Genomic DNA, 229,583 nt, shown 5'->3' with positions numbered 1-229,583 from the left:
GCCAATCTGATGGCCTATGGCGGTGATGCTGCGACTTATGTCAGCCAAGTGGATACGGAAAGTATTAAAACCCAGTTACCCAACGGCACCCTGAGTTTTTCTGCCATCACCAACAGCATGATCACCGTCACGGTGGGCTGGCAAGTGCCGGGCGGCACGCGCCATTTAGTTAATGCGTCCAGCTATTTGTTTGATGTCTCGCCCTGAGCAAAGGTCAGCAGATGAATAGGGCAGGCACAAAATCACAGCGTTTGCAGTCAGGCTTTAGCCTGGTAGAGCTCCTGGTCGGGTTACTGATTGGCCTGGTAGCTACTTTGGCGATCAGCAACCTGTTTACCGGTTTTGAAGCAAGAAAACGTGCCATTACCGGCGGTAGCGATGCGCAGTCGAATGGCGTGCTGGCCATGTACTACATGCAGCGTGATGCGCAGAATGCCGGATATGGACTGCCGCTTTATAACAGCTCAGACCCATCCCCGTTGTTGTGCCCGATCGATACATCCATCAATCAAGGGGGCGTCGTCATCAATTTATCACCCGTGGTGATTGTGGATGGCGGCGCAGGCAGTGATATTGTGCGCATTCGCTATGGTAATCCGGCCAGCGGAGGTGCGTCACTGCGTGCGACGGGCACGATTACTACGCCTACCCTGGATGGCCGCCTGATTGGCTGCCAGGAAAACGATGTGGTGCTTTATCACCAAACGCCGAGCAGTCCCAATTGTAGTCTTGCCAGGCTGAAAAAGTTAAACGCTGACCGGACCATCAATACGCTGAGCGAGCTCAATACGCCACCCACCGCCAGCCCGGTAACGATTTTGAACGGGGCTGACTGGGTACGATTCTCTTGCCTGGGCGCCTGGAACCAGTATGAGTACCGCGTCAGCGCCAACCTGGAGTTGACTAGGAGCGGCGGCACGCCAGGGACAGATCCTTTCCCCAATGCCGCTGCGATCCCTGTCGCCAGTGACATAGTGAGCTTGCAGGCGCAATATGGCATCTCTGACACCATTGATCCTGCATCGCCCTCGGCCACGGCTGCCGGCTTTTTAAACCGGGTTGACCGCTGGGTGGATGCCACCGGCATCTTTGGTGACACGATTTCGCTCATCGACAGAAACCGTATCCGTGCCATCCGCATTGCGGTGGTGACCAGGGATGGTAATCTACAGAAAAAAGCCGTTAGCCAGGCATGTAATGGTTCCGTTGCCGGGCTCGCCAAGGTCTGTGTATGGCAGGCAGATGCCAATCCTGCCAATGTCGATTTAACAGCGGTGCCTCAATGGCAACAGTATCGCTACCGGACCTTTGAGGCCAACATTCCTCTCAGAAATATTCTTTGGAATCGTGATGCGCTCTGATCCGTATACCCCTTCCAATCAAGCCCGGCTGCCCTTAGCACAGCGAGGGATCGTCTTGTTTTTTGCCTTGCTGGCGCTGGCGGTGATGTCTATTGCCGCCGTTGCCTTGATCCGTAGCGTAGATACCAATGCGCTGGTGTCCGGCAACCTCGTCTATCGCCAATCCGCGACGACCACGGCCAATGTCGTGCTAGAAGGAATTACTGAATATATTGCCAAAAACGTCGTGCTTGAGGTCAGTACCACCCATCATCCGCAGCTGGGCTATTACGCAAACTGCAGTCAGTTTGATACTAATCCGGATGCACAGATTTGTGATGGCAAGCAGCTCACTACCATGACCTGGGATGACAGCAACAGTAGCCAGGTCCCTAACCAGACCGACGGCAATGACGAAATTCGTAATGGCATGGACCGTCAGGGTAATCAGATTCGCTTTGTCATTGAGCGCATGTGTAACTTCAGCAATGCCGAAATCAATGCAGGCAGTGCAGCCACCAATGCCTCGCGCTGCATGATGGCCAGCTCGCCCAACAATGGTGAAAACTGCTCACACAATATCAACAACGTGGAGCTGTTCAAACGTTGCGTCTCAAGTTCGGACTCGCCACTCTACCGGGTTACTTTGCGTATTGCTGGCCCTAAAAATACGGTGACTTATATGCAGTCATTTATCTCCAACTAAACAGGTGGAATGATGAAACCAACACGTTGCATTCATACAATTGTTTTCCTGATACTGGCATTGCCTGGTTTGGTCATGGCGGAGTTTCTCGACCTGGCCACCATGCCGCTGCAAACTTCCGGGAGCTCGGATGTAAAACCCAATCTGATGTTTGTGCTGGATAACTCCGGCAGCATGGGCTTTAATTACACGCCAGATTGGGCCTCAGATGACCCGGATGGCCGCACTTATTACAGTGGCTGGTCCTTATATACCTATGACGCGCCTGACTGGCTATTCAGTAACTCGGCCTACAATACCCAGTTTTACAACCCTGAGGTGACTTACAGTACGCCACTCAATTATTTGGGGACCAGCCTTGCCAATAAAACCTCATATAGCGGCTTTTCAGAAGGCGTCAGCACTTATTACGGCAATATTACGCGCGGTGGAAGCGCTTATTATTACGCATATGTACCTGGAGAGTTTTGTACCACCCCGGCATTGACCAGTTGTGTAGTTTCTAAAACAAAAACAAGTATTAATGGCGTTGCCTACAATTATCCCGCCACCTTGCGCTGGTGTAATTCGGAGACTGCTTCCAAAAAAAGAGCGCTTGATTCCAGCAGTGGCGTGCAAGACCGTTGCCAAGGCATACGCAACGACGTCCCCACCGTAAATGATAGCAACCGGTATATTTTTTTAAGGGAGCCAATTGCACGTTACCGGTTGAGTTTTAATATCAGTCGCTCGGTGAAAGTAACCAGCGTCAAAATCAATAATATTGAGTTGCTGTCTGCTGAGACCACTTCGAGCTCCGATGCCACGACGGTCTCTACCCGCGTACAAAATAATCTCTGTAACTCCTCCATGACAGGCGCTTGCAAATTGGCAGGCAATGTTGTCATCAGCAACAATGGCAGTAGTTTTGATTTTAGTACCTTTGCCGGGGATGCCCTCAACCCGGCCAGTCCGATACAAGTGACTTTTTCCGGGTCGGGAGGCAGCTATACGGCCACACAATTATCCACGAATAACACGGATATTCCTGGCAGCCTGATATATCAGGAAATTACGACTGCCCAAACCAGTTATACCGCGCCCGGCTCTACCAGCAAGGGTGCTGAAAGAACCGATTGTGCAGCCATCAACACAAATACGTGTACTTACACTGAAGAGTATACAAACTTTGCCAATTGGGTAACCTATTACCGTACTCGCATGCTCGCGATGAAAACGGCGGCCAGTCAGGCATTTAAAGCCCTGGATTCCAGGTACAGAGTGGGATTTGTGACGATTAATAATTCATCTTCTAATTATCTGCCGCTGGCTCCTTTTGACAGCTCGCAAAAGCAATCCTGGTACGATAAATTGTTTGCAGTCAATCCTAGTGGCGGGACGCCGTTGCGCACAGCTCTCGCCAACGTAGGTCAACACTATGCCGGTAAAAAGACGTTGGGAACCGATGATCCGATACAGTATGCCTGCCAATCCAACTTTACCTTGTTGACCACAGATGGATATTGGAACGATCCCAGCAATCCAACCCGCATCAACGGCTCGACTGCGATAGGGAATCAGGACGGTGGCAGTACGCCGGCGCCACAGTTTGATAGTAGTAACAAATCCAATACTTTGGCGGATACGGCCAAGTATTTTTATGACACGGATATCCGTGACAGCACGCTCTCCAATTGCACGGGATCTTTGGGTTCATCCGTTTGTGGCACGGCGACGGATTACCCTAAGCAAAACATGGTCACCTTGACCTTAGGCTTGGGCATTGCAGGGACGCTGCTTTACACCGATGACTATAAAACGCAAACCACTGGCGATTTTAAGGACTTAAGTGCGACCCCTATGCGCAAAAACTGGCCTGATCCTACACTCAAAGAAAACGGTACCCGGATTGATGATTTGTGGCATGCCGCGGTGAATGCAGGCGGTACCTACTACAGTGCCAGTAACCCCAAATTGTTGCGTGAGTCTTTGGCCAAGGGTTTGTCCGAGATTAAATCTATCCAGGGCGCAAGTGCCGCGGCTGCAGCCAGTAGCCTGGCGCCCACTAATGGCGATAACTTTCAGTATGTTGCCAGTTACCAGTCAGTGAAATGGACGGGAAACCTTGAAGCACGCACGGTGAATACTAACTCTTTGCAAACTTCTGAAACGGCCGTCTGGTGTGTGGAAAATGTGGCGGCTGAGGCCTGCACCTCTCCAGCCACAGCCTATACCGGACCAGACAGTAACTTGTATTGCAAAACCAGCAACTCCACCGATTCAACTTGTAGCAACGCTAACGGTTCTCTGGGATCAGTGCTGAATTTTGGTGACGCAACAGCATGCTATGTGCCCATTGCCCGTAGCTGCGATGGCAAACTCAAAACGCAAATTGGGCAACGTAAAATTTACTTTAACAATAACAATGCCCGTGCTGACTTTAAACCTGGTAATTTACCGGCAGCGTATAGAACTAAACTGGAAGAAGGTTATAACGCTTTAAGCCAGATGAAAGCCTTGCCTGCCACCGATCCGAAAATGACAGATACTCAAAAAGCCGACAAGCTGGTTGATTACCTGATTGGGAATAAGACCTATGAAGACAACAGTATGAATACAGCGCCTGCCAACCGCTTATTCAGAGAGCGGCAGGCAACACTGGGCGATATCTCACAATCTCGCCCCAGTTATTTCAGGGCTTCTAACGTTGATTATCTCGATCCCGGCTATAAGGCTTACAAAACTTGGGCTAAAACACGCACAGCCGCCGTCTATGTCGGGGCTAACGATGGCATGCTACATGCGTTCAATGCCAATGACGGCACAGAGCTATGGGCTTTTATCCCATCCCCAGTCATTCCGAATCTGGCCAATCTGGCAGATAAGGAATATGGTGCCAATTACCATACCAATTATGTCAATGGCAGCCCGGTGGTCACGGATATCTGTATCTCAGCTTGCACCGGGGACAATGCGGAGTGGCGTACGATTTTGGTTTCCGGGCTTAACGGGGGCGGGCGTGGCTATTTTGCGCTGGATGTGACCACACCGGAAAACCCACAAGTCCTTTGGGAGTTTTATGCTCAGCCAGATGGCATAAACAATACGCTAGGCTACAGCTTTGGTAATCCGATGGTGACTAAAATGCTGGATGGGCGCTGGGTGGTGCTTCTGACTTCTGGTTACAACAACGGCACCAATGCTCGCAAACTCAACGACGGCACCTTTGTTGCAAACAATCCGGTCGGCGATGGTCGTGGCTATTTATATGTCCTCGATGCAAGAACAGGCAGCCTGTTAAAAACATTGACGACTGGCGAGGGGGATGCTGCCAACCCTAGCGGCTTGGCAAAAATTTCCGGCTACGCTGAGCAAATGTTTGAGAACAACACGGTATTAAATGTGTATGGTGGCGATTTAAATGGCAATATCTGGCGTTTTAATATCAATACCAATACCGTCAATAAAATTGCCAGCTTGACTGCGGGTGGCGGTGCTGCACAAAAAGTGACTACCCAGCCAGAGTTGGGCAAGGTCGATAAGAATATGGTGGTCATGGTGGGTACTGGCAAGTTTCTGGAGCCTGCCGATTTGACCAATACGCCTCAGAACTCAGTCTATGTGTTCAAGGATAGCGGGCAGACCACGCCAATTGGCCGTAGTCAGTTAACGACGCAAGTGTTAAGCGGGGATCGTACGGTGTCCTCCACTGGCACGGTGAATTTTGATTCTGGCTATGGCTGGGTGCTGGATTTTCCTGTAGGGGAGCGTGTCAATCTGGATCCATTGTTACTCAATGGCGCCCTGATGATGCCAACACTTGTACCAAGTAGCGAGGCTTGTAGTGGTGCCGGCTATGGCTGGTTTAACTTTTTTAACTATAAAAAAGGTGGCTCTTTGTTGCCTGGTGGTGCCATTTCTGAGCGTATGACCACACCCGCCGTTGGTTTTAATATTGTCTATGACGGGAATGGCGTGCCGCATGTTGTGGTGACTGGCAGTAATGACCCTACCCCGCAGCAATTAAGCCTGGATGACCAGATATTTGGGTTGTCGGGTTCCAGCAAGGCCACGGTAATTTTCAAGCAAAAAAGCAATGGTAGCTATGGCACCAAGCAAAGCTGGCGTGAATTGATCCAGTAACCAATCCCAGTAACCAATCTGAGGTGTGCAATAAAAAAGCCCCGTAAACGGGGCTTTTTTATGTGATACGGATTACTTTACCTTTTTTGCAAATACATACAATATCAGGCAAATTGCGACGACGATGCCAATCAGTGTGTAGATGCCTGCTGCGCCTAAAAACATGGTTGCCTCCTTCTCGTCCGGTTGAAGAGAGGTTTTATTGTAGGCAAACATCAGGCGGGTGTCTATCAGTTGGGGGCTGGACCAGTTGGGTGTCTGGGCAAGCGACATGCGATGCAATGCCACGCTATGAACTGCGTAGCGGTGTGAGGCAAACTGCCGTTGTGTTTTACACGACTTCCAGCGTCAGCTCAGCAGGTTTGTAAATTGCCTGAATGTTGCTGTCTGCAGTGATATCTTCAGCCAGATACATAATGTCCTGGGCCGTCATCAATTCTGGCATGCTGGCGGTATAAGTCAGCGGCTCGTCTTGTTGCAAGTCTTTCATGGGGCGTCCTTTAGTTCTGTTTATGTATACTTGTATTAACGTCATCAGGTTTCCATTCTTGAATTAATTTGTTCATGCGATCATTTAAATCTATGTTAATGGTCTTGTATGACGCTTTAATGAACCAATCCAGATTTTATAAGGGCTGTCGGCCGGTTTGGCTTAAAATATTGGCAGGGTTGAACAACAAAAAGGAGTCGGATACATGCGTGCGAGTCGGTTTATGTGGGTTGTGTTGATGGCCATGCTGGCGGCGGTGGGGTATTGGTATTGGCAATCGCTGCAGTTGCCAGCGTCTGCACCTGCGCAAAGTGCGCTGGCTCATACTATCAATGAGTGTGATTTGATTGCCAGTAAGGCAGCGGCCGCGTTACCAGAGCAACTGCCCTTCCAGAAGCTGGAAAAAGCGGCTAGACAGTCACGCGTGTTGGAACATTGCATGCAAGACCGGGGCTATCAGGAAAATCCTGACTGGGTGGTTGCCGCGAACAAGCAGGCGAAAGCGATGGCCTCTGCCCAAGGAATTTCAGACAGCGAAGCCTATGAGACATTGCGCCGTAAAGCCATGTTGCAGTCAGACCAGCAACCGGGCTACTGGCGCAAACGGCCTTGAGGCATCAGCGCTTTTGACCTAGGTAGTCGGTTTTGCCCAGTGGCACCCCAAGATGGCGCAAAATGTTGTATGCCGTGGTGACATGAAAATAGACATTGGGCATGACCCATTTTTCGAGATAATCCAAGCCGGTGAAGGTCAGATCCACTTTACGTATGGTTAACACCACTTCTTTATGCTCGGCGCCTTCCAGCTGTGAAGGCTTGATGGCTTCGAGAAACGCGACTGTCTTGGCGATTCTGGCGTAGAGCTGTTCAAAACTCGCTTCATCATCCGCATATTGCGGAATGTCTATGCCTGCCAGTCGTCCACCCGCCCCTTTACTCATGTCGCTCACCAGTTGCACCTGTTTGGTTAATGGGTACATGTCCACATACAAACGGCTATTCAGTAGCACTTCTGGTGCGACTTTTTTCTGTTCTGCATAGGCTTCCCCTTGCCGCAGAATGTGCTCGAGATTTTGCAGGTTACGAATCAGCGGGGCGATACTGGCATCATAAAGTTGCATGTGGAATACGCTTTCAATAGTCATGACGCCGATATTGTAGCGCCTCTGCAATGTGCTTATCCAGAATGTATTCGGCCTGGGCCAGGTCAGCAATGGTTCTTGCGACCTTGAGGATGCGGTGATAGCTGCGGGCAGACAGTGAAAACTTTTGCACCGCCATTTGCAGTAAGTGATTCGCCTGCTCACCCAATTGGCAATGGGTGGAAATTTCGAGCGCACCCAAGGCTGCATTCGGTTTCTGTTGGCGGGTCAGTTGACGCTCTCGCGCCTGAATCACGCGTGCACGAATGGCCGCACTCTGTTCACCATGATGGTCATGTGACAACTCTTCTGGTTTTAGTGCTGGTACATCAATATTCATGTCTATCCTGTCCAGCAGCGGGCCGGAAAGTTTGTTTTTATAGCGCAGAATTTGCTCAGGCGTACAGCGGCAGCGTTGGTTATAGTGCCCGTAATAGCCACATGGACAAGGATTCATCGCTGCAAGCAATTGAAACTGGGCCGGGAAAGTTGCCTGTCTGGCTGCCCGAGAAATGGTGATATTGCCACTTTCCAGCGGCTCGCGGAGCACCTCCAGCACTTTCCTGTCGAACTCAGGCAGCTCATCCAAAAATAATACGCCGTGATGGGCGAGGCTGATTTCTCCGGGTCTGGGCACACTGCCGCCACCCACCAGTGCCACGGCAGAGGCGGTGTGATGTGGCGCCCTGAATGGCCGCTTTTTCCACTGGCTGGCCGGAAACTGGCCGGTCAGTGACAAAATTGCCGCACTTTCCAGCGCTTCCTGCGTAGTCATGTCCGGCAAAATGCTATTAAATCGGTTCGCCAGCATGCTTTTGCCTGTGCCTGGCGGGCCGCTCATCAATAAACTATGTTGACCCGCCGCGGCAATTTCCAGGGCGCGCTTGGCGCGTAATTGACCTTTGACTTCGAGGTAATCCGGAAAGCTTAACGAGGATTCTGACAGCACCAGCGGGTGAGGGGACAGCGATTGTTTGCCCGACAGATGGGCGCAGACTTCAAGCAAACTATTCGCGGCAAAAATGGAACAGCCCTCTACCAGGCTTGCCTCATGCGCACTCTCCTGGGGCAAAATCGCCGCCCTTTTGTGCGCCGGGCCCTGAATCAGTTGGTAAGTCATCGCCAGGGCGCCGCGTATCGGCCTTAACTCGCCTGTTAGTGCCAGCTCACCAGCGATGACATAGTTGGCCAGCGCTTGTTTAGGTAATTGCCCGGAGGCTGCCAGAATCCCAAGCGCAATCGGTAAATCGTAACGGCCACCCTCTTTGGGCAGATCTGCCGGTGCCAGATTGACTGTAATCCGCCGCGCCGGGAATTCAAACTGTGCGGTTTGAATCGCGGCCCTAACCCGGTCTTTGCTCTCTTTCACTTCGGTTTCTGGCAGCCCGACGATAGTGAAGCTGGGCAGGCCATTGGCGAGATGCACTTCTACCACCACTTCTGGTGCATCCATCCCACTCAGGGCCCGACTGTATAACACGGCCAAACTCATGTAGCACTCCCGCACCAAAGAATGCTAACAATTGTAAATTAAATTTTACTTTATGGCGGCGTTGGCTTGTTCTAGCTGGCTGATTTTTTCTTCAAGCTGTTTTAATTGTTGCTGCGTGCGTGCCAGCAATGCGGCCTGAATATCAAATTCCTCGCGCGAAACAAGTTCCATTTTGGGGAGCATGCCCTGAATTAGTGCATGCAAGTTGGTTTCAAGCTCTGAAATGGGGCTTGAATCAATTAGTTGTTTGATTTTAAAAGATAATTCTTTAATTTTTTCATTTGAAAATAGCATGGCAGGCTCTCCTTAGGGTCACATTCTAGCATGTAAGGCCCTCCAAAAAAGGGGTGTAAATGGTTGATTTTTATGTGTTTTCAATTAAAAACATGTTGTTGTGCTGCTAATGTAAGTATTTAATTTAAGCATTTTAATTAAGATATTGATTTTTAATGTTTATATGGGTTGGCACGTGCCTTGCTTTTAGGTCAATGTTGTTTCATTCTCGTTTACAACAATTTGATCAAGATTTTCACAGAGAGAGGACCTATAAATGCGTCAATCTATTTTGCTCACAGCAGTATTGAGTGCAATGTCATTTGCACAAGTTTCATACGCAGCTGAAGAAGCCAAGGAAGAAGCCAAATCTGACTGGACTGCCACTGGTAACATCGGTGTGGTATCTGACTACTACTTCCGTGGTATTTCACAATCCTGGCATAAGCCAACCGTGCAAGGCGGTATGGATATTACGCATTCCAGCGGTTTCTATACTGGCCTTTGGGGTTCTGGTGTAACACCAAATACTTATCCTGATGCCACTACTGAAATTGATATCTATGCCGGTTATAACGGTACGATTCCAACCGTAGAGAAATTAGGCTACACCGTTGGTATTTACGGCTACCTGTATCCAGGTGGCTCATGGAAAAAATACAGAGGCTCTACTACACTTGATAGTAATGGTAACCCAGACCCAAACAGACCTTTGACGCCAGGGGGTGGGCGTTGGGATACTTACGAAGCAAACGTTGGTATTTCTTATGACTGGATCAGTGCAAAACTGTCATACACTCTGACCGATTGGTTTGGTGCAGATAAGTCTACTGGTTGGAACGGCAGTACTAAGGGTTCAACTTATATTGAGCTGAACGCTGCTTATCCATTGCCATGGTGGGATTTGACATTGATTGCCCACGTTGGACGTTTGGATGTGGCTGGTAAACTGGACACACAGTTCACTACCGATGGAGGTGCAAACTTCCCTAGTAGCTCACTTTCAGGCGCAACTAATCCAGACTACACAGACTGGAAAATCGGCTTAAGCAAAGCATTCAAAATCGGTGCAACAGAAGGCTGGAATGCAGGTGTGTACTGGATTGAGTCTGATAACTCACGCTACTGGGGTTACAGAGGCTACGGCGGCTCAAGCTTTAATGGTAAAGGCACTAACGGCGCAGTGGAAAGCAAAAACCTGAATGATGGCCGTTTGGTTTTAACATTAGGCCGTACATTCTAAGTAAGCAAGTTTTAGATCTGGCGGGCATGTGCCTGCCAGAGTTAACAACGGGAGAAGCAAATGAAATTTGTATCCGCAATAATCAAGCCATTCAAGCTTGATGAGGTGCGTGAGGCTTTGTCCAATATCGGCGTACAAGGCATCACTGTCACTGAAGTCAAAGGATTTGGCCGTCAAAAAGGGCACACTGAGTTGTATCGTGGTGCTGAATATGTCGTAGATTTTTTGCCTAAAGTTAAACTCGAAGTTGCGATCAAAGATGACATGCTGGATCAGGTCGTAGACGCGATTGAAAAAGCAGCCGCAACAGGCAAAATCGGCGATGGCAAAGTCTTTGTCTTCGATTTGGAACAAGTTTACCGTATACGTACCGGCGAAACCGGTCCGGATGCGCTATAAGAAAGGGCTTCTGTTATGAAGAAAATTCTTTCCATATTATCGCTGGTCGCCGTGATGGGTCTGGCGGCAAGCCCAGTCAGTTATGCAGAAGAAACTGTGACCGAAACTATCACAGTGCAAGAAACCGTTTCTACTGATGCGGCACCTGCGGCCGAAGCGCCTGCAGCGGCCGAAGCTGCCCCTGCTGCTGAAGCAGCACCAGCCCCGACGCTGGATGTGGGTAATACCGCGTTTATGATTGTTGCCACTGTGCTGGTGATTTTGATGACGATTCCTGGCCTGGCTTTGTTCTATGGCGGTTTGGTGCGTCAGAAAAACATGCTGTCAGTGCTGATGCAAGTGTTTGTTGTCTTCTCTATGATTTCTGTATTGTGGGCTGCGTATGGTTACAGCATGGCTTTCAGCGAAGGTAACATGATTGTCGGTGGATTAAGCAAGGCGTTTCTGGCGGGTATTACACCAGAAAGCCTCTCAGGCACCATTCCAGAATACGTGTTTTTGACCTTCCAGCTGACATTTGCTGCCATTACACCGGGGTTGATTGTTGGTGGTTTTGCTGAGCGTATGAAGTTCTCTGCTGTATTGTTGTTCACGGCATTGTGGGTGACTTTTGCCTACATCCCAATCGCACACATGGTATGGGGTGGTGGTTACCTGGCAGAGCTGGGTGCCAAAGACTTTGCTGGTGGTACTGTCGTACATATCAACGCTGGTATCGCTGCCTTGATTGGTGCCATCATGTTGGGCAAACGTATTGGTTACGGTAAAGAAGCCATGCCTCCGCACAACCTGGTGATGACCATGATTGGTGCTTCCTTGCTGTGGGTAGGTTGGTTTGGCTTTAACGTCGGTAGTGAACTGGCTGCTGATGGCATTGCCGGTATGGTGCTGATCAATACACAATTGGCAACAGGTTCTGCTGTATTGGGCTGGATTTTTGCTGAATGGTTGTTCAGAGGTAAGCCAAGCATGCTGGGTGCCGCTTCTGGTGCAGTCGCTGGTCTGGTTGCCATTACCCCTGCTTGCGGCTTTATCGGCCCGATGGGTTCTATCATCCTTGGCTTCACTGCCAGCTTTGTCAGCCTGTGGGGTGTGACCAAACTGAAAGGTGCGCTGGGCTACGATGACTCACTGGATGTGTTCGGTGTGCACGGCTTGGCCGGTATCTGGGGTGCGGTGGGCACTGGCGTATTGATGTCACCAGGTTTGGGTGGTGTTGGTTACGCAGAAGGTGTGACGATGGGTGGTCAGGTCTCTACTCAGATCATCGCAGTGGTAGTGACATTGATCTGGACAGGTATTGTGAGCGTCATTCTTTACAAAGTGGTAGATGCGGTTGTCGGTCTGCGCGTGAGTGAAGAGTATGAGCGCGAAGGTCTGGACACGACTGAACATGGTGAACGTGCTTACAGCTTGTAATCGTTGTGTGGTATAAAGAAACGGCTCTAGTTAGAGCCGTTTTTTTTTGGGAACTAATATAAACGGTTGTTATCCATTTACAGGGCCTAGTTAACAACAATTCTTATTATGGCAAACATTCATACAACATCTCTCAGCCCTTTTCAAAGAGTCGTCAAATTACTCTCATTTGAAAAACAGGACATTTTGCTGCTGTTTTATTTAACTGCGGCTTACGGTGTGCTGGGTATCGCGACTCCTGTTGCCGTGCAGGCGATGGTGAATATCGTCACCATGGGCGGCGTATTGCAGCCGCTGTACGTAGTGGGGTTTATCCTGTTTTGTTTGCTGGCGTTGTCTGGTGCGATTTATGCGATTGAGAGTTTTCTGGTTGAGATGATCCAGCGACGGCTTTTTGTACGGTATAGCTTACAGATTGCGCAAAATACCGGGCAAATTCATATTTCTGTGTATGACAAATTCAATCCGGTAGAACTGGTGAATCGTTATTTTGATATTCAAACCGTGCAGAAATCGATGGCGACTTTGCTCACGGTTGGCTTGACCGCCTTGTTGCAAGGCATCATCGGCAGCATTGTGCTGCTTTTTTATAGTCTGTATTTTGGCATTTTGGTGATCCTCATGCTGATTGTGTTGTGGGTGATTATTTTTGGCTTGGGTAAACAGGCTGAAGAGACATCGATCAAAGAGTCTAAAGCCAAATATGAAATGGCGGCCTGGCTGGAAACCATTGCCCGCAATAAATGGCTCTCAAAGTTTTATGGTGCGACTCAGCGCAACACGGCGAATACCGCGCAGCTTGCAGAAGGCTATCTGCAAGTCAGGACCAAGCACTTTAAAGTACTCATGATGCAACTGATAGGCGCGGTGGGCCTCTATGCCTTGATTGGTACGGGCATGCTGATATTAGGCGGGACACTGGTGATTAAAGGCCAGATCAATCTGGGCCAGTTTGTTGCCGCAGAGCTGATTATTTTTGGGGTGCTTTCTGCGTTTGTGCGATTTGTGACCAAGCTGGAGTATTTCTATGATCTGCTTGCGGCGGTCGATAAACTTGGTGTGCTGGAAACCTTGCCTGTAGAGCGCTCTGGGGAGCATCAGTCAGGTCAGGAAGGCTACACTACCCTGAAGGTGCATCAGCTGACTTTTCAACACGCGGATCAAGCTGCTTTGGTCAGCAACCTGAGTTTTCACTTGCAACGTGGTGAGAGCCTGGCGTTGATCGGTGGCTTAGGCAGCGGTAAAACGACGTTGCTGGAGCTGATCACCGGTATGAGGCAGCCGCTGCAAGGACATGTCAGCTACAACGACATTGATGTGCGCCAGCTTGACCTGGCACATTTGCGTGACCGGATTGGCGTGGCGAACAAAGTCGAGTGGCAGCATGGCTCTATTCTGGATAATCTGAGGTTGCAACGGCCAGAGGTGACACTTGATCAGGTGATTGAGTTACTGCAGGTGCTTGGGTTGTGGCAAGAAATCAGCAAGCTGCCCAATGGGGTAGAAACAGTCTTGACTGACTTTGGCGCACCGATGACGCATACACAGTTACAACGGTTAATGCTTGCCCGTGCGATGCTGGGTCAACCGGATGTATTAATCATTGATGGCCTGCTGGATCAGCTGGCGCAACATGAGCTGGATCAGGTGCTGATGTTGCTTAAGCGTCATCAGCAGGACTGGATGGTGTTGATCACCACGCGATATCAGCATATCGCCCAGCAATGCAAGCAAGTCATTCATCTGCAAAGCCAAGCGGCGACAGACGTGGCAGGAGGTCAGCATGAGTAATACGGTTGAAAGTATGCTGACACAAAGCGTACAAACCCCTGAGCATTTAAGGGTTTGGATCAAACGCATGGCCTGGCTGCTCGTTGTGCTGCCCCTTGCTTTTTTGCCTCTGCCATGGCAACAAAACGTGACCGCGCTAGGCAAGGTCACGGCCTATTCTCCTTCCGAGCGGGTGCAAACCGTCGATGCCCCCGTGAGCGGGCTCATCCAGCACTGGTATGTGCAAGAAGGCTCGCAAGTGAAGCAAGGCGATGTATTGCTGGAAATCAGCGATACTGATCCTAACTTCAGGCAGCGCCTGCAAGCGCAGCGCGATAACCTGGAGGACAAACTCGCTTCCAAGCAAAGCGAGTTATCAGCTTACTCGGTGCAGCGTGACAACCTGGCCGCCGGCCGTGATGCCAAAATCACAGCCGCCCAATACAAGTTGGATGTCGCTAACCAAAAAATTCTCAGTGCACGTGAAGCGGTGAACTCTGCTCAAGCAACGCTGGATGCTGCCACGATGCAGGTCAAGCGTATGCAACGCCTACTGGGCGATGGCCTGGTTTCCAAGCGAGACACCGAAGTGGCTGAGCGTGACCATACGATTGCCAGCCGAAACTTGAATAGCGTGCAGGCTCAACTGCAATCGGCTATGGCCGAGGCGCAGTCGGCACAGGCAGAAATTCGGCAGGTGCGTGCCGATACGCAAGCATATCTGGATTCGGTCACGGCCAATATCAACAAAATCAAAGGCGAGGTCTCAGATGCTGAAAACAGCCTGCACAGCTCCGAGATTTCACTGGCGCGGCAAAACATGCAGAAAATCATCGCGCCCCGCGATGGCACGATTTTCCGTTTACCGGTCAATTCACAATCCCAGATAATCAAGCAAGGTGATCCATTGCTGATTATTGTGCCACATACCTCTCAGCGTGCCGTGGAGTTATGGGTTGATGGCCGTGATGCGCCACTGATTACTCGCGACAGTGTTGTGCGTCTCGAATTTGAGGGGTGGCCTGCGATTCAGGTGCCTGGCTGGGCGCAAGTCGGTGTGGGCACTTTTGAGGGCAAAATTGCTTTCGTTGACCCGACTGACAATGGCACCGGGCATTTCCGTATCATGGTGATCCATAAAGAAGGCACGCCGCAATGGCCAGAAGCCCGCTTTTTGCGTCAGGGTATCAGTGCCAAGGGTTGGGTATTGTTGGAGAAAGTGACGATAGGCTATGAATTGTGGCGCCTGCTCAATGGCTTCCCGCCCAGAATCCCGCATGAGCCTGCACCGCTCAATCTGCCTGCTGGCGTTGGGGCAAGTAAATGAAGCGTGGTGTGCAAATACCGGTTTTGACTAGGCTGTTTGGTCTGGCCAGTATGCTATTGGCCACAGTTGTCGGTGCGGATGAGTCATTGAGTGACAGCCGGGCGCGCCAGCGATTGCAGAACACAGAAGGCCGCGGCCTGGAGCCATATGCCAAGGGCAAGGGTGTGCCGCTGCATGATGCGGTCAAACAACAGCAGCAACAACGCAATAAGCCGGTAGTGATAGACCTGAAAAGTGCGCTGCAACCGTTTGACTCGCCAGAAACTGCAAATATGCTCAGTAATGCACCCAAGCAAGGGCCGCAACTGAGTATTGCGGATGTGCGGCAGAAGGCGTTGCAAAACAATCTTAATCTGCAAGTGGCCAAAATCGACCCGACCATTGCTGCGCAATCGTTGCGTGAAGAGCAGGCCAAGTTTGACCAGGTCATTTTTGCCTACGCCAAATATGGCCAGAAAGACTTGCCTGCGATGGCGGGTGACAAAGTGATTCTAAAGTCTGATAACCCTGCGCTGGATAGCGAGCTGGTCAAACTGAATCCGGCAGCCCAAAACAAGGAGTTTTGGGAGTTGGAAACGGGCATCAAAGTGCCGTTAAGAACGGGTGGTAGCGTTACCCTGAGTGCGCCACTGGAAAACTACCAGAGCAAGGGCAGTCTGGCCAGTGACCAATACCGCAGTGCTTTGCGCTTCTCCTTTAGCCAGCCGTTGTTGCGTAATGCCGGGCGACAGGTGAACGAGGCCAGCATCCGCATTGCAGCACTTGATCAGGATAGCGCCCAGCTCAGAACGCGGTTGCAAAGCATTCGTATAGTCACCATGGTGGATAAAGCCTACTGGGATTTATACGAGGCTTGGGCGGCCCTGGATGTGCGCCGCAACCAGTACGAATATGCAAGCCAAAATCTGGCCATGGTCAAACGCCGCGTGCAGGAGGGTCTCACCGCCGCGATTGAAGTCAACCGTGCTGAAATTGGTGTCGCGGATCGCATGGAAGCGCTGATTATTGCCGAAACCAACCTCAAGCTGGCACAGCGCCAGTTACAGTTCCTGCTCAACGAACTGCCGGAGCAAGGCATGACTAGTTTGCCGTGGGTACCTTCTACCACGCCCAATCTGGTAAAGTTTGAGTTTGACCGTGAAAAACTGCTCAAAGATGCGTTGGATAGCCGCATCGAGCTACTCGATCAGGAGCTCAAACTGAGCGCAGATCAATTACAAATTGATTATCTGCAAAATCAGACCCTGCCGATGTTTACGCTGGATTACCAATACGGCGCCCTGTCCAGTTCTGCCAACCGGGCAGGCAATATCGGTCAGGATTTGCTGAATGGCCAATACAATGACTGGTCCGTGGGCCTGAAGTTTGAAATGCCAGTGAGCAATGAAGCGCGCAAAGCCAAGCTGGATAAAGCCATTGCCCAGCGTATGCAGCGCTTGACTAACAAAACGCTGCAAGCGCTGACCGTCAAACGCGAAATTCACGACGCCTTGGATAAGCTTGAGCAAAACTGGCAGCGCATCCTCGCGGCACGCCAGCAGGTGATGATCGCCGGCTATAACTACGAAGCCGAACTCAAGCAGTTTAATGAAGGCTTGCGTACCATGACCGAAGTGCTGGAAACACTGACGCGGCTAGGCGAGGCGCAAATCAAGGAAATTCGCGCCATTAATGACTATCAGATTGCCCTGATAGACCTGACCTTTGCCACTGGAACGGTGTTGGGCTATACGCAGATTAGCATGCAGTAAGGTAGCCTCGGATGATGTGCAACGCAGATGAGGCTACTTGATCAAATCTGTGCACTAGTGATTTAAGAAGCGGTGCGGATGCCTGGATCAGAAAAACTCAGGCGTTTATTCAGGTTTTTCTCGGGGTTCTCTGAGGACAAGCATCAAAGTGATCGCACACTTTAGATTCTTGTTGCGATGGGATTGGCTATCAGAAGAAAACACGCATTGTTTACTGTGCAGGCATGCCTCCCTACGCAACGATTTTCTATGCTGCCTAACAACCTGGCCAGTAACGCTTATCCTTCATAAAACACGGCTAGTCAGAGGGTCTCTCTGTTTGGCTAGGACCATTTCACCCTGTGTTTAGCGGTAATATTCAAACAATCTCCAGCTTTCAGGCTGAGGATGCCTTCTTCAAATGCCCGTTCTCCTTCACCTTGCAAGAGCAATAACCACGCAGCTTGCGCTTGGTCATCCTTGAAGTCCGCTGGCGATGAATGCCCCTTGAAGACGATGCGTTCAATATGCAGTTGAGGTGAGGAGAGCAGCACTTGAAGGCATTCCTCAGGCAAGAGCACGGGAATCTCTGCAACCAGGTTGAGTTGTTAAATGAGGGATGTCACGCGCAGTCGAGCTGCGGCAATCTTATTATTCAGTCAGGATCGGTTTCAGCAGCGCTTCCACCTGCGCCAGCGTCATCCGGTGTATTCCCGCCTTTTCCCCGTGTTTACGCGGGGCGGTACGCAGGTCGTCGGCTTCAAAAATACTGATGCGTTGCGTACCGTACCGGGTTTCTACCAGTACCACCGGCACCCGTTTGCGTAGCAATTCGTGCTTTTGTTTGCTCGGACGGTCTGACATGCGGTAGTGCTGTTCGTCTAGGCGGTAGGGGATATTCTGGTTAAGCAGGTAGATTTCCAGTTCTTTGTCGCTCTCGGCAAAGACATGGATTTCGGTATCGGCATGGGGCCCGGCGGTGCCTTCCATGACGGCGCCAGTCAGATAGGGCTGGAATTTCTGCAATAGCCGCATGGTATGCAGCGCGGCCTGCCGCAGTTCCAGCAGGTGAGCGGCATCGCTTTCATCTGCGTAAAGCGCGTGATATTCACGCAAGGCCGCATCAATTTCGCCGTTGGTCGGCAAGGGTGCATCTTGCGTGATGCCCATGGCTTTGATGGCTTTGCGTTTGGCGCGCGCATAGTCACTGATGCCTTCTTCAAACATCAGGCGCGCGGCAGATTGGGCAATTTCTTGCCTCAAGTCACTCGTAAAATCATCAAACATACTTTAGGCTTTTCGTAGATTGATTGCTAATTCGGGCTCAGCAGCTTGGCTGCCGGATTGGCTGGCAGTTTTCTATCCTCATTGTTGCCACTGTGTTCGCCGATCAGGCGCTCCAAAAAGGAGGGCTCTTCCTCTTCGGGCGCATGTTCACCCTCCGGGTCAAACAAGCCAGGCAGTGTTTCGGGTTTGGATTGTGGCAAGTGCTCTTCATAAAAATACTCATAAATGCCCGCATCGTCTTCGCTGATCTGCGCTCCGGTGTAAGCATCTACTTTCAATTGCAAGACGCCCTCAGGCACTTTGTATTGATAAATCGGCTGACCTGACAGGGTTTGCTGCATATAGCGTATCCAGATAGGTAAAGCTGCGCGGCCACCGGTTTCGCCTCGGCCCAGGTTGTGCGGGTTGTCATAACCCACCCACGCGACTGCCACCTCTTTTGGGTGGTAGCCAGCAAACCAGGCATCAAACTGGTCGTTGGTGGTGCCAGTTTTACCGGCAATGTCGGGGCGGCGCAATGACAGTGCTGCGCGCGCAGTCCCATCTCTCACCACGTCTTGTAGCATGGTGGTAATGATGAAAGCGTTGCGCTGGTCAATCACCCGCTCGGCGGAGACATGTTTGCCTGGTTGCACGGCCTGAATCACCTTGCCGCGGCTGTCCGTGATCTTTTCGATCAGGTAAGGATGCACCTGATAGCCACTATTGGCAAAGGTGGCATACGCGGCCGTCAGCTGCCAGACCGTGGTTGAGCCCGCGCCCAAGGCGGTAGACAAATAGGCCGGGTGATCCTTGGGGTCGAAGCCAAATTTGCGCAGGTAGTTTTGGGCATAACGCGCGCCAATCGCATTCATAAGCCGGATTGAAATGGTGTTTTTGGATTGCGCCAGTGCTTCACGCAAACGCATCGGGCCAGCATATTTTTCATCGTAGTTGCGCGGCTCCCAGCTACTGTTGCTGCCTGTCTCGGTGGAGGTGAAACTGATCGGTGCGTCTTCAAACACACTGGCAGGGGAATAGCCTTTTTCAAGCGCGGCAGAATAAATAAATGGTTTAAAGCTGGAGCCGGGTTGACGGCGACCCTGGGTGACATGGTTATATTTGTTGCGCTGGAAACTGAAGCCACCGATCAGCGCTTGTACCTGTCCGGTTTCAGGATTGAGTGCCATAAAGCCACTTTCCACTTCTGGCAGTTGTACTACCGACCATTCTTCACCATTTTGATACACGCGAATGACCGCGCCCGGCTTGAGTGACAAGGGTGTGGGTTTGGCGGGCGGCATATGGTTTTTGACCAGTAGCAATGATTTGTCTTGCAGTTTGAGCACCTGGCCGCGCTTGGTGACCAAAGTGAGCAGGTTGGGTTCAACCTTGGTGACCAAGGCGGGCACAAATTGGTTGTAAGTGACAAAATCACGCAATAAATCAGCGGCTTCCGACGCCCTGAGTGTTGCCGGTAATGGCAACATTTGCTCTGCGCCGCGGAACCCGTGCCGCAACTCAAAATTGATGATGCCTTGAATCATGGCCGTATTGGCAGCAGCCTGGTGTTTGCTATTGATAGTGGTGTAAACACGCAGCCCGCTGGTATACGCCTTCTCACCATAGCGTTTATACAAGCTTGCCCTGACGATCTCGGCCACGTATTCCCCGCCCAGTGCCTGGATCTGGCGTCTGGATGACTGGAATTTAAGCGGTGCCTTTAATGCTTCTTCATAGGCTTGATCAGAGATCATGCCATAGCGGTGCATGTCGCGGAGTACTTCGTGCTGACGGTTAATGGCGTAGTCAGGATGAATGTAGGGATCGTATTTGCTCGGTGCTTTGGGCAAGCCTGCCAGTAGCGCGGCTTCGGCCAGGTTCAGTTGTTTCAAGTCTTTGTCATAATAGGTTTTGGCGGCGGTCGCAAAACCATAGGCGCGCTCACCGAGGTAAATCTGGTTGAGATAGAGCTCCAGAATCTTGTCTTTGCTAATGGCATGTTCAATTTTGATCGCCAGCAAGGCCTCTTTAATCTTGGTCCATAGATTGCGTGGCGTATCTGGATTACTGAAAAAGTTTTTAGCCACCTGCATGGTGATGGTGCTGGCGCCTTCGTGCCCGCGCCCGGTCAGGTTGTTGCGAATCGCCCGCAAAATGCCTGTGGTATCAATGCCGTTGTGCTGGTAAAAGCGACGGTCTTCAATCGCCAGAATGGCGTCTTTCATGACTTTGGGCGTTTGTTCAATCGGTACGAATGCGCGGCGTTCCTGACCAAATTCAGCCATCAAGCCGCCATCGGCGTCATAGACCCGTAGGGGCAATTTGGGATGGTAATCCGTCAGTGCATCAATCGAAGGCAGGGAAGGATAGAGGATGCTGATCATCAATACCAGCAAGGCTGCGACGATCAAACTGCCAGTAATGAAGAGGAAAAGAAGGGACTGCAACCAGGTTCTTGAATTCATGCGTCTTGCTGCCATCGAGAGAATTACCTATGAATTGTAATCTTTTTTTGCTGATTCATAGGCAGTTAATTATGGAATCATGCAAATAATCAGGAATTCCCTGACTCGCAAAAATACATGTAAGCCATTGTTTACCCACTCGAATGCATGAGTTGGCATGGATGATGCATAGCAAGTCGGGCATGTAACTATTTATGAAGGGCAATACCGTTGAGTCTGGGCTTTTTACAGCGCAAAAAAACCAGTTTTATTGGTGTGGATGTCAGTGCAACCGCCGTCAAGATGGTGGAGCTTAGTGCCATTGGCAAGCAGCAATTCCGGCTGGATGGCTATGCCAATGTCACGTTGCCTAAAGGCGCAATCAGTGACGGCAATATCAATGATCTCACCCAGGTGGCTGAGAGCATGCGTGCCGCCTGGCGATTGCTGGGTTCGCGTGCGCGTCAGGTAGTCTTGGCCCTGCCAACTGCGGCGGTGATTTCCAAGCGCGTGATTATGCCTGCCGGATTGCGCGAAGAAGACATGGAGCTGCAAGTCGAGTCTGAGGCAAATCAGTACATCCCGTTCCCGCTCGACGAAATGAATCTGGACTTTCAGATCTTGGGCCCGATGGGGAAAAGCACCGATGAAGTGGAGGTGCTGATTGTGGCGGCCAAGAAAGAAAAAATCGATGACCGGGTGGCCGTGGCTGAAGAAGCCGGGCTCAAGGTGCAGATCATGGATGTTGAGGCCTATGCGACAGAAACGGCTTACCGTCAGATTTTGAGACATTTGCCTGATCACAGTAAAAAAACTGTGACCATGATTCTGGATATCGGTGCCTTTGTTACCCATATCAATGTGATGGTAGGCACACACTCCGTCTATGCACGAGAGCAAGCCTTTGGTGGGGCGACCTTGTCGCAAGAGATTCAGCGCCGGTTTGGCTTGTCGCCTGAAGAAAGCGAAATCGCCAAGCGTCAAGGCGGATTGCCAGCTTCTTATGCGCAGGAAGTGTTGCAGCCGTTTTTACAAAATCTGGCGGCCGAGGCTGCCAGAGCCGTTTCATTTTTCACTAACTCCACCCAATACAACAAAGTTGATCATCTGTTGTTGGCCGGTGGCGTGGCCGCAACCGATGGCTTGGCGGCACTCATTGAAGAAAAAACCGGCGTGCATAGTTTGGTGGCGAATGCTTTTCAGGGCATGGCGCTGGCCAGCAAGATTAAACCTTCCCAGCTTGAGACCGATGCCCCAGCCCTCATGATTGCCTGTGGTCTAGCGTTACGCGGGGTGGACGCATGATTAAAGTCAATTTGTTGCCGCATCGTCAGATCCGGCGTGCCGAGCGTCAACGTGAGTTTGGCTTGATGGCGGCATTGGTGGCCGTCGCCGCCGCAGCCATTTTATTTGTGAGCTGGAGCTATATCCACAGCAAAATCCAGGCACAGCAAGCACGGAATCAGCGGCTGCAAGACGAAATGGCAAGGCTGGATAACGAAATTGCCAATATTGGCAAACTGAAGGACCAGATCAAGCATGTTTTGGAGCGCAAGCAGATTGTTGAGGGCTTGCAAAGTGACCGTAACCAGGCGGTGCTCATTTTGGATGAATTGGCCAGACAGCAACCCGAAGGTGTCTATCTCAAGAGCGTAAAACAGCTTGAGGATGAAATTGAGCTCAAAGGTGTGGCCGATACCAATGCCCGAGTGGCGACGCTGGTGCATAACCTGGCTAGCTCAACCATTATGCACAGCCCTAACCTGGTTGAAATCAAAGCCATCACAAACGCACAAGCAATCAAGGAGTATGAGTTTGTCTTGCGCGTGACCTTGAAGCGGGATGCTCCCCCTACGGCGGACAAGCAAACCCCAGTGCCGGCTAAAGGATGACCTCGTATGCAATTGTCTGACTTTAACAATATTGATTTAAAAAATGCCGGTAACTTGCCGGTGCCAATGAAGGCGGCCTTGCTGGCGATGCTGGCTGCTGCCTTGCTGTTACTTGGCTACTTGTTTCTGCTCAATCCCAATCTCAAGGAATTAAAAGCAGAAAAGGAAAAAGAGCAGGGGCTGCGTGATGAATACCTGGCCAAGAAAGTCCAGGCTTTGAGAATGAATGCCTATGAGCAACAGGTGGTCGAGATTCAGCATACCTTTGGCACGTTGTTGAAACAATTGCCGGATAAATCCGAAATGGATGGCTTGCTGACCGATATCAATCAGGCTGGATTAAGCCAGGGACTTTCATTTGAAGGCTTTGTGCCTTTGCCTGAAATATTTGCCGAGTTTTATGCCGAGAAGCCCATCAATATCAAGGTGTTGGGGCATTACCATGATCTGGGCGCCTTTGTGACAGAGGTTGCCAAGCTGTCACGCATCGTGACCTTGCATAATTTGCATATTCAGCCTGCAGGCAAAGATGACAAGCAGCCACATAAAGACATGCTGGTGATGGAGGCCGTTGCCAAAACATATCGCTATCTCGATGCCGAGGAAGTGGCGGCGCGTAAGGCACTGGAAAGCAAGGCGGCTAAAAAATGACGATCAATCTGCAATGGATCCCGGTTGGATTGGTGCTCCTGCTGACCGCATGCGGTAGTAAGCAGGATGATGATCTCACCCAGTTTATGAATGAAGCAAACCAGACCGTGGTGGCGCCGATAGAGGCATTGCCACAGGTACAAGGGTTTGCGCCCAAACAATACAACGCAGACGGTGTGTTGCATGATCCGTTTGTACCGCGCAAGGCCGCAGTACACAACACGAATCAGCCTGACTTGAAGCGGCCTAAAGAGCCGCTGGAAGCCTATCCGCTCGAAAGCCTGAAGTTTGTCGGCGTGATGAGCAAGAAAAACAGCATGTTTGCCACTATCCAAACGTCGGATAACCTTATTTACCAGGTCAGGCCGGGGTCTCATTTGGGAGAGCGGTTTGGTGTGGTCACGGCTTTGGGTGAGAACCGACAAAGCCTGAAATATGAACTGAAGGTAAAAGAGACGATTCAAGACCCGGTTAGCGGTGAATGGTCTGAGCAAATGACAACGTTGGAACTGCAGGAACATCAATGATGAAAATATTTCCTAATCATATTGTCCGATTGGCATTGCTGATCGCCATGGCTGCCCAAATTGGTTTTGTGGCAGCAGAACAAACAGACGGAAAAACCCAGCTGCAGGCCGTTGAAGCTACCTTGCAACCCGGTGCCAAGCTAAATGTGCAGTTGCAGTTGTCGCAACCATTGGCAAGCGCGCCTGTTAGCTTCACCTTAAGTAATCCGCCCAGAGTGGTTTTTGATCTGCCGAATGCCATCAATGCGACAGGCAAAAATGTGATCCCGATCAATCAGGGGGTGTTGAAGTCGGTACAGATTGCGCAAAGCAATGACCGTAGTCGTGTGGTGTTGAATTTAACCAAATCTGTACAGCACCAATTGCAATTACAGGGTTCATCCCTGATGGTCGGGTTGATTCAGGAGGCTCAGGAGGTGCCAGTCGCTGCGGCTGCAGCGAAACGCTTTTCGGAGCAAGCGTCGGGTGCCGCACATAAAATTGAGCACATTGATTTTGTGCGTGGCAGAAATGGTGAAGGCCGGATACTGGTTGATTTGTCGGATAGCCGGGTGGGCGTGAATGTACGTAATGCCGGTAAAACCGTGGTGATTGACTTCGCCGATACCGAGTTGCCCGAAGCGCTGCAACGCCGTTTAAATGTGATTAACTTTAATACCCCCGTGTTGTATGTGGACGCTTTACGTCACGCGCATCAAGCGCAAATCGTGATTGAACCGCAAGGCGATTGGGAGCAATCTGCTTACCAGACCGATAAACGGTTGGTGGTGGATATCCGTCCGTTGGCAAAAGACCCGAACAAGCTGATTCAAGGCTCCAAGCAGGGCTATGCAGGTGAAAAGTTATCGCTTAACTTCCAGCGCGTTGATGTGAGGGATGTGTTGAAAGTGATCGCTGACTTCACCGGTAAAAATATTGTGGTCAGCGATGCGGTTTCGGGTAGCGTGACCATTGGTCTGAAAGATGTGCCCTGGGATCAGGCGCTGGATGTGATCATGAAAAGCAAGGGGTTGGACATGCGCGTCAATGGCAGCGTGATCTCGATTGCACCGGCCGAGGAGTTTGCCGCGAAAGAGAAGGCACAGCTGACCGCAGAAGCCGAGCGCGAGACTCTGGAAGCATTACGTACAGAAGTCTTTTCGCTCAAATATCAGAAAGCCATGGACTTCAGGAATATGCTGCTAGGGGGTGGTACGGGCACCACCGGAAGCAGTGGTGGCGCCAGCTTGTCCATGAGTGGTGGTGCTGGCGGCTCTTCAGGCGGACGGATGAACCGTATTTTGTCTCAACGTGGCAGTGTGACCTTTGATGCCAGGACAAACACGATATTCGTTCAGGATACGCCGAGAAAGCTGGATGAGGTGCAAGCCATCATCAACAAGGTGGATGTACCTGTGAAGCAGGTGATGATTGAGTCACGCATGGTGATTGCCTCAAATACCTTCTCCAAAGCGTTGGGCGCACGGTTTGGTATTTCACAGACCGGTACACCAGGTACGGGGACAGGGATTTCAATTGGAGGGAGCTTGGGAAATAAACCGACCGCTTTTACACCGTCGACGAGCCCAACGACGCCAAGTACCTTTACTTTGGGTAACCAAGGAGGGACTATGCAGGCCCTATCCTTGAATACTGACCGACTCGCTAGTGGGTCTAATGCACTTCCGACCGCCAACTACACAATTAGCTCCAATGGTCAGCCTGATCTCATGTCCAATCTGCCGGTCACCAATGCTTATGGCGGCATCGCACTCAGTTTGCTCAAGCTCTCGGCTAACTTGCTGCTGAATCTGGAATTGTCTGCACTGGAAGCCGACGCACGCGGCAAAGTGATTTCAAGTCCGCGCGTGACCACAGCCAATCAGCAAAAAGCCCGTATTGCACAAGGCGTGGAGATTCCATACCAAACTGCGACCAGCAGTGGGGCGACAGCCGTCAGCTTTAAAAAGGCCGAGTTGAGCCTGGAGGTGACGCCACAAATTACACCAGACCAGAAAATTATTATGGATCTCGATGTGCGCAAGGATAGTAAGGGTGAGGATACCCCCGGCGGTGTCGCGATCAACACGCAAAACGTGCAAACGCAAGTGCTGGTGGGTAACGGTGAGACCGTGGTATTAGGTGGGATTTATGAGCAAGTGTCGCGTAAATCTACGGACAAGGTGCCATTTTTTGGTGACTTGCCTGTGGTGGGTTATGCCTTCAAGCGCAACACCAGACAGGAAGATAAAACGGAGTTGCTGATCTTTATCACGCCTAAAGTCATGGACGAAACGCTGGCCTTGAACTGATCATTGCATGGCTTGCTGAACGATTACTGACAGCAGACAGGCTTTGCCTTAAAATGCCCAACTGAACAGTTGGGCATTTTTATGGGTACGCAAATACCAAATAACATTTTTTTGATCGGGTTGATGGGGGCAGGCAAGACCACAGTTGGCAAATTGATTGCCAAAAGTCTGGGCAAGACCTTCTACGACACGGATCATGTCATTGAGCAGCGCACGGGCGTTAAAATCCCGACCATCTTCGAGCTGGAAGGCGAAGCTGGCTTCCGCAAGCGCGAGACCGCCACGCTAGAGGAGTTTGCGCAGCAGGAGAATATCGTGCTGGCCACTGGCGGCGGTGCCATCATCGCGCCGGAAAACCGCGAAATTCTCAAAAAATATGGCTATGTGATTTATTTGCGTGCAAATGTGAATGAGCTGTATTTACGCACGCGCAATGATAAAAACCGACCGCTGCTACAGAATGTCGATGTCAAAGCCAAGCTGGAACAATTGTTCCATGCCCGCAATCCACTCTATACCGAGACTGCACACCTGATCGTCGATACCGGTCATCAGCCAGTCGCAGTGATTATCCAAAAAATTGAGAGCGCCCTGAAAGCGTTGGAGCCGTCATGCAAACCTTAACCGTCAGCCTGGCTGACCGTAGCTATCCTATCCATATTGGGAATGGCCTGTTACATCAGGCAGACCTGATATTGCCTCACCTCAAGCGCAAGCAAGTGGCGATTGTCAGCAATACAACGGTCGCGCCTTTGTATATGCAGAGTATTGCCCAGCCGCTGCGAGAGGCAGGCGTGAGCGTGATTGAAATCATTTTGCCGGATGGCGAGGCCTATAAAAATAATGAGACCTTGCAAACGATTTATGATCATCTGTTGCAACACCGCTGCGAGCGGAATACCACGCTGATTGCGTTGGGTGGAGGGGTGATTGGCGATTTGACCGGCTATGCTGCGGCAACCTATTTGCGCGGCGTGCCTTTTATTCAGGTGCCTACTACTCTGCTCTCGCAGGTGGACTCCAGTGTCGGTGGTAAAACCGGCATCAACCATCCGCTCGGTAAGAACATGATAGGCGCGTTTTATCAGCCCAAGCTGGTACTGGCGGATGTTGATACCTTGAGGACCTTGCCGCAACGCGAGTTGTCTGCCGGCGTGGCTGAGGTTATCAAGTACGGGCTGATTCGGGATGCTGATTTTTTTAATTGGCTGGAAATCAATATGTCCGCTCTGATGGCGCTGGATCATGCAGTAGCCAGCTATGCTATTTACCGTTCATGTCAGAACAAGGCCGAAGTGGTGGCTGCGGATGAGCATGAGCAAGGCGAGCGTGCCTTGCTCAATCTGGGCCATACGTTTGGTCATGCCATCGAAAACGCCATGGGTTACGGTGTCTGGCTGCATGGCGAGGCAGTGGCAGCGGGTACCGTGATGGCGGCTGACTTATCGCAACGCATGGGCTGGCTGGATGCGGCACAAGTCGCGCGTATCAAAACCATCATGCAAGCCGCCAGCTTGCCGGTGACTGCCCCTGATTTGGGCGCGGATGAGTATTTGCGTTTGATGCAACTGGACAAGAAAGTGGCCGATGGCCGCATTCGCCTGATTCTGCAACAGGCGATAGGCAAAGCCGTGATCACGGCTGATTACGATGCAGATAAACTTAAACAGACGCTGTCGCTGGCGGCCTGATTCAGAAAGCCCATGATGACACTCGCCGTTTTTGCTGCCCATCCAGAACAGTCTCGTGGCCGCAAGGTCGACGAGCAGGAGTCCCCGTTGCGCAATGTTTTTCAGCGTGACCGTGACCGGATTATTCACTCCACAGCCTTTAGGCGGCTCGAATACAAAACGCAGGTATTTGTAAACCATGAAGGTGACCTGTTTCGCACGCGTCTGACGCATAGTATCGAGGTCGCGCAACTGACACGCGGTATCGCGCGCACCTTGGGCTTGCACGAAGATTTGGCCGAGGCTATCGCGCTGGCGCATGATCTTGGGCACACCCCGTTTGGCCATGCCGGACAAGATGCGCTCAATCATTGCATGAAAGACTATGGCGGTTTTGAGCACAACCTGCAGTCCTTGCGCGTGGTCGATCTGCTGGAAAACCGCTATGCCAGTTTTGATGGCTTAAACCTCACTTTCGAAGTCCGTGAAGGCATCCTCAAACATTGCTCGCGCAAAAATGCGCAACTTCTAGGCGATGTCGGTGAACGTTTCTTGCGCGGTGAGTCGCCCAGCCTTGAGGCCCAAGTCACCAACTTTGCTGACGAAATTGCCTATAACAATCATGACGTGGATGACGGCTTACGTTCCGGCCTCATCACCATCCAACAGCTATCCAATATCCAGCTATTTGCCGAAAATATGCATGAGGTTAAAAAGCAATATGGCGAGATTGAGGAAAAACGGCTCATCCATGAAACCATCCGCCGCATGATCAATGTGCTGGTGGTTGATTTATGTCAGCATAGCCAGCAAGCGATTGCGCAGTTGAATCCGGGCAGCGTAGACGATGTGCGCAAAGCACCCGCCTACCTAGTCGGCTTTAGCCAGCCGGTCGTGCAAAAGAATCACGAATTAAAACAGTTTTTGCGCAAGCACCTCTATCAGCACTACCGGGTAAATCGCATGAGTGCCAAGGCCAGGCGGATTATTGAAGAGTTATTTAAGACCTTTATGGATAATCCGGCCTTGATGCCTGACGAGCACCAATTGGCAGCCAAGCAGGATCAGGCGCGGGCGGTGGCTGATTACATTGCCGGCATGACTGACCGTTATGCCATCCGTGAGCACAAACGCTTGTTTGCGGTTGAGGAGCACTGGTAGTGCGTGGATGCATTGCGATGCAATAAAACAAGTGCAATAAAAAAGCTGCCCTTAGGCAGCTTTTTTATTGCTTGATAGCTTTAGCCTTATTTGGCGACTTGTTTCTCGCGCATTTCATCCAGCGTTTTGCAGTCTATGCACAAGGTGGCGGTTGGGCGTGCTTCCAGGCGCTTGAGGCCAATTTCGATCCCGCAGCCTTCGCAGTAGCCGTAGTCACCGCTGTCAATGTTACGCAAGGTTTCGTCGATTTTCTTGATCAGTTTGCGCTCACGGTCACGGTTGCGCAGTTCTAGCGCCATGTCAGATTCCTGGCTGGCACGGTCATTCGGGTCAGCAAAGCTGGTCACTTCGTCCTGCATGGTATGCACGGTACGATCAATATCGTGACTCAATTCTGCTTTCCAGTCATTCAGGATTTTGCGGAAGTGATCCTGCTGCTTTTTATTCATGTATTCCTCACCGGCGGCGGGCTGGTAAGGGGTAAAGGATTTGTTAACGGTATCTGCCATGATGGTTCCAACGAACGAAACTTCGAATAGTGAATGCCTGTAGAGGCATGGTTTATTGCATTACGTCAATCAACAATCGCGCGAGTTTACACCAGTTTCAAACCCCTGCAAAGCCTATTCGCAAGGGCAAGACTGCTTCGGCTTAAGCTTGCTCACTGAGTTCCAGCGCCTTCAAGGTATTTTCCATCAGTGTGGCTACAGTCATTGGGCCGACGCCACCAGGCACCGGCGTAATATGGCTGGCACGCTGGCTGGCAATCGCAAAGTCAACGTCGCCGGTGATCTTGCCATCAGGCAGGCGATTAATCCCAATATCGACCACAATAGCGCCAGGTTTAATCCACTCACCCTTGACCAAGCCAGGCTTGCCCACCGCGGATACAATGAGATCGGCACGACTAATATGGCTTTGTAAGTCTTTGGTGTGCCGGTGACAGCTGGTGACGGTGCACCCGGCCAACAGAAGCTCCAGGCCCATGGGGCGCCCAACGTGGTTAGATACGCCAACGACAACGGCGTCCAGCCCCTTGATCGCGATCCCGCTGGCTTGCAGCATCTTGATGACACCGTAAGGCGTGCAGGAACGTAATAAGGGCTGGCGTACCGCCAGGCGGCCTATATTGTAGGGGTGAAACCCATCCACATCTTTGCCCGGATCTATCAGCGCCAGAATGGCAGACTCATCAATATGATGGGGGAGCGGGGATTGCACCAGAATGCCGTCAGTGTCAGGGTCGGCATTCAGTGTTTGAATGAGCGCGAATAAGGCCTCTTGCGTGGTGTTGGCTGGCAGGTTATGCGCAATTGAGACGATCCCTACTTTTTCGCAAGCCAGACGCTTGTTGCGCACATAAATGGCCGAAGCCGGATCATCACCGACCAGGACAACGGCCAGGCAAGGAGCACGTTTGCCATCAACTAGCCGTTGGTCGATTTTGGATTTGATTTCTTCTAATAGTTGATTCGCAATTTGCTTGCCATCAATAATCTGAGCGCTCATGAGCAAAAAATTTGTCGTAAAAAAGATAATTTTATCACATCGAGATTGACACAAATTCGTGAAATCGGTTATATTTCTGCTTTCGGCGTGTAGCGTAGTCTGGTAGCGCGCCTGCTTTGGGAGCAGGATGTCGGGAGTTCGAATCTCTCCACGCCGACCAGTTTTCTCTGGATTGCCTGATCGGCATGTAACTACTTTATCTGCTCGTAGCTCAACTGGATAGAGCACCAGCCTTCTAAGCTGGGGGTTACAGGTTCGATTCCTGTCGGGCAGGCCAAAATTTCAGCCAATTTCTCTCAGTGGTGGCTATAGCTCAGTTGGTAGAGCCCCGGATTGTGATTCCGGTTGTCGTCGGTTCGAGCCCGATTAGCCACCCCATTTTCACTTTTCTGCTTCAACCTCACAATTTAGTCCTACAAATCGGTTCTTTTCCTAATTAAGAATCATTCTTCCCTTTGTTAAAGTGTTCGAAACAACATCTGTCGAACACATGCCTAGTCATTTAAATTTGAAAAAGTTTATGCAAAGCCTGATCGGCCTGACACAGGTCAGGGAGAGCCTTGCATTGGATCCAGCGCTGCTTTCGTTGATGCAGCACTGGATGTGTATTTTTGCTGCCGAGGAAAAGCCGATCCGGATGCAGGTATTGTCGCGTCGGCAGTTGGTCTCGGTGATGGACTCTCAAGATGAGATGGATCCTGCTTTTGAAGCGTGGCCTAGCGATGTTTATGCGTTGCTTTTAAATTACCTGGATCAGGAAACTCGGCAATCTGTTTGCCTGGACACTGCAGCGGGCAAATTGCACATTTTTCCGCTCAAGCAAAGTGTTGCCCATAAAAATGCCATACTGTTGATTCAGCATGCGCAGTTATCCGCAGAAGCGATCGCGCTGGTAGAACAGTGTTTGCAGGTATTTAATCACTATGCCGGCTTGATTATTGAAAACGAGCGGGATGCACTGACTGGATTGCTTAACCGCAAAACCTTTGATAAGTGTGTGAGCAAGATTTTGCTTAATGACTACAAGCCAGAATTCCGGTTTCCGTTACACCATTATCTGGTCATTTTTGATATCGATTTCTTTAAAAAGATCAATGACAGCTATGGTCATTTGATTGGCGATGAAGTCTTGCTGCTTTTATCCCGCCTCATGCAGGAAACCTTCCGCGATGGCGATTTGCTGTTCCGCTTTGGTGGTGAAGAGTTTGTGGGCGTGTTTTCATGTGCTGACAAAGATGACATCGTCATGCTGCTAGAGCGCTTTCAGCAAGCCCTTGCTGAATATCGTTTCCCGCAAGTCGGGCGAGTCACCATCAGTATCGGTTATTCCAAAATGTCACCGCATTTGCTGCCGAACACTGTGCTGGAGCGGGCAGATGAAGCACTCTATTATGCCAAAGAGCATGGCAGAGACCAGGTCTGCTGCTACGAATCCCTGGTTGAACAAGGCTTACTCAACTACAGCATCATTAGCGGCGAAATCGAGCTTTTTTAAACGCCCTCTCTCGCACTGGTTGACCAGATTGCGCCGGATGGATTGACAGTTAACATTGCTTATATTTAATATATGTTAAAAAATGTCAATAATCATTTGGAGGGGGTTGATGCGTATTGCGCTCATCCTGTGGTTGGTGATTGGACTCGCTGCCTGTAAAAGCCAGTCCCTGGGCAGCGCTACGCATGCGCAGTTGCATTTACCTTCACTGCCCTCAACCCTTCAGGCCGACAACGGTTCGGCTAGCTTCCCGGAAATTGATACGGCAGACATTGTTTCTACCCCAGCCATCAAGCCCCCCGCGCTCAAGTCTGCTATACCCACCGTCTTGATCAATCTGGTTGTCCGCGAAGCACCCGTACAGGAGGTCCTGTTTGCGCTGGCCCAAGAAAGCGGCCTGAATTTTGATGTGCATCCAGCCTTGAGCGGTAAAGTCACTTTAAATGCCCAGCAGCAGTCGGTGGCCGCCATTCTTGCGCGCATGGCCAGGCAAGTCGATATGTATTATGAATGGTCAGACGGGGTGTGGCTGGTGACACCGGACACGCCGGTGATCCGTAGCTACAAACTCAATTATGTGAACATGAGCCGCGATACCTATGGCTATATTGGCGTGGCCAGTGAAATCAATGGCGCTGGCCGTGGAGGCATGGCCGCAGCCGGTAACAGTAATGCGCAGGTGCAAGCATTGCCGGCACAAGGCGGCAGTAGTAATAGTTCCAGAACCGCAGTCACCTCTCAATCCCGCTATCACCTGTGGGAGAGCGTGGTAGACAATGTACAGCTTCTGCTGGATGAAACGGATAAAGCCGGTAGTGCACGGGCAGAAGTGATGGATCACCTGCCCGCAACCGTGATCATGCCATCGAGCGGTTCTGATAGCACGCCAGGCAGTGCCGAAGTCAGTGAACTCAAAACATCAGCTGAACCCATCTTACCGTCGCCATTGCAAGAAAAGACGCAGCAAGCGCAACGCCGTTGGCGGGCTTCCAAACTGATTGCAAACGCCGAAACTGGCATCTTGACCATACGTGCCTCGCAGAGTCAGCAGGCGCAAGTCAAAGCCTATCTGGAATCTGTGATGCAGGTTGCCGCCAGGCAGGTCTTGATTGAAGCCACCATTGTGGAGGTGGAGCTCAATAAAAGTTTTCAGATGGGCATAGACTGGAGCCGCTTGTCTGCCTCGGCGCAACAACGAGGCTGGCTGCTTTCGCAATCTTTGGGCAGCGATGCGGCCCAGTTTAACCGTGCCACTGGTCAGTGGGAGAGCAATAATAGTAAAAATGCCTTGGGCCAGAATAATGGCAACGTGGCGTTTATGTTGAGCTACTTAAATCCTCTCAGCCGCTTTGGTAATTTAAGTGCCAGTGTCACCCTACTTGAGCAGTTTGGTAAAACGCGTGTCCTCTCCAGTCCCAAGCTCATGGTGCTCAATAATCAGACGGCCATTCTCAAGGTGGTCGATAACTTGGTCTACTTCACCATCCAGTCGCAAATTTCGCAAAGCAGCAGTAATAGCGGTGCCAACTTGCAAGCGGTAACGACCACGGCCAATACGGTGCCGGTAGGCTTGGTCATGGCTGTCACGGCACAAATCAATAGTCGCCAGCGCGTCAATTTAAATGTCAGGCCGACGGTGTCCAAGGTGCTGCGCTATGTCGAAGACCCCAATCCGCAATTAGGCAGTGGCAGCAGTCGGATTGTGAGTAGCGTGCCCGAAATCCAGGTACGGGAAATGGAGTCTGTGCTCAATGTCGCCAGCGGCCATATCGCCGTTTTGGGCGGCCTGATGCAGGATGATCAGCGTGAATTTAGTGACCGCGTGCCTGGCCTCTCGCGATTGCCTGTCATCGGTCAGGCATTTATTGGCAAAAATCAGGCCGCCAAAAAGACCGAGCTGATTGTTTTTTTGCGGCCCACCGTGATTGGTCGGGCCGATGTTAACACGGGCGATTTGCGATCGTTTCAACCCTTGCTGCCTGACGCTTTGCCTACTGATGCATTTGAAATGAATGTCGAGGAGCCATCATGATGGATGTTCGAGCATGGCTGGCTGATTCAAAACGCCCCTTGCGCTTAAATAAAAATGCATATGCAAAATCGCTGATGATCACCGATTGGCAGCAGCTTGAGCGGCGTATCATGGGATTGTTGTGGCTGATGCTGATCATTGCGTCTTGCTGCGTAGTGCGACAAGGCTGGGATATCTTTTCAGCGGCATCCGCGCTGGACAATCATGCTGCGCCCAGATGGGTAGATGCAAAGCCATTCGTCACTCCGGTTAAGCCGTCACCAATCGGTGAGCAAAAGTCTCGATTGCAGGAGGAACCTAGCGTATTTGCTTTACATGCGCCAGCAAAAGCTGAGCAACCTTCCGTAGCCACACCCAGTCAGAGTGAGCCTGCGCAGAGCCCATCACCCTCACTCCGTCAAAATAACCCGCCTCGTTGGGTCATGCAGGTACAGCGAGGACCATTGCCGACCTTGTCGTCCATCAGCTTGTTGGCGCAGGCGCGTACGGCATTACAGCAGGAGAAACTGCAAAGTGCGCAGCCTCTTTATGCGCAACTGTTGGCGCAAGATCCGCATCAACTCGAGGCCTTGGTCGGCATGCTTTATATCAGCCAACGGCTGGGTGACCAGGCGCAATACGAGCACTATTGGCTGCGCGTTTGGCAATTGATGCCAGGGATCGAAGCCAATGCTGCTTTATTTGCGCAACTACTGGAGCAAGAGTGATGCGGATCGGAGAGTGGATGCTGACGAAAGGCATGATTACTTCGGATCAGCTTGATATCGCACTGATCGAGCAACGCAAGCAGCAATTGTTGCTTGGCCAGCAGTTGGTCAGGCTGCACTTTGTCACCGACGCCATGGTGAGAGACGTGCTGGCACAGCTGCATGTGCAAGAGAGTATGGATTTGCAGTATGTGATGCCCGACCCGGCGTGGATCGCCAAAGTGCCAGAAACCTTTGCCAGGCAACATCGCTTGTTACCGCTTGATCTGACACCAGATCAGCAATCGTTGCGGATTGCGGTACAGGATCACCAGAACGCACACGCGATTGAAGCACTGAAACATTTATTAGGTGGTGGCATTACACTGACGCCTGTTCTGGCGACCGAAGTCCAGATAGAGCAGGCGCTGGATCGGTGTTATGGACATAGCCTGTCGCTAGAGCGCTTGTTGCAGGAAATCGAGCAGCAAGAGGCTGCAGTTAGTCTTTCGCCGGTGGCTTCCGCCTCTCATCCCGTGATCCGGCTGGTGGATGCCATCTTGGTCGATGCCGTCAAACAAGGCGCCTCGGATATCCACTTCGAGCCTGAACAGGCGTTTGTCAGGATACGCTACCGCATTGATGGCGTGCTTTGGCAGATCCGCTGTTTGCACGATCGCTATTGGCCCGCCATGTGTGTGCGCCTCAAAGTCTTGGCTGGCATGGATATCGCTGAGCAGCGTATGCCGCAAGACGGCCGCGTGAATCTGTTCTTGTGCGGGCGCGAGGTCGATTTCAGGGTCTCCAGTCATCCTACCCTGCATGGTGAAAACTTGGTGCTGCGCGTGCTGGACAGGCATAAATCCATTATTCCGCTGTCGCAGATGGGTATACGCTGCGCGCAGTTGGCGTCTTTAAAAGCCATGCTGGCAAAACCGGAGGGCTTGTTAATCGTGACGGGCCCGACCGGGAGCGGTAAAACCACTACGCTTTATTCCATGCTTGGGCATCTCAATCAGACCGGGGTGAATATCATGACCCTGGAAGATCCGGTTGAGTATCCGCACCATTTAATGCGGCAAACCTCCGTCAACGAAGCCAATAAGGTGGATTTTGTCACTGGTGTGCGCGCCATTTTGCGACAAGACCCCGACATTATGCTGATTGGCGAGGTCAGAGATGAAGCCACGGCCGCTATGGCGGTGCGCGCCGCCATGACCGGACATCTGGTGATGACCACCTTGCATACCAATCATGCTGCAGCTGCCTTTTTACGCTTGCAGGATTTGGGGATTCAGCCGCATACCCTGGCCGGTTGCCTAGTTGGGGTGATTGCCCAGCGCTTATTGCGACGCTTATGTCAACACTGCAAGCGCCAAGCTTCCCCGGACCCACACCTTTTAGCCATGTTTCAATACATCGATTCAGCGTGCATTCCTGAAAGTTTCACGTGTTTTGAAGCGGTTGGTTGTCAGCATTGTCGACAAAGTGGTTATCAAGGCCGGACTGTGGTGATGGAAATTTTGTCCATGCATTCTGGCTTGGAGGAGGCGCTCACGCCACTCTCGCTGCCAAGGTTACAGCAGAACGCACGATCATATGGTTACACCACGCTGGCCGAGGAGGGGGTGCGATTAGTGATGGCAGGCGAAACTAGTCTGCAAGAATTAAAAAGAGTGGTCGATTTAAGTGTGCTTGAGGCCAATGTGCTGGATGTAAGCAGGCCTGTTTAAAACGATGACAAGCTACCGATACACCGCGATTGATAAGACGGGCCACTTAACACGGGGCTATGGCACCTCCGACTCTGAAGAGGCGCTGGCTGCATCCCTGCAGCAGCAAGGCTTGGAATTGCTGACGGTGAAGCTGGGTGAGCCATTGCGCTGGCGACAGCCACGCGTGCACCCCAAAATGTTGATCGTGTTTTGTGTGCAGCTGGAGCAGCTATTGCAAGCCGGCTTGCCTCTCTGTCAGGCCATTGCGGTCTCGGCAGAACAAGCCGAACAGGCGGTGATGGCCGAGGCCTTACGTGGTTTGTTGCGCGATCTTGAGGCGGGCAAATTACTTTCACAAGCGTTGCAAGCGCAGCCCAAGGTCTTCCCAGCCTTGTTTTATCAACTGGTCAATGCTGGTGAACGGACGGGTCAGCTCCCTGAAACATTTGGCCAATTGAAGGCCACCCTCACGTGGCAATTTGAGCTGAGTGCGCAAATCAAGCGGGGACTGAGCTATCCCGCTGTGTTATGCGTGATGGTGATGATTGCCGCATACGTGATGCTGACCTTTCTGGTGCCGCAAATGGCAGGTTTTTTGCAAAGCCTGGGGCAGTCTCTGCCATGGAGTACACGATGTTTGTTAGCCCTGTCAGAGGGTGTCATGCACTATGGGGCTTATCTGCTATTGGCGATATTGCTGTCCCTGGTGAGTGTGACTCTAATCGTGCGGCACTCGGAAAAATGGGCTTATAAATGGGATAGCATGATGTTGCGATTGCCGGTGTTTGGCCGCTTGCTAAGAGCATGGGTGATCACGCGGCTGTGCAGGTTTCTTGGATTGATGTACCAGGTCGGGATTCCGCTGTTACAGGCATTGCAATGGTGCCAGCCCTTGCTGACGCAGCGTGTCATGGCCCGCGCACTTGAGGATGTGTCTGCGCGCGTACAGGCCGGTGAAAGCCTCACCGCCAGCTTTGCGGCTACCGGGCAGTTTCCGCCACTGATGCTACACCTGCTCAAGGTGGGTGAAACCACAGGTGGACTGGATCGCATGTTGTTTCAGTTGGCTGACTATTATGACCGGGACGTGCAAGCGCGGATCCAGTCGCTATTGCGCATGTTGGAGCCCGCGCTGACCATTTCACTGGGGTTGATGTTGCTGTTTTTGATGGCCGCCGTCATGTTGCCGGTCTATGACAGCTTTTCAACCATCAGGTACTAAAGATGTCCGCCCAGCGCTTCATTCTCCTGATTGATGCGCAAGCATGGCGGCTGGTCTTATTTAAGCGCAATCAGTATTGCGAGCTGCGTTCGTTTGGTCCAGATGAAGCAGGGCTAGCGGCCATGTTAGGGTGGCTGCAAACTTTCCCAGGCGCGCGTGTGGCGGTGTTAACCGATCTGCCAGAGGAGTGCTATCACCTTGAGCTGATGCCTGTGGTGCGAGGGGCGGCTGGTCGTGCACTACTCAAGCGCAAGCTGGCGGCTTGGCCACATGCACAAGGCTTGCATACCGCCTTTCTACTGGAAACGATCAAGACGAGTCGTTTAGAAAACCGTTTTTTGTTTGCCGGGCTGTTTTCCCCACCACTGACCCACTGCTTGCCCGCGCTGCAAGCGGCAGCACTCAGCCTGCAAGGCATTTACACGCAGGCAATATTGTTGCCATATTGCTTGCCTGCAAACGCTCAACGCCTGAGTGATTGTATCTGTGTGCACGCTGAGCATACGACCCTGTACTTGAGTTATTTCAAGCATCAACGGTTGTGTTTAAGGCGCCGCCTTTCAATGACAACACAAGGGATACACGATGTGGCTTCTGTGATCCCGGCGCTGACTCAGTTGCATCGTGAGCTGGTTAGCCAGTTTGGCTTATCCGAATCTGCAAGTCTGCCGGTGTTTTGCATCATTGCAGAAATACAGCAGGCTGAGAGGCTCACCTTCCCCGCCCCTTTTCAATATCAACCTCTGACTGAGGCCGCGCTCATTGCGGCCGTGGGTCAAGGCTCGCTCCCTACCGGTCTCCGCGCGGTCGAGTGGGTCGCCATGCATGCGATATTGGCAGACCAGGCGCTCCCTAACTTGGCCCCTGAGGCCAGTCTCTTGCCAGAGAAATTCAAGCGGTTACAACGAAATATCCACGTGGCAGGCGTGGGGCTTGCGTTGCTATTGGCGCTGCTAGCCGGCTTCAATGCGCTGGCAACTCAGCAAATGAATACGCAAGCCGGGCTGGTGAAGGCCCAGCTGGGTGAGCCAGAGGCGATGCCATTCGCCGGGGGGCTGCGCGCTGAACAATTGCCAGCGATTCATGCCTTAACCCGCACGATGCAAGCGATCAGCGCCTCCGCCCGATTGCCCGATCAAGCCTTGCATGACTTGCAGCCGATGCTGACTGGCTTGCGAGATTGGCAACTGATCCGACTCGAATGGCAGGCAGAGCCTCCTGAATCAGCAGACCCTGATGCGCATCAAACTCAGTCATTGAAAATGACTTTTCAACAATTAGAAACAAGTCAGCACACGCGTGCCGTACTTGAATGGCAACAGTTGATGCAGCGTTTAAATCAGTTGCCATCAGTCAAGCAGCTGCAAACAGAGAACTCCAGTCAGCAAAGCACGACGAATGGTCGCCAGGGCAGTACAGATCCGCTAGCCATGCTGGGGTTGCAGCCGATGCTCACGCTGACTTGGGCAGCCGTGCAACAGGAGGGGTGGTGATGGTTCGGCAAGTGTGGGCGCCATTAAAACAAACCTTCTTGTTTTGGTTAGGCGTGATGAGCTTGTTAGTGGTGTGTACCCTGTTGCAGTATCAAAGACGTGAAGAAGCCGAACAAGTCTTGTCTCAACTTGAGGCACAGTGGCAGCAACGGCAACGACAAGCGGCTTATCAGCAGCGTTTTACTGCAGAGATCGCTACCTATTTGGCGCTTCGCGAGCAATGGCAAAACATCGGGGTGATGTCGCCCTTGAATGTGCCTGCATGGGAAAAGTCCCTTGCCGAAATGCAACAGGCATCTGGCCTGAGTCATCTACGCTATGAGTTCTTGCCGACCACTCCTTGTGACCTTACCCTGTGTTTGCCGCAAGCATCCACTGGCCAGCAAGCCGACATCAAAGTGATGCTTAGCCGTCTACAGCTCGCATGGTCGGTCAAGCATGAAGCAGACATATTGGCATGGTTACAAGCGTTGGCCAAACAATATGCAGGTGCGATTAAAGTCCATCATTGTGTCTGGACAGTGACGCCGTCATTCGTGCAGATTGATGTGCAATGTGAGCTTCATCTGTTTAATTTCCCTGACGTGTTTCCCAATCCGTCGCCTGTGCAGCCATGATTGTTTGTTCACATTTTCAAAGAGGAATTGCAATCTGGGCGCTTTTGCTGCTGTTGTCCGGCATGGCGGGCATGCTGGTTTATCCCTTGGTGGGCCGTGAGTTTTCCAGTCAGGCGTCGTTGCACAAAACCATGACGGCCTTGGCCAAGGCCGAGCAGGCCTTGCTTGCCTATGCGCAGCAACCTTTGGGCACCACGCCTTGTGAGTTGAATTGCCCACGCCCGGGCGATTTGCCATGCCCAGACCGCAATAACGACGGCATTGCCGAAACCTCATGCAGTAACTCCGCTCGCTTGGGCAGGTTGCCCTGGAAAACACTGGGCTTAGGCGACCTGCGCGATGGCAGCGGTGAGCGCTTGTGGTACGCAGTGTCAGAGCGCTATAAAAATAATCCGCGCCTGCGTCCTTTGAATCTGGACACGCAGGGCAGCTGGAGCGTGATGGCCAACAATGGGCCGACTTGGGATGCCAGTGTGGGCAATGGCGTTGTGGCTGTGGTGATTGCCCCCATGCAGCCGCTGTTGAGGCTGGATGGCTGGCAGCAACGCCGCCTGCAGCCTGACGATGGTGCCAAGGAGTATCTGGATATTGAGGGGACCTTGGATAATGCCAACCCGACAGAGTACAGCGATCACGGCTTTGTCATGTCGCCTCCGACTACACAATTTAATGACGTGGTCTGGCCAATCTCGGCCAGCCGCATGCATCAAGTCATGCAAAAGCAGGTGTTATCAGAGCTTAAGCGAGCATTTACTTGCACGTCCAGGCCATGTGCGCCTTTACCTGTGCCAGCATCCATTTCAGACGCGAGTTGTTTAGGTGCACAATCATTGCAAGCTGGGCAATGTATGTCTGCTCAAACGACTACGCTGGGCCGCTTGCCGGTCGATGGCGACCTGCATGGCCCACTTGCAAATCAAGCCATGCTGGATGGTCAGGCCATGCATCACTGGTTTCAGCAAAATGGCTGGCGGGAGCAGGTGTTTTATCTGCCGCGGTCCTCGCAAGTGCTCTTGGTTGTGTCTGGCGAGATGTTAGCCGGACAATTACGACAGACGACTACGCAAAAAAGTGAGTATGCCAATTTTATCGAGATGCCGACAGTCGCTGCGCTGGGTCTGGCCGGCGTCACGGCATGGGATGCACCCAGCAATGATCAACTGGAGCAAATCGCCAGATGAAGGGCATGACTGCATATTCTCCTCGATCACAATCCTCTCTGTATGGCTTCAGCCTGCTTGAAATGGCGATCGCCTTGGTGATTTTAAGCCTGATGATGGGCTGGCTCATGACGCCCCTCAAGGTGCAATACGGATTGCAAAAATATCAGCAAACCGAACAGCGGCTGAATACGGCGCAACAGGCCTTGCTTGGCCATGCACTGATTTATCATTACCTGCCGTGTCCTGATACCGACCAGCCGCCCGATGGGTGGGAGAATGTATTATCCAACCAGACCTGCGCCAGTGATGAGGGCTGGTTGCCATCGCAGCAATTAGGGGTAGTCGCCACCGATGCCTGGGGCCGTTTCTTTCGCTATCGCGCAGACAGCACGTTTACTCATCACAGCCAGTGGTTCTCGGTAGCCGCGGCCGAAGGTGCCAGCAATATTCAAGTCAGCAGTGAGACTGGCCCGGCCACCAGCGGGCCTAGCCGACCGGCGGCGATTATCCTTTCACATGGCGAAAACGGGCTGGGTGGCATACAATCCGTGTCTGGCGGCGGCGCCTATGCCATGCCCGCACCCGAGCACGCGGATGAGCGTGAAAATGCAGATGGCGACCTGGCCTTTGTTGATCAGGCACAACAACAAACCGGTACGGCCGTGTTTGATGACCGGCTGATCATGCTGTCGCCCAAGGTGTTGATTCAGCAAATGGTACAAGCGCAACGCCTGCCATGAATAATTGGAAAATACATGCAAGACGATTTGTTGTTACGCTACAGTCGGCACATCATGTTGCCGCAAATTGAATATGCAGGGCAAGAAAAGCTCACGCAAAGTCATGCCCTGATCGTGGGAGCTGGCGGCTTGGGGGCTCCGGTGGCGATGTATCTGGCCGCAGCCGGGGTAGGTACGCTGACCATTTGTGATTTTGATCAGGTAGACCTCACCAATCTGCAACGTCAAATTATCCATACTACGGCAGCGGTTGGGCAAAACAAGGCCTTGTCGGCCCAGGCCACGATTGCGGCCCTCAATCCTGAAGTCAACGTCCATGTCGAAACGACACGGCTCAATGACGAGGCGCTTGCCGCACGGGTCTTGGCGGCAGATGTGGTGATTGATTGCTCGGATAACTTTGCTACGCGCTACTTGCTCAACCAGCTTTGTTTTGAGAGTAAAAAGCCTCTGGTCTCGGGGGCGGCCATCCGCTTTGAAGGGCAATTGAGCGTGTTTGATTTCCGCCATGCTGACAGCCCTTGCTACCACTGCTTGTATCCAGACGTCGGCGATGACCAGGCCTTGCGTTGTGCAGACAACGGCGTATTTGCTCCGCTGGTCGGTATGATAGGCACAGCGCAAGCTGCTGAAGCCATTAAGGTGTTGCTCAATATGGGCCAGAGCATGGAAGGCAGGTTGCTATTGCTGGATGCGCTCAGTGCAGAATGGCGCACCATACGCCTCAAAAAAGACCCTTCCTGCGCGGTGTGTGGTCAGGCGGAATCTGTGGACTGAGACTGTAACGAGGTCACCAACTCCGTAATCTCCCATTCGCAGCCAGCGCAGCCTGACAGCGCGCCAGAATAGCGCGAGATGCCATCCAGATCTTTACCTTGCCTGACTAGCTCGATAATCAGGCCGCGCGTGGTGCCGCTGCAACTGCATAGCACCTCTCTGGGATCGTTTTCAAGCAAGTCAGCCATTATTCCTTTTGTTCCTCAGCGCCGCCATATTCGGCAGCCACTCTCAATCCACCTGTGTATTGCAACCTAGACCAACAATAAAGCGATTGGTTTATTTCACAGGTTTTTAAAAGCGCATCGGCCGCCCTCTGACTGCAGGGCATCAATGATTACCAAATGACCACCCGCTTTAATACAAGCCGGTAATGCGTGCGTATACATGCGATACGCACGCTAGACCATTACTTGAGTTTGGCCAGTTGCGCCTGTAGTTTTTCCAGGTTGGCGCTAAATTCTGTCAGGCGGGCTTTTTCCTGCTCAACCACGGCAGCCGGCGCGCGGGCGACAAAGCTTTCATTGCCCAGCTTACCGTTGGCCTTGCCGATTTCACCCTGCAGCCTTGCGATTTCCTTGCCCAGACGCTCTTTTTCGGCGGCGACATCAATTTCTACCTTGAGCATCAGCTTAAAGTCAGCGGCCAGCATCACTGGCGCATCGGCTTCCGGTAGCTCGGCGACAATCTCGACGTTTTCCAGCTTGGCCAGCGACTTGAGGTAAGGCGCATAGGCGGTCAGTGCCTCGGCATCGCCCGCGGCAATGAGTGGCACTTTGGCCGCAGGTGAAATGCCCATTTCGCCACGCAGGCTGCGGCAGGCTTCGACAGCGGTTTTCAGTGTCGCCACCCAGGCTTCAGCCTGTTCGTCGATTTTCTCCAGATCAGCTTTCGGGTAGACCTGCAACATAATGCTCTCAGTGCCACGCGACTTGTCCTTGAGTTCGGTCATCGGTGCCACCGTCTGCCAGATCTCTTCGGTGATAAACGGAATAATCGGGTGTGCCAGCCGCAAGATGGTTTCCAGCACTCTTAACAGGGTACGACGGGTCGCGCGCTGTTCGGCTTCAGTGCCACCTTGTAACTGCACTTTGGCAATTTCCAGATACCAGTCGCAATACTGGTCCCAGACAAACTCGTAGATCGCCTTGGCAGCGAGGTCAAAGCGGTAGTCGTTAAAAGCGCGTTCCACTTCGGCTTCGGTGCGTTGCAGCAAGCTCACAATCCAGCGGTCGGCCTGACTGAATTTGCGGCCACCGGCTTCGCAACTCTCGGCGCCAAAGCCATTATCTTTGCCTTCCGTATTCATCAGCACAAAGCGGGTGGCGTTCCACAGCTTGTTGCAGAAGTTACGGTAACCTTCACAACGTTGCAGGTCAAACTTGATGTCACGGCCAGGTGAAGCCAGGCTGGCAAAAGTAAACCTTAAAGCATCCGTACCATACGCTGCAATGCCTTCCGGGAATTCCTTGCGGGTACGTTTCTCGATTTTTTCCGCATCTTTCGGGTTCATCAGGCCGGTGGTGCGTTTTTTCAGCAGCGATTCCAGATCAATGCCATCAATCAAATCAATCGGGTCCAGCACATTGCCCTTGGACTTGGACATTTTCTGGCCTTCAGCATCGCGGATCAGGCCGTGCACATACACATGCTTGAACGGGATTTTGCCGGTCAGGTGTTTGGTCATCATGACCATACGCGCCACCCAGAAAAAGATAATGTCAAAACCAGTGACCAGTACTGAGGAGGGCAGGTATTGCTGCAAGGCCTGATTCTGCGCGTCCAGTGGCTCGTCGCCGGTCCAGTCTAAGGTGGAAAATGGCCACAGGGCAGAGGAGTACCAGGTATCTAACACGTCATCATCGCGCTTTAAATTACCGGTGTAACCTGCTTTGCCCGCCATCTCGGTAGCTTCTGCTTCATCATGCGCGACAAACACTTCGCCGTTTTCACCATACCAAGCCGGTATTTGATGCCCCCACCATAGCTGGCGAGAAATACACCAATCCTGAATATTGTTCAGCCACTGGTTATAGGTGTTGACCCAGTTTTCCGGGTAAAACTTGATCTGGCCATCCGCTACCACTTCTAGCGCCTTTTCGGTGATACTTTTGCCATCTTCGCCCGGCTTGCTCATCGCCACAAACCACTGGTCGGTGAGCATAGGTTCAATCACGACATTGGTACGGTCGCCCCGTGGCACTTTGAGTTTGTGTTTTTCAACTTTGACCAGGAAACCACCAGTCTCCAGGTCGGCCACCACTTGTTTGCGCGCGGCAAAGCGCTCCAATCCTACCAAGTGGGCGGGTAAAGCAATCGCAGGTTTGACACTGCCATCAGCGGCATAGACTTCTGCAACTTCTGGCACGAAGCCTTGCAGGTTCAGGATCACAACTTTATCCAAGCCCTGGCGCTGGCCGACCATATTGTCGTTAAAGTCATGTGCAGGCGTGACCTTGACCACGCCAGTACCAAACTCCTTATCCACGTAATCATCCGCGATAATTGGAATTTCGCGGTTACACAACGGAAGAGTCACGTTTTTACCGATCAAATGTGCATAACGCTCATCCTCAGGGTGCACCATCACCGCCACGTCACCCAGCATCGTTTCTGGTCGGGTCGTTGCGACAGTCAGGTGACCTGAACCATCCGCCAGTGGATAGTTGATATGCCACATCGAGCCGTCTTCTTCCTCCTGCACCACTTCGAGGTCAGACACGGCGGTGCCCAGTTTCACATCCCAGTTCACCAGGCGCTTGCCACGGTAAATCAGGCCTTCGTTATACAAACGGACAAAGCTTTCGGTGACGACCTTGTTGAGGCCGGCATCCATGGTAAAACGCTCGCGGCTCCAGTCGGGCGAGGTGCCGAGGCGGCGCATTTGTTTGGTGATGGTGCCGCCTGAGTATTCTTTCCATTCCCAGACTTTTTCGAGGAATTTTTTGCGGCCCGCGTCAGCCCCAAACTCTTCAACAAGGCTATGGCGGCTCACGCCTTGCGCATCGAGCTGGCGCTCGACCACAATCTGTGTGGCAATGCCTGCGTGGTCGGTGCCTGGTTGCCACAAGGTGTTATCCCCGCGCATACGGTGATAGCGGGTCAGCGCATCCATGATGGTCTGGTTAAAACCGTGGCCCATGTGCAGCGTGCCAGTCACGTTGGGAGGCGGCAGCAAAATGCAGAAATTATCTTTGACCTCCGGGTTCATGCCGGCGGCGTAATAGCCTTTGCCTTCCCAAAAAGCATACCACTGGCTTTCAATGGTTTTCGGATCAAAAGATTTAGCGAGTTCGCGGGTAGAGCTGGATGTATTGGTTTGTGTAGTCATGCGCGGGATTTTACCACAGCCGCCCCCTTGTTCTGGAGCACCTGTCCCCGTAGCACTAGTCCTGTCATATTAAATTCACTGCCAGCGATTAATTTAGTCAAAATTTTTTAATTCTGGAGTTTTGACATGACTTTTAAACTAGCCGCCATGACCGTGGCGATTTCACTGGCATTGCCTGCCTTGGCAAATGCAACCCCTTCATTGATCGCGATTGGCAGTTTGTCCGGGACCACGGACTTGTCCAGTTTCACTGGCATGCTGGAAAACGGTGTGGATCATCAGAATGTATTGGGTGGCATGGGTTCTGGCCTGGCTTGGGCGGGTGGTAGTACTTTCCTGGCGTTGCCAGACCGTGGCCCGAATGCTAGCGAGTATAACCCGCTGGTAGACAATACCACTTCTTACATTTCGCGCTTTCAAACGCTCAACCTGAGTTTGCAACAAACTTACAATGGTTCGAGCTACAGTTATAACCTGACCCCGACATTAACTGGCACCACGCTGTTATACAGCAATACGCCGCTTAACTACGGCACCGGGGCCGCTGGCACAGGTAGCGTGGGCGGCCAAAACTACACATTGGGCAGTGGCGCGACGGTAAATGCAGGTAAATATTATTTCAATGGCCGTTCAGATAACTTTTTGGCGGGTACCAACTCCAGCAACTCGAATAATGGCCGTTTCGACCCAGAGGCCATCCGCGTTTCTAACGATGGCAAAAGCGTTTATATCAGCGATGAATATGGCCCTTATGTCTATCAATTTGACCGCGCGACCGGCGCCAGAACCAATGTCTACAACTTGCCTTCAGCATTTACTGCGCAAAATTTGAGCAGCCAGGGTGCGAAAGAAATCAGTGGCAATACCAGCGGCCGTGTGGCCAACAAAGGCATGGAAGGCCTGGCCATTACGCCTGATGGCAAAACACTGGTTGGCTTTGAGCAAAGCCCGCTGATTCAGGATGGTGGCGATGGTGGTCGTACCAACCGTATCGTGACGATTGATACGAAAACGGGTGCTACCAAGCAGTATGTCTATGACAACTTCCTCTCTGATAAAAACAAGAGCTACAACATCAGCGAGATTCTGGCGGTCAATGACCATACCTTCTTTGTGCTTGAGCGTGATGGCAAGGGCGCGGGCGATGGTTCCAAGGCGGATGTGAAACGTATCTACAAAATCGACCTGAATGATGCAAATGGCGATGGCGTCGTGGGTGACCAAGCGGTAGATATTGGCTCATTGAACAGTGGTGCTGGCATCAGTGGCCAAAATAACCTGCAGAGCTATGCTGTGCAAAAAAGCTTGTTCCTTGACCTGAAAACAGCACTTGTGAATGCTGGTATCAGCAATACTAATATACCTGCCAAGCTCGAAGGCATGACTTTTGGCGAGGACATCATGGAGGGTGGCGTGCTGTATCACACCCTGTATGTGGCCAATGATAATGACTTTGTGCCAGGCATCGCAGGGGACAACAAGTTCTTTGTGTTCAAGTTTACCGATGCAGACTTGAATGGCAGTCAATTTGTGAACCAGGCATTGTCCGTCAGTGCCGTGCCTGAGCCAGCCAATGTTTCGATGCTGATTTCTGGCCTGTTCCTGATGGGTTGGTTGCAACGTCGTCGTCAGCGCTAATCGAGCTGCTGTGAGTAAAAAGCCGCCTTTCCAAGGCGGCTTTTTTTATGTGGCTGGATCGTTTGAAAATCGTTCATCGTCGTTGGTAAACACCAGCGGCTCAACTTTTTTCCAGTAGCGGCTAAACCGCATCAGCTCATGGTCGCTGAAGCAGGTGTCATAGAGGCTGGGTTCGTTTAGCCAAGTAAGTCGTGCATCGTCAGCCGCTGCTTTGAGCTGCGCGTTCGGAGTGTTCTGGCTGATGATGTGCCTCTGCGAATAGCTTGCCAGTACTTGTGCTGTGCTGCCAATCCATATGTCTGCCTCTGGGATTTCGCTCAGGCAATCGGCCATGAATTGCAGGCGTTTCAGGGGCCATTGCCCGTAAAGCGCAGGGTCAAATGCAAAGACGCGAGTGGCCTTACTCTTTAGTAGAGCATGCTCTGGCGATAACATTTCGTCATGAAGCCAGATCAGGGCGCTGTCGTCATGCGAGGGTAAGCGCTGCGCTGTGATTTCTAGAGGCATGTGCGCGTTGCTGGCGACTGAAGCCTGATCAGCAGTTTGCGGCGGCAGGGCACTAAATAATTGCTGTTGCAATGTTTCGTAGCTGGCATCAAACGGGCAGCGCACATGGCATTGCTGACACCAGGGGTCGCCCCCGAATTTGACGATATTTTCTTTATTGAAAAAATAAGGTTTATGGCTAAAGCTGGCGCCTATCCATTGCCAGGAGAGATGGTTGGACGCCCAATCGCCATCGAGCAGCTGTTGCTCAAACCAGTCTGCCGCCTGGCGCCAGTCTACTTTTAACCAGTGCAGCACATAGGCGGCAAACCACATACGGGCATGATTGTGCAGATAGCCCTCCTGTCGCAGACTGCGCACAATCTCGTCCATGCACACCAGTCCGGTGAATCCTTGTTCGATAAAAGCAGGCAGAGGGTGATCACCCAGCGCCACTTTGGGCGCTTCCATCGGTTGCTTGATCGCCTCGCCAAAACGGTACCAGACCTGCCTGAAGTAGTCGCGATAGCTGAGCTCTGCAATCAGTTTGATCCCGCGGTTACCAACGCTTTGGCGGACCACTGTTACTGCTTCTTGCAGTGAAAGACAGCCATGGCGCAGGTAAGGCGAGAGCCGGGTCACTGCGCCCTGCAGATGATTGCGGCTGTGGCCATAAGCCTCGGCATCTATGGCAGACAGCCGCTGCAATGCTGCGACGCGGCCGCCTTGCCAGCGGTCGTCCAAATCTGGTCCGTTGGCCTGCGGAAAGCAGGTGCGGATTTGTGCCAGCCGTTCCCGGCGGTCAGTCGCAAGCGTAAGGCGGACAGGCGGTTGAGTCATTCCCCCATTTTGACACAAGTAGTGATACCATGCGCTCAAAGATTCGTGGTCGTTTATTCATCGTGGTTTGGGGGGGCGGGTTATGCAGACAGGATGGTGGTGGTGCGGATTGGGCCTGGTGCTGTTATGCTCGGAAATGCTGCTCGGCACCTTGTACTTGTTATGGCTAGGCATTGCCGCACTGGCAATGGCAGCGCTCACCCTGGTTTGGCCAGAGATGTCATTAGCCTTGCAAGCCCTGAATTATGCCGTGCTGGCGGCACTGGCCTTGACCATCATGCGCAAGCTGGAGAAACGCAAGCCTGACTTGCGGGTTGGACAGGCGCAGGGCGAGGAAATCGGTCGTGAAGGCGTGGTGATTGAGGCTATTTCTCCCATGCAACCGGGCAAGATCCGGTTTGCCCAAGGGGTGTTGGGTAGCCGCGAATGGGTAGCTTATGCCGATACGGCCATGGCTGTGCAACAAGCGGCAATCATTGTCGCCGTGGAAGGCAACAGCTTGCGTGTGGCGCCTGCCCACCACGGTTAATCGTTTTAATTATTGAGGGGAGTCGTTATGACCGAAGTCAGTGTCATTGTGATCGTACTGGTAGTGATCGCCATCGTGAAAGGGGTACGTATTGTGCCGCAGGGCGAAGAATGGGTGGTCGAGCGGCTCGGTAAATTTGCCGGCATTCTCAAGCCAGGCCTCAATGTGATCAACCCGGTATTCAGTAATGTCAGTTACAAGGTGACCACCAAAGACATCATTCTCGATGTCCCAGAGCAGGAGGTGATCACCCGTGATAACGCGGTGATTCTGGCCAATGCGGTGGCGTTTATCAAAGTGACCAATATCGAGCGTGCGGTCTACGGCATCGAAAATTTTCGTGAAGCCATGCGCAATATGGTGCAAACCAGTTTGCGTTCTATCATCGGTGGCATGGACCTCAATCATGCGCTGACCTCGCGTGACCGGATCAAGGCTGAGCTTAAAGAAGCGATTGCCGATGAGGCGCTGGACTGGGGCCTCACCGTGAAAAGTGTAGAGATTCAGGACATCAAACCCTCTGCCAATATGCAGGATGCGATGGAGCGTCAGGCAGCGGCCGAGCGGGAGCGTGTGGCGGTGGTGACCGAAGCCGAAGGCGCCAAGCAGTCGTTGATCTTGAATGCAGAAGCCCGCCTGGAAGCCGCGCGTAAAGACGCAGAGGCGCAAATGGTGGGGGCTCAAGCCTCAGCAGCGGCGATTAAAATGATTGCCGAGGCGGTCAAGGAAAACAATACCTCCGCCACCTTTTTGCTGGGGGACCGTTATATTCAATCAATGCAAAAAATGGCCGACTCCAACAATAGCAAAATTGTTGTGCTGCCAGGCGATGTGGTGAGCGCGGTCAAAAATCTGGTAGGCGGCAGCAAGTAAGTCGATCAGGGGTAGCGTTTAATTGCCACCACGCGCTGGGTTTTGGCGTGGCTGGCATATTTCCTGCATCACACTGCTTAAAATCATAATATTATTGAGGATCAGCAGTGGCTATACGCGTCGCTTTACATCACCGCACCCGCTATCAATTTGACCGCCTGGTCAATCTTTCGCCACACGAAGTCCGCCTCAAGCCCGCTGCCCACGCGCGCACGCCGATTTTGTCGTATTCTCTGACGGTTAATCCTCAGCAGCCTTTTATCAACTGGCAGCAAGACCCCTACGGCAACTACATTGCCCGTTACGTATTCCCCGAAATGGTGCGTGAGCTCGACTTTACGGTCGATTTGGTGGCAGATATGACCGTCATCAATCCGTTTGATTTTTTTGTCGAGAAATATGCCGAGCATTACCCGTTTAACTATACCGCGCAGCAGGCGTTCGAGCTGACCGCCTATTTGCAGCCAGATCCGGTCGGGCCCTTGTTGCAGGCGTGGATGACGGAAATGCGGCAAGCCGTGATCAAACCCGAAGTCGGCATTGTCGACTTTCTGGTGGCCGTCAATCAGCGTTTGCAGGCTGAAATCGGCTATACCGTGCGCATGGAGCCGGGCATACAAACTCCGGAAGAGTCTCTGCAGAAGCGTACAGGGTCTTGCCGGGACTCCGCCTGGTTGCTGGTGCAAATCATGCGCCACCTGGGCTTGGCCGCACGCTTTGTTTCCGGCTACCTGATTCAGCTCAAGGCTGATGTCGCAGCGCTGGATGGCCCCAGTGGCACCGACAAGGATTTTACCGATTTGCATGCCTGGACCGAGGTGTTTATTCCCGGCGCAGGATGGGTTGGCCTGGATCCTACCTCTGGACTGATGGCCGGAGAGGGGCATATTCCGTTGGCGTGTACGGCGATCCCTTCCTCGGCAGCGCCAGTGACTGGCTTTACCGATATCGCCGAGGTTACTTTCACGCATGAGATGACAGTAACGCGCATTCACGAAGACCCGCGCGTGACCAAGCCTTACAGCGAAGCGGACTGGCAGGCCATCCTCAAGCTGGGTGACAAGGTAGATGTTGAGCTCAAAAAACACGATGTACGGCTGACACAAGGCGGCGAGCCGACCTTTGTGTCGATTGATGATATGGATGGCGCACAATGGAACACTCTTGCACTGGGAGATCACAAGCGGCAACTGGCCGGTGACCTGGCTTTGCGCCTGAAAGCGCACTTTGCCCCGGATGGCTTTTTGCATTATGGTCAGGGCAAATGGTATCCCGGTGAGCCCTTGCCGCGCTGGGCCATCAATATTTACTGGCGCCCGGATGGCAAGCCGGTGTGGCGCGATGCCAGCCTGTTTTCAGCCGAAGGGCACAATGACGGCTATGGCGTAGTGCAGGCAGAAGCCTTTTCCCGTCATCTGGCCGACATGTTGGGCTTTCCCAAGGCTTGTGTGGTTGCCGCATATGAAGACGTGATGAGTCTCGCGCAACAAGAGCAGCAGTTACCGGTGAATCTCGACCCGCTCAAGCTGGACTTGCAGGATGCCAAAGAGCGCAAACGGCTGGCAGATTTGCTCAACCAGGGCTTGGGGCAGGTAGTCGGTTATGTCATGCCGCTCAAGCCGGACGAGAGCCAGTCTGCCGGGGCATGGCTGACTAGCAAGTGGCCGTTGCGCCGCGAACATTTGTATCTGCTGGGTGGTGACTCGCCCATGGGCTTGCGCTTGCCCTTGTCCTCGCTGCCATGGCAGTTGCCTGTAGAGATGGAGCCAGAATTTGCCCTAGACCCGTTTGAGGCTCAGGCCGCGTTGGCGACCGCCAAATCACCCAAGGTGCGGATCAAGCACAAAACAACGCAGCCGTTGGCACGGGAAGTGGTCCATACCGCGTTGTGCGTACAGGTGCGCAATGGCCGGCTGTATGTGTTTATGCCGCCAGTCAGCCGACTGGAAGATTATCTGGATTTGCTAAGTGCCATTGAGCAAACTGCGGCCGATTTGAAACTCAAACTGTGGCTGGAGGGGTATCCCCCGCCGCGTGACAGCAGACTCAAGTTGCTCAGCGTGACGCCGGACCCCGGCGTCATCGAAGTGAATATCCACCCGGCGAAAACCTGGAAAGAGCTGGTGACAAACATCAACGTCTTGTACGACGAGGCGCGCCTGTGCCGGCTTGGCACTGAAAAATTCATGCTGGATGGCCGCCACACCGGCACTGGCGGCGGTAACCATGTCACGCTGGGTGGGGAAACACCGGCGGATAGCCCCATGTTGCGGCGCCCGGATGTATTACGTAGCCTGATTACCTACTGGCAAAATCACCCCGCCTTGTCTTATCTGTTTTCAGGGACTTTTATTGGTCCGACCAGCCAGGCGCCGCGCGTGGATGAGGCCAGGGATGACAATTTGTATGAGTTGGCGATTGCTTTTCAGCAGATGGAGCAAGCCTTGCCCGCAGGCAAAGAAAGCGAACAGCCGTGGCTGGTTGACCGGCTACTACGCAATTTGCTGGTGGATTTAACCGGTAACACGCACCGCTCGGAGTTTTCCATCGACAAACTCTATTCGCCGGATGGCCCGACTGGCCGCCTCGGGCTGGTGGAATTCCGTGCTTTTGAAATGCCGCCGCATGCGCGCATGAGTTTGCTGCAAAGCCTGTTACTGCGTGCGCTGGTGGCCCGTTTCTGGAAAACGCCATATACCGGCAAACTGGTGCACTGGGGCACCGAGTTGCATGACCGCTGGATGTTGCCGCATTTTGTGGCGCAAGACATCGCCGATGTCGTGGCCGATTTGCGCGATGCGGGTTATGCCTTTGAACAGCGCTGGTTTGATCCCTTTGTAGAGTTCCGTTTTCCGCGCTATGGCACCGCGGCTTATCATGGCGTGGAGCTGGAATTGCGCCAGGCCATAGAGCCTTGGAATGTGCTGGGTGAAGAAATGGCGGGGGGGGGCACCGCGCGTTACGTGGACTCTTCCGTCGAGCGCATGCAGTTGCGTGTGCGGGGCCTGACCGATGGCCGCCATGTGGTGACCTGTAATGGCCGACCCTTGCCGCTGCAACCAACCGGCCATGCCGGGGAATATGTGGCTGGCATCCGCTTCCGTGCCTGGAGTCCGTGGTCAGCGCTGCATCCGACCATTCCGGTGCAAGCGCCGCTGGTGTTTGATCTGGTGGATACCTGGAGTGAAAAATCCCTGGGAGGATGCACCTACCATGTCTCGCACCCAGGGGGGCGCAATTACAATACGTTCCCGGTGAATGCCAATGAAGCTGAGGCACGGCGTTTTGCACGATTCTGGGCGCATGGCCATACGGCGGGCAAGGTGACTGTGGTAAAAGAACCACCGAATCCACGTTTTCCATTTACGCTTGATCTGCGATGGCAGCCGAATGTGTGAACATCCTGTTACACTCAAGGTCTTGTTTAATAGGCCGCGCGTTTGAGTCGCACCATGATCCTCGCTTAACCACGCATGCAACCAGTGCTTAATCAACTTTATTTTTCTGACCGCTATAACGAACTGTTGGATAGCAGGGGCCAGCCACGTCCGCACTGGCAGGCCCTGGTTTCTCAGCTGGAGAGTGAAGAGCCTGCCGTCATGCGCAAGCGCATGGAGGCTGTGCAGCGCCAGATTCGTGATAATGGCGTGACGTATAACGTCTATGCAGACACGCACGGCGTGCAGCGGCCATGGGATCTGGATGTCTTGCCAGTGATTATCCCCTCGCATGAGTGGCAGCATATCGCTGCTGCCGTGGCGCAGCGGGCCACCTTGCTCAATCAGGTGTTACTGGACGTATATGGTGAACAGCGCCTGTTTGCCAGTGGTCAACTGCCGCCGGCGCTGATTTACGGTCATAACGGCTTTTTGCCTTCTTGTGTCGGCATCCCGCATTACGACAATATTGCCCTGCATAACTATGCCGTGGATATTGCGCGTTCGCCTAACGGGCAGTGGTGGGTGGTGTCTGACCGGACCCAGTCGCCCACCGGAGCTGGTTATGCGCTGGAAAACCGTACCATTATTTCCAGTGTGTTCCCCGAAATGTTCCGCGACCTCAATATTGAGCGCTTGAGCGGCTTTTTTGCCAGCATGCGTGACAGTCTGGCACATTGGGGGCACCGCGTTGCACAAAATCAGGCACAGACTGTCCCTGGCATTGCCCCACTGAGTCAGGGGGAGCCGCCACTGGTGGTGATTTTGACGCCAGGACCGTATAACGAAACCTACCACGAGCAGTCATTTTTAGCTGGTTATCTGGGCTATCCTCTGGTGCAAGGCAACGACCTGACGGTGCGCAACGGCGTGGTCTGGCTCAAAACCATCGCCGGGCTCAAGCCTGTGCACGCCATTTTACGCCGCATTGACGATGATTATTGTGACCCGCTGGAACTCAACGCAGAGTCGCTGTTAGGCGTGGCCGGGTTGACCCAGGCCGCCCGACTGGGCAATGTGCTGATTGCCAATGCGCTGGGCGCCAACTTGTTGCAATCTGGGGCTTTGCTGGGCTTTTTGCCCAACTTGTGCCAGTCGCTGCTAGGTGAGTCATTGCACATGCCTTCGGTGGCGACCTGGTGGTGTGGTGAATCTGCGGCGCTTGAATATGTGATCCAGCATCTGGATGATCTGGTGATCAAACCGGCTTACCCGCAAATGCAATCTTCGCCCATTTTTGGCGAGGATCTCAATGCTACGCAAAAAGAGGCGCTGATTGCCAAGCTGCGTGCGCAGCCCGGCCATTATATTGCCCAGGAACAAGTGGATATTTCACATGCGCCTGTGCTGAGCAATCATCATCACCAGCCACAAATGGGCAGCTTGGCAGTGAGTTTGCGTGTCTATGCCTTTGCCACCCCCAATGGCTATGCGGTGATGCCAGGCGGCCTTTCCCGCGTCGCCAGCGGCAAAGATAGCCGCGTGGTGACCATGCAGCGTGGCGGCACCAGCAAAGACACCTGGGTGCTTTCGGAGTTTACGCAGTCGGCGTTCAGCTTGTTGCGCAAAACCACCTCCAGTCAGGACCTGGTGCGTGAAAACACCTCGCTCTCCAGCCGCATGGCAGAAAACATGTTCTGGTATGGCCGCTATTCAGTACGCAACCTGCAAAAAGCCATGATGTTACGCGCCACCTTGCGCGCCTTGCTCGAATACACGCCAGAATCGCGCGAAGGCGAGTGGCCGACCATGCAGGGCTTGTGTCAGTGGTTTGACCTGTTGCCCTCGCCTAAAGATGATGAAGAATGGGCGAAATGGCAACCGTACAGTGATGATGATATTGAGCCGTTGCTGGTACAAGCCGTGTTCTCGCAGCAGTCCGGCAGTCTGGCCACCAGCGTGCAGCAGTTGTATCAACAGGCGTTCAACCTGCGTGAGCGCATCTCCAATGACCACTGGCGGACCGTGAACGTATTGTCACGGCAGTTTATTACCCGGCACGCGCATGCCACCTTGCAGGATGCGATGTCGTATATCGAGCAGGCCGTGAATCATTTTGTCACCTTGACCGGCTTTGCCATGGACTGGATGACGCGTGATCTGGGCTGGCGGTTTATGTCGCTCGGACGGCGGATTGAGCGCTTGCAGTTTATGTGTGTGTTATTAAGCCGTGCCTTGCAAATGCCACAACATAGTAATCTTGAGTGGTTGCTACAAGTGACCAATAACCTGGTCACTTACCGTGCCCGCTACGCCTCGCAACCCGAATGGTTGCCTGTGCTGGATTTACTGTTGATGGATGGCAATAATCCCAATGCCATTGTTTTTCAAATCAAGGGTTTGGTGAAATATCTCGAAGAAATGGATGCCCATGATAATGCAGGCGGCATTGCCGCCGAGCTGAAAGCCTGCTGGCAAGCCTTGCTGCAACTCGACCCGGACACCTGCTTTATGCAAGGCAGTCCAGAGTTGTCAGCCTGGCTCAATCACACCTACGAGGTGACTTTAACGCTGTCTGACCGCCTCAGCCTGCGCTTTTTCAGCTATGCCAGTCCGGTCGTCATCTCTGGGCATTAAGGACCCGCATGCGCTATCAGGTCGAACACCAAACCATTTATCGCTACGATGTGCCTGTGATTCAATCACAGCAATTACTGCATTTAATGCCCCGGCAAACCGCATTTCAGCAATGCGTTTCTTATACGCTGGCCTGTGAGCCGCAGCCGGCGGAACAGTCGCGGCGGCTGGATTTCTTCGGCAATCACAATGACTACTTCACGCTACTGACACCGCACCAGTCACTCGAAGTCACCTCCAGATTCCAGGTCGATATCCAGCCACGGCCAAAGATGGCTGAGCTTGTGCAAAGCCCGCCCTGGGAGCAGGTGCAGACTTTGTTAAAAGATCAGGACACACACCACCTGGATGCTGCGCCCTATGTGTATGCCACCAGGCGCGTGACCTGTAGCGAAGCGCTGGCCAGTTTCGCCCTGAGCTGCTTTACCCCGCAGCGACCGTTGCTAGAAGCCGCCATGGCGCTGACGCAAAAAATTTATACCGAGTTTGAATTTGACCCACAAGCCACCGATGTCTCTACCCCGCTGGATACGGTGCTCAAAGGCCGCCGCGGTGTGTGTCAGGACTTTGCCCATCTGATGATAGGCGCGCTACGCTCTATCGGTTTGGCCTGCCGTTATGTCAGCGGTTATATCCTTACCCATCCACCCGCAGGCCAGCCGCGCCTGGTCGGCGCCGATGCATCGCACGCCTGGGTGTCTGTCTATTGCCCGGTCTATGGCTGGGTAGACTTTGATCCGACCAATAATTGTCTGGTCCAGCAAGAGCACATTACCGTGGCCTGGGGCCGCGATTTTGGTGATGTCTCACCTATGCGTGGTGTGGTGCTTGGCGGCGGTCAGCAACAACTCAAGGTCAGTGTCACTGTCACGCCGTTGGCCTACGCCGAGCAAGCGTGATATTCCTGTGATCCCACCTGCAAAGACGCGATAAAATATCGCTTTGTTCGCCAAACGGGTTTGCCAGTGATTAAAGCCGCAATTTTTGACATGGACGGTCTGCTGATCGATTCTGAACGTATCATCATGCAAGGTTGTATTGAAGCCGCCGCCAGCATAGGCATTACCTATACCGAGCAGCAATATGTGCAACTGGTTGGGCGGATCTGGTCAGACTCCAGCCGGATCATGGCAGAGCAACTCAACGGCGAACATCATATGCAGCAGGTGATTGCTGGCCTGAACACCTATCTTGATGCACGCAACCATGTGTTCCCGCTCAAAACGGGTGTGCTTGAGCTATTACAGTTTTACCGAGAGGCAGGCGTCACCTGCAGTGTCGCTTCTTCTTCACCCATCCCGCATATTACCCACCGTCTGAGCCATACGGGCGTGCTGGATTACTTTGACCACGTCACTAGTGGCCAGGAGGTGCAACGTGGTAAGCCCAACCCGGACATCTACCTGCTGGCCCTGGAAAAACTGGGCTTGCAAGCGGACGAATGCATTGCGTTTGAAGACAGTGAACTGGGCGCACAAGCCGCGATTGCTGCAGGCTTGCGCGTGATTGTGGTGCCGGATTTAAAACAACCGGGCGACCTGGTGCGGGCACAGGCGTTTCATGTGGTGGAAAGCTTGCTGCACTGGCATCAGCATCATGATGCGCTCATGGGCTGCGTGCCAAGCGCCGACATGGCTGAGTGACGTTCCTAAACTCGTTCTTTTGCCTGTAATAACCACACTTGCTCTTGTGCCGGGCATTTGCCCTTAAGGCCACCCGCCAGCGGTACATCGGCCAACAGGCTTAATCTAAAGTCCTTGCCGTACAGTTGTTGCACTGCTTGGGCATCGACACTAAACGGTGGTCCGGCTTGCAGCGACTGGTCGTAGTCAAAACTCACCAGTAATTGTTTGGCGTGTGCGGTCAAGGCGGCCAAATGCTGGCTGTAGCGTGGGCGCATGTCAGCGGGCAGGGCCACCAGTGCGGCGCGGTCATAGGCCGCATCTATCTGACCTACTTGCGCCTGCTTCAGTTGTGTCTGGCTGAGGGCAAAAAAGTCGCCATTAAACACAGTCAGTGGCCCGGCACGGTAACAGGTGATCGCCCCCATCTCTTCTACTTCCGGTGTCAGCGCCAGCTCTTGGAACAACGCTTTCACCGCGAGTGGGCTCAGTTCTATGCCCACCACTTGTAGCCCTTGGTCTAACAGCCAGGGGATATCCAGCGATTTTCCGCACAAGGGCACAAAAATACACTGCCCGGCCGTTAATGCCAAATGATGAAAGTGGCTGACCAGCAGCGGGTTGGCTTGGTCGAGATGAAAGCCAATTTGCTGGGTTTGCCAGCGACTGTGCCAGAATGCGTGATCCATACAAAATCCTTGGTCTAGGCGTCAAAGCCTGAGCGTAAAGAGCCTAAGTATAGATCAACCTGTACGTATCAGTTATTTCCCAGCGCGCTGACTCAATCTTGCCTGTTGCTCCAGCACGCCTTCTTCCACCCCGGCGGCTTCGGTCAGCTTGGCCACGTTATCCCGGGTGAAAAAGCCATCAAAGCCGTCATAGCGTTGTACATATTCAATAATCAGCGAGGAGTGTTCAGAGGCATTGGAGAAAATCTGTTTCAGGCCTTCTTCCTTGGAGCCAATCACATCGAGCAGAAAGCCTTTGCCCTGGCTGGCAATGGCATCGACGACAAATTCGATATTTTCCTTACCGTCCCGGGTGCCATCTTTGACTGATAAGGCGATATGGTGCAAGCGCGGGCCATAGTTACGCACAAAGGTCTCGGTCGGCGAGGGCAGTTTTTCCAGGTGGTTAACAAAATAAGGCGTATTGTTGGCGGTAAACACTTTGGCCGGGCTCTTGGTTTCTGGGAAACCATGCACGCTCTTGGTGACATTGGTGGAGGAGTTCTGATCCCAGATGTTATAGGCGCCCCAGAAAAAGTAGCTGGACCAGGACAGGTATTCGAGAATCGCCACCTCACGGTTTTGGCTATAAACGCGGGTGGCCAGGTGATCCACCGGCAAAATCAAATCGTCTATGCGCAGCTTGGCCTGCAGGTTTTTAGCCACTTCATACGCGGCTTGCACATCGGCGCGGATGGTACTGATACCAAGCGCATACACGCGTAATTCATCCGGCTCGCGTTTCATATAGCCAACGATATTATGCGTGTAGGGCGAAGGTTTGCTGATCGCCACATTGCCCGGCAATTCCAGTTTGCGCACTTCGTCCTGGGTAAAAAAGCGGAATTCGCGTTCTTCCTGTAACTTCACCACCTCGTGCATATTGGTAACGCGGATGATTTCACCCATGTAGCGGCTATTTGGTTTGCGCGCCCCAACAGGATAGATCTCGTTGAGTGCGCGGAAAATCCCCCTGAAGTTAGGGTCTTTCACCTCTCGGACCAGTAAATCCGGCGAGTCGAGGTCTATGCGCAGAATATGCGTCCAGTGCTTCTCACTCTCCAGTGTCACCAGATAATGGTAAGAGGTCATTAAAGACAGTTCGGCGATGTACTGGATCGAATGATCAGGGTCTACCGTAATCATCAGCGCATCGATTTCCTGAATCATGTCGGTCAGCCCGAGCTGGTCGCGCTCTTCGAGCAGCTTTTGCAAATACTCTTCAAAAAAGGCGGAGTTTTGTTTGTCGCCGTGGCGGGCAAAATCGAGAGAATTAATCATGAGGCTCCATCAATGCATCTAAAACCTGAAATAAGCAAGTGGCGTTCCTGCTGGGGGACGTTGGCTAAATATTGCGCACAATGGCTTGTGCTTGCGGCCCGTGCCCTGCACTTGCTGTGCGCGGGATATTTGAAAATGACACAGGGCAGCGATGGCTGCCCTGTTTTAGTGCTTGTCTGAGGTTCGCGTGGCCGCAAATTAGCGGCCCTTGCCGCTCAGTGAACCCCGCTTGAGGATGGGATCGTCAAACGCGATGCAACGGCCGATGCCCAAAAAGCTGGGCCGCATACCCAAGGGACAGCTATTACTCCGCTCAAATTGCTCGACTTTGACTTTGGCTTCCTCGGCTTTTTTGGCATCCTTAAACTCCCAGTAGCCATTGGCGTGCAGCACCACTTCATCGCCATTGGCGGTTTTGGCTTGAATATCATCTGCTTCTTCTTTGGCGGCAAACGCCACCGCCGGCAACAAAGCAATCAGTAACACAGAGAGGGGCAGACGAGACATTTTTAATCCTTAAAACGATCTGGCTAGCATAGCGGGTGCGTGTAAAAAAGCCAAGTGTCAGCCACTTGGCTAGATGTACAAAGTGATTAACTTGCCATGCCGTTGTGGCGTAACAACGCATCCATACTCGGTTCGCGACCTCTAAAGGCGACAAAAGACTCCATGGCCGGACGTGCGCCACCTTGTGCCAGTACCTCGTTTTTAAAGCGGCTACCTGCCTCGGCAGACAACACGCCCAGCTCTTCAAACAGGCTATAGGCATCCGCAGATAGCACTTCTGCCCATTTGTAGCTGTAGTAGCCTGCGGCATAACCGCCCGCAAAAATATGGCTAAAGCTATTGGGGAAACGGTTCCATTTGGGGGGGCGCAACACAGCCACTTCATCACGCACCTGTTCGAGCACGTCCAGTGCCGTCTGCTTGCCTGTCGGGTCAAAGCTGCTGTGCAAACGCATATCAAACAATGAAAACTCGATCTGGCGCACGGTTTGCATGCCGGCCTGGAAGTTTTTGGCGGCGACCATTTTGTCGAACAGTGCGCGCGGCAGTTGCTCGCCAGTGTCGACATGCGCCGTCATATGGCGCAGCACGTCCCATTCCCAGCAAAAGTTTTCCATAAACTGGCTGGGGAGTTCGACCGCGTCCCACTCCACGCCCTTGATGCCGGAAACACTGTATTCCTCGACCTGGGTTAGCATGTGGTGCAGGCCGTGACCAAATTCATGGAACAGCGTGATCACTTCGTCATGGGTGAACAGCGCAGGTTTGTCGCCAACGGGTGCCGAGAAGTTACAGGTCAGGTAGGCAACCGGCAGCTCAATGCCATTGGCAATTTTGCGGCGGGTAATGCACTCATCCATCCAGGCGCCACCGCGTTTGCCATGCCGCGCATACAAATCCAGATAGAAATAGGCAATTGGCTGACGCTGCTGGTCGCTGATCTCATAAAAACCCGCATCCTTATGCCATAACGGCGCATCGGTTTTGCGCACCTGCACGCCAAAAATGGTTTCCACCACTTTAAACAGGCCTGTCAGCACCTTGTCTTCGGGGAAGTATTGTTTAACTTCCTGATCTGAAAACGCGTATTTGTCCTGGCGCAGCTTTTCGCTGATGTAGGACACATCCCAAGCCTGCATGTCGCTAAAGCCCAGCTTTTCGGCATAGGCCTTGAGTTCGGCCATGTCTTTTTCGGCATAGGGTTTGGCCCGCTTGGCCAGGGTGTCCAGAAATTCAATCACCTGTGCTGGCGTATCTGCCATCTTGGTCGCCAGCGACAGTTCAGCATAGTTTTTAAAGCCTAACAGTTGCGCTTCTTCCTGCTTGAGTTTGAGCAGGTCAGCGATCAGGGCGGTGTTATCCCATTCGGGTTTACTGAATTCTGAGGCGCGCGTGGCATAGGCCCGATACAGCGTTTCACGCAGAGCGCGGTTGTCGCAGTATTGCATGACCGGCATGTAAGACGGGAAGTGCAGCGTAAACAGATAGCCGGTTTTCTCCTCAGCTTTTGCAGCTTCGGCGGCCGCTTGCAAGGCGTCCTCAGGCAGCCCTGTGAGTTCGGCTGCGTCTGTCACCAGATGCTTGAAGTCGTTGGTGGTATCGAGGATATTTTCTTCAAACTTGCTGCCCAGTTTGGACAGTTGTTCGGCGATTTCCTTGAAGCGTACTTTTTCGGCTGGCGGCAGCTCGGCACCGCCCAGTTTGAAGCCACGCACTTCGTTGTCGATAATCTTGCGTTGTGCCCGGCTCAATTGTGCGTAACCTGCGCTGGCCTGGATGGCTTTGTACTTGGCGTACAGGCGCTCATCCTGTGACAGGTCGCTGTAAAAATCGGTCAGTTTGGCCAGGTTTTCATTATAGGCTTCACGCAGTTCTGGCGTGTTGACCACGGCGTTCATGTGTCCGACCGGCCCCCAGCTGCGAGACAGTCTTTCCGAGTAGTCTTCAATCGGCTGCACAAAGTTTTGCCAGTCGGGCGTCTCGCTGGCAGTCGCCAGGCGCTCTACCAGGGCGCGGCCTTCTGCCAGTAACTGGTCAATGGCGGGTGAGACGTGCTCTGGACGGATATCGTTAAATTTGGGCAGGCCACTAAAAGCAAGTAATGGGTTGGTGCTCACAGCAAATCCTTTGTTGAATGCGATAGATGATAGAGGCGTATTATTCGCCAAATGTTCGCATTTGGCTCATTGTATATATTGATGATGGTGATGAGTTTTGTTTAATACAAGGGCATCCGTGCAGCGTTAGTGCACTTCGCCATTTAATTTTTTAATCAGCGGGTCAATTTTCTCCAGATCATTGAGCGACAGAATTTTTTTGGCTTGTTTGGCCAGCACGTTTTCTTCGCTCTGCAGGATTTGCGACTTCACGCTCAGGATATGCGCCGGGTGCATGGATAACTGGCGCATGCCCATGCCGACCAGCAAGCGCGTTAGTTTGATGTCGCCCGCCATTTCGCCGCAGACAGAGACCGGCTTGTCATATTTGGCGGCGGCGGCAATCGTCATCTGGATCAAGCGCAAGACGGCTGGGTGCAAAGGGTTATACAAATGCGCCACCGCATCGTCGGCACGGTCAATCGCCAGCGTATATTGAATCAGGTCATTGGTGCCTATGGACAAAAAGTCCAGCTCCTGGGCAAAGGCGTCAGCATTGATGGCGGCGGCCGGTACTTCGATCATGCCGCCGATAGGCACTTGCTCGTCAAACGGGATGCCTTGCTGGCGCAGCGATTCTTTGGCACGGGCGAACAGCAGTTTGGTTTGTCGCAGTTCTGCCAGGTTGGACAGCATGGGAATCAGGATTTTCACCTGGCCATAGTGCGAGGCACGCAACAGGGCGCGGAACTGGCTGTGAAAAATATGCGGCTCGGCCAGGCAATAGCGCACGGCACGCAAGCCCAGCGCCGGGTTGATGGCCGTCACCACTTCATCCGGGTTCAGTTGCTTGTCGGCGCCAATATCCAGCGTGCGGATGGTGACCGGCTGGCCTTTCATGGCCTCCGCCACATGTTTGTAGGCTTCAAACTGTTCCTGCTCATCGGGCATTTCGGTGCGATTCATAAACAGGAACTCGGTCCGGTATAAGCCTACGCCGACGGCGCCCGAGGCTTTGGCGGCAACCACATCGTCCGGCACTTCAATATTGGCCAGCAAGTCAATCGCCACCCCATCCACGGTGACGGCTTTGGTGGTTTTAATCCGTTGCAGTTTTTGCTGGGCAAGTTGCCACTGGTTTTGCTTGAGTTGGTATTCCGCCAGCACCTCAGGGTCAGGGTTGACGATGACCACGCCTTCGCTGCCATCGACTATCATCAGTTCGCCGTCATTGATCAGGTCACGGGCGCGCTGCAAGGCGACGATGGACGGAATATTCAGGCTGCGTGCCAGAATCGCGGTGTGTGAAGTAACCCCGCCGACATCGGTGATAAAGGCTGCAAACTGGTGATGTTTGAACTGGATGGCATCTGCCGGGGAGACATCATGCGCCACCAGGATCATGGCGCGCTCTTGTCTGGCTTGCAGTTTTTTCTCGCTGGCGGCCAGTTGGTCGCGGCCCAACAAGACCTTGATTACACGCTCCACCACCTGCACCACATCCTGCTTGCGCTCACGCAAATAGGCGTCTTCAATCGCGTCAAACTGGGCGACGATATCATCCATTTGCTGTTTGAGCGCCCATTCGGCGTTGCACAGTTCATTGCGGATAATGGCTTTAGGCGCTTCTGACAATGATTTGTCAGTCAGCATGGCTAAGTGGGTATTGATAAAGGCACTCAGTTCAGCCGGGGCATTTTTGGGCAGTTGTGCTTTGAGTTGTTCCAGGTCGTGCTTGACCAGACCGATTGCACGTTCAAAGCGGGCAATTTCCTCGTCGATGGCAGACGCCTCAATTTTGAAGTGCACGACTTCGAGCAGGGCATGCGAAATCAGGTGTGCATGGCCGATGGCAATGCCACTCGATACCCCGACGCCATGCATGCTAAAGCTGGTCAATTATTCACCCTCGCCAAAATAGTCGTTAACCAGTGCTTCGAGTGCGGCCAGCGCCTGATCTTCATCCGGGCCGGTGGCTTCAATGTCAATGGTGCTGCCCTTGGCGGCGGCCAGCATCATCACGCCCATAATGCTTTTGGCATTGACTCGACGGCCATTCTTTTCCACCCAGACTTCGCTCTTGAACTGGCTGGCAGTTTGGGTGAATTTGGTGGAGGCGCGTGCGTGCAAGCCGAGTTTATTGATGATTTCTAAAGAAAGTTTGGCCATGGTTTATGTGGTTATTGTGCGTGATGACAAGTGGTTTTGGTAAAGTGGACAACGCCGTCGCGGCCACCGCTGAGGGCCTTCTGGATGCAGGAGTGCAAACCCTCGTGACGGTAGTTGAGCACGCGCACCAGCATGGGCAGGTTCACGCCAGCCACGCCCTCGGTCTCGTCTGGTGTCAGCAGTTTGGTGACGATATTGCAAGGGGTTGCGCCATAAATATCTGACAACACCAGCACCCCCTGGCCACTGTCCAGGCTTTGCACCAGTGCCTGCGCCTTGGGCAGTACCGTTGCCGGGTCATCATTTTTTGAAATTTCCAGATAATCCAGCTGTGCCGGGCGGTTGCCCATCACATGTGTGGCGCAGTCAATCAGGCTGGGTCCCAGGCTACCGTGCGCAATAATCAAAACACCAATCATAAATGTACTTTCAGAGTCTCGTTACGGGGTAGCGATCGCGGCGGCATCCTGCAGTTCGCGGTGGCGAATCATGACTTGATGCTGTTGCTTGAAATACGCCCCCAATTGTTCCACCAGATAGACGGAACGGTGTTGCCCCCCGGTGCAGCCGATGCCTACCGTGACATAGCTGCGATGGTCGTGATAAAAGCTTGGTAGCCATTTTTCGATATAGTGCTGAATGTCTTGCTGCATTTCAAGCACCTGTGCTTCATTTTGCAAAAACTGCTGTATCGGCGCCTGCGTGCCATTGTAGGGTCGCAAAATCGGATCGTAATGCGGGTTGGGCAGGCTGCGCACGTCAAACACAAAGTCGGCATCGAGTGGAATGCCATGTTTAAAGCCAAACGAGATAAACGACAGCACCAGCGAATGCGAGCGGGCGGGCAAATAGCTTTGTTCAATTTGCAGCATCCAGTCCCGGGTGTGGTTGCGCAAGGCATTGGATGACAGGTTGCTGGTATCCACATGGTGGCCCAGATTATTCAGGCCAGACAGCAAATCACGCTCATGTTTAATGCTCTCGGCCAGCGCTTGATCTGGCGTGCTGAGCGGGTGTTTGCGCCGGGTTTCAGAGAAGCGCTTGACCAGCGTCTCCAGGCTGGCATCCAGAAACAGCAGATGCGCGGCAATGCCCTGGCTCTTGAGGGTTTTCAGGATGTCGGGTAAAGACTCAATCGCAATGCTGCGGCTATCAATACTCACCGCCACTTTGGCCGCATCACGGTTGGCCACATGGCTCTGGATATGCGGCAGCAAGGTGGCCGGCAGGTTATCAATGCAGTAATAGCCGCTGTCTTCAAACACGCGCAAGGCAATGGTTTTACCCGAGCCGGAGAGCCCGGTCACAATCACCAGTTGCATGTGCTTAACCCTGTGGATGTCATCGTAATTTGCTTTCTCTGAGCATGATCTGTTTTTGCCGCTGTGTCAGTTGTTTGGTGGCATTGACACCACGCAACAGCAACATGTGATTGCGTACGGCGGCTTCTACCAGTACCGCAATGTTGCGCCCGGCCGCAATCGGGATAATCACCTTGCTGATCTCTACATCCAGCACTTGTTGCGTCTGCCGGTTGGCACTGAGCCGGTCCAGGTCCTGCGGCTTCAATTCGTCGGCCAGCTCCAGCTGTATCATCATATCCAGCGGTTTGGTTGGTTTGACTGCATTATCGCCATAGAGTGCGCGGATATTCAAAATGCCGAGACCTCGCACCTCCAGAAAGTCTTGCAACAGCTCCGGGCAGCGGCCTTCAATGCGTTCGGGCGAGACCCGGTAAAAATCCACAATATCATCTGCCACCAGCCGATGGCCCCGTGAAATCAGCTCGAGCGCCAGCTCGCTTTTACCAATCGCCGCACTGCCGGTAATCAGCACGCCAAAGCCTTGTACCTCCATAAACACACCATGCAGGCTGGTAGTTTCTGCCGTCGCTACCGCCAGATAATGGCTGAGTAATTCCATCAGTTGCGGGCTGATCATGGGCGTCGTGAATAAGGGGGTTTGCGATTGTTGTGCGGCTTCCAGCATGACCGAGGGTACTTTTTCGCCATTGGCGACCACGACCATGGCCAGGTCGGTTGAAAACAGGTTGCTTACCGCCTGTTGCATGGCCAGGATGCTGAGCCCACCGAGGTAGTCCATTTCGGCACAGCCCAACACTTGCACCCGGTTGGGGTGCACAAAATTCAAATGCCCGACCAGTGCCAGTGAAGGCTTGGTCACAGTGCCTGAATTGAGAATTTTCTGACCGCCAGACTCGCCTGCTACCCATTTCAATTTGAGTTTACTGCGAATCTGCTTGTATAAATCGGCTACAGAGATTTGAGCCATAAGTTGTTAACGCATCAACAAAGTGTTGGACTCATTTTACAACTGAATTGATTCGGGTGGCGTGAAACGGCGTAAAAGTAGCGGGGGCGGGGTGAATTCTCTACCCGGTCGGGTAGAGAATGGCGTTAAGGCTTATGAGCTTAACTGGTGTTTCACAGCGCCACCGGATTTGTGGTGGTCGCCATTTTTTTCCTTGTGTTTCACGACCTGGCGGTCAAGTTTGTCGGTCAGCATGTCGATGGCACTGTACATGTTTTCGTCTGAGCAGGCGGCGTGTAAGTCGTTGCCTGGCACATGCAATGTCGCTTCAACCTTTTGGGCAAGCTTTTCAACAGACATGGTGACTTTGACATCAATCACATGATCAAAGTGATTGCTGATACGCGAGAACTTGGATGATACGTACTCGCGCAGTGCTGGAGTGATTTCTAAATGGTGTCCTGTAAGTTGTAAATTCATGACAAACTCCTTGTTTTCGGAAAGGGTCTTATCAGGGTTTTGCTGGATCATTCAGCAAATGTTGGATAGATAAGACAGTTTCAGTTTACTCTTTTGAAAAACAGATGCAACCCGGAAGTGAGCGGGGTTTTTGATCTTCATCAGCGTTTATGCGGCTATTCTTAAGGCGTTGTCAGGGCGAGATGCTAACGCGCTTTTCTCAAGGTGAGGTTAATGCGTTGCGGGCCAATGAGCGGGTGCTGCCCAGGCTGAACTGGCGCGACACCATGATAAAAGCGCCGGCTGGCGCCGCCCCAGACCACCACATCGCCATGCACCAGCGGGATTTTCACCGGCTTGTCCGTCCGCCTGGGGCCGCCAAATAGAAACGTGGCGGGCAGGCCGAGCGACACTGACACAATCGGCTGCGTAAAATCCTGCTCATCTTTATCTTGATGCAAGCCCATTTTGCTGCCGGGAGCATACACGTTGATCAAACAGCTGTCGGGCACAAAGTCGGCATAGCCTGCCTGCTGCGCGGCGGTCGCAGCCAGCTGTAAAATCACCTCCGGCATCGCTGGCCAGGGTTGATGGTTGGCGGGGTCAGCCGCCTGGTAACCATAGCCAGCCGCACTGCCTACCCAGCCCCAATCACCCATGCTGCTGGTGCGCACTGACATCGGGTAACCCATGGGCGTCATCATCTGCCGGGGTGGATGGGCAGACAGATGCTGTGCCAGACAAGACCAAAGCACTGGCATGCAGGGCAGCGCAAAGCCGGATAGCCAGCAGGCACCCGGGGCCAGCATCACTTTAGAGGGGGTGTCTTGTGCAAATAAGTCCATGCGTTCTCGCGGCGATTAGGGCATCCACACCAACGTGACATTTTTCTGTTTTGCCAGTCGCTGCATGTGGGGAATGGCGCGCTCCAGTTGCAACAGGTAGTCTGCAGCCGATTCCTGATGAAATCCCAAGACCATGACGGCAGGGGCATGGTTCAATAAAGCTTCAAACAGGCGCAACAGTTGTTGCGTGTTGGTGTAATCCGCCAGGGCGGCGTTATCCGGGTATTCCATCAATTGATAAGACAAAGCATACGGTTGTTCCAGCGGTGTGCTGCCCGCATGCAGCTGTTGCAATCCCTTGATCAGGGGACTGTCGCTGGGCCAGCGCGTGGTCAGCAAACGCGCATCAATGCGCGAGCTATCCCAATAAAAGCCATTCGCAACCAGTGCGGCTTGCAACTTGGGCCCCAGTTGCCAGGCGCCGGCGCGGAAATGCCGGGGACGGTTAAAGCCGTTTTGCACCATCAAATCACTGCTGCAATGCACCAGCCGCGTCAGCTCGGTCTCGCTGTAAGCAAACTCCAGGCTGACAGAATGACCGCAACTGGCCTGTCTGCAATGTTCATCGCGGCCAGAAATCGAGGGCGTGGCCTGATAGGTGAGCCCGCAATACTCAACCAATGTGCGCATGGGGTGCAGATGCAATCCCACCGTGTCCTGCGGTAAAAACGTGCTGCGAATCAGGCTGCCTACCTGGGCGCGATGGACCCCAGGCTGGATAAAATAGACCGGATTGACCAAATGCAACATCGGAATGTCTGGAAACTGCTGCCGAAAGCGTTGCATGGCCTGTAGATTGTCTTCATCCAGCGACAAGCCTTCCCAATCGACGGTGATCCAGAGTTGCATGGTGTCCGCCGCCATTGCCGGGGATGTCAGCAGTAATGCCAGTCCCAGCAACAGTCTCTGGATCACGATGCGCATCTTAGCCTCGCATGAGCTTCTCGTAGGTTAGTCCTGGGGACACTTGATGGTATGGTTCACAATGTTTCCATCCACCAGATGGATCGTTTCCTCGCCCAAGCGGCATTTATTGTCAGCATCCATGGTCCAGGTATTTTTATAGGTTTGTTTATAACGCGTATTGTCCCAAGACCAGTGCGTCTCACTCCCTGCTGCTGCATCGCCATCGGTTTCGCCCAGTTTGTGGTAGCCATCAAATTTTTTGTCTAATACGGCCACCTTGATTGCGGCAGGGGTATGCCAAATGAGCTTGGCCGCCGCCCCTCTCATTTGAAACAACCATATCGGGCAAGCGGCCTCACGGCACAGGCAAGCATGTGCTGGTTTCACCAAATAAGCTTTTGCCGTTTTGCTCAGGCGTACCACTTGCGTTTCCAGTAAAGCGGCAGGCTTGGATTCCCCGCAACTAGCACTATTGGCCACCGACGGCTCTTGCGCCAGCAAAGTCATGATGGCCGAAGGCATTTTTGCCGGTTGCCTGAATGGCTCTTTGGTGACGAAACTTTCCTCTGCATGTGCGCAAAGCGTCACAAACCAGAGAAAACACAAACTGAATACTGAAATACGTGATGTCATGAAAATAAACCTTTAGTTAAGGGGCAGACTGCTTGCGATAGCAGGCCGGCATCTTACCCGATTAAATCTTGCCGCATTTAATCGGTTGCTTAAGACTTGCGGGTGCGCCCCATCTATATCGGCAGAGTCGCACGGAGTCAACGACGGCTCATCAGCGTTACCGCCTACTGCCTGATTCACCGCACCCGCTTGCAGATTGTAGGCGATTTTGCACGCCGCAGCCATGTGAAGCGATAGCGTATAATCTTGCCTATGTCTTTGTCCATCCGCCAGATTCTTGCCCATCAGGGCTATGCATTCCCCAAGTTGCTTGCCTACCGCATCCTCATGGTGCTGTCGTACCAGATGATGATGGTTGCCATCGGCTGGCATATCTACGAGTTGACACACGATCCCTGGTCCTTGGGGCTGGTCGGCCTGGCAGAAGTGATCCCTTACATGGGTAGCGCGCTGTTTGCGGGGCATGCCGTGGATCATTACTTCTCGCGCCGCGGTTTTGCCGCCGTGTCGGCTTTTTTTCTGGCGGTGAACGCCGGGTTACTGGTGATGATTACGCAACAACAGCCCGCCCATACTGCCTGGTGGATCTATGGCACGGTCTGCCTGACCGGCTTTGCCCGCGCCTTGATCTCTCCCAGCTATAACACGCTATTTGCCCTGATTATCCCGCGTGCCTCCATCGCCAAGGCCTCTGGCATCGGCAGCTCCATGTTTCAGATTGGGCTCATTGTCGGCCCCGCTATCGGCGGTTTGCTGATTGGGTTTGCTGACAAATCTATCGCTTATGGGCTGTCTGCACTGCTGGCACTGGCCGCATGTGTTGCTGCGCTGGCCTTGCGCGTGACCGAGCACCATAGCCATGAGCCAATGAAAGTCTTTGCCAGCATCGCTGAAGGCTTGCGCTTTGTCCGCCGTACGCAAGTGGTGCTCGCCGCGCAACTGCTCGATATGTTCGCCGTGCTATTTGGCGGTGCTGTCGCCATGCTGCCTGCCTTTGTGCACGATATCTACCAGATGGGCCCAGAAGGCCTGGGGTTATTACGTGCCGCCCCCGCACTGGGCGCTATAGTGTCCGGCGTCTGGCTCGCCAAACACCCGATTCATGAGCACAGTGGCCGCTGGCTGCTGTTTGCCGTGGCTGGTTTTGGTGTGTGCATGATTGCATTTGGCTTGTGCACCAATTTTGAATTAGCCATGCTGATCCTGGCCATTTCCGGCATGATGGACGGCGTCTCGGTGGTGTTACGGCAAACTATTCTGCAACTGGCCACGCCCGATGGCATGCGCGGCCGCGTCTCGGCCATCAACGGCATTTTTATCGGTTCTTCCAATGAGCTAGGCGCGTTTGAATCAGGGCTCACCGCCAGATTCATTGGGCTGGTGCCCTCGGTGGTGTTTGGGGGCTGCATGACGCTGGCAGTGGTAGGGGTGACGGCGTTCAAGGCGCCAAAACTGCGAGATCTGCACCTTTCGCAGTTGCACTGATTGTGGTGTGTAGGCCATGCGCGATCTGGACGCCTTATTTCAAGCCCTGCAACGCTCCGATTTCCGTGCCCGCTTCAAACTCAACGCCAAAGACCAGCACTATTTGCAACAAAAAGGGTTGGCGGTGGTGCTAGACCATGCAGAAAAATTTATTGCCGAGCGGCTGGCCCCGGCTACTCCGGCCAATGACGGTCAGCAAACGCCGATGCGCGGACATCCGGTGTTTGTCGCGCAACATGCTACCGCTACATGTTGCCGGGGATGTTTATCCAAATGGCACCAGATTCCTGCTGGCCGAGCGCTGACCCTGGAGGAACAGGCGTATCTGGTGGTGGTGATTGAGCATTGGCTGGCGGCAAACTTACAGCAAGCTTAATTTGGCACCGTCTTTGCGAACATTCGGGCTGCATCAATATCAATCATTCAGGCAAATCGGTTAAGATGTTGCGCGTGGGTGAGCGGTGGCGAGGGCCACTACTGCCTCTATCTTTAGTTAGTGGAGCGTGTGTTGCAATGAATAAAAAAATGATGCGGATTGTCACCCTTGCCATCGCGGTAATCGCGTTTGCCTGGGGGATTTATGAGATACAGATTCCGCACAAGATGGTGGCTATGGCCGCATTTGCCTTGACGCTGATGGCGCTGGCGGTGAATTATTTTGGCATTGAGGTATTTGAGAAGCAGCATCGTGGCCTTTCCCTGGGCATGCTGATTTTTCTGTTTGGCTTTTATGCGGTCATGAATGAATACAAGCCTGCCGGTACGATATTGACGGTGGACCAAACCCGCTATGAAGTCGGTGCACAATTGATGGAGGTTGACGGCAGTGCGGCTTGCGGCAGCCTGAGCGATGCGCGCGAGGCTTTGCGTGAAGCGGCCAAGAGCTGTTTCGCGTTGTCTAAGGACAAGCGCGTCATGTGGTTTGGCAACAAATCAGTCCCGCCGCGCAAACCAGCAGATTTTGGTTTGACCGTGCCAGCCAGCCAGCAACCTTTAGACGGTTGTGCAGCTTGGGTCGCCGTCATCAACCAGCAATGCCCGACCTATTTGGGCGCACTGGACCAGCGCTCGCTGGATAACCTGCTCGGCAAATAAGCCCCATTCTAATAACTTGCCCGTGGCTAGCCTGTTTGGTTAGGCACGGGTGAGTGCTTGTCAGCGTCACGCAATATACGGCGCATCTCTTCACGACTCCTCCCTCCGGCGCTCTGCTACAGCGCTCGTTACGCACACGCCTGTTTAAACAGGGATGCCTTCATCCTGCAGCAAGGGTATTTGTCATGGGGAGGCTCGCTTTTGAGCGAATTGGGTGAGTGGTGTTTACTCGTTATTCAACTTAGGCTGTGTACCATATGCATCGTTAAGGCAGCACATGTGCCATGTAGCCTACTTGCGTGCCGAGGTCGATTGAGTGCTCTCAAGCATTGTCACGCTCAGGTGGTCTAGCTGACTTAGACAAAAGGGATGGTTGAAGGCATGGATTGATTTCGAAGGACAGCAAAAACAAAGGGATTCCGCAAAACGGAATCCCTTTGTTTTGTCAGATCGCGAGCTTTAGACTGGGCGATCTGCTTAGGCTTGGTTTGGGTAACGCTTAACGCCAGCCACCGCCCAAAGAACGATAGAGATTGATCATGGCAGACATCTGTTGCTGCTTGGTGTCTATCAACTCCATTTTGGCATCCAGCGCATCACGTTGCGTCAGCAGTACTTCACCGTAATCCGCGCGGGCATTTTTAAACAGCTGGTTGGCCACGTCAATCGACTGCGTCAACTGGTTAACCTGGTCGGTTTTCAGGCTGAAGTTTTTGCTCAGGTTGTCGACGTTGGCTATTTGATTCGCCACTTCCATATAAGCATTGATAATGGTTTGCTCATACTCGTAAGCTTTTTCAATTTGCGAGGCACTGGCATTTTTATACTCGGCAATGATTGCGTTCCGGTTGATCAATGGCCCCATCAAGCCCGCGCCCAGTGAAGCGCCCAGTGCATCTGGGATATTCAGCAAATACTGCGGCTTGAAGGCCTGAAACCCCAGTCCGGCGTTCATGGTGAACGATGGATAGAAGTTGGCTCTGGCCACATCAATATTCAGTTTGGCCGCTGCCAGCTCGAGCTCGGAGCGACGGATATCCGGGCGGTTGGCCAGCATTTGTGAAGGCAGGCCAGTCTCGACTGCTTTGGGCTGTAGTTCCATGAAGCCATCGCTGTTGCGTGCAATTGGTTGCGAGGTGCGACCCAGCAGCATATTGATGCGGTTCTCAGCCTCGGTAATTTGCTGCTTGATCACGTACTGCTTGCTCTGGTTCTTTTTCACTTCGGCTTCAAACCGTTTGACCGCAAGTGAGGTTGAGCGCGCGTATTTCTGCAGCTCACGAATCACATTGAGCGCATTCTGCTGAATCTCAATGTTTTTTTGCAGCGTCAGCAACTGGTTATCCAGCGCGACCAGCTCGTAGTAGCTGTTGGCCACCTCAGCCACCAAATTGGTGACCAGGAAGCTTTTGCCTTCTGTGGTCGCCATGTAGTCGAGCACGGCAACTTGTTGTGCATTGCGCAGTTTGTGCCAGATGTCGACTTCCCAGGAGGCTACCAGCCCAAACTGGTAGTCGCCAAGAAAGGTCGGGAAGGATTGATTATGAATCTTGAGGCCATCTTCGACCGCACCCAGCCGGGTAAACTTGCTGGTTTTTTCATAATTGATGCCACCACCGGCATTCACAAAAGGCAGATAAGCACCGCGTCTAGCCTGAATTTCGTTCTGCGCCATCGAGATACGCTGCGCCATCATCTGGATCTCTTTATTGTTGGCCACGGCCGTATCAATCAGAGAGACCAGATTCTGGTCCTGGAAGAACTCTTTCCAGCTCACACTGGCACTGCTTTGTGTGTCGGCCGCGGCCGCTTTACCACTATATTGCGCGGGTAAGGCGGTGTCGGCCTCCTTGGTCATGATGTTGGGGATCGCACAGGACTGCAGCATGGCTGCAACTGCACCGCTTACCAGCCAATACAGATATTTATTAGTGGTCATGTTCGTCTTCTTCTTCATGTCTGTTGTACTCGTAGGACTCAGTCAGTGGGTTCTGATCTTCCTTGCGGATCAGCGTTTTACCGTCCGCCAAGCTGGCGAATATATAGTAAAGGCCAGGAATCACGACCACACCAAAGAGCGTCCCGAATAACATGCCGCCCAAGGCCGAGGTACCGATGGTCCGGTTACCAATCGCACCGGCCCCGGTCGCGACCGTCAATGGAATCAGGCCGGCAATAAAGGCAAACGAGGTCATCAGGATTGGTCTGAAACGTGCTTTTGCCCCGGCGATGGCGGCTTCTTTGATAGAGGCACCTTTTTCACGCGCTTGTACCGCAAACTCTACAATCAGCACTGCGTTCTTACCAAGCAAGCCCACCAGCATGATCAAGCCAATCTGCGCATACACGTCATTGGCCAACCCGGCCATTTTCAGCAACAGGAAGCTACCGAAAATACCAACTGGCAACGACAGCATGACCGCAAACGGAATAATGAAGCTTTCATATTGTGCGGCCAGCACCATGTAAACGAATACCAGCACCACCATGAAAATAATGATGTTTTCATTGCCACGGCGTTCTTCGTCAAAGCTCAAGCCTTCCCAGCCCACTGAGTAGCCTTTAGGCAGAGATTTAGCGGCTTCTTTGATGGCATTGATTGCAGAGGCTGTGGTGTAGCCTTCAGCAGGCTCGGCACGCAGCGCTGCAGAGTTAAACAGGTTGTAACGGGTAATTTCGTTAGGACCCTGTTGTTTCTTCATAGTCATGAAGGCTGAGTAAGGCACCATCTCGCCATCTTCATTGCGTACATAGTAGTTCAGGATGTCGCTAGGGAAGCGGCGGAACTCAGGCGCAGCCTGGGTATACACCCGGAAGTAGTAGTTAAAGCGGATGAATGCCAGCTCAAAGGTACTGCCCACCAGCACATCGAGGTTGTCCATCGCATCGGCAATCGTGACTTTTTTCTGCATGGCACGTTGCGGATCAATGATCAAGTCGTACTGTGGATAGTTGGCCGCATAGAAGGTAAACAAACCGGTTAATTCTTTGCGTTTTGCCAGAGCCTTCATGAAGTCTTTGTTGATGTCATCAAACTTCTGGTAATCCAGCGAGCCGGTTTTATCCAACAAGCGGAAGGCCAGACCGGAAGCGGTACCATAACCAGGCACTGCAGGCGGTTCAAAGTATTCAATCCGCGCGCCAAAGTTTTCGGTGGCTTTCTCCAGTAATTTGAGTACGTCGGCAACCGTCTCTTTACGTTCTTCCCAGTCCTTGAGGTTGATAATACAAGTACCCGCGTTAGAACCGCGCCCTTCGGTCAGCACCTCGTAACCCGCCAAGGCGGTCACAGACTGCACTGCAGGAATTTTCTTCGCTACTTTTTGCAGCTCTTGTGACACCTGATAGGTGGTTTCCAGTGTTGAGCCTGGAGGGGTCTGGATAATTGCATAAATCATGCCCTGGTCTTCACCGGGAATGAAGCCCTCTGGAATGATTTTAACAATCGAAACAATCCCGAAAGAGAACAGCCCAATCACTAGAAAGGTGATCGTGCGCTGAGTCACCAGTTTTTCAAGGAAGGCCGTATAGTAGTCGGTCACCTTGTCAAAGCCCTTGTTGAACAGGTCCAAAAACAGGTTGATCGGGTTACGGCTTCTGGGCTGGCCATGCGTATTCTTCAAGATCATCGCGCACAGCACCGGGGTCAGGGTCAGCGCAATAATGCCTGACAACACGATGGAGGACGCCATGGTGATCGCAAACTGGCGGTAGAACACACCCACCGGACCTGGCAGGAAGGTGATCGGCACAAATACCGAGGTCATCAGCAAGGTGATCGCGACCACTGCGCCGCCGATTTCACCCAATACACGTTGTACTGCGGCGTAAGGGCCGACATGGTCAGAAGCCATTTTGGCGTGCACCGCTTCCACCACCACAATCGCATCGTCCACGACCACCCCGATCGCCAGCACCATGGCAAACAGCGTAATCAGGTTGATACTCAAGCCAAACGAGCTCATCACTGCAAACGCCCCGATCAGCGAGATGGGCACCGCGATCAACGGAATCAGGGTAGAGCGCCAGTCACCGAGGAAAATGAACACCACCAGTGATACCAGCACAAACGCTTCAACCAGCGTATGCAAGACCTTGTGGATAGAAGCATCTACAAAGCGTGACACGTCGTAGTTGATTTCATAGGTCATGCCAGCTGGGAAGGTGGGTTTGAGCTCTTCCAGCGTTTTCTTGACGTTTTCAATCACTTCTTTCGCGTTGGTGTTGTAGTTTTGCTTCAACACAATCGAGGCAGAAGGATAACCGTCTTTGTTGGAGTAAATGTCGTAGAACTCACTGCCCAGCATGACTTTGGCAATGTCTTTCAGGCGCAGAATCTCACCTGAGGGGGTGGAGCGAATCACAATATTTTCATATTGCTCAGGCTTTTCATAGCGGCTGGCGCTATACACCAGGGTGTATTCTTTGGCTTGCGCCTGCAGCCCCGAGCTTTGCCCCAAACGGCCTGGACGACCAATCAAACTCTGGTTGGACATCGCATCCATGACTTCTTTGGAAGACACGTTGTAAGCCCGCATGCGGTCCGGGTTTAAATACACCCGCATGGCATATTGACGGCTACCCAAAATCTGCGCCCAGGCAATGCCGTTCACGCGCTGGATTTCAGGAATCACGTTAATTTGTGAGTAGTTGTAGAGGAATTTCTGGTCCGCGTTTTTATCGGTACTGTACATGTTCACGTACATCAACATGCTAGGCTGTACCTTGTTCAGGATCACCCCTTCCAGTTGTACCAGCTGTGGCAGACGGTTGATGACCTGGTCCAGCCTGACCTTGGTGTTCACCATCGCTTCGTTCGGGTCTACCCCCTGGTCAAAATAGACCTGGATGGTGGCTTCACCCGCACTGGTCGCGTCGGACACGATGTATTTCATGCCGGGCACACCGTTAATGGCGCGCTCCAGTGTAATCAGTGACGATTGCACCAGCACGCTGGCGCTGGAGCCAGGATAAGCCAGGAAGATCAATACGCGCGGTGGCGCAATGTCTGGAAACTGCTCGACCGGCAGACTTTTAATGGACAAGAATCCAGTAAACGTCAGGAGCAGGGACAGTACGATGGCCAGTACTGGGCGTTTGAGGAATATGTTAAGCATATGTGTTCACCTGATGTTTCGTTATTCTGCGTACAGCTTCAGTTCAGGAACAACCTTGTCGGGTGTTTTAAAGTCCTCAATGATCTTGTCACCTTTGGTGACGCGGCGCAGGCCTTCAATCAACACATGATCGGTGTCTTGCAGGCCGCTCTCAATGATGGACATGTCTTGAATGTCAGCCGCCACTTTAACCAGTCGTTGTTCCAGTTTGTGATCCTTGCCCACCACGAACACATACTGTTGGTCGAGAATTTCAAAAATCGCTTTTTGTGGAATCAGCATGGCGTTTTTGTAAGGGATATCCATCATGATGTTACCGGTCTCGCCATGACGTAACAGACGCTCAGGGTTCATGAAGCCTGCCCGGAACTCGATGTTACCGGTTTTGTTGTCAAAGTCGGCTTCGATGGTTTCGATGACCCCCTGTTGGTTAAACACCTGGCCATTGGCCATGCGCAGATGCACCTTGACCTGTTTTTCATCTTCATGACGGGCTTTAAAGTCCAGATACTCGGATTCTGGCACGTTAAAGTACACCCACATTTTGCTGATGTCAGACAGTGTGGTCAGCAAGTCACCCTCTTGCATCAGGCTACCTTTCCGCACAAACAGGTGGTCCATGATGCCGTCAAACGGGGCATTGATGTCGGTAAAGTTCAAGTGTGTCTGGTGCAGGTTCACTTCAGCCAGCGCCTTGTCGAGTTTGGCTTTGGCAATCGCCAGCTCGTTTAGCGACACAACATTTTTTTCGGCCAGCGCCTTGGTGTTTTCGTATTCAATCTGAATGGCATTGGCCTCAGCCTTGGCGCGCATCAATTCCGCCTGGTAGATATTCGGCATGATCTTGAACATGGGCTGGCCAGCTTTGACATATTTGCCTTCGTCGACAAAGATATCCTGCAAGTAGCCACGCTCCAGCGCGCGCATTTCAATATGCCGGATGGCATGAATCTGGCAGACATACTCTTTAATCAGCGTGGTGTCTTTGCGCATCGGGGTGGTGACTTCCAGTTTGGGAAGCTCTTCCTTGGGCGCTTCTTCTTTATGACAAGCGCCTAGCAGGGAGCCAAGCAAGCCTAAAACGATTAAGTGCTGTTTCATCATAAGTGTGTTCTTATCTTAATTAAATTGAAGAGGAATACTGGTTAAACAGCCATCTGGCATCTTGTAGGCGTATGCCGCCAGGGAATGTTCACCCACCGTTGGACTCTGGGCGCCAGTACCATGTCACCGGGCATGATGCAGGACAGGGAGGGCGCATCGGTTACAAACACTATCAACTTGAATCGGGGAGTAACAGCATGCGCATGGGCACAGAGTGGCCTAAACAGATACGGGGGGAGCCCGTGAGTGCAGGTGGCGAACCACCGTGCGGTGTTTGATCAGGCGCTGACGTGGCAAAGCCAGTAGCGCAAACGGAATCACGCAGGCAATGACGAAGCTTGCGGGCAGGTTAATCAAAGGCAGTAGTGAGGGAAACGGCGATTCACCATCGGCGGAAGGTTCGCTAATCTCGGCAATCCGCACGCGCACCACATCATCACGGTAGCTGGAGTGGTCAGAGAACTCTGCCACCAGGGCCACCCCGAGCACAGCCAGCAGCACTGTGACGACCCACAGTCTGAGCTTGTATGCGGCTGTATTCAGAGGTTTATCCATATATTCAGTGAATGGCTATCATCAATGGTTGTTAGTATGGGGTGTATGTTTACGGTTTATTGCTGTGATAAGGCACTGTTTTCACTGGCTAATCGTTTTGATCAGCCAGGGGACGCTTTCACACATTGATCGCCGTAATGGGATTTACAATGCTTACATTAAACCCTTTTACGTTTGGAATGACAATACGATTTTGCGCCAAGTTCGGCCAAAATGGCCGTTTGTAAGCTGGGTGTCAGCTAGAAGCCCAAATGTGGCCGTAAATAGGTCAATACGATGGGCAGGCCGATGGCACTGATCACGCCATTGAGCCCCATCGCCATGCTGGCAAACACCCCGGCTTCTTCATTGACACTAAACGCGCGTGTAATGCCCAGACCATGCGCGCCCACCCCAATCGCCGTGCCGCGTATCCACCACTGCTGAACTTTGACCGCATTGAGGATATAGGGGGCCAGAATCGCCCCCAGCATGCCGGTGATCACGGTAAACACTGCCGTCAGCGTCGGCGACACGTTCAGGCGCTCGGCAATGCCCATGGCAATTGGCGCCGTCACCGATTTGGCATACATGCTGCCCACAATGTTGTCGGTCGCGCCCATCAGCTTGGCAATGGCCACCGCGCTGGCAATAGACACCGTACTGCCCACGGTGAGCGCCACCCAGATATGAAAAATCTTGCCTTGCATGCGCTTGAAGCCGTTGTAAATCGGCACTGCCAGGGCGACGGTCGCCGTGCCCAGCAAAAAGTGCACAAACTGCGCACCTTCAAAGTATTTTTCATATGGCATGTCCAGCAGGTCTATGGTCAGGCAGGTGAGCAGCACCGAAATGGCGACCGGATTGACCAGCGGATGACGCTTGGCGCGCACATACAACAGGTAGCCGAGCTGATAACTGGCCAGCGTAATAATCAGCGCAAACAGCGGGTCACCCGACAGGTAGACCCAGATTTCGGCAATTGGCAGGCGCTTACTCATGGCGGTGCCCCTTATTGCGCTTGAGTGAAACATACCAGAATAGTTTGAGCACAATGGCGGTGACGGCGATGGTCAGAATCACGCTCACCAGCAGGGCGGTGCCTACCGCCAGGGCGTGTGTTTGCAGCTCGGGCAAAAACAGCAGCACGCCGACCGAGGCGGGTACAAATAACAATCCCAGATGCTGGCGGAAACTGTCGGCCACCAGGCCGAGGTCGGCATTCACCTGCCCACGGGCACATAAAAACACCAGCAAGAGCAGCAGGCCTAGCACCGGTCCGGGGATGCCGGGTAAAAAGAATTTACTGAGCAGTTCGCCCAGCCCCTGCCATAAAAAAAGTTGTACCAAGCCTGAAATCATCTGTGAATCCGTTTGTCTGTGTGGTCCCTGCGTGATGGATAAAGCCATACGCCCTTGAATCAGCGCTATGTTAAATGCATTTTTTTATTTCGCCTATCCGGTTTAGGCGAGCTCGGGATTTCCACCCAATGCTCCAGATTACGCCTTGCGCCGACAGGCAAGGAGCCGCCTTGTGCTTGTGATAAAATATTACTTTTGTTTTCAAGTTGATACGCATGACGCAACTGCCGGTTTCCGCAACTGAACAATGGCTCCGTGAGGCGCTTTCCCAACGCATCCTGATTCTGGATGGTGCCATGGGTACCATGATCCAGCGCTACAAGTTGACCGAGGCCGATTACCGTGGCGAGCGCTTCAAGGATTTTCAGGGCCCGGCAGGCGAACGCGAGCTGTTTGTCAAAGGCAACAACGAGCTGCTGACCCTCACGCAACCGCAGGTGATCCAGGAAATCCACGAGCAATACCTGGCCGCGGGCGCCGACATCATTGAAACCAATACCTTTGGTGCCACCAGCGTCGCGCAAGATGATTACCATATGGCGCATCTGGTGTACGAGATGAACGTCGAAGCCGCCAAGCTGGCCAAGGCCGCCTGCGTCAAATACAGCACGCCGGACAAGCCGCGTTTTGTGGCGGGCGCTCTCGGGCCTACGCCAAAAACCGCGTCAATCTCGCCGGATGTCAACGACCCCGCGGCCCGTAACGTCAGTTTTGACCAGCTGGTGACTGCTTACCTGGAACAAATCCGTGGCCTGGTCGAAGGCGGCGCCGATATCCTCATGGTAGAAACCATTTTCGATACGCTTAACTGCAAGGCCGCGCTGTTTGCCATCGACAGTTTCTTTGAAGAACAGGGCAAGACCTGGCCGATCATGATCTCCGGTACGGTCACTGACGCCTCTGGCCGCATCCTGTCCGGTCAGACCGTGACTGCCTTCTGGCATTCGGTACGCCACGCCAAACCGCTGACCGTCGGCCTCAACTGTGCACTGGGTGCGACCCTGATGCGCCCGTATGCCGAAGAGCTGAGCAAGGTCGCCGATACCTTTGTCTGTATTTACCCGAATGCTGGTTTGCCCAACCCGATGTCTGATACCGGCTTTGATGAGACGCCCGACATCACCGCCAGCCTGGTTAAAGAGTTTGCACAAAGCGGCTTTATCAATATTGCCGGTGGCTGCTGCGGGACTACGCCGCCACACATCAATGCCATTTACAACGCGATTAAAGACTTGCCACCACGGCAGGTACCCACCTTACCGGTGACGACCAAGCTGTCAGGCCTGGAACCGTTTGTGATTGATGAGCAGTCGCTGTTCGTCAACGTCGGTGAGCGTACCAATGTGACGGGTTCCAAAGCGTTTGCACGCATGATCATCAACGAGCAATACGAAGAAGCGCTCAGCGTGGCGCGCCAGCAGGTCGAAAACGGCGCGCAGGTCATCGATATCAACATGGACGAAGGCATGCTGGATGCGGTCAAGGCCATGACGCATTTCCTGAATCTGGTCGCCTCCGAGCCGGACATTGCCCGCGTGCCCATCATGATCGACTCCTCCAAATGGAACGTGATTGAAGCCGGCCTCAAGTGTGTGCAGGGCAAAGCGATTGTGAACTCGATTTCGATGAAAGAAGGCGAAGCGGAGTTTTTGCGCCAGGCCAAGTTATGCCGCCGCTACGGGGCTTCCGTCATCGTCATGGCGTTTGATGAAAAAGGCCAGGCCGATACCTTTGAACGCAAAACTGAAATCTGTAAGCGCGCTTACGATTTGTTAGTGAGCACTGGCTTTCCGCCTGAAGATATTATTTTCGACCCGAATATCTTCGCCATTGCCACCGGCATTGAAGAACACAACAACTACGCGGTGGACTTTATCGAAGCCACGCGCTGGATCAAGCAGAACCTGCCGTATGCGCGGATTTCCGGCGGCGTGTCTAATGTGAGCTTCAGCTTCCGCGGCAATGAGCCTGCGCGTGAAGCCATCCATACCGTGTTCCTCTACCATGCGATTAAAGCCGGCATGACCATGGGCATCGTCAACGCGGGCATGGTCGGCGTCTATGACGATATTGATCCGGAATTGCGTGAGCGCGTCGAAGACGTGGTGCTTAACCGCGTGGTGGACCCTGAGAATCCATTAGCGGCCACTGAACGCATGATTGAGATTGCGGGCACGCTGGTCGCTGGCGGCAAAAAAGCCGAAGCGACTCTGGCCTGGCGTGGCACACCTGAAAACCCGGTGCCTGCCAACAAGCGCCTCGAGTATGCGCTGGTGCATGGGATTACCGATTTTATTGTCGCCGACACTGAAGAAGTGCGTCAGGAGATTATGAGCAAGGGCGGCCGCCCGATTCATGTGATTGAAGGCCCTCTCATGGACGGCATGAACGTGGTCGGCGACCTGTTTGGCCAGGGCAAGATGTTTTTGCCGCAAGTGGTGAAATCCGCCCGCGTCATGAAATCCGCCGTGGCGCACCTGATCCCGTTTATTGAAGAAGAAAAAGCTGCCGAAGAGCGCCGTACCGGCATGGTCGCCAAGCCCAAGGGCAAAGTGGTGATTGCCACGGTCAAAGGCGATGTGCACGATATTGGCAAAAACATCGTCTCGGTGGTGTTGCAGTGCAACAACTTCGAGGTGGTGAACATGGGCGTCATGGTGCCCGCCGCTGAAATCCTGGAGATGGCCAAACGCGAGAATGCGGACATCATCGGCCTGAGTGGACTGATTACACCATCCCTCGAAGAAATGGCCTACATCGCCAAAGAGATGCAGCGCGACCCGCACTTTGTTGAGCAGCAAACCCCCTTGCTGATCGGTGGCGCGACCACTTCCCGTGCGCACACCGCGGTGAAAATTGCACCCAATTACACCGGCCCGGTCATTTACGTGCCCGATGCCTCACGCTCGGTCAGCGTCATGCAAAACCTGCTCACGCCGGAAACGCGTGGGGCTTACCTGGCTGAGATCCAGGCCGACTATGAAAAAGCCCGCCAGCAACACGCCAATAAAAAAGGCGTGCCCATGCTGAGCCTGGCTGAAGCACGCGCCAATGCCGCACAACTCACTTTCACGGGTGATTATGCGCCACTGAAACCCAAGTTTATTGGCCGCCGCGTGTTCAAAAACATCGACCTCGCCCTCATCGCGCAATATATCGACTGGGGTCCGTTCTTTCAGACCTGGGACCTGGCCGGGTTTTATCCGGCGATTTTAAAGGACGAAGTCGTCGGCGAAGCCGCCACCAAGGTGTTTGCTGAAGCGCAAATCATGCTCAAGCGCATCATTGATGGCCGCTGGCTCAGCGCCAATGGCGTGATCGCCTTGCTGCCCGCTAACCAGGTGAATACGGACGATATCGAAATCTACACCGACGACAGCCGCAGTCAGGTCGCCTTGACCTGGTACGGTATGCGCCAGCAAACGCAAAAACCGGTGATCGACGGTGTTGCCCGCCCCAACCAGTGCATGGCCGACTTTATTGCGCCTAAAGGGGTAGATGATTACATTGGCCTGTTTGCCGTCACCGCGGGTCTGGGCATGGAAAAACGCCTGGCCGAGTTTGAGAAAAACCACGATGACTACAACGCCATCATGTTCAAGTCACTGGCCGACCGTTTGGCTGAAGCTTTTGCCGAATACATGCATGAGCGTGTGCGCACTGATTTCTGGGGCTATGCCGCCGATGAAGACTTGAGCAACGAAGCGCTGATCAAAGAGCAATACCGCGGCATCCGCCCGGCGCCCGGCTACCCGGCCTGCCCGGACCACACCGTGAAGTCCGAGATGTTCAAGGTGTTGCAGGCAGAAGAAATTGACATGCAACTCACCGATAGCTACGCCATGATTCCGGCGGCGGCTGTCAGTGGCTTCTACCTCGCGCACCCTGAGTCGCGCTATTTCAGTGTCGATAAGATTGGCAATGATCAGGTGGAGGATATGGCACAGAGAAGGAATGTGGATAAAGCTTGGTTGGAGCGGTGGTTAGCGCCTAACCTGGGGTAAAGGGGTTGATGGCAGATAAAAAAGCGCACACTAGTGCGCTTTTTTGTTGGGTTTAAAAGGTCATGATATGGATTGGCAGGCCGCTGATTGGCTCAAAATGAGACTCTTAGGAGGTAGGGTGGGCATGCATGCCCACGCGGATGATTTCTTGTCGTATGGAATGGTCTTTTTCGCCTCTAGGCGAGTGACTTTTCTTTGCTTGCCCAAAGATAAAGTCACCAAAAGAAATGCACCCCAGCTTCCGCTTGTTCCCTGCGTTGCTCAGTTTAGGACTTTCGTCCGCTGCTTTGCTGGACTTAGGACAAGCGGTCACGAAACTCGACCTGGCAGCTCACAAAATACGTGAGCTGCTGCGGGACTCGAACAGTCGCTCCCTTTATTAGTAGGGGGGGTGTGGAATCTGGACAGTCACAACCGGGCGGAATTGGCCGGGTCGCCGCATAAACAATAGATTAACACGTGTTCATTAAAATTCTTGATTTCTGGACAGTAGTGATAAAAATTCGGGATAAAAATACGGGGTAATAGCGATTAATTAAAATTTAATTGGGGTATAAATCCCCATTAAATAGCATTTAATTAATTTTCAAACACGATTTAAAACAGCCATTAAATGATCGTTGACAACATCGTCGACCAGACGTTGATCACTATCAGGATATCCGACCAATTCACGAGCAGGCAGTCCTGGATGATTTACTTTTTTGACAATGTGATCCCCAAACTTTAGCGCCTTACCATTTTTTGGTTTAATCACATAAGGATCGGTACCGGTATGGTGCCAATAAGCAAGCTCTGCATTTCTGGCACCATCAAAGCCTAGCATTAAAGTATTACCGTCCACCTGGTAATTAAAAGACTGCAGCATTTCACCTGTTTTATTGAGCGGGCCGCCCTTGCGCTTTTCCAGCTTCGAGGATTCTTTAAGTGGTGCCCAGTCTGAGCCGTCCGGGGCTTTCCCAGCATAGTGACGATCTGTATTAACCATCTCAAGAGCGCTGCCAACACTACCAAGCAGTGTCTCTGGATGCATAAACTCATGACTTAGCACCGCTACCAGGTGCTTAACCGAGATATCTTGATAATCGATCACTAATTGCATATACTGTCCTTGTGGTGACGAAGCTGTGGCTGTGCAAAGCCCTCAAATCCGATCCATAAAAGCGGCCCGCACAAGCCGCTTTTTATTTTTTGTAGACCAGGCGGCCATCGCGCTGCTTGTCAAAATACTTAAATCTCTCATCTTCGGTTTTTTGTGTCTGCATAAAGGTTGTTGCGCCAGTCCAGCCGGTGCGGCCCCACTCAAATACAGCCACGCCAAACTCATTACTGCCATCAATTTCAAACGCCCGCAGATATCGGCGTTTTAAACGCCAGCGGCCAGACTCTTTATTGTCTTTTACCCACACCCACCAAATTTCGTCAGGGTCGGCAACCGTCATCGCCAGCAGGTTGATATATTGCAGCCGGTTGGCCTTGTTCTCTTTTGCCAGCCACTTAAAGTCGCCACTGCCATCAGTAAATAAGGCTTTACTGATCACTACCGAGGTTTGCGCGGCATCAGTAAACACGCTGCCGACTTCCATATCCGCACCAAACACGTCCAAAAAATCCGCAACGGCCTGCTCTGGCGGTGTGTCAGGTGGCAAAATGGCGGCCTTATCAATCACTGTCGCTTTGCGCATACTCGTTTTGATTGATGGTGCATCAATGCCACGCGCTTTGAGCACGGCATCATAGCCCTGCAAAGGCGGCACGGTCAGCGGCTCTAGCCATGCCTTGCCGGGATTATAGCCAAAGCCGGGGTCAATTCCTTTAGGTACCCAAACCTCGCGCGGATTGCTGCCATTTTTACCCACGGTCACTTTGACCATGTCAATAACAGGTCTTTGATCTGGCCCAGTTAACCCTTTTTGTGTCCACATGCGTTTAGCTTCGCCTACAGACAAAGCATAAACGCGACATTTGCACCCCCAGCCACATTGCGGATAATGAGTATCAAACCAAACATCATCAGCAGGTAATATAGTGCCATCCCATAGCTTGTGCTCAAGTCTAGGATTTTCGATTGTTATGTGCCGATAAACCCAAAAGGGTTTTGTTTCTTTCAGTGCAACCATCTGGACATATCGCCCAGCGTTGTATGACTGTGTGATGTTGGTGTCGTAAATCACCCGACTACGCCAGCCTGGGGAGCCTTTATAAGACCAACCGTGCTTGGCTGCAATCTCGTTAAAACGCTCTTTAAAATCAGCATAGCCACCGCCGTTTTGCTTGGCGTCTTGAATCGCATTGTAAAAATCTTCAAGCAGCGCGTCTGACTGCGCGCCAGCCACCACAAAAGCCTTGCTGTGCTGCTGCTCCCAGATATCTGTCCAGCCAGAGGTGGGCAGCTTGATCTTTTGACGATAGAATTCAATCGCCTGCTTAAACGGTAACTGCGCTGCGCTTTCCATGTACTTAACTAAACCTCAATACGATGCTATATGCAAACTGATCGGGCGAGAGCCTGAGCCTGTGGCACCAGAGATACTGCAATGGCTGCTGGAAACGAAGCTGATAGAGCCTGAAATGTTTGGTTATCGCATGACTGAGTACGGTGAACAATGCATGCGTGAGACCGAAGCCGAGCGGGCACAACTTAAAAGTGACCAAAGCAACACCATAGGCATTTTTAAAAGAGACCGTTATCACTCTGACGATGATATGACGCTGCATAAACGCAAGCCGCTGGACCCGACGCCAACCAAAGCAAAGCCACAGACGAAATATAAGTAGAGCAAGCATGATCAGCACTCGCGCCAGACACCTTTTTCAAGGTAACCATGCCAAGTTTTACCCTGATGTTGAGACTGCGTCAAAATAGAAGGTGACACCGTGATGGTGCCGTCTTCATGTTCTGTCACCTGGTGGCCACTGAGATTGCCCAGCATGCCGTTAGGTGTGGTGCAAAACCAGTCTTTGCCATTGGCCGTGCCATAAGCGCCAGCCGTTTTAAAAATGCGATAAACAAAGTCTTGCTCGCCATCAATTTTGTGTAGTCTGGTGCCTTGCATCATTGCCCCCTTGGTTTCATAAAAACAAGCCAATGAGTCAGGCCTTTTCGGCCTGATAAATGCCCAAATAAAGGCTCAATCGGACACAATTTAAGGACCTCATTAATTTTTACTTGAGTTTCGTTCCATTTAAAAATTAATATTCCATCCTTATCCAGAACCCTTAGGCATTCTTCAAAGCCAGTTTTTAAATCGGTCTGCCAACTTTCTGAGAGCTTGCCGTATTTAGCTGCCAACCAAGATTTTTTACCTGCACGAACTAAATGTGGTGGGTCAAAAACAACCAGCTTAAAACTACCATCAGCAAACGGAATACTTCTAAAATCCATCAGTGTGTCTGGCTCAATGTTTAAAGTACGCTGACCAGACTCATTGCCATGGCTGCGATCAATTAGGCTAATGCATACGTTTCTTATATCGCCAAATACAACATCTGGATGATGCTTGTTTTGATACATCATCTTGCTACCAGAGGCAGGGTCTAAAACTCTTTTAATTTCCATCAATCACCTCACTCCTACCCCCCAAATTAGCCGCTGCCATGCCCAGCGCGATTACCTCAGTCAGTGCCGGTACCTTAAACTCAGTTGCCAGCGCCTCTATGCCTTGAATGGCGGCGTCAAAGTCACCGGCTGCGCCGACGACGTCATAGATTTTTTGCACAAGCGCAGACTCATGCTTGGCACCAAGTGCAGCAAGTTGGGCGGTGTAGGCCTCGGTTAAGTCCGCTTGCGCGCCCTGATTTCTCGCCAGTGCGGCCAGGCGGCTGAGTGCGCCTTGCACCGGGTCTGCAGGCGGCGTGCCTTCTGGATTGTTTTTATTGTCGACATTATTGGCAGGTGTGGCCTGAGCAGGCTTGCCAAGCAGCGCCGCGCCTTTTTTGGCACGCGGGATTTGCATAACTTCATGAGCATATTCGACCTCGATTTCCATACCAAGCCCAACGCCTTTTTCGAGCACGGCGACCATCTTCTGCTGGTCCACGCTCTCTTGCGTCAGGTATTTAAATTTAGGCCTGCGGCCTGGCTCAAACATGCCGTTAAACATGTCAATCGGTGCGATCAGCTGCTGATCTATGGTCGGCTCCATATTGCCCACATCGTGCAGCAGGATCTCGCGGCGCACTTTGTCGTAGACCATAATGCGCGCTTCTGTGGTGGTTTTACCGTCCAGGTCACCGCCCAAAATGGCCTTGGATTGTTTTTCCTCCCAATAACCAATGGCATCTAAAAAGTCGGTAATAGACCCGCGAGAGGTGTCTTTAATAAACTCGATGGTCATGTTGGCAGGCACCACACCGGCACCATCGTTGCCAATGCTGCGCACAGCACGCAGCAGCTCATCACGCTGAGGTTTACCAATGCCCGCTGGGTATTTACCTAAGCGCAGAGGCAAGCCATACAGCTCCAAAAAGCGCTGCATATCTTGCACGTTGTAGGCTTTATAGGCATATGTCCAAGCCAGCACTCTAAACAGCGCCGCGCTTTCAATATAGCCAGATTTTGCCTTGTGGATATGCTTGATCCACCCATAGGGCCGCAGCGCTTCCGGAAGGCCGGTGCCGTTGTATTTGAGTTCGGCAGTGTCCTGGTCGGTGACAAACAGTTGCTGCGGCACATAGTGATAGCACTCTGGCAGCCAGACGTCGCCTTTTTTCCACTCAAGCTCGACCATAGAAAAGCCCTTGCCGGTTGCGTCGGCCAGGTCATACTGCATGCCTTCAAAACCGTTATTTTCGCGCAGCATTTGCTCAAGCTCTTTAATGCGCTTGAGTTCACCCTCGGTGGCATCGTCCGGGGCTTCAAGCTGCCAGCCAAGTGAGGTGATCGCCCGCTTGCGTTTTGCCATCTCAGCAAAAATGTGCGAGTCGTGCTCTTCAATCAGGTTAAACAGCTTGCTTTGCTCAGTGATCTGGCCTTGGTCAGCCATTGCAAAGGCACTGGCTAGGCGTGCCGGTGGCACTGTGATCACCGAGGCATAGTTAAGTGTATGCCCAAGGCTAGAGCGTGGGCCGACTTGTAAGTCAGTATCAGGCGTTGGGCGGCTGGCGGTTTGTTTTGCCATCGCTGCGCGGCGGTGTCTGTTTTTTGCCATGTTTAATCGTCCTGGTAATCGTCGTTGCGTCTGCTGCGGCGGTCAGATGCGGCAGAGACATATTCAAAGGCTTGGCTATAGGCGGTTGCTACCTTCCACAGCATTTCGAGCGCATCGGGGCCGTCGTCGTGGTCGGCTTCTGGGTAGTATTTAAGCTGTTCATTCAGCGTGTGCTGATTGTGATGCAGCCTTATCTGGCCTCTATTGATCAATGGCTGAAGCGATAAAATTGCCATTTCTTTATCACGGCCTTTTTCCACCCCACCATCCGGTGCTGTTGGAAAAATCACACCTTCTTTAATTGAGCGTTTAAGAAGCTCGGTATATAGAAACTCCTGAAAAGCCACCGTCTCTACCGCCCACATCAGGCAGTTATATTGTTTTTGATAGTCGATTGCATGCTCAATAATCAAGTCCGGCACGCGTCTGCGAATATCAGCCTCAATGACGTCTAGCGTCATGGTTTGCATGTTGTATCCACCGACCAGAATTGCAGAGGGATCACGCCTTTTATCTTTCTTGCCCATAGACGGGTCAATCGAACCAAAGAACAACCAATTTGAAAGTTTGTTGACCCAAAATTGAATTGTCTTAAACGGTGCGTTCTCATCATTGCCAGCCTCGTTTTGCTGCTCATGATTAAACGCTTCATGGTCAATCGCCCGCATGCACATCAGGCGGTAAAGTGGGCGCACTTCCGGCCAGCTCACAATGGCACCGGCCTCCATTTCGGCCTTGTTAGCCTCATAAAATGCCAGCGCCTCTGTCTCGGCCTCTTCTTTTTCATCAGCGGTACCGGGGCGGCTATATATTGCCTCCCAAGTGTCCCATAGGTGCATATTGTCCGGCCAACGCACGATAGACTTGAACGTGCGCATTTTCCAGCCAGGTGCATTGCCAATACGATTAATCGCTGCATCGTGGTGCAGCTCAGTACCCACCACAAAGACATCCATGCCACCCGCGGGTCCAGCCAAGCCGAGCACAGCCTTTAAAATAAAGTCTTCGGTCTTTTTACGCTGCTCCGGTGACTTTACGTTGTCATCATTCTCGGCATCGTCAATATGCACTTGATCAGGCCGGTGCGGGCCGTGTTTCATACCGCGCAGTTTTTTGCCGGTACCACCAATGCGGATTTTGATATTGTTGGCTGTGATAGCCGTAGTAGCCTGCCAGACACGGCCTTGACCAAAAGCGTCAGGAAAGTCCATTGCCAGGCGTGGGTTGGTGTCTAGCTCAGCCTTAACGCTGGCAAGCATTTCGGCTGCTTGCTCTTCGGTGTTCATAATGATGACAATCATGTGCTTGCGTGCTTTTTTTGGCAGCTTTCCAGATTTGATAAAGCGCTCAATATAAGTAGCACGGCACACAGACCACAGTGAGCCAAGTTGTGTCTCATATGTTGATTTTGCCTCGCCACGTGGGGCTTTTTCTACGTCACGTGCATCACGCGGACTATCAATACAAGCGGGTAAATGCTTGAAGATAAACTTTTGAAACAGGCTGAAATGCTCAGTCGGCACATAGTGTGGAAAGTAGGTGCGGCAGAAAAACTCATAATCAAACAAAGCCCGTTCGCGGCGCTCTAAACTTGCCGCCGGGTCAACATCAAACGCCTCGCATTCCAGCTCAATCTGCTCGCGCAGGTCTTCACCGAGCTGGGCGAGTTCGGCCTCGAACTCTTTCCAGCTCTTGATGGTTTTAATGTTTAGATCGTCGATGTCGGACATGGCTTAAACAACAGCTTCAGCCAGATATAAACGCTGTTTCAGCAGGTAGCCTTCCAGCTGCCAGATTTTTTCGCGGGCGTTTTGACGAGCAATGTTGCGGCCAATTTGCTCATCAAAGTTGGCAGGGCTTACGCATGCACTATCGCCAGTGACGGTTGCACCGTTTTTCAATTGCAGGCAGCACACTGTGAGAGTGGTGCCAGGAAACACGTGATACTGCTCACCCACAATGGTTGCATCAATATCAGCAGGTGTCAGACGTGGTGCGTTTAAGCCTTTGGCTTGAATGTCTTGCTCGGTTTGTTGCTCAGTTGCATTCATGACTTACCTTTCAAAAAATGCCGTTAACCGTAACGGCTTTGTAAAACAGCGCCGATGCCTTCCAGGTGATCCTGGAATTGAGCCAGCGCCACGCGATCATGCTTTTGAAAATACTCTGCAATGGTTTTAAGCGTATCCAGCGCCACACTCATTGCACCCAGCTTGGGATCAATGCGTGAGAGTGACTTGGTAAACTTAGCCATTGCATCGCTGATGCTGGCTAATAGCTCGACTTTATCTTGGGCGGGGATGCTTGCGTCTTCCAGCTTTTGAGCCACTACCACGGCTTGCCGCACCATAATGTCTACCAGTTGCTTAATGACATCATCAGTTGACTGGTTAGTGATGCGGTGCGCAGCGCGGGCGGTGTCCCAATCATCGCCGGTGACTTCCTTGGCTATCCGCTTCCACTCGCGGGCGGTGTCGTAGCTCACGCCGTGCATGCTGGCAGCGACGGTCAGCGGTACGCCATCCACCACAAAAGCTTTGCGCACGTTAGCGCGCGTTTCTTGACTGTGCGCCATTAGTGGGGAATCCGTTTAATGATTTCAATGGCTGCATAAGTCAGCGCAGCTGTGATGCCACTTACAGCGACACCTTGCTTGGCAGCAGCGACCTTTGCATCCTCACTTTTTTGCTCTAGCGTTCTGACGCGGCCACCAAGGCTGTCGATCTTGCCGTTTAGTCGCTCTTCCATGCTTTGCATGGCTTGTTTTTGGCTATCTTCCATGCGTTGCATGTCGTCACGGATATTGTCAAAAGCACGCATAGTGGCCTGATGCTGGCTGCGCAGCTCGCCCTTTAACTCGCCGAACCCCTCGGCAATGCGTCTCAAATCGTCTTCAACTGGCGGCATGGTTACTCCTTTAAAATAAATTGTTGTTGTTCAAGCGCCGCCCGGCATGCCGCCAGATGGTCTTTTACTTCGTTGGCGTGGATGACTTCGGCGTCGCACTCGGCTCCGATGCCGACAAGAAATTGAGCAGCCGAGTCAGATAGTTCGGCTCGTGTTTCTCCAGCAGCTTGGGGTTGATTGCTGGTGCTGACACTGCCTGCACCTTGGCAGGTGGCTGCGGGGCCGGACACGGGGACTGACAAGCGCAAAGTGCGGTTGTTAAGGCGAGCAATAATGCTGTCTTTACGTTTAAGGTTTTCATCCATCACTCCCTGATAAAAGGTTGATATTTCTACCGCCTGCGAGGCAATGCGGTTTTCAAGCACACGCAAGGCACGGTCTTTCTTTGCCAGCTCGACCTGGTTGCTGACGGTCTGCAATGCAGTTTTAACCAGCCACTTGCTGCGCTCATTTTGTTCACCAACATACATCCCGCGCCAGAAAGCAAAGCCACACCAAATGGCGATTAAAAGCCATTTAAACCATGTTGGAATCGCGTTCATACGCTGCCACCCATGACCATTTTTGCCCCCCAGCCGTAGTAGCGTGGCTGGTACACATTGAGGATGCGGCGGGGATAGTTGAGGTTTTCTCGGCAATGCAGATGGGCGCGTTTGTGTTTGCCACACATGGCGTCTATCTCGGCACGTGTTGCCAGCCTGCGGGCAGGCACTAGCAATGCCTCGCGCTGCCACCAACCGAGGCCCCCGTTATAGGCGCGCAGGGTTGCCCACATACGGTCAAAGTCGTTTAAGCCCCACACGCGGGCATACAGCCATTGGTCATACTGCACAAGGGCGCGCATAGCCCATTGTGGGTTGGTGGGCAAGCATTGATCTTTAGGGGTGCCGGTTAACTCGCACAGCCAGCTGGCAGTGGCAGGCATAAACTGCGATAAGCCCTGCGCCCCTACATGCGAGACGGCATCAGGCCGCCAGCCAGACTCTTGGTGGATTTGTGCAGCAAATACAGGGATAGGCGCATCCAGCCCCCACACCGCATGTGCTATGCGGGTAAGCTCGGCACGATGCTTGAGGGCGTTAGGTGGGATTAGCTCGGCTGCATCAATGTTTGACTGAAAAGCCGCTAATACTGCCAGCAACACCCACACGATGTAATTTGCAATAAAAACCACGAATGCTGTTGCTGCACCTGAGTCTTCAAGCAATTCAGTAAGGGATGTGCGGTATTGCATATTACGCCCCAAGGCCCATGGCAAGCATTGCGCCAAACACAATAATGGCGCGCCTAACCAAGCAGCCGATAAACACTATCTCACGATTGCCTACAAACGGCCCGCCGACAGAGAATGTGCGCAGCATGACCTGATCAGGCCGTGCATATGGGAAAAGCAGACGGTCAAGCCAAAAGCCAACCAGTGCGGCCAGCGTGACCAAGCTGAGTTTATAAAGGGTGACGGGGACTTGCTGAGGTGCAAAAAATAACACGGCCCCAAGCAAAATCAGGTTAAAGGCAATAAGTAAAAGGTGGCGCTGCATGCAGTCTCTCCCATCAGTTGATGGTGAGAGATTACGCGCGCGCGGGGGAAGTTAAGAGGCGGGAAATGTTTCGCTGGCAACCATAATGAGGTAGTGCGCGATATGGTTAAGGGAAAAGTTTCCCGTCTTTAATTGATGGATGCAATTGATAATATGACAACAGAGCGCCAGACACCCAGAGCAGCAAGATTGCCAGAGGTGCAGAGCGCTTTTTTTCGTTCTGTTTCATGGATTGGCCTTAAAATTAGCTCTCTCATATTCAGCTCTTGTTTGTGTATAGAAAATACATGCACAGTCTATTGCGCGGCATTCAATGATCTTCTCAAACTCTTTAATAGCAGCGCTTGAGTCAAAAGCTATTTGTATCGTTTTACCATTGCAGTGCTTTACTTCAACGTATGGTCGTAACTCAAGCAATTTATTCGCCTGATGCACTCGGTAAATATGATTGCGCCGCGCTATGATTTTCCTTCTTACCTTGTCAATCATGTCATCTAGTAAGTCGGCTTTAGATTGATCCCCGCCATTAGCAATATAGGTCTCATATTCTGGCCAAAACCAAGTCTTTGTAATTATCTGCTGGAGCAAAGAAGTCATGCCAGAAAATTGGGTCTGATGGGCATGCCACAATTCAGTAGCTTTGCTGTGTAAGTCATCAATTGGTAAATGCGCCCAACTTTCAATCCAATTAAACTGCTCTTTATGAGTATATGCCTCTATCGCTGTGGGTAGATTTAAATGCAAAATTCACCCTCCTATAATAGGATTAACGCATTAAAAAATTATGATTACAGTTAGGGCACTCCAATGTAGTTTTTGAAAAGAGCCAAGCACCTACGCCCCAAAATAAGAAAAAAAGAAATGGTGATATAAACCAGCCATAAACGCCGGAGATAGTTGCAATGATGAAAAATAGCAAACCAGTAAAAAATGCTTTGATGTGGCTATGCTCAACCGAAACAACGCCTACACGGCCAATATAGCCGCATTCCAAACATAATTTTTTGTCTTTATGACTGGTGCGTTTTTTTAGATTAACTAAAACATGCGCTGGCAATACGACGCACATAATTTATTCCCCCTCTTTGTAATCGCCTTTATCTTGAGCAGCTTCAAATCGCAGTGAATCATTCGCAGCTTGATATGCGCTAGGCATTTCATCAATCTTAATACCGTTAGACTCACGCAAAAATACAAGCCCATCAAGCCCTTTTTTTGCCAGCCCCTTTGTGGCCAATAACCGGCAATGCCTCAGATAGCCAAGCTCAGTAGGCGTGTGTGCAACATTTTCAGCACGTAGACCGGTGATTATGTAACCAATATCAAATCCGATTGAAGCGATAGCTGCCAAGAAATCTGCCTTTGGCAGACTCCTATCATTCTCATAGCTGCCATACGATTGGCGACTTATTCCAGCCAAAGTGTAAACGGCCTCTTGTTCAAGATGTAGCCGCTCACGCTCTTCTTTTAGGCGCATTCCAATAGACATAAAAAACTTTCCGTAAAACTGTTGACATGGAAAGATATCTTTCCATATAATGGTCGTAGATTAATACTTCAAACAGTATTAAACGATAGATAAAGGAAACCATTATGACACCAGCGAAAGTAAAAGAAAACTTGCGCAAAAAAGGCATCAGCCTGCGCCAATTTTGCACAGAAAAAAATTTGCCATACAAAACTGCTGTGGCCGTACTTAATGGCAGTAACAAAGGCCATTTTGGTAAAGCGCATGAAGTGGCTGTTGCGCTTGGTTTGAAAGAGGCGGCATAGCATGGATGAATTTATCAAGATTGTAATTTCTGCCGCGTGTGAACAAGCAGGGATCGCGGAAGAAACACTAAAACCTGATGATTTGGCTTATTTAGAAGAGGTCTTTGATTTTTCAAAGGACCTTGCTTTTAGAAGGCTTTCAAAGATTAAAAAAAATGCAGGGGTGGAAAATGGCACAAGATTTTGATATCGAAGATTTGATGGCTGAACCGCCAAAAAAACTAAAAGCGACAAAGCCGGTTGAAATTGACATTAACAAGCCTGCTTTGAGTGAGGCTTGTTTGCCTGCCATAACAGCTGACGTAGAGGTTGAAACTGAACGAGCAACCTTTGAAGCCACAGCACTTGTTAATCAGCGTATTGGCCGCAAGGCGGTAATAGATGCAGTCACAAAACTGTTAACGGTTACCGATTTGATTGATTTACAAAGGATTAAGGAAAGCAAAAGTTACAAGGGTGCGCAGGTAGTTGTGGAAGGGAAACTGGTAACGGTTACCACATGGAGCGATTTTTGTGCGCTTGTTGAAGACAAGTCGCGTGAGAGCGTTGACTTAGAAATGGCAAATCTTGATGCACTGGGACAGCCAACATTTGAAGCCTTGCGAAAAATAGGTATTGGGCCATCGACTATGCGCTCAATCAGACAATTGCCAGATGATGACAAGGCATTGATTGAGCAAGTGGCAAGCACCAGTAATAAAGATGAGGTTATTGATCTGATTGATGGGCTGGTCGCAAAACATCAAAAACAAAAGGCTGAACTCAATGAGAAGGTGGCCGCATTAGAGGCTGATCTCACACAGGCGGGTAAGCGTGCCAATAACATGGATGCAGAGATTGAGCGCCTGACGCTGACCAATGAGCGCCTTGTCAACAAACAGCGGTTAACCAGCTTTGAACCATTCACTGAAGATGTGCGGCTGGAGTGCATGCACCTGCAGGCCACCATTGAGGTTAACTTTGCCAGCCTTAACAAGCTGTTTGAATCGGTGTTTTTTGCCGAGCAATCAAGCGATGAACAAAAGCTGCGTGTTGAGCAGGTTTATATCGCCATGCAAGCGGCGCTTGCGGCTGGGGTGTCTTGGTTAAACAGCATTCACGAAATTTACGACGAAGAGCTAGCACCAAAGCGCATCCAAGCTCAGCACGTGCTCACGCCACCCGAAGCCGAACGCTGGTTGCTTGAGTTTGAGAGCCTTAAAAATGCCCACAATGCCGCTGAGGCTGCGCGCCAGATTGCGCGTGATAAAGACAAACCGCGTGGCCGTGGCCGCCCAGCAGGTAGCACGAACAAGGGCGAATAATCATGGGGGCCAAGCAAATGGTAATGCATGTGGTGCCGCCCTCTGGCGGCAAGGTGGTAGTGCCTACCGCCAATGTGCTGGCAATGCGTGCCCGCGACCCATGGCGCGAGGCCACGGCCAAAGCGCGTGAAGTCGCCATGCAACGCGAAATCATCGTCAACACCATACAAAAGATGGTGCTCGATGGCATTAGCCAAAACAATGCAGTTGGATTGCTGCTTGCGCGTCATGAGTCTGGCGGCTTGCAACAGTTTGTTGCTACAGCGATGACCAGCACCGCCAAGGCAGGCCGCAGCGCACCCACACGCTCAACCATTTGCAGCTGGTGTGCAGCCTATAAAGCCGAGGGCTTGACAGGACTGCTGCCAGACCATAAGGGCCGAGTGGTGGAATCCTCAAGTTGGTGGGGGCCTGCACTTGAGTATTACAACAGCCCAAGCAAGCCGGATATATCGGCGGTGTTCCGCAGGCTGGTTGAGGTGGACAACTTTGCGGTGACATACGACCAGGTACGCGGATACCTCAACAGCGTGCCCGCCATGCTGGGCCGAAACAGCCCTGCACGGATTGGTAAAAACCTGTATCGCCTGACCGAGAAGGCCTACATCCGCCGCTCAACTGAAAACGCGCTGGCAGGCGATGTTTACGTGGCCGACGGTTACCGCGCCGATATCTACCTGGCACACCCTGTCACTGGTGACTTATGGCGGCCTGAGCTGACCGTAAGCATGGACCTACATAGCCGCTACATCGTGGGATGGCGAGCTGATGAACACGAAGGCACGATTGCCGTGCAAAACATGTGGGCTGAGACATTTGCCCGCTGGGGCCATGTGCCACCGTTTTTATACATCGATAACGGCTCCGGCTATAAAAACAAACTCATGAGCGATGAGGCGGTGGGCTTTTACCAGCGTGCTGGTATCCAGCAGATTATCCATTCGATACCAGGCAACCCACACGGCAAGGGCTGGATCGAGCGATTCTTCCGCATCATGAAGGACGACTTTTTAAAGCTGTGGCGGCCTGAGTTTTATTGCGGGCATGACATGGCAAGCGAAGTGGCACAGCTCACTGTGCGCGAGATTAAAGCCAAGCGCCTGCAGCCGCCCACTTTGCAAGAGTTTGCCGAGGCGTTTAATGCATGGCTAGAGCGCTATCACAACCGGCAACACCCTGAAAACAAAGACGTCACCCGTGCCAGCCTGTGGGCTGAGTTGGTGCCGATTCCACCGCATGCCACCGTGCATGAACTCAAGCGCCAGGTGGCTGAGTTGACAGTCCGCCGCGCCACAGTCACCCATGGCCGTCGCAGTTATGGCCATCACAGTCTGGTGGCATTCAACGGCCAAAAAGTGCTGCTTGAGTATGACCTCATGGTCAACGAGATCGGCATTGTCCGCACGCTGGATGGTCGCTGGATATGCGATGCCAACCTGGTCGGCAGACGCGATGCGGTGGACACCAACCGGCTGGAAGAAAAACGCCAGGCCAGTGCCGAGAGCGCACTCAAACGCCTCGACAAGAAAATGCAAGAGCAGATGGCGCGGGCTGGGCGTGTCATTGATATGGATGCGATTGTGGATGCGCTCCCTGCCGAATTGATCGACGTTACACCAGAGCCAGCCAATAACACCAGTATTGAAATTGATTTGAATGACATTTAAAGGGGTAGCCATGATTGACCAAAAACTACAAATGGAAAGATACATCAGAGGTAAAACATACACTGATGAAGACGACAAAAACGTGCGCGAGATTCTGATGTTTCTCGAAGAGCGCAAAGCAGGCACTGCGACTGAAAAACGCATCAGCCAGTCTGCGCTGGCACGTATCGCACGAGTTGGCGTGAGCACGCTCAGCCAGATTTTAACCGGTGGTTATCCTGGCAGCCCCACCAAGATGCTAACGCAAGTGATGAGTGCGGTAAGGGCTAACCAGCAAGAATCCAGCAACATTATCCCTATGGTAGAAACCAGCGTGTTTAAGGTGGTGATCACCGCCTGCCGCATGGCGCGCCGTAACCGCAACTTTTCGTTGATCTCTGCTTTTGTGGGTACTGGAAAGACTTCGGCACTCAAGCACTACGCCAAAGAGAACAGCAACGTGTTTTTGATCGAGGCACGCCCGATGATGACGCCGCAGCGGCTGGTAAAAGAGATTGCCAAGAAAGTGTTTGGTGTACATGTAAAAGGCTCAGTTGATGATTTGATTGACAGGATTGTTGATGAGCTTAAAAACACAGACAGCCTGATTATTTTTGATGAGGCAGAGACTGTGACAGATAGTTTGTTACACCTGCTCCGCCGCTTTCGCGACCTTATGAATATCGGCGTAGTGATCTCCGGCACCGAATACCTGAACGACAAAATCAAACCGACAGGGGGGGAGTTTGACCAGATCAGGAGCCGCGTAGGTTTCTGGCCCCCCATCGCGCACGGCATCACTAAAGATGACGCCACAGCCTTATTGGCAGCAGGCTTCCCCGATGAAGACCTGAGCGAAGATTTTATCGAGCGCTGCTACAAATACAGCCAAGGGTCGGCACGTATGTTGGTGGAAAACCTGCTGGTAAACATCCAGACCTACCGTAAAGATCACCCGCTCTCTGTAGAGCTGGTGGACACCGTTGCGACAAAAGTGCTGTTCCTCAAATAAGGGAGATAACCATGCTTTTTACTGTGAAAGTCAAAACCAAACATCCAGACAACGGCTGCAGCAAGACGTGCAAGCTCGATGTGATCGCCGACGATTGGGCAACAGCAGGCCAAAAGGCAATCGAGTTAATCAAGCCGAATGGCCCTCACCGCCTCAGTGTGCAGAAAGCAGGCGGCAAATGAAACTTGCAGCCACTTTAACTACTGTAGGCGTGCTGGGTGTGTATTTTGGGTTGCAGGTTTTTATTAACCACCAGGAAGAGCAAGCCATGCAGGCCAGCCTGAGCAACAACATCAGCGCGGCCATTATGCAGTGCCTGCCAGAAGAGATTGACGAAGTCTGCACGATCAAACTGATTGAGGAGGACAAACGCCTCAAGCTGGTGACAGAGCGGCATGCCACCAGGCACTACGGTCAGCCGGTTAAGCAGCCCAGCGTCAAGTATGTCGTGGCGATGAGGTGAGTATGAAATTAGAGCTACAGCAAAAGAAAACTTTACTGGCGTTACGTGCTGGTCCATTAAGTCGAGAGCAGTTAGCTGAAAGATTCGGCAGGGATCACAAGGGTGCCAGTCTAGTCAAGTTAGGTCTGGCACGCATGCGCGATGAGATCACTTTTGAAATTACGGCTTTAGGCCGTGAAAACTGCCCCTCGCGGCGGATTGGCATATACGCCCAAAAGGGCCGACCAAAATCAAACAAAGAAAGGAACGAACATGCAACAAATCCCTGAAGGTTATAAACAAGATGCCAGCGGCAACTTGGTGCCACTGAGCAAAATCAAACCAATCGACCTGGCACGCGATGACCTGGTGTTGCAAATGGTTGCAGAGGCAAAACACGTCAACACGGAAATTGCGGAATTTAAGTCTGGTGTATTTGCCGACATTCTGGCCTTTGTTGATCTGAGCGCTGAGCAATACGACGTCAAGCTTGGCGGGAAAAAAGGCAATGTCACCCTGTACAGCTTTGATGGCCGCTACAAGGTGCAGTTAGCCATCAGTGAAACACTGGTGTTTGATGAGCGCCTGCAGGCTGCCAAGGCCCTGATCGATAGCTGCATCAACAGCTGGAACATGGACGACAACGCCCGCGTGTTGATCAACGATGCTTTCAGGGTAGACAAAGAAGGCAAGATCAACACAGGCCGCGTGCTGGGTTTGCACCGCCTCAACATTCAGGACGAAGCCTGGAAAAAAGCCATGCAAGCCATTGGCGACAGCGTGCAGGTGGCCGGAAGCAAACGCTACGTGCGCTTTTATGAGCGTGTAGGCGACTCAGAAAAATATGAGGCGATCCGCCTCGATATTGCGGCGGTATGATCATGGGCCAGCCTAGACCAGACATCCTCACGCAGTCCGGCATTTACTTTAACTTTCACCAGCCTGAGCCTTGGATGGTGAAGATTGAAGATATCGCCCACGGTTTAAGCCATGTGTGTCGTTTTGCAGGCCAGTGCCGCAAGTTTTACAGCGTGGCTGAGCACTCGGTATATGTGAGCCTGGTGTTGCCACCACACTTGCAATTGTATCGCCTTTTGCATGATGCCTCTGAGGCGTATGTGGGCGATGTGACTGCGCCATTAAAACGGCTACTCATGAATTACAAGCCCATTGAAGACCGTGCGCAGAGGGCTATTCTTGACCGCTTTGGCTTGCTTGACATTCCACGTCCAGAAGTCAAAGAAGCTGATTTGCGCATGCTGGCAACAGAGCAGCTGCAGCTGATGCCCGCGCATGATGATGAATGGGCACTCATTGCTGGCATTAAGCCATACAACAAAACAATCGAATGCATGCCACCTGAGCAGGCTCGCGGGTTCTTTATGCGTCGATTTGAGGAGCTGACAAATGGCGCTTTTAGCTGACCCTCGATTTTTCAATTACGTGTGCATTGCCCTGTATTTGATCAATGCCACACGGTGGGCCTTTGAGCATAAGTGGGCAGATGTGAGCTATTGGCTCTCTGCTTGCGCCATCACTGCCACGGTGACGTTTGGTTATAAGCATTAGGAGAGAAGCATGAGTTCAAATAAACGCACAGTTTTGGTGACCATTGAAAAAGAGTTAGAGATCGAGTTCACCCCGGCTGTTTTAGGCGATATGACTGAACAAGAGTATTTGGAACATTTCAGCAGATATCTTTGGCAGGTTGAATCAATGGATGATGTATTCAAATATGCAGCCGAAGTGGCAGCAAAGTTTGGAAGTGGCTTGACGCATGATGGTCTTGGTCTTGTAAGTTGCCACTACAGCAAATACCCAAGAGAGCCAGACGTCAAGTTTCGAGAAATTTCGGACGAATGTGAAGTTGAAATTATTCAACAAAAACAGCCCAGCTAGGGTGGCACCACATAACCCTAGCAAGCCGCGATATTACGCTCACCTCCGGCAGAACTGGTTGCGAGTTTGCCGCAACACAGGATAGGCGCGGTTGTCCCCCGTGAGGCTGGGACTGAGTGCATAAAAGTGTACTCAGCAGCACCCTTACAAACGACATTTAAAAGGACTTTAAAACATGAATAAACAAGATTTGATCGACGCAGTCGCCGCCAGCACCAATGAAAGCAAAACCACTGTGGCAAATGTATTGGATGCAATCACCGCTGCCACCCATGAAGCCCTGGCAAAAGGTGAAGAGGTCACCCTGCACGGTATTGGCAAGCTCAAGGTTAACTTGCGCAAGGGACGCACTGGCCGCAACCCACGCACAGGCGAAACGATTGAGATCGCGGCTAAAAAGTCAGTGGCATTTACTGCCTTTAAGCCTTTAAAAGACGCAGTTAACGCTTAAGGCCAAACCCTCATTTAGATCACTTTGCCAGCGGTGGCAAAGTGATCTGCAAGATGGTTAGGAGACCAAGATGATCCAAGCTGAAATTATCGAGTGGATTGACCCAAAAGTTAAAAAGCCAGAAGCGCTTGGCAATTCTTATCTTTGTGTATTGAGAGAGGGTAACGCGCTTGAGTGGACGCACAAACGCCCTGTCATGTGTGAATTTGGTGCAATACCAGGCAAGCCGGTATTTACCGGATTTGACGCCTGGGCATGTGAAAACGTGAATGTTGATGAGGATGTGTTGTGGTGGGCAGAGTTGCCGGAAATACCAGAATCAATTGCAGTGTGCTCGATTATTAAATAAAGGGAGTTGGTTATGACATCTAAGTGGATACCGGAAACAGACTTGCTAGCCTTACGCCGTTTGGGCAAGACCTGCGAGGAATTGGGTGAACTGGTTGCAGTGCTAGGTAGGTCGATTTGCCAAGGCATAGATGGTGTTGACCCATCAAGCGATGAATCCAATATCGAGAGAATGACCAAAGAGTCTGCCGATGTGATGGCACAGCTGCTCTGCAACTTTAAGGCTTTTGGTTTAAACCGAATGTTGATCGATCAGCGGATAGCTGATAAGTCTGAAAAGATGGCTGAGTGGGAGGCTATGTTTAATCCAGTATCTGGAAAAGAGACTTTATCAAAATTTGATGCAGCCTCTGATGCAGAACGCCTGCGGTCAGTAGGCCGAGGCATGTCATATAACGACCTATCCGAAGCCACATGGAAACATGTCATTTTGGAAATAGCTATGCGCCTTGAAACCGGTGGCTATAACCCAGCGATTGAAACAACTAAAGACAAAGCTAAGCATGACTGACCTCATCAAACACTACCGCCAGCTGCTCGGCATTGCTAAAGGCTGGGCTACAGCCAACCTAGCAGGCTGGTGCGATGACTTGCATCGCGACCTTCTGGCGCGCCATGGAGCGATTGAGATTGAGGGGCGCGTGAGTGCCAACAGCATGAACATGCCGCAGCTGGCCGCTGCGCTGGATGACTACGAGCGCCGTGGCTGGCCGCGCAGCCGTACCTTTAGTGCTAAGGGCAAACAGGCCCCGGCTAAGGTCACACCGCAGATCTCGCAGATCGTGAAGTTGTGGGGCAACCTGGACAAAGCGGGCAAGCTTAATAACCCCAGCCGCGCTGGCATGCTTGGCTTTTGTGGGCATCACGTAAAACGCGAGATCACCAAGTTGGATGATCTGACCACTGGCGAGTGCCAGAGCATTATTGAAGCGCTCAAAGCCTGGAGCCGCAGATAACCATGGCTGACTTGCACTGGCCCCCCATAGACGAAGAGGCTTTGCAGCCATTGCCGCCCGTGTTGCGCGCAATGGTCAAGGCCCTCGGCTTTGGCCGTGCCATTGTCTTTTTGCAGGAGTATGGCGGCATCCCATTCACTCTGCCAAAACTCAAAGATAACAAAATGGGCCTCATGCCCGATGAGCTGGCCCGCCTGCGCATCACACTTAAGCAGCACCTCGATGCTGATAACAGGATTGCCTTGCCAAAGGCAGATAAGTTGCTGGCCTACGTGCGCGATCAGGAGATCACAAAGCACAAGGATACCGAGAGCATTGTGCTGCAGGCGCGTAAGTATCACTTAACCACGCGACATGTGCTCAATATTCGAGGGCAGCATCGTATTGCTGAAAAGAACGCCAGCAGTTACAAACGCAACCTTTCACTCACTAAAGCAGAAATAGAGGCATTGTTGCGACTGACCTACCAGGCAGCAGCCACTGAGGGTGGTAATGTGTATGCAAACCTGGTGCATAAGCTCGACAAAGTAAATGCTCAAATTGATAGTTTTACCGGTGCTCAGTTCGATTTGTTTTAAAATAGGCACTTGTACCCGATTGAATACCTATTAAAAACCCGTTTAATTCGCGCCAAAAACGTTTAATACCTCTAGGTCAGTATCATTATGGCCTGCCTCCCCTTAAAACTCCTCTAATCGCGTTAAATACGATTCACCCCTACCATCCCTAGCGAAACATTTCCCGACTGTATCCATTTGAGTTCACTTGAGACAATGCAATTGTCGTTAAGGAGTAATCAATGGAAAGAAATCTTGGGCTAGGCATTTTGACTTTTGACGTGGCAACCAATGCCACGGACATGCAGATTTTGCCTGCCCAAGACTTTCGTGCTGACGATGGCCGCCCCGAAGACGTAGACAGCTGGAAGATTAATAGCGCGATTGCCCAAAAGCTGATCGCCAAACTGGCCGCCCGTAAAAATGACCTGCTGATTGACTACGAGCATCAATCCCTGCGTGCTGCACTCAATGGTCAGCCGGTTATTGCCGCTGGCTGGTTTAAGCAGATGGAGTGGCGCGAAGGCTCAGGCATGTGGTTGAAGCAAGTAGACCTTACCAATCGTGCCAAAGGCATGATCAGCAATAAAGAGGTGCGCTACACCTCGCCCGTTTTTGTTTACGACAAAAATACCGGTGAAATTCTCGAAATCGTTTCCGTTGCCCTGACCAATACTCCTGCTGTGGACGGCATGCAAGACATCGCCGCTCTCACAGCCAACTATTTAAACAACATCAACCCGTTGGGAGATACACACATGGATCAAAACAAAGAAGTTGCAGCACTCAGCACGCAAGTAACCAGTTTGACAGCACAAGTGGCCGCATTGACCACGGAGCGTGATCAGGCCAATAACAAGGTTACCGCCTTAACTGCAGAACGTGATGCGCTGCAAACAAAGGTTGCAGATATTGAAGCCAAAGCAAAAGCAGAAGCTGAGGCTGCCGAAAAAAAGCAACACGACGATTTGTTACAGACTGCACTGAGTGATGGCCGCTTGACGCCGAAACAAAAACCTTGGGCTGAAGGCTTAACCCTTGCTGCTTTGAACAGCTACCTGGAAACAGCGCCGGTGATTATCGGTGACAAGCTGCAGCATGACACCAAACATGAGGGTGGTGAGCAGCTCACAGCAGAAGAGTTGGCAATGTGCACAAGTATGCAGATTGACCCTAAAGAATTTTTGGCGAACAAAACCGCTAACTAATGCAGGCTGGTTAACCAGCTTTTGAATTGTTAAATCAATTGGAGATTTAAACCATGGCACTGAATGTGATTACCGCAGCGGTTTTGAATGCATTTAATACAGCAATCAAAACAGCCTTTAACAAAGGGCTGGCCGCACAAAACGAAGATTGGAAAATGATTGCGAAGGAAATCCCATCCGACGCAAAAAGCAACACTTATGCATGGTTGAGCCAGTTCCCGGCCTTCCGTGAGTGGGTGGGTGCTCGGGTGCATAAGGCCGTGAAAGAGCGTGCCTACAGCGTGGATAACCGCAAGTTTGAAACCACGCTGGATGTGCCTCGCACTGACTTTGAAGACAACAATCTCGGCATGTACTCCGGCATTGCTGAAAGCTTTGGCCAGAGTGTGGGCGACCTCAAAAACGACCTGGTGTTTGGGGGCATTAAATCCGGTTTGGACCAGATTTGCTACGACGGGCAGTTTTTCTTTGACACCGACCACCCTGTGGCACCAAACGAAGATGGCACTGGTACCGCTGCGACAGTGAGCAATTACCAGACCGGTACTGGCGAGTTGTGGGTGTTGTTATGCACCAAGCGCGCCCCGCAGCCTTTTTACCTGCAAAACCGCACGGGTGCGCCTGAGTTTGTGGCAAAAACCAATGCAGCCACCAGCGATGCTGTATTTGAAAATGATGTGTTTAGCTGGGGTGGCCGTTGGCGCGGTAGTTTTGCGTTTGGCTTCTGGCAGTTGGCATTTGGTAGCAAGGCGACATTTAACGACACCAATTTCAACGCAGCTTATAACGCCATGATGCAAGTCAAGGCTGATGGTAACCGCCCATTGAACATTGTGCCGGATACCTTGGTGGTTGGCCCGGCTAACCGCGTGGCAGCTGAAAACCTGATCAATGCACGTACCTTGCCAAACGGCGCAGACAACGTCTTGTATCAGCGCGTGAAGTTGATTGTTAACCCATTAATGGCTTAACACCTGGTTAAAGGTCTGCCTGGCAGACCTTTACTGCCCATCAATTTATCAAGGATTAAATCATGGCTAAAAATTTATATGTGCGGGTGAAACCTAAAGGCCCGGTCACTACTTTCCACCGTTGTGGCATGTTGTTTGGCTTGTTGTGGGTTTTGCTGACCGACCTGGACGACGCCACTGCCGAACGCCTGGAAAACGAGCAAATGCTGGAAACCAGCTTAGAGAAGCCAGAGGGCTTTGACGACCAGGTGGCAGAAACGCCAGCCGATGAAGCTGCTGCTGGCAGCGCTCTGGCACCAGACGCTGAAACCGGCTTGGTTGGCTCTGGCCTTTTGCCAAGTGTGATTAATTATGCGGGCGGTTTTGAAATCACCCTGGGTGACCTGGTGCAAGAAGTGCATACCGCCAGTGGTTTGTCTGTGGGTGACTGGAACGGTTTGGCTGACCAGGCGCGTGAAACGCTGCTGCAGGTGTATGTGGATCAGTTGAATAAACACCATGACGAAATGGCCGCGCTGTTTAAAGACTTGAAGGATGTCGAAACCGTGCGTGATGGACTGCAAGCTAAGGTCAATGAGCTTGATAGCCAGGTGGGGAAATTGCAAGGCGAAGTAACGACATTGGAGTCTGAGTTGAAAAAGGCTCAGGGAGAGCTAGTCGCAGCCAATGAAAAGCTGGCTGCAACCGCTCAGCCATCTGCAGCGGCCAAAACCACCACAAAAACCAAGGCTAAGTAAGCATCATGCCATTCGCCACCCGCACCGATCTGCTCAAACTGACTAAGGTAGATAAGTTGGCCCAGCTCGCTGTGCCAGCCGACATGCCAATGCCAGAGGGGGAGATTTTGCGGGTGGCGCTGGAAGGCGGTGACCTTAACCAGTTCACCGAGTTTGACCGTGACTTGATTGCGCTGGCGCTGACGAATATTGACCAGGCATTGACCGATGCCACGGCGGCTGTGGTTGCCTACGGCATCGCTGAGGCGGATGCCAACCCGTTGATTGCACGCATGACGGCCCGAGTGGCGTTTTACATGCTGGCCGATGCTCAGGAAAGCGTGAGCGAAGAATTGATGACTAGCTACAACGCGGTGATCAAGCAGCTGCAGATGCATGCACGTGGCGAGATCAACCTCACGCCGAGCAGTACAGCCCCGGTGATTGAGGGCGATGTGATTGAGATCACCAGCAACCCGAGCCGCTATATCCCTAACGGTTCTGGCGCTGATTGGGACACCTGGTAATGCTGAGTATTGCGCCAGTCATCACGCTGCTAAAAGCACCCACCACAAAGGTGGATAAATGGTTTAGGCATGTGGGCAATGACTACAGCTATGCCAACCTGGACCCAAACAATGTGCCGACGCCATCAGCTTATGTGTTGCCAGCACGTGAAACCGTGACCGCATCTGGCGAAAACGACGACACGCTGGAGATTAGTTTTGATGTGGTCATTGCGGTTGATCGGCCAGTGCGCAGAGATGACGATGAAGCCGATGAACACCTGCGCAAATACCGCCGAGAGGTGTATCGGCGCTTGCGTGGTAAGCGGCTTGAGGCTGGTTTAAAGCCGCTTAAATATGTTGGTGGTCGCATCTTGCGCACCACAAAAAAGGATGTGATGTGGGTGGAAACCTACAAGTTTACAGGCTCGGTGGATGCCTATCTGGACAACCCGCCGAACTTTGAAAGTGTTGACTATAAAGGAGTCACTCCATGAATTATTCATTTAATTTTATCCCCGAATCTATCCGGATGCCGGGGTCTTATATCGAGTTTGACCCCTCGCAAGCTGGGCTTGGCGATGACATGCCTGCGGTGTTGATTGTCGGGCAAAAACTCGCAGCAGGCACTGCCCCAGCTGGTGAAATTACCCAGGTGAGCAGTGTTGAAGATGCCATGGTTAAAGCCGGTGGCCGCTCGATGCTCGCGGATATGGTGCGAGATTACCGCAGACGTGACCAGGTGCTTGATCTGTTTATTTTGCCATTGGCAGATAACTCTGCTGGCACCGCTGCCACAGCCACCATTGTAGTGAATAGCCCGGCCACGGCTGACGGCACATTGTCGCTGTATATCGATGGTCAAGAGGTCTCGGTGGGTATTACCTCAACCATGACCACTGCGCAAATTGCTGCAGCCATTGCCGCAGCTGTAGGCACCGAGGCCATTGCCGCACTGACAGAGGGCAATAATATCCCCTGTGATGCCGCCGCAGCAGCATCTACCGTCACGCTCACAGCGTTGCATAAAGGCACCTGCGGCAACAATATCGATGTGCGCCTGAATTTATACCAGGAGCGCACGCCAACTGGTTTGAGCCTCACCATCAACGGCTTTGCAGGTGGTGCCGGTGACCCGAACACGCCTGATTTAAATGTCTTGCTTGAGCCTCGCTACTTTAAATATGTGGCGCTGGGGATTAACAACCTTGCAACGTTTACCGCCTGGCACAGCGTTGTTAAAACCCGCTTGCAACCAGAAAACCAAGAGTACACACAGATTTTTAGTGCCTACCGTGGCGACTATGCGTCTGCTTACAGCTTCGGCGGCAGCCTCAATTTTGAGTTGCTCAGTGTGCTAAGCCTGGGCATTAACCCGACCAGCACCTGGCGTGCTGCGGCTATGTATGCCGCAGCGTGTGCACCCAAGCTTTACAGCAGCCCGCAAGAGAGCCTAGAAGGCCGCGAGCTGACTGGCATGGTGGGTGTCAATTATCACATCTGGCGTGATGCCAACAGCCTGCTGTTTAAGGGCATGAGCATTATGAACATAGCGCAAGACGGCACCTGCACGATTCTGCGCCCGATCAGCACCTATCAAAAGCGCTCAGATGGTAGCGCTGATGATAGCTATTTGGACATCAACACGCTGGCGATTTTGGACAAAACCCGTCGCCTGCAACGTAACGAGGCGCGCAAGTGGATTGGTTATTCAGCCGCCGCATCCGCTGAGGGCTTTAAGCCTGGCTTGAAAATTGTCACCAAAGACAGCGTCAAGGCCATGTTGCTGAGCCTCTATAAAAACGATCTGCAATATGAATACGGCCTGGTGCAAAACTACGACTTTTACAAGTCGACCTTGCAAGTTGAACAGGACCCGACAAATCCAAGCCGCTTTAACTTTGTTGACCAGCCGGTATTGGTATCGCCTTACTACATGTTGACGGGCCGCAACCAGTTCCGCAAGGTGGCTGATTAAGCAGGCTTTAAAGCCAGTTTGACGATTGTTTAAACAGTTTTTGAAAGGACACTCACATGTCTAGTTTGATGAATATCCGCACCGTGGTGATCCCCAGCATTGGGAAACTGCCACTGGCTGAAGACCCTGGCACATTTACGCCCAGCGGCTTTATGCGAAACAACAAAAACGGCCGCTTGCCAGAAGATGGCGGCTACATGCAAAGCAACCAGTCGGCACAGCTTGAATGCAACATCAACCTCAAGCCGGGGCTGGATGTGGTGGCGATCAATGCCGTGGCCAATGAAGATATTGTGGTCACGCTTGAAGATGGCCAGGTGCACATGATGAGCGGTGCAGCTTGTATGGCACCGGTGGCGATTGGCAATGGTGAGAGCCGCATCACATTCACCAGCCCCACCAGCGAGCGCATTGGCTAACCATGCAGCAGCTCACTATCAAACGCGGCGATACCTTTTATGCCGAGTGCCAGCTCGTTGATGAGTTTGGCGCGGGTGCACCGATCACCGGCATGGTGGTCAGCGCCCGTTTGGTAGACCGTGGCGGCAATGTCGCCAAGACGCTTGCCACGCAAGTGCTCAATGATAACGAGGGCAAGTTTGCTCTCAGCAAGTTTGAAACAACCACCATCCCCGCAGCGCTCTACACCCTAGAGATCAATTACTCGATCAACGGCGCAACCGTCACCAGCACCGCTTTTGAGCTGATGGTAAGCAAGGCAGTGATTAAAGAACCGGTGCGCTTTGCGCAAGTTGGCTCAGTCATCGGCAATACCCGTGTGGTGATCACCGTGCCTGCGACTGATATCGAGATCAATGTATGGTCAAGCAGCTGGGATGTGCAGTGGGCGAATGATTAGGAGTAAAAAATGCAAAGTCAGATTGATCCAGAACTGCCAGAAGAAACCAGCGGCCCGAATATCGGCAAGATTCTAGTCTCACGCCTGCGCCAGGCATTGGGATTTGCACGTGATGAGAGTACCGCACATGGGAACGCGATTGAAGAGTTGACCGAAGCTCTCGCCAACAAGCTTGATTCTTCCGATGCAACGGGCTTCGCAACGGCTGCTCAGGGGCTGAAGGCTGATAACGCTGTGCAACCGTCCGAACTGATGCAATTTGATAACTCAATACCTGGCAAGGTGCGATCTGCGATTTTGACTGGGATTGAATTTACTGTTAATGCGGCTATTACGGCAGCAGATTCAGTCCTAGTTGCGCTGGGTAAATTGCAGAAACAGATCACAGATCACCTAGCAGACTCAAAGGGGCATCTAAATGCCATGCAAAAGGGTAATTCAAATATCGCAGGCACTGCTGGCCTAAGCGCATCCGGTTCTTTGATTGCTTTGGATGGATCGGATACTGGCGCTATGACATTAAAAGAACTAAAAAAGGCTTTTGATGCAGGCAGGTTTTTTGGTCCGCCGCGCGCACTATTAGCGTCTCGCAATAATCGCCCGAATACCTCGCGTCGGCAAATGACATATACGCCATCAGGTCAGCCTACCAGTGGCAAGCGGCGCATGTTGACCTATCAATATCACGTTATTGGATCAGGTGATAGAAAGACTCTGCAAGTTATCATTGATAATTTCTTCTTTGACGGAAACGCAACTGGCGGGCAAGGCGTAGCAACTGGAAATGCTATAACTGTATGTTCTGTGAGCGCCCAAATCGCAGTTGCAAACTCACCGATTATTAATTTCACCAAAGGTGGGCTGTCAACATGGACAGTAGCAAATGGCGAAAAAGAGTCTATAACCGATGAGATGCTGGGCAATTTCCCTAATGGGACAGCATATATGGTACGTGTCGAAATCGAAGTTGATTATAACCAATACGTACCGTGCATGGAGGTCGCGGATACATCCAACGCACTTACCGCTACTTTATACGACCCAGCAATTAATACCTGGAATAAAAACTCAACTTCATATCAGTGGGGGCCGAGCTGGTCTACCGGCACGGCTGGTAATACTACCAACGTGATTGGTATGGGTGTACAACTGGTCGGTAAATTTGCAGATTCGGTGGTCGGTGAACCGATGGTACTCTGTGGATTTTTTGATAGTATCGGTCAAAATGGACATGATGGTACAGGGCAAACGTCGTACTTTTATAGACTGTTGCAGCAGTATGGCATCGCAGGCGGTAGCGTCGGACGTATCGGTGGGCAGAGCGATATTGTCACAGCAAATGCGTACGGTACTTACCTTGTCAAATATAGCAATTGCGGTATGGAAGAATTCGGGACTAATACTGTCAGTGGCACTGAAACACTGGCTCAGTTGCAAGCTCGATGCCTTGCAACTTGGGCTGCAATTCGTGCTGCCGTGCTACCAGCACCGAAAAACAATCCTTACTTTTTATTTCGGACTTATCTGTTACTTAATACAAACTCTGGCAATACCGCACCAGCATCGGCTAAATGGAATGCTGGCGGGATGGTCGAGCTTTTTAACGCATGGTTGGAAACAGTCAAGGGAACGCCAACAGGCCCGGACTATGTGATCGACCCAAGCATTGGGTCGGGAGGCTCATTGAGAAAATCGACATCCGGTAAAGGCACTCTGAACAGCGATTACTACTTGTGGGGTGCAGGATTGACACTTGAGGGCCTTCACGTTGCCAGCCCTGGCGCAACAATTGCCGCTGCAAACGTCAACGCTCAATTGCCATCATATAGTTAGGGGACTCAAATGGATATAAATACACAAGTAATCTTTAATCAAGCACCAGATGCTGAGCCTGTTTGTCTTATGATGCAATTTCCAGCAATGATTACAGCTATTGATTCTGATAATAGCGCCGATTTGACAGTTTGGAGACCTGATGGGCAGATGGTCTTTAAAAAGGGCGTGCCCCTCAAAAAGATTGACGATGATAGTCAAGCCGAAACATGGTCTTTGGTTGAATAAAAGTGAGCAATATATGATCCAACACTCCCTAAAACACCCCATCGTTATCAGTGAAAACAAAACCATCACTGAGGTAAAAATTAAAGAGTTTCCTACCGCTGAGGATTACCTGGCATTCGACATGCCAGGCCGCAATGCGCAACTGATAGCGCTGGTGGCAAGTATGACTACGCAAGATGAATCGATCATCAAGAAAATGCACGGTGATGACTACAAAGAGCTTTCACTGATCTGCGACAAGATGGCTTACCCTGAGTTTTATGCCGCTGAAAAACCTGCAGAAGCTAAGGCGGCTGCAGAAAAAAAAGAGCAAGAGTCTTGATGGCAGTGAGCCTGGTGGCTCGCGGCTTGCATCAAGACATAGACACTGTTCTCACATGGCCGATCAACAAGCTCTTTACGTTTGCGAGTATTGCTGCCGAGTTTGAGGGAAGGAAGTTTAAATAGGGGCTTAGGCCCCTTTTTTATTGTCTGCCGTTTGTAGCGAAACATTTCCCGTCTCTTCACGCCCCACGCGCGCGCGTAAGCTGTGCCTTATCTCTCAAGGCCAGCCATGAATACCCAAACCGTTAACCTCAAGATTGTTTTAAACCGTGGTGACACCATCCCCGGTTTACGCCAGATTGGCAATGAGAGCGCTGCAATCTCGCAACGTGTAAGCCGTGCCCAGGTGCAGGCAAACAATGAGATCACCCGCAGCTATGAGCGGCTGCAGATTGATGTGGTTGCCGGTGCTCGCCGCACTGCCCAGGCTCGCGAGATGTTGGGCATTCGCTCTGAAAATATCATCCGTAGTGAGATCAACCGGACTCGCGAGGCCTATGAGCAGCTGGCTCGTTCTGGCGCGTTTAATGCGAGAGAATTGGCGCGTGCTCAAGATGCCATGGTTCGCAAGGTGAAAGAACTTAACGCTGAACTACGCACAGGTAATAGTCTGCAAGAGAAGGCTAACAATCTGGTAACTACAGCGGCGGCTTTAAGTGCGGGTGGCTATGTCGCGAAACGAATCATTGGCGCGCCACTGGCAAGCTATGAAACGCTTGAGGCAGCAAAGGCTGATTTGCGTATTGCCATGATGGATAAAACTGGCGTAGAGCCAGCAAATTATCAATCTGTCATGCGCCAGACCGTGAAGTTGGGCAACGAGCTACCAGGCTCAGCAAAAGACTTTACTGGTGCAGCAATTGCTTTAAAACAGCAAGGCATGCCAGACAGTGCAGTATTAAATGGTGGCTTGAGATCGGCTGCTTATTTTTCCGTGCTTAATGACATGGACCCGTATCGGGCAGCTCAAACAATTGCTAAAACCCGCGAAGCCTATGGCTTAAAAGACAAAGAACTGCCACAAACAGCAGATTTAATGCAACGCGCTCGCTTTGGGTTCGGTATTGCACCTGAAGACTTTATGGCAGTTGCCTCATATGCTGCGCCTACATACCGTGAACTAGGTTTGACGGGCATTAAAAATACAAAAGAACTGTTTGCCATACAGGGTATTGCCGCACAACAAGGACTAGAAAATACATCGTTTGGCACTAATTTTTCGATGATGCTTGCGCGAACTGCTCAGTTCGATGGCCGCCTTAATAAAAATAGCAAAGAAGCGCGAGAAATTAAAAAGATGCTTGATGGTTATGGCATCGATATGAACTTCTTTAATAAGCAAGGCGAGTTTGGTGGTGTCCGTAATGCGATTAGCCAATTTGAAAAATTAAAGCCGCTCTCAGATCAGGATCGCATCAAGGTCTTAACAAAACTATTTGGTGTTGAAGCGGCAAGGCCAGCATCCATCTTGGTTGACTCTGGTGTTAAAGGATTTGATAAAGCTCTGCAACTGATAGATAGCCAGGCCAGCCTTGAGCAACGTATTAAGGTTAAAACATCTACATTGCAGTCAAGAAAAGATGCTGCATCAGGCAATATTGATAATGCGATGGCATCTGTTGGTGAGTCAGTATCGGCACCGGCTAAAGCCTTTTATGACAAGGTTGGCGAATATGCCTCACGTGCACAACCCTTTCTTGAGCGCAACCCTAAGACTGCAGCAGCGGGCCTGGTAACGACTGCAGCAGCGGGTGGCGGTTTAACTACACTCGCTGCCAGCAGTTTGGCAGATCGGTTTTTAGCGACTGAAACTGGCGCCGCTTTGGCAAATGTTTTTCCATTCTTAAGGCCTGCTGCAAGTGTGATGAGTAAAACTGCTGGCGCAGTAAGAACGGCTGGCGCTTATGCAGGTGCGGTGCCTGGCATGGCTGGTTTAGAGTTGACCAGCATGATGCCTGTCATGGCTACAATGAATGGCATCAACAACACATTCATGGGCGGCAATTTGAATGTGAGTGATTTGATTGAGCGATTTATTGTGCCAGCGATTAAAGAACAGCCGCCAGCTGAAGTTAAGACCACGGTTGAAGTTAAGTTGTCTGACGGTCTTAAGGCAGTTAGCCAGACCTCACAAAGTTTTGGGCCTGTAAAAGCGTTTTTTGAAACTGGCTCAGTTTGGGGGCAACCATGAGTTGGATGGAGCGTTTAAACCGAGGCACTTGGAAGAATCGGGATTTTTTAACAGAGAATCACAATGCGAGTTTTGGTCGCAGACTGGTTATCCACGAATACCCAAATCGCGATGATGCTGAGGTTGAAGACCTTGGCGCGATGGCTAAGGGTTGGCAGATCAATGCTTATTTCATTGGCCCGAATTACGATATTGAGGCTGATGAGTTTTTAAATGTGCTTGCTGAGCCTGGTGCCGATTGGTTGATGCACCCTTACCTTGGTGAAATATGGGTGCGGCCTTGGAAGTGGACGCGCTCGGAGCAAGTTGGAGAAGATGGCTATTGCAAGTTTAGTATCACTTTTGCGCCCGGAGGCAGACAACCTTTTGAGCCAACGGTGGATAAGGTTGATAGAGCCTCGGCAGCGATTGAGGATGCGCAAGACAAAATCAAAGATAATTTTGAACTGCAGCCGATGACTGGCAGTGTGTTTGATGACCTGGTGGCAGACGTGCAAAGCAAGCTCGATGTGATGCGCAAGGCGATTGCTATGGCGACGCTGCCATTGAGCAAATCCAATCAGGTACTGACCATCATCAATGGCATTAAAACCGATGTGCGCACCTTGCTGGGCTTGCCGCAGCAATATGCCAACACATTGGCAAGCTTTGCCAATGTGCTTGCGTTTTTAGATAGCCCGGACGATGACTTGACCGTGCCGGTGCGTGTGCGGGCCGTCACGCGCTTGACCAGCACGGTAAACAACCCGCCAGCATTTGCCAGCAACAGCACACAAACAGCTGCACTGATTGCAAACAATGCTGCCGAGCAGGATCTGCGCAACCAGCTGCTGCTCACCTCGGCGGCTGGTCTGGCGATTACCACTTACCAGGACGCAGAGACACGTGACCGCGTGCTGCAGGCGCTGCTCGATGGCATAGATAGCGTGCTCAACAATGCCAAGCCTGATGTGTTTAATGCGCTGCTCGATATGCGGGCAGCGTTGATTGATGCCTTGCTTGACCAGGACTTGAGTAACTACCAGACCAAGCAGGTAGTGAACTTTATGCCTGCCTGTGTGCTGGCGCACCAGCTCGATATCATTGAGGCTGACTTTGTGCAGCTCAATGGTGTAGCGCACCCTCTATTCGTAGCGGGGACAGTCCGTGGATAATGTCGTCGCCCTTAAATTCAACGGCCTGCAGTTTGATGACTGGCAGGAGGTCAATATCCGCCAGAGCATTGACGAGCTGGTCACCCAGGTGCAGCTCGGCTTTGCCCGGCCAGGCACCGGCACCCCGTTTCCTATCGACGTCAACACAGTGGCGCAGGTCTTGATCAATAACCAACTGATCAGCACCGTGCGCACCGATAGCGCCCCCCGCCGCATTACTGAAAACAGCCACAGCAACCAGTTTATGGGCCGAAGCCTCGGCCGTGAGTTGGTGGACACACAATACAGCGCCACCTATAAAAACCTCACAGTTAGCGAGATTGTGAAACGCATTTGCACGCTGTTTAAAGTGCCTTTGACGCCTTTTCAAAGCACAGCGCTGGTGCCTGATTTTTCCATGCAGTCTGAAAGCCCAGCCAATGCTATTGTCAATGCTGCACGCACCGCTAACCTGCTGATTTACCCAACGCCAGAAGGTGGGCTGGTGATGGCTGAGCCGGACAATAACCCGCCGGTGGCCACGCTGGAAATGGGCAAGCAGATTAAGGCGCTGGTGATTAATGATGACTATCGCCAGAGGTTTAGCGAGTACCTGGTCAAGAGCTTTGATTACGGCGCTAATACGGCGCGCAGGGGTACGGTTAAGGATGAGGGCCTGACGTTTTTCCGGCCTATGCATGTGATTGCTGACCGCATGGGTAACAGCCTGGGCGCATTGCAGCGTCGCGCAGAAATGGAGCGCAACCGCAGACTGGCACGTGCGCATAGCCTGGTGGTGACAGTGGTCGGCTGGGGCTATGAGCAAAACGGGATCTGGCACCCTTGGCAGCTCAACACACAAGTGCGTGCGGTGGTGACTGATGAGGGCATTGATCAAACCCTGCTGATCAGCGACATCGAGCTGACTCAAGATGACCGCTCCGGGACGCTTGCCACGTTGACGCTGGTGCACCGAAATGCGTTTGTCGGCCAGCCACCGACAGTGAAAAAGAAAAGCGCTGCAGCGAGAAAGGCAAGACGATGATTGCCCATGTTTGGCGGCGGCTGCAGTTGATGATAGCGCAAGGCATAGGCCTACGCGTAAGTACGCATACCGTGCAAATTAAGTGCCTTGATGGTGAGGTGCTGGACAACATTGACCGTATTCAACCTTATGGATTTTCATATCGCCCGCACAGCGGACATCAGGCTTATGAGGTCTTTCCATCGGGTGATCGCTCACATGGGTTTTGTCTGATTGCTGGTGATCGTCGTTATACCTTAGAGCTTCAAGATGGCGAAGTCGCGCTGCATGACGACCAAGGCCAAATGGTCAAGATGGAGCGTGATCAGATGTTGATCAGCTCACCAAAAAAAATCCGCTTTGAGTCCCCAGACATTGAAATTGTCGCCAGCGAGCGCTTTGCATTTCAAACCAACGGCCACGGGCAAGAGTGGCTGCCAACCAAGATCAACACCTGGCAAATTGGCGAAGAGCCAGGCGAAGCGCACCCGATATCGCCCCCGGAGTTTTAAATGCTCAAACTCGTACAAACTGAATATGGCCATTTTGACTTGGCCGTGATTGAAGCCACTGAGGATACGGGTAAAGCACGCGCAAAAACTGCAGTGTATGCCGCGTTATTCACTGACCAGATCGCCCCTGAAGACCGTGTAGAGGATGGTGAAAACCGTCGCGGTTGGTGGTTTGATGAAAACCTCGGCACTGGCCTGTGGTATGTGCGACGCCAGGCACTGACCGAGTCAGCCAAGCGCGAAACCATGCGCATGATCCGCGAGGCACTGGTAAATACAGAAGGCATGACCGATATCGCAGTGACTGAGCTGAGTGACCAGCGAAACGTTTCGCTACTCGTGCTCGATATTCGTGGCGCATATGATGGGGTCAACTTCTACACCGAGTTTAAGAGTAATTTAATCCCTCGCGCCCAGGTGCCTTTAAGCAATACCTGGGATGTGCAGTGGGATATTGAATGGGCTGATTAATGGCATATATTGCACCAACTTTTGCAGCACTTAAAGCGCGCATCGAGCAAGACTTGAGCGCGCTTGTGCCTATGTTGAGGTTGGCGCTTGCAGTTGTGTTTTCTAAGGCTGTGAGCAGCTTGCATGTGCATCTTGAGTGGATCGACCAGCAATGCTCGCCGCTAACTTGTAGCCTTGAGCGCCTTTATGATTGGGCGGTGCTTTACGGCGTCACGCGGCTCGATGCCACTTTTGCCACCGGCCAAATTGCCGTCACCGGCAATGTGGGTGCCTTTGTTTTATTAGATGAATTATTGCGGGCAGACAATGGCTTGGATTATGCAGTGACGGCTGCCGTTGAGTTAACCAGTGGCGTTAACCTGGTCTCAATTAAATGTACCACTGCTGGCCTGGCTGGCAATTTAAGCGCGGGTAGCAAGCTCACCTTTGTTGAGCTGCAGGCAGGGGTTGATAGTGAGACCACTGTGGATGCCAATGGCATCACAGGCGGGGCAGCGCAAGAAGACGTAGAAACATGGCGCGCCCGCGTGGTGGATGAATGGCAAGTGGTCACCGAGTATGGTGGCCGCAGTGGTAAAAACCGCGATTATGTGGCTTGGGCTAAAAAGGCGCACCCTTCAGTGACTGGTGCATTGGTTTACCGCAATATTTTAGGCATTGGCACGATACTGGTCCGGCCAATTTGTAATGGCTTAGAAGGCAGGTTGCCGACGACGGCGATTATGGATGCCATTGCCGCCAAGTTTTTAGAGCTAGCCCCGGCCGGTGCTGATTGGCGTTTAGCCTTGCCTCTGCAACAGCTTGTGACCGTCAATTTAACACTCAATCCGGCCGTGGACAGCGAAGCCAACCGTGCCTTAATCACCAATGCTATCAATAACTTGATATTGGCTGAAAACTCTGAAACCAGCGTGATATATCAAGCAGAACTTGATGCAGCCATTGCCAGTGTGACTACGCAATACACCCGCAATGCCCCATTAGACGATATCACTGTCAACAGCGGTTCTGTGTTTATTCTTAACGCGGTGGTGTTCTCATGAAGCTGCGCTTTCACACCGTGCGAGACTATGCAAATGCAATGCTTAATTTGTTGCTAGAGGGTGCCGCATGGCGTTGGCCTGTTGATGGCCTGGGCGACAAGATATTTCAGGCGTTTGCAGTTGAGCTGCTGCGCATTGAGTTGATCTGCCAGCAAGTGCTTGATCGCGCCATCACGCTACATACACCAGCCCCTAACAGCTACACCTTGGCTGATTATCAGGCAGTGGCTGATGCCGCTGCTGCGCAATTTTCTGAAACGCTCCCACGCCAAGCCAGCCGTGCTGGCCGTGCACGTGCCGGGCAGCGTTTGTGGTCATCTGCTGCTGAGGGTAGCACCTGGCCGATAGCCAAGGTAAAAGTGGCGCATTTGCAAGGACCTAGCATTGTCGGTAAATCAAGAGCAGGCCAGCGCCTCATGGGTGAGCGATCACGCTATGTGTTGCGTGTGTGGTATTACGCTGGCGTGGTTAACCCGGACGTGATTGCCGCTGCACTCAACGATTTTAAACAGTCTCATATGGTGCTCTTCTTTGAAGATATCACCACCAACGCGGGGAATAAATACTATGCATAGAGTTGATGGGCCGGGCAACGTTGCCGGGCATTGGGTGGCGGAAGACCCTGAAAACAATATTCCAGGCACGCAGATTACAGAAGACATCATGGAGGCTCTTCAGGAGGAGGTGTGCGCTGTTATTGAGTCTCGCGGTAAGGTGCTCAACAAATCCAACAACAATCAGTTGCTGGAAAGCATCATGGAGATTGCCTCTGGGGCTGACCTGATTGCCAGATATGCCACTATCGGCAATATCTCTTTAACTGGTGCAGCAGTACAGGCTGGCGGCGACTGGCCTGCTGTCTTGCCCAATGGCACCATTGTTCTGGTCCGGGCGCAGACTATTCCGCAAGATAATGGCCCCTATGTGGTCAATGCCACTGGTGCCTGGTCACGCCTCAATACTTTCGACAGCAGTGCCGAGATCTCACCAGGCAAGACAATCAAAGTCACCGAGGGTGTGACCCTTGCAGACTCGATATGGATGCTTGTAACAGATGCGCCGATTGTCCTGAATAGTACAGCTTTAGTTTTTGAGCGTAAGGATGCTGCCTCTGGCGTTAAATATTTTGCAAGTGGCACCGCATTGCCATCATCAAACATCGGCCCGATCTGGCATGACGATTACAACTCAATCATGACGTGGCAGGCATTCACAGCAAATGGCGCAGCCTACACGGGTTATGCCTCTGTGCTAGTTGGCAGTTTGCTCTTGGATGCACAGCCGACTCCAAGAACCGGCTACGTTAAAAACGGTACGTCCAACTTAAATCGCACTACATACGCAGCCTTGAGGGGCTGGGCTATGCATAACGGTGTCATGGTCGCCCTCGGAGTTTGGTCGGCCGGCATGATTGCAGTGGCTGACAATGGCGACGGAACAACCTTCAGAATTTATGATGTACGTGGTGAGTTCCCTCGCTTTTGGGATGATGGTCGTGGTGTTGATTCTGGGCGTGTTTGGGGTAGCGGTCAGGCGGATATGTTAAAAGCCCACGATCACCCTGGCGGCACCTCGCCATATACGGGTGGTTACGTTAATGCAAGTGGTACAGGTCCTAATGGATATAACAACGTTGGATCGACTGGCGGTTCAGAAACCCGACCCAGAAACGTGGCTATGCTTGGCGCTGTTAAATTTTAGGAATCATAATGGAAACCAAAATCGTACACAACTATTCACCAGAAGCCCCTCACATCTACCTTGGGTCTCAAGTTTGTTATAAAACGTCTTTAGACCCGGACACCTGGCAGTGGACTGGAAGCGCTTTGGAAAATGCCCCGCCAGCAACTGGCGAAAATAACATTGCAGCAGCTAATGCTGATTTCACTGATTGGGTCGTGATCGCTAATTACGTTGGCTTTAAGTATTGGTTAGCCGATGGATCAGAGTATGAAATTACTGAATATGGTGTTAGCCCACCAGCGGATGCATTGACCGAAAAACCGGTCCAGTACAAACCTCCCAAAACTGTGTTTACTTCATTAGAGTTTCTGGACAAATTTACAGAGTCTGAGCAACTTGCGGTTGTTGAAGCAACGATGACTAACGCAGCGGTAAAACTTTGGTATGACAGATTATTAGCTGCCAGCTTTTTGGATTTGGCAGACATCAGAATCCCGGATGGTTTGAATGCGCTTGTATCCGCTGGCCTGCTTGAGGCTTCAAGAGTGGCTGAAATCATGACGCCAGAGGTACAAAACTAAAAACAGGGCGAGTGATCTGACGGCGGCAACCGCCAGACCACCCGTCTCACCGTAAACCAGGTACGGATCAACCAAGACCCTGCGCCACTAGCGGCCGGGTCATTATAGGTGACCGTATGATTAACACAAAAGGAAAAAAGACCGATTTACGTTGTAACAACTGCGCAAAGAAGCTGGCCGAAGGTGAGGCCGTTTTATTGAGCATTAAATGTCCGCGATGTGGGCATGTGAATGAATTTAGTAATGCACCCCGAGAGAGGGGCGTGTGTGAGCTGTTAGCACATAATCCAGAGCATTGAGGATGATATTGGTGCCGAGGTAGCCCCATAAAGAATTGCCAGGCTGGATCATCACGGACTGGACACCTGTCGAATATATGCCCGCTGCAGGGCTGATGCGCGACTCGCCGGACGAGAGTAACCGGCAAAGAACACTAGGACGGGCAAGGCCTGCTGCAACCTTGTCGCCGCATCCGTAAGCGGCTCAAACATCGAGCGTCATGAACGCCTTTTAAACAAGGATTAATCATGGCGCAACCCTCTTTAAAAACTCGAAAGTCTCCCTTAGCCTGGGTGGGAGGAAAAAGCAAACTCACCGGCACCATCATCCCTTTAATCCCTGACCATAAATGTTATGTAGAGGTGTTTGCAGGTGCCGCGTGGGTATTGTTTCGTAAAGAGCCTAGCAAGGTTGAAGTGATCAACGATATCAATGGCGACCTGATCACCTTGTATCGAGTATTGCAGCACCATCTTGAAGAGTTTGTGCGGTATTTTAAATGGTCACTCATCAGCCGCGATGAGTTTGAGCGCCAATTGCAAGTGGCACCGCACACCCTGACTGACATACAACGCTCTGCACGTTTTTACTATCTGGTCAGGACAGCCTTTGGCGCGAAAGCAGTAAACCAGTCTTTCGGTGTGGCCAACAGCACACCGCCCAGGCTCAACTTCAACCGCATAGCCGAAGACCTCACCGAGGCACATTTAAGGCTTAGCCGGGTCACTATTGAGAACCTGGACTATGAGCAGCTGATCACTCGATACGATGGCGAGCACGTGTTTTTTTATATCGATCCGCCGTACTGGGACAATGAGACCGACTATGGCAAAGGCTTATTCAATAAATGTGACTTCACTACCCTAAGAGACAAGCTGGCCAGCGCCAAAGGTAAGTGGATGGTTAGCATCAATAACGTGCCACAGATACGTGAGTTGTTTGCAGGCTTCCACATCAGCGAAGTTAAAACGTCATACAGCATCGCCAGCAAGGGCAGCAAGCCTATGACCGAACTCTTGATCACCAACTATGATTTGCCACGCCGATAAAATTAAACCCGCTTTGAAGCGGGTTTGTATGTTGTTCAAATGGTATTTAATCGCCTTTTATTCGCATCCAGTATTCAATGCATTATGGGTGTTTATTCGCATCCTATAATCAAGCGCTATCTGTCCGAAAATCAAAGCCGCTGTACTTTATTCTTGTTTTGCCTGCGCTACTCGGCGCGGCAGATAGGGGCCCGAAAAATCCGTGAGCGCCACCTTTTGTGAATTAAAGAACGAATTTGAGTTTTTGAACGGTCCAAGCTTCAACAGTGAGCGTTTGGCGAGATGAATCCCATCCCATCACGCTTGATTTCATTGCTTGGCAGGCGGAATAAGGTTGCAGCTTGTTTGAATCCCGCAGCAGCTTACGGGTTGTGTAAGCTGCCAGGTTGAGTTCTGCAACCGCGACTGACGAGTAATGAAATCAAGGGAGCCTTTAGGCCGTGATGGCTGGGTGCCCTCTTCTTTGGTTACTTTCTGTGGGGCAAGCAACAGAAAGTAACTCGCCTACGGGCGAAATAAAATGTGGCTTAAACGATGTGATCTACTATTTGCCTAAAAATCACCTTTTCAATAACGGCGCGATCGCCGCCATCAACCTTTCCGTTGTCCCTCTATGCTGCAAGGTAAACCCCTTCGCTGCTTCCGCCATCGTACGCACTTTCACTTTATCCGCTGCCAGTGCCGCAATCATCCCATGCAACTCACTTACATCCTTTAGCTGTACCGCCGCATCCGCCATGACCGCCGCTTGCGCCACTTGCGCAAAGTTAAACATATGCGGCCCTAGTATGGTCGGTACGCCCATGGCGGCGGCTTCAATCAGGTTTTGCCCGCCTAGTGGCTGCAGGCTGCCGCCCATCACGGCAAAGTCGCTGGCGGCATAGTAGGTGTACATTTCGCCCATGCTGTTGCCCAGCACGACTTGCACATCGGCAGGCAAGGGCTGGACCAGTTCGGTGCGCAACACATAGCGCAGGCCACGGGCTTTGAGCAGCGCTTCCACCTCGGCAAAGCGTTGGGGATGGCGGGGCACCAGCAGGGTGAGCACATTTAGGCCTTGCACGGCATCGAGAATGAGCGATTCTTCGCCTTCGCGTGTGCTGGCGGCCATGCATACCGTGCGGTGTGGGCCTAGTTGCTGGCGCAAGGCTGTTCCTTTGTCGGTGCTGTCTGCGGGGGGCGTGACATCAAACTTGAGGTTGCCGCAAATCATCGGTTGGGCGGCGCCCAGGGTGTGCAGGCGTTCGGCATCGGCCTGGGTTTGGGCGGCGATGAGGGCGAGTTGCTGCAAGCCCTGGCGGGTGAGGCTGCCGAGTTTGGCATAGCCGCGCGCGGATTTTTCCGAGAGGCGGGCGCTGAGCAAGGCCATGGGCAGGTGCTGGCGGCTGGCCTGGTCAATTAAATGAAACCAGAGCTCGGTTTCCATCAGCACGCCGAATACCGGCTTAAAGTGGTTGAGAAAGCGCCTGGCTGCACCGGGGGTGTCTACCGGCAGGTAGGCTTGCAGGACACGACCACTGGTAATCTCGGTATTTAATAACTGGCTGCTGGTTGCGCGGCCGGTCGGCGTGCCGTGCGTGATCAGCAGCTGGTGTTGCGGGTAGGTGCTCAGCAAGGCGTGAATCAGCGGTTGAGTGGCACGAGTTTCGCCCACCGAGACACAATGTACCCAGATCAGCGGACCATGCACCGATTGGCGGTAAAAGCCGTAGCGCTCAGCCACATGCTGGCGGTATTCCGGCTGCTTGAGGCCGCGCCAGAACAGCTTGAGCGGCAGCAGGACGGCGACCACGGTCATGAGCAGGGTATAGACAAATCTAGGCATGGCGGTATTTTCGCATATTTGCCCAACACTGACCTGTTGCGTATTGCCGACACCGGCAAAAGCAGGTGAGTGATGACTCACCTATGCCGTAGCGCCTGTTTCTATCACGCTTAAAAAAATGCAAGATGTTGCACGCAAAAAAGCATCAAAAAAAGCGCAAAAAATCGGTTGACGGCAACTAGCTATAGGCATAAATTATCGCCAGCAACACAAGATATTGTGTTTGGTCAGGGCCCGCACCCATGTCGATGTGCAGGCCGGGCAAGCTGCATAAATACACAACAAAGCTTGTCATCCCCTGGCCCCGTTCCAAAACGCATCCCGCCCCAGCCGTTGCCAAGCTTGTGGCGGATGTTTGTTGTAATAACCCTGTTTGTCAAACCAATAAGAATCACCAAGGTGTGGGAGAACTCGATGTTAAAAGCTGTTGAACAAAAGAAAGTCCAGTCAGAAGGCGTTGCCGTGGAGATTCCAGTGCAGCCCGTCTCACTCGATATTTGGGACAAGAAATACCGTCTCAAAACCAAGTCGGGCGAACATGTGGATCAGGACATGGACGATTCTTATCGCCGCGTTGCGCGCGCGCTGGCAGACGTCGAGACCACCGAAGAAAAGAAAAATGAATGGCACGAAAAGTTTTTGTGGGCGTTGCGCCGTGGTGCGATTCCGGCAGGTCGCATTACTTCTAATGCGGGCGCGTTAGAGCACAAACCCGCTACCTCTACCATCAACTGCACCGTGTCTGGCGTGATTGCCGACAGCATGGACGATATTTTAGGCAAAGTGCACGAAGCCGGCCTGACGCTCAAAGCCGGTTGCGGCATTGGTTACGAGTTTTCTACGCTACGTCCAAAAGGCGCGTTTGTGGCTGGCGCGGGTGCTTACACCTCTGGCCCGTTAAGCTTTATGGATATCTACGACAAAATGTGTTTCACCGTGTCCAGCGCCGGTGGCCGCCGTGGCGCGCAAATGGCGACCTTTGATATTTCGCATCCAGACGTGACTGACTTTATCAAGGCCAAGCGTGAAAACGGCCGTTTGCGCCAGTTCAACCTGAGCTGCCTGATCACCAAAGAGTTTATGGAAGCCGTGAAAGCCGATGCCGAATGGCGCCTGGCTTTCCCTGTCACTGAAAAAGAAGCCATTATTGACGGCCTCAACGTCAACGACGAATCACAAGTGGTGTGGCGTGATTGGCCGGTCAAGCACAAATACCTGACCAAAACCGAAGGTCCAGAAGCCGGTAAAGTGGCTTGCCGCATCTACAAAACCATCAAGGCAAGACGTCTGTGGGATGTGATTATGTCCTCCACCTACGACTTTGCCGAGCCAGGCTTTATCCTGATCGACCGCGTCAACGAGATGAACAACAACTGGTTCTGCGAAAATATCCGCGCGACCAACCCATGCGGTGAGCAGCCATTGCCGCCATACGGTGCCTGCCTGCTGGGTTCTGTGAACCTGACCAAGTTTGTACGCGAGCCATTCACTGACAACGCACATTTTGACTGGGACGAATACCGCGAAGTGGTGGCCGTGTTCACCCGCATGCTCGACAACGTGGTCGAAATCAACGGTTTGCCACTCGAGCAGCAACGCCAGGAAATCGCCCGCAAACGCCGCCACGGCATGGGCTACCTGGGCCTGGGCTCCACACTCACCATGCTTAAAATGAAATACGGTGAAGAAGATTCAGTCAAATTCACTGAAGAAGTCACCCGTATCATGGCCGAAGTGGGCTGGGAAATCGGCGTGCAGCTGGCTGAAGAAAAAGGCCCGGCACCGATCATGGATGAGAAGTTTGAAGTCACTGCCGACATGCTGCGTGTGCGCCCTGAAATGGCTGCGGATGGTATCAAGGTCGGCCAGAAACTGGCAGGTAAAGTGTTGCTGGGTAAATATAGCCGCTATATGCAGCAGTTCCCCGAAGGCCTGCGTAACCAGATCGCGACTAAGGGCGTTAGATTTACGCACCACAGCTCTATCGCGCCTACCGGCACCATTAGTTTAAGTCTGGCGAACAACGCCAGCAACGGCATTGAGCCGAGCTTTGCCCACCACTATGCACGTAACGTGATTCGTGAAGGCAAAAAGTCTAAAGAGAAAGTCGACGTATTCAGCTACGAGCTGCTGGCCTACCGTGAACTGGTAAACCCAAACGCCATGCCGTTTAGTGATAAACCAGAAGAGCAGTTGCCGGATTACTTCCTCGACTCATCCACCATCATGGCCAAGGCCCACGTGGATATTCAGGCCGCCGCACAAAAATGGATAGACAGCTCCATCTCCAAAACCATTAACGTGCCGACCGATTACGACTTTGAGGATTTCAAAGACATCTACCTCTACGCCTACGACAAAGGCCTGAAAGGTTGTACGACGTTCCGCTTTAACCCGGAAGCATTCCAGGGTGTGCTGGTGACCGAGAAAGATTTAGAGAGCACCACTTACAAGTTCACGCTCGAAGATGGCACCGAGATTGAAGCCAAAGGCAACGAAGAGATTGAATATGATGGTGAGATTCACACGGCAGCGAACCTCTTTGATGCGTTTAAAGAAGGCTATTACGGAAAATTTTAGTGTTTGCCTACTGCGCTCGCCATTGCGGCGTTGAAAAGCAGTTTTAAATCCTCATGTACTCGTTTGTACACTCCGGTTTAAAACCGCTTTTCGCCTGGCACTGGCTTCGCTCGCGACGGCAACCATCTAAAATTTTTGGACCGCGTTTAGATTATTGAATTTATTGAAAAATTAAGCTCCAATAGGGAGAACAACATGGCAATCAAGATCGACAAAAAAATCACCGCCTACAAACTGGTGACCGATGAAGACAAAAAAGCAGCCGAGGCCGCAGCAGCGCCTGTCACGAATATTATCCAAATGGGCGAACCATTAAGCCGCCCAGATATGCTTGTGGGTAACACCTACAAGATCAAAACCCCGGTAACCGAGCACGCGCTCTACATCACCATCAACGACGTCATCATGAACGAAGGCACGCCGCAAGAGCACCGCCGCCCGTTTGAGATCTTCATCAACTCCAAAAACATGGAGCACTTTCAGTGGATCGTCGCGCTCACCCGCGTCATGTCCGCCGTGTTCCGTAAAGGTGGCGATGTCACCTTTTTGGTAGAAGAGCTTAAAAGCGTGTTTGAACCTAGCGGGGGCTACTTTAAAAAAGGTGGCAAGTTTGTGCCCAGCCTGGTGGCCGAGATTGGTGAAGTGGTAGAAAAACACCTGCAAGAAATCGGCATGCTGAAAAAACCAGGCCTGGACGAACACCAGCAAAAACTGGTAGAAGAGAAAAAAGCTGAATACCTGGAAAAACACGCCAAGTCAGGTGAAGAATCAAATGACGAAGGCTTCCCCAAAGGGGCTCAGCTTTGCAAAAAGTGCAATACCAAAGCAAGCATTCTGATGGATGGATGCATGACCTGCTTGAACTGCGGGGATAGTAAGTGTGGTTAATCAAAAGGGGCATAAGCCCCTTTTTTATTTATATGGAAAATCTTTAAATGTTTAATTAAAAAATGGTTACCGCAAGACAAAAACAAGTCATACCGCAATTAAATGATGTAATTGATGTGATTTTAAAAGTTACGCCTTCATCATTAGTCCAGAAAGAAAGATTAGGGTCTGAGCTTTGCTTCGACAGTGTCGTCTCAATTGCTGAGAAAATTCTTGATATTGTAAATGATCTCGATGGGCTTAATCTCGAAGAGGTTCCATATTCAGTTTTAACTGGAATTCTGAGTTATCTTCAAACAGTAAGTAACATTTATGCTGCCATACAAAGCATTTCTCCAGCGGATGTTCCAGCTCACAAAAACAATTTTACTACGCAGTTAGAAGACCATTGGGCCAATTTATATCCTTTAGTTTACTCTATAGTTTCAGCGCAACAGTCAAAACTGTCGAAGAATGAAATAGAGTTATTGTCGAATCAAGTGCAAAGCTCAGTAACATTGGCATCAGATGTAGCTGAAGTTTTGAAGAGGAAGCAAGAAGAAATTAGCCTAGAGTTGGATAGCTTTCTTAAAAATAAATCTCAAGAGTTTGAGCAAGTGGGTTCATCTACATTAGCCCAAGTAAAAGGTGCTTTAGATTCAATCAGAAATGCGGCTGCGGAAGCAGGGGTGAGTCAAAACTCAGTTCATTTCATAAAAGAGGCGAATGAGCATTTGAGATCATCAATTTTTTGGTTATGGACGATATGCATACTTTCGCTGGCATTGGTTTCATTTGCGTTATGGGGAACTGGAGTTTTGGTTCTAACTGGTGCTGAAGATCCCGGCAATAGTGGAGATTTAATGCTTCAAATTAAGTTCTATCTTCAAAAAACGGTGATCATATTTGTGCTAATTTTTGCTTTAATTTTAGCAACTAAGAACTTTAACTCTGCACGGCACAACTACGTTGTTAACAAGCACAGAAGTAATTCTTTAAGCTCTTTTCAAGCTTTTGTATCGAGCGCATCTGATGAGCAAACGAAGAATGCAGTACTTTTGCAGGCAACACAGTCAATTTTCATTCATCAACCAAGTGGTTATATCAAAACTGATGGAGAAAATTCATCGCAAGGGACCGTTATTGAAGTGATGAGAAGTATTGGTTCCGTTAGTAAAGACAGAGCCAGTTAAATAATTTAGATAAATGCTAAAGAGATTTTCCTTAATCTATTATCGAATGTCTTTGAATCTTTTTAAAGTTACTGATGACGTAAGAAACTCTTTTTTCAGTTTTTTTATAAGTCTAATATCTTCAGTAAATACCGTGATGTCTTTAGAGTCAAAAAGATCACTATGCGAAGACGACATATGCACAATAGTGTGAATGGTTGCCAGAATTGAGATGTCACCTAATCCTGTCATGTTAAAAAAAGATTTCCCCTCATGCTTGTTAAGCATTTTCTTATAAAAATCAATGTAAATAGCCTCATTGAATAAGTGATGATTCCCTATGGAAATAAACTCTTTTGGTAGATTCTGATTTGTGAAGGTGATCTCATCCAAAATTTCGGGAGCCAAAAAATATGTTTCAGTGCATGAAGATGTGCTTTCAAAAATATGAGTTACACAATTTGTATCAATCAAATTCATAGATGAATCTCCGCCTTAAGATCTCTGAATCCCGTTTTATTTATCCCGCCATATATCAAATATTGTGCTTGAGTCGCAGCTAGAGTTTGACTCTGAATGCCTGCCTGTATCGCCTTGTAACAAACGCCGCCGCAGAATTTCTTGACTGCGGTAGATACGTGAGGAGTTCGCATGACTCTGGTTTTCCCACCTTCAGGATGGTAGGGATCTGGCATAAGGTTGTTGAACTCCGGTTCGCTAATTATTCCTCTATTTTTTAAGGTTGTCACAACTGCGGTCGGAGATATTTTTAACCTTCTCGCTATTAAATCTCTGATTTCTACAGTGATTGGCATATTGGAATATTCGGCTATTTCAGATTCCGGCATTAAAAGCTGACAGGTAATATTGTGTAGTGGTTGTTCTCTTTTAGTTGTCTGTGCTTTTTTATAGGTAAAGGATTTACTCATAATAAAGTTATATTGATTAAGGCCAATAATGACAAGCAAGTAAACCAAAGTGTAAAGCTGCCGACTGTCTGCTTCATCACTGATTTCGTTAGGTAAAAATATGAAAGGTACTTTTTCGTCTTGTATTGTGAAGCCACTAGTATTTTTATATACGTTGCTGTCCACTACTAAGTAATGAGGAAGCAATTTGTGAGTTAGAACGCCTCGACAAATATTTATATTCTTATTTTGAATTTTGGTTATGAAATACTCTAATGCCTTATTACTACCTTTATAAGCCCAATACTTCTCTTGATCAATTTCAAAGTACTCTAGAATCCTATTTGCTGCGTCTTTCGGATTAAGGCCAATTAATAATCCGGGGAAGCCATTAGTCGGTAGATTTTTGTTTTCATTTAAGAAGTTTTGTTGACGAATTAATCTATCAATAATTCTTTTGGACGTTATATCTCCACTACCTTTTCTTTTTGCTAATAGTTTGCTTGAGACTTTGTGTTTTCTTTGCGATTCAATGTGGTTTATATGCTTTTTAAGGTTTTTCTCATCAAGCAAAAACATTTGCCATGGAATGAGCAGTCTTTCAGACTCCTCTTTAAGCTCATGAAGCTCGATTTGATTGAGTTGAAAGGCCCTAGATAAAACGGGCCTTGTAGGTAGTTTTTCTTCTGGATACAGAAGTAATAAATGATTAACTACTTTATCGCTAATTTCAGTGGCTCTATGCCCCTTAATTAAAATCCACATCAAACTACCTCTTAGGTTGAAAGTTAGAACAACTCATTTACTAAGGGTGAAGCAATGTTTCTGGGAAAAATATACCCTAAATCAAGCCTGATTGTGTGCATATTTTGGGAATTTTCCGCGCAACTTCGGGGTCAGGTCTTGCAAAATCACATTTCAAAATAAACTAAAGCTGCAAATCGCGACTTTTTTGACTCCCCATCAAAGCCAATTTTGTCTCAATTTCTAGCATTTTCTGGCTGTGTGGAATAATTGGGTTCAGAGTCACTTAATCCGTGATGAAACTAAGAATTGAAGTTCTTGGATTGATATGTACATACTTAGTCTCCGTTAATAAATACTTCATGATCCAACAGTAGTATGATTTTTTAAATTTTTAACAAAATAATTATCATCGGGGTCATCATGAAAATAATAACAACACTACTATTAATCTGTATTTCAGGCTTGGTATTTGCTAACTCCGCTTGTGATAAACCAAGAGATGATTTCGACGGTTTGTATTGCTTAAATAAGGTTTACCAAGAAGCAGACAAAGAGTTGAATGAAAACTTCAAAAAGCTAAATTCAAAATTGGACGCTGATGGTAAAAAGGCTTTAAAGTCAGGCCAACTTTCTTGGATGTCGGAAAGAAATAGTAGTTGTTCCAAGCGCGATGGCGAAGCTTTCTTCGTAAATCTGAATTGCGCCTCCAGTATCACCATAAAACGTTCCCAGTTTTTGCAGGACCGAATTCGAGAGTGCTTAAGCTCTGGTTGTCAAAATAGTAAGCTTCTCTAATTAATCAGTTAATCCATACACTGGGGTTATAGATGCATATTCCCTCATCTTATCGACCTGGTTATCTTCGAGGCGGTGTTATCCCCGATGATATGAGGCTTTTCTGGCTTTACATCGCCTTAAGTATTGTATGTTTGATAATTGCTGCGCTACTCGCCAGAGTCAAACTAACGACTTTCCCGATTAATCCAATTTACTGGCACTACTGGGTAATGGCTAACGCCAAAACTCCACCAGTGATTGGAGATGTATTTGAGCGACCAAGAAATTACAGGTTTTATGTAATCTTTTGGGCCTTATCAGTCTGCTTTCTGATTTTTTCAGTAGTCATTCTTTTAGCAATACTATTCTAAGAGAATCACAATTGGGGTTAGCGTAAATTAATCCTCGCACGACCCTAAAACCAATGCCTGCAAAATCTCCCCCGTCGCTGAATTCTGCACAAATGCGACCACGCTAAGATCACGCTGCTTCCAGGCTGGTTGAAGCTGAATTTCATGACTTTCATTTGTTTTGCCATCCGCCCCCACCTTAAACGGCCCTAACCACTGGCGCACGACATAATCATGGCGCAACACCTCACCACGGTTTTCACCCGCATTCACGGTGGATTGCAGGTTGTTTTCTTGTAGCGCGAGGTAATAGACCAACGGACCTGCCTCTGCGGTTTTGATGTTTGTGGATACTTGTACTGACTTCGCCGTGGTGGAATTAACCATCAGGCGAATCTCGGCTTTGGCTGGCATACGGTTGATGTTGGCAATCTCATTCTTAAAACGTGAATCACTTAACCAGCTACGGTTATCCTGCCCGTTGATGGCAATTTGTGGGGTATACACACCACGAGCATGCCCTGAGGCGGCCATGTCACGTTGCCGTTTGGCGAATGCAGGGTTCGCAAAGTTATCTTTCCAGCCTATGTCATCCCAATAATCCACATGCAGGGCTATTGGCACAATGTTACCCAACTGGTTGCTTTGCGTTTTTAGGCGCGTTAACCACTGGTCAGCGGGCGGGCAGCTGCTACAGCCTTCTGAGGTGTATAGCTCAACAAGGGCATTGGTTTGTGGGCCGCTGACGGCACTGCATTGTGTTTGCGCGATGACGTTTGACGCAAACACGATGGCGCATAAAGCGGTGAGCAGAGGTTGTTTGTTCATGACGGCACTCCATCAATTGGCTGGAGTGGATTGGTCGTGTGACTTGTTGATGCCTTACACGTATTTGTTCTCCGACGCAGTTTCAAGACTAAATGTGATAGTTTGTACAAAATGTACAAAATAGACATTTTGTACTATTATTAGGCAAACAGGAGAGTTGATTATGCAATATGTTTCTGCAACAGATGCTAAACAAAATATGGCGGCTTTAATTGATACGGCACAACGCGAGCCAGTGACGATTCGTCGTCAAAACCGTGATGTTGCGATTGTGCTTTCTCCCGCTGAATATCAACGCTTGCGCGGGCTGAATCTTGCTGAGTTTCAATCATTTTGTGACCGTGTGGGGCAGCAGGCGGTGGCAAATGGCTTAACCGAGGACAAATTAGCCGAGTTGCTGACCAATGAGTGAGGCGTTACGGGTAGTCTGTGACACCAATACTTTGATCAGTTATTTGCTGTTACCGAACAGCGTTTCATCAATTGCCGTGCGTAAAGCTTTTGAGCAAGGTGTATTGCTGGTGTCTGAGTCTACGCTCAATGAACTGGCGGACGTATTATCTCGCCCAAAGTTTGACCGCTATATTTCGCTTGAAGACAGGCAAGCTTTTTTTAGACTGTTTAGTCGCATGTATGAACGTGTGAATATTGTCTATCCCGTGAATGCCTGCCGTGACCCAAAAGACAATCAATTTTTAGAAGTCGCCGTGAATGGTGGTGCATCGATGATCATCACGGGCGATGCTGACTTGTTGGTGTTGCATCCTTTTCAAGGCATCTCTATTTTGACTGCCGCACAGTTTAATGCGCTTTGAATTAAGCAGGTTTGCAACTATATTTTTCGTGCTATACGCTAATGCTACATGCGTTTTGACGAGAGGGATGAACGATGGCTATAAGCACGGTGTTCATTAACAATCGCACGCAAGCTGTTCGCCTGCCTGCTGAAATGCGCTTGCCAGAGGATGTGAAACTGGTGAACGTGCGTGCACTTGGTAACGAGCGCATTATCACGCCGATTGCTGAAACCTGGGATAGCTTTTTTAATGCTAACTTGACGGTGAGCGATGATTTTATGCCAACGCGGTCGGGCGGTCTCGCTTACAGTCGGCCGCATGGTTCATTTCAAATACAACGCACCATGCGCGGGAGCTACATAAAAACAATTGCCTTAAGCATTCACCGCGTATTTTTCTTATATATACGGAAAGACTCCACACTCAACTGCCTGGTGATGGTTTTGATTTCCAGTGTTTGCTTGCCTTTTTGGTAGAGGAATGTGCAGCCGTCAATTTCCATCGAGATGCAATCGGTGACCTCTGTCATGCCCATGTTGTAGATTTCTTGCGCGTATATACTAGCCCGATCAATCTTGGTGTTTTTGATTGGCGCCCACCCTTGATCAATCAGCGTTTGCTTGACCTCGTTGTATGGTTTGCCTTCAGTCATAAAGCTTAAGTCATTGGCAGCAAAGGCAACGCTGCAGCTCATCATAAAGAGGATTGCTAATATTTTTGTAAGCATGGTTTTCACCGCCTGATTAGTCAAAATGTTTAGGCAAACTGTGCCACAAACTGCTCAACTTCGTGGTGAATAGCATCGTGTGCGGTGAGGCCTTTGATCCAGCGTGGCGGAATCGCCTCCAACCCCAACGAAGCACCCAAAATCGCGCCCAGCACCGCACCGCGGTGGCAGTTATCCCCGCCGACATTGGTGTTGGCAATAAGCGCGCTTTCAAAGTCATCGTGGTAGCGGGTGGCGAGGTAGAGCACAGATGGAAACGACTGGTCTATGTAGCAGGCGGGGCTGAGTAGGCCACCAATCACGTCGAGGTCAGATTTTTGTGTGGCGCGCACTTGCGCCACGACTTTGGCGGCCGGGAATCCTAACTGACTGGCCGCAGCGCTGGCGAGTTGTTCGTTGTCAGGGTGTGGTGAGTTGAAAATTTCAAACAAGAGTTGGCTCAGTGCCAGCGTATGGCGCTCTAACTCGGTTGAGCGGTGGGTGAGGTTTTGTTGCGTTAAGGCGGCTTGGTTGCAGGCGGCCAGGTCGTTCGCCTTGACGCTGGCCATGACCACCATGGGGATGTTCACCAGGCCGCCGATGGAGGCGGTGTCATGGCCTTCGTCGCCCGCACATTTTTCCGGGGCCACGCCTTTGGCATAGTTGGCAAAAAAATCACGGTGGTATGACTCAGCATAAGTGTCGTTGTGCTGATCGGGCTCGGTCATAAAGCGCACATAGGCTTGCAAAAAGTCTGCGGGATCATGCTGGCCTTGGGCGATAAGGGAGCGCAGCAACACACGGGCGCACAGCAGGTTTAGCGTGTTGTCGCCTGCCTGCATGCCTTGGTGATAGTGGCCGTTAGGCAGGCCCCAGAATTGTTTTTTGCCTTTTAAAATCACACTGCCGACAATGTCGCCCGCTTGTGTGCCGCGGCCTGCCTTGCCTGTGCTGGCCAGGGGCATGATGGAGCTGGGGTGGCTGGCTTTGGGCGCTTGATAGTCGCGAATTTGACCAAAGTCTTGCCAGAGGGCGGCGATGTTGTAATACCAGTGCACGGGCATGGCCAGCGCATCGCCAATAAACATACCCCAGAGGGCGCCGCGCACTCGGTCTGCACGTTGAAGGGTGGTGATTGGCATCGTGTGATCCTTGTTTAACAGCCTTGCAATTGCTGGCTTTTACATTGCGTGGCCAATTGGGTGGCCGCGGCTTTTTGCTCTTCGCTCATTTGCGCATAGAGATAATTCAGCATTTTGCTGTGGCGATTCACCAGGCGTTTTTCTTCGTTTTGGGTTGCCAATATCAACCACATCGCCGCTTTGAGGGTACTTTGTTCAACGCCGGCCCCTTGCTGGTAAAGCTCGGCCAGGTAGCCCTGGGCTTCACTATTGTTGTTGCTGGCGGCCTGGCTTAACCAGTGCACGGCGGCGGACATGTCTTGCGCAATCACTTCGCCCCGCAAATACAGCATGCCTAAATTGAGCTGCGATTTCACATGACCTTGCTTGGCTGCTTGCTCGTAATAGGCCACCGCTTGCGGGTAGCTGATGCTTTGAATCTGGCGCTGAAACACCAGTGAACCCAGCGTGTACTGCGCCTCTTTGTAATTCAACTCGGCCGATTTTGTGTACCACTTGACCGCTTCGTCCATGCTTTTGGGCACGCCATCGCCGTTCTGCGACATCAGGCCCAGGTTGTAGCAGGCTTTGGCATCGTTTTGACTGGCGAGCGACAGATAAATGGCGTGGGCAGCGGCATAGTCTTTTTGCAGTAGCTTCTGTCTGGCTTCTTCTAGCGTGTTTGCCTGCGCGAGGCTGGCTGCACACAGCACGCACAGCATCAATGCGGTGGAGATTGCTTTGCTGAATAACTGCGCCAACATCGTTTTAGCTGCTTGCGTCATGGCTGTTCCTAGCGTGTGGTGAGGGGAGTATTTAAGTTGAGAGACCGTGACGGCTGCAGGCGGCTTTTAATCGCGCCAGCGCCGCGAGCACGTTGGCTTGGGGGGTGCCTATGTTCATGCGCATAAAGCCTTCGCCGCCATGACCAAACATCGCACCGGGCGAGAGGCCGAGTTGCGCTTCTTCAATAAAAAAGCGTTTTAATGCGGCGTCATGCAGATTGAGGGCGCGGCAATCCAGCCATAGCAGATAAGTGGCTTGCGGAACGATGACTTTGATACTGGGCAGCTCTGCCTGAATATACGCCACTGCCGCATCGCGCGTAGCTTGCAGATAAGGCATCAGATCATTTAGCCAGTTGCTTCCGCCGCGATAGGCCGCTTCAAAGGCGGCCATGTTGAGTGGGTTGGTCACTGAGAGGCCTAGCGTGTTGAGCTGGCGTTGAATGGCTTGCCGATGCGCGGTGTTTGGCACAATCAAGGCTGAGAGACCCAGGCCTGGAATATTGAAGGTTTTGCTGGGCGAGACGGCGGTAATCACGCGGTGGGATAACGCGGTTTGCTCGGCGGTTTCGGCTTGCATGGCCAAACGGCTAAGCGGCTGGTGTTGCGCTTCTGCATAGACTAAATCGGCATGGATTTCGTCTGAGAGCACTATTAAATCATGTTGGTCCGCGATGGTTAAAATAGACTCCAGCTCTGACGGTTGCCACACCCGACCTACCGGATTATGCGGTGAGCATAGCAGCAGCATGCGCGCCTGTTGCGCGCACGCCGTAAGGTGGTCCATATCCATCTGGTATTGCGGCTGTTGTGCGTGATCGGAGGTCAGGCGTAACGGGTTTTCAAGCAAACGCCGCTGCTGGCCCGTGACCGCTGAAAAAAACGGAAAATACACGGGTGGTTGCACGATCACCGCGTCGTTGGGGGCGGTGAGGGCAGCGACGACCAGGTTGAGCGAGGGCACCACGCCGGGCGTGAGCACAATCCATTCGCGCTGGACTGGCCAACCGTGCTTGATTTGTAGCCAATCAATCAGCGCTTGATACAGGCTGTCGGGTGCCAGGGAATAACCAAACACCGGATGGGCGATGCGCGCTTGCAGCGCCTCGGTCACTGCTGCGGGCACGGCAAAATCCATATCGGCCACCCACATGGGCATGACATCGGTGGTGCCGAAGGTTTGCTGGCGGCCATCGTATTTTAATGCGCCGCTACCTTCACGCGACACGTGTTCCTCAAAGCGGTGGCTCAACTGACGCGCTCCCATAACGTCACTTCTGACAGCGTATGCTGAAATTTGTGGCGGGTTTCACGAATCACAAACGGAATCTCTACCGGGGCTTTCATGAGTGTAAAGTGCGGGCTTAGCAGCGCTTTCAGGCCATCCAGCGTGGTCACATTTTCGCCATCTTGCTTGTAGCCGCCTATCCATTCCTCACGCGGGGTGTGCTCTTCCAGCCAGGTATACGGCGAGGTGATCATGAGTACGCCACCGATATTCAAGCGCTCATGAATGGTGCTCAAAAACTGGCGTGGGCGATAGAGCCGGTCAATTAAATTGGCGGCCAGAATAAAGTCGTAGCCGGTGAATTGAGGCTTGAGGTTGCAGGCATCGCCCTGCCAGAATTCCACTTTATCGACCACCTGGTCTAAGCCTAAGGCACTCAGTGTGCGCTCCTGGTAGCTGACCAAGTCGCCTTCATTGACCATGGTGTAACGCAACACGCCCTGTTCGGCCGCTTGTAACGCCAAGCCAATAAAGCGGGCAGAAAAGTCTATGCCGGTGACGTGCTCAAACTGTGTGGCCAGCTCAAAAGTGGCACGGCCGGTGGCACAGCCCAAATCGAGCGCTTTGCGTTTTGGTTTGGCTTGCAAATGCTGCAGGGCATAATCGCTCAGCGCTTTGGGGAAGTTGGGTACGCCAAAATAGCTGTCACCATAATGAAATTCGGCATACTCCGACAGCTGCTTGTCAGATTCGTAATACGAGCTGTTATTTTCTAAGGGGGTATCAGTCACAATATAGCGGAATCCTGCATGTTGAAAAAAATGTCGGCGAAAGGCGTAGCGTGCACTTTTAATCGCCTCGTTGCCCGTTGAGATCCAGGAGCCACCCTTGATGAGATTATGGCGGCCATCATAGGTCGGGGTGGTAAAGTCATCGTACAACGGGTGTACTTTAAAGCCATCAAACGGAAAAATGGGTGTTTCTGTCCATTGCCAGACATTGCCCACCACATCATACAGCTCACCATGCGCAAACTGGTTGACCGGGCAAGACGATGCTCCATGGTCTAAAAACAGATTGGCAAGATGGCCGTTGGTGACCTGGGCGTCGGACAAGCCTGCATGTTCATACAGACTATACCACTCCTGCTCGCTGGGCAGACGCACTGGTTTGCCCCGCTGTGCCGACAGCCAATTGCAAAACGCTTTGGCCTCATGGTAATTGACTTCTACCGGCCAGCTCCATGGCATGTCGATTTCTTCCGTCAGCAGGCGCAGTTGCCAGCCAGAGGCTTGTTTGATCCAAAACGTGGGATGCTCGGCTTGCGTGTAGGTGCGCCAGGCCCAGCCTTCTTCTTGCCAGTAGGCCTCTGCCTGGTAGCCGCCCGCTTCCACAAAGCGTAAAAACTCGGCATTAGAGGTCAGGTATTTGGCCGCCTCAAAGGCCGGACAGTGGCCGTGAAATTGACCGTATTCGTTATCCCAGCCGTAATACGTGTCTGACTTGCGCAACACAATTTCACGCGCCGGGATAGGCACCAAGCGATTTTCAGGGGCGACCACATCCCGCGCAGCAGAGGGTGCCCATGCGGGGGAGGGGCGAACATACTGTAAGGCATGTTGCCGGATCAGTACCGAGCTGGTTTCCAGATGGATGCGCTCATGCTCAATGCCCATCAGAATCGGCCACCACGGGCTCTCCCAATCAATCGGCAGCTCAAAAGGCAGGCGCGTGATCAGTTGGTCAACCACTTCGCGCACCTGTGCACGGTATGCCTTCACCTCCGCTGGCGTTGGCCATTGGTAGTGGGCTTCGTTCACATCATCCCAGCCCATTTCATCGACGCCGACCGCAAACATGGACTCAAACCTGGGATTCACGCGTTCGGTGATGAGCCCGGCAAGAATCAGCTTGTTGATAAAAAAGGTATGGGTATGGCCGTAGTAAAAAATCAGCGGATGTCTTAGCGCAATGGGTTTCACGTAGTACGCTTGCTCGTTGCTGAGTAACGTAAACAAGGCTTCATAGACATCTGAGGTCTCATGAAAATAAGCCCGTATCTGCTCACGGGTGAGCGATGTGTGATCCTGGCTAAGTAGAAGGCTGCGATGAGGAGGTTTGGTCATGTCTGTCGTGATCGGTTTCGTGGCCTGTCTATCAAGCGCATCTTTAGAGATTGGAAAATAAACGCACACAGGGGGAATGCAAATCCCCAGGCAGCGCTTGTTTATTGAATAGCATTTGAAATGATTGGTTCAATTTGAATGCACGATACTCATTTGTGTCGTAGCGATGGATAGGGTGCGCAGCAAATGGTGGCAAGGCTGTTATGCAATCAAACCCAGCCATTGCGCCGCGCCCACCGCCGAGGCCTCTACAGCTTGTTGATAAGTGGCCGTTGCTGGCAAATGGTCAGCCAGCTGGTGTAGCGATCTGTAGCCAGGGTCTAAGCGTATGTCTTTTTCGCGGAAGATGCTGTGCTCTTGGGCATAGGTGTCTGCCAGCGCTCGCAGCGATTCGGCCAAGGGCTTGTTGGGCGCGCTGGGGATAAAGTCACCCAGCAGCCACAGGTGCACATTCTCTTCCTCGGCATAGCCTGCTTTAGGGTCAGCCAGCATCATCGCATGGTCTATTCTAGCCTGAGTTTCAACTTCTTTCGGGTCACCATAGGCGACCTCGTAATATTTCACCGCACGTGTGAGCAAAGAGGTCGGGCCGTCAATCGGCACCTGGCCCACCGCATAATAGCCTGCAATTGCGCGCAGGCTTTGCAAATGATGCTCTTTGCCGACAAAGTGGATGGGTTCACCTTGTGCCTGCAACGCTTGAATCCCCGCCGCCATGTCTTTGGTCGCGGCGTAAATCAGCGCGGCGCTCTGTTCAGCACTACCCCGCTTGGCACTAGCACGCTCGGCATTTTTTCGGGCCAGGCTGTAGTTGATCATGGCGGTGCCGTTGCGATACAGCTCCAGCGCACTGGCGGCAGCGACTTCACCCTGCGCATCCAGCACCACCGACACAGCCATTTTGGTGCCGTTGGCATTGCCGCCCGCCAAGGCAGCCAGCCAATTAGGCAACTGCTCTGCGGGCCATTCCGGGTATTGCTCGCGGGCAAGGGCAAACACTTGTGGCAGCAGCCGGGCTTGCTCGGTGACGCTTAAGTTTTGCAACCTTACGATGCTGTGTGCTGGGGGTAGCGTGTAGTGGTGTCTCACGATATTTGGGGCAGAGTAAAGAGATGACATTTTAATGCTCAGCATTCAAGTTCAAAGCGGTAGTGGCCGTTGCGGCGGTGCCCAGCATACCGTAAAGATGGATCCACCTTCTGGATTCGGCGAGTGGGTGATCTCACATTGACAATGCCTGGCTAGCGTTTTGACTAACGCCAGCCCCAGCCCACTGCCGGGGATCGCATTTTTGAGTACGGTTCTGCCACGATAAAAACGGTCAAAAATAAAGGGGGCTTCATCGGCTGGAATCCCGGCACCGAAGTCAATAATCTTCAACACTACGCCCCCTTGGTGTTGGATGGCCTCAACGATGATTTTATTGTTTAAAGTGAACTTGATGGCATTGTCGATGAGGTTGCCAATCAACAATAATGCAAACTCTTTTTGAGCCACAATGGATAGTTCGGCGGGGATCACCGTGGTGACGCTTAAATCGCGTTGTTGCAGACGTTGGCGAGCTTGGTGCAGCACTTCGGTCATCAAGTCGCTGACTGATAAAACCTCTTTGTTCAGCGTCTCCATATTGGCATCCAGTTGCGCCAATAGCAGCATGCTATTCAGCATTTTTGTTAAATGATCGACTTCATCCAGACAGGACATCAGGACTGCTTGATATGCCTCTTTGTCTCGGGGTCTTCTCAGTGCGACCTCAATATCTGTTCGCATTCTGGAGAGGGGCGACTTCAGTTCATGAGACGCATGGGAGGTGAAGTTTCTCTGGACCTCGAAAGCGCTTTCCAGTCTCTGCAGCATCGCATTCAGGGTGTTAATCAATTCGCCTATTTCGTCATCCGCATGGTCATTGGAGAGCCGCTGATGCAGATTTTCCTGATGGATGTTTCTGGTCTGTGACACGATACGTTGAATCACTTTAAGAATACGGTCTATGGGCAGCAAGCCTGCCCATACGATCGCACCGGCGAGCGCGACGGCCATGAGCATGAAGATCATGGTTGCCGTATTGAGAATGCGATCAATATCATCCATGGACCCGGCTACCAGCACATAGTAATAATGAGCGTTTTTGTAAACGGGAAACACCACTACGCGTAAGGGCTCATTATTAAAGTGATCAATGGTTTCGAAGCTGGCACGGTGATGCTGCCTGAGCGCCTGAGGCGTGATGGGGAGGTTGGCCTCCCCCAGATTGCGACTCTTGGCGAGGGAATGGCCGTGTTCATCCACAATCTGTACCAGTCTATCCAGTCTGTTTAATGCAATCCGGTCTTTATCATGTTGCCAGTCATGAATGCGGATATCTGAGCGATCCTGCAGGGAGATCAGCATTTCTGCTTCAGTTTCCGCCAGGGAAAGCAGGGCATGATCCAATTGATTTTTGGCGGCGATGGAGAGTTGCCACCATGAGAAAAGCGCAGTGAGCGATACGATGACCAGGATGAGTGTCAGATAGGTCAGGGTGAGTTTCTGACGAAAGTTAATTTTCAATGCTGGCTCTTTCTTCAAAAATAAAGCCTTCTCCCCGTAGGGTATGAATCAATTTTGGCTGTCCTGGAAGCTCCAGTTTTTGACGCAGATTCTTGATGTTCACATCAATCAGGTTGTCGATTGCAATCCAGTCCTGTTGCCAAAGGCGTTGTGCAATGGTTTTGCGGGAAATCACCTGCGCGGAATGCAACATCAATAATTCGAGCAGGTCAAACTCTTTGGGCGAAAGCGTGATGGCATGGCCACGGCGCATCACGGTTTTATAGCGCAAGTTGAGGATGACCCCGTGCTCGGAGAGTAGCGTGGATGGCGACCTGCGTTGTCTTCTCAGCAGTGAATTCACTCTGGCCAGCAGCTCATCAAATGCAAACGGTTTTGCCAGATAGTCATCCGCGCCGCTGTTCAATCCACTGACTTTGTCATTGATGGCATTTTTTGCCGTCAGCATCAAAATGGGTAACTCCATTTTATTTTTTCTCAGTTTGATGCATAAACTTAATCCGTCTTCATCAGGCAGCATCCAATCCAGAATCATTAAGTCAAAGTGATGCATCAACGCATCCAGCGCCTGGCTTACACTGCCAGCAATCTCAACCTTGAAGCCTTCTTCCATCAAGCCTCTGGCAATAAGTTTGGCGGCTTTGAAATCGTCTTCAACGATCAGAATTTTCATGGTTGCATCTCTATCATCCGTCTTACTAAGTTTTGGTCATTTGCTGCTGCGTGCGCCAAGCATATTAAATGGTTAATGCATCATATTCCCTGAAGAATAATTCAGGGAAGTCAAACGCAATAAAAATTATGATGCCGTCAATCCTGGCAACGCTCACTTAGAAACACTAAAAATCCAGCTTTTAGAAAGGGTGTAATAAATTCTTCATAAAAGCTGTTCATGATGAACGACATTTGCACTTCTCCTTTATGCAGTTATTACGCCTCTACGCCAGACTCCTGCTGCTGATCATGCCGATGGCATTGCAGAGCCCCGGTTTTGCTGAAGGGTATGTCGTGCCGCCCGCCTTTGTCAAAGACGGCCTCTCCGCCCGGTTACCCGATCAACATCATTCACCGCTGGCTGCTGAGCAGCTGGAAGACACGGCGCTCGATCTCAACAAAACCATCTATCTCGCGCTGCAGGCAGACCCACAAATCAAGTCTGCGGTGGAAGGCATTTATCAGGCCGAGGCGGATCTGGTCACGGCCAAGTTGCCGCCTAACCCGGTGATGAATGTCTCCAATACCTTGATGCCGCTGAATCAGTCTTTTAACGTCAATCGCCAAGGCGGCCCTCCGCAGTTCGACCTCGGGGTGGCATATCCGATTGATTGGTTTGTGTTTGGCAAGCGTGCGGCAGAGATGCGTGCTGCCCAACTCGGGGTGGAGGTGGCCAAGGCGAGTGTGAATGACACTATCCGGTTGCGCATTGCTGGGGCGATTGCCGCTTTTTACGATGTGCTGGAGGCGCAAAATCTGCAAGCGCTGGCGCAGGAGGATTTCACCGAGCTGGCGGCCCTGAAAGCGTTGACGGAAAAACGCGTGTTAATCGGCGGGGCCGGGTCTATCGAGCTGGATAGAGTGAATTTGTCTTTGCTCTCTAGCCAAACCGAGTTGCGCACCAAACGGGTGGCTGTGGAAAATGCCATCAGCCGCCTGAAGGCCTTTCTTGGCATGCAAAAGAACAAAGTCATCCACGTGGTTGGCAGCCTGGAGATTGAGCATCCGCAGCCGATCAGTGATCCTGAGCATTTGATCCAGATGGCCGAGGAAAACCGGCCGGATATCGCCATGCTAAAGCGGCAAATAGAACAGTCAGTTGGCAATATCGAGCTCGAAGAGGTCAAGGCTTATCCCTCGGTGGTGACCCATTTAGGGGTGACCCGCCAGTTTCAGAAAGAGGCGATTGGTTTCCCGGATCAGAATGCCTGGGGCATAGGCGTGGATGTTTCGTTGCCGGTATTTGACCGCAACCAGGGCAATATTGCCAAGGCCAAATCACTCAAAAGACAGAGCGAGCTGGATCTGGATACGCAGCTGATTGAGCTCAGGTCTGAAATCGAGCGAAATTACCACATCTATGACGCTTCGTATCTGGTGCTGGTCAATGAGGCAGACACCAAGCTGGGTGTTTCTAAAGTGATCCGTGACAAGATGAAAGCGGCTTACGCGCTGGGCGGCAAGAGTCTGTTCGAGTTATTGGATGCGCAAAGAAACTACCGCGAAACCAATCGCGTACACATTATGACGTTATCCAACTATTGGCATTCGCTCTACGCCTTGAATGCAGCCATTGGGAAGCAGGTTTTAAAATGAGTCAATTACAAAAAAAAGGCGCCCTGTTTGCACTGGTGTTGTTGGGGATGGTAGGTGCCGGGCTTTATTATATGACCGCACACTCGGCCAAACCGGCGGTCGCGTCGGCACCGGCCCAGCAGGGGCAGGCAGTGACGCTGTTACGGAACGGGCAAATCCTGATTGATCCGGCTTCTACCTTTAATCGCAAGATTCTGCGCGAGCAGCTGCAACTGCAAGCGGTCAGTTTGCCGGACTTGACCGTGACAGGCAGCATTATTGCCAAACGAAAACCGACCAGCGCGGCCGACGATGAGCAGTATGAGTTCATCAATCAGCAAATCTCCAGTTTGTATGCCAACTGGAAAAACGATGGCAATGAAATCGAGTTTCTGAGCAAGCAGTACAAGAAAACTGCCGAGCTGAACGAGGCTAAGTTGCACTCGCAATGGATAGAGGTGGAGCGCCTGAAAAAACTGGTGGATATCGGCACAGAAGCTGCCAGAGACTTGAGCCTGTCGGAAGCCAACTTGCTGCAGGCGCAGCTGGAAGGGCAGAAAGCACTATTTGATATTCAGAGCGCTTTAAACCAGGCAAGAAACAACCGTGCGGATGCGGAACGTCAGCTGTTTCAGCAGGGCATAGACATTGATTTACTGATCCGCCTGAAGGCGGATGAAGTGCTGGTGGCGGGCGATGTGCCGGAAATGAATGCCGGCAAGGTGTATGCAGGCCAGGCCCTGACCACCGTGTTTTACGGCAATGCGGATAAACCGTTTGCGGGTAAGCTGGCGAGTATTTCTCCGCTGGTGTCATTTGAGAAGCGTTCCTTACGCATTTACTATGCGCTGCAGGACAGCCTGCATCAGCTCAGGCCCGGCATGTTTGCCGATATCCAGTTAGGCACTGAGCAGCGCAAAAAAATGCTGGTGTCGAATGAGGCCCTGATTCATCTCAATAAAAAAGATTATGTCTTTGTCTTGAGCCAGCCGAATACCTGGAAGCTGGTGGAAGTGACCATCGGCGATAATTTTGATCGTAAATCAGTTGAAGTCCTGTCCGGGCTGCGAGAACACGACACCATCATTGCGCATGGCGCCATTTTGCTCAAGCCCTTGGCCATCAAGGCGGTAGAGATTGTGAATGCGGACGAGAGTGCTGCATCATGATGGCGAAATTGATTCGCCAGGCATTGCAGTACAAATGGATCGTCATCGGCGGGCTGGTGGCGCTGAGTCTGTTGAGCCTGTATTCCCTGTCGCGCATGAAAATCGATGCCTATCCGGATATTTCATCGCAAATGGTGCAGATCATTACGGTGTTTCCGGGCAAGGCACCCGAGGATGTCGAGCGCCAGGTCACGGTGCCGCTCGAAATCCTGATGAAAAATGTCCCCAATGTGGAGACCGTCCGCTCGCGGACCATCTTTGGTTTGTCGGTGATTCAGCTTATTTTCAAGGAAGGCACCGAAAGTTACTGGGCCCGGCAGCGCGTGCAGGAAAAACTTTCACTGTTTACGTTGCCGCCGGGGGCTGAGGCCGAGCTAGGGCCACTGGCGACGGCGTATGGGGAGATGGTGCGCTATCAATTAACCGGCGGTGAGGGCAGCGATCTGGTGCAGTTGCGTACCCTGAATGACTGGGTGGTGATCCCCAGGCTGTTACGGGCGGATGGGGTAGCCGAGGTCACCAATTTCGGCGGCTATGAGAAACAGTACGGCATTATTCTGAATCCCTCGCAATTGCGTCGCTACGATGTGTCGGTGAATGATGTGATTGAGGCCGTGCAATTAAACAACGCCAACTCGGGCGGCAGCCTGCTGTCGCGAGGCAGTATGTCGTTTGTCATTCGCGGTGAAGGTGCGATCAAGAGCAAGAAAAATATTGAGGATAGTTTTCTCAAGAATATCGATGGCCAGCCCATTTACGTGCGCGATGTGGCCAGTGTGCAAATCAACAAAAAGATTCCGGCCGGGATTTTTAGCAAGAATACGGTGGATGAATCCGTCGAAGGCATCGTCTTGCTCAGAAAAGGCGAAAACCCCTCCGAGGTGCTGGCCAGGGTCAAACAGGCGATACAGGAGCTGAACGACGGCATGCTGCCCAAGGGCGTCCAGCTGGTGCCGTTTTATGACCGCAGTGAGCTGATCAACAGCACCTTGCATACGGTGACGCATAGTGTGGTGTTAGGCATTGCGCTGGTGTTGCTGGTGCTGTTCTTGTTTTTTGGACGGCCCTCGCTGGCTATTCTGGTGGCCTTGACCATTCCGGTGGCGTTGGTGTTTGCCTTGCTGGTGATGTATTTGACCGATATCCCGATTGGCTTGCTGTCCTTGGGTGCGATTGATTTCGGTGTGCTGGTGGATGGGGCGATCATCATTTCTGAAAACATAGCCAGACGCCTGGATGAGCGCAATCATGTTGCGGATCCGCCATCGGTGGAGCTCTCGGTGCTCAATGCCACGCTGGAGGTGGAAAAACCGGTATTCGTTTCAATTTTGCTGATTATTGGCGGCTTTTTGCCTCTGATCTCGCTGACGCATATTGAGGGCTTGCTGTTCCGGCCCATGGCCATGACCATTATTTTTGCACTGATAGGTGCCAGTTTATTCTCATTCTTTGTGGTGCCGGTGCTGGCGACCATGATCTTTAAACAGGGATTCAAGGAGCGGCACAACCCAGTTCTAGAGCGCGTGAATCAGTGGTATACCCGTGGCATCACGCACTTGTTGCGCCATGCCTCAAAAACGCTGGTGGTGGTGTTTGCCAGCCTGGTCTTGCTGCTGGTGTGGGTAGTGCCCAAAATCGGCAGCGAGTTTTTACCGTATATGGATGAAGGCGTGGTCTGGGTGCGCGCCAATTTCCCGGAGGGGACGTCGCTTGAGCAGACCGCACTGTTTGGCAAGCGCTTGCGTGAAATTGCACTGCAGTACCCGGAGGTGAAGTATGCCACCATTCAGACCGGCCGCAATGACAGTGGCACCGACCCGTATCCGCCAAGCCGGATCGAGATGATGATTGTGCCGCAACCGCATGAGCGCTGGCAGCAGTTTGCCACCAAGGCCGAGTTGATTGTTGCCCTGGGGCAGGCATTTAGAAATGAGTTTCCAACCACCCGATTCAACTTTACCCAGCCTATTATCGACAGTGTGACCGAGGATTCCAACGGCACCTCGGCCGATATGGCGGTGGAGTTTTCCGGGCCAGACCTTGATGTGTTACTGGGCTTGGCCAGGCAGTCCGAGGATTGGCTGAAAACGGTGGATGGTGCGGTGGATGTGAATATCGAGCAGGAGGGGCCGCAGCCGCAGCTGGTGATTACGCCCAACCGTGCCTTGTGCGCGCGCTACAAAGTCAATATTCATGATCTTTCAGCATTTATTGATAATGCGATTGGTGGTGCACCCGTGGGCGTGATTTACGAAGGCGAGCGCAGGTTTGATATTGTGGCCAAGTTTGACAAGGCGGCCATCAGCTCTGTCAATGCCATAGAACGCTTGCCGGTAACCAATACCGATGGCGTGACGATCCCGCTGTCTCAGGTCGCTACCATCCGCGTGGTGGATGGGCAAACGATTATCGCCCGCGGTGATGGCAAGCATAGAATTACCGTGCGCAGCGACATCCGTGGCCGCGATCAGGGCGGCTTCGTTGCCGAAGCGCAACAGTTGCTGGCACAAAAAATGGTGATTCCAAACGGTTATCGGATGAGCTGGATCGGCATGTATGAAAATCTGGACCGTGCTGCCAACCACTTCAAGGTGCTGGTGCCGCTGACCATGGCCATCATCTTTGCCATCCTGTTTTTCTTTTTTAAATCCTATCGCGATACGCTGGTGGTGTTGTCTGTGTTGCCTGCCGCGCTGGCGGGCGGGCTGTTGGCGCTGTTCATGCGCGGCATGCATCTGAATGTGTCTACCGGGGTTGGTTTTGCCGCCGTGTTTGGGGTGTCGATCATGAGTGGGGTACTCATGGTCAAAACCATTAAAAACTATTCAACGCCGGGGCAGGCCTTGCATACCGCGATTATTGAGGGGGCCAGTGTTTGCATGCGGCCAGTCATGATGGCCTCATTGGTCGCGATCTTGGGCTTGCTGCCCGCCTCACTCGCGACGGGGCTGGGCTCGGATGTACAACGCCCGCTGGCGACGGTAATCGTATGGGGGCTGTTCTTCTCGTCAGTGATTTCGCTGTTTATTTTGCCGGTGATGTATCAGGCCTTGCACGGCAGAAATACCAAGCCAGAGACCGCATCCGCGCTGGTATAACACACCTTATAAAAAGCCGCCGCCTAGTGCGGCTTTTTTATCAGAGGCTGTACAGGCTCTGCCGCATAGCCATCCTCCATTATTTGGCATGTAGCCTGGCATTCAGCTGGTCGATGACCTCTGCCCAGTCCGCATCCTTCAATATTTCTTCTCTTAAAAAAGCGGCTTGCGCCGGTGTCCAATACGGGGCATCCGCCAGTGAAATGGTGCCTGCCAGTTGACGATGCGTGTGGATAAACTGTTCAATCTCGGCATCACTATTTGGCAAGCCGAGTTGGGCAAACAGATTGTTGAGGCTGTGTAGTGACGCTTCCATAAGGCGGACTCCTGACGTTGTGGGGTTGACTAAGCACGGCATCAGCGAGGCGGGCAAATGGTTCGCCTGCCTGCGTGCGCGGTCATTGTGGTCTCCAGTCTACGCTGAAACTTGGTCGGCTAGGGTTCTCTGACGGGTGCCTCGCCCTTTATTCTGCTCGCATTCCTTATGCGATGCGCGAATGCTGTGTGCGCTTTGGCGTGCGCTGCCTGACCTCAGGGGTGATCCAGCCGCTTTTGATCTGGCGGGCCAGCGGTAAACTGGCCAGCAAGCACCGAATAAAGCGGGCGGCTGAAGATGCGCGAGGTGACGGTGGCAATCAGTGACACCGCCATCAGGCTGATCACCATTTCATGGCCGTCTATCATCTCCATGACAATAATAAACGAGGTGATGGGCGCTTGTGTTACGCCGGCCAGAAAGCCGGCCATGCACAAGGCACTAAAGGCAATGGTAAGGTGGTGGTAATGAAAAATGCTGGCTAAGTCATAGCCTATGCCCGCGCCGATAGAGAGCGCCGGGGCAAAAATGCCGCCGGGGATCCCGCTTAAATAAGTGAAGATGGTAGAGAGGTATTTGACCACAGGGTAGTACCAGGTTTCATTGATGGAGCCATTGAGCATGGCCTTGGTGAGTGAATACCCTGAGCCATTGGCGGCACCATGACTGACAATGCCCAGGCCGGCCACCAGCAGCGCACAAAAGCCCGTCCAGTATAGCGGATGACGGGTACGCAAGCGGGTGATTCTGCCGGGCAGGTTTTCTGTGAGTTCGATCAGGGTTTTGCTGAAGATGCCGCCAAATACGCCACACACCAGCCCGCCAATCAGCACGGGCAGCAAAATTTGCGTATCAATCGGACTCACTCTGAGGCTGCCAAAATAGGTGTAATTGCCTTGCAATGAAATCGAAACCAGCCCGGACAAGACAATGGCCGAAATCATCACGCCATTGGTTCTTTGCTCAAATTTGCGGCTGAGCTCTTCTATGGCAAAGATAATCCCTGCCAGCGGGGTATTGAACGCCGCCGAAATGCCCGCGGCTCCGCCGGCCAGAATCAGGTGTTTAGGGTCGATTTGAAAGGTTTGCGGCAAAAAGCGGCGAAAGGCATGCATGATGCTGGCCCCCACCTGTACCGAAGGGCCTTCTCTGCCTGCGGAAAAACCTGCGGCCAGACCGAGGATGACCAGACACATTTTGGAGACCGCAATTTTGATCGACACCAAATGGCCAATCGGCTGGTGTTCTTCATATGAAAGCGCCGCCATGGTCTGCGGGATGCCGCTTCCGGCGGCCCCGGCGAACCAGCGCTTGGTCGCCCAGACTATAAAAATGCCTACCACGGGCATGACGATGAGCGGTAGCCACCAGAGCGCCGATTGCATCTGATCAAACCAGGCGATGGCATACTCGGTGGCACGGGCAAACAACACAATGACCAGCCCGGTGATGATGGCCGCCGACCAGATGATCAGACGGCCTAGCCACAGATGCACATCAGTCATTTTGATGGAGGCGAGGATATTTTTCAGGTCGTTCAGCATGGAGGTATCGCTGCCAGTTTACCGAGAGTGGGTGCTTGCGCGATGCACTAAACCTAAGTTCATGAGCGCAGGCTTTAACAAAAATGCACTTACATCACAACAAATATGATGAGCATAAATACTTGTTATGACGTTTAAAGTAGCTCTTCGACGTGCTTTTTGATATTTGCCGCCATTTTGGGGGTAGGCAAATCATTGGTGTCGGTGCCAAACGGGTCTTCAATTTCTTCGGCAATCAGCTCCAGGCTGGCTAATACGTAAAAGATAAACACCACCACCGGGATCACGTAATAGCCCAGGCTAAACACAAAGCCGAACGGTAACGTCATCACGTAGAAGAAAATGAATTTTTTGATGAACGCGCTATAAGAGTAAGGAATGGGCGTGTTCTTGATCCGTTCGCACACCCCGCACACTTCGGTGAAGGCTTTGAGTTCGTCATGAAGGATAAAAAACTGGTCACCGCTGATTTTGCCTGAGGTATAAAGCAGGTTGGCTTGTTGAAAAATGCGCTTGGCGATCTGGTTCGGGTGGTGCTCATGGTGGTCAATGTCCAGATCCAGGCCTTCAAATAGCATTTTGCTGACCTCGGCATTCATCAAATGTTGGGAAAGCACGGTGGCATAAGTGGGGATAATTTTTCTGAAAAAATCACGGTCATGGTCATCGCCCAGGTAAGCCGATAGCTTGATTGCCAGATTGCGGCTGTTATTGACCAGCGCCCCCCAGGCTTTGCGGCCCTCCCACCAGCGGTCGTAGGCGGTATTGGTGCGGTAGGCCAGCAACAAGGACAAGACAAAACCGACGGTGGTATGTATCAGCGACAGATTTTTGACATGGCTGCTGTCGGCCAGCTTCCAGTATTCGATTTCAAGATAAGCGACGCCTCCGGCATAGGCACCAATCAGTAGCATCATCGGCATCAGTTGGCGGAAGGTATCTGACTCGTGAAAACGAAAGATGAAGGTCAGCCAGTCTTTGGGGTTGTATTGAATCATGCCGATTGCCTGTGAAATGTTGGCCCCAGTTTAACATGGCACTGACACAATCTTTGTTGCCAGGACGGCGCTGTTCTGGCCGCCTTTTGCAAGCACACAACTATTTTTAAATTATTTTCAAAAAATCTGTAAGGCCGCGTTGCTTGCCTCGACTAAGGGTTACAGAACACATTTTCTGTTTAACTTTTTAATTGAATCCTTAGGAGATAGTATGAAAACGACTCAAAAATTGGCCAGCGCAGCATTGTTAGGTTTGTTCACTGCAACGGTGATGAGTGCCAGCCCGGCATTTGCTGGGGATGAAGGCAAGTCTGGCTGCAATGGCAAAGATAACGCCAAGATGGAAAAAGCCAATTGCAAAACTGCTGACGGTAAAGAGAAGCATGCATGCAAAGGCAAAAATTCCTGTAAAGGCCAGGGCGGCGATGGCAAGAATGCGTGTAAAGGGCATGGTTCATGCGCAACGGACGGCAGCAAGTAAGCTGGTCATTTTCTTGAATCATGTCAAGGCGGCGGGGCAGTGGCCCTGCTGCTTTGCAAGGAGTGAGTTGTCATGCCGCTGACCAATCCCTTACCAAAGGCATTACCCCATCTGGGGTTTGGACTGGGCCTCAGGCCCACGCACTATCCGTATATTTTTGAACATCAGCCACCGGTGGACTGGTTCGAAATTATTTCGGAAAATTTTATGGATACCGACGGCAAGCCCAAGCGCAACCTGGCGCGTATCAAAGAGCAATACCCGATTGTCATGCATGGTGTGTCGATGTCCATCGGCAGTGTAGATGCGTTGAATTCTGAATACCTGACCAAGCTCAAGGCGCTGATTGACTGGGTGCAACCGGCCTGGGTGTCGGATCATTTGTGCTGGACTGGCGTGGCACATAAAAATACCCATGACTTGCTGCCGCTGCCCTACACCGAAGAGTCGCTCAAGCATATTGTGCAGCGTATCTGCCAGGTGCAGGACAGGCTGGGCCGCAGAATCGCGCTCGAAAATCCGTCTACCTATCTGGAGTTCAAGCATTCCACCATTCCAGAGGCCGAGTTTATTGCGGCCATGGCGCAAGCGGCGGACTGCCATTTGCTGCTCGATGTGAATAATGTCTATGTGACAAGCTACAACCACCGGCTGGATGCACAAGCCTATCTGGATGCCTTGCCAATGGAGCGGGTGATTCAGGTGCATCTTTCGGGGCACCGCAACAAAGGCAATCACATCGTCGATACCCACGATGACCATGTGACGGAGGCTGTGTGGAGGATGTACCAATATGTGGTGCACCGTGCTGGCCGCGTGCCGAATACCATGATTGAGTGGGATGACCAGATCCCGGAGTTTCCGGTGTTGGCCGCGGAGCTGGAGAAAGCCCGGCAAGTGGCTAGCCAGGCTAGCGCCTATGCCTTGCCAGACACAGCCAAGCCGGTTGAGGCATCTAGCCCAGCCATGCAACCGTCTTTACTGCAGGCGCAAACCCACTTACAGCAAGCCATTGTGCTGGGCGATCGCATGGACAGTCGACCGGCAGACTGGATACGCGCCAAGGCTGACTTTGCGCCAGAGACACAGTTGTCGGTGTATACCGAAGCTTACCGTTACCGCTTGTTTGACGTGGTGGCCGAAGATTATCCGGTGTTGGCGCATTATTTAACGCCGCCAGTCTTTGACCGGTTGCTGTGGGATTTTATTGCGGCGGTGCAACCAGACCATTTTAATATCGGCCGCTTTGCACTTAAGCTGCCTGCGTTTATTCAAATTGCGCTGCCTAAACATGGTTTTGCCCATGCGCTCTGCCAGTTGGAAACGCTGGTCGCACAAATGATGGACCCGGCTGAAACGCCTGTGCTGGAAGCTTCGCAGCTACAGGGGCTCACACCGGATGGGTTGATGGACTTGCAACTGATGCCCAGGGCCGCGTTATCACTGGCGCACTTTAGCCACGGTGTGAATGCATACTATCAGGCCGTGATGGACGAGCTGCCGACGCCGATGGACGAAGCCGTTGACGAGTATCTGGTGGTGTATCGCCATGAGGATGTGGTTTGGCGCATGACGCTGGAGGCGCAGGAGTTCGCATTACTCAGTACCTTGTTTGGCGGGGCGACCGTGGGTGAGGCGTTAGCTGGTCTGGATGACGCAGCAGGCCCCGAGGTCATGGCCTATTTTTCAAAATGGATGAGAAACGGCTTGCTGGCCGCAACGCAGGTGGCGGCGACGATTGACGCTACCGCGGCTGACACCACTCATCTACAAAAGGAGGAAACACATGCATATCTTGTTTGAGGGATTGATCGCTTGGCCGAAAAAAGTGGCTGCGCATTTTGAATGGCTGGGCCCCTTGGTCGCCCGCGTGGTGGTGGGCTACACCTTTATGCTCACGGGCTGGGGCAAGCTGAATAACCTGCCTGCCATTATTGAGAACTTTCAAAGCTGGGGCATCCCTTTCCCAGAATTCATGACGCCATTTGTGGCCGGCTGGGAGTTTTTCGGTGGGCTGGGTCTGATTCTGGGCTTGATGACCCGTATTTGTGGCGGGGCATTGGCGGTGGTGATGGTGGTAGCGATTATTTCGGCAAAACTGGCTGATATCGATTCGCTGGAAACCTTGCTCGGCTTTGAGGAGGCGACTTACTTTGCCGTGTTTACCTGGCTGGCGATTTGCGGGGCAGGCAAGGCTTCGCTGGATGATTGGCTGGAGTGGCGCTACAAAAAGCATTAATGTCCATCCGTGCATCTGCCATCGGCGCACTGCCCTCAAGCATACGGGGTGGTCACTGCGCGGATGAATCGTTGACCAGCATGGCGTTCGCCAGCGCGCCGACTTCACTGACAGCCTGTTCAATGGCAAGTGTCCACAAGTGGCTGAAGTTGAGGCGAATGTAGTGTGTGAATTCTTTTTTGCGCGAGAAGATGGTGCCTGGCGCGACGGTGATGCCGTTATCAATCGCGGCACGGTAAAGGGCAAGCGCATCAATGCTGGGTGGCAGTTTGACCCAGATCACATAACCGCCTTGTGGCACGGACAGCTGTGTGCCCGCCGGAAAACTTTGCTCGATGACATTGCGAATCAGCACGTAGTTGGAGCGCAGGGTGTGGCGCAATTGTTTGAGGTGCTGCTCAAAGCTGTCGCGCTGCATGAATTTGGCAATGGCAATTTGTGGCGGCGAAGGCAGTGACAGACTGTTGAGAAACATGAGCCGCTCGACTTCCTGACGATAGCGTCCGGCCACGGTCCAGCCGACGCGGTAGCCAGGCGCCAGCGATTTGGAGAAGGACGAACAATGCAGCACCATGCCTTGCTGGTCATAGGCTTTGGCCGGCTTGGGCGGCGCGTCACTGAAATAGAGCTCGCTGTACACGTCATCTTCAATGAGCGGGATTTGCTGCGCTGCCAGAAAGCTCACCAGTGCCTGCTTTTTGGCTTCTGGCATGGCAAAGCCAAGCGGATTCTGGAAGTTGGTGGTGAGGATCACGGCGGCAATGCGCACGTTGTTGCTCACGGCCTGCAAGGCGTCGAGGTCTATGCCCGTCAGCGGGTCGGTGCGTAGCTCGGCGACTTTCATGCCCAGGCGTTCGACGGTATGTGCCAATGCATAGTAGCCGGGCGATTCGAGTGCGATGGTATCGCCCGCTTTCGCCACGGCTTGCAGGCACAGGGTAATCGCCTCGGTTGCGCCGTGGGTAATGACAATATCATCTGGCGACACATCCATGCCATGCGCCAGGTAACGCCGCGCAATCTGCTGGCGTAATAACTCGTTGCCTGGGGGCAAATCACTCAAGACCCCCCATTCGCCCTGATCATCGGTCAGCGCTTTTTCATACTGGTGGATTTTTTTGAGCGGGAATAGCTGCGGATCAGGAAATGGTGACCCCAGCGGCACCGTGCCAAATTCACGGATGGATTTAAGCGTAGTGAGGACTAACTTGCTGGCGTCGACTTCGGCCAGATTCAGGTCTTTGGCTAACGGCGAGGCGGCCTTTTGCTGCAGGCGTTTGCGCGGGGTGACGTAATAGCCGGATTGCGGATGGCTGCTGATGACGCCTTCTTGCTCCAGCAATAAATAGGCACGCAACACCGTGCTGATACTCAAGCCATATTGCTGGCTGGCTTGCCGTACCGAGAAGATTTTTTCACCTGGCCGCAAGACGCCTTCGTCTATCATGGCGCTGATGCGGGCGGCGAGCGAGACGTAAAGCTTCATGGATGGCAAGGCTTGCGAGTATCAAGATGTTCACCATTATACGTGAAGCCAGCGGGCGAGGATTTGCCAGAACAACGATACAACAGTCTGCGTTTAAACACACTTGCCCTGTTTAAACGCACCTGGGTGAATCAAAAAAGATCAGGCTGTTTGCAAGGCCAGCGCAACCTCAGCCCCAGTGGCAGTCAGACTGGCCACCAGCCGGTCCTTTTGTGCGCATACCTTGACCAGCGCCTGGTCATCGAGCGCAGTTAACAGACGCTGCAGTGTACTCATGCGCAGCTCGAGACGTTTGCATAGCGCGGCCAGCGGCATGTGCGCGCGGCCCTGGCTGTGTTCCGCATACAGGCATTCGAGGATGCTGAGCAGCATGACCGCACTCGGGTCCAGCGGGGTCAGGTTGATTGAAGTGTCTTCCCGAGCCTGCGAGTCTTCAACCGCAGAGGGCAGTGTCACCTCTGCCTCGAGCATGGACTGTAAGGTGTGGTCACGTTCAAGCAGCATGGGCGACCTCGGGGGCAGTGGTTTTCTCGATGATTACCGGAATCGATTTGGAGGTTGGGGTACGCGAATCGTCGGCTACGCTTTCCAGCGGTACCAGGTTATTGGTTTCCGGGTAATAGCCACTCAGGCAGCCTGCCGGAATATCGTAAGCCACCACCAAAAATTTGTCTGCGCGGCGCGTAATGCCATCCTGCCAGACGCTCACCAGGTTGATCCAGTCCCCTGCTTGCAGACCCTGGCGCGCAATATCGGCCGGGTTCATGAAGATGACACGGCGCTCGCCAAAGACGCCGCGATAGCGGTCATCCATGCCATAAATGGTGGTGTTGTACTGGTCATGTGAGCGCGTGGTCATCAGCACAAATAACTGATCGCCATATTGCTCACGGGCCTGATGGATGGGCGAGTTTTTAGGGATGGCTTGCAGCGTGAACTCAGCCTTGCCAGAGGCGGTATTCCAGATGCGCTCGCTAGACGGCACGGGCAGGCGGAATCCCCCTGGGCGTTTGATGCGCTCGTTATAGTCTTTAAACGCCACCGGCAGCGTTTGTTCAATCAGGTCACGGATTTTGCTGTAATCCTCAATCAGCGCCAGCCAGGGGATGCTGCTTGCCTTGAGCGTTGCTGCGGCCAGGCGCGCCACAATCGCGGGCTCTGACAGCAGATGCGGGGAAGCAGGTTTGTTCATGCCATAAGAAATATGCACCATGCTCATGGAGTCTTCCACCGTCACGCCTTGCGGGCCTGTGGCTTGCGTGTCGATTTCGGTACGGCCCAGACAGGGCAGTATCAAGGCCTGTTTGCCATGCACCAGATGGCTGCGGTTGAGCTTGGTGGTGACATGCGCGGTCATCTCGCAATTGCGCATGCCTTGCCAGGTGCGGTCAGTATCTGGCGTGGAGATTGAGAAGTTACCACCGAGGCCAAAAAAGAATTTCACTTTGCCTGCAATCATGGCTTCGATGGCGCCTACCGCATCATAACCTGGCGCTTTGGGGACATTGAGGTCAAACACCTGGTCCAGCCGTTGCAGAAACTCCAGCGGCATTTTTTCATAAATGCCTACCGTGCGATTGCCCTGCACATTGCTATGGCCGCGTACCGGGCATAGGCCTGCGCCTTCCTTGCCGATATTGCCGCGCAACAGCATCAGGTTGACCAGGGTTTTAATGGTGGCGACGCCATGTTTGTGCTGGGTAATGCCCATGCCCCAGGTCGCAATGACGCGATCACCGGTAGCATAAATGCGGGCAATTTCCTCAATCTGTGCCAAGGGGACGCCGGATTCTTCAACGATGACCTCCCAGCTTTCCTGGCGCGCATCTGCGGCAATCTCGGCAAAGTTGTTGGTGTGTTCGGCAATGAAATCGACATCGACCACGCGCTCGGTGCCATGCAGAATGGCTTCATCATCCCATTGGATGACGAATTTGATCATGCCTTTGATCAGCGCCAGATCACCGCCCAGCTTGGGCTGGATAAACAGGCTGCTGATCTTGCTGCCTTTAAAGCTCAGCATGTCAAACGGGCTTTGCGGGTCGGCAAAACGTTCCAGGCCACGCTCTTTGAGCGGGTTGATGGCGACAATGCGTGCGCCGCGTTTAGCCGCTTCACGTAACTCACCCAGCATGCGCGGATGGTTGGTGGCCGGATTTTGGCCAAAAATCAGCAGCGTATCGGCATGCTCAAAGTCATGCAGGGTCACTGAGCCTTTGCCGATGCCCACCGTGGCAGGCAAGGCAATACTGGTGGATTCATGGCACAGGTTGGAGCAATCAGGAAAGTTGTTGGTGCCAAATGCACGCACAAACAGCTGGTAGAGAAAGGCGGCTTCATTGCTGGCGCGGCCCGAGGTGTAAAACACGGCCTCATCTGGATGATCCAGACCGTTAAGCTGTGTTGCCATCAGCGCAAAGGCCTCGTCCCAGGACACTTCTTCATATTTGTCGGTGACCGCGTTATAACGCATGGGGTGGGTCAGGCGGCCTTCATTTTCCAGGGCGAAGTCGCTCCAGCCCATCAGTTCCGTCACCGTATGTTGGGCAAAAAAAGCCGGTGGGACACGTTTGGCCGTGGCCTCAGCGGCCACCGCCTTCACGCCGTTTTCACAAAACTCAAAGGTAGAGGTGTGTTCTTTGTCCGGCCAGGCACAACCTGGGCAGTCAAAGCCATCGGGCTGGTTTTGTGACAATAGCGTCATCACGCCTTTGACAGGGATTTTTTGCAGCGCCAGTTGGGCGGCCACTTGCTTCAATGCGCCCCAGCCAGCGGCCGGGTGGTGATACGGTTTAATCACAGCTTTGGATTGCGACATAGTTTCCAGTAAGATTGCGTCAGTACGTTTAACAGTGACAACAGGCGAGATTCAACTTGTCTGTCAGTGGGTTGTGCGGATTGCGGATGGTGTTTATCGTAGTCAGGTTGAGGCAACAAAAACAGACACAGAACCGCCCTAATTTTTAGGATACAGTTATTACGGCAGCGATTCTGATTCCTGCAGGGTCAGGCGAGGTTTTCAGTCAAAACGCCATTCCTTAGACGCGAATCCGAGCAGCGTTGCAGGGGTGTTTGACCCAAGCAACACCGCCCATGTGGAGACCTGTGTTGTGCAAGTGAGGTTGAGGTGTGCACGTAGATGAGTCAGCAGACTTAAGCGACGTGCTGATAGCGGTATTGTTGGGTATTACGGGTCTGCCAGCGACCCTGTCTAAATGCGTTGATCAGGGTTTTCGCCCGCTCACTGTGCATGCCGTCAAAACCGGGTTGATCCCTATCCAGGAAGTCGGTCAATCCAGTCACATGAGCCAAGTCTTCACGCGTCACATGGCGATACCCCATACTCCAGTCGTTAAAACTGCGCGCATCAATGGGTTCTTCAATCAGCTTTATCACATGATGGTGGCGCTGATCATGCGCGATTTTTTCATAGAGGGCATCGATCACCGCCCGCTCCCCTTCTAGCACTTGAAAGAAACATCCTTCCATGTACAGCAGCATGCCGGTGATGTGCAGGTGGCGGTTGTTCTCTCGCGCCATGGCGAGTAGCTGGATCAGCTCCTGGCTGGACATCAGGTGGTCGGCAATGCTGGTATAGCTCAGCATTACGAGGTCGTTTTCCTGTATCGGATCATGGTCCATGGCAGTTCCTTGATGAAACAGACAAACACTATGACCCGTTTGCTTGGGCGAAGGTTCTGGGTGGATGGGAGCGCATGCTTGAAGCTACGCAGACAAACTTAAGCACCTCATCCCGGCTCGCCAGCAGACTAAAAAACCTGCGGCCATGACGCATGGCACAAAGCAGGCGGCACCCGCATTCAACGCGGCCTTGGGCGTTGCTGATCCTTCAGCCTTAAGAGGATTTCTTGAAGGCGGCCTGGTAGGCGCTCACATAGTCCTGCCATTGATGGATGGTCTGATCGGCCACCTGTTTCGCCAGCGTGAGCACGGGGCCTCGCCAGTCGGCGACTTGCGCCCCAAATGCCATCAAGGCTTCGCGGTTGGCGGCGCCCAGATAACCGGCATTGCGCAAATGGGCCCAGGCGGTGAGGGCGGCCATGCTGGCAAAAATATTATCCAGCACGCTGAGTTTGCCATCCCACTGCGTGAGGTCTACCCGGTCTTGCGAGGGTTGCAGCGCTTTGATCAAATAAGACTGTTTGTCTACGCACACGGCTTTGAGAAGGGCAGGCGGCAGGATTTGGGCGCCAGCCTGTATGGTCGCGACGCGTTGAGATTCCAGTGTCCAGTCAGGTTGCGTGAGTTTGATTGCTGCGGTGTTCAGGTAAGGGCTCAGTGCACTCTGGTTGCTGGCTTTCATGTCTATAAGTGCGCGGCGCTCTGGCCCTTTGCCGTTCACCAGCACGACATAGCGTTCCAGGCCCAGGCTGCCAGTGCCGGCAATGCGGCGCGCAATATCCAGCGGATAAAAGAATTCTTTTTTATCCTGCACTTGCATGGCCTTCATGTATTTTTCCAAAGCGGCTTGTTTTTGCGCTTTGTCCAAGGCCAGCGCACGTTTGCCGTCTATCAGGAGTGTATCCGGTGCTTTGGCATTGGTCCGGCTTTCGATAAAGGCCTGATTGCTGCGCTTGCTCAAGTCTGACAACAGATGCCTGATCGAGCCGCGGGCCGTTTTGCGCTCTACCCATTTGGGTTTGCCTTCTGCCAGTGCTTGCGCGTAGTTCTGCACCATGATGTCAAGCAGTGCAGTGGTTTGTTTGGGTTTGAGCTTGAGTGTGTCCTGGGCGACCAGCAGGCTGGTCAGCAAGCGCGTCAGCTCCCACAGGCAAGGCGCCAGGGCGGCTTCATCAAAGTCGTTGAGGTCAAAATAGGCCAGGCCGTTTTCGGCTTTGTAGCTGCCAAAGTTTTCCAGATGCAGGTCGCCGCAAATCCAGGCGGCAGGGCTTTTTAGCTTTGCGAGGGCTGGGTGCCAGTCTTCATAAAACAAATGGCAGGTGCCGCGCAAAAACACAAACGGGTCTTTGCACATGGCGGCCAGTTTCATTTGCAGACGCTCAGGGTCGCGGCCGGCGTTGTAGTCTTGGATTCTGTCTAAAATAGGCATGGCGGTTCCGGAAAAGGGTACAAAGCGTTGTCTGCGCGAGGCTGGTTCTGAAAGGGATGCTAGGGGCTTTCAGCACGCAAAGGTTTAAGGCAGGCCGACCAGCTTGAGATATTCCTCCAGCGTCAGCGTCAATCTTTGCAGTGAGGCATTCACCTCATCCAGCGGTTGGTTATCATGTAAATGCAGTTTCTCCAGCAGGCTTTTATGGGCCTCGATGGCTTGCAAGTGCGCTTCGAGCTTGGATGTTTTGGGGTCTTGGGTCATGGCGGATTCTCCATCATCGTCGGGGGCGGTGAACAGGCTTGAGCGCCTGCTGCAATCTATGTATGTCTGGTTCGAGTATCAATCGGATCACTAAGTTTTGTGGCCCCTGCTGAAAATGATGTGTGGATGGCTGGGCGCTTGCCTGATCAATGTTAACTCATCCTGCCTGGTCTGGCTCGCCATACAGTGACAGGTAACGGGCGGGCTGATGCGAGCTTAAAAAATGTTCAAAGTCGTCGGGCGACAAGGGTTTTGCAAACAGGAATCCTTGCAGCTTGTCTGCACCAAGTGCTCGGCACAGGGTGGCTTGTGGCAGGGTTTCTATGCCTTCGACAATGACTTCAAGATCCAGACTTTTGGCCATGACGATCATGGCCTTGAGCAGGCGACAATCCGCCTCATTCTCTGGCACATTTTGCACAAAGCTGCGGTCTATTTTCAGGATAGAGGCAGGCAGGTGTTTCAAATAGGTCATGGACGAGTAGCCTATGCCAAAATCATCCAGTGCCACCTTGAGCCCAAACTGCTTGAGGTGACGGAGTCTTGCCGAGGTTTTGTCAAAGTCAGACACCAGTACACTTTCGGTAACCTCCAGTAACAAACAGCTGCCAGGCAGGTCAATCTGCCTTAAATCATGCTCAATTTCAGTCAGCATGTGTTCATGTTGTAACCATTGCGCGCTGGCATTCACTGCGAGTACGCAGTCCGCGTCAATCAGACCGCGCTGGCGCCAGCGTGCAAACTGTAAGCAGGCCAGTTGCCGGTTTCTGCTGTCGATCTCGGCAAAAAAGCCAAGCTCTTCCACCACATCGATAAAGACCGCCGGTGGCAGCAGACCTTGCGTAGGATGCTGCCAGCGCATGAGCATTTCTGCACCGCACACGGTAAAGTCTTGTGCATTCAATACCGGTTGGTAGTACTGCACTAACTGGTTTTGCAGGCGTTGCGAACGCAGTTCGTTCTCTACCATCATGCGATGGATAATCTGCTCTTGCAGTACTTCGCTGAAAAAGTGAAAGCCATTTCGCCCTGCACGCTTGGCATGATACATCGCCAGGTCGGCACGCTTTAACATGTCTTCTGCCGTGCTTGCGCAGCGCGGAAAGGTGGCAATGCCTATGCTGCAGGTAATAAATTGTTCGGTTTGATTCAGCGCAAAAGGCTCACGCACCTGTTCGAGGATGCGCTGCGATAAGGCGCCGATGGCGGTTTCATTTTCCAGATCGTGCACGATAATGGCAAACTCGTCCCCTCCCAGGCGGCAGACCATGTCGCCTTCTCTGACCACTTCCTGCAGTCGCTGTGCGACTTGCTTCAGCAGGTGATCGCCAGAGTCATGTCCCAGGCTGTCATTGACCAACTTGAAATTATCAATGTCCAGATAAATTAAGCCGAGTTGAACGTTGAGGCGATGCGCACGTTGCATGGCATTGCGCAAATGCTCTTCAAAATAATATCTGTTCGATAATCCGGTCATCGGGTCATTCTCTGCCAGATACTTCAATCGCTTGTGCGTTTCAATCAACTTGTTGTTCAGGGCATGGCGGGCTTGCGCGTGTACCAGCGCTTTGGTCAGGTGTCTCTCAGACAATTCTTTTTTGAGTAAAAAATCCTGGGCCCCGGCGAAGATGCAATTTCTTTCTATGGTCTCGTTATCTTCCATGCCGGTCAGGATCACCACGGCGGCCTGCTTTTCTGTGTGTTGTGTGAGTTGGCTTAACACATCCAGGCATTCCATATCGGGCAGGCGGTAGTCGAGCAGTACGATATCAAAATCGTTTTCTTCATACAGTTTCAAGGCCTTGACCGCGGTATTTGCATGCACAATATCCTTCACCAGTGATGGGTTTTGCAACACCCGTACCACCGCCATGCGGTCCAATTCATCATCATCTACCAGTAGCAGGCGCATGGTTACTCCTTCGTGGCTGGCAGCTCAACAATGCGCCAATAATGCTCAATTAGCCCCATGACTTCCATAAAGTCGCGGTCCATGTGCTGCTTGAAGACATAGCCCGCGACATGTTTGCGGTAGGCTGCGACCAGGTCCTCGTCTGATTTTGACGTCGTCAGCACAAACACCACAGCATGGGTTAATAATGGATCCGTGCGTAACGCTTCCAGAAACTCCAGGCCATTCATGCGCGGCATATTCAGGTCAAGCAGGATAATATAGGGTGCAGGAATCTGGCCCGAACGCAGCAACTCCAGCGCTTCACGGCCATCGCGGGCACGAAACAGGGTGTTCAACAGTCTTAATTTGCGTAATGCGCGCTCCAGCGAGATGGCATCAATGTCGTCATCGTCAACAATCAGCAACGATACTTCCTTATAACGATGTTTGGGCAGGATTTGCACGCATCAACCTTTCTTCTATATTGATCGGCCAGGTGAACGTGATCGCACAGCCGCGCTGACCATCGGAGCGGATGCTGGTACTGCCCCCATAGGCTTCGACGATTTTTTTAACCAGTGCCAATCCCATGCCACTCCCTTCCACCTCATCGCGCGGCCTCAAGGTCTGGAACATGATATAAACCCGCTCCTGGTATTCTGGGGAGATGCCCGGCCCATCATCAATGACGCTGAACTCATAGTAATGCGGGTTGGCCTGCTGCCATTGCAACTGAATGCTGCCGCGCGTTTGATCATGGTGTTTGATGGCATTGCTAAACAGATTGCGCAGCACCTGTTCCAGCGGGGTGGCTAGCGTATAAAACGTGGGCAAATCGTCTGCCATCTTCAGGCTAAAGCCTGCAGGCGGGGCTTGCATCTCAAAAATGGACTGCGCTACTTTGCCCAGGTCGACCTGGCTGACGCTGCCTTCCAAACGTCCGGCGCGCGAATAGGCCAGTAAATCATCCAGCAGGCGTTCCATTCTGCGCAACCGTCCGCGCAACAGGGACATGTGTCCACTAATGGCCTCCACTTTGCCCTGGTTAAGGTCTTCTTCGATCCAGTGCGAAATTTGGAAAATGCCGCGTAATGGGGACTTGAGGTCGTGGGAGGCCACATAGGCAAAAGTGGCCAATTCTTTATTGCTGCGCTCCAGCTCGTCACGGTGTTGCGCCAGCTTTTCACTGGCTTTGACACGGGCAGAAATGTCCGTAATGGCCGACAGCACCTTGACGCCGTCATCGGTTTCTATCGGATTGAGCCCGACCTCGACAGGAAACTCACTGCCGTCCTTGCGGCGGCCATACAGGTCCCGCCCGGTGCCCATCGCCCGCGGACTCAGCTCGGAAAAAAAGAAGGCCCGGTGATGGGCATGCTGATGGCGCAAGCGCTCGGGCAGCAACATATCTATGGATTGCCCCAGCAGCTCCTCGCGCGGGTAGCCGAAAATACGTTCTGTTTGCGGATTGACCATTTCGATCAAGCCATTTTTATTCACCATCACCATGGCATTGGGCGCGGCTTCGACGACCTGGCGAAAGCGCGCTTCCATGCGCTTGCGTGCCGAAATGTCGGTAATGGCTGACAAGACTTTGACGCCATCATCGGTTTCAATGGGATTGAGCCCGACCTCGACAGGAAACTCGGTGCCATCCTTGCGGCGGCCATACAAGTCACGTCCGCTACCCATGGCGCGAGGTCTGAGGTCTGAGAAAAAGGCGGCGCGATGATGCGGATGCTGTTGGCGGAAGCGCTCAGGTAACAAAATGTCTATGCTTTGTCCCAGCAACTCTTCTCTTGGGTAGCCAAAAATGAGTTCTGTCTGTGTATTGACGAGTTCGATCAGGCCGCGACTGTTTACCATTACCATGGCGGTCGGGGCGGCTTCTACTACTTGCCGGAAGCGCAGATTGGCTCGCGCAACGTCTCCACTTTCATCATGCATACCCAATCTCCCATGGTGACTGCACTTAATATTTTTATTTTAATAGTTGATGTTGCACTGTTGAAAAGAAGCACATGCGACCACTGGGCTGCCGAGAGAGCTGATGCTGCAAAAGTATTCTTGCAGCTCGCTGAACCGTGGTTTTTATGATGAGTCACAGTCTACACCCATCTTGCTGACTCTTGTATAGTACATCAGCGTGGATAATCTTGCTGTCAGACAGTCAGTATCGGTGCTGGTCAGTCTGTTTGCGCAATACTGACGGCGTTTCGTCCAGACTGTTTGGCCTGATAGAGAGCCGCATCTGCCTTGATCAGCAGTTTTTCCAAGCTGATGCTGGTCTCCGAGGTGGCAGCTAAGCCAATCGAAATAGTCAGGTGAAGAGCGCGGTGGTTTCCAAGGTGCATTTCGGTGTTGGCTGCAGTCGTTCGCAAGCGCTCCGCGACTTCTATCGCTTGTTCTTTCTGCGTATCTGGCAACAAAATCGCAAACTCCTCACCACCATAGCGGCTGATCAAATCAATATCGCGCAACTGCGTCTGACATTGCCGGGCAAACGCTTGCAATACAACATCGCCAGCCTGGTGGCCATAGTTGTCATTGATTTTCTTGAAATGATCGATGTCTATCATCAATAAAGCGATGGCGCCGCCACGGCGTTTGAGTCTTGCCAGCGCGATATTGGCCTCTTGGATAAAGTGGCGTCGATTGGGCAATCCGGTTAAAAAGTCTTGATTGGCTTGCTTCTGCAATTTTTCCTGTAGCGCCTTGTACTCAGTAATATCTTGTATTTGTACGACAAAGTGCTGGAGCTGGCCGGCTTCATCTTTAATGGAGGAGTAGGTCAACAATACCCAAAGCGTATGACCTTGGCTATGAAAAAAGCGCTTTTCTACCTGATAGTTATCTCGCTGGCTAGTGAGCAGCGAGTCCAGCAGCAGATGGTCAAGTTGGTGGTCGTCAGGGTGGGTGATCTGCTGGATGGTTTTCTGGCATAACGCCGCTTCATCTTCCCCCAGCATATGGCATAAGGCCCGATTTGCCTGCATAAACCTGCCATCGAGGCCTAGCAAAGCCATGCCGATGGCTGCGGAGTCATAGGTTGAGCGAAACAGTTTTTCGGATTGAAACAGGGCGTGTGAATGTTCAGCCGCCATTCGCGCGTGTTTGCTTTCACGGCGTTGGAATACAAACAACATAGTGAATGTAAAGAGTGCAAAAATACTGAAACAGATGATCTGAATCATGGCATTTTCGTACCAGTATCTAAAAATGCGTTCAAGGTCGCGGCTGACCGCTACCATGAGTGTGCTATGCAGTTTGAGGTCGCCGGGGGCCAGTGTGGTTTGAGCCACCATACGCTGCTGCCGGGTTGAATATAATTGACCACTAAATACGGTCACCGCTTTGCCGCTTTGGATATGCCGGGTAAAAAATGAACCAGGGGTTGCCAGATTTGTGCCCGGCTTGAGCCCGTTGTCGGGCACGCTCATGAACAGCACGCCTTTGCTATGTATCAGGGAACTGCGGCTATCCTGCGTGTATAACACAGAGGCTAGCAGCGGTTTAAAATATTCGGGATCCAGAATGGCAGTGACAATCCCGGAAAACTCACCCTGCTTGCCAGGAATGATCCGGGTCAGGTTGAGTATATAGTTACCGCTCATGCCGGTGAACGGGGGCGAAACGTAAAGCCTATCGGGATCTCGAACCCGCCGGGCGGTCTGGTAATAATCACGGTAACTGAAGTTCATGCCGAGATATTCTGGAAAACTAGTGTATATCAGTGTTCCATCGGCATCAAACACGTCAAATCCCCGTATTCCTGGCATGGTGCTCGCCATGGTTGTCAAGCGTTTGGTCGCGACTTGCTGTTGATGTTTCCACTCCGGGATTTCTTGAATAATGGCCAGTAAGGCTTGATTGGCGCCTTGAAACTGGAAGGCCAGGTTTTTTGAAATGACATTGGCTTGCGTAATCAGGCGGTCGCGTTCATTCGCTTCAATTTGCGCATGCTCATGGTAAATATTGAGCGCAATCAAGCCGCCAAGCACAGACAGTGCGAGCACAAGTTCTATCCAGAGCACAACGGTCAAGCGAGTTAATAACTTTTTATGCGTGATCATGCGATGTTTTTTGCGCTACCAATGTTGACCAGGGCGAAGTGCGATTGTCCATAGCAGAGTAATTAGCATACTGCAATATTTACGCGATATCTATATTGTCTTTGCACGTACGCAGTGTTCATGGCATTTTTGATGGATACCGCGCATGCGCGACGGTAGATGAGGCAGAAAATTGGCCGGCCTGTGATGGTTTGATTGGCCTGACGCAGGATGAACTGGTTTAAGCGGCTGTTAACAGGAAGCTTTCCCGTTGTGGCCTGGCGGCAGCTGGCTTAGTCTATGCGGTCATAGGTATGCAAGAGGCCAACAATGAGACTTTTCACTAATGTATGGATATTGGCGACGATCTTGTCTGCAGTGGTCGGGGTGGCCTGCGCGGCAGATGCGGGCGCGACGACGCAAGATGGCCGCCCTTTTGCGAGCCTGAATGCGGAGGCCATCGCGCAGCTGAGTCCTGTCGATCAACAGGCATATGATGCCTGGAAACGGGCGTCAGCACCGCCGGTGACGACATCTACCTATCAGGAGGAAACTGGTCCCAACACCATGGATCTGTCTTCTGATTTTTCGATGTAACTGATTTTTGAATGTTGTGGCCGTTGCCGTTTAAAATGGCGGCATGTCTGCGACCTTGATTCAACAATTTCTGCCGGGGTATCCCTCGCATTTACGTGCGCAAATTGCCCAGTTGCATGCCCAGGGCCAACTGGGCAATTATCTGCAGCAGCGTTATCCCGAGACGCACACGATTCAAAGTGACAAGGCGCTGTATGATTTTTGTAATGCGCTCAAGCAGCGCTATTTGAAAAACGCGCCCTTGCTCGACAAGGTCTATTTCGACAACCGGCTCACCATAGAAAAGCAGACACTGGGGCTCAATGCCGCCATTTCGCGGGTGCAGGGCGGCAAGCTCAAAGCCAAAAAAGAAATCCGGATTTCGGCTTTTTTTAAAACGGCGCCGCTGGCATTTCTCAACATGATCGTGGTACACGAACTGGCACATCTCAAAGAGCGCGAGCATGACAAGGCGTTTTACCAGCTCTGTCTGCATATGGAACCCGACTACATGCAATATGAGTTTGATTGCCGGGTGTATTTGTTATGGGGCGCCCTGCAAAAACATCAGCTGGATGCCGGAAACAGTGTGCGGGCGACCTTGCCTGGCTCCAAGCCATAGTGTGCGCTCACCAATGCCGTGATTGCCTTATCCAGCGCCAGTGTGGGTTGCAAGTCGCGCCCCTGATACAGCTGGCTGTCTTTGAGGCCGGGCCAGTCGGCGATGACTTTGCCGGCTGGCCAGCTTCGATTGCTTGCCGTGATGGCGGGCAGGGCGCCCCCAAACGCTAGCATGGCGGCGCCTGTGCCATGGTCAGTGCCGCCTGTCCCATTGGCGGCGGCGGTGCGGCCAAATTCGGTGGCGACGATGATCAGCGTTTGCTGCCAGTGACTCCCCAGATTGGTTTGCAGGCTAGCGAGCAGGGTATCCAGGTCGGACAGCTGTTTACTCAGGCGGCTGTTTTGGGCGCTATGGGTATCCCAGCCGCCGGTTTCCAGCATGGCAATGCGCGGGCCGTCTGGCCGGCTTAAAAAATCACCAACCATTTTACCCAGCGCTGCTGGCTGCTGGCTGTTTTGTCCTTGCATGCCTTTGTCCGCCATATTCTCGACTTGCATCGCACTTTCCCAGGCGGCATGTAATTGGGCATCCTGCTGGTAAAGCTGGCTGACTCTTAACAGTAAATCATCGGAGGGTTGTGGCAGCTTGGCGCTGGCATAGGCATCGACCTGATAGTTGCCGCGCAAGGCCAGCGGAATGGTGGGGGAGAATGCAATCGCCTCGTTTTGGGCGGGCGGCAGCAGGCCGAGCAAGCGGTTCAACCAGCCATCTTTAAGCTGATAAGCACGCGTCCCCCCACTTTCCAGCACATTCTGCCCGTCAAAATGGGAACGCTCGCGGTAGGCAGAGGCCACCGCATGTACAAACAGTGCATGTTGCTGCTGGTAAAGCGCCTTGGCCGTGACCAGCGACGGGTGTAGCGCAAACAGGCTGTCCAACTTGGTGTCATTGATGTCTTGCACGGCCAAGGCGCCACGCAAGCGCTGGTAATCGGGATCTGCATACGGAATCACGGTGTTCAAACCATCGGCCGCGCCGCGCTGGATGATGAAAATAAAACGTTGTTCGGTCGCTGCTGCCGCAAAACTCAAGCTGGGGAGCCAAAAGGCGGCCAGCCCGGCGCCGCATAATTGCACAAATTGTCTGCGCTGCATGGCTATCTCCTTAAAAATTCAGGGCTGACCAGCAGAAGCGCAAAACCGGTGTGCGCAGATTCGGCGCGACTCACTTGCTGCAAGGTCTCCTGGCTGAGCCTGCCGCGCAGGACGGTATTGGCCAGCACCGCGGGTGGCATGCTCAGCTTGGTCAGCGAAGCCAGCCGCTGCGCATACTCCACCCGGCGCAACAAGGCGTTGGAGGCGAGCCAGCTTTCGGCCACATCGTCATAACCGGCGGGCGAGCCTGGTTTCCAGATCGGTTGTCCCAGCTGGGTCATGACTTGCGAGACGCGGACATGCGAAAGGTCAATGTCCAGCGCCCGTACACTGCTAATCAGCCACTCCCACGGCGTTTTGAACTTGACCGGCGTGGGCACGCGGCACTCAGGCGCTTCCATCAGCACGCGATACAGTGCCGGAAGTTGGCCCCCGGTTTGCAGATATGTGTCGCGTAGCCGGTTAATGAGGGTGGGCGGTGGCTGGTCGCCAGCAAAATGGCAGGCCAGTTTGGTCGCTACATGCGTGGCCGTGGCCGGGGCGGCGGCCAAGTCAGTGAGGATGGCTTCGGCTTGTTGCACGCCCGGTTGCGCGTAGGTTTTGCCGAGTAACTGACGGACATCAGGCTCGTGCACGCGCTCATTAAAGACAAAGCCAGGATAGCGCGCATCGGTCTCGCCTGTGAGCTTGGGGCCGGGCACGGTCCAGCCGGTCAGTGCGCGTGCAAATTCGGTCACGTCCTGTTGGCTATAACCGCTACGCACGCCCAGCGTGTGCAGTTCCAGAATTTCGCGGGCAAGGTTCTCATTGAGGCCGCTTTTCTTGTCCGGCTGGCGGCGCATTTGCCGTTGTACGGCTTCGCTTTGTGGCCCGCGTGATTGCTGCTGGTCTAGGTAGATCAACATGGCCGGATGCTTCTCGACCGCAAACAGCATGTCTTTAAACGTGCCCAGTACAAACGGACGGATGGCTTGCAGTTCAAACAATCCGGCCAGTTGTGTGACCTGCGATTTTTGTGCCGAAATTGCAAAATGGTTGGACCAGAAATGCACCAGTCTTTCCACAAACGGGGTATCGGTCTGCTGCGCCACTTGCGCGCGTACCTGCACTGCCTCGGTATAGTTGTCACGCGCTTCGTTACGCATCTGGCGGCGCAACTGCAGTTTGTCCTCAGGTGATCCGGCCTGATTAATCATGCGCATTTCCTGCATCTCTTGCTCGATGGACGGCAGCGTTTGCTGGTATTGCTGCCACAATGGCGGCAAGGCCTGGTAACGGCCAAATTCGTCCAGCAATGCCTGCGAGACACTATTTGAGGGCGTAGTGGCAGCGGCGCGTGCGCCCAGACCAAAACGTTGATCAATGATCAATGCGTCATCCGTCATCATCGACTCCAGACGTGAGGGGGGACAGAAATACTAACAGCCATGGCCAGACTAACAAAGCTGGATTACAGCGGGCTTACAATCGCACGGGGTCCAGTCTTGCGGTGTGCTTGGTCAGCCGCCAAGGCTTGTCAGCGCCAGCCTGATTGAAGCGCTGTGAGTGATGTGCTACCGTGTGGTTGCCGCTTCAACCCTCTTATTCACACCATCGACTCTACACAGGCTTTTTATGCAGACCCATACCCACAAGGTGCGCCGAGACCTGCTCCTGCTCTGGGCTGTGATTGCGGCCGTCTCGGCCTTGCTGGTCTGGCTGTTGATCGAACTGAGCCGCCAGGGCGCGGCCTCGCAGATTGCCGAGGCCAGGCTGCATGCGGCTGCCAGCTGCCAGGCCATGCAACATGGGGTACACCTTGCGAGGCTGGAGAGTGCTTCAGCGCAGGCAGGCTGGCAGGCGGTGATAGATCTTGCACTACGCGAAGAGCCCGGCAGTGAAGGCGGCTTTTGGCGGCCAGAGCAAGGCGTGTTTGCATATGCCTTTCCTACGTACGATGGCACGGGTGTCAAGCGTGATCCGCCAGTGGCCGAACTTGAAAAAATCACTGCCACCGCCGAACTGGCCAGCCGCAGCCATCAGTTGATTCTGGAGGTGCGACCCGGTTTGCGTGAAGCCATTGTGTTTGCTGCCTGCCCACTGACCCAAGCCACCGACACGTCTGTTGCCTGGGTGATGAAACGCGTGTTGCTGATTCAGGCAGAGGTGCTCAATCATTTGAGCCTGGCGTTGGCGTTGCTGATAGGCCTGGTCGTGATGTCAGGCGCCTGGCTGGCCTGGATGCTGCTGCGCTGGCAGCGCCAGATGGCTGCACTGATGCAACAGCTGGCGCAGTCTGAGCGCATGGCGACGCTGGGCCGGGTTTCTGCCGGGTTGGCACATGAAATCCGTAATCCGCTAGCCACCATGCGCATGAAGGTTGAAAATGCCATGGCCGCGGCCCCTGAGCGCTATCAGCAACGCAGCCAGAGTGCCTTTGAGGCTGTGCTGGCGCAAACCTCGCGCCTCGAAAGCCTGATCTCCAGTTTGCTGGCACTGACGCATCCCTTGCAACTACATAAGCAGGCAGTGGATTTGCGCGCCTGGCTGACCAGCCTGATCAGCTTGCATCAAGAGGCCTTGACTGCGCAGCAGGCACGCTGGAAGTTAACCCTGAGTGATGCCGTGGTGACACGTGCTCAAGCGCAGGCCGTGCTCGACCCGGATAAAATGGCGCAAGTGATGGACAATCTGATCCTGAATGCGCTGGCGCATATCCCTGTGGGAGGCGAGATTGAGTTGGGGCTGGACAGCGTCACTTCGGGGCACCTGCGATTGTGGGTGGCCGACAATGGCAGTGGCGTGCCCGCGCATTTGCGCCCCCAGGTGTTTGAACCTTTTAGTACGGCGCGCAGTGGTGGTACCGGCCTGGGCCTGGCCCTGGCGCGCGAGATTGTCCAGGCGCATGGCGGCGAGCTACGCTTGGCCGATACTGCCGCGGGCGCCCGTTTTGAGATTGAATTGCCATGGCACACCTCCTGATTATTGACGATGACCCCGCCTTTAGAAGCAGCCTGTCTGAAATGCTCTCTGACCTGGGGCACCATGTGCTGGAAGCCAGCCATGTGCAGGCGGGCCTGCACTGCTTGCGGACGGCGCCGGTAGAGCTGGTGATCACCGATCTCAAACTCACCGGGGAAGACGGCTTGTCCTTCTTGCGTCAGGCGCAGGCGATCAAGGCGGTGCCCTGCATCATGCTTACCGCCTACGCCAGTGGCAGCAATACGATTGAGGCCATGCGGCTGGGTGCGTTTGACCATTTGACCAAGCCCGTTTCACGGCAGAAGCTGATGGAAACCTTGCAACGCGCACTGCCCGAGCGCAGCGCTGACCGCGAGTCTCGCCTGGAGGCCGACGCGTCGCTGACCGCAGACAACCCAACGGCGGAACGCTTGATTGGCAACAGTGAATGCATGCGCGAGGTCTTCAAACACATCGGCCTGGCTGCGGCGACCGAGGCAACCGTGCTGATTTTGGGCGAGACCGGCACCGGCAAGGAAGAGGTGGCGCGTGCACTGCACCGTAACAGCTTGCGCGCCCATGGCCCTTTTGTGGCCGTCAACTGCGCCGCCATCCCGGCAGAATTGATGGAAAGCGAACTGTTTGGGCATGTCAAAGGTGCGTTTACCGGTGCGGTGGCTGACCGTAAAGGTTATTTGCGACAAGCGACTGGCGGCACCCTGTTCCTCGACGAAATTGGTGATATGCCGCTGGCGCTGCAAGCCAAGATTTTGCGGGTGCTGGAGGCGCGCGAGTTTAGCCCGGTCGGCGCGCAAACTGTGCTTGCGCTGGATGCGCGCATCATTGCTGCCACCCATAGAGATTTACCTGCCGCCGTCCGCGCCGGGCAGTTTCGTGAAGATTTATGGTACCGGCTGCAGGTGATGCCGATTGCCTTGCCACCACTACGCGCGCGCGGTGAAGACCTGTTGCTGCTGGCACAGCATTTTTTGGCCAGTGAAGCTGCGGGTACTCCCAAGCGTCTGACCGCTGAAGCCGCACAACAGCTGGTGCAACATGACTGGCCGGGGAATATCCGTGAACTCCGCAACACCATCGCGCGCGCGCAGATTTTGAGTCATCATGCCTGGATCGAGGCTGAACATATTTCTTTTACGCCACGTCCTCAAGCGGCAGATGCTTCTGGTCGTGGCGCCGCCACAGGCACGCTGGCCGAGACCCTGCAGCAAGTCGAGCGCGAGATGATAGAGCGCGCATTGCGCGAGAGCGGTGACAACCGCAGTGAAGCGGCGCGTAAACTGGGGTTGTCCCGTCAGCAACTTTACCGCAAGCTCGAAGAACATGGCCTGACATAAGCGCTGACAGCTGTCCGCCCAGCGGACAGTGTTGTGTCACCAAAGCGGACAAGTGTGCCAGGGTTTATTTTTCAAGCAATTGATTTAAAATGATTTTTTATCTGGCATGCCCCTTGCAATAGAGGAGATAACCTCTATCCATGACAAGGAGCATTTCATGTTAACTTCTTCTGTATGTACACGTAGCAGCCATCTTGCACGCGGCAGTCGTCCTCTGCGTGCCGCGCTGCTCGTCACTACCCTAAGTATGACCCTGCAAGCATTTGCCTTGCCGCCCTTAGCTGCGAATCCTTCTCCGCTGACGCCTGCGCCACTTAATCTGGGACCAGGCGCATCGGCACCACTGGCGCCTGCGCCTGCAGGCGCGCTGGATTTACAGGCGACGGCGGCGCTGCCCGCGGTAGCTGAGGCGACTGTCAAATCCATCCTGTTTAATCCGTATGGGGAAGCGGATGGCTTGCGCTTGGCGAATGACGTGATTGTCAAATTCCCCCCGCACCGTTCGCAGGCCTTGCTAGGCGCTGTGCAACCCGGCCAGCATGTGCGTATTCTCGGGCATGCTGAAACGCCAGCCATTATTAAAGCCGATGCCATTATCAATGTGACCACCGGCAATATTGTGGTGGACCAGCCACCAGCCAATAACCTGCCCTTGTTACCCCCACATTTGCGGGCACAGTCATTGCAGCCGCTGCAGGTGGAAGGCAAGGTCGATCTGATCCTGAATGGTCCGCGCGGCGAAGTCGATGGTGTCATCCTGGATAACCAGAGCATTGTTCACTTTCCGCCTGAAAGCCTGAGTATGCCATTGCGCCCAGGGCTGCGTATTGCGGTGGCTGGTCTAGGGACCAAGACGGCCAATGGTGTATCACTGGAGGCGATTCGCATGGGGAGCTCCGCCGCTAGGATGCAGCCACTCTATGCGCCCGCGGCCCCAGCTTGCCAGCCAGCGGCTGCGGTAGCCGGCCAGTGCTAGACCCTGATTTAGCCCAAGCCAACGCTTCATCCGGCGTCGCCTGCGATTTAAGCAAGTTAGGTATTGCTTAAATCGCTTTGGGCAACAGCGGTGCTGCCTAAAGGCCGCCGCCCACGCTGGACTCCCTCTTTTGACAGGATGCATCATGATTGCAAAATTAGCCCCTATTCTATTGTTATTGATCTCCAATGTGTTTATGACAGTGGCCTGGTATGGCCATCTCAAGTTCACCGAAAAGCCGCTGTATGTGGTGATTGTGGTGAGCTGGCTGATTGCCCTGTTTGAATATTGTTTTGCGGTGCCGGCCAACCGGATCGGCCATACCGTGTATTCGGTGGCGGCGCTCAAAACCATGCAAGAAGTCATTTCGCTCAGTGTGTTTGCCGTGTTTTCGGTGTATTCGCTCGGCGAGCATTTCACCTCCAGCCATGTTGTCGGCTTTGCCCTCATTGGTCTGGGCGCCTTTTTTATCTTTAAAGCCCCTGTGGTGTAAGGAGAAAAGCATGCGTCTATTCAAAATGCCTGCAGATTCACGGCAATGGCTGGCGGTGATGAATTTTTTCATGGCCGATGTCCGCGACGGGCTGGGCGCCTTTCTCGGCGTGTATTTGTTGGCACAATCCTGGCAGGCGGATGAGATTGGCTATGTGATGACCATAGGCGGGTTGGCAACCATGGTGGCGGGAATCCCGGCGGGTGCCCTGATGGACCGCACACATGCCAAGCGCTTGTGGCTGTCCGTGTGCGCCATCCTGATGGTGGTCGGTTGCCTGGTGTTGTTGCTGTGGCACTCGTTTGCGGCGATTGCCTTGTCGCAAGCCGCTACCGGTGTGGTCCGTGCCATGATCGGGCCCGCGATTGCCAGTATCAGCCTGGGCCTGGTCGGGTCTAAATATTTGTCCAGGCAGCTTGGTCAGAACGAGGCCTGGAGTCATGCCGGTAGCCTGGTGTCAGTCTCCGTGGCTGGCGTGCTCGGTTATTTCTGGGGCTTGTCTGCCGTCTTTATGCTACTGGCGGTGATGGCGGTGCTGGCGCTGCTGTGCATCCGCCGCATTCGCCCGCAGGAGATTGATTACCATGCGGCGCGCGGTCTGGAGTCACATGCTGCGGTAAGTGATTCTAGCCGTGCCGTATGGAAGGCCTTGCTGCAGTCACGCCCGTTATTGATGCTGGCTTGCATCATGATGCTGTTTCATTTGGCCAATGCTGCCATGCTACCTTTGCTGGGGCAAACCATGGTGTCACAAGGTCTGGTCAACGCCAGCCTGTTTACGGCTTTGACGGTAATGATTGCGCAACTGGTGATGATCCCCATGGCATTGCTAGCCGGGCGTTATGCCGAGCAGTTTAGTTACGAACGGCTGGTCACGCTGGCCTTGCTTGCCTTGCCGGTGCGCGTCGTGATTGCGTCCACCTGGAACTCGCCCTGGGCGGTGGTGCCCGTGCAGTTACTGGATGGCGTCGGCGCGGGGCTGTTAGGGGTGGCTTTGCCAGGACTGGTGGCCAAGATGTTGCAAGGCAGTGGGCATTTCAATGTCGGGCTGGGATTTGTGTTGACCATCCAGGGCCTGGGGGCAGCCTTGAGTCCGGCCATGGCAGGCTGGGTCGCGCAGCGTTATGGCTACGCCATGAGTTTTACCTTACTAACGGGGGTGGCGGTGCTGGCGATATTGTTGTGGTGGCAACAGGCCAGGCAAACGGCTGCTCAATCTGCGGCAGGCTTGCAGGCGGGGGCTTGAATGATTATCTGTACCCGCTGTTACTGGAACAAATCATCCAGCGGGTTGCGGCTCACGGTCGTGGCCAAGGTGACTGGGGTGCTCACCCGTTGGCAACCGTATGCTTCTTCGATATTATCGCGGTAGTAGCTCCACTGGGCGCTGGCGCTTTTGAAGCTGCGCCAGACGCTTTCGCCGACATTGGTATATTCGAGGGTGCTGCCGTCTTCCAGCCTCACGCGCAACGCCCGCTTGCCTGCATCATAGCCAATCGCCCGCAACTTGCCGGCATGGATGTTGATCATGTCCATCAGGGCCTAGCCGCAGCAGCCGGGTTTGCAGCCGCAGGATTTACCCGCAGGCTTGAGGCCTTTTTGTTGCCAGGCTTGCAAAAACGCTTCTTTGCTCATGGGCTGCAGTTGCAAACTTTGTTGCAAGGCGGGATCCACCACTTGCGACTGGTAATGCTGAAAATGCGCCAGATATTTGGCATACGCCCGATCTGCACCGCGCCAGGCCTGCCATTGCCGCCATATCCATTTTTTCAAGCTAAACATGTTTACTCCTTATCCTGTGCCGGACTGCCGTCATCTTACTCCAACTTGACGGTATTCAGTGCGGCCACTTCATCTTTGAAAAGGACACTCTTTGGTTTGAGCCATTGCGGGCATGCAAGTTCAAGCCCGCGTCAAACAGGCGCTTCCCCCGCACACTCACAACAGACAAATCCTGTTAACGCAAGCCTGGCGCAAGCTGCCTGTGTTAGATTAGCGGCACTGGCGCGCCTCAGTGGTGCGGTTTCATCTGTTTACATGAGGGCCTGACCCTCTCGGTCTATCATGAGTAATTCGTTTTATTTCAATTTAATCCTGTTTTTTCTGGTGGCGATTATTGCACTCGAGGTCCTGGCCAACAGGCTGCGCTGGCCGCCTGCGGTAGCACAGCTGGCGGGGGGCGCCCTGATTGCCCTGGTGCCAGAATTACCGGCGTTTGAGATTGATCCTGCCCTGGTCATGGAGGTGTTTTTACCGCCGTTGTTGATGGCGGGTGCCTATTTCACGGTCTGGCATGAGTTCAGGCGGCACCTGGGCGGCATTTTACTGCTGGCGATTGGTGCGGTGCTGTTCACCACGCTGGCGGTCGGGCTGGTCTTGCATAGCTTCAACCCTAGCCTGCCGTGGGCGGCCTGTTTTGCCTTGGGCGCAATTGTGTCGCCGCCGGATGCGATTGCCGCCAAAGCCGTGCTGCAACGCGTGGCCTTGCCACGCAAGCTGCTGGTGTTGCTCGAAGGCGAGAGCTTGCTCAATGACGCCACCGGGCTGGTGCTGTACAAGTTTTCGATTGTCGCCTTGCTGACCGGCGTGTTTTCAATGAGCGGTGCGCTCGAAACTTTTGCCTGGCTCAGTGTTGGGGGCGTATTGTTTGGCGTGGCTATGGGCTATGTGGTGTTTAAAACCCTGCGCTATCTGCATGGCACTGAGCTCATGGTGCTGGCCTCGGCCTTGCCGGGGTGGATTTGTTATGTCGTGGGCGAGCACATCGGTGTCTCAGGCGTAATCGCCACCGTCACTTACGGCATGATGCTGGGCTGGCACCAGCATGAAATCATGTCGGCCACGGCGCGCCGGCGCGGTGCCGCGTTTTGGGAAATCATGATTTTTATCTTTGAGTCGCTGGTGTTTATCTTTATCGGCCTCTCTTTGCGCGGCGTCTGGGAGCGTGTCGCCCATGCCGACAAATCCCTGGAGGCTTATGGACTGGAAGTGTTGCTGGTGCTGGCTGTGGTGATCTTGTCACGCTTTGTCTGGATTTTCATGGTTGATGGGCTGGCCAGACTCATTCGCAAGCCGCATGCGGCGCATGGACACAGCACCTGGGGCGAGTCTTTTGTCAAAAGCTGGGCAGGCATGCGTGGCGTGGTCACGCTGGCGGCAGCACTGGCGGTCCCCGCCCAGGTGCCCGGACGCGACTTGATGCTGATGTGCGCGTTTGCCGTGATCCTGGTGACGGTGGTGGTGCAGGGGACGACGATAGGCCAGGTGATCCGGGCATTTAAACTGAAGGCGAGCAAGCATGAGCATATTTACCTCAATGAGCCACAGGTGTGGGCCCGGATTGAGCAGGCACAGTTTTCAGTGGTTAACAAACTGGCCTATAACGAACATGGCGCATTAATGCACCCGCGGTTGCTGGAACAGTACAGCTACCGGCAAAGCCTGTCAGACAAACATAAACATGAAGACAGTCTGCCCGATGACCTCCGCAAAGCGCATTTTAATGTGGTACTGGCCGCCGTGGCGGCCGGTCGCGAAGAGCTGCTTAGACTGCATCGCTCGGGGCAGATTCATGACGAGTTGCTGCATCTGATGGAACGTGATCTGGACATTCAGGAAATCGCTGCCTTACATAGCCGTGGCTAAGGGCGCCTGTCCACATTTTTTGTGGATAACTTTTATGGTGAGCTGTGGGTGAGTGTCTTAACTATTTGATTTTATGTGTTAAATTAGACCTGATTAAAATCTGCACGTTAAAATTATTTGATGAAAAATCTTGCTCAAGGCGATTTTTTGTGTATTGCCAGCCTCCTGTCGACAGCGTAGCATAGGTCTTGTCTAGTGCTGTGATGAGGAGCAATTAACATGAAACGACTGTTTTATATCGACTATCCGCAAGAGCACTTTGAAGGCCAGGCCCACCGTTACCGTTGCGCCTATTGCAAGCAGGAAACCACCCATATCAACGGCAAGCTGGAAGGGCATTTGCCGGGCTGCGAGTATCGGGTTGCGCTGGAAAATGCCGGTTTTGAATGTAACCAGCTTGCGGAACCCGCCCATGAGGACATGGCCGACGAAGTCGATTGAGGGATGATGGCGCTGGCTAGACCTGTTCATAAACGCTGTTGAGGATGTAGAAAAAAGCATGATTTCTTTTACCCCCTGGCAATCACTGATGGGTGGATTGCTCATAGGTTTTTCCACCTTGCTGATGATCCGCTGGCTGGGCAAGGTCACTGGCATCAGTGGCATTGTGGGGCAGGTCTGGTCGGCCGCCGCCGGTGACCGGGCCTGGCGCCTGGCTTTTGTCGCGGGTCTGGTGCTGTCGCCATTGGTTTATGTCCTGGCACGGCCGTTGCCTATGGTGGAGATTCAGGCGTCCACGCCCTGGTTGATCGTGGCGGGATTGCTGGTGGGCTTTGGTAGTCGCCTGGGGTCGGGGTGCACCAGTGGTCATGGGGTTTGCGGCTTGTCACGGCTGTCGCCACGTTCGCTGGTGGCGACATTTACGTTTATGCTGGTGGCGATGCTGGTGGTCTGGCTATGGCGCCATGTGTGGATGATAGGGTAGAAGCAAGATGGCAAATCTGATGGCATTGATCGCCGGGCTGATCTTCGGTGTGGGGTTGATTGTAGGCGGGATGACCAATCCAGCCAAGGTGTTGGCCTTTCTGGATGTGACCGGTGACTGGGATCCGTCACTGGCATTTGTGATGATGGGTGCGATTGCGGTAGGCTTTTTTGCCTTCAAGTCTGCGGCCAGGCACTCCGCCAGTGTCTTGGGCCTGCCTGTGCAGTTACCAGGCACGCGTCTGATTGACCGCAAACTGGTGCTGGGGGCGGTGATCTTTGGCACCGGCTGGGGCATTGCCGGATTTTGTCCCGGCCCAGCCATCGCCTCACTCTTGACGGGTGGCCCGGCGGTCTGGCTGTTTGTCGCCAGCATGCTGGCGGGAATGGCCGTGCATACGCTGGCGGTGCGTCGCGGCTGGTTGTGACCGTATCAGTCTTTTTGCCAAAGTTTGCGGTAACGCCACAGTGTGGTGCGGCCAATCCCAAGTTGCTTGGCCGCCTGGGTCAGGTTGCCCTGGCAGTCAGTGACGGCTTGCACGATGGCGGCTTCTGAAAGCGCCTGGCGGCCTGGTTTGGCGACTGGCGCTGCCATTGTCTGTGTTGACGCGGGTATCGTTTGCAGTTCGGGCGGCAAGTCTGCGGTATCGATCTGCTTGCCATCTGACATCACCAGTGCGTAATTCAACACATTGCGCAGTTCGCGCACATTGCCTGGCCAGTCATAGGCCATCAGTTGCTGCATGACGGCGGCCTTCACTACGGGCAGCTGTTCCCCGGTAAATTGCTGTTTAAGCAGGTGACGCACGATGAGCGGAATATCCTGTTTGCGCGCCTGCAAGCTGGGTAAGAAGATGGGCACCACGCGCAAGCGGAACAACAAGTCCTGCCGGAAACGTCCGGCTTTAACCTCTTCGCGCAAGGCTTTATGTGTGGCGGCAACAATGCGGACATTGGCTTGCATGGCCTGACTGGCCCCGACGGGCAGGTATTCACCGGTTTCGAGTACGCGCAACAGTTTGGCCTGTAATTCGTAAGGCAGTTCGGCGATTTCATCCAGAAACAGCGTGCCGCCCTCGGCCCGGCCAAACAGGCCCTGATGATCACGAATGGCACCGGTGAAGGCACCCTTGACGTGGCCGAACATCTCACTCTCCAGCATGCCCGCATTGAGCGTGGCACAGTTGATGGCGACAAAGGCGCCGCGGTGACGCAGACTCTCGCCATGAATGGCGCGGGCCACCAGCTCTTTGCCTGTACCGGAGTCGCCGCGGATCAACACCGGTATATCTGTCACTGCCACGCGGCGTATCATTTCAAACACTTTTTGCATTTCGGGCGCATGGCTGATCAAGCCATATTTTTCACCCAGCGAGGATTGTGCGGCGGTCTTGCCTGCGTCCGCCTGCTGGGGCAGCAGGATTTCGAGGCCGCCCGCAAACGCGCCATCTTCAGGCCAGTAGGCCATGGCATATTTCAACACTGCCTGTCGTTCACCATCAGACCGGTGCAGCAGCAGGGGGGCGCCCTCGACCTTGCCAGACTCGGTGAGCCCACAGCCGCGCATACACTGTTCGCAGCGGTTGGCGGTCAGGCAGTTTTCACCCAAGAGCGCAGCCTGGGTGAAGCCTAGCAGTTTTTCGGCACCCGGGCTCCAGTAACTGATCCGCTTTTGAGCATCGACGGTAAACACGGCTGCATCTGGCATGATCAATGAAATCATGCGGGCCAGCGATTCGCCCTGTGCGCGGCTCAGGCCGGCCTGCTGGCTGAAAAAATCGGGGGTGGTTTGTTCCATTTCTTATTTGAAACGTTTCATGATTGTGGTTTTGTGTTTCATTGAAACATTTTTGGCGGGCGTGGGCAAGTGATATTTTTATATAAGTCATTGATTTTACTGTTTTTAAATTTTTATTGAAACATTGGCACTGGTTTTGCTGAATCAACGCCATCTTGATAAGGAGCACGCGGATGATTTTCAAGCAATTTTTTGAGCCTGAAAGTAGCACTTATACCTATCTGCTAGGCTGTAAAGAAACCCGGCAGGCGGTGATGATTGATACCGTAGGCAGCGAGGTAGACAAGTATGTGGCGGCTTTGCAACAGCATGGGTTGACGCTGGTGTTTACCCTGGAAACGCATGTGCACGCCGATCATGTCACCGCTGCCGCCACCTTGCGCGAGCGTCTGGGCAGTAAAAGTGTGGTGCATCGTGATGCAGGCGCGCAATGCGGCGATGTGCTGGTGACCGATGGCGTGCACTTGCAAGTTGGCACGCTGGATATCGAGGTCCGTTACACCCCCGGGCACACCAACGGCTGTGTCAGTTATCTGGTCGGTGACCGCATCTTTACCGGCGATGCCTTGCTCATTGATGGCTGTGGCCGCACCGACTTTCAGCAGGGCAATGCCGGGCAGTTGTATGACAGCATACATGCCAAAATTTTCAGCTTGCCTGAGGATACGCTGATTTATCCCGGCCACGATTATCACGGTAGGACCGTCTCCACGGTCGGCCACGAGAAGCGTGAAAACAAGCGCTTGGGCGGGCAAACTTCCCGCGCTGAATTTATCAATATCATGGCCAATCTCAAGCTGGCCTATCCCAAACAAATTGATGTGGCCCTGCCTGCCAACCAGGCCTGTGGGCAAGTGGTGATCAAGCAGTCGGCATGAGCACAGCGATGTTGACTCGGCTGGCCCATTACGTGCCCGCCCTCCGCTGGGGGCCGCATTATCGGCGTGAGCAGGCCATGCATGATTTGATGGCGGCGCTGACGGTGACCCTGATGCTGGTTCCTCAGGCGCTGGCCTATGCCATCCTGGCGGGCTTGTCGCCACAAGTTGGCCTGTATGCCAGCCTGTTGCCGTTAATCGTCTATGCTTTGTTAGGTACCAGTGCGACGCTGGCCGTGGGCCCAGTGGCGGTGGCGGCACTGATGACTGCGACCGCAGTGGCGCCTTATTCAGCACAGAGTCCCGCGTTGGGGCTGCAAGCGGCGCTGATCCTGGCATGTTTGTCTGGCATGTTTCTGATGCTGGCCGGGATGTTCAAATTAGGCTTTCTGGCAAATTTTCTATCGCACCCCGTCATGAGCGGCTTTATTGCTGGCGCCAGCCTGGTGATTGCCAGTAGTCAGCTGCCCACCTTGCTTGGCATCCACGCCGAGGGCAGTCATGTGCTGGCGCTCTGGCAGAGTATGCTGGGGCAATGGCCGCAGATTCATCTCGCTACGGCTATGCTGTCGGTGCTCACCCTGCTATTACTGGTGCTGGCCAGGCGGCAAGGGCAATCGCTGTTGCTAAGTCTGGGCTGCTCGCCGTTTTGGGCGCAGGCGTTGGTGCGGGCAGTGCCTGCGCTGCTGGTGTTGATCGGAACGATTGCCATGCATGCCGGTTGGGCCCTGCTCACCGGGGTGCGCACCGTAGGGCAGATTCCCGCCGGGCTGCCTGCGCTGGCCTTGCCGCATGGGAGTCTGGCAATGTGGCAATCTTTATTGGCCCCGGCCTTGCTGATTTCCATCATCGGCACGGTGGAGTCGATTTCTGTGGCGCAGAGTCTGGCCATGAAACGGCGTGAACGCATAGACCCTGACCAGGAGTTGATTGCCTTGGGTGGCGCCAATCTGGCGGCCAGTCTGAGTGGGGGGCAGCCGGTCACTGGCGGCGTGTCGCGCTCGGTTGTGAATATGGATGCGGGTGCGCAAACGCCGGCAGCGGGTTTGTTTACCGCATTGGGCATGTGGTTGGCCACGGTTTTCCTGGCCTCGTGGCTCAGTGCGTTACCCAGATTTATTTTGGCCAGCACGATTATCGTTGCGGTGATGAGCCTGGTGGACGGACGCGTGTTTATCGAGACCTGGCGGCGTAACCGGAGTGACTTTGCCGCCTTGCTGGTGACTTTTATGATTACCTTGCTGGTTGATATTGAACATGGCATCAGTGCGGGCGTGTTGCTGTCCATGGCCATGCATCTATACCGCAGCAGTCGGCCGCACATTGCCATTGTCGGGCAGGTGCCGGGTACCGAGCATTTTAGAAACGTGGCCCGGCACGCGGTCAGTGTGTGCCCGGATGTGATTACTTTGCGTGTGGATGAGAGCTTGTATTTTGCCAATGCGCGCTATCTCGAGCAAAAAGTGCTCGAAGTGGTGGCCGATAACACGGCATTGAAACATGTGATCCTGATGTGCTCCGCCGTCAACGAGGTAGATGGCAGTGCCCTGGAGGTGCTGGAAGTCATCAACCACCATTTATCTGCATTGGGAATTGGCTTTCATTTGTCCGAGGTCAAAGGCCCGGTGATGGACATGTTGCAACATGCTCCACTCAGGCAGCAGCTCAATGGTGAGATTTATCTGACCCAACATCAGGCTTATGCAGCGCTGTCCTGTCATTAACGGCGTTGATCGCCGCTAAATATAGGAGGCTGCCATGGCAGATAATATCGGGCAATTGGAACAGTATTTAAGAGTGATTATCGGCGCCGGATTGCTGATGTGGACCCTGTTTTTCCAGGGTCCCACCTGGGGCTGGTTTGGGCTGGTGCCGCTGGCGACCGGGCTGATCCAGTGGTGCCCGCTTTATGCCTTGCTCAAGATTAACCGTCGCTAAGGTTCTCGGTGAGGGGTTGTTTGCAACCCAGACTTTAAAATCAGCACAGAGGCTTTGCCAAAACCATAGCTGGTGGTAAAGAGGCTGGCAAACAAATAGCCCTGGAACAGCAAGGGCGGCGGGAGCTCAGGATTGTCCAGCGCCGGGAAAATGGCCGTCAGCAAAAACAGGCTAGAGTTGGTAAATGCGCCTATCACCATCGCCCAGCGTACATGCCATGGCAAAGAGACCCGGCTGGCCGCAATGCCAAAAATGAGGGCGGTCATCAGCAGAAAATCGATATGTGCTTGCAACAGCCGCGTGAATTTTCCCGCGAAAATCGCCTTGAGTGGGGCCACACCAAAGTTCAGGCCCACCATACACCATGCCAGTAACAACGCCATCAGCAGCCAGCATGCGGCCCCTTTCAATAACATCTGGTGGGCTTGTGGGGTCGATTGCATCAAAGTCTCCTGGGGGATATCGTGTCCCCAGCATAGCCGATCTGTCATGGCCTGCTTGACCTGGACGGAGCTCACGCTTGACTGAAACGGAGATGACTCGCTTGCGAAATCTAGCTGTTTGTGACTTAATTTCGCTCAGCAAAGGAGAGGGTCATGGCGCAGCAAGCAAGGACAGTAGTCGCAGCGACAGGTCGCAAATATAGCTCCGATCTGGTCGCACCCAGTCAGCGCAAGGCATGGTTGTGTGAGGTGATTGGACGTGAATATGCAGAGGTGGACATCGTCCCGCCCACGGCTGCCCCGCTTTACAACGAGATGACGCTCTATCCTTGGCAGGCGTTGCAACTATCCGTGATCCATTCCAACAGCCTGACCATCCAGCGCGGGACGCGAGAAATCTGTCGTCCGCAGTTGGATAATTATTTTGCCGTCCTGTTGCTGCAAGGCCGGTATTGTCTGCAACAGCAAGGGCGGGAAGTGTTTTTGCGCCCTGGCGACATGACTATTTATGATGCCACGGTGCCGCACTATATCCATTGTCCAGAGGCATTTTCCAAGCTGATTGTTTCTATCCCAAGAACCTTGTTGCATCAGCGTTTGCCGCAGGCCGGGCATCTGACGGCGATGCCCATGCGATTGCAGCACGGCATGACCGCCATGTTGTCGCCGTTTTTGCAACAGCTCACGCGTCAGCTGAATCAACTCTCCATGCAGGCATTTGAAGCCAGCGCGGTGCCTATGCTGGACATGCTGGGCAATGCGCTTGAAACCCTGCAAGACCATGCGCTGCCGCGTTCGCCTGGCCGCAGTTTATCGTTGTTGCAAATCAAGCAGTGGCTCAGTAAGCATCTACAGGATGCAGACCTGGATAGTGACGCCATTGCCGCTGCCACCGGATTTTCCAGCCGGTATATCAATCAATTGTTTGCCGATGAACAGACGTCTTTGATGCGCTATGTCTGGCAACAGCGGCTGGCGCTGAGTGCGCAATACCTTAAGCAACCGGCCTGGCAGCACCGGAGCATTTCCGAGATCGCGCTGGCTTGCGGCTTTAACGATTTTGCACATTTCAGCCGAGCCTTTAAGCAGCAGTTTGGCGACGCCCCCCGCGTTTTTCGGCAGCAGGGGGCTTTACTCCGTTAAATCTGCAGGCAAATTTTGCCAAAGTGCTGATTGGTCTCCTGATACTGGAAGGCCTGCACCATTTCCTCCAGCGCAAACACCTTATCCACCACCGGTTTCAGGCCATTCCCGTCTATGGCCTTGATCATGGCTTGCTGCATGCTGCGGCTACCCACCAGCACGCCTTGCAGGCGCAGTTGCTTGATCAGGGCTGTGACCAGAGGGAAGTCGCCCGCCAAGCCGGTCAATATACCAATGACAGAGACGTGGCCACCGACGCGCGCCGCCAGCATGGACTGTTCCAGGGTGGCCGGACCGCCCACCTCGACCACGTGATCGACGCCACGGCCGCCCGTCAGTTCGCGCGCCAGCGTTCCCCAGGCCGGGGTGGTTTTGTAATTGATCAGGTGATCTGCACCCATGGCCTTGAGTTTTTCCAGCTTGGCTTCGCTGGACGAGGTGGCAATCACGGTCGCGCCTGCCAGCTTGGCAAATTGCAAGGCAAAGAGGGAAACGCCGCCCGTGCCTTGCACCAGCACAGTATCGCCAGGGGTGAGCTGATCATCAGACATCAGCGCACGCCAGGCCGTCAGGGCGGCGGTAGTCAAGGTGGAAGATTCGATATGGCTCCAGCCTTTGGGGGCCAGCGTAAAAGATTCCGCGCTGGCGGTGACGATTTCACGCGCGTAGCCATCCACACCATCGCCTGGCACGGTGGCAAAGCCTTCAACCAGCGGTTCTCCCGCTTGCCAGGTGGGGAAAAAAGTACTGACTACGGCATCGCCTACTTTGAATTCGGTGACGCCTGTGCCGACCGCGACTACTTCACCCGCGCCATCCGCCATCGGGATACGCGGCTCGGTGGGGCCCCACATGCCGCTGACCACGGCAAAATCATGGTAATTAAGCGAGTTGGCATGCAGCCTGACCGTGATTTGCCCGGCAGTTGGCGCAGGGGCTTCGCGTGTGCCGACGGTGACATTTTGGTAGCCGCCGCCCGGTTGCAGAATAATGGCTTTCGTCATGGCGTTCTCCTAATCAAGCGTGACATGGGGATTGTATTCATAGGGATGAGTGTTCACGGTAAGCGTTTGATTCTGCCCTGACTTGCAGACAAAGTAAATCACCTGGCACCAGCAGGCGGACGGGAGTGAAGTCAATGTAAAGACTGTTTCAGGATCTCGTCCTGATTGGATCGACAGATGTAAAGCGGCTGCGCGACCAGCTAAATCACGGGCTGCACACTGTAGACTTAACACGATTAAATTTAAATTTATGCAGCTCCGGGACGCCCATACATACAATCATGTATGTTAGTATATTTTCACGATAGCCAACCTTAGATTGGTTTTGCGACTGCAGCATCAGATTTTAAAAAGGAACAAACACGATGAAACTCAATATCAATGGCAAAGAGACCGAGCTCAACGTGAGCGACGACATGCCTCTTTTATGGGCAATCCGCGATGTGGCTGGCATGACTGGCACCAAGTTTGGCTGTGGCATGGCGCAATGTGGGGCCTGTACGGTGCACCTGGATGGTCAGGCCATTCGCTCTTGTGTGACCCCGGTCAGTGCGGCCGCGGATAAAAAAATCACCACCATAGAAGCCATGCATGACGACAAGGTGGGACAGGCCGTACAAGCCGCCTGGCAACAGATTGATGTGGTGCAGTGTGGCTACTGCCAATCCGGCCAGATCATGTCTGCGACCTCACTGCTCAAGCAAAACCCTAAACCCAGCGACGCCGATATTGATGCGGCCATGAGTGGCAATATTTGCCGTTGCGGGACTTATCAACGTATCCGGGCAGCAATCCACGAAGCCGCTGCCAAACTGGCTTAAGGAGAGACCCCATGAATGATCTCATTAACCTCTCCCGCCGCAGTTTTATCAAAAGCACGGCCCTGGTCGCTGGCGGCCTTGTGGTGGCATTCAGTATTCCGCAAGCCAAACGCTTTATGGGTGTAGCCAATGCGGCAGAAGCGCTGCCACTGCCTGCGCCCAATGCCTTTTTGCGCATCGGCGCCGATGACAGTATTACCGTGATGTTGGCGCATAGCGAAATGGGGCAGGGTGTTTGGACCACCTTGCCCATGCTGATTGCAGATGAGCTGGATGCCGACTGGAGCAAGATCAAGGTCGAGCATGCGCCTGCGGCGCCTGCTTATGTGCATACCGCCTATGGTATCCAGATTACCGGCGGCTCTTCCACCACCTGGTCAGAGTTTGACCGCTATCGCCAGGCGGGCGCATTGACACGTGTTCTGTTGCTGGAGGCGGCGGCCAAGCAATGGAAGGTGCCAGTAGCTGGCTTGCGCACCGAAAATGGTTTTGTCATCAATGGCACGCAAAAGCTCAGTTATGGCAAGCTGGTGGAGACCGCCAGTCAATTGCCGACACCGACCAGCGTCACGCTTAAAAAACCGGAGCAGTGGAAATTGATCGGCAAGGCCACCAAGCGTCTGGACAGCGCAGAAAAAATCAATGGCACGGCCAAGTTTGGTCAGGATGTGCAGTTTGAAGGACTCAAAGTCGCCATGGTGGCACGTGCGCCGGTGTTTGGCACCACACTCAAAAGCCTGGATGATGCCGCTGCACGCAAAGTGCCGGGCGTGATCAAGGTGGTCAAAGTGCCCACGGGCGTTGCCGTGATTGCCGAGCATTACTGGGCCGCCAAGCAGGGGCGCGAGGCCCTCAAGCTGGAGTGGGCGCTGGCCGGGCATGACAAACCGGATACCCCCGCCTTGCTCAAGCAATATCAGGCGCTGGCGCAAAAGCCAGGCTTGCAGGCTGCGAAAGCGGGCGATGTCGCCACGGCCAGCAAGCAGGCCAAGCAAACCATACATGCGGAATATGTGTTGCCTTATCTGGCGCATGCACCGATGGAACCTTTGAACTGTGCCGTCAAAATCTCTGATCAGGGCTGTGAAATCTGGACCGGGACGCAAATGCAAACCACGGACCTGGCGTCAGCTGCCAAGATTCTGGGCCTGAAACCAGAACAAGTGAAAATTCACACGCTGTTTTTAGGGGGCGGTTTTGGCCGTCGCGCCAATCCCCGTGCAGACTTTGTGTCTGAAGCGGTTGAAGTGGCCAAAGCGGCAGGCATGCCGGTGAAAACGGTTTGGAGCCGCGAAGACGATATCAAGGGTGGGTTCTACCGGCCGATGTTTGTTCACAAAGCCAGTATCGCGCTCGACAAACAGGGCAAACCGCTGGCCTGGCAGCAGACGCTGGTCGGACAGTCCATCATCAAAGGCACGCCCTTTGAAGGCGTCATGATCAAGGACGGCATTGATGCCACCTCGGTGGAAGGCGTGGCTGATTCGCCCTATGTGAAAGTCACTCCGCATCATGAGGTGCAGTTGCACTCGGTGCAAAGCGATGTGCCGGTGTTGTGGTGGCGATCGGTCGGGCATAGCCATTCCGCCTTTGTCATGGAAAGCCTGATTGATGAACTGGCGCATGCCAGCAAACAGGATCCGCTGGCGTATCGCCGCCAGTTGCTGAAAGACCATCCCCGTCATTTGGCGGCACTCAATCTGGCGGCCGATAAAGCGGGCTGGGGCAAACCGTTGCCTACTGGCGTGTTCCGTGGCATTGCCGTCCACGAATCGTTTGGCAGTTATGTCGCACAGGTGGCCGAAGTCTCCGTCAAAGACGGCGAGGCCAAAGTGCACCGCGTGGTGATGGCGATTGATTGCGGGCTGGCTGTGAACCCGGATGGTGTCAAAGCGCAGATGGAGTCTTGTGTCGCCTTTGCGCTGGGTGCCGCGCTCAGTAGCGAGGTGAGCTTCAAAGACGGCCAGGTGGAACAATCCAACTTCCATAACTATCAGGTGTTACGCATGAAAGACATGCCCAAAGTGGAGGTGCATATTGTGCCCAGCACCGAAAAAATGGGTGGGGTGGGTGAGCCGGGCGTGCCGCCGCTGGCACCTGCCGTGACCAACGCCATTTTTGCTGCGACTGGTAAGCGTATCCGCCGGTTGCCGATTGGTGATCAGCTGGCTTAAGCCCTATGCAGTCCTCTGATTGGGAAGTGTTACAACGTGCCCGTGACTGGCTGGACCAGGGCTATGGCGCGCATCTGTTTACCGTGATCCAGACCTGGGGATCGGCCCCCCGCTTGCCGGGCGCCATTCTGGTGGTGCGCGAAGATGGCCATCTGGTCGGCTCTGTCTCTGGCGGCTGTATTGAAGATGATCTGGCAGACAAAGCCCGTCATCAACAACTGCCCGCACAGCCAGCGATTATGGAGTATGGCGTCAATCAGGCAGAAGCACAGCGTTTTGGCATCCCTTGTGGTGGCCAGCTCAAGATTTTTGCCGAGCCACTCACGCAAACGGCGCAATTAGCGCCTATGCTGGAGAGCTTGTCGCAGCGACGCTTGCTCAAACGTTCGGTGCATGTGCATCGCGGCGAAGTGCGGCATCAATACGTGTTGCCTGAAGGTCAGCCTTATCTGGAGCATGACTGGTTTCACAGCTATTTTGGCCCGCAATGGCGGCTGCTGATTATTGGCGCCAACCAGCTGGGCTCCGTGTTGGCGGCCATGGCACAAGCGCTGGATTTTCACGTCATGATCTGCGATCCGCGTGAGGAAATGCGTGCTGAATGGCATGTGGAAGGCGCAGACTGGTTGCCTGGCATGCCTGACGATGTGGTGTTGGAGATGGCGCCTGATCCACACACGGCGATTGTGGCCGTCACCCATGATCCCAAACTGGACGACATGGCGTTGCTTGAAGCGCTCAAGTCAGACGCGTTTTATATTGGCGCCTTGGGCTCCGTCAAAAATCAGGAAAAACGCAAACAGCGCTTGCGCAGTTTTGACCTCACCGAGCAGGAAGTGAACCGCCTGCACGGCCCGGTCGGCCTGCGTATCGGCAGCCGCACGCCCGCCGAAATTGCCGTGTCTATCCTGGCTGAGTTGATTCAGGAACGCGCACAGTTGCAGCAAACGGGTCTGGTCTCACGGGCGCACAGGCTGGCGATGGCCTGATCATTTCAGGTCGGCGGGGGTATCAATATCCCTGAAGATGCCCGGGTCCTCGCACGCAATGTGTATGCTCTGTGCCTGATGGGCGCGCACCACCTCCCGCGCGCCCTGGTCGCCTTCCACCCGGAGTAATTCAGGGATCAGTGCACGGCTGAAACCCACCGGATGACCGGGTTTGCCTGCCATGACCGGTTGTACCAATGGATGCTGAGCCAAGGCATTTGCGACGTGCTGTATGGTCTGCGGCTGGATAAAGGGCATGTCTGCCAAGGCGATCACCACGCCGGCGTACTGCGGAAAGGCCGTTAACACGGTGTTCAACCCCAGCTTGAGACTATCGGCCATGACCTGCTCCTGCTCGCCACATTCGACCACTATCAATCCCAAGGCCTTGAGGGCGGCACTCAACTCAGGCACATTGGCGCGTATCACGGCGACACTGTGAGGCAAGGCGGTGATCAGGCTGCGGGCGGCCACTACTGCCATGCACTCACCATTAGGCAAGGGCTGTAAGAGTTTGTTTTGCGCACCAAACCGGCGGGAGAAGCCAGCGGCTAACAGCAGACCTACAGGGGGGGCGTCAGAGGGAAGGGGCGTATGCATCTGGGCCTGATCGTCTAAAAAATGCTTTTCTAACATAAGGCGGTGGGTTCAGCTACAGCGCTGCGTCAACATCATCGTATACTTGAGCGTTCATGACAATATTCTGTTCTGGTTGAGGGGGTCCCCATGTCCTGGTTTCGGCGCTTGATGGTGTATTTGCTGTGCAGTGTAACCTGTTTGCCCGCCCTGTGCCGGGCAAATCTCGCCTCTGGCGATTATGCCTTTGAGGTCAATGTTGGTGGTGAGACGCGCGAGTATCTCGTGCATGTGCCCAAGCAGGTCGGCGCAGGCCAGGCCTTGCCCATGGTGCTGGTGCTGCATGGCGGGATGGGCAATATGCAGGTGCAGGCCACCGAACGGTTTTATCACCAGATTTCTGCGGCCGAAAAACATGGCTATATTGCCGTGTTTCCTAATGGCTACAGCCGGTTGCCGGGCGGCAAGTTCGCCACCTGGAATGCCGGTAACTGTTGTGGTCCCGCGCTCAAAAAACAAAGCGATGATGTGGGTGTGATTCGGGCCATGATTCAAGCCACGCAGCAAAAGACAGCCATTGATGCCAACCGCATTTTTGTCGATGGCATGTCCAATGGTGGCATGATGTCTTATCGGCTGGCCTGCGAGTTGTCAGACACCATCAGTGCGATTGCGGCTGTCGCCGGGACAGACAATACCAGGCAATGTCTGCCCAGCAAACCGGTGGCGATTTTGCATATTCACGCCAAAGACGATGACCATGTCCCATTCAATGGTGGTCCGGGCGAGAAATCCATGACAGATGTCAGTTTTAATTCGGTGCCTGCCACTATACAGAAATGGGTAAAGCTCAACCAGGCCAATCCACAGGCGGAGCGTATCCTTGAAGTCAGCGGTGCCTATTGTGAGGTGCATCGTGGCGGGTTGGCGCCCGTGCAGCTTTGTGTCACCGACAGTGGCGGACATGCCTGGCCAGGGGGCAGCAAACCCCGTGGTGGGGAGGCTGGATCAACGGCGATTGACGCCAACGATGTGGTCTGGGCCTTTTTCAATGCCAATGGCCGCCATTAAGCCTCCGTCGGCATGTACGCCGCGATGGGCGGTTTATGTTAAAACGGGATGCTATAGCCGACGTAAGCCATGGGTTGTATGCGTGTTTCTGTGATCGGGCTGTCGTATTGTTCATCACTGAGTCGGGTGATGAATGCACCAAAAAGCAGTGAGTGATTCGTCATCACAGGCATCATGCCATTGATGCCTGCCTGCCATTCAACGCCGGATCCCGCGCGGTAAAACGGCCGACTGGCGTTGACTTCATTGTTGCGCACCCCAAAGTAATAATTGTTGAATTTCTGGCTGTTCCAGGTCGCCCCCACCAGGCCGTTCAGGCGTAAGTTTGGCGACCGTAACAGGCTCTTGATGTATTGCACCTGAAACTGCTGGCCGTTACTGTTGCCACTGGCATCCGTGGTCCATTGCGCATTCAATGTGCCATAGTCTGTTTGCCAGCGGAGTAGCGGCCCAACAAAAATCGAAAAGTCGCGGTCATCCATGCCGCGCGTACGGTCGCCCTTGCTGGCATCCCAGCCAAACTTGGCCTCGGCAGACAGGCCAAAGCGTAAGCGTTTATCCTCGCTATCCACTAACCAGGCGCCCGCTTGCAGGGCATTGATAAAAAAACGGTCGCCATAATTCGCGTTAATAATCGGCAACACCAGCGCGCGGTATTCATCAGAGCCAGAGGTCTTTGGCAGGACGCCAACGCCAATCCCATACAGGTTTTGTGCTCTGGGCACGGCAGTTTCTGTTTGCCGGTCTATGCGGGATTCGGCAGACGTAAGCGGACTGAAGAAGGTGATGGCCATACAAGTGCCAACCACGGGCAATGCGTGATGAAAGTTCATGGTGTGTATCCGTGTATTATTTTATGTTGATGGCATGAGCGCTTAACGGCTGATTTAGTTCCCGCATGCCATGCAGGCTTTTTCGTCTGCAGCCCCAAAACCAAAATGATTGACCATGGTCACATCGCTGCAAAGAGGAGAAAACACATGCGACCTATACATATTCAGCTGGCTAAAACATTGACCTTTATGGGCGCGCTGCCTTTTGCGGGCGCCGTGGTGGCGCAAATGCAGGGGATGGCGCATTATCATACCGGCTATCTGGCGCTGACCTATGGCGCCGTTATTATCTCTTTTTTATGTGGGATACACTGGGGCTTGTTTTTGAACCATGCCCAAGACACCCGCCTGAATTTGCTGGTCACCAGCAATTTGCTGGCCCTACTTGCCTGGGCTACCCTGTTTTTTGTGGTGCCGGTCACCCAATATCTGGTGCAGATCGCCGCCTTTATCGTTTTATGGCTGATAGACCGCAAGCTGGTGGCTGAGGGGCTGATTGAACGCTGGTTTTACCAGTTGCGCACACAAATCACGCTGCTGGTGACACTGTGTTTGTGCGCGATGCTGGTGTTGCAGTTTTAAAAGCCAGGCCGGCGTCAGATTAGACCAGCTCAGGGACTGGCTTGCTTTAAGGTCTGGATTTGTTGCGTGACTTTTTCGCCTTGTTCCGGGTCTATCGCCTGAATCGCTGGCTGGATAGACTCTAATGTCGCCAGATCTTTTTGCACAAAAGCGACTCTGGACAGCGCAAGCATGGCATCAACATCGCGCTGGTTAAGGTCATAGGCTTTTTTCAGGTCCTGCTCTGCCTGCACATAATGCTGCAAGCCTTCTTCCGCCAGCCCCAAAAAATACCAGGCATCGGCAGAAGCCGGTTCTTGGCCCGTCCATTGTCCGGCAATGGTTTTCAAATCACGCCAGTCTGCATTGTGGTAGGGAATTACCACCTGCATGAAATAAGGCCGTTGTTCCAGCGGCAACGCCCAGAAAGGGACATCATTGGTTTTGAGTGACGTGGTTTCAGGCGCCGCCATCAGCTCCTTGATCCACTCGACTGGCAGGCTGTAATAAAACGCTGGTTGGCCCGGGCTTTTGAACGTGGTCAGGCCGATCAGGTTGTAGTGCTGGTCAAACAAGGCGCCGCCGCTAGAGCCCATGTAAAAAGAGGCGTTCGAGCGCACAATCAGGCTGCCATCAAACGGATAAATGCCCTTGATCGCGCCATAAGACAGCTGGGGCACTGGCGCACCGGCTGGAAAACTCATGCTAAAGACTTCTTCTTCATATTGCAGGCTTTGACTGTCTCGCATGGGGATGGGTTTGAATGGCAGCGGGTCAAACTTGAGCAGGCAGACATCGCGCTTCCAGTTGGCTTTCAGGCCTATCGGCTGATAACCATCTCTAAATTTGGCGATATTCACACCTTTGCTATTGGCAATCACATGACAGTTGGTCGCCACGTATTCGGGGCTGACCACGACACCAGAGCCCCTGCCGTTTGAGCCATCCGGCAAATCGGTGGTCACCATGACAATCGAGTGTCCGAGTTCCAGCGTATCAACAATACTGGGCTGAGCATTTAAAACATTGGTCAGCAAAAGCAAGCTGGTGAGCAAGATTGACTTCATAACCCCTCTATTCTTTATTCAGGTCTGTCGGATGGTTAAGTAACAAATTCTTAAGCGGTAAGACCTGTCAGGATCAAAAACGTTTTCGGGACGGTGCGAGTAAGCATTTTCTGACAGGCAAATCAGCGGCAGCCTACGTCTAAGTGCGGCGCTAACCATTAAGATGGTGCCTGACTCAACCTTCAAATATTGAGCATAAAATGCATTCCCACAAATCGTACATGCTTCCCAAACTGATTTTCCTCAACATGTTGGCCTTGATGATGATTACCTTTGAACATGAAGCGCCTGCCGATAATCGGTATTTTCTTAAAGCTGTGAATGCAGGTGAAGGAGCTAAGCCTGAGCCTGAGCAGCGCGTGCAATTGGCTGAGGCTAGTGACGCCATGGCTGATGCCGCACAAGCCACGCCAGTTCAAGCCACACCCGGTAAGGTGGAGCCTGCAAGAAAAGCGCCGGTAAAACGGCGGCTGGTCAGCCACAAATCTTCACCCAAGGCTAAAGCCATGCTTCAACGCGCCAGCTATCAAAGCAACTCCCCTTTAGGGTGCTGTTTTAGAGGCAATTACAGTTAACACGACCGTTTTAAAATCGGCTATGTAAAAGATTTGAACATTTTGCCCGCACAATACTCAAGCTCCCACATGGGGGCTTTTTTGTTGCCGGACGTTATTTGATCTGCAAAACTTGATGAATCTGATTGCATGACCTTGTTGCAGGCCAGGGCAAGAGCCAATACACTGAACACTTGTTAATAAGAATATCAATCGCCTATGTTCAAATCCTTTTTTCCCGACTCCCGCTGGTTCTGGCCGTCTGTCATTCTGTGGGCAATGGTCTGTTGCGGCGTATGGTTCGAGTATTCCTCTGCCATTGGTACCGCATTGGGTTTATCCATGGTGGAGAAGGAGCCGGTGATTGGACTCGGGCATTTTGTCACTGACCCGTTCAAGCTGTTTTATCTGTACTACCTGGTGAGCGTCGCGATTTTTGCGCTGATGTGGTTCAAGCTTAAACCTAGCCGCTGGCAGTGGTGGTCGATTGTCGGTAGCGCCTTTATTTTGTTCTCGACCTATTATTCTGTGCAGGTATCGGTAGCGCTCAATAACTGGCGCCGGCCTTTCTTTGATGCGGTGCAAGCGGCGCTTTCGCCCAACTCCAAGGTCACGACCGCGCAGTTGTATATCCTCATGTTGCAGTTTGCCGAAATCGCGTTCGTGGCCATTTTTATTTATGTCCTGACTCGCTTTTTTGTCAGCCACTATATTTTCCGCTGGCGTACGGCGATGAACGATTTTTATACCCACCAGTGGCCGCAGGTGCGCAACATTGAAGGGGCATCGCAACGGGTACAGGAAGACACTATGCGCTTTGCGACCATCATGGAGGGTCTGGGCGTGTCTATGGTGGAGGCGGTGATGACCTTGTTTGCGTTTTTGCCGGTGTTGTGGAGCTTGTCTGCGTATGTAAGTGAGCTGCCCGTGTTTGGGGCGGTGCCTGCGCCGCTGTTCACGGCGGCAATTGCCTGGTCTGTGTTCGGTACCTTTTTGTTGGCTGCGGTCGGGATTAAGTTGCCAGGCCTGGAATTCAGAAACCAGCGGGTAGAAGCCGCGTATCGTAAAGAGCTGGTGTATGGCGAAGATGACCCGGCACGCGCGCAACCTGAGACGCTAAAAGCCTTGTTTCTGGATGTGCGTAAAAACTACTTCCGCTTGTATTTTCACTATATGTATTTCAATGTCGCGCGCAGCCTTTATTTGCAGGCGGATAATATCTTTGCCTACTTGATTCTGGTGCCTACCATTGCTGCGGGTAAAATCACGTTTGGTATTTTGCAGCAGATTCTGACGGCGTTCTCACAAGTGAGTAACTCGTTTCAATATCTGGTCAACTCCTGGACCACCATTGTCGAGCTGCTGTCGGTTTACAAACGGTTGACCGCATTTGAAGCCGCCATTAAACACGAGGCCCTGCCTGAAATCGAACGCAGCAACGCTTAGTCGGTTGCAAGCTGGATATCGCAGGTGACCGCCTAGCGGCTCACCTGCAAATGGTCAAACTTGGGCCGTTGCTCGCGCATGAACTCTGCCAGCGCTTCATCCGACAAGGGCTTGCTGTAATAATAGCCCTGGCCGACATCGCAGCCGCTGTGCAATAAAAAGCGGTGCTGATACTCGTTTTCTATGCCTTCTGCGGTCACTGATTTATGCAAGCTTTTACCCAGATTGATCAATGCCAGCAGGATATTGCCATTGGTCACGCTTTGTTCCAGGTCCTGCACAAACGCTTTGTCAATCTTGAGTTCGTCAATCGGATAGTTTTTCAGATAGGCCATATTGGAGTAGCCGATGCCGAAGTCATCAATGGCAATACAAACGCCCAGGCGTTTGAGTTGCTCCAGTGTCCGCGTAAACATGGCTTCATCCTTAAAGCGCGCATTCTCGGTCACTTCCAGCGTAATCAAGTGTGGCGGGACGCGTTCCTGCCGTAAGACCCGCTGCACCGTCTCCACCAGGTTGCCGCGCAAAAACTGGATAGGCGAGACGTTGACCGCAATCGGCACCAGATAGCCCCATTCGGTTTGCATGGCTTTGATTTTCTTGCAGGCAGTCTGCAAGACCCACTCACCAATGGCAAAAATATGGCCGGTTTCTTCGGCCACCGGAATAAACTGGTCAGGCGGGATCAGGCCGCGCTCCGGGTGCTGCCAGCGGATCAGGGCTTCCAGGGCGCTGATATTGCCGTGCTGCATATTGATTTGCGGCTGGTAATACAGCATGAGTTCTTGCCGTTGCAGGGCGTGTCCGAGGCCATATTCAATTTCGTTACGTTCGCCCAGTTGCTGTGCCAGGGAGCCACTAAACATTTGCACTTTATTTTTACCGGCATTTTTAGCGCTATACAGTGCAGAGTCGGCGCACGTCAGCAAGGTATCAATGTCTTGGGCATGGTCCGGGTAGATGCTGACGCCAACGCTACAAGTCATGTTAAACACATAGTCGCCAATGGCAATCGGTTGCGAAATGGCTTCCATCACGCGTGACAGTAAGGGTTGGGCATCTTCTGCCGAGCGCAGGCCGGGGTAGAGCATGACAAACTCATCGCCGCCAAACCGCACAATGGCATCCGTTGGGCGTGTACTCTGAATCAGCCGTTGCGCGACGTTCTCCAGCAGCTTGTCACCGGCACGGTGGCCCAGCGTGTCGTTAATGAGTTTGAAATGGTCGAGGTCAATAAAGGCAATCGCTATTTTGTAGTGAAACTTGTCGGCTTCCGCAATCAGGCTGGCCAGTTTGCCACTGAAGGCATGGCGGTTTAACAACCCGGTCAGGTTGTCTGTCACCGCCAGTTGGCGGATTTGCAACTCATAGTTTTTACGGTCGGTGATGTCTTCGACCGTGCCCTCGTAGTAAAGAATACTGCCTTGTGCATCATAGACGGCATGCGCGTTTTCCGAGATCCAGATGGTTTCGCCATTCAGCCGGTAGACTTGCGACTCAAAATTCTGCACACGCCCCTGCAGGCGGATGGCTTCGGTAAAGTCGTGACGGCGGCTGTCTTCTACATACAGTTGCGTGCTGATATTGTTGAGGTCGCTGATCAGCTCCGCCGGCGAGGCATAGCCATAGAGCTTGGCCAGCGCCAGGTTGGCATTCAGGTAGGTGCCAGACTCTGTGGTTTGGAACATGCCTAGCGTCGAGTTCTCAAACATGGAGCGGTATTTTTGCTCGGTGCTGTAGAGCGCCTGCTCAATGCGTTTGCGTTCAGTGATGTCTTGAATAATGCCTTCAAGGGCGACGGGTTTGCCCTCGGGATCAAAGACGCCACTGCCGCGTTCGGCCACCCAGCTGATTTCGCCATCGGCACGCACAATGCGGTATTCAAGTGCAAACCGTTGTTTGCGACTGACCGCTTCATGAATGATTTTGCGCGCCTGTGCACGGTCTTCAGTGTGCGTGATCCGTTCGTAGGACTTGACCTTGTTCAGGATCAAATCTTGCGCTGGATAGCCGGTCAGTGTCTCGCAGCCTTTGCTGACATAAATCATGGTCCATTGATCGTCATACAGGCAACGGTAAATCATGCCGTCCAGATTATCGAGCAGCGTATCCAGTAGCCTTTGCTGTTGCGCCGCCAGTAAAGAGTCCATTATTTGCGTTTGCATCATGCCCCAGTGGATGTCGCCATTCATCAGAACAGCGCCTGTTCTGCTTGTCTTTGCTGGCTCAACGTCACTTTTTCCCACAGGCTCTGGGCATTGATCAGCGTGAGCATGCTTTGCTGGGCGAGATTGGCAATGGCAATGCCGGGGTTGTTGCTAATCCCCTTGAAAAAAGTATTCATGGGCTGAATCTGGTTGGGGGCAAGGTAAGGAATCTCGCCCAGCGCCGAGACAAAGACCCCGAATTTGAGGGCGGCTGCCTTGTCTTCAATCACCACAATCTGCCGGTAATCGGTAAAGTAGTGAGCGTGACCCAGCATGCGCGCCAGGTCAATAATAGGGATGACCTGATCGCCATAAGGGTGCATGCCCGCAATAAAGGGCGCCGACTCTGGCAGGGTGCGTAACTGCACTTCGTCAATCGCTTCGCGGACAAAGCGGGCCTCTATGCCTAGCCAGCTGTTGCCGACATAAAAGGTTGCGTACTCCTGGCTGTCTTCAGCATTTTGCAGGAACAGGTTGGGGTTAAATTTGTTGTGAATGATCTGCGACTCTGCCGTGATGCGCTGGTTGATTTCGTTGACATTGCCAAGCGGGGTAAAAATCAAGGCAAAGACTTTATTCCGGTAGTTGTCTTCTGCCCCCTTGAATTCACGGTAGCCGTATGCCGCATGCACGCCTACCGCATAATAAGTCTGCTGGTAGATGGCAATATCAAACAGTCGCTGGCCTTCATTGAGATTGCTGATTTCCGGCATCAACGCAAAGTCATCGCCGGTGGCAAAGTCTGCATGCGTGCTGGAGATCACCTTGAGCTGTTCGTTGACAAACAGCGTAAAGCTGCCGCTGACCGGGGTATCGGTTTTGTCGCGTGGAATCACATCACGAAGCATGGCCTGGAATTGCGGTTTGCTGTCAAACACAATGCCTATGCCACCGACAATACTGTTGCCATCCAAATGCCGGATCGGTGCTGCGAAGATATAGGTGGCTTGATGGTTGTACAAAGGGGTAGGTTCAAATTGCGACACCACGTAATCCTGGCTGGAGCTGCAACTGCGGGTACGGCCAACCCATTCCTCGCTCAGCTGGCTACCAATCAGATCATCGTAGCGGTCATTAGAGACGGCAATCACCGTGCCTTGCCGGTCAAAGACGATCAGGTTGTCGTAAACGGTATACAAGCCATTGATGTAGCGCAGAATTGAGCTGATCTGGTTTTTATCCTGTGCAGAGAGCTGGGCATTACCCAGGCACTCTCTGAAGACGTGGGTGAGCGCCCACCAACGGACGTCATTCGCCCGCTCGTACAGGTTGCGGTCCATGATCTCTACCGCCAGCTGCGCATAAAAACTGGAGTTTTCGAGCATCACCGAGACCACGGTCTGGTAAAGCTCAGTCACCATGTTCTCAATAATTTGCTGGGTCTTATGTCCGGTATTGCTGATCTCCGAGAGCAGGCTTTTGGAGAAGTTCTTTTGCTGGGTGTTGACGTAGTTGCTCTGCCAGATATTGCCGTTCCACACCGACTGGTTCAGCTTGCTCTGGATGTTGGCCGCCTGTTTTGGAATATTCAGCAGGCTTTCAGAAAAAATCAGCGGGCTGCGCATCACCTTGCGCAAGATTTCCGCATCAATATTGCTGATCATGCCCTGCATGCTCTGGTTGAATGCATACTCAAGCGGAATCATGGCTTGTCCCAGCCAGCCTGGCCCTGAGTAGCCTTGATAATTCTCGGCCTGCTTGGTGACACACAGGTATTCACGGCCCGCAAATCGCGCCACAAACCAGTCCTTCTCCGTGTCTGCACAGAGGGTGATGCCAATGGGGATTTGATGCGGATCGCTAGAGGCAATCACTTGACGATGCTCATCCAGCAGGATGCCTATGGTCCAGTCCGAGCCAGAAATCAGGTTTTGAAAAATGGTTTGCAGTTCGTTCACAAACTTGAAGCACAAGCACAGGACGCCTAAAGACCGCAGGCCATCACTGCTGCGCACTTCATGCGCATACATCAGGGATTGGTAAGGTTTGCCGTTGATTTCAGTTTCATAAAAATACTCGACATACGGCGCGCTGGATTGTGCTGCCAGCTTGAAAATTGCGTGTTGGTCTACCAGCGTCTGCTGGGAGGCATCCAGCTGATGCAGCAAGTTGCCCGCCATATCAAAAAGGGCAATATTTTCGTAGACGGTATATTTCTTTTGATATTCCTGAAAACGGTGCGTGATACGCGATTGCTCATGCGCCGTGATTGCGCCTGCCGCATGTTTTTCAAGGTAACCCCTGACATCATCGTCGGTGGCAAAAAAGCCGATATCCGCCGTGCGTTCAAACAGGTTGCGGATCAGCAGGTTAATGACCTCAAATGCCTTGGATGTCAGCTGTGCCGCCGTTTTGTGCAAGGTTTCTTCTGACAGGTGGCGTAACACGGCATTCGAGATTTTGTTGAATGCCGTGCGTGTTTCTTCCATTTCGGAGCCGGTGCCGGACAGTTGCGCCATCAGCGCAAGACTGTCCCAGGCATTTTGTAGCTGGTAGATGTGTGAACGGAAATCGTTGACCTTTTTAAAATGGCTGGCGAGCTCTTCAGTCAAAGGTTGTGGGTGCATATATTTCTAGTGTTCTTCCATGATTGCAATTAATTCCGCCTATTTATAGCAAGAATGGTTCCCATTTGGCGGGGTCGAATTGCAAAACAATGGCAAGAAAAATGCTTTTATTTAAATATTAAAACCTGAGGGACATGATTTCGCTGGTGATTGGTCAAATAAACGCTACCTGCTTTGTGCGCATGCCTTTTGTTGGTGCGCAGTTGGCTAAAATGGTGCACGCGTGTCTGGTGTTTTTCATGTCAAAATAGGCCTTCCTTTTTCCTGAGTTCGCCAGCGCATGATTAATACCATGATAGAAATCCACAGTGTGTCGGAAGCGATCCGCGATGCGGTGGCGCCCGTGTTTTTGCTCACTGGCATCGGGTCGATTCTCGGCGTGTTAATTGGCCGCCTGGGCCGCTCGATTGACCGTGCCAGGTTTTTAACCGATACGCCGGAGGAGAAGCGTGAGCGGTTCAAGGATGAGCTCAAGATTATTGTCAGGCGCACCAAATGGCTACGCCGGGCGATTGGCCTGGCCACGTTTGCCGCCTTGTGTATTTGTGTCTCCATCGCCAGCATGTTTATTTCGGTGGAAACCGGCTTGCGCTTGCCGCACCTGGTGATGGTCTCGTTTATTATCTCGATGGCGTCACTGATATTGGGACTGCTGTGTTTCTTGCGCGAGATTGTGCTTGCCTCACGCGAAGTGATCGTGCCGTATCAGCAATTGGAAAAACCGGCGCGCAAGCAGGCGGGCAAGCCCTAGCGGTAAAGTGCGCGGATCACGTCGGTTTGTGTCAGCAGGCCGACCAGTTTGTTGGAGGTATCCACCACGGGCAACAGTTGCAAGTGATGGCTGGTCATGAGCGGAATGGTATGCATGAGATGCATCTGGGCCTGGATGGTGATGGCTGGCGTGGTCATGATTTGGCCGACAACTTCCGCTTTGTCGCTATGCGTGGTGGGTGACCAGCGGATCAGTCGCTGCAGGGCAGGCCCCACTTCGCGATAACTGCTCGCTTGGGCATGCCGCACAAAGTCTGACAGGCTCAATATCCCTATCACCAGCTTTGCCTTGTTGACTACAGGCACCGCAGGCTCGGTCTGCGCCAGCATGGTGTGCCAGGCGGCTTCCAGAGGGTCGCCATATTCAAAGGTGGTCTCCACTGGCCGCATGATCTGTTCGCAGGTAATCGCCTCCAGTTTACGGTGGTAGGCAATCAATTCGGTTTGCTCCAGCAGGTGTTGTAATTGCGAGGGGTGAATGTCCAGCACTTCGTGAGACTGCCCCAGTGCCTGCTGCAAATCTTCAGGCGTGAATCCAAACTGGTAGCGCATGTGCGTGGGCGTCGCTGCGGCATGGTCATGATCCGCCACCGGGTATCGATAGCCGGTCAGACGATGGTAAATCCAGGCTGTGAGTACCAGTAACAGGCTGTTTGCCAGCACCGGCCACCAGATAAAGCCAAAGCCGAGTTGCCAGATTGATTCGCCGCCCAACACGGCAGTCAGGGCCACCGCGCCGCTAGGCGGATGCAGGCAACGAAAGGCAAACATCAGCACAATAGCCGACAGCATGGCAAGCGCTGCGGCGGCGACCGGAAAATCTGGCAACCATTGTGCAAACAATACCCCGCTTAAGGCGGCCAGCGTATTGCCTGCCAGCAAGGCCCACGGTTGTGCCAGCGGGCTGGATGGCAAACAAAACAAAATGACGGCCGAGGCCCCCATGGGCGCAATCAGGAACACAGCAGTATGCCAGTCTGCAGCTGGCGCTTCTGCGATGACCAGGCCGGCCATCCCGCCAGTGAGCAAAATCCCCAGGCCTGCGCCCAGCGCCGCCCGTGCGTAGTCGCGCATCGACCCGGTCATGCGCCGCGGCCAATATGGCTTTAAAAAACGGGCGAGCTTTGCCATTCCAACTCAAAAAAGCAAAGACCGCAGTGTAACACGGACCCTTTTTAGGGGTGATGTTGGTGTGACGGTGAGCGGGAATTTCTCCCGATACAATTCGGTTACAAAAATTCGGAAACTTAGGCCCTGTTTTAAAGCTCATAAGCGCTGAATGGTCCTGCAAGAAAGGACACAACTTGATTGATGCAGAAGAAAGGAAACTGTGATGCAATCGTTCTTACAATCAAAATTGACGCATTGGGTGTCTGTGCCCTTGGCCGTGGCAGCACTGTTTGGTGCTGGCTACTGGATGAAAGGCTACACGCTGGTGAATCATGCGCAGGCGACTGCGCCGGTGTCGGCCAAAACCATGACCGCGCCAAGTGCTTACATCACGCTGCCTAACTTTGCCAGTATCGCTTCTACCCAGGGCGTTGCCGTGGTCAATATCAGCGTCAGTGGCACCGTGAAAACCGCCGGGATTCCGGGCATGGATCCTAGCGACCCCATGTTTGAGTTATTCCGCCGGTTTCAGCCCAATATGCCACAAACCGAAACGCCGATGAATGGCCTGGGTTCAGGCTTTATCGTCAAGTCTGATGGCGTGATCCTGACCAATGCCCACGTGGTGGATAAAGCCGATGTGGTGACCGTCAAACTGTCTGACAAGCGTGAGTTCCAAGCCAAGGTGGTCGGCGTGGACAAGCTGACCGATGTGGCAGTGCTGAAAATTGATGCCAAAGATTTGCCGACTGTCCGTATTGGCAGTACCAAAAGCAGCAATGTGGGGGACTGGGTCGTGGCAATAGGCTCGCCCTTCGGCTTTGACAACACGGTGACAGCAGGCATTATCTCGGCCAAATCCCGCGCCTTGCCAGACGAAGGCTATGTGCCTTTTCTGCAGACTGACGTGGCCATTAACCCCGGTAACTCTGGCGGGCCGCTCTTCAACCTGAATGGTGAGGTCATTGGCATTAACTCGCAAATTTACAGCCGTAGCGGTGGCTATCAGGGCCTGTCATTTGCGATCCCGATTGATGTGGCCATGGGCATTGAGCAGCAGTTGCTCGAAAAAGGCAAAGTCAGCCGTGGCCGTCTGGGCATTGGTGTGCAAGCCATTAACCAGGATTTAGCTTCTTCATTTGGCTTGCAGGCCCCCAATGGCGCCCTGGTCAGCAATGTCGAGAAAAATGGCCCTGCGGATAAAGCCGGCCTAGAACCTGGTGATGTGATCTTGAAGTTTAATGGTCAGAGAATAGACCGCTCCAGCGATTTGCCGCCCATGGTGGGCAGTATCAAGCCGGGCAGTACGGTCAGCGTTGAAGTCTTGCGCAACAAACAGCTGAAGAAACTGACTGTGCGTATTGATGAAATGCAAACCGCGCAGGCAGACCCTGCTGCCAGCATGGATAGCAAGCAAGCCAGATTAGGCGTAAGTGTGCGCCCGCTCACTTCGCAAGAGCTGGCACAGACGCAACTTAAGCAGGGCTTGCTGGTGGAAGAGGTGGGCAAAGGTCCTGCCGCCAATGCCGGCATCCAGCCAGGTGACGTCATTCTGGCCGTCAATGGCGATCAGGTGAAAAGCGTCAGCCAGTTGCAGGACAAGTTAACGCAAAACAGCAAGAATGTGGCCCTATTGGTCATGCGTGGGGACAGCAAACTCTATGTTCCCGTTAAAATAGGTTGATTCACGTGTTGCTTCCTTAGCCATTTGCCCCGCAGTTGCGGGGCTTTTTTATTCAGGCAGCGGTGTAGACGCCAAAGCGTTTAACAATTCTGCCAGACTGACCTTTTTGCCCGGTAAAATAACAATATGCAAACATTTCAAATCACTCCCATCGAAGACCAGACCTTGCAAGCCGCGCTGGCCCAGCAGATCAACCAAAAAACCAAACCCTTAGGCGCCCTTGGGCGGCTGGAAGCCCTGGCCATGCAACTGGGGCTGATCCAGCAAACCATACATCCGGTGTTGCAACAGCCCACCATGCTGGTGTTTGCAGGTGATCATGGCATCGTCGCCGAAGGCGTCAGCCCTTATCCGCAAGCGGTGACGGCGCAAATGGTATTCAACTTTTTAAATGGCGGTGCCGCCATTAATGTGTTTGCGCGCCAGCATGGGTTTGAGCTGCATGTGGTGGATAGCGGCGTCAATGCCGTATTCGCCCCGCACCCCAAGTTGATTGATGCCAAGGTGGGCATGGGCACCGCCAGTTTTCTGCATCAGCCGGCGATGACGGCCGAGCAATGCGCACAGGCGATTTACCGCGGCTCGCAAATTGCCAGGGATGCCATTACCCAGGGCTGTAATGTGTTGGCGCTGGGCGAGATGGGCATCGGCAATACCTCCAGCGCCAGTTGCCTCATGAGTGTGCTGTGTGGCTTACCCATGCATCAATGTGTGGGGCGTGGCACAGGTGTCAGCGACAAGGGGTTGCAGCACAAACTGGCGGTGCTCACTTCTGCCTTGCAAGCGCATCATGTGCCTGCCAGCGATCCTCTGCATGCATTGGCCGTTTTTGGTGGCTTTGAAGTCGCCATGATGGTTGGGGCATTGCTTGCCGCTGCCGAAGCCCGTGTCATCTTGCTCATTGATGGTTTTATTGCCACCTCGGCCTTGCTGGTGGCCGCCAAGCTTTATCCGCAGGTGGTCGACTATTGCGTATTTGCGCATTGTTCCGACGAAAGTGGCCATGGCATCATGCTGGCACATCTCAAGGCGCAGCCCTTGCTGCATTTGTCTTTGCGTCTGGGTGAAGGCACCGGTGCCGTACTGGCTTATCCCCTGTTGCAGTCAGCGGTTGCCTTTCTCACCGAAATGGCCAGCTTTGAGAGTGCTGGCGTCAGCGAGCAAGTGCAGTGAAATCGCAATGGCGTTCCTTTTTGCTGGCCGTGGGCTTCTTTACCCGTATCCCGGTGCCCGCACTGCCTGATTTTAAAGAAAGTGATCTGAATCAGGCGGCCCGCTATTTTCCGCTAGTCGGCCTGTTGGTGGGCTTACTGGCCGCCATGGTCTGGTGGCTGGCGCACGGGCTGTTCAACCCGGCATTGGCCGTGTTGTGCAGCATGGCTGCCACCATCCTTGCCACAGGCGCCTTTCATGAAGATGGCCTGGCGGACAGTGCGGACGGCTTGGGCGGAGGCATGACGGGCGAGCGCAAGCTGGAGATCATGCATGACTCTCGCCTTGGCAGCTACGGCGCCATTGCGCTGGTGGGCATCTTGCTGTTCAAGTTTGAGGCTTTGTCTGCCCTTGCGCCCGCCATCTTGCCGTTTGCACTGATTGCCAGCCATGCCCTGAGCCGACTGGCGGCGGTGTATGTGATGGCGACGGCCAACTATGTGCGCACTGCGGGCAAGGCCAAACCGCTAGCCACTACGCTGACCCGGCAGGATATTGTATACGCCAGCGTCTTCGGCCTGCTGTGCTGGCTGGGCTTTGCCCTGATGCTGGGCATCAATCAGTCATTGATGGCTGCCGGACATTTTTTACTGATCACCAGCTTGCCTGTGCTCGTGGTCTGGCAGATGTGGCGGCAAACGATGTTACGACAGATTCAAGGGTATACCGGCGATACGCTGGGTGCGACACAGCAACTGACTGAAGTCGCTTTTTATTTGGGCCTGCTGGCCTGGGAGCGCTTGGCATGAAATTGACGTTGGTGAGACACACCAGTTTACAAATCGCTGAAGGCATCTGTTACGGACAAAGCGATGTCGATGTCTCGGCCAACTTTCATCACGAGTTGGCCAGCGTGCAGCAAAAGCTGCAAGCCGATGCTTTCCACGCCCTCTATACCAGCCCTTTGCAGCGCTGCCACAAACTCGCACTGGGTCTGGCCCACGGCCTGGGGCATGCCGGAGACATTCAGGCCGATGTGCGCCTCAAGGAACTGCACTTTGGCGAATGGGAGATGCAGGCTTGGAACGATATTCCGCGTGAGCGATTTGATGTCTGGGCCAAAAACTATGCCGAACTTTCGCCGCCACAAGGCGAAACCTTTGCCCAGTTACAGGCGCGCGGTGTGGACTTTTTGCAAGAGATACAAGCCCGCCATGCCGGTGAACATGTGCTGGTAGTCACCCACGGCGGCATGATACGCGCGCTGATTGCGCATGTGCTGAATATGCAACTCAAAGGCTTGTTCCGGTTGCATATCGATTACGCCAGCCTTACACGGCTGGATTTGTCAGGAGTGATTCCCAAGGTTGAGTTTGTGAATCGGTAATCACGAAAAGAAAAGGGCGAACCTAAGTTCGCCCCTTATATCGGTGGGTTTTTAAACCCTTGTTACCGATAGTCCCCACCATCGGAATACCTGATATATTTGCATAATACAACAAGTTGCAAATAAAAGGGGGTGTCATGCGATACAGAGTTGGTTTGGACGTAGGGACCGCTTCACTTGGTGTGGCGGCGTTTTCACTCGATGAAAACAATAATCCGCTCGAACTAGTTTGGAAGCATGTTCGTATTTTCGATGAGCCTTTAGAAAAAAGTCAGTCAGGACTTAAGTCTAAAAAAGCGGGGCGTCGTGCTGCACGCATGCAACGTCGCCAAATCGATAGACGTTTAGGAAGAACCAAAGCGATTGCTGCATTGGCATCCTTGCTTTACATCCAGTTAGGGCCGTCCATTGATAGCGGACGTACTTTATTAGAAATTCGTGCTAAGGCGGCCAGAGAGAAAATAGATTTATCCAACTTAATCCGTGTATTTATTCGTATAGGCAAACGGCGTGGTTACGGAGGTGAGTTTCGCCCAAAAAAGGAAGGTGCAAAGCTTGGGGAGGTTGAAGGCGGCAACCATGACCTTAAGACTGAAATGCAAGCTCTGGCGCAAAGCAAAGGTTTTGATGAGGTGACGCTTGGTGAGTTTTTATATCAGCGATGGCTAGATGGCAAACCAACCAAACTCAAAATAAAAGAGCCTGAAGATAAAACCACTGAAGGCAAAAATTTGTATGCGCTGAGAAGCCAGTTGGTGGCTGAGTTTGAACAAATTTGGCAAACACAATCTGCCTTTTATCCAGTCCTTAATTCCAAGCATGAAGGCAAGCCGCTTAAGGATATTTTTTATAATGCCATTTTTCACCAGCGCCCATTAAAAGCGGTAGGCGGTATGGTTGGGCAATGTAGCTTAGAACCTACACTTGCAAGAGCACCTCGCGCTCAACTCGCTTTTCAGCATTTTCGAATTGAAAAAACACTGGCTGATTTACGCTGGGGTGTGGGTAAACGAGCAGAAAAACTATCCGCAGCACAAAAGGTAGTTATTCGCCAATTGTGCGATGAAAAAGAAGTGGTGAAGTTTGATGCCATTTATAAAGCACTGGATGTTGCTGGTTGCCCAAGGCCTGACACTAAAGGTCTGAATTTAGATAGATTGAGTCGCGATGAAATCCCTGGTAACAAAACCAACCATATATTTCGCAAGTTAGAATTAGGTGATGCATGGTTGGCATTAGATGCGCGCACTCAAATACAAGTCATTAACTTTTTAGCGGATTTAGGTTCACCTGAGCAACTTGATGATCCGCTGTGGTACACACGCTTTGCAAAAGCTGATGGCACTATGCGCAAATTGCCGGAGAAGCTTGTGGAGTTTATCAATTTGTTAAAAAGCCATGACAAATTTGACCGGCTTAGCAAAATGGGCTTTGAAAGTGGCCGCGCCTCATACTCAATTAAAGCGCTAAATAAACTTACAGCGTGGTTGGATTCACCATGGTGGCCTAATGAATGGCAAGGCGAAATGCGACCTGATGAAGATGCTGCGATACGTGTCTGTTACCCTGAAAGCTTTAACAAACCAATAGCACTAAAAGATAGTTTGGATTTTGCGCCTAGTACAGGTAATGCTGTCGTTGATGGTTCGTTAAGGCAAATGCGCTATGTGCTTAATCGTATGATGGTAGATTTGGGGACTCAGCCAGAGCAAATCGTTGTGGAAATGTCCCGGGAAATGAGCGTGGGAATCAGCAAACGTAATGAGCGTGAAAGTGAAAACAATAAAAATCGTAAAGCTCGTCTAGATGCAGAAGCAGAAATCCGTGAGCATGGCGTTACGGTTACGCCATCACGTATTCGCCGCTATTTGCTATGGGTAGAGCAAGGCAAAGGCCATTGCCCTTATTGCACAAAACCAATCAGCTTGGGCGACGCGCTGAGTGGTGCTGAAACAGAATACGAACATATTTTGCCAAAATCGCTTACACAGGTTGGTTTAAAACGAAGCGAAATTGTATTGGCTCACCGCAGTTGTAATCAGGAGAAAGGCAATAAAACACCTGCTCAAGCATGGGGGCATGATGCGGAGCGTTGGCAAGTCATCAAGGTGCGGGCAAAGTACTTTTCAGATAACAAACAATATCGCAAGTCCAAATTATTGCTGTTGGAAGACTTTGAGTCTGAAGTGCTCACGGATGAGTCGATTGCAGAGTTTGCTGATCGTCAATTTCAACAAACATCTTGGATTGCCAAAGAGGCCGCGCAATGGTTGCAAGGCATCTGCAAAACCCCGGTTTCCGTTTCTCGCGGAGAACTCACTGCAATGTTACGACGCAAATGGAAGCTGGAAACAGTTATTCCACAAGCACGAACTGAGGAAGGCTTACCGGTTTTAGATGAAGAAATGCAAGTGGTCAGCGTTGAAGATTTTGAGAAATATCGAGATGTGTGGGAGGGGCATAAGGTTTTAGATGCACATGGACATATAGATAAAGCGCGCCATACGGACCGCAAGCTTAACAAGCGTATAGACCATAGACATCATTTGATTGACGCTATGACAATCGGCCTCACTTCGCGTGGTTTGTTTCAACAAATGGCGCGGCAATACAAGTTGGATTCTGAGCGTGAGATGAGAGGTTATAAACCAAAGTTGGAGGTAGCTGAACCACCTATAAAAAACATACGGGAAATTGCATTGGCTGCTGTGCGTGAATGTCCAATTTCGATTAAACCAGATCGTTATCCAGATGGTGCAATTTTTCAAGAGACAGCTTATGGCGCTGCGGTTAAATCTAACGAAGATAAAGCAAGGCTCACATTGCGCATAAAGGTTGCAGATTTAATTGACCGTAGAAAAGGTACTATAGAGCAAGCACACAAAGCAATTGAAAATATTGTCAGCTCAACAGTTAAAGAGATTATTCTAAAAGCATTTGATGCGAGAGTAGCCTCGGGAAAAACTGCTCCAGAAGCTTTAGCTATGCCTTTTTACCAAACCTTATATGGGCAGCGAGTAGAAATCAAAAAAGTAAAATGCTTTACAGGCAATTATGCAGATGATGTCGCGATTATTGCCCACACAAGTAAAGATGGGCGTGAACATTCTAAGCGTCTGCCAAATGCAGGATATGCCTATCTTGAAACGGAAATATTTGATGGTCGCATAGGCAAGCAAACTTTAGTAAATACGCATCAGGCTATGAAATGTAAACATCAGCCGCTAGCGGAAAATATGGTGCGACTACATAAAAATGATACGGTGTTAGATAGCAAAGTTGGTAAAAAATACCGTATAGGATATTTCACAATTGAAGGAAATTTATTCTTAATACCCATAGTTGACCCACGTGCATTTGATGCAATCAAAGAGCCAGGTTCTGGTAAGAAAAAAGTTTCTTTTACTCAAGTGCTTCGCTTAAAAAGGATAGACTAGTTTTGTCTGAGCACCGTATTTTGCTAATTGAAAATCCTGCCTCAATTTCAGTTGATTTAGGCAGGTTGCGAATTAGGCGTGACGGGTTTGATGATCACCATGTCTTACCAAAAGACATTGCTGTGCTGTGTTTACATCATCACACTATTCAAATTTCTGTGCAGGCATTACGTGGTCTTGCGGAAGCAGGAGCAAGCGTGATGGTGACTGACGAAGCTCACCATCCATGCGCATGGTTTTTACCACAAGTTGGCAATGGCGATTTAGTCCGACGCTTGCGTCAACAAATGGTGTTAGATGGCACCGAAAGTAAAGCAAAGCTTTGGCAAGCGTTGGTAAAAGCAAGACTTAGTACGCAAGCCATTAATTTACGTTTTTTGAACCGCAAAGGCGCATTAAGATTAGAACGTCTGGCGCAAGAGGTTCAACCTGCCGACAAAACAAAATGTGAGGGACAAGGCGCAAAGCATTACTGGGCGCATTTATTTGACGAAAATTTCTCTCGTGAGAAACAGGGTGCAGATGATGCTGTAAATGCTCGCCTAAATTTTGGTTATGCAGTCTTGCGATCTATGATAGCGCGCAGCTTGGTAATGGCTGGCTTAAACCCCTCACTAGGTTTAGGGCATTGCAGTATGGAAAACCCCTTTAACTTGGCTGATGACTTTATTGAGCCATACCGTTTTGTGGTGGAGCGTTACGTTTACCTAAACAATGCGGGTGAATTTAATAGCCAAGCGCGTAAAGAAATCTTGGGGTTTGTTATGCAAGAAGTAAAGTTCAATGGTGCGGGTTATCGATTGCCATCTGCAATTAACGAGACTATTGCCAGCTTTGTACGCGTATTAGATGGGAGGGGAAAGCAACTGAGTTTGCCAGAAGATTTAGTTACGGAAACTGACGACGAAACATGGGCGTAAATGGGTGGCGAGTTATGTGGGTAATTTGTGTATATGATTGCCCAATGACCGAAAAAGAAGGGCGGCATGATTACAGTGTGTTTAGGCGCTGCTTGTTACAAGAAAATTTTGTTCAACTGCAAAACTCACTGTACGTGCATCACTTTCCAACACTTGCGGTGGGAGAAGCGACCATCGTTAGGCTACGTCCGCTTATCCCAAAAGATGCACAAGTCGCATTTTTTATTGTCACGGACAAACAATATGGCATGACCAAAGAGTTTTTTGGGACCAAGCCGACAAGAAAAAAGCCCAACATGCCTGAGCAAGTTGAGCTTTTTTAACTTCTACTACCCTTTTAAATCAATAGGTTGCGAACAATCTATCTTATCAGGCATTCCGATGGTGGGGTATCGGAACGGCGGGTTTTGTGCTGTGGAGACCGTTCCTATCTTATCAGGCATTCCGATGGTGGGGTATCGGAACGCATGATTAACCCCAATTCCCAAGCAGGCAATCTTATCAGGCATTCCGATGGTGGGGTATCGGAACTTCACCGCGTAAATTATGCTGTTTTAAGCAATCTTATCAGGCATTCCGATGGTGGGGTATCGGAACAGCATTATTAGCTTGCTGTGCTACTGCTATATCTTATCAGGCATTCCGATGGTGGGGTATCGGAACACAGATTACGCTATTAAACTGGAGAGAAGGATCTTATCAGGCATTCCGATGGTGGGGTATCGGAACCAACATTCACAACAATGCGCGGCATGTCTAATCTTATCAGGCATTCCGATGGTGGGGTATCGGAACTATGGTCGCTACTGCGCAAAGCAAAAGATGATCTTATCAGGCATTCCGATGGTGGGGTATCGGAACTTGTGGCCCAGGCACTTCTTTTTGCCCAAGATCTTATCAGGCATTCCGATGGTGGGGTATCGGAACCTAGACAATGGTTTTGTAAACAGCATTGCAATCTTATCAGGCATTCCGATGGTGGGGTATCGGAACTTAGTTTCAAATACAGCAACACTGTCTTTGATCTTATCAGGCATTCCGATGGTGGGGTATCGGAACGAATACTCGGCGGGCACTTGCTTGGATGGCATCTTATCAGGCATTCCGATGGTGGGGTATCGGAACATCGCACCAGCGCCTGATACGCCAATGGCAATCTTATCAGGCATTCCGATGGTGGGGTATCGGAACTTAACAGTAATGCACCTAAAGCTTCATTAAATCTTATCAGGCATTCCGATGGTGGGGTATCGGAACTCAATGTATTTGATGCTGGTGATTGACTGCATCTTATCAGGCATTCCGATGGTGGGGTATCGGAACCTATTTGCAGGCGCTCAAGTATATCAATTTATCTTATCAGGCATTCCGATGGTGGGGTATCGGAACGTATTTTCAACGCGAGCTTGTTGAAGTTGAATCTTATCAGGCATTCCGATGGTGGGGTATCGGAACATACTTTTACTACTATGAGAGGCCAGCCTCATCTTATCAGGCATTCCGATGGTGGGGTATCGGAACACGGCGGCTGACGTGTGGAGCGCTGAAACCATCTTATCAGGCATTCCGATGGTGGGGTATCGGAACTAGATTTTTCCTTGATATGTCACTTTCCAGATCTTATCAGGCATTCCGATGGTGGGGTATCGGAACGTGCAGCTGCCGGATGATGATGCGCACCATATCTTATCAGGCATTCCGATGGTGGGGTATCGGAACTTTAACGGACTCAGGGTCATCGAGATCCACATCTTATCAGGCATTCCGATGGTGGGGTATCGGAACGAAAAAATATCCGTTCCGGCATATGTGCCAATCTTATCAGGCATTCCGATGGTGGGGTATCGGAACAATTGCCTGTAACAGTGCCTTTCGGAAAAGATCTTATCAGGCATTCCGATGGTGGGGTATCGGAACCAAAAAACTGCGGCAGTCACATGCAAAAGCGATCTTATCAGGCATTCCGATGGTGGGGTATCGGAACAGTTATGTCAAGTAAAGCAACGGTAACTAAATCTTATCAGGCATTCCGATGAGGTGAGTTCGCCAGTCACTAGCGGCTCGCTAACACTGTTTGGAGTAAGATAAATATCTTGTCCTGCTCACAATGTGCGACATTAAATCGCAGCCATGACGAAGGCTCTTGATATGGTCTGAACAAGTTGCCAGGGGCCAGCATGACATTTTGCCTTGCCCCCAGACTCGCCATTTCCGCCGCCTGCCTGCCATTGCCCAGGCTGGCCCAGACGAACATGCCTCCGGCCGGTTCGGTGTAAAGCGTCAGCCCGCATTGCTCCAGCGCCTGAATGACTTGCCCTCTTTTGACTGCCAGGCGGTTGCGTACTTTCTCCATATGCTTGCGATACCTGCCCTCCACCAGGATCTGGTACATCACGCGCTGGTTGATTTCAGAGCTGGTCAGCCCTGTCAGGAGCTTGAGGTCTAGCAGTCTGCGCGCCAATTCTGCCTGGCAGGCGATAAAGCCCACACGCAGGCTGGCAGAAATGGTTTTGGAGTAACTACTGACATAGATGACGCGGTTGAGCTGGTCCAGGGCGGCGAGCCTGACCGCCGTCTGTGGGTGAAAGTCACCATAAATATCGTCTTCCACCAGATAAAAACCATACTTTTCTGCCATCTGTAACAACTGGTGTGCCACCGCCAGGCTGGTGCTGGTGCCGGTCGGGTTATGCAGCACGGTGTTGGTGAAAAACAGCTTGGGCTTGTGTATGTGCAACAGCTGCTCCAGCTGTGCGATATCGGGACCATGGAGTCCGCGCGGCACGCCAACAATCTGGGCGCCCATGGATTTGAGCAGGCCAAATAAGGTGTAATAGCCGGGATCATCCACCAGCACCACATCGCCCGCTTTGATCATGAGTCTGGCGATCAGGTCTAGTCCATGCGAAGCGCCGTTGGTGATGAGCAGTTGCGAGGCCTCAGCGTGGATACCGATCTCGCCCAGGATTTTTTGGGCGAGCAACTGCCTGAGCGGTAAATAGCCGCTGACGTCGCCATAACTGGTTAAAAAGCCGCCAGACTTTCTGGATAATTCATTCAGACTTTTTTGAATGACTTTTTGATCCAGCCAATCCTTGGGTAGCCAGCCGCAGCCCGGCCGGATCGCCTCTGGCACATCCCTGAACGTGTTATGCAACAGCCACAATACATCATCTGCCCGCTCCAGATAAGACGTATCTGTTACCGCCGTTTGCAAAGGGGTGACGGGCGCCACATAAAAGCCAGAACCGCGCCGCGACAGCAGGTAGCCCAGTGCGACCAGGCGGTCGTAAGCATCGACCACGGTAAAGCGACTGACCCCATGTTGCGCGGCAAAATCACGGATAGACGGCAGGCGCGCACCGGTGCGTAGCACCCGCTGTGCGATCTGTTGCTGGATCCCGCTGACAATTTGCTCAACTAGTGGTACGGGTTCAAGCGGGTTAATGGTGATTAGCGGCTGTGTGACTGGCATGGTAGATGGGCCTGTACAGTTTTGTAGATTGATGCATAAATTGTATATGTAGTGTACTGGTTTTGGCGATTACGATCACGCTATCTTTCATGAAGGAGCGTCATCATGTCTTTGGTTCTGAGCAGTGTGCTGGTGCTGACACTACTGGCTGCATGTGTGATCCCTGCACATCCCTTTTACCAACAAGCGCTATCCCCCAGCCAGCCGCCGGTATGCCTGAAAAACCTGACTCGTCCTTTGGGATACGACCCTGGTAACCAAACGCGACAGGCGGCTGTGATGGTCAGGGGGCAGGTGTTGTGGGTATCGCCTGTCACCAATCAATCGCAGGTCACAAGTCAGTCACAGGCTAAGGCTCAGTCGCAGGATGAATCAAATGTATCTCCCTAAACATTTTTCTGCACCGAGTGACGAAGCCCTGCTGTCATTGATCCATCGCTATCCTTTTGCGACATTGATTACCTCGTTGCCGACCGGGCTGGAGGTGAATCACCTGCCACTGTCTTTGCAGGCTGGTCGCTTATGCGGGCATTTGGCGCGTGCCAATCCGCTTTGGCAACACTGGCGACAGAATGCGTCAGCGCAAGCCGTGATGGCGGTTTTTCATGGTCCGCATGCGTATGTTTCGCCCTCCTGGTACCACAGCAAAGCGCAGCGCGGAAAAGGGGTGCCCACCTGGAATTACGTGGTGGTCCACGTGCAAGGTCAATTACGGTTGATTGAAGAGGCGGATTGGTTGCGCGAGCATTTGCGGGCGCTGACTGCGCAGCATGAGGCCGAGTTTGAACATCCGTGGCAGCTTGAAGATGCACCGGCTGACGATATTGAGCGGATGATGCAGGCGACCGTGGGCATCTCGATAGAAATCATGCAACTGACTGGCAAATGGAAGGTGAGCCAGAATCAGCCGCTGGAGAATCAGCAAGGCGTATGGCAGGGCTTGCAGGCAAGTGAGGCACCGCATGCCAGGGACCTGGCTGCCATTGTGCAGGCGGTGAATGGGTTAAACGGCAAGTGATCCTAGCGCCTGCGCCAACCGCGGCCAGTCGGCCTCAGAGGGCAATCCAAACCGCAGCGCTTGTGGCGCGGCAAAATAACGCGTCCACACACCATGTTGGGCCAAAGACTGGTGAAACTGGTGCGCGCCAGGATGTTGTACATATTGAAATAAATCCGTGCCGCCGTAAGGGGGCAGTCCATATTGCGTCAGCAGTTGCGCTAAGTTCGCCGATTGCACAGGCAACTGTGCACGCATCTGTTGCTGCCATGACCGATCCGCCAGGGCCAACTCGGCCAGGTATTGGCTTGGGCCGGCAAGGGTCCAGGGGCCAAGCAGGGCGGCCACTTGCGCCAGGGCCGTAGGCTCCCCCAGTAAAAAGCCGACCCTGAGCCCAGCCAGTCCAAAAAACTTGCCTAGTGAACGCAACACCCATAACCCTGCCTGACCGCTCTGGCTGGCGAGGCTGTGTTGTGGCGTGCTGTCCATAAACGCTTCATCCACCACCAGCCAGCCGCCCCGCCGCGCTAATGCGGCATGCCAGGCAAGCAGCGTCTCAGCGGCGTACTTCTGGCCGGTCGGGTTGTTGGGGTTGCAGACCAGTAACACCTCGCATTGTTGCAACAGGACGTCGTCTGGGGACTGTTCAAAAAAGTGCAGTTGGTGGCCGGCTTGTTGCCAGGCATGTGCGTGTTCCTGATACATGGTGCGCGGCATGGCGACGTGGCAAGGCGCGCGCAAACGCGGCAACACTTGCAGGGCCGCTTGTGAGCCCGCACAGGCGAGCACATGCGGTGCGCCGTAATAGGCTTTTGCTATGGCGTGCAAACTGTCCGCCGCAGCAGGCAGCCGATGAAACAAGGCGGCGGGCAGTGCGGGGATCGGGTAATGTTGCGGGTTGATGCCGGTCGAGAGATCCAGCCAGTCGGCCAGTGGTCTGCCGTATTGCTGTGCCGCTTGCTGCAAATTGCCGCCGTGCTCAAGCATAGGCTAACCCTCCAATCAATAGCGCCACCATCAGCCAGCTCAGCATGCCATTGCGCACCAGTTGCAATGCGCGTGGGATATCCTCTGCAGTAGGGGGCGTGTGGGTGCCCAGACGCGGGCGCTCATGCCATTCGCCATGATAGCGGGCGCGCCCGCCGAGCTGTACATTGAGTGCGCCTGCCCCAGCGGACATGACCGGGCCTGCGTTCGGGCTATCCCATAACGATGCCTGTGATCGCCAGGATTGCCAGGCAAGGCGGGTGTGTCCGAGCAGTGCATAGGTGATGGCTGTGAGGCGGGCCGGAATGTAATTCAATACATCATCCAGCCGTGCGGCGGCCCAGCCAAAATAAAAATAACGTGGCGTTTTATAGCCCCACATGGCGTCCAGCGTATTCACAAGGCGGTAAGCCAGCGCCCCAGGGCCACCCGCGACAAAAAACCAGAACAGGGCGCCGAATACACTATCGTTGCCATTTTCCAACACGGATTCTATGGTTGCGCTGACCGGCTCTATCGCCTCCACATCGCGGCTGACCATATACGAGGTGGCAACCTGCGCATCCTGAAACAGGTTTGCTTGCAAGGCGTGATAAACGGCCATGCCATGCTGGTGCAGGCTGCGGTGGCCAATGGCAAAGTAAAGGAGATAGACATGCAGTGCAAGTGCCAGCCAGACGGATAGTTTCATGAGCAACACAATCGCAAGCATGGGTGGCAACACCAGCAGAAGCACACCAACAATACCACTGATATATTGGCCGCGTAACGTTTGCCTAGATAAAGGATTCAACCACTTTTCAAGGGAGGACGCTAACCAGCCAAAACCGACCAATGGGTGCCAGCGCCGAGGCTCTCCCAGCCAGGTATCCAGCAGCACCGCGCCACAGGCAAGCCCAGCGAGTGTGAGATAATCAGGGGATGGATAAACAGGCAGTGAAAACATTAATGGTTCAAGGCACCACGTCGGATGCCGGTAAAAGTACGCTGGTGGCCGGATTGTGCCGCGTATTGTACCGCAGCGGGGTGGCGGTGGCGCCATTCAAGCCGCAAAACATGGCGCTCAATGCGGCGGTGACTGAAGACGGCGGCGAGATTGGCCGTGCGCAAGCGGTGCAGGCCATGGCCTGCGGATTGCCGCCACATACCGATATGAATCCGGTCTTGCTCAAGCCTAACTCGGATACCGGCTGCCAGGTGATCATTCACGGTAAAGTGATAGGTAACCAGGAAGCGAGCACTTACCATGACTACAAAAAGACCGCCATGCAAGCCGTGCTGCAATCCTACCAGCGCTTGCAGCAGCAATATGGCTGCATCGTGGTAGAAGGGGCGGGCAGCCCGGCTGAAATCAATCTGCGCGCTAACGATATTGCCAATATGGGCTTTGCCGAGGCAGTGGATTGCCCCGTCATTCTGGTGGCTGATATTGATAAGGGTGGCGTATTTGCCCACCTGGTTGGTACGCTGGCGTTGTTATCTGAAAGCGAACAGGCCAGAGTGGTCGGCTTTGTGATTAACAAATTCCGCGGCGATCTTGCCTTGCTGCAACCGGGGCTGGATTGGCTGGAGCAACGCACAGGCAAGCCCGTGATTGGCGTATTGCCGTATCTGCATGACTTGCATCTGGAAGCCGAAGATGCGGTTGCCACCACAAGCGCACGCAAATCAGACATACAGTTGACCATCGTCGTGCCCATATTGCCGCATATCGCCAACCATACTGATTTTGATGCCTTGCGTTTGCACCCGCAGGTCGATCTCAGGTTTGTGCGGTTGAGTGAAGAGATGCCGGCGGCTGATCTTATCATCCTGCCTGGTAGCAAAAATGTACGCGGTGACCTGGCGGCCTTGCGTGAACATGGCTGGGAGCCCCGGATCGCGCGCCATTTGCGTTACGGTGGCAAAGTGCTGGGCATTTGCGGTGGCTTTCAGATGCTGGGCCAGCAATTGCATGATCCACTAGGGCTGGAGGGCGAGATAGGCAGTAGTGCCGGCTTGGGCTGGCTGGAAATGGAAACCACCCTAGAGGCGCACAAACAGCTCAAGCAGGTGTCAGGTCAGTTGGCGTTTGCCAATGCCCAATTGCAAGGCTATGAAATTCATATGGGCGTCAGTACCGGACGGGCATTAGCACGCCCGGTGCATCTGCTGAGTGGCCAGGCAGAGGGTGCGTTATCCGAAGATGGCCAGGTGGCAGGCAGTTATATCCATGGCCTGTTTGACCATCCGCAAGCTTGCGCTGCCTGGTTAGAATGGGCCGGTTTGTCTGAGCAAGTGGCTTACGATTACACGCAATTGCGCGAGCAGAGCCTGGAAAAATTGGCAGACAGTGTGCAGCAGCACTTCAACTGGTCTGCGCTGGCGGCTTATCTGCCGCAAGACTTTAAGCCAGATTAAGCAGCTACGACCTGGATAGTCTGTTCAAACGCCTGCACCACTTGCCCGGCGCGGATTTTGGCGGTTTTTCGGCGTTCAATTTCGCCATCAACCTTGATCAATCCTTCCGCCACCATAGACTTACCCTGACCGCCACTGTCGGCTACCCCTTCGAGTTTGAGCAAGTCACAGAGTGCGATGTATTCGCCTCTCAGTTCAAAAGTCGTCGTTTGCATGCTGTTTCCCTTCAATGCCTGAAAGCAGTCATTTTAAGGCTTGTTTTCCGTCTCTGGCGGTAAATTCACTTCCAGCGTCAGCGAAGCATTCAGGCTTTCCCACAGGTTTTCATTGAGCTGGTGATGCACCGTCACAAACAGGAAATTCAACCCGGCTTTTTGTGGTTTGAAGGTAAACTCACCTTGCTGATTGGCATGGAGGTTGGACGGTCTGACGTTTTCAACATCGTAAAGGTCTTCCATGCGGCGCTTACTAAAGTGCTCGTTATCGGTGACCACGATAATGCGTGCATTAGGCACCGGCTTGCCATGTTCGAGGACTTGCAAGCTGAGTTCACCCCCTAATTGCACACCATTGGGCGAGGCCAAGGGGATAATTTCCAGGCCTTTGTTTAAAGGCACAGGTTTGTATTTCTGTTGTCCTTTGAAAATATAAGTGTCGGCATAACTGTAATAGTTCATGGTGGTCGGCTTGCCACGAACCCGTTTCATGTCGGCCGCAAAATACAGTTTTTTGTCCGGCGTCTCCACTGCTTTATAAACAGGCCCTACACGCTGGCCGGTGCTGATACGGTAAGTGCCTTCTTCTTTGAGTTCCGGCTCCAGATAAACCGCCGCCTTTGTTTTAGCAACAGGTTTGATGGCTGAGATTTCGCCGATGGGTGAGGTGATGGTGAAGTTAGGCGAGTCCATGGCAAAGTCAGCCTGGAATGGAAACTCGGTAAACGCAGATTCAATGGTCAGACGGTGATGGGTGACATTGAACTGGTTGGGTTTTAAAAACGGCACATGCGCCTCTGCCGTTTGGGCAGTGACCAGCGCGATGAGAACGAGGAAAAACTTTTTCATAAAGGACTTTCTGGTTATTTAAGCTTTAGTGGCAAGCCTGCCGCGATAAAACTGACGTGGTCGGCAACCGCAGCTACATGCTGGTTTAAACGGCCTTGCTCATCCTGAAACTGGCGGTTGATTTCACCGAGCGGAACGATGCCCATGCCGACCTCGTTACTCACCAGAAATACGTGCGCCTGTAGCTGTGGCAGCGCGGCCAGCAAGGCCTGTTTTTCCGCCTGCCAGTCCAGCCGTTCAGGTTTGTCGCAGTCCGGGCAGATGCATTGCGCAAGCCATAAAGTCAGGCAATCCACAATCAGGCAGGTGTCGGGTGCATCATTTTCCAGCAAGGTCTGGCCCAGATTAAATGGCGCTTCTACTAAGCCCCAGTAAGGCGGGCGGCGGGTTTTGTGATGCTCCACGCGTTTGGCAAATTCGTCATCGTAGACTTGGGCAGTCGCGATATAGGTGACCGGGCATTCAAGTGCCGAGGCCAGCCGCTCGGCATAAGCGCTTTTGCCGCTGCGTGCCCCGCCTAAAATCAGGTGCCTAGTCATGCGTGACCCCCTTGTTGTTGCCAGCGTTGAATAATGGTTTGCAATTGCACCAGGCCTTCGCTAAATAGTGCTGGGCCTGGTTGCAAGATATCGACCGACTTGATTTCGTACACATGCCCGTCGCGGATCGCAGGCATGGCTTGCCAGCCTGGGCGGGCTTTGACTTTTTCCGGCTGGAATTTCTTACCGCACCAGGAGCCGATGATGATATCCGGTTGTCTGGCCAGCACTTGTTCTGCCGTGACTGTGCGGTCACGTGCGCTATGAAAGGCGCTGAGTTCTGGGAAGCAATCTTCGCCTCCGGCGGCTTCAATCAATTCAGCCGCCCAGCGGATGCTGCACATCATGGGTTCATCCCACTCTTCAAAATAGACCTTGGGTTTGCGCGGCCAATTGGCTGCCTGCTGGCGGGCTGCCCCCAATTGTGCCTGGTAGCGTGCTACTAAATCTTCTGCTTTTTCGCTGGCCCCGACCAGATTACCGACGGTGAGTATCATCTGCAGTGTTTCATCCAGGCTGCGCTGGTTAAACACATGCACCTGGCAACCGGCTTTGATCAGTGAGGCCGCGATATCGGCCTGCAAGTTAGAGAAACACAGCACTAGGTCAGGCTGCAGCGCCAGGATTTTCTCAATATTGGCACTGGTAAAGGCACTGATCTTGGGTTTTTCTTTGCGGGCTATGGCCGGGCGAGTGGTAAAGCCTGAAATACCGACAATACGGTCCTGCTCGCCCAGCAAGTAGAGTACCTCCACCGTTTCGGTAGTCAGGCAGACAATGCGTTGTGGCCAGCGTTTCATGTGTGTGTACTTTCATGAGGTTGCCAGCCGTTTTCCATCAGCATGTCAGCGAGCGGTTTTTCTGTCGTCCAGCCTTCTTCCACCAGCATGGGCGATTTGTAAAACGTATTCACATAGCCCAAGCATAAAATGGCGACTGGTTTGGCGCCCTCAGGCAGATTCAATAATTGCGCCAGTTGGTGCGGGTCAAACAGGCTGACCCAGCCCATGCCTATGCCTTCTGCACGTGCAGCCAGCCACAAGTTTTGAATCGCACAGCTGACCGAGGCCAGGTCCATTTCCGGCAGTGTACGACGGCCAAAAATATGTTTTTCACGCTGGTCGCACAAGGTGGCGACCAGCACCTCGCCACAGTCCAAAATGCCTTCCACCTTGAGCCGCATGAATTCGGCCATGCGTGCCGTGTCTTCAACTTCGCCGATGGCCTGGGCCGTGAGTTTACGTTCTTCATCGACCAGCGTGTGGATGGCTTTTCGCAATGCGACATCGCTGATGCGGATAAACCGCCATGGCTGCATCAGGCCGACACTGGGCGCGTGATGGGCGGCTTGCAGTAATTTCTGCAATAACTCGGGGGCGATAGGCGTGGGTAAAAAATGCCGCATATCGCGTCGTTCGGCAATCACTTTGTAAATCGCCGCTTTGTCGGTATCAGGGTAGGCGAAACTCATGACAGAAAAAACTGGGCCGCTAAAGCCGGATTGGACGGGAAGTAAAAGTGCAGAAAGCTGGCAGTGATGGATTGATGGCGATAGATTGGCTCGCCCGCGCCATATTTACCTTTGCCTTGCGCAATGGCCGGCAAGTCGGTGTCAAAGCGGGCATAGTGAAAAGTGTGTGCGCCTATCATCGCCGCGTCATCGCCGATTGCGCCGTTGTCAGCCGCTGAAAAGGTTGCATGCTGCGTGCCCAGGCCTTGCAGTTTGGGCTGAAGCGCTGCGTTGCCGGGCAGCAGGCCGAAGGCCGGTTGTCCATTTAGTGTTTCACCGAGTGCGAGCATGCCGCCACATTCGGCCAATATGGGTTTGCCTGATTCGGCGGCTGCGCGTAAGCCTTCACGCATGCTGTGGTTGTGTTGCAGTCGCTCCAGATGCAATTCCGGGTAGCCACCCGGCAGCCAGTAAGCATCCGCAGCCGGTAATTGCGTATCGTGCAAGGGTGAAAAAAATGCAATCTGTGCACCTAGTGTTTGTAGCAGATCCAGATTGGCCTGATAGGTAAAACAGAACGCGGCATCTTTGGCCACGGCAATGGTTTTGCCTTGCAATAATGGTGTTATCGCCTGCTGTTCGGGTGCGGCAAACTGCACGATCGGCGGCAATGGCATGTCTTGCCCCAGAAGTTGCGCAGCGGCTTCTATGCGCTGGTCTATGTCCGTGATTTCCTGGGCAAGATGCAAACCGAGGTGGCGCTCTGGCAAACTCAGTTGCGTGTCATACTTCATGGCACCCAGCCAGGGGATGTCCGAGGGGAGCGCTTCTTTAATCATGTTGGCATGGCCTTCGCTGCCGACCTGGTTGGCAATCACTCCGGCGCGCTGTAGGGCGGGCCGAAAGCCATACAAACCATAGGCGACCGCGGCACAGGTCTGTGCCATGGCTTTGGCATTGAGCACCAGTGCGACAGGGATGCCAAAGCGCTCGGCAATATCGGCGCATGAAGGCTTGCCATCATACAGCCCCATCACCCCTTCGAGCAGAATCACGTCATTGTCTTGGGCGGCCTTGTGCAGCAGCCGTTGTGCATCGGCTTCACCACACATGCCAAGGTCGAGGTTATACACTGGCTTGCCAGTCGCCACTTGCAGAATCATGCCGTCGATAAAGTCCGGCCCGCATTTGAACGCCTGCACGCGCAGGCCGCGGTTTTTATAAGCCCGGGCCAAGGCCGCGGTAGCCATGGTTTTGCCTTGCCCAGACGCCGGGGCCGCCATTAACATGGCCCGGCAGCTTGCCGCGGCTGCTTGCATTACAGATCTATCCCGGCCTGGGCCTTGATGCCTGCACGCCAGGCATGCTTGACATCCATCAGTTCAGACACCGTATCGGCAGCGTTTCTCAATGCCTCGGAAGCGCCGCGGCCAGTGATCACCACGTGCTGCATGGGTGGGCGTTTGGCGATGGCGTCCAACACCATTTGTTCATCGAGGTAGCCATATTTGAAGGTGTAGGTGAGCTCATCCAGCACCACCAGTTGAATGGCCGGGTCTTGCAGCATCCCGGCCACAATCTGCCAGCCACGCATGGCGGTTTCGGTGTCGCGTTGGCGGTCTTGTGTGTTCCAGGTAAAGCCTTCACCCAGCACATGCCAGGTCACAGCCGGGTGCTGGCGAAAAAAGGCTTCTTCGCCCGTATCTGAACGGCCTTTGATAAATTGGGCGACACCAACACGCATGCCGTGGCCCAGCGAGCGGGCCACCATGCCAAAGGCAGAAGAGCTTTTGCCTTTGCCGTTGCCTGTGAGGATGAGTAACAGGCCTTTCTCCTGATTGGCCTGCTCGATTTTTTCATCAATGACCGCTTTTTTGCGGATCATGCGCGCCTTGTGGCGACTGTCGCGATCATTGGTTTCCATGGTGCGGAATACTTAAGCGTTTTCGCGCACGGAGCGCTTGGCCAGGCCAAATGCCACATGTGCAATTACTGCAACCACAACCCAAAATGCAATCGCTTCAATTTGTTTCGGGAAGTATTTGACCAGACGTGCGCCAAACTCAACCAGGGTTGGTTCGGCGTAGCGGCCACCAAAGAAGTAAAACCCACCGCTGGAAAACAGCTCAGCAAGCACAGATCCCACCAATACCGCACCTGTCAACTTGAACAGACTGCTAAATTGCCAGGTGGTGTTCGACGCAGTCCAACGGCCAGCCAGCCACATGCTGCCATAAGCCGGCAACAAAAAGCCATAAGCAGGGGTCACGCAGAAATTACTCACACCGCCCCAGGTGATGGCTGCCATATCCAGCGCAGCACACAATGCCAGCAAGGCCACAAACACCAGCGTTGAGCGCAGGTAATAACCCGCGATAAAAAACGCTGCATAAGAAGCGCTCGGTAAAAAATCAATCGAAGCAAAATGATGACCACGCGTGATAATGACCATCAAGGCAATGAGGAAGCCAATTGCCAGAGACTGAGTTGAAAGGTTACGTGGCATGCCAACGACTCCAAAATTAAGGTTAATTATAAGACGTGGATTTTAGCCCAATTCGCACGGGCTTGGGCAAAATCCACTTTTCCTGAGTTACTTCAGGTCGTAGTTAAGGCTGATAAAAACATTTGAGCCCATGGTGTTGTAATAAGGGTTGTTGGGTCTTGAAACGGTTTTAGTTGATGCAAGCGCATAGTCTTTGTCCAAGATATTATTTGCTCTAATTTGCAGTTTCCAGTGAGGGTTTATTTGATACCCCAAAGTTGTATTCAAGAGCGCATAGCCACTTAAGCGGAATTGGTTTGCGGCATCGTCGTAACGCATTGATGAAGCTGAAACTTCGCTGTCCCAGTTCCATGGTCCTGATTTGTACTGGAGGATAAAATTGCCATAACGCTGAGCGCGCCTCGCCAAAAGATTATCAGTGGCATCACTACGCGGTGACTGCACTGTCGCATTGGCTGTGACTAGCCATTGCTCAGCAATAGGTAGACTGCCTTCCAACGTGATACCTTGCACTTCTACCTTGCCGGCATTGATTGCACAACCGTTGCTGAATCCAGCTGGGCAACCTGAGTTGAGGGTTTGAATAAAGTTGCGGATATGGTTATCAAACACTGTCAGCTTGGCTTGTAATGTTTGACCTTGGTATCGAGCGCTGGCCTCAATATTGTCTGCTTTTTCTGAGGGCAGGTTGGCATTGCCAAAGCTTGGATAATATAGTTGGTTAAAGGTTGGTGCTCTAAAGGATGAGCCATACTGGGCAGTTAAGCGCCATTCTTGGGATAAAGCATAGCCATAACCGATGCCGCCTGTTGTGTAATTGCCAAACTGACTGTTGTAATCTTTTCGCAGTGACAGTTGAGTGCTGTGTGCTTCAAAGCTACCCACGTAGCCTAAAACAAAGGCATTATTGTTGCGACTCCTCTTCAGCAAGTTGCTGCCATTCGATTGAGTTAATACATCTTGTTCCAGCCTGTCATAAGCGAAGGTAAAAGTCCCATGAGTGAGGCTATAGTCGTGTTGCCAGGATAATTGGCGTTGTTCAGTTTCAATATTGCTATTGAGCGTTGCGCTACTGACGCTAAATGATCGGTCAAAACCAATGTTGTACTCTAATTTGCTGTTCCAGTGCTCAGTCATCGCGTTTTTGAGTGCAACACCATAGCCTTGTTGATGACGTTCCAGATAGTTGCCGCCCGCATAAGCATTATCGTATTCATTATGCCCTTTGCTTTCCAGGTAGTGTATTCCCAAGGAGTGACCGGGTGCGAATGTCAAATCTGCGTATGTCGAACTGCTAAAGTTGTAATATCCATCTCTATCTTTATCAATCACAGAGGGGGGATGTTTCTTTGCAGAAATCCCATGCGTGTCGTAATTGCTGATTTGTGCACCGAGTTTTAGCGCTTTATAGGCAGTATCGAAGCCAGCATTCCCAGTATATGAGTCATAGCTACCTGCACCCGCACTGCCGTAAAGATGGGTTTTGTTGCCTTTGCCCCGCTTCGTGAAAATCTGAACAACGCCGCCGATTGCATCAGAGCCATAAAGGCTAGAAGCGGGGCTACGTAGAATTTCAATCCGCTCGATGAGTGCCAAGGGGATATTTTCAAAGGCGGTCGTACCAGTCGTCCCGGAATTGATGCGCACGCCATCAACCAATACAATCAGTTGATTGTCATTGGTACCACGTAGTGAAATGTTGCTACTTGTCCCCATGCCACCATTTGTGTAGGTTTGTACACCAGGTTGCAGTCTCAATAAATCTGCCAAAGCGCCGCCTTGTAGCCTGTTGATTTCTTCGCTGTCAATGACGGTAATATCGCCAGTGACTGTTTTGGTTGATTGTGGCGTTCTGCTGGAGGTAACTACGACTTCATCCAGGGAAGTCAGTGTGTTGTCTGCGGCATAGATGTTAAAAGAGATCGTTGTGATAGTGCCTAATAATGTTCTTTTTTTCATTTGATTTTCCTTAGCAAGTGTTGGAGGGCACTCAAGAGGGGGCGTGAGTGACGCTAATCAACAATGGAATTAAAAGTCGGCTTTTAGGCCTACTCGCCAAGTACGAACAAAATCTATTGGGTAGAGAGAGTCAACTGCTGTTTGAATATTGTTTTGATGCTCAAATAAATTATTGACTGCAGCAAAAACGGTGTATTGCTGCACCTTAACATTTAACGAAAGATTGGTTGACTCATAACGACTTTGCCTTTGCGTAGCATTGTTTAAAAAATCGTTATAAACGTAAGCTTGTGAGCGCCAAACATGATTGAGATTCAGGTTGGTGTTTGTAAATATTTTCCAATTAATATTTGCAACGAGAGACTGTCTGGGGGCGCCTGGCAGATTCTTATCTTTGATGAGGGTGCCGCTTTCTTGAAGCTCCCTGTCAATAATGGCCTTGGTGTATGTATAAATCAGGCCTACATTAAGCTCATTACTCAGGTGATAAATATCTTGTAACTCAAAGCCGAGTTTATGGCTCTTGTCTAAGTTGGTATTTATACCAAGTACAGATGGGTCATAATAAATCTCGTTATCCAAATTGGCTCTGAAAGCGCTTAATTTGAGGTGGTTGTTTGTAGTTGTGTGGTTGAGACCAATGTTCAGTGTTCTCACTTTTTGTGGTTTGATGAATCCATTGAAAACAACGTTGAATGACGCGTCATAACCGAAAAATCGATTAATGTCTGGAGCTTCAAAAGCGTAGTTGTAATTGCTAAATAATGAGAGGGACGGCATCAATTGGTAGTTGGCACCTAGGTCCCATGCGCTCAATTGGATGGAGCGATTGAGGGAGTCTCCTCCATTCGGGGTATAAGTGTAAGAGACCTGTTCTTTGCGTAATCCCGCAGATAGTCTAAGGTCTTTAATGGATTGCGGTTTGAATTCTGATGATATGAACAATCCGTGGTTATTCTTTTTCGTGAGATCTGAGGATGTTTTAATTGCTCCATTAAAATCTTGGAAGCCCGAAATCACTGACCATTGATCATTCGTGTACTTGTAAGTCGCTTTAGTGCCTTCATAGTCATAATGAGGCCGATAGCTCGGATAGATAGATGCTTTATCCTCACGAAAGTGAGTAATCTCTATCGATGAATCTGTATTGATCTGGTAGTCCAAGCCAATCTGCCACTGGTCTGAGTTAAGTTCCTGATGGGTATATGACGTAGCCGGGCGACCATTTTGGGATGGATTGTCCTCAAATTGTGCTTTGGACATCGGATTGGGATAACGCAGATCGTTTTTAGTGCTGGAGCCTTGTGCATAAACAGCTAGTTGCTCTGTTGGTTTGATCCTAAGTTTTACTTGTTGAGTATTTGAGTCGTATGCATCGCGGTGGCCTGTTCTATCTTTGGCGCTAAACCCGTCGTGACTATCATGCGATGCACTCGCCGATAAATCTATGTGCTCACTAGAAAACCCAGCACTA

At 52.5% G+C, this 229,583-nt stretch carries 223 protein-coding genes, 3 tRNA genes and 1 CRISPR repeat array (2 of these 227 only partly in view); of the genes, 128 read left to right on the top strand and 98 right to left on the bottom strand.

Annotated features, from left to right (window positions below; all coding sequences use genetic code 11):
• The 4 genes in view from AACH41_RS13980 to AACH41_RS13965 are tightly spaced (at most 14 nt apart) and all read left to right on the top strand, a layout consistent with a single transcriptional unit that may run on beyond the window.
• A protein-coding gene (locus tag AACH41_RS13980; protein ID WP_338655825.1) for a hypothetical protein crosses the window boundary here: on the top strand, positions 1-207 show its 3' portion. Its footprint begins 198 nt before the window's first position; 207 of the gene's 405 nt are visible here — the last part of the coding sequence; its start codon lies off the left edge, out of view; the stop codon is at positions 205-207.
• Positions 208-221: 14 nt separating this feature from the next.
• Complete coding sequence (locus tag AACH41_RS13975; protein ID WP_338655824.1) at positions 222-1,361, top strand: PilW family protein; 1,140 nt, start codon at positions 222-224, stop codon at positions 1,359-1,361.
• Complete coding sequence (locus AACH41_RS13970) at positions 1,351-2,046, top strand: pilus assembly PilX N-terminal domain-containing protein (RefSeq protein ID WP_338655823.1); 696 nt, start codon at positions 1,351-1,353, stop codon at positions 2,044-2,046. The genes AACH41_RS13975 and AACH41_RS13970 overlap by 11 nt, the downstream gene beginning before the upstream one ends.
• Before the next feature lie 9 nt (positions 2,047-2,055).
• Positions 2,056-6,168 carry a PilC/PilY family type IV pilus protein gene (locus AACH41_RS13965; protein ID WP_338655822.1) on the top strand — a complete coding sequence of 1,371 codons (4,113 nt, stop codon included), beginning with the start codon at positions 2,056-2,058 and terminating at the stop codon, positions 6,166-6,168.
• A 72-nt stretch (positions 6,169-6,240) separates the two neighbouring features.
• On the opposite strand, the gene AACH41_RS13960 is transcribed toward AACH41_RS13965, so the two are convergent.
• Positions 6,241-6,456, bottom strand: a complete 216-nt coding sequence (locus tag AACH41_RS13960) for a hypothetical protein (protein WP_338655821.1) — start codon at positions 6,454-6,456, stop codon at positions 6,241-6,243.
• 43 nt (positions 6,457-6,499) lie between these two features.
• Positions 6,500-6,658 (bottom strand): hypothetical protein, encoded by a 159-nt coding sequence (locus AACH41_RS13955; protein ID WP_194749004.1) that lies wholly within the window; start codon positions 6,656-6,658, stop codon positions 6,500-6,502.
• Between the two features lie 205 nt (positions 6,659-6,863).
• Here AACH41_RS13955 and AACH41_RS13950 point away from each other — a divergent pair, with 205 nt between their 5' ends.
• On the top strand, positions 6,864-7,271 hold the full coding sequence (locus AACH41_RS13950) for a hypothetical protein (protein ID WP_338655820.1): 408 nt from the start codon (positions 6,864-6,866) through the stop codon (positions 7,269-7,271).
• A gap of 4 nt (positions 7,272-7,275) precedes the next feature.
• On the opposite strand, the gene AACH41_RS13945 is transcribed toward AACH41_RS13950, so the two are convergent.
• Genes AACH41_RS13945 through AACH41_RS13935 form a run of 3 tightly spaced genes read right to left on the bottom strand, consistent with a single transcriptional unit; the run spans position 7,276 to position 9,586 of the window.
• Positions 7,276-7,779 (bottom strand): DUF1993 domain-containing protein, encoded by a 504-nt coding sequence (locus tag AACH41_RS13945; RefSeq protein ID WP_338655819.1) that lies wholly within the window; start codon positions 7,777-7,779, stop codon positions 7,276-7,278.
• Positions 7,780-7,792: 13 nt separating this feature from the next.
• Positions 7,793-9,292 (bottom strand): YifB family Mg chelatase-like AAA ATPase, encoded by a 1,500-nt coding sequence (locus tag AACH41_RS13940; RefSeq protein WP_338655818.1) that lies wholly within the window; start codon positions 9,290-9,292, stop codon positions 7,793-7,795.
• 45 nt (positions 9,293-9,337) lie between these two features.
• Positions 9,338-9,586, bottom strand: coding sequence for an accessory factor UbiK family protein (locus tag AACH41_RS13935; RefSeq protein WP_338655816.1), 249 nt, complete (start codon positions 9,584-9,586; stop codon positions 9,338-9,340).
• A 256-nt stretch (positions 9,587-9,842) separates the two neighbouring features.
• On the opposite strand from AACH41_RS13935, the gene AACH41_RS13930 reads away from it, so the two are divergent.
• From AACH41_RS13930 to AACH41_RS13905, 6 genes are all read left to right on the top strand, one after another.
• Positions 9,843-10,808, top strand: a complete 966-nt coding sequence (locus AACH41_RS13930) for a TorF family putative porin (RefSeq protein WP_338655814.1) — start codon at positions 9,843-9,845, stop codon at positions 10,806-10,808.
• Between the two features lie 60 nt (positions 10,809-10,868).
• Entirely contained in the window at positions 10,869-11,207 is a 339-nt protein-coding gene (glnK, locus tag AACH41_RS13925; protein ID WP_018986930.1) for a P-II family nitrogen regulator, read from the top strand.
• 15 nt (positions 11,208-11,222) lie between these two features.
• Positions 11,223-12,626, top strand: coding sequence for an ammonium transporter (gene amt, locus AACH41_RS13920; RefSeq protein WP_338655807.1), 1,404 nt, complete (start codon positions 11,223-11,225; stop codon positions 12,624-12,626).
• A 186-nt stretch (positions 12,627-12,812) separates the two neighbouring features.
• Complete coding sequence (locus tag AACH41_RS13915; protein WP_228518862.1) at positions 12,813-14,417, top strand: ATP-binding cassette domain-containing protein; 1,605 nt, start codon at positions 12,813-12,815, stop codon at positions 14,415-14,417.
• Complete coding sequence (locus AACH41_RS13910) at positions 14,410-15,723, top strand: HlyD family secretion protein (RefSeq protein ID WP_313984843.1); 1,314 nt, start codon at positions 14,410-14,412, stop codon at positions 15,721-15,723. The genes AACH41_RS13915 and AACH41_RS13910 overlap by 8 nt, the downstream gene beginning before the upstream one ends.
• A complete protein-coding gene (locus AACH41_RS13905; protein WP_338655802.1) occupies positions 15,720-17,474 on the top strand; it encodes a TolC family protein in 1,755 nt (584 codons plus the stop codon). The genes AACH41_RS13910 and AACH41_RS13905 overlap by 4 nt, the downstream gene beginning before the upstream one ends.
• 323 nt (positions 17,475-17,797) lie before the next feature.
• Here the strand turns inward: AACH41_RS13905 and AACH41_RS13900 are convergent, their stop codons facing one another.
• The 3 genes from AACH41_RS13900 to AACH41_RS13890 form a co-directional block, all read right to left on the bottom strand.
• Positions 17,798-18,034 carry a hypothetical protein gene (locus AACH41_RS13900; protein WP_338655801.1) on the bottom strand — a complete coding sequence of 79 codons (237 nt, stop codon included), beginning with the start codon at positions 18,032-18,034 and terminating at the stop codon, positions 17,798-17,800.
• A gap of 70 nt (positions 18,035-18,104) precedes the next feature.
• A complete protein-coding gene (locus AACH41_RS13895; RefSeq protein WP_338655800.1) occupies positions 18,105-18,740 on the bottom strand; it encodes a hypothetical protein in 636 nt (211 codons plus the stop codon).
• 26 nt (positions 18,741-18,766) lie between these two features.
• Positions 18,767-21,187 (bottom strand): PBP1A family penicillin-binding protein, encoded by a 2,421-nt coding sequence (locus AACH41_RS13890; protein WP_275357970.1) that lies wholly within the window; start codon positions 21,185-21,187, stop codon positions 18,767-18,769.
• Between the two features lie 210 nt (positions 21,188-21,397).
• On the opposite strand from AACH41_RS13890, the gene AACH41_RS13885 reads away from it, so the two are divergent.
• From AACH41_RS13885 to AACH41_RS13850, 8 genes are all read left to right on the top strand, one after another.
• A complete protein-coding gene (locus tag AACH41_RS13885; protein ID WP_194748992.1) occupies positions 21,398-22,471 on the top strand; it encodes a pilus assembly protein PilM in 1,074 nt (357 codons plus the stop codon).
• The gene (locus AACH41_RS13880; protein WP_338655797.1) at positions 22,468-23,058 is read left to right on the top strand and encodes a PilN domain-containing protein; all 591 of its coding nucleotides are present in this window, start codon (positions 22,468-22,470) and stop codon (positions 23,056-23,058) included. Before AACH41_RS13885 ends, AACH41_RS13880 begins: the two co-directional genes overlap by 4 nt.
• Positions 23,059-23,064: 6 nt before the next feature.
• Complete coding sequence (locus AACH41_RS13875; RefSeq protein WP_194748990.1) at positions 23,065-23,709, top strand: type 4a pilus biogenesis protein PilO; 645 nt, start codon at positions 23,065-23,067, stop codon at positions 23,707-23,709.
• Positions 23,706-24,236 (top strand): pilus assembly protein PilP, encoded by a 531-nt coding sequence (locus tag AACH41_RS13870; RefSeq protein ID WP_338655795.1) that lies wholly within the window; start codon positions 23,706-23,708, stop codon positions 24,234-24,236. The genes AACH41_RS13875 and AACH41_RS13870 overlap by 4 nt, the downstream gene beginning before the upstream one ends.
• Complete coding sequence (gene pilQ / locus AACH41_RS13865; RefSeq protein WP_338655794.1) at positions 24,233-26,527, top strand: type IV pilus secretin PilQ; 2,295 nt, start codon at positions 24,233-24,235, stop codon at positions 26,525-26,527. The genes AACH41_RS13870 and pilQ overlap by 4 nt, the downstream gene beginning before the upstream one ends.
• 81 nt (positions 26,528-26,608) lie before the next feature.
• Positions 26,609-27,151, top strand: coding sequence for a shikimate kinase (locus tag AACH41_RS13860; RefSeq protein ID WP_194748987.1), 543 nt, complete (start codon positions 26,609-26,611; stop codon positions 27,149-27,151).
• Complete coding sequence (gene aroB, locus AACH41_RS13855; protein WP_338655793.1) at positions 27,139-28,218, top strand: 3-dehydroquinate synthase; 1,080 nt, start codon at positions 27,139-27,141, stop codon at positions 28,216-28,218. The genes AACH41_RS13860 and aroB overlap by 13 nt, the downstream gene beginning before the upstream one ends.
• Before the next feature lie 12 nt (positions 28,219-28,230).
• Positions 28,231-29,358 (top strand): deoxyguanosinetriphosphate triphosphohydrolase, encoded by a 1,128-nt coding sequence (locus AACH41_RS13850; RefSeq protein ID WP_338655791.1) that lies wholly within the window; start codon positions 28,231-28,233, stop codon positions 29,356-29,358.
• Between the two features lie 86 nt (positions 29,359-29,444).
• On the opposite strand, the gene dksA is transcribed toward AACH41_RS13850, so the two are convergent.
• Both dksA and folD read right to left on the bottom strand, forming a co-directional pair.
• Entirely contained in the window at positions 29,445-29,867 is a 423-nt protein-coding gene (gene dksA / locus AACH41_RS13845; protein ID WP_018986915.1) for an RNA polymerase-binding protein DksA, read from the bottom strand.
• Positions 29,868-30,009: 142 nt separating this feature from the next.
• Positions 30,010-30,867 carry a bifunctional methylenetetrahydrofolate dehydrogenase/methenyltetrahydrofolate cyclohydrolase FolD gene (gene folD, locus AACH41_RS13840; protein WP_338655789.1) on the bottom strand — a complete coding sequence of 286 codons (858 nt, stop codon included), beginning with the start codon at positions 30,865-30,867 and terminating at the stop codon, positions 30,010-30,012.
• A gap of 83 nt (positions 30,868-30,950) precedes the next feature.
• On the opposite strand from folD, the gene AACH41_RS13835 reads away from it, so the two are divergent.
• From AACH41_RS13835 to AACH41_RS13775, 13 genes are all read left to right on the top strand, one after another.
• Positions 30,951-31,027, top strand: a tRNA-Pro gene (locus tag AACH41_RS13835).
• Positions 31,028-31,067: 40 nt separating this feature from the next.
• A tRNA-Arg gene (locus tag AACH41_RS13830) sits at positions 31,068-31,144 on the top strand.
• Between the two features lie 25 nt (positions 31,145-31,169).
• Positions 31,170-31,245: transfer RNA gene (locus tag AACH41_RS13825), tRNA-His, on the top strand.
• 142 nt (positions 31,246-31,387) lie between these two features.
• A complete protein-coding gene (locus AACH41_RS13820; RefSeq protein WP_338655788.1) occupies positions 31,388-32,362 on the top strand; it encodes a GGDEF domain-containing protein in 975 nt (324 codons plus the stop codon).
• 109 nt (positions 32,363-32,471) lie between these two features.
• Positions 32,472-34,394, top strand: a complete 1,923-nt coding sequence (locus AACH41_RS13815) for a hypothetical protein (protein WP_338655787.1) — start codon at positions 32,472-32,474, stop codon at positions 34,392-34,394.
• Positions 34,391-35,101, top strand: a complete 711-nt coding sequence (locus tag AACH41_RS13810; protein ID WP_338655786.1) for a hypothetical protein — start codon at positions 34,391-34,393, stop codon at positions 35,099-35,101. The genes AACH41_RS13815 and AACH41_RS13810 overlap by 4 nt, the downstream gene beginning before the upstream one ends.
• Before the next feature lie 17 nt (positions 35,102-35,118).
• Complete coding sequence (locus tag AACH41_RS13805) at positions 35,119-36,813, top strand: GspE/PulE family protein (protein ID WP_194749128.1); 1,695 nt, start codon at positions 35,119-35,121, stop codon at positions 36,811-36,813.
• A 4-nt stretch (positions 36,814-36,817) separates the two neighbouring features.
• Positions 36,818-38,017 (top strand): type II secretion system F family protein, encoded by a 1,200-nt coding sequence (locus AACH41_RS13800; protein WP_338655784.1) that lies wholly within the window; start codon positions 36,818-36,820, stop codon positions 38,015-38,017.
• 2 nt (positions 38,018-38,019) lie between these two features.
• On the top strand, positions 38,020-39,510 hold the full coding sequence (locus AACH41_RS13795) for a hypothetical protein (protein WP_338655783.1): 1,491 nt from the start codon (positions 38,020-38,022) through the stop codon (positions 39,508-39,510).
• Entirely contained in the window at positions 39,510-40,127 is a 618-nt protein-coding gene (locus AACH41_RS13790) for a hypothetical protein (protein WP_338655781.1), read from the top strand. The genes AACH41_RS13795 and AACH41_RS13790 overlap by 1 nt, the downstream gene beginning before the upstream one ends.
• A gap of 44 nt (positions 40,128-40,171) precedes the next feature.
• The gene (locus AACH41_RS13785; RefSeq protein WP_338655780.1) at positions 40,172-41,308 is read left to right on the top strand and encodes a hypothetical protein; all 1,137 of its coding nucleotides are present in this window, start codon (positions 40,172-40,174) and stop codon (positions 41,306-41,308) included.
• Positions 41,309-41,313: 5 nt separating this feature from the next.
• Entirely contained in the window at positions 41,314-42,030 is a 717-nt protein-coding gene (locus tag AACH41_RS13780) for a prepilin-type N-terminal cleavage/methylation domain-containing protein (protein WP_338655779.1), read from the top strand.
• Positions 42,031-42,045: 15 nt separating this feature from the next.
• On the top strand, positions 42,046-42,807 hold the full coding sequence (locus AACH41_RS13775) for a molybdopterin-synthase adenylyltransferase MoeB (protein ID WP_338655777.1): 762 nt from the start codon (positions 42,046-42,048) through the stop codon (positions 42,805-42,807).
• Here AACH41_RS13775 and AACH41_RS13770 read toward each other — a convergent pair.
• Together AACH41_RS13770 and AACH41_RS13765 are read right to left on the bottom strand one after the other, a co-directional pair.
• Positions 42,786-42,995 (bottom strand): (2Fe-2S)-binding protein, encoded by a 210-nt coding sequence (locus tag AACH41_RS13770; RefSeq protein ID WP_338655775.1) that lies wholly within the window; start codon positions 42,993-42,995, stop codon positions 42,786-42,788. The genes AACH41_RS13775 and AACH41_RS13770 overlap by 22 nt on opposite strands.
• A 221-nt stretch (positions 42,996-43,216) precedes the next feature.
• Positions 43,217-46,138: a valine--tRNA ligase gene (locus tag AACH41_RS13765; protein ID WP_338655774.1), complete on the bottom strand. Its 2,922-nt coding sequence runs from the start codon at positions 46,136-46,138 to the stop codon at positions 43,217-43,219.
• Positions 46,139-46,264: 126 nt separating this feature from the next.
• On the opposite strand from AACH41_RS13765, the gene AACH41_RS13760 reads away from it, so the two are divergent.
• Positions 46,265-47,776: an esterase-like activity of phytase family protein gene (locus AACH41_RS13760; protein ID WP_338655772.1), complete on the top strand. Its 1,512-nt coding sequence runs from the start codon at positions 46,265-46,267 to the stop codon at positions 47,774-47,776.
• A gap of 45 nt (positions 47,777-47,821) precedes the next feature.
• On the opposite strand, the gene AACH41_RS13755 is transcribed toward AACH41_RS13760, so the two are convergent.
• Positions 47,822-49,102: an FAD-binding domain-containing protein gene (locus tag AACH41_RS13755; protein ID WP_338655770.1), complete on the bottom strand. Its 1,281-nt coding sequence runs from the start codon at positions 49,100-49,102 to the stop codon at positions 47,822-47,824.
• 82 nt (positions 49,103-49,184) lie between these two features.
• Between AACH41_RS13755 and AACH41_RS13750 the strand changes: the two genes are divergently transcribed.
• The 6 genes from AACH41_RS13750 (at position 49,185) to AACH41_RS13725 (ending at position 58,161) form a co-directional block, all read left to right on the top strand.
• On the top strand, positions 49,185-49,631 hold the full coding sequence (locus AACH41_RS13750; RefSeq protein WP_275357914.1) for an NfeD family protein: 447 nt from the start codon (positions 49,185-49,187) through the stop codon (positions 49,629-49,631).
• 27 nt (positions 49,632-49,658) lie between these two features.
• Positions 49,659-50,504, top strand: coding sequence for an SPFH domain-containing protein (locus AACH41_RS13745; RefSeq protein WP_194748970.1), 846 nt, complete (start codon positions 49,659-49,661; stop codon positions 50,502-50,504).
• A gap of 107 nt (positions 50,505-50,611) precedes the next feature.
• Positions 50,612-53,902 carry a transglutaminase family protein gene (locus tag AACH41_RS13740; protein WP_338655767.1) on the top strand — a complete coding sequence of 1,097 codons (3,291 nt, stop codon included), beginning with the start codon at positions 50,612-50,614 and terminating at the stop codon, positions 53,900-53,902.
• Positions 53,903-53,977: 75 nt separating this feature from the next.
• Entirely contained in the window at positions 53,978-56,518 is a 2,541-nt protein-coding gene (locus AACH41_RS13735) for a circularly permuted type 2 ATP-grasp protein (protein ID WP_338655765.1), read from the top strand.
• A gap of 8 nt (positions 56,519-56,526) precedes the next feature.
• On the top strand, positions 56,527-57,417 hold the full coding sequence (locus tag AACH41_RS13730; RefSeq protein ID WP_338655763.1) for a transglutaminase family protein: 891 nt from the start codon (positions 56,527-56,529) through the stop codon (positions 57,415-57,417).
• A 66-nt stretch (positions 57,418-57,483) separates the two neighbouring features.
• Positions 57,484-58,161 (top strand): HAD family phosphatase, encoded by a 678-nt coding sequence (locus AACH41_RS13725; RefSeq protein ID WP_338655762.1) that lies wholly within the window; start codon positions 57,484-57,486, stop codon positions 58,159-58,161.
• Between the two features lie 5 nt (positions 58,162-58,166).
• Here the strand turns inward: AACH41_RS13725 and tmpT are convergent, their stop codons facing one another.
• From tmpT to AACH41_RS13660, 13 genes are all read right to left on the bottom strand, one after another.
• On the bottom strand, positions 58,167-58,829 hold the full coding sequence (gene tmpT / locus AACH41_RS13720) for a thiopurine S-methyltransferase (RefSeq protein ID WP_338655761.1): 663 nt from the start codon (positions 58,827-58,829) through the stop codon (positions 58,167-58,169).
• Between the two features lie 72 nt (positions 58,830-58,901).
• Positions 58,902-60,149 carry a hypothetical protein gene (locus AACH41_RS13715; protein ID WP_338655759.1) on the bottom strand — a complete coding sequence of 416 codons (1,248 nt, stop codon included), beginning with the start codon at positions 60,147-60,149 and terminating at the stop codon, positions 58,902-58,904.
• Between the two features lie 198 nt (positions 60,150-60,347).
• Positions 60,348-60,656, bottom strand: coding sequence for a hypothetical protein (locus AACH41_RS13710; protein ID WP_338655758.1), 309 nt, complete (start codon positions 60,654-60,656; stop codon positions 60,348-60,350).
• A gap of 86 nt (positions 60,657-60,742) precedes the next feature.
• Entirely contained in the window at positions 60,743-62,773 is a 2,031-nt protein-coding gene (locus AACH41_RS13705; RefSeq protein ID WP_338655757.1) for a M3 family metallopeptidase, read from the bottom strand.
• A 126-nt stretch (positions 62,774-62,899) separates the two neighbouring features.
• On the bottom strand, positions 62,900-64,651 hold the full coding sequence (gene ptsP / locus AACH41_RS13700; protein WP_338655756.1) for a phosphoenolpyruvate--protein phosphotransferase: 1,752 nt from the start codon (positions 64,649-64,651) through the stop codon (positions 62,900-62,902).
• Positions 64,652-64,921 carry an HPr family phosphocarrier protein gene (locus AACH41_RS13695; protein ID WP_275357897.1) on the bottom strand — a complete coding sequence of 90 codons (270 nt, stop codon included), beginning with the start codon at positions 64,919-64,921 and terminating at the stop codon, positions 64,652-64,654.
• Between the two features lie 11 nt (positions 64,922-64,932).
• The gene (locus AACH41_RS13690; RefSeq protein ID WP_194748958.1) at positions 64,933-65,340 is read right to left on the bottom strand and encodes a PTS fructose transporter subunit IIA; all 408 of its coding nucleotides are present in this window, start codon (positions 65,338-65,340) and stop codon (positions 64,933-64,935) included.
• Positions 65,341-65,361: 21 nt separating this feature from the next.
• Positions 65,362-66,243 (bottom strand): RNase adapter RapZ, encoded by an 882-nt coding sequence (rapZ, locus tag AACH41_RS13685; RefSeq protein ID WP_338655754.1) that lies wholly within the window; start codon positions 66,241-66,243, stop codon positions 65,362-65,364.
• Positions 66,244-66,262: 19 nt separating this feature from the next.
• Positions 66,263-67,213, bottom strand: a complete 951-nt coding sequence (hprK, locus tag AACH41_RS13680; RefSeq protein WP_194748956.1) for an HPr(Ser) kinase/phosphatase — start codon at positions 67,211-67,213, stop codon at positions 66,263-66,265.
• 132 nt (positions 67,214-67,345) lie between these two features.
• Positions 67,346-67,672, bottom strand: a complete 327-nt coding sequence (gene raiA, locus AACH41_RS13675) for a ribosome-associated translation inhibitor RaiA (RefSeq protein ID WP_194748955.1) — start codon at positions 67,670-67,672, stop codon at positions 67,346-67,348.
• A 185-nt stretch (positions 67,673-67,857) separates the two neighbouring features.
• Entirely contained in the window at positions 67,858-68,496 is a 639-nt protein-coding gene (gene alkB / locus AACH41_RS13670; protein WP_338655753.1) for a DNA oxidative demethylase AlkB, read from the bottom strand.
• A 15-nt stretch (positions 68,497-68,511) separates the two neighbouring features.
• Positions 68,512-69,420 (bottom strand): hypothetical protein, encoded by a 909-nt coding sequence (locus tag AACH41_RS13665; RefSeq protein ID WP_338655752.1) that lies wholly within the window; start codon positions 69,418-69,420, stop codon positions 68,512-68,514.
• Between the two features lie 27 nt (positions 69,421-69,447).
• A complete protein-coding gene (locus AACH41_RS13660) occupies positions 69,448-70,035 on the bottom strand; it encodes a hypothetical protein (RefSeq protein WP_338655750.1) in 588 nt (195 codons plus the stop codon).
• A gap of 252 nt (positions 70,036-70,287) precedes the next feature.
• Between AACH41_RS13660 and AACH41_RS13655 the strand changes: the two genes are divergently transcribed.
• The 3 genes from AACH41_RS13655 (at position 70,288) to AACH41_RS13645 (ending at position 72,615) form a co-directional block, all read left to right on the top strand.
• Positions 70,288-71,520 (top strand): MFS transporter, encoded by a 1,233-nt coding sequence (locus AACH41_RS13655; RefSeq protein ID WP_338655748.1) that lies wholly within the window; start codon positions 70,288-70,290, stop codon positions 71,518-71,520.
• 16 nt (positions 71,521-71,536) lie between these two features.
• Complete coding sequence (locus AACH41_RS13650; RefSeq protein WP_338655746.1) at positions 71,537-71,896, top strand: DUF4186 domain-containing protein; 360 nt, start codon at positions 71,537-71,539, stop codon at positions 71,894-71,896.
• 137 nt (positions 71,897-72,033) lie between these two features.
• Positions 72,034-72,615, top strand: a complete 582-nt coding sequence (locus AACH41_RS13645) for a hypothetical protein (RefSeq protein WP_313984966.1) — start codon at positions 72,034-72,036, stop codon at positions 72,613-72,615.
• Positions 72,616-73,114: 499 nt separating this feature from the next.
• Here the strand turns inward: AACH41_RS13645 and AACH41_RS13640 are convergent, their stop codons facing one another.
• From AACH41_RS13640 to AACH41_RS13615, 6 genes are all read right to left on the bottom strand, one after another.
• Positions 73,115-74,554, bottom strand: coding sequence for a TolC family protein (locus AACH41_RS13640; protein ID WP_228518856.1), 1,440 nt, complete (start codon positions 74,552-74,554; stop codon positions 73,115-73,117).
• Entirely contained in the window at positions 74,544-77,732 is a 3,189-nt protein-coding gene (locus AACH41_RS13635) for an efflux RND transporter permease subunit (RefSeq protein ID WP_194748949.1), read from the bottom strand. Before AACH41_RS13635 ends, AACH41_RS13640 begins: the two co-directional genes overlap by 11 nt.
• A gap of 21 nt (positions 77,733-77,753) precedes the next feature.
• The gene (locus AACH41_RS13630) at positions 77,754-78,836 is read right to left on the bottom strand and encodes an efflux RND transporter periplasmic adaptor subunit (protein WP_275357881.1); all 1,083 of its coding nucleotides are present in this window, start codon (positions 78,834-78,836) and stop codon (positions 77,754-77,756) included.
• Positions 78,837-79,055: 219 nt separating this feature from the next.
• Positions 79,056-79,391: a hypothetical protein gene (locus AACH41_RS13625; protein WP_338655744.1), complete on the bottom strand. Its 336-nt coding sequence runs from the start codon at positions 79,389-79,391 to the stop codon at positions 79,056-79,058.
• A 239-nt stretch (positions 79,392-79,630) separates the two neighbouring features.
• The gene (locus AACH41_RS13620; RefSeq protein WP_194748946.1) at positions 79,631-80,371 is read right to left on the bottom strand and encodes an LrgB family protein; all 741 of its coding nucleotides are present in this window, start codon (positions 80,369-80,371) and stop codon (positions 79,631-79,633) included.
• Positions 80,364-80,732 (bottom strand): CidA/LrgA family protein, encoded by a 369-nt coding sequence (locus tag AACH41_RS13615; RefSeq protein ID WP_194748945.1) that lies wholly within the window; start codon positions 80,730-80,732, stop codon positions 80,364-80,366. Before AACH41_RS13615 ends, AACH41_RS13620 begins: the two co-directional genes overlap by 8 nt.
• Before the next feature lie 215 nt (positions 80,733-80,947).
• Here AACH41_RS13615 and metH point away from each other — a divergent pair, with 215 nt between their 5' ends.
• Positions 80,948-84,736, top strand: a complete 3,789-nt coding sequence (gene metH / locus AACH41_RS13610; protein WP_338655742.1) for a methionine synthase — start codon at positions 80,948-80,950, stop codon at positions 84,734-84,736.
• Between the two features lie 586 nt (positions 84,737-85,322).
• On the opposite strand, the gene AACH41_RS13605 is transcribed toward metH, so the two are convergent.
• The gene (locus AACH41_RS13605) at positions 85,323-85,838 is read right to left on the bottom strand and encodes a phage virion morphogenesis protein (RefSeq protein ID WP_338655741.1); all 516 of its coding nucleotides are present in this window, start codon (positions 85,836-85,838) and stop codon (positions 85,323-85,325) included.
• A gap of 82 nt (positions 85,839-85,920) precedes the next feature.
• Positions 85,921-87,192: a PBECR2 nuclease fold domain-containing protein gene (locus AACH41_RS13600; protein WP_338655740.1), complete on the bottom strand. Its 1,272-nt coding sequence runs from the start codon at positions 87,190-87,192 to the stop codon at positions 85,921-85,923.
• On the opposite strand from AACH41_RS13600, the gene AACH41_RS13595 reads away from it, so the two are divergent.
• The gene (locus AACH41_RS13595) at positions 87,191-87,514 is read left to right on the top strand and encodes a hypothetical protein (RefSeq protein WP_338655739.1); all 324 of its coding nucleotides are present in this window, start codon (positions 87,191-87,193) and stop codon (positions 87,512-87,514) included. The genes AACH41_RS13600 and AACH41_RS13595 overlap by 2 nt on opposite strands.
• 11 nt (positions 87,515-87,525) lie before the next feature.
• Here AACH41_RS13595 and AACH41_RS13590 read toward each other — a convergent pair whose 3' ends face one another.
• The 13 genes from AACH41_RS13590 to AACH41_RS13530 form a co-directional block, all read right to left on the bottom strand.
• A complete protein-coding gene (locus AACH41_RS13590) occupies positions 87,526-87,795 on the bottom strand; it encodes a DUF6527 family protein (protein ID WP_338655738.1) in 270 nt (89 codons plus the stop codon).
• Positions 87,792-88,295: an SAM-dependent methyltransferase gene (locus tag AACH41_RS13585; RefSeq protein WP_338655737.1), complete on the bottom strand. Its 504-nt coding sequence runs from the start codon at positions 88,293-88,295 to the stop codon at positions 87,792-87,794. The genes AACH41_RS13590 and AACH41_RS13585 overlap by 4 nt, the downstream gene beginning before the upstream one ends.
• Positions 88,285-89,886, bottom strand: coding sequence for a DUF935 family protein (locus AACH41_RS13580; protein ID WP_338655735.1), 1,602 nt, complete (start codon positions 89,884-89,886; stop codon positions 88,285-88,287). Before AACH41_RS13580 ends, AACH41_RS13585 begins: the two co-directional genes overlap by 11 nt.
• 2 nt (positions 89,887-89,888) lie before the next feature.
• Complete coding sequence (gene terL, locus AACH41_RS13575; protein ID WP_338655733.1) at positions 89,889-91,616, bottom strand: phage terminase large subunit; 1,728 nt, start codon at positions 91,614-91,616, stop codon at positions 89,889-89,891.
• 3 nt (positions 91,617-91,619) lie between these two features.
• The gene (locus AACH41_RS13570) at positions 91,620-91,937 is read right to left on the bottom strand and encodes a Gp49 family protein (protein ID WP_338655731.1); all 318 of its coding nucleotides are present in this window, start codon (positions 91,935-91,937) and stop codon (positions 91,620-91,622) included.
• 23 nt (positions 91,938-91,960) lie between these two features.
• Positions 91,961-92,461 (bottom strand): DUF1804 family protein, encoded by a 501-nt coding sequence (locus AACH41_RS13565; RefSeq protein ID WP_338655730.1) that lies wholly within the window; start codon positions 92,459-92,461, stop codon positions 91,961-91,963.
• Complete coding sequence (locus AACH41_RS13560) at positions 92,461-92,793, bottom strand: hypothetical protein (protein ID WP_338655729.1); 333 nt, start codon at positions 92,791-92,793, stop codon at positions 92,461-92,463. Before AACH41_RS13560 ends, AACH41_RS13565 begins: the two co-directional genes overlap by 1 nt.
• A gap of 2 nt (positions 92,794-92,795) precedes the next feature.
• On the bottom strand, positions 92,796-93,335 hold the full coding sequence (locus tag AACH41_RS13555) for a hypothetical protein (protein ID WP_338655727.1): 540 nt from the start codon (positions 93,333-93,335) through the stop codon (positions 92,796-92,798).
• Complete coding sequence (locus AACH41_RS13550; RefSeq protein ID WP_338655726.1) at positions 93,332-94,027, bottom strand: transglycosylase SLT domain-containing protein; 696 nt, start codon at positions 94,025-94,027, stop codon at positions 93,332-93,334. Before AACH41_RS13550 ends, AACH41_RS13555 begins: the two co-directional genes overlap by 4 nt.
• A 1-nt stretch (position 94,028) precedes the next feature.
• Positions 94,029-94,331 (bottom strand): putative holin, encoded by a 303-nt coding sequence (locus AACH41_RS13545; protein WP_338655724.1) that lies wholly within the window; start codon positions 94,329-94,331, stop codon positions 94,029-94,031.
• A gap of 225 nt (positions 94,332-94,556) precedes the next feature.
• Positions 94,557-95,075 (bottom strand): hypothetical protein, encoded by a 519-nt coding sequence (locus tag AACH41_RS13540; protein ID WP_338655722.1) that lies wholly within the window; start codon positions 95,073-95,075, stop codon positions 94,557-94,559.
• A gap of 22 nt (positions 95,076-95,097) precedes the next feature.
• On the bottom strand, positions 95,098-95,400 hold the full coding sequence (locus AACH41_RS13535; protein WP_338655721.1) for a hypothetical protein: 303 nt from the start codon (positions 95,398-95,400) through the stop codon (positions 95,098-95,100).
• Between the two features lie 3 nt (positions 95,401-95,403).
• Positions 95,404-95,820 carry a helix-turn-helix transcriptional regulator gene (locus tag AACH41_RS13530; protein ID WP_338655720.1) on the bottom strand — a complete coding sequence of 139 codons (417 nt, stop codon included), beginning with the start codon at positions 95,818-95,820 and terminating at the stop codon, positions 95,404-95,406.
• A gap of 104 nt (positions 95,821-95,924) precedes the next feature.
• On the opposite strand from AACH41_RS13530, the gene AACH41_RS13525 reads away from it, so the two are divergent.
• The 38 genes from AACH41_RS13525 (at position 95,925) to AACH41_RS13340 (ending at position 123,308) form a co-directional block, all read left to right on the top strand.
• Positions 95,925-96,104 (top strand): DNA-binding protein, encoded by a 180-nt coding sequence (locus AACH41_RS13525; RefSeq protein ID WP_338655718.1) that lies wholly within the window; start codon positions 95,925-95,927, stop codon positions 96,102-96,104.
• Position 96,105: 1 nt separating this feature from the next.
• Entirely contained in the window at positions 96,106-96,291 is a 186-nt protein-coding gene (locus AACH41_RS13520) for a hypothetical protein (protein WP_338655716.1), read from the top strand.
• Positions 96,275-97,408 carry a hypothetical protein gene (locus tag AACH41_RS13515; RefSeq protein ID WP_338655715.1) on the top strand — a complete coding sequence of 378 codons (1,134 nt, stop codon included), beginning with the start codon at positions 96,275-96,277 and terminating at the stop codon, positions 97,406-97,408. The genes AACH41_RS13520 and AACH41_RS13515 overlap by 17 nt, the downstream gene beginning before the upstream one ends.
• A 2-nt stretch (positions 97,409-97,410) precedes the next feature.
• A complete protein-coding gene (locus AACH41_RS13510) occupies positions 97,411-99,075 on the top strand; it encodes a transposase domain-containing protein (protein ID WP_338655713.1) in 1,665 nt (554 codons plus the stop codon).
• Between the two features lie 10 nt (positions 99,076-99,085).
• Positions 99,086-100,066, top strand: a complete 981-nt coding sequence (locus AACH41_RS13505) for an AAA family ATPase (RefSeq protein ID WP_338655712.1) — start codon at positions 99,086-99,088, stop codon at positions 100,064-100,066.
• 11 nt (positions 100,067-100,077) lie between these two features.
• Positions 100,078-100,248 carry a hypothetical protein gene (locus AACH41_RS13500; protein WP_338655711.1) on the top strand — a complete coding sequence of 57 codons (171 nt, stop codon included), beginning with the start codon at positions 100,078-100,080 and terminating at the stop codon, positions 100,246-100,248.
• Positions 100,245-100,529: a hypothetical protein gene (locus AACH41_RS13495; RefSeq protein ID WP_338655710.1), complete on the top strand. Its 285-nt coding sequence runs from the start codon at positions 100,245-100,247 to the stop codon at positions 100,527-100,529. The genes AACH41_RS13500 and AACH41_RS13495 overlap by 4 nt, the downstream gene beginning before the upstream one ends.
• A gap of 2 nt (positions 100,530-100,531) precedes the next feature.
• Positions 100,532-100,798: a hypothetical protein gene (locus AACH41_RS13490; protein ID WP_338655708.1), complete on the top strand. Its 267-nt coding sequence runs from the start codon at positions 100,532-100,534 to the stop codon at positions 100,796-100,798.
• The gene (locus AACH41_RS13485; protein WP_338655707.1) at positions 100,782-101,387 is read left to right on the top strand and encodes a DUF3164 family protein; all 606 of its coding nucleotides are present in this window, start codon (positions 100,782-100,784) and stop codon (positions 101,385-101,387) included. The genes AACH41_RS13490 and AACH41_RS13485 overlap by 17 nt, the downstream gene beginning before the upstream one ends.
• A gap of 2 nt (positions 101,388-101,389) precedes the next feature.
• Positions 101,390-101,932, top strand: coding sequence for a metal-dependent phosphohydrolase (locus AACH41_RS13480; RefSeq protein ID WP_338655706.1), 543 nt, complete (start codon positions 101,390-101,392; stop codon positions 101,930-101,932).
• A 154-nt stretch (positions 101,933-102,086) separates the two neighbouring features.
• Positions 102,087-102,407, top strand: a complete 321-nt coding sequence (locus tag AACH41_RS13475; RefSeq protein ID WP_338655705.1) for a hypothetical protein — start codon at positions 102,087-102,089, stop codon at positions 102,405-102,407.
• 175 nt (positions 102,408-102,582) lie between these two features.
• Complete coding sequence (locus AACH41_RS13470; RefSeq protein ID WP_338655704.1) at positions 102,583-102,858, top strand: HU family DNA-binding protein; 276 nt, start codon at positions 102,583-102,585, stop codon at positions 102,856-102,858.
• A 70-nt stretch (positions 102,859-102,928) separates the two neighbouring features.
• Positions 102,929-103,207, top strand: a complete 279-nt coding sequence (locus AACH41_RS13465) for a hypothetical protein (protein WP_338655702.1) — start codon at positions 102,929-102,931, stop codon at positions 103,205-103,207.
• A gap of 12 nt (positions 103,208-103,219) precedes the next feature.
• On the top strand, positions 103,220-103,717 hold the full coding sequence (locus AACH41_RS13460) for a hypothetical protein (RefSeq protein WP_338655700.1): 498 nt from the start codon (positions 103,220-103,222) through the stop codon (positions 103,715-103,717).
• The gene (locus tag AACH41_RS13455; RefSeq protein ID WP_338655697.1) at positions 103,710-104,162 is read left to right on the top strand and encodes a regulatory protein GemA; all 453 of its coding nucleotides are present in this window, start codon (positions 103,710-103,712) and stop codon (positions 104,160-104,162) included. The genes AACH41_RS13460 and AACH41_RS13455 overlap by 8 nt, the downstream gene beginning before the upstream one ends.
• Positions 104,163-104,164: 2 nt before the next feature.
• A complete protein-coding gene (locus AACH41_RS13450; RefSeq protein ID WP_338655695.1) occupies positions 104,165-104,740 on the top strand; it encodes a hypothetical protein in 576 nt (191 codons plus the stop codon).
• Between the two features lie 221 nt (positions 104,741-104,961).
• Positions 104,962-105,927: a phage protease gene (locus tag AACH41_RS13445; protein WP_338655693.1), complete on the top strand. Its 966-nt coding sequence runs from the start codon at positions 104,962-104,964 to the stop codon at positions 105,925-105,927.
• A 53-nt stretch (positions 105,928-105,980) separates the two neighbouring features.
• Positions 105,981-106,898 carry a Mu-like prophage major head subunit gpT family protein gene (locus AACH41_RS13440; RefSeq protein ID WP_338655691.1) on the top strand — a complete coding sequence of 306 codons (918 nt, stop codon included), beginning with the start codon at positions 105,981-105,983 and terminating at the stop codon, positions 106,896-106,898.
• Between the two features lie 62 nt (positions 106,899-106,960).
• Positions 106,961-107,635, top strand: coding sequence for a hypothetical protein (locus AACH41_RS13435; RefSeq protein ID WP_338655689.1), 675 nt, complete (start codon positions 106,961-106,963; stop codon positions 107,633-107,635).
• A 5-nt stretch (positions 107,636-107,640) separates the two neighbouring features.
• On the top strand, positions 107,641-108,141 hold the full coding sequence (locus tag AACH41_RS13430) for a phage protein Gp36 family protein (RefSeq protein WP_338655688.1): 501 nt from the start codon (positions 107,641-107,643) through the stop codon (positions 108,139-108,141).
• Positions 108,141-108,617 carry a hypothetical protein gene (locus AACH41_RS13425; protein ID WP_338655687.1) on the top strand — a complete coding sequence of 159 codons (477 nt, stop codon included), beginning with the start codon at positions 108,141-108,143 and terminating at the stop codon, positions 108,615-108,617. Before AACH41_RS13430 ends, AACH41_RS13425 begins: the two co-directional genes overlap by 1 nt.
• The gene (locus AACH41_RS13420) at positions 108,614-110,098 is read left to right on the top strand and encodes a hypothetical protein (RefSeq protein WP_338655686.1); all 1,485 of its coding nucleotides are present in this window, start codon (positions 108,614-108,616) and stop codon (positions 110,096-110,098) included. The genes AACH41_RS13425 and AACH41_RS13420 overlap by 4 nt, the downstream gene beginning before the upstream one ends.
• Positions 110,099-110,154: 56 nt before the next feature.
• Positions 110,155-110,517 (top strand): phage tail tube protein, encoded by a 363-nt coding sequence (locus AACH41_RS13415; protein ID WP_338655685.1) that lies wholly within the window; start codon positions 110,155-110,157, stop codon positions 110,515-110,517.
• A gap of 2 nt (positions 110,518-110,519) precedes the next feature.
• Positions 110,520-110,957 carry a hypothetical protein gene (locus tag AACH41_RS13410; protein WP_338655683.1) on the top strand — a complete coding sequence of 146 codons (438 nt, stop codon included), beginning with the start codon at positions 110,520-110,522 and terminating at the stop codon, positions 110,955-110,957.
• Between the two features lie 9 nt (positions 110,958-110,966).
• A complete protein-coding gene (locus AACH41_RS13405) occupies positions 110,967-112,790 on the top strand; it encodes a hypothetical protein (RefSeq protein WP_338655681.1) in 1,824 nt (607 codons plus the stop codon).
• A gap of 9 nt (positions 112,791-112,799) precedes the next feature.
• A complete protein-coding gene (locus AACH41_RS13400; RefSeq protein WP_338655679.1) occupies positions 112,800-113,018 on the top strand; it encodes a hypothetical protein in 219 nt (72 codons plus the stop codon).
• Positions 113,019-113,031: 13 nt separating this feature from the next.
• A complete protein-coding gene (locus tag AACH41_RS13395; protein WP_338655677.1) occupies positions 113,032-113,340 on the top strand; it encodes a phage tail assembly protein in 309 nt (102 codons plus the stop codon).
• 231 nt (positions 113,341-113,571) lie between these two features.
• On the top strand, positions 113,572-115,533 hold the full coding sequence (locus AACH41_RS13390; protein ID WP_338655675.1) for a phage tail tape measure protein: 1,962 nt from the start codon (positions 113,572-113,574) through the stop codon (positions 115,531-115,533).
• Positions 115,530-116,687, top strand: coding sequence for a DNA circularization N-terminal domain-containing protein (locus tag AACH41_RS13385; protein ID WP_338655673.1), 1,158 nt, complete (start codon positions 115,530-115,532; stop codon positions 116,685-116,687). Before AACH41_RS13390 ends, AACH41_RS13385 begins: the two co-directional genes overlap by 4 nt.
• Complete coding sequence (locus tag AACH41_RS13380) at positions 116,680-117,711, top strand: phage baseplate assembly protein (RefSeq protein WP_338655671.1); 1,032 nt, start codon at positions 116,680-116,682, stop codon at positions 117,709-117,711. The genes AACH41_RS13385 and AACH41_RS13380 overlap by 8 nt, the downstream gene beginning before the upstream one ends.
• Positions 117,708-118,202 (top strand): phage baseplate assembly protein, encoded by a 495-nt coding sequence (locus tag AACH41_RS13375; protein WP_338655670.1) that lies wholly within the window; start codon positions 117,708-117,710, stop codon positions 118,200-118,202. Before AACH41_RS13380 ends, AACH41_RS13375 begins: the two co-directional genes overlap by 4 nt.
• The gene (locus tag AACH41_RS13370) at positions 118,203-118,673 is read left to right on the top strand and encodes a phage GP46 family protein (protein WP_338655669.1); all 471 of its coding nucleotides are present in this window, start codon (positions 118,203-118,205) and stop codon (positions 118,671-118,673) included.
• Complete coding sequence (locus tag AACH41_RS13365; RefSeq protein WP_338655667.1) at positions 118,673-119,716, top strand: baseplate J/gp47 family protein; 1,044 nt, start codon at positions 118,673-118,675, stop codon at positions 119,714-119,716. The genes AACH41_RS13370 and AACH41_RS13365 overlap by 1 nt, the downstream gene beginning before the upstream one ends.
• Positions 119,713-120,291, top strand: coding sequence for a hypothetical protein (locus AACH41_RS13360; protein WP_338655665.1), 579 nt, complete (start codon positions 119,713-119,715; stop codon positions 120,289-120,291). Before AACH41_RS13365 ends, AACH41_RS13360 begins: the two co-directional genes overlap by 4 nt.
• Entirely contained in the window at positions 120,284-121,417 is a 1,134-nt protein-coding gene (locus AACH41_RS13355) for a hypothetical protein (RefSeq protein WP_338655663.1), read from the top strand. The genes AACH41_RS13360 and AACH41_RS13355 overlap by 8 nt, the downstream gene beginning before the upstream one ends.
• An 8-nt stretch (positions 121,418-121,425) precedes the next feature.
• Positions 121,426-121,980 (top strand): hypothetical protein, encoded by a 555-nt coding sequence (locus AACH41_RS13350; protein WP_338655661.1) that lies wholly within the window; start codon positions 121,426-121,428, stop codon positions 121,978-121,980.
• Between the two features lie 116 nt (positions 121,981-122,096).
• Positions 122,097-122,279 (top strand): Com family DNA-binding transcriptional regulator, encoded by a 183-nt coding sequence (locus AACH41_RS13345; protein ID WP_338655659.1) that lies wholly within the window; start codon positions 122,097-122,099, stop codon positions 122,277-122,279.
• A gap of 228 nt (positions 122,280-122,507) precedes the next feature.
• Positions 122,508-123,308: a DNA adenine methylase gene (locus tag AACH41_RS13340; RefSeq protein WP_338655657.1), complete on the top strand. Its 801-nt coding sequence runs from the start codon at positions 122,508-122,510 to the stop codon at positions 123,306-123,308.
• Between the two features lie 559 nt (positions 123,309-123,867).
• On the opposite strand, the gene waaA is transcribed toward AACH41_RS13340, so the two are convergent.
• Positions 123,868-125,214 carry a lipid IV(A) 3-deoxy-D-manno-octulosonic acid transferase gene (gene waaA / locus AACH41_RS13335; RefSeq protein ID WP_338655655.1) on the bottom strand — a complete coding sequence of 449 codons (1,347 nt, stop codon included), beginning with the start codon at positions 125,212-125,214 and terminating at the stop codon, positions 123,868-123,870.
• A gap of 333 nt (positions 125,215-125,547) precedes the next feature.
• On the opposite strand from waaA, the gene AACH41_RS13330 reads away from it, so the two are divergent.
• The 3 genes from AACH41_RS13330 to AACH41_RS13320 all read left to right on the top strand — a co-directional run bounded on the left by AACH41_RS13330 (position 125,548) and on the right by AACH41_RS13320 (position 129,773).
• Positions 125,548-127,713 carry an adenosylcobalamin-dependent ribonucleoside-diphosphate reductase gene (locus tag AACH41_RS13330; RefSeq protein WP_338655654.1) on the top strand — a complete coding sequence of 722 codons (2,166 nt, stop codon included), beginning with the start codon at positions 125,548-125,550 and terminating at the stop codon, positions 127,711-127,713.
• A gap of 195 nt (positions 127,714-127,908) precedes the next feature.
• Positions 127,909-128,601: an NrdJb gene (locus tag AACH41_RS13325; RefSeq protein WP_049637539.1), complete on the top strand. Its 693-nt coding sequence runs from the start codon at positions 127,909-127,911 to the stop codon at positions 128,599-128,601.
• A 62-nt stretch (positions 128,602-128,663) separates the two neighbouring features.
• Complete coding sequence (locus tag AACH41_RS13320) at positions 128,664-129,773, top strand: hypothetical protein (RefSeq protein ID WP_338655652.1); 1,110 nt, start codon at positions 128,664-128,666, stop codon at positions 129,771-129,773.
• A 39-nt stretch (positions 129,774-129,812) separates the two neighbouring features.
• On the opposite strand, the gene AACH41_RS13315 is transcribed toward AACH41_RS13320, so the two are convergent.
• On the bottom strand, positions 129,813-130,232 hold the full coding sequence (locus AACH41_RS13315) for a hypothetical protein (protein WP_338655650.1): 420 nt from the start codon (positions 130,230-130,232) through the stop codon (positions 129,813-129,815).
• On the bottom strand, positions 130,229-131,425 hold the full coding sequence (locus AACH41_RS13310; protein ID WP_338655649.1) for a hypothetical protein: 1,197 nt from the start codon (positions 131,423-131,425) through the stop codon (positions 130,229-130,231). The genes AACH41_RS13315 and AACH41_RS13310 overlap by 4 nt, the downstream gene beginning before the upstream one ends.
• Positions 131,426-131,827: 402 nt before the next feature.
• On the opposite strand from AACH41_RS13310, the gene AACH41_RS13305 reads away from it, so the two are divergent.
• Entirely contained in the window at positions 131,828-132,202 is a 375-nt protein-coding gene (locus AACH41_RS13305; RefSeq protein WP_338655647.1) for a lysozyme inhibitor LprI family protein, read from the top strand.
• Positions 132,203-132,582: 380 nt separating this feature from the next.
• Here the strand turns inward: AACH41_RS13305 and AACH41_RS13300 are convergent, their stop codons facing one another.
• Positions 132,583-133,362: a DUF1223 domain-containing protein gene (locus tag AACH41_RS13300; protein ID WP_338655646.1), complete on the bottom strand. Its 780-nt coding sequence runs from the start codon at positions 133,360-133,362 to the stop codon at positions 132,583-132,585.
• 163 nt (positions 133,363-133,525) lie between these two features.
• Here AACH41_RS13300 and AACH41_RS13295 point away from each other — a divergent pair, with 163 nt between their 5' ends.
• From AACH41_RS13295 to vapB, 3 genes are all read left to right on the top strand, one after another.
• The gene (locus tag AACH41_RS13295; RefSeq protein WP_194748922.1) at positions 133,526-133,774 is read left to right on the top strand and encodes a type II toxin-antitoxin system Phd/YefM family antitoxin; all 249 of its coding nucleotides are present in this window, start codon (positions 133,526-133,528) and stop codon (positions 133,772-133,774) included.
• Positions 133,767-134,177 (top strand): putative toxin-antitoxin system toxin component, PIN family, encoded by a 411-nt coding sequence (locus AACH41_RS13290; protein ID WP_275357861.1) that lies wholly within the window; start codon positions 133,767-133,769, stop codon positions 134,175-134,177. Before AACH41_RS13295 ends, AACH41_RS13290 begins: the two co-directional genes overlap by 8 nt.
• 74 nt (positions 134,178-134,251) lie before the next feature.
• Positions 134,252-134,635, top strand: coding sequence for a type II toxin-antitoxin system VapB family antitoxin (vapB, locus tag AACH41_RS13285; protein WP_338655645.1), 384 nt, complete (start codon positions 134,252-134,254; stop codon positions 134,633-134,635).
• Here vapB and AACH41_RS13280 read toward each other — a convergent pair.
• From AACH41_RS13280 to AACH41_RS13245, 8 genes are all read right to left on the bottom strand, one after another.
• Entirely contained in the window at positions 134,542-134,856 is a 315-nt protein-coding gene (locus AACH41_RS13280) for a hypothetical protein (protein ID WP_338657616.1), read from the bottom strand. The genes vapB and AACH41_RS13280 overlap by 94 nt on opposite strands.
• 59 nt (positions 134,857-134,915) lie before the next feature.
• Positions 134,916-136,007, bottom strand: a complete 1,092-nt coding sequence (locus AACH41_RS13275) for an ADP-ribosylglycohydrolase family protein (protein ID WP_338655644.1) — start codon at positions 136,005-136,007, stop codon at positions 134,916-134,918.
• A gap of 14 nt (positions 136,008-136,021) precedes the next feature.
• Positions 136,022-136,771: a tetratricopeptide repeat protein gene (locus AACH41_RS13270; protein ID WP_338655642.1), complete on the bottom strand. Its 750-nt coding sequence runs from the start codon at positions 136,769-136,771 to the stop codon at positions 136,022-136,024.
• Positions 136,772-136,802: 31 nt separating this feature from the next.
• Positions 136,803-138,038 (bottom strand): PatB family C-S lyase, encoded by a 1,236-nt coding sequence (locus AACH41_RS13265; protein ID WP_338655641.1) that lies wholly within the window; start codon positions 138,036-138,038, stop codon positions 136,803-136,805.
• Positions 138,020-140,125, bottom strand: a complete 2,106-nt coding sequence (ovoA, locus tag AACH41_RS13260) for a 5-histidylcysteine sulfoxide synthase (protein WP_338655640.1) — start codon at positions 140,123-140,125, stop codon at positions 138,020-138,022. The genes AACH41_RS13265 and ovoA overlap by 19 nt, the downstream gene beginning before the upstream one ends.
• 201 nt (positions 140,126-140,326) lie before the next feature.
• On the bottom strand, positions 140,327-141,169 hold the full coding sequence (locus AACH41_RS13255; protein ID WP_338655639.1) for a hypothetical protein: 843 nt from the start codon (positions 141,167-141,169) through the stop codon (positions 140,327-140,329).
• A gap of 96 nt (positions 141,170-141,265) precedes the next feature.
• The gene (locus AACH41_RS13250) at positions 141,266-142,675 is read right to left on the bottom strand and encodes a HAMP domain-containing sensor histidine kinase (protein ID WP_338655638.1); all 1,410 of its coding nucleotides are present in this window, start codon (positions 142,673-142,675) and stop codon (positions 141,266-141,268) included.
• Positions 142,665-143,348 (bottom strand): response regulator transcription factor, encoded by a 684-nt coding sequence (locus tag AACH41_RS13245; protein WP_338655636.1) that lies wholly within the window; start codon positions 143,346-143,348, stop codon positions 142,665-142,667. The genes AACH41_RS13250 and AACH41_RS13245 overlap by 11 nt, the downstream gene beginning before the upstream one ends.
• A 248-nt stretch (positions 143,349-143,596) precedes the next feature.
• Here AACH41_RS13245 and AACH41_RS13240 point away from each other — a divergent pair, with 248 nt between their 5' ends.
• From AACH41_RS13240 to AACH41_RS13230, 3 genes are read left to right on the top strand one after another with little or no spacing between them, the layout of a single operon-like run.
• Positions 143,597-144,985, top strand: a complete 1,389-nt coding sequence (locus AACH41_RS13240; RefSeq protein ID WP_338655634.1) for a TolC family protein — start codon at positions 143,597-143,599, stop codon at positions 144,983-144,985.
• On the top strand, positions 144,982-146,133 hold the full coding sequence (locus tag AACH41_RS13235) for an efflux RND transporter periplasmic adaptor subunit (protein WP_338655633.1): 1,152 nt from the start codon (positions 144,982-144,984) through the stop codon (positions 146,131-146,133). Before AACH41_RS13240 ends, AACH41_RS13235 begins: the two co-directional genes overlap by 4 nt.
• Positions 146,130-149,231, top strand: a complete 3,102-nt coding sequence (locus AACH41_RS13230; protein ID WP_338655631.1) for a CusA/CzcA family heavy metal efflux RND transporter — start codon at positions 146,130-146,132, stop codon at positions 149,229-149,231. Before AACH41_RS13235 ends, AACH41_RS13230 begins: the two co-directional genes overlap by 4 nt.
• A 79-nt stretch (positions 149,232-149,310) precedes the next feature.
• Here the strand turns inward: AACH41_RS13230 and AACH41_RS13225 are convergent, their stop codons facing one another.
• The 3 genes from AACH41_RS13225 to AACH41_RS13215 all read right to left on the bottom strand — a co-directional run bounded on the left by AACH41_RS13225 (position 149,311) and on the right by AACH41_RS13215 (position 152,089).
• Entirely contained in the window at positions 149,311-149,547 is a 237-nt protein-coding gene (locus AACH41_RS13225) for a DUF2789 domain-containing protein (protein WP_194748910.1), read from the bottom strand.
• A gap of 215 nt (positions 149,548-149,762) precedes the next feature.
• Positions 149,763-151,091, bottom strand: a complete 1,329-nt coding sequence (locus AACH41_RS13220; protein ID WP_338655629.1) for a chloride channel protein — start codon at positions 151,089-151,091, stop codon at positions 149,763-149,765.
• A 134-nt stretch (positions 151,092-151,225) separates the two neighbouring features.
• Positions 151,226-152,089 (bottom strand): bestrophin family ion channel, encoded by an 864-nt coding sequence (locus tag AACH41_RS13215; protein WP_338655627.1) that lies wholly within the window; start codon positions 152,087-152,089, stop codon positions 151,226-151,228.
• A 211-nt stretch (positions 152,090-152,300) separates the two neighbouring features.
• Between AACH41_RS13215 and AACH41_RS13210 the strand changes: the two genes are divergently transcribed.
• From AACH41_RS13210 to AACH41_RS13200, 3 genes are all read left to right on the top strand, one after another.
• A complete protein-coding gene (locus tag AACH41_RS13210; protein WP_194748904.1) occupies positions 152,301-152,570 on the top strand; it encodes a hypothetical protein in 270 nt (89 codons plus the stop codon).
• Between the two features lie 72 nt (positions 152,571-152,642).
• Entirely contained in the window at positions 152,643-154,373 is a 1,731-nt protein-coding gene (locus AACH41_RS13205; RefSeq protein ID WP_338655625.1) for a DUF692 family multinuclear iron-containing protein, read from the top strand.
• Entirely contained in the window at positions 154,357-154,809 is a 453-nt protein-coding gene (locus AACH41_RS13200; RefSeq protein ID WP_338655624.1) for a DoxX family protein, read from the top strand. Before AACH41_RS13205 ends, AACH41_RS13200 begins: the two co-directional genes overlap by 17 nt.
• Positions 154,810-154,861: 52 nt before the next feature.
• Here the strand turns inward: AACH41_RS13200 and AACH41_RS13195 are convergent, their stop codons facing one another.
• From AACH41_RS13195 to AACH41_RS13150, 10 genes are all read right to left on the bottom strand, one after another.
• On the bottom strand, positions 154,862-156,295 hold the full coding sequence (locus tag AACH41_RS13195) for a PLP-dependent aminotransferase family protein (RefSeq protein ID WP_338655623.1): 1,434 nt from the start codon (positions 156,293-156,295) through the stop codon (positions 154,862-154,864).
• Between the two features lie 141 nt (positions 156,296-156,436).
• A complete protein-coding gene (locus tag AACH41_RS13190) occupies positions 156,437-156,799 on the bottom strand; it encodes a hypothetical protein (protein WP_275357832.1) in 363 nt (120 codons plus the stop codon).
• Positions 156,789-159,113 carry an FdhF/YdeP family oxidoreductase gene (locus AACH41_RS13185; RefSeq protein ID WP_338655622.1) on the bottom strand — a complete coding sequence of 775 codons (2,325 nt, stop codon included), beginning with the start codon at positions 159,111-159,113 and terminating at the stop codon, positions 156,789-156,791. The genes AACH41_RS13190 and AACH41_RS13185 overlap by 11 nt, the downstream gene beginning before the upstream one ends.
• A 335-nt stretch (positions 159,114-159,448) precedes the next feature.
• On the bottom strand, positions 159,449-159,937 hold the full coding sequence (locus AACH41_RS13180; protein WP_338655620.1) for a BLUF domain-containing protein: 489 nt from the start codon (positions 159,935-159,937) through the stop codon (positions 159,449-159,451).
• Between the two features lie 214 nt (positions 159,938-160,151).
• Entirely contained in the window at positions 160,152-161,366 is a 1,215-nt protein-coding gene (locus tag AACH41_RS13175; RefSeq protein ID WP_338655619.1) for a DUF2252 family protein, read from the bottom strand.
• Between the two features lie 84 nt (positions 161,367-161,450).
• Complete coding sequence (locus AACH41_RS13170) at positions 161,451-161,630, bottom strand: hypothetical protein (RefSeq protein WP_194748897.1); 180 nt, start codon at positions 161,628-161,630, stop codon at positions 161,451-161,453.
• A gap of 157 nt (positions 161,631-161,787) precedes the next feature.
• The gene (locus tag AACH41_RS13165; RefSeq protein ID WP_338655616.1) at positions 161,788-163,542 is read right to left on the bottom strand and encodes an EAL domain-containing protein; all 1,755 of its coding nucleotides are present in this window, start codon (positions 163,540-163,542) and stop codon (positions 161,788-161,790) included.
• Positions 163,543-163,544: 2 nt separating this feature from the next.
• Complete coding sequence (locus tag AACH41_RS13160) at positions 163,545-163,988, bottom strand: response regulator (protein ID WP_313985077.1); 444 nt, start codon at positions 163,986-163,988, stop codon at positions 163,545-163,547.
• Positions 163,960-165,471, bottom strand: a complete 1,512-nt coding sequence (locus tag AACH41_RS13155) for a PAS domain-containing sensor histidine kinase (protein WP_194748894.1) — start codon at positions 165,469-165,471, stop codon at positions 163,960-163,962. Before AACH41_RS13155 ends, AACH41_RS13160 begins: the two co-directional genes overlap by 29 nt.
• Positions 165,472-165,710: 239 nt before the next feature.
• Entirely contained in the window at positions 165,711-167,597 is a 1,887-nt protein-coding gene (locus tag AACH41_RS13150; RefSeq protein WP_338655613.1) for a diguanylate cyclase, read from the bottom strand.
• A 309-nt stretch (positions 167,598-167,906) separates the two neighbouring features.
• On the opposite strand from AACH41_RS13150, the gene AACH41_RS13145 reads away from it, so the two are divergent.
• Both AACH41_RS13145 and AACH41_RS13140 read left to right on the top strand, forming a co-directional pair.
• Positions 167,907-168,173, top strand: a complete 267-nt coding sequence (locus AACH41_RS13145; RefSeq protein WP_338655612.1) for a hypothetical protein — start codon at positions 167,907-167,909, stop codon at positions 168,171-168,173.
• Between the two features lie 43 nt (positions 168,174-168,216).
• The gene (locus AACH41_RS13140) at positions 168,217-168,774 is read left to right on the top strand and encodes a YgjP-like metallopeptidase domain-containing protein (RefSeq protein ID WP_338655610.1); all 558 of its coding nucleotides are present in this window, start codon (positions 168,217-168,219) and stop codon (positions 168,772-168,774) included.
• Here AACH41_RS13140 and AACH41_RS13135 read toward each other — a convergent pair.
• Complete coding sequence (locus AACH41_RS13135; protein WP_338655608.1) at positions 168,720-169,868, bottom strand: DUF1501 domain-containing protein; 1,149 nt, start codon at positions 169,866-169,868, stop codon at positions 168,720-168,722. The genes AACH41_RS13140 and AACH41_RS13135 overlap by 55 nt on opposite strands.
• Before the next feature lie 2 nt (positions 169,869-169,870).
• Positions 169,871-171,256 carry a DUF1800 domain-containing protein gene (locus AACH41_RS13130; RefSeq protein ID WP_338655606.1) on the bottom strand — a complete coding sequence of 462 codons (1,386 nt, stop codon included), beginning with the start codon at positions 171,254-171,256 and terminating at the stop codon, positions 169,871-169,873.
• A 226-nt stretch (positions 171,257-171,482) separates the two neighbouring features.
• On the opposite strand from AACH41_RS13130, the gene AACH41_RS13125 reads away from it, so the two are divergent.
• The 5 genes from AACH41_RS13125 to AACH41_RS13105 all read left to right on the top strand — a co-directional run bounded on the left by AACH41_RS13125 (position 171,483) and on the right by AACH41_RS13105 (position 176,878).
• Positions 171,483-172,829 carry an ATP-binding protein gene (locus tag AACH41_RS13125; RefSeq protein ID WP_338655604.1) on the top strand — a complete coding sequence of 449 codons (1,347 nt, stop codon included), beginning with the start codon at positions 171,483-171,485 and terminating at the stop codon, positions 172,827-172,829.
• Positions 172,814-174,163 carry a sigma-54 dependent transcriptional regulator gene (locus AACH41_RS13120; protein ID WP_338655603.1) on the top strand — a complete coding sequence of 450 codons (1,350 nt, stop codon included), beginning with the start codon at positions 172,814-172,816 and terminating at the stop codon, positions 174,161-174,163. The genes AACH41_RS13125 and AACH41_RS13120 overlap by 16 nt, the downstream gene beginning before the upstream one ends.
• A 157-nt stretch (positions 174,164-174,320) precedes the next feature.
• Positions 174,321-175,139 carry a hypothetical protein gene (locus AACH41_RS13115; protein WP_338655602.1) on the top strand — a complete coding sequence of 273 codons (819 nt, stop codon included), beginning with the start codon at positions 174,321-174,323 and terminating at the stop codon, positions 175,137-175,139.
• 145 nt (positions 175,140-175,284) lie between these two features.
• A complete protein-coding gene (locus tag AACH41_RS13110) occupies positions 175,285-175,632 on the top strand; it encodes a DMT family protein (protein WP_194748886.1) in 348 nt (115 codons plus the stop codon).
• Positions 175,633-175,642: 10 nt separating this feature from the next.
• Entirely contained in the window at positions 175,643-176,878 is a 1,236-nt protein-coding gene (locus AACH41_RS13105) for an MFS transporter (protein ID WP_338655600.1), read from the top strand.
• A 20-nt stretch (positions 176,879-176,898) separates the two neighbouring features.
• Here AACH41_RS13105 and AACH41_RS13100 read toward each other — a convergent pair whose 3' ends face one another.
• Together AACH41_RS13100 and AACH41_RS13095 are read right to left on the bottom strand one after the other, a co-directional pair.
• Entirely contained in the window at positions 176,899-177,168 is a 270-nt protein-coding gene (locus AACH41_RS13100) for a KTSC domain-containing protein (RefSeq protein WP_338655598.1), read from the bottom strand.
• A 6-nt stretch (positions 177,169-177,174) separates the two neighbouring features.
• Positions 177,175-177,414, bottom strand: coding sequence for a hypothetical protein (locus tag AACH41_RS13095; RefSeq protein ID WP_194748884.1), 240 nt, complete (start codon positions 177,412-177,414; stop codon positions 177,175-177,177).
• Positions 177,415-177,696: 282 nt separating this feature from the next.
• On the opposite strand from AACH41_RS13095, the gene AACH41_RS13090 reads away from it, so the two are divergent.
• The 4 genes from AACH41_RS13090 (at position 177,697) to AACH41_RS13075 (ending at position 180,629) form a co-directional block, all read left to right on the top strand.
• Positions 177,697-179,277: a Na+/H+ antiporter gene (locus AACH41_RS13090; RefSeq protein WP_338655596.1), complete on the top strand. Its 1,581-nt coding sequence runs from the start codon at positions 177,697-177,699 to the stop codon at positions 179,275-179,277.
• 219 nt (positions 179,278-179,496) lie between these two features.
• Positions 179,497-179,718, top strand: coding sequence for a hypothetical protein (locus tag AACH41_RS13085; RefSeq protein ID WP_275357796.1), 222 nt, complete (start codon positions 179,497-179,499; stop codon positions 179,716-179,718).
• A gap of 58 nt (positions 179,719-179,776) precedes the next feature.
• A complete protein-coding gene (locus AACH41_RS13080; protein WP_313985122.1) occupies positions 179,777-180,202 on the top strand; it encodes a YeeE/YedE family protein in 426 nt (141 codons plus the stop codon).
• 7 nt (positions 180,203-180,209) lie between these two features.
• Positions 180,210-180,629: a DUF6691 family protein gene (locus AACH41_RS13075; RefSeq protein ID WP_313985124.1), complete on the top strand. Its 420-nt coding sequence runs from the start codon at positions 180,210-180,212 to the stop codon at positions 180,627-180,629.
• A gap of 5 nt (positions 180,630-180,634) precedes the next feature.
• On the opposite strand, the gene AACH41_RS13070 is transcribed toward AACH41_RS13075, so the two are convergent.
• Complete coding sequence (locus AACH41_RS13070) at positions 180,635-181,999, bottom strand: sigma 54-interacting transcriptional regulator (protein ID WP_338655593.1); 1,365 nt, start codon at positions 181,997-181,999, stop codon at positions 180,635-180,637.
• 173 nt (positions 182,000-182,172) lie between these two features.
• Between AACH41_RS13070 and AACH41_RS13065 the strand changes: the two genes are divergently transcribed.
• From AACH41_RS13065 to AACH41_RS13055, 3 genes are read left to right on the top strand one after another with little or no spacing between them, the layout of a single operon-like run.
• On the top strand, positions 182,173-182,877 hold the full coding sequence (locus tag AACH41_RS13065; protein WP_313985129.1) for an MBL fold metallo-hydrolase: 705 nt from the start codon (positions 182,173-182,175) through the stop codon (positions 182,875-182,877).
• Positions 182,874-184,601, top strand: a complete 1,728-nt coding sequence (sulP, locus tag AACH41_RS13060; protein WP_338655591.1) for a sulfate permease — start codon at positions 182,874-182,876, stop codon at positions 184,599-184,601. The genes AACH41_RS13065 and sulP overlap by 4 nt, the downstream gene beginning before the upstream one ends.
• Before the next feature lie 34 nt (positions 184,602-184,635).
• Positions 184,636-184,815, top strand: a complete 180-nt coding sequence (locus AACH41_RS13055; protein ID WP_194748877.1) for a DUF2892 domain-containing protein — start codon at positions 184,636-184,638, stop codon at positions 184,813-184,815.
• Here AACH41_RS13055 and AACH41_RS13050 read toward each other — a convergent pair.
• Positions 184,812-185,258: a hypothetical protein gene (locus tag AACH41_RS13050; RefSeq protein ID WP_338655589.1), complete on the bottom strand. Its 447-nt coding sequence runs from the start codon at positions 185,256-185,258 to the stop codon at positions 184,812-184,814. The two genes, AACH41_RS13055 and AACH41_RS13050, sit on opposite strands and share 4 nt — an antisense overlap.
• Before the next feature lie 153 nt (positions 185,259-185,411).
• Here AACH41_RS13050 and AACH41_RS13045 point away from each other — a divergent pair, with 153 nt between their 5' ends.
• Entirely contained in the window at positions 185,412-186,401 is a 990-nt protein-coding gene (locus AACH41_RS13045; RefSeq protein ID WP_338655588.1) for a helix-turn-helix domain-containing protein, read from the top strand.
• Here AACH41_RS13045 and AACH41_RS13040 read toward each other — a convergent pair.
• Positions 186,398-187,405: an NAD(P)-dependent alcohol dehydrogenase gene (locus tag AACH41_RS13040; protein WP_338655586.1), complete on the bottom strand. Its 1,008-nt coding sequence runs from the start codon at positions 187,403-187,405 to the stop codon at positions 186,398-186,400. The two genes, AACH41_RS13045 and AACH41_RS13040, sit on opposite strands and share 4 nt — an antisense overlap.
• 365 nt (positions 187,406-187,770) lie before the next feature.
• Here AACH41_RS13040 and AACH41_RS13035 point away from each other — a divergent pair, with 365 nt between their 5' ends.
• Genes AACH41_RS13035 through AACH41_RS13025 form a run of 3 tightly spaced genes read left to right on the top strand, consistent with a single transcriptional unit; the run spans position 187,771 to position 191,389 of the window.
• On the top strand, positions 187,771-188,226 hold the full coding sequence (locus AACH41_RS13035; RefSeq protein WP_338655585.1) for a (2Fe-2S)-binding protein: 456 nt from the start codon (positions 187,771-187,773) through the stop codon (positions 188,224-188,226).
• Between the two features lie 11 nt (positions 188,227-188,237).
• On the top strand, positions 188,238-190,400 hold the full coding sequence (locus tag AACH41_RS13030; RefSeq protein ID WP_338655584.1) for a xanthine dehydrogenase family protein molybdopterin-binding subunit: 2,163 nt from the start codon (positions 188,238-188,240) through the stop codon (positions 190,398-190,400).
• A gap of 5 nt (positions 190,401-190,405) precedes the next feature.
• Positions 190,406-191,389 carry an XdhC family protein gene (locus AACH41_RS13025; RefSeq protein ID WP_338655583.1) on the top strand — a complete coding sequence of 328 codons (984 nt, stop codon included), beginning with the start codon at positions 190,406-190,408 and terminating at the stop codon, positions 191,387-191,389.
• Here AACH41_RS13025 and AACH41_RS13020 read toward each other — a convergent pair whose 3' ends face one another.
• Entirely contained in the window at positions 191,390-191,989 is a 600-nt protein-coding gene (locus AACH41_RS13020) for a nucleotidyltransferase family protein (RefSeq protein WP_338655582.1), read from the bottom strand. It abuts the gene before it with no gap.
• A 126-nt stretch (positions 191,990-192,115) separates the two neighbouring features.
• Here AACH41_RS13020 and AACH41_RS13015 point away from each other — a divergent pair, with 126 nt between their 5' ends.
• Positions 192,116-193,036, top strand: coding sequence for a PHB depolymerase family esterase (locus AACH41_RS13015; RefSeq protein WP_338655581.1), 921 nt, complete (start codon positions 192,116-192,118; stop codon positions 193,034-193,036).
• Between the two features lie 38 nt (positions 193,037-193,074).
• Here AACH41_RS13015 and AACH41_RS13010 read toward each other — a convergent pair whose 3' ends face one another.
• The gene (locus AACH41_RS13010; protein ID WP_194748868.1) at positions 193,075-193,869 is read right to left on the bottom strand and encodes a MipA/OmpV family protein; all 795 of its coding nucleotides are present in this window, start codon (positions 193,867-193,869) and stop codon (positions 193,075-193,077) included.
• Positions 193,870-194,016: 147 nt separating this feature from the next.
• Between AACH41_RS13010 and AACH41_RS13005 the strand changes: the two genes are divergently transcribed.
• On the top strand, positions 194,017-194,451 hold the full coding sequence (locus AACH41_RS13005) for a DUF3429 domain-containing protein (protein ID WP_275357774.1): 435 nt from the start codon (positions 194,017-194,019) through the stop codon (positions 194,449-194,451).
• 29 nt (positions 194,452-194,480) lie between these two features.
• Here AACH41_RS13005 and AACH41_RS13000 read toward each other — a convergent pair whose 3' ends face one another.
• The gene (locus AACH41_RS13000; protein WP_338655578.1) at positions 194,481-195,497 is read right to left on the bottom strand and encodes a trypsin-like peptidase domain-containing protein; all 1,017 of its coding nucleotides are present in this window, start codon (positions 195,495-195,497) and stop codon (positions 194,481-194,483) included.
• Positions 195,498-195,718: 221 nt separating this feature from the next.
• Between AACH41_RS13000 and AACH41_RS12995 the strand changes: the two genes are divergently transcribed.
• Positions 195,719-196,072, top strand: coding sequence for a hypothetical protein (locus tag AACH41_RS12995; protein WP_338655576.1), 354 nt, complete (start codon positions 195,719-195,721; stop codon positions 196,070-196,072).
• A gap of 198 nt (positions 196,073-196,270) precedes the next feature.
• Positions 196,271-197,497: a peptide antibiotic transporter SbmA gene (sbmA, locus tag AACH41_RS12990; RefSeq protein WP_313985177.1), complete on the top strand. Its 1,227-nt coding sequence runs from the start codon at positions 196,271-196,273 to the stop codon at positions 197,495-197,497.
• A 32-nt stretch (positions 197,498-197,529) separates the two neighbouring features.
• On the opposite strand, the gene AACH41_RS12985 is transcribed toward sbmA, so the two are convergent.
• Both AACH41_RS12985 and AACH41_RS12980 read right to left on the bottom strand, forming a co-directional pair.
• Positions 197,530-199,689, bottom strand: coding sequence for an EAL domain-containing protein (locus AACH41_RS12985; protein WP_338655572.1), 2,160 nt, complete (start codon positions 199,687-199,689; stop codon positions 197,530-197,532).
• Positions 199,689-202,271, bottom strand: coding sequence for a chemotaxis protein CheW (locus AACH41_RS12980; protein WP_338655571.1), 2,583 nt, complete (start codon positions 202,269-202,271; stop codon positions 199,689-199,691). The genes AACH41_RS12985 and AACH41_RS12980 overlap by 1 nt, the downstream gene beginning before the upstream one ends.
• Before the next feature lie 292 nt (positions 202,272-202,563).
• Between AACH41_RS12980 and AACH41_RS12975 the strand changes: the two genes are divergently transcribed.
• Complete coding sequence (locus AACH41_RS12975) at positions 202,564-203,022, top strand: DUF2721 domain-containing protein (RefSeq protein WP_338655570.1); 459 nt, start codon at positions 202,564-202,566, stop codon at positions 203,020-203,022.
• Here the strand turns inward: AACH41_RS12975 and AACH41_RS12970 are convergent.
• Positions 203,019-204,128, bottom strand: coding sequence for an HPP family protein (locus AACH41_RS12970; RefSeq protein WP_338655568.1), 1,110 nt, complete (start codon positions 204,126-204,128; stop codon positions 203,019-203,021). The two genes, AACH41_RS12975 and AACH41_RS12970, sit on opposite strands and share 4 nt — an antisense overlap.
• A gap of 247 nt (positions 204,129-204,375) precedes the next feature.
• On the opposite strand from AACH41_RS12970, the gene AACH41_RS12965 reads away from it, so the two are divergent.
• The 7 genes from AACH41_RS12965 to cas2 all read left to right on the top strand — a co-directional run bounded on the left by AACH41_RS12965 (position 204,376) and on the right by cas2 (position 213,055).
• Complete coding sequence (locus tag AACH41_RS12965; protein WP_338655566.1) at positions 204,376-205,836, top strand: DegQ family serine endoprotease; 1,461 nt, start codon at positions 204,376-204,378, stop codon at positions 205,834-205,836.
• 126 nt (positions 205,837-205,962) lie between these two features.
• A complete protein-coding gene (gene cobT, locus AACH41_RS12960) occupies positions 205,963-207,009 on the top strand; it encodes a nicotinate-nucleotide--dimethylbenzimidazole phosphoribosyltransferase (RefSeq protein ID WP_338655564.1) in 1,047 nt (348 codons plus the stop codon).
• Positions 207,006-207,797: an adenosylcobinamide-GDP ribazoletransferase gene (locus AACH41_RS12955; RefSeq protein ID WP_338655562.1), complete on the top strand. Its 792-nt coding sequence runs from the start codon at positions 207,006-207,008 to the stop codon at positions 207,795-207,797. The genes cobT and AACH41_RS12955 overlap by 4 nt, the downstream gene beginning before the upstream one ends.
• Positions 207,794-208,375, top strand: coding sequence for an alpha-ribazole phosphatase (gene cobC / locus AACH41_RS12950; RefSeq protein WP_338655560.1), 582 nt, complete (start codon positions 207,794-207,796; stop codon positions 208,373-208,375). Before AACH41_RS12955 ends, cobC begins: the two co-directional genes overlap by 4 nt.
• A gap of 137 nt (positions 208,376-208,512) precedes the next feature.
• Complete coding sequence (cas9, locus tag AACH41_RS12945) at positions 208,513-211,812, top strand: type II CRISPR RNA-guided endonuclease Cas9 (RefSeq protein ID WP_338655558.1); 3,300 nt, start codon at positions 208,513-208,515, stop codon at positions 211,810-211,812.
• A gap of 2 nt (positions 211,813-211,814) precedes the next feature.
• On the top strand, positions 211,815-212,732 hold the full coding sequence (gene cas1 / locus AACH41_RS12940; protein WP_338655556.1) for a type II CRISPR-associated endonuclease Cas1: 918 nt from the start codon (positions 211,815-211,817) through the stop codon (positions 212,730-212,732).
• Positions 212,723-213,055: a CRISPR-associated endonuclease Cas2 gene (gene cas2 / locus AACH41_RS12935; RefSeq protein WP_338655554.1), complete on the top strand. Its 333-nt coding sequence runs from the start codon at positions 212,723-212,725 to the stop codon at positions 213,053-213,055. Before cas1 ends, cas2 begins: the two co-directional genes overlap by 10 nt.
• Positions 213,056-213,095: 40 nt before the next feature.
• A CRISPR array of direct repeats spans positions 213,096-214,782; the repeat unit is 36 nt; unit sequence ATCTTATCAGGCATTCCGATGGTGGGGTATCGGAAC.
• Between the two features lie 3 nt (positions 214,783-214,785).
• Here cas2 and AACH41_RS12930 read toward each other — a convergent pair.
• Positions 214,786-216,207, bottom strand: coding sequence for a PLP-dependent aminotransferase family protein (locus tag AACH41_RS12930; RefSeq protein ID WP_338655552.1), 1,422 nt, complete (start codon positions 216,205-216,207; stop codon positions 214,786-214,788).
• Between the two features lie 105 nt (positions 216,208-216,312).
• Between AACH41_RS12930 and AACH41_RS12925 the strand changes: the two genes are divergently transcribed.
• The gene (locus AACH41_RS12925; RefSeq protein ID WP_338655550.1) at positions 216,313-216,597 is read left to right on the top strand and encodes a hypothetical protein; all 285 of its coding nucleotides are present in this window, start codon (positions 216,313-216,315) and stop codon (positions 216,595-216,597) included.
• Complete coding sequence (locus AACH41_RS12920) at positions 216,584-217,225, top strand: FMN-binding negative transcriptional regulator (RefSeq protein ID WP_338655548.1); 642 nt, start codon at positions 216,584-216,586, stop codon at positions 217,223-217,225. The genes AACH41_RS12925 and AACH41_RS12920 overlap by 14 nt, the downstream gene beginning before the upstream one ends.
• Here AACH41_RS12920 and cobD read toward each other — a convergent pair.
• Together cobD and cbiB are read right to left on the bottom strand one after the other, a co-directional pair.
• Entirely contained in the window at positions 217,211-218,191 is a 981-nt protein-coding gene (cobD, locus tag AACH41_RS12915) for a threonine-phosphate decarboxylase CobD (RefSeq protein WP_338655546.1), read from the bottom strand. The two genes, AACH41_RS12920 and cobD, sit on opposite strands and share 15 nt — an antisense overlap.
• Positions 218,184-219,137 carry an adenosylcobinamide-phosphate synthase CbiB gene (gene cbiB / locus AACH41_RS12910; protein ID WP_338655544.1) on the bottom strand — a complete coding sequence of 318 codons (954 nt, stop codon included), beginning with the start codon at positions 219,135-219,137 and terminating at the stop codon, positions 218,184-218,186. Before cbiB ends, cobD begins: the two co-directional genes overlap by 8 nt.
• Positions 219,138-219,139: 2 nt before the next feature.
• Here cbiB and AACH41_RS12905 point away from each other — a divergent pair, with 2 nt between their 5' ends.
• Entirely contained in the window at positions 219,140-220,591 is a 1,452-nt protein-coding gene (locus AACH41_RS12905) for a cobyric acid synthase (RefSeq protein WP_338655542.1), read from the top strand.
• On the opposite strand, the gene AACH41_RS12900 is transcribed toward AACH41_RS12905, so the two are convergent.
• From AACH41_RS12900 to AACH41_RS12855, 10 genes are all read right to left on the bottom strand, one after another.
• Positions 220,588-220,806 (bottom strand): RNA-binding S4 domain-containing protein, encoded by a 219-nt coding sequence (locus tag AACH41_RS12900; protein WP_194748846.1) that lies wholly within the window; start codon positions 220,804-220,806, stop codon positions 220,588-220,590. The genes AACH41_RS12905 and AACH41_RS12900 overlap by 4 nt on opposite strands.
• Positions 220,807-220,839: 33 nt before the next feature.
• Positions 220,840-221,655 carry a DUF4198 domain-containing protein gene (locus tag AACH41_RS12895; RefSeq protein ID WP_338655539.1) on the bottom strand — a complete coding sequence of 272 codons (816 nt, stop codon included), beginning with the start codon at positions 221,653-221,655 and terminating at the stop codon, positions 220,840-220,842.
• Between the two features lie 14 nt (positions 221,656-221,669).
• Positions 221,670-222,194 carry a bifunctional adenosylcobinamide kinase/adenosylcobinamide-phosphate guanylyltransferase gene (cobU, locus tag AACH41_RS12890; RefSeq protein ID WP_338655537.1) on the bottom strand — a complete coding sequence of 175 codons (525 nt, stop codon included), beginning with the start codon at positions 222,192-222,194 and terminating at the stop codon, positions 221,670-221,672.
• Positions 222,191-222,994, bottom strand: coding sequence for a cobalamin-binding protein (locus AACH41_RS12885; protein WP_338655535.1), 804 nt, complete (start codon positions 222,992-222,994; stop codon positions 222,191-222,193). Before AACH41_RS12885 ends, cobU begins: the two co-directional genes overlap by 4 nt.
• Positions 222,991-223,665: a 5,6-dimethylbenzimidazole synthase gene (bluB, locus tag AACH41_RS12880; RefSeq protein WP_338655533.1), complete on the bottom strand. Its 675-nt coding sequence runs from the start codon at positions 223,663-223,665 to the stop codon at positions 222,991-222,993. The genes AACH41_RS12885 and bluB overlap by 4 nt, the downstream gene beginning before the upstream one ends.
• Entirely contained in the window at positions 223,662-224,963 is a 1,302-nt protein-coding gene (locus AACH41_RS12875; RefSeq protein ID WP_338655531.1) for a cobyrinate a,c-diamide synthase, read from the bottom strand. The genes bluB and AACH41_RS12875 overlap by 4 nt, the downstream gene beginning before the upstream one ends.
• Positions 224,963-225,568: a cob(I)yrinic acid a,c-diamide adenosyltransferase gene (cobO, locus tag AACH41_RS12870; RefSeq protein WP_194748840.1), complete on the bottom strand. Its 606-nt coding sequence runs from the start codon at positions 225,566-225,568 to the stop codon at positions 224,963-224,965. Before cobO ends, AACH41_RS12875 begins: the two co-directional genes overlap by 1 nt.
• 12 nt (positions 225,569-225,580) lie before the next feature.
• Positions 225,581-226,150, bottom strand: a complete 570-nt coding sequence (locus tag AACH41_RS12865) for a hypothetical protein (RefSeq protein WP_338655528.1) — start codon at positions 226,148-226,150, stop codon at positions 225,581-225,583.
• An 87-nt stretch (positions 226,151-226,237) separates the two neighbouring features.
• Positions 226,238-228,109: a TonB-dependent receptor gene (locus AACH41_RS12860; RefSeq protein ID WP_338655526.1), complete on the bottom strand. Its 1,872-nt coding sequence runs from the start codon at positions 228,107-228,109 to the stop codon at positions 226,238-226,240.
• 69 nt (positions 228,110-228,178) lie between these two features.
• A protein-coding gene (locus AACH41_RS12855; protein WP_338655523.1) for a TonB-dependent receptor crosses the window boundary here: on the bottom strand, positions 228,179-229,583 show its 3' portion. The gene runs 527 nt beyond the window's last position; the window shows 1,405 of its 1,932 coding nt (coding positions 528-1,932); its start codon lies beyond the right edge, outside the window; the stop codon is at positions 228,179-228,181.

The sequence above is a fragment of the Methylophilus sp. DW102 genome (assembly GCF_037076555.1).
In the GTDB taxonomy this organism is placed as follows: Bacteria; Pseudomonadota; Gammaproteobacteria; order Burkholderiales; family Methylophilaceae; genus Methylophilus; species Methylophilus glucosoxydans.
This window is presented reverse-complemented; position numbering and strand designations above follow the sequence as displayed.

Coding starts and splice junctions, on each gene's coding strand:
- AACH41_RS13020 (WP_338655582.1), bottom strand. CDS start 191,989: ATGCATACGCCCCTTCCCTCTGACGCCCCCCCTGTAGGTCTGCTGTTA.
- AACH41_RS13370 (WP_338655669.1), top strand. CDS start 118,203: ATGCTCAAACTCGTACAAACTGAATATGGCCATTTTGACTTGGCCGTG.
- AACH41_RS12980 (WP_338655571.1), bottom strand. CDS start 202,271: ATGCACCCACAACCTTTGACTGAAGAGCTCGCCAGCCATTTTAAAAAG.
- AACH41_RS13120 (WP_338655603.1), top strand. CDS start 172,814: ATGGCACACCTCCTGATTATTGACGATGACCCCGCCTTTAGAAGCAGC.
- raiA (WP_194748955.1), bottom strand. CDS start 67,672: ATGAATTTACAACTTACAGGACACCATTTAGAAATCACTCCAGCACTG.
- AACH41_RS13875 (WP_194748990.1), top strand. CDS start 23,065: ATGCAATTGTCTGACTTTAACAATATTGATTTAAAAAATGCCGGTAAC.
- AACH41_RS13450 (WP_338655695.1), top strand. CDS start 104,165: ATGGCTGACTTGCACTGGCCCCCCATAGACGAAGAGGCTTTGCAGCCA.
- AACH41_RS13225 (WP_194748910.1), bottom strand. CDS start 149,547: ATGGAAGCGTCACTACACAGCCTCAACAATCTGTTTGCCCAACTCGGC.
- AACH41_RS13600 (WP_338655740.1), bottom strand. CDS start 87,192: ATGGAAAGCGCAGCGCAGTTACCGTTTAAGCAGGCGATTGAATTCTAT.
- AACH41_RS13400 (WP_338655679.1), top strand. CDS start 112,800: ATGGATATAAATACACAAGTAATCTTTAATCAAGCACCAGATGCTGAG.
- AACH41_RS13085 (WP_275357796.1), top strand. CDS start 179,497: ATGAAACGACTGTTTTATATCGACTATCCGCAAGAGCACTTTGAAGGC.
- AACH41_RS13955 (WP_194749004.1), bottom strand. CDS start 6,658: ATGAAAGACTTGCAACAAGACGAGCCGCTGACTTATACCGCCAGCATG.
- AACH41_RS13460 (WP_338655700.1), top strand. CDS start 103,220: ATGACATCTAAGTGGATACCGGAAACAGACTTGCTAGCCTTACGCCGT.
- AACH41_RS13310 (WP_338655649.1), bottom strand. CDS start 131,425: ATGTGGATTTTAATTAAGGGGCATAGAGCCACTGAAATTAGCGATAAA.
- AACH41_RS13135 (WP_338655608.1), bottom strand. CDS start 169,868: ATGCAGCGCAGACAATTTGTGCAATTATGCGGCGCCGGGCTGGCCGCC.
- AACH41_RS13320 (WP_338655652.1), top strand. CDS start 128,664: ATGGTTACCGCAAGACAAAAACAAGTCATACCGCAATTAAATGATGTA.
- AACH41_RS13405 (WP_338655681.1), top strand. CDS start 110,967: ATGCAAAGTCAGATTGATCCAGAACTGCCAGAAGAAACCAGCGGCCCG.
- AACH41_RS12895 (WP_338655539.1), bottom strand. CDS start 221,655: ATGAAAAAGTTTTTCCTCGTTCTCATCGCGCTGGTCACTGCCCAAACG.
- AACH41_RS13155 (WP_194748894.1), bottom strand. CDS start 165,471: ATGCATGATGAAAGTGGAGACGTTGCGCGAGCCAATCTGCGCTTCCGG.
- AACH41_RS13015 (WP_338655581.1), top strand. CDS start 192,116: ATGTCCTGGTTTCGGCGCTTGATGGTGTATTTGCTGTGCAGTGTAACC.
- AACH41_RS13185 (WP_338655622.1), bottom strand. CDS start 159,113: ATGTCGCAATCCAAAGCTGTGATTAAACCGTATCACCACCCGGCCGCT.
- pilQ (WP_338655794.1), top strand. CDS start 24,233: ATGATGAAAATATTTCCTAATCATATTGTCCGATTGGCATTGCTGATC.
- tmpT (WP_338655761.1), bottom strand. CDS start 58,829: ATGGATCACGCATTCTGGCACAGTCGCTGGCAAACCCAGCAAATTGGC.
- AACH41_RS13605 (WP_338655741.1), bottom strand. CDS start 85,838: ATGCAATTAGTGATCGATTATCAAGATATCTCGGTTAAGCACCTGGTA.
- cobC (WP_338655560.1), top strand. CDS start 207,794: ATGAAATTGACGTTGGTGAGACACACCAGTTTACAAATCGCTGAAGGC.
- AACH41_RS13820 (WP_338655788.1), top strand. CDS start 31,388: ATGCAAAGCCTGATCGGCCTGACACAGGTCAGGGAGAGCCTTGCATTG.
- cobU (WP_338655537.1), bottom strand. CDS start 222,194: ATGACTAGGCACCTGATTTTAGGCGGGGCACGCAGCGGCAAAAGCGCT.
- AACH41_RS13375 (WP_338655670.1), top strand. CDS start 117,708: ATGATTGCCCATGTTTGGCGGCGGCTGCAGTTGATGATAGCGCAAGGC.
- AACH41_RS13630 (WP_275357881.1), bottom strand. CDS start 78,836: ATGATGAAACAGCACTTAATCGTTTTAGGCTTGCTTGGCTCCCTGCTA.
- AACH41_RS13055 (WP_194748877.1), top strand. CDS start 184,636: ATGGCAGATAATATCGGGCAATTGGAACAGTATTTAAGAGTGATTATC.
- AACH41_RS13005 (WP_275357774.1), top strand. CDS start 194,017: ATGCGACCTATACATATTCAGCTGGCTAAAACATTGACCTTTATGGGC.
- AACH41_RS13220 (WP_338655629.1), bottom strand. CDS start 151,091: ATGCTGAACGACCTGAAAAATATCCTCGCCTCCATCAAAATGACTGAT.
- AACH41_RS13365 (WP_338655667.1), top strand. CDS start 118,673: ATGGCATATATTGCACCAACTTTTGCAGCACTTAAAGCGCGCATCGAG.
- AACH41_RS13150 (WP_338655613.1), bottom strand. CDS start 167,597: ATGATCACGCATAAAAAGTTATTAACTCGCTTGACCGTTGTGCTCTGG.
- AACH41_RS13645 (WP_313984966.1), top strand. CDS start 72,034: ATGAATAAAAAAATGATGCGGATTGTCACCCTTGCCATCGCGGTAATC.
- AACH41_RS13455 (WP_338655697.1), top strand. CDS start 103,710: ATGACTGACCTCATCAAACACTACCGCCAGCTGCTCGGCATTGCTAAA.
- AACH41_RS13415 (WP_338655685.1), top strand. CDS start 110,155: ATGTCTAGTTTGATGAATATCCGCACCGTGGTGATCCCCAGCATTGGG.
- AACH41_RS13270 (WP_338655642.1), bottom strand. CDS start 136,771: ATGACGCAAGCAGCTAAAACGATGTTGGCGCAGTTATTCAGCAAAGCA.
- AACH41_RS13860 (WP_194748987.1), top strand. CDS start 26,609: ATGGGTACGCAAATACCAAATAACATTTTTTTGATCGGGTTGATGGGG.
- AACH41_RS13465 (WP_338655702.1), top strand. CDS start 102,929: ATGATCCAAGCTGAAATTATCGAGTGGATTGACCCAAAAGTTAAAAAG.
- metH (WP_338655742.1), top strand. CDS start 80,948: ATGACGCAACTGCCGGTTTCCGCAACTGAACAATGGCTCCGTGAGGCG.
- AACH41_RS13770 (WP_338655775.1), bottom strand. CDS start 42,995: ATGGCTGACTTGCTTGAAAACGATCCCAGAGAGGTGCTATGCAGTTGC.
- AACH41_RS13125 (WP_338655604.1), top strand. CDS start 171,483: ATGCAGACCCATACCCACAAGGTGCGCCGAGACCTGCTCCTGCTCTGG.
- AACH41_RS13390 (WP_338655675.1), top strand. CDS start 113,572: ATGAATACCCAAACCGTTAACCTCAAGATTGTTTTAAACCGTGGTGAC.
- AACH41_RS13565 (WP_338655730.1), bottom strand. CDS start 92,461: ATGGCGCACAGTCAAGAAACGCGCGCTAACGTGCGCAAAGCTTTTGTG.
- AACH41_RS13440 (WP_338655691.1), top strand. CDS start 105,981: ATGGCACTGAATGTGATTACCGCAGCGGTTTTGAATGCATTTAATACA.
- AACH41_RS13800 (WP_338655784.1), top strand. CDS start 36,818: ATGACAAGCTACCGATACACCGCGATTGATAAGACGGGCCACTTAACA.
- AACH41_RS13815 (WP_338655787.1), top strand. CDS start 32,472: ATGCGTATTGCGCTCATCCTGTGGTTGGTGATTGGACTCGCTGCCTGT.
- AACH41_RS13330 (WP_338655654.1), top strand. CDS start 125,548: ATGTTAAAAGCTGTTGAACAAAAGAAAGTCCAGTCAGAAGGCGTTGCC.
- AACH41_RS13420 (WP_338655686.1), top strand. CDS start 108,614: ATGAATTATTCATTTAATTTTATCCCCGAATCTATCCGGATGCCGGGG.
- AACH41_RS13205 (WP_338655625.1), top strand. CDS start 152,643: ATGCCGCTGACCAATCCCTTACCAAAGGCATTACCCCATCTGGGGTTT.
- AACH41_RS13745 (WP_194748970.1), top strand. CDS start 49,659: ATGACCGAAGTCAGTGTCATTGTGATCGTACTGGTAGTGATCGCCATC.
- AACH41_RS13305 (WP_338655647.1), top strand. CDS start 131,828: ATGAAAATAATAACAACACTACTATTAATCTGTATTTCAGGCTTGGTA.
- terL (WP_338655733.1), bottom strand. CDS start 91,616: ATGTCCGACATCGACGATCTAAACATTAAAACCATCAAGAGCTGGAAA.
- cbiB (WP_338655544.1), bottom strand. CDS start 219,137: ATGTTTTCACTGCCTGTTTATCCATCCCCTGATTATCTCACACTCGCT.
- rapZ (WP_338655754.1), bottom strand. CDS start 66,243: ATGCAACTGGTGATTGTGACCGGGCTCTCCGGCTCGGGTAAAACCATT.
- AACH41_RS13515 (WP_338655715.1), top strand. CDS start 96,275: ATGGCACAAGATTTTGATATCGAAGATTTGATGGCTGAACCGCCAAAA.
- AACH41_RS13240 (WP_338655634.1), top strand. CDS start 143,597: ATGCAGTTATTACGCCTCTACGCCAGACTCCTGCTGCTGATCATGCCG.
- AACH41_RS13940 (WP_338655818.1), bottom strand. CDS start 9,292: ATGAGTTTGGCCGTGTTATACAGTCGGGCCCTGAGTGGGATGGATGCA.
- AACH41_RS13340 (WP_338655657.1), top strand. CDS start 122,508: ATGGCGCAACCCTCTTTAAAAACTCGAAAGTCTCCCTTAGCCTGGGTG.
- AACH41_RS13315 (WP_338655650.1), bottom strand. CDS start 130,232: ATGAATTTGATTGATACAAATTGTGTAACTCATATTTTTGAAAGCACA.
- AACH41_RS12985 (WP_338655572.1), bottom strand. CDS start 199,689: ATGAATGGCGACATCCACTGGGGCATGATGCAAACGCAAATAATGGAC.
- AACH41_RS13290 (WP_275357861.1), top strand. CDS start 133,767: ATGAGTGAGGCGTTACGGGTAGTCTGTGACACCAATACTTTGATCAGT.
- AACH41_RS13695 (WP_275357897.1), bottom strand. CDS start 64,921: ATGGCCAAACTTTCTTTAGAAATCATCAATAAACTCGGCTTGCACGCA.
- AACH41_RS13890 (WP_275357970.1), bottom strand. CDS start 21,187: ATGAATTCAAGAACCTGGTTGCAGTCCCTTCTTTTCCTCTTCATTACT.
- AACH41_RS13345 (WP_338655659.1), top strand. CDS start 122,097: ATGATTAACACAAAAGGAAAAAAGACCGATTTACGTTGTAACAACTGC.
- sbmA (WP_313985177.1), top strand. CDS start 196,271: ATGTTCAAATCCTTTTTTCCCGACTCCCGCTGGTTCTGGCCGTCTGTC.
- AACH41_RS12970 (WP_338655568.1), bottom strand. CDS start 204,128: ATGACCGGGTCGATGCGCGACTACGCACGGGCGGCGCTGGGCGCAGGC.
- AACH41_RS13775 (WP_338655777.1), top strand. CDS start 42,046: ATGCAAGACGATTTGTTGTTACGCTACAGTCGGCACATCATGTTGCCG.
- AACH41_RS13500 (WP_338655711.1), top strand. CDS start 100,078: ATGCTTTTTACTGTGAAAGTCAAAACCAAACATCCAGACAACGGCTGC.
- AACH41_RS13110 (WP_194748886.1), top strand. CDS start 175,285: ATGATTGCAAAATTAGCCCCTATTCTATTGTTATTGATCTCCAATGTG.
- AACH41_RS13175 (WP_338655619.1), bottom strand. CDS start 161,366: ATGCCTATTTTAGACAGAATCCAAGACTACAACGCCGGCCGCGACCCT.
- cobT (WP_338655564.1), top strand. CDS start 205,963: ATGCAAACATTTCAAATCACTCCCATCGAAGACCAGACCTTGCAAGCC.
- AACH41_RS13730 (WP_338655763.1), top strand. CDS start 56,527: ATGCGCTATCAGGTCGAACACCAAACCATTTATCGCTACGATGTGCCT.
- AACH41_RS12860 (WP_338655526.1), bottom strand. CDS start 228,109: ATGAAAAAAAGAACATTATTAGGCACTATCACAACGATCTCTTTTAAC.
- AACH41_RS13550 (WP_338655726.1), bottom strand. CDS start 94,027: ATGCAATACCGCACATCCCTTACTGAATTGCTTGAAGACTCAGGTGCA.
- AACH41_RS13235 (WP_338655633.1), top strand. CDS start 144,982: ATGAGTCAATTACAAAAAAAAGGCGCCCTGTTTGCACTGGTGTTGTTG.
- AACH41_RS13000 (WP_338655578.1), bottom strand. CDS start 195,497: ATGAAGTCAATCTTGCTCACCAGCTTGCTTTTGCTGACCAATGTTTTA.
- cas9 (WP_338655558.1), top strand. CDS start 208,513: ATGCGATACAGAGTTGGTTTGGACGTAGGGACCGCTTCACTTGGTGTG.
- AACH41_RS13525 (WP_338655718.1), top strand. CDS start 95,925: ATGACACCAGCGAAAGTAAAAGAAAACTTGCGCAAAAAAGGCATCAGC.
- AACH41_RS13410 (WP_338655683.1), top strand. CDS start 110,520: ATGCAGCAGCTCACTATCAAACGCGGCGATACCTTTTATGCCGAGTGC.
- AACH41_RS13295 (WP_194748922.1), top strand. CDS start 133,526: ATGCAATATGTTTCTGCAACAGATGCTAAACAAAATATGGCGGCTTTA.
- AACH41_RS13880 (WP_338655797.1), top strand. CDS start 22,468: ATGATTAAAGTCAATTTGTTGCCGCATCGTCAGATCCGGCGTGCCGAG.
- AACH41_RS13230 (WP_338655631.1), top strand. CDS start 146,130: ATGATGGCGAAATTGATTCGCCAGGCATTGCAGTACAAATGGATCGTC.
- AACH41_RS13765 (WP_338655774.1), bottom strand. CDS start 46,138: ATGACTACACAAACCAATACATCCAGCTCTACCCGCGAACTCGCTAAA.
- AACH41_RS13040 (WP_338655586.1), bottom strand. CDS start 187,405: ATGACGAAAGCCATTATTCTGCAACCGGGCGGCGGCTACCAAAATGTC.
- AACH41_RS13590 (WP_338655738.1), bottom strand. CDS start 87,795: ATGATGCAAGGCACCAGACTACACAAAATTGATGGCGAGCAAGACTTT.
- AACH41_RS13795 (WP_338655783.1), top strand. CDS start 38,020: ATGTCCGCCCAGCGCTTCATTCTCCTGATTGATGCGCAAGCATGGCGG.
- AACH41_RS13580 (WP_338655735.1), bottom strand. CDS start 89,886: ATGGCAAAAAACAGACACCGCCGCGCAGCGATGGCAAAACAAACCGCC.
- AACH41_RS13445 (WP_338655693.1), top strand. CDS start 104,962: ATGGAAAGAAATCTTGGGCTAGGCATTTTGACTTTTGACGTGGCAACC.
- AACH41_RS13010 (WP_194748868.1), bottom strand. CDS start 193,869: ATGAACTTTCATCACGCATTGCCCGTGGTTGGCACTTGTATGGCCATC.
- AACH41_RS13050 (WP_338655589.1), bottom strand. CDS start 185,258: ATGCAATCGACCCCACAAGCCCACCAGATGTTATTGAAAGGGGCCGCA.
- AACH41_RS13480 (WP_338655706.1), top strand. CDS start 101,390: ATGGGCCAGCCTAGACCAGACATCCTCACGCAGTCCGGCATTTACTTT.
- AACH41_RS13970 (WP_338655823.1), top strand. CDS start 1,351: ATGCGCTCTGATCCGTATACCCCTTCCAATCAAGCCCGGCTGCCCTTA.
- AACH41_RS13475 (WP_338655705.1), top strand. CDS start 102,087: ATGAGTTCAAATAAACGCACAGTTTTGGTGACCATTGAAAAAGAGTTA.
- AACH41_RS13665 (WP_338655752.1), bottom strand. CDS start 69,420: ATGCGCATCGTGATCCAGAGACTGTTGCTGGGACTGGCATTACTGCTG.
- AACH41_RS13300 (WP_338655646.1), bottom strand. CDS start 133,362: ATGAACAAACAACCTCTGCTCACCGCTTTATGCGCCATCGTGTTTGCG.
- amt (WP_338655807.1), top strand. CDS start 11,223: ATGAAGAAAATTCTTTCCATATTATCGCTGGTCGCCGTGATGGGTCTG.
- AACH41_RS13910 (WP_313984843.1), top strand. CDS start 14,410: ATGAGTAATACGGTTGAAAGTATGCTGACACAAAGCGTACAAACCCCT.
- AACH41_RS13095 (WP_194748884.1), bottom strand. CDS start 177,414: ATGTTTAGCTTGAAAAAATGGATATGGCGGCAATGGCAGGCCTGGCGC.
- AACH41_RS13180 (WP_338655620.1), bottom strand. CDS start 159,937: ATGGACCATGATCCGATACAGGAAAACGACCTCGTAATGCTGAGCTAT.
- AACH41_RS12975 (WP_338655570.1), top strand. CDS start 202,564: ATGATAGAAATCCACAGTGTGTCGGAAGCGATCCGCGATGCGGTGGCG.
- AACH41_RS13100 (WP_338655598.1), bottom strand. CDS start 177,168: ATGGACATGATCAACATCCATGCCGGCAAGTTGCGGGCGATTGGCTAT.
- AACH41_RS13395 (WP_338655677.1), top strand. CDS start 113,032: ATGATCCAACACTCCCTAAAACACCCCATCGTTATCAGTGAAAACAAA.
- AACH41_RS13070 (WP_338655593.1), bottom strand. CDS start 181,999: ATGGAACAAACCACCCCCGATTTTTTCAGCCAGCAGGCCGGCCTGAGC.
- AACH41_RS13620 (WP_194748946.1), bottom strand. CDS start 80,371: ATGAGTAAGCGCCTGCCAATTGCCGAAATCTGGGTCTACCTGTCGGGT.
- AACH41_RS13325 (WP_049637539.1), top strand. CDS start 127,909: ATGGCAATCAAGATCGACAAAAAAATCACCGCCTACAAACTGGTGACC.
- AACH41_RS13145 (WP_338655612.1), top strand. CDS start 167,907: ATGAGACTTTTCACTAATGTATGGATATTGGCGACGATCTTGTCTGCA.
- AACH41_RS13045 (WP_338655588.1), top strand. CDS start 185,412: ATGGCGCAGCAAGCAAGGACAGTAGTCGCAGCGACAGGTCGCAAATAT.
- AACH41_RS13025 (WP_338655583.1), top strand. CDS start 190,406: ATGCAGTCCTCTGATTGGGAAGTGTTACAACGTGCCCGTGACTGGCTG.
- AACH41_RS13710 (WP_338655758.1), bottom strand. CDS start 60,656: ATGTCTCGTCTGCCCCTCTCTGTGTTACTGATTGCTTTGTTGCCGGCG.
- AACH41_RS13905 (WP_338655802.1), top strand. CDS start 15,720: ATGAAGCGTGGTGTGCAAATACCGGTTTTGACTAGGCTGTTTGGTCTG.
- AACH41_RS13805 (WP_194749128.1), top strand. CDS start 35,119: ATGCTGACGAAAGGCATGATTACTTCGGATCAGCTTGATATCGCACTG.
- AACH41_RS13485 (WP_338655707.1), top strand. CDS start 100,782: ATGCAACAAATCCCTGAAGGTTATAAACAAGATGCCAGCGGCAACTTG.
- AACH41_RS13965 (WP_338655822.1), top strand. CDS start 2,056: ATGATGAAACCAACACGTTGCATTCATACAATTGTTTTCCTGATACTG.
- AACH41_RS12865 (WP_338655528.1), bottom strand. CDS start 226,150: ATGCCACGTAACCTTTCAACTCAGTCTCTGGCAATTGGCTTCCTCATT.
- AACH41_RS12900 (WP_194748846.1), bottom strand. CDS start 220,806: ATGCAAACGACGACTTTTGAACTGAGAGGCGAATACATCGCACTCTGT.
- AACH41_RS13280 (WP_338657616.1), bottom strand. CDS start 134,856: ATGATGAGCTGCAGCGTTGCCTTTGCTGCCAATGACTTAAGCTTTATG.
- cobD (WP_338655546.1), bottom strand. CDS start 218,191: ATGCTTGAGCACGGCGGCAATTTGCAGCAAGCGGCACAGCAATACGGC.
- cobO (WP_194748840.1), bottom strand. CDS start 225,568: ATGGAAACCAATGATCGCGACAGTCGCCACAAGGCGCGCATGATCCGC.
- AACH41_RS13115 (WP_338655602.1), top strand. CDS start 174,321: ATGTTAACTTCTTCTGTATGTACACGTAGCAGCCATCTTGCACGCGGC.
- AACH41_RS13090 (WP_338655596.1), top strand. CDS start 177,697: ATGAGTAATTCGTTTTATTTCAATTTAATCCTGTTTTTTCTGGTGGCG.
- AACH41_RS13210 (WP_194748904.1), top strand. CDS start 152,301: ATGAAAACGACTCAAAAATTGGCCAGCGCAGCATTGTTAGGTTTGTTC.
- AACH41_RS13545 (WP_338655724.1), bottom strand. CDS start 94,331: ATGCAGCGCCACCTTTTACTTATTGCCTTTAACCTGATTTTGCTTGGG.
- AACH41_RS12925 (WP_338655550.1), top strand. CDS start 216,313: ATGTCTTTGGTTCTGAGCAGTGTGCTGGTGCTGACACTACTGGCTGCA.
- AACH41_RS13790 (WP_338655781.1), top strand. CDS start 39,510: ATGGTTCGGCAAGTGTGGGCGCCATTAAAACAAACCTTCTTGTTTTGG.
- AACH41_RS13470 (WP_338655704.1), top strand. CDS start 102,583: ATGAATAAACAAGATTTGATCGACGCAGTCGCCGCCAGCACCAATGAA.
- hprK (WP_194748956.1), bottom strand. CDS start 67,213: ATGGCTCAAATCTCTGTAGCCGATTTATACAAGCAGATTCGCAGTAAA.
- AACH41_RS13195 (WP_338655623.1), bottom strand. CDS start 156,295: ATGAAGCTTTACGTCTCGCTCGCCGCCCGCATCAGCGCCATGATAGAC.
- AACH41_RS13895 (WP_338655800.1), bottom strand. CDS start 18,740: ATGTTTGATGATTTTACGAGTGACTTGAGGCAAGAAATTGCCCAATCT.
- AACH41_RS13870 (WP_338655795.1), top strand. CDS start 23,706: ATGACGATCAATCTGCAATGGATCCCGGTTGGATTGGTGCTCCTGCTG.
- AACH41_RS13945 (WP_338655819.1), bottom strand. CDS start 7,779: ATGCAACTTTATGATGCCAGTATCGCCCCGCTGATTCGTAACCTGCAA.
- AACH41_RS13215 (WP_338655627.1), bottom strand. CDS start 152,089: ATGATTCAATACAACCCCAAAGACTGGCTGACCTTCATCTTTCGTTTT.
- AACH41_RS13385 (WP_338655673.1), top strand. CDS start 115,530: ATGAGTTGGATGGAGCGTTTAAACCGAGGCACTTGGAAGAATCGGGAT.
- AACH41_RS13810 (WP_338655786.1), top strand. CDS start 34,391: ATGATGGATGTTCGAGCATGGCTGGCTGATTCAAAACGCCCCTTGCGC.
- AACH41_RS13660 (WP_338655750.1), bottom strand. CDS start 70,035: ATGACATCACGTATTTCAGTATTCAGTTTGTGTTTTCTCTGGTTTGTG.
- AACH41_RS13170 (WP_194748897.1), bottom strand. CDS start 161,630: ATGACCCAAGACCCCAAAACATCCAAGCTCGAAGCGCACTTGCAAGCC.
- sulP (WP_338655591.1), top strand. CDS start 182,874: ATGAGCACAGCGATGTTGACTCGGCTGGCCCATTACGTGCCCGCCCTC.
- AACH41_RS13355 (WP_338655663.1), top strand. CDS start 120,284: ATGCATAGAGTTGATGGGCCGGGCAACGTTGCCGGGCATTGGGTGGCG.
- AACH41_RS13165 (WP_338655616.1), bottom strand. CDS start 163,542: ATGCGCCTGCTACTGGTAGATGATGATGAATTGGACCGCATGGCGGTG.
- AACH41_RS13245 (WP_338655636.1), bottom strand. CDS start 143,348: ATGAAAATTCTGATCGTTGAAGACGATTTCAAAGCCGCCAAACTTATT.
- AACH41_RS13595 (WP_338655739.1), top strand. CDS start 87,191: ATGTACTTAACTAAACCTCAATACGATGCTATATGCAAACTGATCGGG.
- AACH41_RS12920 (WP_338655548.1), top strand. CDS start 216,584: ATGTATCTCCCTAAACATTTTTCTGCACCGAGTGACGAAGCCCTGCTG.
- AACH41_RS13715 (WP_338655759.1), bottom strand. CDS start 60,149: ATGATTAATTCTCTCGATTTTGCCCGCCACGGCGACAAACAAAACTCC.
- AACH41_RS13075 (WP_313985124.1), top strand. CDS start 180,210: ATGGCAAATCTGATGGCATTGATCGCCGGGCTGATCTTCGGTGTGGGG.
- folD (WP_338655789.1), bottom strand. CDS start 30,867: ATGAGCGCTCAGATTATTGATGGCAAGCAAATTGCGAATCAACTATTA.
- AACH41_RS13760 (WP_338655772.1), top strand. CDS start 46,265: ATGACTTTTAAACTAGCCGCCATGACCGTGGCGATTTCACTGGCATTG.
- AACH41_RS13030 (WP_338655584.1), top strand. CDS start 188,238: ATGAATGATCTCATTAACCTCTCCCGCCGCAGTTTTATCAAAAGCACG.
- AACH41_RS13585 (WP_338655737.1), bottom strand. CDS start 88,295: ATGGAAATTAAAAGAGTTTTAGACCCTGCCTCTGGTAGCAAGATGATG.
- AACH41_RS13655 (WP_338655748.1), top strand. CDS start 70,288: ATGTCTTTGTCCATCCGCCAGATTCTTGCCCATCAGGGCTATGCATTC.
- AACH41_RS13640 (WP_228518856.1), bottom strand. CDS start 74,554: ATGACCACTAATAAATATCTGTATTGGCTGGTAAGCGGTGCAGTTGCA.
- AACH41_RS13570 (WP_338655731.1), bottom strand. CDS start 91,937: ATGAATGCAACTGAGCAACAAACCGAGCAAGACATTCAAGCCAAAGGC.
- AACH41_RS13080 (WP_313985122.1), top strand. CDS start 179,777: ATGATTTCTTTTACCCCCTGGCAATCACTGATGGGTGGATTGCTCATA.
- AACH41_RS13435 (WP_338655689.1), top strand. CDS start 106,961: ATGGCTAAAAATTTATATGTGCGGGTGAAACCTAAAGGCCCGGTCACT.
- ovoA (WP_338655640.1), bottom strand. CDS start 140,125: ATGACCAAACCTCCTCATCGCAGCCTTCTACTTAGCCAGGATCACACA.
- AACH41_RS13930 (WP_338655814.1), top strand. CDS start 9,843: ATGCGTCAATCTATTTTGCTCACAGCAGTATTGAGTGCAATGTCATTT.
- AACH41_RS13530 (WP_338655720.1), bottom strand. CDS start 95,820: ATGTCTATTGGAATGCGCCTAAAAGAAGAGCGTGAGCGGCTACATCTT.
- AACH41_RS13635 (WP_194748949.1), bottom strand. CDS start 77,732: ATGCTTAACATATTCCTCAAACGCCCAGTACTGGCCATCGTACTGTCC.
- AACH41_RS13750 (WP_275357914.1), top strand. CDS start 49,185: ATGCAGACAGGATGGTGGTGGTGCGGATTGGGCCTGGTGCTGTTATGC.
- AACH41_RS13755 (WP_338655770.1), bottom strand. CDS start 49,102: ATGACTCAACCGCCTGTCCGCCTTACGCTTGCGACTGACCGCCGGGAA.
- AACH41_RS13190 (WP_275357832.1), bottom strand. CDS start 156,799: ATGCTGCTTGAACGTGACCACACCTTACAGTCCATGCTCGAGGCAGAG.
- AACH41_RS13065 (WP_313985129.1), top strand. CDS start 182,173: ATGATTTTCAAGCAATTTTTTGAGCCTGAAAGTAGCACTTATACCTAT.
- AACH41_RS13935 (WP_338655816.1), bottom strand. CDS start 9,586: ATGCTATTTTCAAATGAAAAAATTAAAGAATTATCTTTTAAAATCAAA.
- aroB (WP_338655793.1), top strand. CDS start 27,139: ATGCAAACCTTAACCGTCAGCCTGGCTGACCGTAGCTATCCTATCCAT.
- AACH41_RS13035 (WP_338655585.1), top strand. CDS start 187,771: ATGAAACTCAATATCAATGGCAAAGAGACCGAGCTCAACGTGAGCGAC.
- AACH41_RS13555 (WP_338655727.1), bottom strand. CDS start 93,335: ATGAACGCGATTCCAACATGGTTTAAATGGCTTTTAATCGCCATTTGG.
- AACH41_RS13650 (WP_338655746.1), top strand. CDS start 71,537: ATGCGCGATCTGGACGCCTTATTTCAAGCCCTGCAACGCTCCGATTTC.
- AACH41_RS13535 (WP_338655721.1), bottom strand. CDS start 95,400: ATGTGCGTCGTATTGCCAGCGCATGTTTTAGTTAATCTAAAAAAACGC.
- AACH41_RS13350 (WP_338655661.1), top strand. CDS start 121,426: ATGGAAACCAAAATCGTACACAACTATTCACCAGAAGCCCCTCACATC.
- AACH41_RS13490 (WP_338655708.1), top strand. CDS start 100,532: ATGAAATTAGAGCTACAGCAAAAGAAAACTTTACTGGCGTTACGTGCT.
- AACH41_RS13495 (WP_338655710.1), top strand. CDS start 100,245: ATGAAACTTGCAGCCACTTTAACTACTGTAGGCGTGCTGGGTGTGTAT.
- bluB (WP_338655533.1), bottom strand. CDS start 223,665: ATGAGTTTCGCCTACCCTGATACCGACAAAGCGGCGATTTACAAAGTG.
- AACH41_RS13735 (WP_338655765.1), top strand. CDS start 53,978: ATGCAACCAGTGCTTAATCAACTTTATTTTTCTGACCGCTATAACGAA.
- AACH41_RS12875 (WP_338655531.1), bottom strand. CDS start 224,963: ATGCAAGCAGCCGCGGCAAGCTGCCGGGCCATGTTAATGGCGGCCCCG.
- AACH41_RS12905 (WP_338655542.1), top strand. CDS start 219,140: ATGGTTCAAGGCACCACGTCGGATGCCGGTAAAAGTACGCTGGTGGCC.
- AACH41_RS13950 (WP_338655820.1), top strand. CDS start 6,864: ATGCGTGCGAGTCGGTTTATGTGGGTTGTGTTGATGGCCATGCTGGCG.
- AACH41_RS13560 (WP_338655729.1), bottom strand. CDS start 92,793: ATGCCGCCAGTTGAAGACGATTTGAGACGCATTGCCGAGGGGTTCGGC.
- AACH41_RS13360 (WP_338655665.1), top strand. CDS start 119,713: ATGAAGCTGCGCTTTCACACCGTGCGAGACTATGCAAATGCAATGCTT.
- AACH41_RS13425 (WP_338655687.1), top strand. CDS start 108,141: ATGCTGAGTATTGCGCCAGTCATCACGCTGCTAAAAGCACCCACCACA.
- AACH41_RS12965 (WP_338655566.1), top strand. CDS start 204,376: ATGCAATCGTTCTTACAATCAAAATTGACGCATTGGGTGTCTGTGCCC.
- AACH41_RS13850 (WP_338655791.1), top strand. CDS start 28,231: ATGATGACACTCGCCGTTTTTGCTGCCCATCCAGAACAGTCTCGTGGC.
- AACH41_RS13200 (WP_338655624.1), top strand. CDS start 154,357: ATGCATATCTTGTTTGAGGGATTGATCGCTTGGCCGAAAAAAGTGGCT.
- AACH41_RS13265 (WP_338655641.1), bottom strand. CDS start 138,038: ATGGGAGCGCGTCAGTTGAGCCACCGCTTTGAGGAACACGTGTCGCGT.
- AACH41_RS13690 (WP_194748958.1), bottom strand. CDS start 65,340: ATGATTGGTGTTTTGATTATTGCGCACGGTAGCCTGGGACCCAGCCTG.
- AACH41_RS13625 (WP_338655744.1), bottom strand. CDS start 79,391: ATGGATAAACCTCTGAATACAGCCGCATACAAGCTCAGACTGTGGGTC.
- AACH41_RS13140 (WP_338655610.1), top strand. CDS start 168,217: ATGTCTGCGACCTTGATTCAACAATTTCTGCCGGGGTATCCCTCGCAT.
- AACH41_RS13275 (WP_338655644.1), bottom strand. CDS start 136,007: ATGCCAATCACCACCCTTCAACGTGCAGACCGAGTGCGCGGCGCCCTC.
- AACH41_RS13505 (WP_338655712.1), top strand. CDS start 99,086: ATGATTGACCAAAAACTACAAATGGAAAGATACATCAGAGGTAAAACA.
- AACH41_RS12930 (WP_338655552.1), bottom strand. CDS start 216,207: ATGCCAGTCACACAGCCGCTAATCACCATTAACCCGCTTGAACCCGTA.
- AACH41_RS13780 (WP_338655779.1), top strand. CDS start 41,314: ATGACTGCATATTCTCCTCGATCACAATCCTCTCTGTATGGCTTCAGC.
- AACH41_RS13975 (WP_338655824.1), top strand. CDS start 222: ATGAATAGGGCAGGCACAAAATCACAGCGTTTGCAGTCAGGCTTTAGC.
- AACH41_RS13430 (WP_338655688.1), top strand. CDS start 107,641: ATGCCATTCGCCACCCGCACCGATCTGCTCAAACTGACTAAGGTAGAT.
- AACH41_RS13520 (WP_338655716.1), top strand. CDS start 96,106: ATGGATGAATTTATCAAGATTGTAATTTCTGCCGCGTGTGAACAAGCA.
- AACH41_RS12995 (WP_338655576.1), top strand. CDS start 195,719: ATGCTTCCCAAACTGATTTTCCTCAACATGTTGGCCTTGATGATGATT.
- AACH41_RS13105 (WP_338655600.1), top strand. CDS start 175,643: ATGCGTCTATTCAAAATGCCTGCAGATTCACGGCAATGGCTGGCGGTG.
- AACH41_RS13615 (WP_194748945.1), bottom strand. CDS start 80,732: ATGATTTCAGGCTTGGTACAACTTTTTTTATGGCAGGGGCTGGGCGAA.
- vapB (WP_338655645.1), top strand. CDS start 134,252: ATGGCTATAAGCACGGTGTTCATTAACAATCGCACGCAAGCTGTTCGC.
- glnK (WP_018986930.1), top strand. CDS start 10,869: ATGAAATTTGTATCCGCAATAATCAAGCCATTCAAGCTTGATGAGGTG.
- AACH41_RS13510 (WP_338655713.1), top strand. CDS start 97,411: ATGGGGGCCAAGCAAATGGTAATGCATGTGGTGCCGCCCTCTGGCGGC.
- AACH41_RS13130 (WP_338655606.1), bottom strand. CDS start 171,256: ATGATGACGGATGACGCATTGATCATTGATCAACGTTTTGGTCTGGGC.
- AACH41_RS12885 (WP_338655535.1), bottom strand. CDS start 222,994: ATGAAACGCTGGCCACAACGCATTGTCTGCCTGACTACCGAAACGGTG.
- dksA (WP_018986915.1), bottom strand. CDS start 29,867: ATGGCAGATACCGTTAACAAATCCTTTACCCCTTACCAGCCCGCCGCC.
- cas2 (WP_338655554.1), top strand. CDS start 212,723: ATGGGCGTAAATGGGTGGCGAGTTATGTGGGTAATTTGTGTATATGAT.
- alkB (WP_338655753.1), bottom strand. CDS start 68,496: ATGGACTTATTTGCACAAGACACCCCCTCTAAAGTGATGCTGGCCCCG.